Origin of the sequence: Shimia sagamensis, from assembly GCF_900182745.1 — a bacterium.
GTDB lineage: Bacteria > Pseudomonadota > Alphaproteobacteria > Rhodobacterales > Rhodobacteraceae > Shimia > Shimia sagamensis.
Genome location: NZ_FXTY01000002.1, coordinates 562,074 through 737,195, shown reverse-complemented (window position 1 = coordinate 737,195; position 175,122 = coordinate 562,074). Strand labels below are relative to the sequence as shown.

At 56.7% G+C, this 175,122-nt stretch carries 167 protein-coding genes, 3 tRNA genes, 2 pseudogenes and 1 riboswitch (1 of these 173 cut by a window edge); of the genes and pseudogenes, 99 read left to right on the top strand and 73 right to left on the bottom strand.

The window, feature by feature from the left end; all coding sequences use genetic code 11:
- Positions 1-78 precede the first annotated feature (78 nt).
- A tRNA-Gln gene (locus QOL67_RS08115) sits at positions 79-153 on the bottom strand.
- Between the two features lie 221 nt (positions 154-374).
- Here QOL67_RS08115 and QOL67_RS08110 point away from each other — a divergent pair.
- Positions 375-1,604 carry an acyl-CoA dehydrogenase family protein gene (locus QOL67_RS08110; RefSeq protein WP_283425454.1) on the top strand — a complete coding sequence of 410 codons (1,230 nt, stop codon included), beginning with the start codon at positions 375-377 and terminating at the stop codon, positions 1,602-1,604.
- Between the two features lie 221 nt (positions 1,605-1,825).
- Here the strand turns inward: QOL67_RS08110 and QOL67_RS08105 are convergent, their stop codons facing one another.
- The 3 genes from QOL67_RS08105 to QOL67_RS08095 all read right to left on the bottom strand — a co-directional run bounded on the left by QOL67_RS08105 (position 1,826) and on the right by QOL67_RS08095 (position 5,305).
- A complete protein-coding gene (locus QOL67_RS08105; protein ID WP_283425453.1) occupies positions 1,826-2,713 on the bottom strand; it encodes a viperin family antiviral radical SAM protein in 888 nt (295 codons plus the stop codon).
- A 307-nt stretch (positions 2,714-3,020) separates the two neighbouring features.
- The gene (locus QOL67_RS08100; protein WP_283425452.1) at positions 3,021-4,265 is read right to left on the bottom strand and encodes an Hsp70 family protein; all 1,245 of its coding nucleotides are present in this window, start codon (positions 4,263-4,265) and stop codon (positions 3,021-3,023) included.
- 65 nt (positions 4,266-4,330) lie between these two features.
- Positions 4,331-5,305 carry a hypothetical protein gene (locus QOL67_RS08095; protein WP_283425451.1) on the bottom strand — a complete coding sequence of 325 codons (975 nt, stop codon included), beginning with the start codon at positions 5,303-5,305 and terminating at the stop codon, positions 4,331-4,333.
- Here QOL67_RS08095 and QOL67_RS08090 point away from each other — a divergent pair.
- Positions 5,295-5,558: a hypothetical protein gene (locus QOL67_RS08090; protein WP_283425450.1), complete on the top strand. Its 264-nt coding sequence runs from the start codon at positions 5,295-5,297 to the stop codon at positions 5,556-5,558. The two genes, QOL67_RS08095 and QOL67_RS08090, sit on opposite strands and share 11 nt — an antisense overlap.
- An 11-nt stretch (positions 5,559-5,569) precedes the next feature.
- Here the strand turns inward: QOL67_RS08090 and carB are convergent, their stop codons facing one another.
- A complete protein-coding gene (gene carB, locus QOL67_RS08085) occupies positions 5,570-8,899 on the bottom strand; it encodes a carbamoyl-phosphate synthase large subunit (protein ID WP_283425449.1) in 3,330 nt (1,109 codons plus the stop codon).
- Between the two features lie 195 nt (positions 8,900-9,094).
- Here carB and QOL67_RS08080 point away from each other — a divergent pair, with 195 nt between their 5' ends.
- From QOL67_RS08080 to QOL67_RS08055, 6 genes are all read left to right on the top strand, one after another.
- Positions 9,095-10,225 (top strand): aminodeoxychorismate synthase component I, encoded by a 1,131-nt coding sequence (locus QOL67_RS08080; protein ID WP_283425448.1) that lies wholly within the window; start codon positions 9,095-9,097, stop codon positions 10,223-10,225.
- Positions 10,183-10,827 carry an aminotransferase class IV family protein gene (locus QOL67_RS08075; protein ID WP_283425447.1) on the top strand — a complete coding sequence of 215 codons (645 nt, stop codon included), beginning with the start codon at positions 10,183-10,185 and terminating at the stop codon, positions 10,825-10,827. Before QOL67_RS08080 ends, QOL67_RS08075 begins: the two co-directional genes overlap by 43 nt.
- Positions 10,828-11,077: 250 nt before the next feature.
- Positions 11,078-12,934 carry an aspartate--tRNA ligase gene (gene aspS / locus QOL67_RS08070; RefSeq protein WP_283425446.1) on the top strand — a complete coding sequence of 619 codons (1,857 nt, stop codon included), beginning with the start codon at positions 11,078-11,080 and terminating at the stop codon, positions 12,932-12,934.
- Between the two features lie 179 nt (positions 12,935-13,113).
- The gene (locus QOL67_RS08065) at positions 13,114-14,514 is read left to right on the top strand and encodes a DUF1800 domain-containing protein (RefSeq protein WP_283425445.1); all 1,401 of its coding nucleotides are present in this window, start codon (positions 13,114-13,116) and stop codon (positions 14,512-14,514) included.
- A 10-nt stretch (positions 14,515-14,524) separates the two neighbouring features.
- Complete coding sequence (locus QOL67_RS08060; RefSeq protein ID WP_283425444.1) at positions 14,525-15,775, top strand: DUF1501 domain-containing protein; 1,251 nt, start codon at positions 14,525-14,527, stop codon at positions 15,773-15,775.
- 65 nt (positions 15,776-15,840) lie between these two features.
- Positions 15,841-16,557: a GNAT family N-acetyltransferase gene (locus QOL67_RS08055; protein WP_283425443.1), complete on the top strand. Its 717-nt coding sequence runs from the start codon at positions 15,841-15,843 to the stop codon at positions 16,555-16,557.
- An 80-nt stretch (positions 16,558-16,637) separates the two neighbouring features.
- Here QOL67_RS08055 and QOL67_RS08050 read toward each other — a convergent pair whose 3' ends face one another.
- Positions 16,638-17,351, bottom strand: coding sequence for a response regulator (locus QOL67_RS08050; RefSeq protein WP_283425442.1), 714 nt, complete (start codon positions 17,349-17,351; stop codon positions 16,638-16,640).
- Between the two features lie 174 nt (positions 17,352-17,525).
- On the opposite strand from QOL67_RS08050, the gene mce reads away from it, so the two are divergent.
- Together mce and QOL67_RS08040 are read left to right on the top strand one after the other, a co-directional pair.
- Positions 17,526-17,930, top strand: coding sequence for a methylmalonyl-CoA epimerase (gene mce / locus QOL67_RS08045; RefSeq protein ID WP_283425441.1), 405 nt, complete (start codon positions 17,526-17,528; stop codon positions 17,928-17,930).
- Between the two features lie 69 nt (positions 17,931-17,999).
- Positions 18,000-18,305, top strand: a complete 306-nt coding sequence (locus QOL67_RS08040) for a DUF1467 family protein (RefSeq protein WP_283425440.1) — start codon at positions 18,000-18,002, stop codon at positions 18,303-18,305.
- Here the strand turns inward: QOL67_RS08040 and QOL67_RS08035 are convergent.
- The 3 genes from QOL67_RS08035 to QOL67_RS08025 are packed head-to-tail and all read right to left on the bottom strand — an operon-like array spanning position 18,250 to position 20,703.
- On the bottom strand, positions 18,250-18,972 hold the full coding sequence (locus tag QOL67_RS08035; protein ID WP_283425439.1) for an EI24 domain-containing protein: 723 nt from the start codon (positions 18,970-18,972) through the stop codon (positions 18,250-18,252). The two genes, QOL67_RS08040 and QOL67_RS08035, sit on opposite strands and share 56 nt — an antisense overlap.
- A complete protein-coding gene (locus QOL67_RS08030) occupies positions 18,957-19,535 on the bottom strand; it encodes a nitroreductase family protein (protein ID WP_283425438.1) in 579 nt (192 codons plus the stop codon). The genes QOL67_RS08035 and QOL67_RS08030 overlap by 16 nt, the downstream gene beginning before the upstream one ends.
- 52 nt (positions 19,536-19,587) lie before the next feature.
- Positions 19,588-20,703 (bottom strand): class II histone deacetylase, encoded by a 1,116-nt coding sequence (locus QOL67_RS08025; protein WP_283425437.1) that lies wholly within the window; start codon positions 20,701-20,703, stop codon positions 19,588-19,590.
- Positions 20,704-20,793: 90 nt separating this feature from the next.
- Here QOL67_RS08025 and QOL67_RS08020 point away from each other — a divergent pair, with 90 nt between their 5' ends.
- The gene (locus tag QOL67_RS08020) at positions 20,794-21,045 is read left to right on the top strand and encodes a DUF167 domain-containing protein (RefSeq protein WP_283425436.1); all 252 of its coding nucleotides are present in this window, start codon (positions 20,794-20,796) and stop codon (positions 21,043-21,045) included.
- Between the two features lie 7 nt (positions 21,046-21,052).
- Here the strand turns inward: QOL67_RS08020 and QOL67_RS08015 are convergent, their stop codons facing one another.
- A complete protein-coding gene (locus QOL67_RS08015; protein ID WP_283425435.1) occupies positions 21,053-21,292 on the bottom strand; it encodes a hypothetical protein in 240 nt (79 codons plus the stop codon).
- A 115-nt stretch (positions 21,293-21,407) separates the two neighbouring features.
- Here QOL67_RS08015 and QOL67_RS08010 point away from each other — a divergent pair, with 115 nt between their 5' ends.
- The 6 genes from QOL67_RS08010 to QOL67_RS07985 all read left to right on the top strand — a co-directional run bounded on the left by QOL67_RS08010 (position 21,408) and on the right by QOL67_RS07985 (position 23,723).
- Positions 21,408-22,136 carry a M48 family metallopeptidase gene (locus QOL67_RS08010; protein WP_283425434.1) on the top strand — a complete coding sequence of 243 codons (729 nt, stop codon included), beginning with the start codon at positions 21,408-21,410 and terminating at the stop codon, positions 22,134-22,136.
- Between the two features lie 4 nt (positions 22,137-22,140).
- Complete coding sequence (locus QOL67_RS08005; protein ID WP_283425433.1) at positions 22,141-22,494, top strand: YigZ family protein; 354 nt, start codon at positions 22,141-22,143, stop codon at positions 22,492-22,494.
- Positions 22,495-22,593: 99 nt separating this feature from the next.
- Entirely contained in the window at positions 22,594-22,863 is a 270-nt protein-coding gene (locus QOL67_RS08000) for a DUF6455 family protein (RefSeq protein ID WP_283425432.1), read from the top strand.
- Positions 22,864-22,893: 30 nt separating this feature from the next.
- Positions 22,894-23,175, top strand: coding sequence for a DUF6455 family protein (locus QOL67_RS07995; RefSeq protein WP_283425431.1), 282 nt, complete (start codon positions 22,894-22,896; stop codon positions 23,173-23,175).
- Positions 23,175-23,441 carry a DUF6455 family protein gene (locus tag QOL67_RS07990; protein ID WP_346770602.1) on the top strand — a complete coding sequence of 89 codons (267 nt, stop codon included), beginning with the start codon at positions 23,175-23,177 and terminating at the stop codon, positions 23,439-23,441. Before QOL67_RS07995 ends, QOL67_RS07990 begins: the two co-directional genes overlap by 1 nt.
- A 33-nt stretch (positions 23,442-23,474) precedes the next feature.
- The gene (locus QOL67_RS07985; protein WP_283425429.1) at positions 23,475-23,723 is read left to right on the top strand and encodes a DUF6455 family protein; all 249 of its coding nucleotides are present in this window, start codon (positions 23,475-23,477) and stop codon (positions 23,721-23,723) included.
- A gap of 20 nt (positions 23,724-23,743) precedes the next feature.
- On the opposite strand, the gene QOL67_RS07980 is transcribed toward QOL67_RS07985, so the two are convergent.
- From QOL67_RS07980 to rimO, 3 genes are all read right to left on the bottom strand, one after another.
- A complete protein-coding gene (locus QOL67_RS07980; protein ID WP_283425428.1) occupies positions 23,744-24,031 on the bottom strand; it encodes a DUF1330 domain-containing protein in 288 nt (95 codons plus the stop codon).
- Positions 24,032-24,211: 180 nt separating this feature from the next.
- A complete protein-coding gene (locus QOL67_RS07975; protein ID WP_283425427.1) occupies positions 24,212-24,964 on the bottom strand; it encodes a hypothetical protein in 753 nt (250 codons plus the stop codon).
- A gap of 85 nt (positions 24,965-25,049) precedes the next feature.
- Positions 25,050-26,432: a 30S ribosomal protein S12 methylthiotransferase RimO gene (gene rimO, locus QOL67_RS07970; RefSeq protein ID WP_283425476.1), complete on the bottom strand. Its 1,383-nt coding sequence runs from the start codon at positions 26,430-26,432 to the stop codon at positions 25,050-25,052.
- Positions 26,433-26,544: 112 nt separating this feature from the next.
- Between rimO and QOL67_RS07965 the strand changes: the two genes are divergently transcribed.
- The 3 genes from QOL67_RS07965 to QOL67_RS07955 all read left to right on the top strand — a co-directional run bounded on the left by QOL67_RS07965 (position 26,545) and on the right by QOL67_RS07955 (position 30,672).
- Positions 26,545-28,491: an AsmA family protein gene (locus tag QOL67_RS07965; RefSeq protein WP_283425426.1), complete on the top strand. Its 1,947-nt coding sequence runs from the start codon at positions 26,545-26,547 to the stop codon at positions 28,489-28,491.
- Between the two features lie 2 nt (positions 28,492-28,493).
- The gene (locus tag QOL67_RS07960; protein WP_283425425.1) at positions 28,494-29,699 is read left to right on the top strand and encodes a multidrug effflux MFS transporter; all 1,206 of its coding nucleotides are present in this window, start codon (positions 28,494-28,496) and stop codon (positions 29,697-29,699) included.
- 193 nt (positions 29,700-29,892) lie between these two features.
- The gene (locus QOL67_RS07955) at positions 29,893-30,672 is read left to right on the top strand and encodes a prephenate dehydrogenase (RefSeq protein WP_283425424.1); all 780 of its coding nucleotides are present in this window, start codon (positions 29,893-29,895) and stop codon (positions 30,670-30,672) included.
- A 31-nt stretch (positions 30,673-30,703) separates the two neighbouring features.
- On the opposite strand, the gene QOL67_RS07950 is transcribed toward QOL67_RS07955, so the two are convergent.
- A complete protein-coding gene (locus QOL67_RS07950) occupies positions 30,704-31,435 on the bottom strand; it encodes a hypothetical protein (RefSeq protein WP_283425423.1) in 732 nt (243 codons plus the stop codon).
- Positions 31,436-31,552: 117 nt separating this feature from the next.
- A complete protein-coding gene (locus tag QOL67_RS07945; protein WP_283425422.1) occupies positions 31,553-32,143 on the bottom strand; it encodes a GcrA family cell cycle regulator in 591 nt (196 codons plus the stop codon).
- A 173-nt stretch (positions 32,144-32,316) separates the two neighbouring features.
- Here QOL67_RS07945 and QOL67_RS07940 point away from each other — a divergent pair, with 173 nt between their 5' ends.
- A complete protein-coding gene (locus QOL67_RS07940) occupies positions 32,317-33,126 on the top strand; it encodes an ABC transporter permease (protein WP_283425421.1) in 810 nt (269 codons plus the stop codon).
- A 70-nt stretch (positions 33,127-33,196) separates the two neighbouring features.
- On the opposite strand, the gene QOL67_RS07935 is transcribed toward QOL67_RS07940, so the two are convergent.
- Both QOL67_RS07935 and gap read right to left on the bottom strand, forming a co-directional pair.
- Positions 33,197-33,340: a hypothetical protein gene (locus tag QOL67_RS07935; protein ID WP_283425420.1), complete on the bottom strand. Its 144-nt coding sequence runs from the start codon at positions 33,338-33,340 to the stop codon at positions 33,197-33,199.
- A gap of 88 nt (positions 33,341-33,428) precedes the next feature.
- Positions 33,429-34,427: a type I glyceraldehyde-3-phosphate dehydrogenase gene (gene gap / locus QOL67_RS07930; RefSeq protein ID WP_283425419.1), complete on the bottom strand. Its 999-nt coding sequence runs from the start codon at positions 34,425-34,427 to the stop codon at positions 33,429-33,431.
- A gap of 262 nt (positions 34,428-34,689) precedes the next feature.
- Here gap and QOL67_RS07925 point away from each other — a divergent pair, with 262 nt between their 5' ends.
- From QOL67_RS07925 to QOL67_RS07915, 3 genes are all read left to right on the top strand, one after another.
- Positions 34,690-35,649: a hypothetical protein gene (locus QOL67_RS07925; protein ID WP_283425418.1), complete on the top strand. Its 960-nt coding sequence runs from the start codon at positions 34,690-34,692 to the stop codon at positions 35,647-35,649.
- A gap of 150 nt (positions 35,650-35,799) precedes the next feature.
- Positions 35,800-36,258: a (2Fe-2S)-binding protein gene (locus QOL67_RS07920; RefSeq protein ID WP_283425417.1), complete on the top strand. Its 459-nt coding sequence runs from the start codon at positions 35,800-35,802 to the stop codon at positions 36,256-36,258.
- 3 nt (positions 36,259-36,261) lie between these two features.
- A complete protein-coding gene (locus QOL67_RS07915) occupies positions 36,262-38,502 on the top strand; it encodes a xanthine dehydrogenase family protein molybdopterin-binding subunit (RefSeq protein ID WP_283425416.1) in 2,241 nt (746 codons plus the stop codon).
- 35 nt (positions 38,503-38,537) lie between these two features.
- Here the strand turns inward: QOL67_RS07915 and QOL67_RS07910 are convergent, their stop codons facing one another.
- Complete coding sequence (locus QOL67_RS07910) at positions 38,538-39,302, bottom strand: enoyl-CoA hydratase/isomerase family protein (protein WP_283425415.1); 765 nt, start codon at positions 39,300-39,302, stop codon at positions 38,538-38,540.
- A gap of 186 nt (positions 39,303-39,488) precedes the next feature.
- Between QOL67_RS07910 and QOL67_RS07905 the strand changes: the two genes are divergently transcribed.
- Positions 39,489-39,872, top strand: coding sequence for a response regulator (locus QOL67_RS07905; protein WP_283425414.1), 384 nt, complete (start codon positions 39,489-39,491; stop codon positions 39,870-39,872).
- A gap of 5 nt (positions 39,873-39,877) precedes the next feature.
- On the opposite strand, the gene QOL67_RS07900 is transcribed toward QOL67_RS07905, so the two are convergent.
- The 3 genes from QOL67_RS07900 to QOL67_RS07890 form a co-directional block, all read right to left on the bottom strand.
- Entirely contained in the window at positions 39,878-40,216 is a 339-nt protein-coding gene (locus QOL67_RS07900; RefSeq protein ID WP_283425413.1) for an Hpt domain-containing protein, read from the bottom strand.
- Positions 40,217-40,227: 11 nt separating this feature from the next.
- Positions 40,228-41,694 carry a sensor histidine kinase gene (locus QOL67_RS07895; protein WP_283425412.1) on the bottom strand — a complete coding sequence of 489 codons (1,467 nt, stop codon included), beginning with the start codon at positions 41,692-41,694 and terminating at the stop codon, positions 40,228-40,230.
- A gap of 116 nt (positions 41,695-41,810) precedes the next feature.
- Positions 41,811-42,032, bottom strand: a complete 222-nt coding sequence (locus QOL67_RS07890; protein WP_283425411.1) for a hypothetical protein — start codon at positions 42,030-42,032, stop codon at positions 41,811-41,813.
- Positions 42,033-42,736: 704 nt separating this feature from the next.
- Here QOL67_RS07890 and QOL67_RS07885 point away from each other — a divergent pair.
- Positions 42,737-43,324 carry an acyl-homoserine-lactone synthase gene (locus QOL67_RS07885; protein ID WP_283425410.1) on the top strand — a complete coding sequence of 196 codons (588 nt, stop codon included), beginning with the start codon at positions 42,737-42,739 and terminating at the stop codon, positions 43,322-43,324.
- A gap of 13 nt (positions 43,325-43,337) precedes the next feature.
- On the opposite strand, the gene QOL67_RS07880 is transcribed toward QOL67_RS07885, so the two are convergent.
- Positions 43,338-44,417 carry a response regulator gene (locus QOL67_RS07880; RefSeq protein WP_283425409.1) on the bottom strand — a complete coding sequence of 360 codons (1,080 nt, stop codon included), beginning with the start codon at positions 44,415-44,417 and terminating at the stop codon, positions 43,338-43,340.
- 283 nt (positions 44,418-44,700) lie between these two features.
- On the bottom strand, positions 44,701-45,564 hold the full coding sequence (locus tag QOL67_RS07875; RefSeq protein WP_283425408.1) for a MurR/RpiR family transcriptional regulator: 864 nt from the start codon (positions 45,562-45,564) through the stop codon (positions 44,701-44,703).
- 146 nt (positions 45,565-45,710) lie between these two features.
- Here QOL67_RS07875 and QOL67_RS07870 point away from each other — a divergent pair, with 146 nt between their 5' ends.
- The 7 genes from QOL67_RS07870 (at position 45,711) to QOL67_RS07840 (ending at position 53,627) form a co-directional block, all read left to right on the top strand.
- Entirely contained in the window at positions 45,711-46,466 is a 756-nt protein-coding gene (locus tag QOL67_RS07870; protein ID WP_283425407.1) for an N-formylglutamate amidohydrolase, read from the top strand.
- Positions 46,466-47,062 (top strand): TRAP transporter small permease subunit, encoded by a 597-nt coding sequence (locus tag QOL67_RS07865; protein ID WP_283425406.1) that lies wholly within the window; start codon positions 46,466-46,468, stop codon positions 47,060-47,062. Before QOL67_RS07870 ends, QOL67_RS07865 begins: the two co-directional genes overlap by 1 nt.
- Positions 47,062-48,384, top strand: a complete 1,323-nt coding sequence (locus tag QOL67_RS07860; RefSeq protein WP_283425405.1) for a TRAP transporter large permease — start codon at positions 47,062-47,064, stop codon at positions 48,382-48,384. The genes QOL67_RS07865 and QOL67_RS07860 overlap by 1 nt, the downstream gene beginning before the upstream one ends.
- 53 nt (positions 48,385-48,437) lie before the next feature.
- The gene (locus tag QOL67_RS07855; RefSeq protein ID WP_283425404.1) at positions 48,438-49,466 is read left to right on the top strand and encodes a TRAP transporter substrate-binding protein; all 1,029 of its coding nucleotides are present in this window, start codon (positions 48,438-48,440) and stop codon (positions 49,464-49,466) included.
- 83 nt (positions 49,467-49,549) lie between these two features.
- Entirely contained in the window at positions 49,550-50,914 is a 1,365-nt protein-coding gene (locus tag QOL67_RS07850; RefSeq protein ID WP_283425403.1) for a glutamine synthetase family protein, read from the top strand.
- A gap of 91 nt (positions 50,915-51,005) precedes the next feature.
- Positions 51,006-52,388, top strand: coding sequence for an aldehyde dehydrogenase family protein (locus QOL67_RS07845; protein WP_283425402.1), 1,383 nt, complete (start codon positions 51,006-51,008; stop codon positions 52,386-52,388).
- Between the two features lie 93 nt (positions 52,389-52,481).
- Positions 52,482-53,627, top strand: coding sequence for an iron-containing alcohol dehydrogenase (locus tag QOL67_RS07840; RefSeq protein WP_283425401.1), 1,146 nt, complete (start codon positions 52,482-52,484; stop codon positions 53,625-53,627).
- Here QOL67_RS07840 and cobF read toward each other — a convergent pair.
- The 6 genes from cobF to cbiE are packed head-to-tail and all read right to left on the bottom strand — an operon-like array spanning position 53,624 to position 58,770.
- Positions 53,624-54,379, bottom strand: coding sequence for a precorrin-6A synthase (deacetylating) (cobF, locus tag QOL67_RS07835; protein ID WP_283425400.1), 756 nt, complete (start codon positions 54,377-54,379; stop codon positions 53,624-53,626). The two genes, QOL67_RS07840 and cobF, sit on opposite strands and share 4 nt — an antisense overlap.
- On the bottom strand, positions 54,376-55,098 hold the full coding sequence (gene cobA / locus QOL67_RS07830) for a uroporphyrinogen-III C-methyltransferase (RefSeq protein WP_283425399.1): 723 nt from the start codon (positions 55,096-55,098) through the stop codon (positions 54,376-54,378). Before cobA ends, cobF begins: the two co-directional genes overlap by 4 nt.
- Positions 55,095-56,414, bottom strand: a complete 1,320-nt coding sequence (locus QOL67_RS07825) for a cobyrinic acid a,c-diamide synthase CobB (RefSeq protein ID WP_430458939.1) — start codon at positions 56,412-56,414, stop codon at positions 55,095-55,097. The genes cobA and QOL67_RS07825 overlap by 4 nt, the downstream gene beginning before the upstream one ends.
- A 6-nt stretch (positions 56,415-56,420) precedes the next feature.
- Positions 56,421-57,215: a precorrin-4 C(11)-methyltransferase gene (gene cobM / locus QOL67_RS07820; protein WP_283425397.1), complete on the bottom strand. Its 795-nt coding sequence runs from the start codon at positions 57,213-57,215 to the stop codon at positions 56,421-56,423.
- Entirely contained in the window at positions 57,212-57,577 is a 366-nt protein-coding gene (locus QOL67_RS07815; RefSeq protein ID WP_283425396.1) for a cobalamin biosynthesis protein, read from the bottom strand. The genes cobM and QOL67_RS07815 overlap by 4 nt, the downstream gene beginning before the upstream one ends.
- Positions 57,574-58,770, bottom strand: coding sequence for a precorrin-6y C5,15-methyltransferase (decarboxylating) subunit CbiE (cbiE, locus tag QOL67_RS07810; RefSeq protein WP_283425395.1), 1,197 nt, complete (start codon positions 58,768-58,770; stop codon positions 57,574-57,576). The genes QOL67_RS07815 and cbiE overlap by 4 nt, the downstream gene beginning before the upstream one ends.
- Between cbiE and QOL67_RS07805 the strand changes: the two genes are divergently transcribed.
- Positions 58,769-59,503, top strand: a complete 735-nt coding sequence (locus QOL67_RS07805) for a cobalt-precorrin-6A reductase (protein ID WP_283425394.1) — start codon at positions 58,769-58,771, stop codon at positions 59,501-59,503. The genes cbiE and QOL67_RS07805 overlap by 2 nt on opposite strands.
- Positions 59,504-59,560: 57 nt before the next feature.
- Here the strand turns inward: QOL67_RS07805 and cobJ are convergent, their stop codons facing one another.
- The 7 genes from cobJ to QOL67_RS07770 are packed head-to-tail and all read right to left on the bottom strand — an operon-like array spanning position 59,561 to position 67,573.
- Positions 59,561-60,313: a precorrin-3B C(17)-methyltransferase gene (gene cobJ / locus QOL67_RS07800; RefSeq protein ID WP_283425393.1), complete on the bottom strand. Its 753-nt coding sequence runs from the start codon at positions 60,311-60,313 to the stop codon at positions 59,561-59,563.
- Positions 60,310-61,041 (bottom strand): precorrin-2 C(20)-methyltransferase, encoded by a 732-nt coding sequence (gene cobI / locus QOL67_RS07795; RefSeq protein WP_283425392.1) that lies wholly within the window; start codon positions 61,039-61,041, stop codon positions 60,310-60,312. Before cobI ends, cobJ begins: the two co-directional genes overlap by 4 nt.
- Positions 61,038-61,667 carry a precorrin-8X methylmutase gene (locus QOL67_RS07790; RefSeq protein WP_283425391.1) on the bottom strand — a complete coding sequence of 210 codons (630 nt, stop codon included), beginning with the start codon at positions 61,665-61,667 and terminating at the stop codon, positions 61,038-61,040. The genes cobI and QOL67_RS07790 overlap by 4 nt, the downstream gene beginning before the upstream one ends.
- A complete protein-coding gene (locus tag QOL67_RS07785) occupies positions 61,667-62,800 on the bottom strand; it encodes a cobalamin biosynthesis protein CobG (RefSeq protein ID WP_283425390.1) in 1,134 nt (377 codons plus the stop codon). The genes QOL67_RS07790 and QOL67_RS07785 overlap by 1 nt, the downstream gene beginning before the upstream one ends.
- Positions 62,797-66,081 (bottom strand): cobaltochelatase subunit CobN, encoded by a 3,285-nt coding sequence (gene cobN / locus QOL67_RS07780; protein WP_283425389.1) that lies wholly within the window; start codon positions 66,079-66,081, stop codon positions 62,797-62,799. The genes QOL67_RS07785 and cobN overlap by 4 nt, the downstream gene beginning before the upstream one ends.
- A gap of 5 nt (positions 66,082-66,086) precedes the next feature.
- Positions 66,087-67,193 (bottom strand): cobalamin biosynthesis protein CobW, encoded by a 1,107-nt coding sequence (cobW, locus tag QOL67_RS07775; RefSeq protein WP_283425388.1) that lies wholly within the window; start codon positions 67,191-67,193, stop codon positions 66,087-66,089.
- Entirely contained in the window at positions 67,193-67,573 is a 381-nt protein-coding gene (locus QOL67_RS07770; RefSeq protein WP_283425387.1) for a DUF1636 family protein, read from the bottom strand. Before QOL67_RS07770 ends, cobW begins: the two co-directional genes overlap by 1 nt.
- Before the next feature lie 77 nt (positions 67,574-67,650).
- A riboswitch (cobalamin riboswitch) is annotated at positions 67,651-67,865 on the bottom strand.
- A gap of 39 nt (positions 67,866-67,904) precedes the next feature.
- Here QOL67_RS07770 and cobO point away from each other — a divergent pair.
- The 4 genes from cobO to QOL67_RS07750 are packed head-to-tail and all read left to right on the top strand — an operon-like array spanning position 67,905 to position 70,663.
- The gene (gene cobO, locus QOL67_RS07765; protein WP_283425386.1) at positions 67,905-68,522 is read left to right on the top strand and encodes a cob(I)yrinic acid a,c-diamide adenosyltransferase; all 618 of its coding nucleotides are present in this window, start codon (positions 67,905-67,907) and stop codon (positions 68,520-68,522) included.
- Entirely contained in the window at positions 68,522-68,872 is a 351-nt protein-coding gene (locus QOL67_RS07760) for a Lin0512 family protein (RefSeq protein ID WP_283425385.1), read from the top strand. Before cobO ends, QOL67_RS07760 begins: the two co-directional genes overlap by 1 nt.
- Complete coding sequence (locus QOL67_RS07755; RefSeq protein ID WP_283425384.1) at positions 68,869-69,213, top strand: Lin0512 family protein; 345 nt, start codon at positions 68,869-68,871, stop codon at positions 69,211-69,213. The genes QOL67_RS07760 and QOL67_RS07755 overlap by 4 nt, the downstream gene beginning before the upstream one ends.
- A 16-nt stretch (positions 69,214-69,229) precedes the next feature.
- On the top strand, positions 69,230-70,663 hold the full coding sequence (locus QOL67_RS07750; protein ID WP_430458941.1) for a cobyric acid synthase: 1,434 nt from the start codon (positions 69,230-69,232) through the stop codon (positions 70,661-70,663).
- Between the two features lie 20 nt (positions 70,664-70,683).
- Here QOL67_RS07750 and QOL67_RS07745 read toward each other — a convergent pair whose 3' ends face one another.
- Positions 70,684-71,661, bottom strand: coding sequence for a GlxA family transcriptional regulator (locus QOL67_RS07745; RefSeq protein WP_283425382.1), 978 nt, complete (start codon positions 71,659-71,661; stop codon positions 70,684-70,686).
- 74 nt (positions 71,662-71,735) lie between these two features.
- Here QOL67_RS07745 and bcoG point away from each other — a divergent pair, with 74 nt between their 5' ends.
- Entirely contained in the window at positions 71,736-72,647 is a 912-nt protein-coding gene (gene bcoG, locus QOL67_RS07740) for a 3-dehydrocarnitine:acetyl-CoA trimethylamine transferase BcoG (protein WP_283425381.1), read from the top strand.
- A 239-nt stretch (positions 72,648-72,886) separates the two neighbouring features.
- Here the strand turns inward: bcoG and QOL67_RS07735 are convergent, their stop codons facing one another.
- Positions 72,887-73,351, bottom strand: coding sequence for a DUF1203 domain-containing protein (locus tag QOL67_RS07735; RefSeq protein WP_283425380.1), 465 nt, complete (start codon positions 73,349-73,351; stop codon positions 72,887-72,889).
- Between the two features lie 77 nt (positions 73,352-73,428).
- Here QOL67_RS07735 and QOL67_RS07730 point away from each other — a divergent pair, with 77 nt between their 5' ends.
- From QOL67_RS07730 to QOL67_RS07720, 3 genes are read left to right on the top strand one after another with little or no spacing between them, the layout of a single operon-like run.
- Positions 73,429-73,800, top strand: a complete 372-nt coding sequence (locus QOL67_RS07730; protein WP_283425379.1) for a hypothetical protein — start codon at positions 73,429-73,431, stop codon at positions 73,798-73,800.
- A gap of 2 nt (positions 73,801-73,802) precedes the next feature.
- Positions 73,803-75,275, top strand: coding sequence for a carnitine 3-dehydrogenase (locus tag QOL67_RS07725; protein ID WP_283425378.1), 1,473 nt, complete (start codon positions 73,803-73,805; stop codon positions 75,273-75,275).
- Positions 75,272-76,030: an SDR family oxidoreductase gene (locus QOL67_RS07720; protein ID WP_283425377.1), complete on the top strand. Its 759-nt coding sequence runs from the start codon at positions 75,272-75,274 to the stop codon at positions 76,028-76,030. The genes QOL67_RS07725 and QOL67_RS07720 overlap by 4 nt, the downstream gene beginning before the upstream one ends.
- Here QOL67_RS07720 and QOL67_RS07715 read toward each other — a convergent pair.
- Positions 76,027-76,890, bottom strand: coding sequence for a helix-turn-helix domain-containing protein (locus QOL67_RS07715; protein WP_283425376.1), 864 nt, complete (start codon positions 76,888-76,890; stop codon positions 76,027-76,029). The genes QOL67_RS07720 and QOL67_RS07715 overlap by 4 nt on opposite strands.
- Before the next feature lie 108 nt (positions 76,891-76,998).
- Here QOL67_RS07715 and QOL67_RS07710 point away from each other — a divergent pair, with 108 nt between their 5' ends.
- From QOL67_RS07710 to QOL67_RS07700, 3 genes are all read left to right on the top strand, one after another.
- Positions 76,999-77,205, top strand: coding sequence for a DUF2061 domain-containing protein (locus QOL67_RS07710; protein WP_164646614.1), 207 nt, complete (start codon positions 76,999-77,001; stop codon positions 77,203-77,205).
- Positions 77,198-78,103 (top strand): fatty acid desaturase, encoded by a 906-nt coding sequence (locus tag QOL67_RS07705; protein WP_283425375.1) that lies wholly within the window; start codon positions 77,198-77,200, stop codon positions 78,101-78,103. Before QOL67_RS07710 ends, QOL67_RS07705 begins: the two co-directional genes overlap by 8 nt.
- Positions 78,104-78,171: 68 nt before the next feature.
- Positions 78,172-79,074 carry a DMT family transporter gene (locus QOL67_RS07700; RefSeq protein ID WP_283425374.1) on the top strand — a complete coding sequence of 301 codons (903 nt, stop codon included), beginning with the start codon at positions 78,172-78,174 and terminating at the stop codon, positions 79,072-79,074.
- Between the two features lie 99 nt (positions 79,075-79,173).
- On the opposite strand, the gene QOL67_RS07695 is transcribed toward QOL67_RS07700, so the two are convergent.
- Both QOL67_RS07695 and QOL67_RS07690 read right to left on the bottom strand, forming a co-directional pair.
- The gene (locus QOL67_RS07695; protein WP_283425373.1) at positions 79,174-79,908 is read right to left on the bottom strand and encodes an NUDIX hydrolase; all 735 of its coding nucleotides are present in this window, start codon (positions 79,906-79,908) and stop codon (positions 79,174-79,176) included.
- Between the two features lie 37 nt (positions 79,909-79,945).
- Complete coding sequence (locus QOL67_RS07690) at positions 79,946-80,338, bottom strand: DUF983 domain-containing protein (RefSeq protein ID WP_283425372.1); 393 nt, start codon at positions 80,336-80,338, stop codon at positions 79,946-79,948.
- Positions 80,339-80,562: 224 nt separating this feature from the next.
- Between QOL67_RS07690 and QOL67_RS07685 the strand changes: the two genes are divergently transcribed.
- From QOL67_RS07685 to QOL67_RS07670, 4 genes are all read left to right on the top strand, one after another.
- Positions 80,563-81,153 (top strand): EF-hand domain-containing protein, encoded by a 591-nt coding sequence (locus tag QOL67_RS07685; RefSeq protein WP_283425371.1) that lies wholly within the window; start codon positions 80,563-80,565, stop codon positions 81,151-81,153.
- 83 nt (positions 81,154-81,236) lie between these two features.
- Entirely contained in the window at positions 81,237-81,821 is a 585-nt protein-coding gene (locus QOL67_RS07680) for an RNA polymerase sigma factor (RefSeq protein ID WP_283425370.1), read from the top strand.
- Positions 81,814-82,188 (top strand): hypothetical protein, encoded by a 375-nt coding sequence (locus QOL67_RS07675; protein ID WP_283425369.1) that lies wholly within the window; start codon positions 81,814-81,816, stop codon positions 82,186-82,188. The genes QOL67_RS07680 and QOL67_RS07675 overlap by 8 nt, the downstream gene beginning before the upstream one ends.
- Before the next feature lie 2 nt (positions 82,189-82,190).
- Entirely contained in the window at positions 82,191-82,700 is a 510-nt protein-coding gene (locus QOL67_RS07670; RefSeq protein ID WP_283425368.1) for a periplasmic heavy metal sensor, read from the top strand.
- A gap of 93 nt (positions 82,701-82,793) precedes the next feature.
- Here QOL67_RS07670 and QOL67_RS07665 read toward each other — a convergent pair whose 3' ends face one another.
- Positions 82,794-84,218: a diguanylate cyclase gene (locus QOL67_RS07665; RefSeq protein WP_283425367.1), complete on the bottom strand. Its 1,425-nt coding sequence runs from the start codon at positions 84,216-84,218 to the stop codon at positions 82,794-82,796.
- Between the two features lie 84 nt (positions 84,219-84,302).
- Between QOL67_RS07665 and QOL67_RS07660 the strand changes: the two genes are divergently transcribed.
- From QOL67_RS07660 to QOL67_RS07635, 6 genes are all read left to right on the top strand, one after another.
- Positions 84,303-84,587: a DUF3572 domain-containing protein gene (locus tag QOL67_RS07660; protein WP_283425366.1), complete on the top strand. Its 285-nt coding sequence runs from the start codon at positions 84,303-84,305 to the stop codon at positions 84,585-84,587.
- A gap of 98 nt (positions 84,588-84,685) precedes the next feature.
- A complete protein-coding gene (locus QOL67_RS07655; protein WP_283425365.1) occupies positions 84,686-85,375 on the top strand; it encodes an HAD family hydrolase in 690 nt (229 codons plus the stop codon).
- Between the two features lie 166 nt (positions 85,376-85,541).
- Complete coding sequence (locus tag QOL67_RS07650; protein WP_283425364.1) at positions 85,542-87,110, top strand: trimethylamine methyltransferase family protein; 1,569 nt, start codon at positions 85,542-85,544, stop codon at positions 87,108-87,110.
- 123 nt (positions 87,111-87,233) lie between these two features.
- Complete coding sequence (locus QOL67_RS07645; RefSeq protein ID WP_283425363.1) at positions 87,234-88,985, top strand: DUF4153 domain-containing protein; 1,752 nt, start codon at positions 87,234-87,236, stop codon at positions 88,983-88,985.
- Positions 88,986-89,047: 62 nt separating this feature from the next.
- Positions 89,048-89,635, top strand: coding sequence for a heme NO-binding domain-containing protein (locus QOL67_RS07640; RefSeq protein ID WP_283425362.1), 588 nt, complete (start codon positions 89,048-89,050; stop codon positions 89,633-89,635).
- On the top strand, positions 89,632-90,648 hold the full coding sequence (locus tag QOL67_RS07635) for a diguanylate cyclase domain-containing protein (protein WP_283425361.1): 1,017 nt from the start codon (positions 89,632-89,634) through the stop codon (positions 90,646-90,648). The genes QOL67_RS07640 and QOL67_RS07635 overlap by 4 nt, the downstream gene beginning before the upstream one ends.
- A 21-nt stretch (positions 90,649-90,669) precedes the next feature.
- Here the strand turns inward: QOL67_RS07635 and QOL67_RS07630 are convergent, their stop codons facing one another.
- On the bottom strand, positions 90,670-91,575 hold the full coding sequence (locus QOL67_RS07630; RefSeq protein ID WP_283425360.1) for a LysR family transcriptional regulator: 906 nt from the start codon (positions 91,573-91,575) through the stop codon (positions 90,670-90,672).
- A 166-nt stretch (positions 91,576-91,741) separates the two neighbouring features.
- On the opposite strand from QOL67_RS07630, the gene xdhA reads away from it, so the two are divergent.
- From xdhA to xdhC, 3 genes are read left to right on the top strand one after another with little or no spacing between them, the layout of a single operon-like run.
- The gene (xdhA, locus tag QOL67_RS07625) at positions 91,742-93,193 is read left to right on the top strand and encodes a xanthine dehydrogenase small subunit (protein ID WP_283425359.1); all 1,452 of its coding nucleotides are present in this window, start codon (positions 91,742-91,744) and stop codon (positions 93,191-93,193) included.
- An 11-nt stretch (positions 93,194-93,204) separates the two neighbouring features.
- Complete coding sequence (xdhB, locus tag QOL67_RS07620) at positions 93,205-95,517, top strand: xanthine dehydrogenase molybdopterin binding subunit (RefSeq protein WP_283425358.1); 2,313 nt, start codon at positions 93,205-93,207, stop codon at positions 95,515-95,517.
- Positions 95,514-96,341 (top strand): xanthine dehydrogenase accessory protein XdhC, encoded by an 828-nt coding sequence (xdhC, locus tag QOL67_RS07615; protein WP_283425357.1) that lies wholly within the window; start codon positions 95,514-95,516, stop codon positions 96,339-96,341. Before xdhB ends, xdhC begins: the two co-directional genes overlap by 4 nt.
- Position 96,342: 1 nt before the next feature.
- Here the strand turns inward: xdhC and QOL67_RS07610 are convergent, their stop codons facing one another.
- Positions 96,343-96,729 (bottom strand): DUF1801 domain-containing protein, encoded by a 387-nt coding sequence (locus QOL67_RS07610; RefSeq protein ID WP_283425356.1) that lies wholly within the window; start codon positions 96,727-96,729, stop codon positions 96,343-96,345.
- Positions 96,730-96,732: 3 nt separating this feature from the next.
- Complete coding sequence (locus tag QOL67_RS07605) at positions 96,733-97,815, bottom strand: alcohol dehydrogenase family protein (RefSeq protein WP_283425355.1); 1,083 nt, start codon at positions 97,813-97,815, stop codon at positions 96,733-96,735.
- Positions 97,816-98,006: 191 nt separating this feature from the next.
- On the opposite strand from QOL67_RS07605, the gene QOL67_RS07600 reads away from it, so the two are divergent.
- The 9 genes from QOL67_RS07600 (at position 98,007) to QOL67_RS07560 (ending at position 107,652) form a co-directional block, all read left to right on the top strand.
- Positions 98,007-100,301 (top strand): bifunctional salicylyl-CoA 5-hydroxylase/oxidoreductase, encoded by a 2,295-nt coding sequence (locus QOL67_RS07600; RefSeq protein ID WP_283425354.1) that lies wholly within the window; start codon positions 98,007-98,009, stop codon positions 100,299-100,301.
- Positions 100,298-101,056 (top strand): SDR family NAD(P)-dependent oxidoreductase, encoded by a 759-nt coding sequence (locus tag QOL67_RS07595; protein ID WP_283425353.1) that lies wholly within the window; start codon positions 100,298-100,300, stop codon positions 101,054-101,056. The genes QOL67_RS07600 and QOL67_RS07595 overlap by 4 nt, the downstream gene beginning before the upstream one ends.
- Positions 101,053-101,511, top strand: a complete 459-nt coding sequence (locus tag QOL67_RS07590; RefSeq protein WP_283425352.1) for a MarR family winged helix-turn-helix transcriptional regulator — start codon at positions 101,053-101,055, stop codon at positions 101,509-101,511. The genes QOL67_RS07595 and QOL67_RS07590 overlap by 4 nt, the downstream gene beginning before the upstream one ends.
- Before the next feature lie 3 nt (positions 101,512-101,514).
- On the top strand, positions 101,515-102,315 hold the full coding sequence (locus QOL67_RS07585; RefSeq protein WP_283425351.1) for an enoyl-CoA hydratase family protein: 801 nt from the start codon (positions 101,515-101,517) through the stop codon (positions 102,313-102,315).
- 100 nt (positions 102,316-102,415) lie between these two features.
- A complete protein-coding gene (locus QOL67_RS07580; protein ID WP_283425350.1) occupies positions 102,416-103,582 on the top strand; it encodes an acyl-CoA dehydrogenase family protein in 1,167 nt (388 codons plus the stop codon).
- Positions 103,579-105,195 carry an AMP-binding protein gene (locus QOL67_RS07575; RefSeq protein WP_283425349.1) on the top strand — a complete coding sequence of 539 codons (1,617 nt, stop codon included), beginning with the start codon at positions 103,579-103,581 and terminating at the stop codon, positions 105,193-105,195. The genes QOL67_RS07580 and QOL67_RS07575 overlap by 4 nt, the downstream gene beginning before the upstream one ends.
- A gap of 9 nt (positions 105,196-105,204) precedes the next feature.
- Entirely contained in the window at positions 105,205-106,044 is an 840-nt protein-coding gene (locus QOL67_RS07570; protein WP_283425348.1) for a tryptophan 2,3-dioxygenase, read from the top strand.
- An 8-nt stretch (positions 106,045-106,052) separates the two neighbouring features.
- Positions 106,053-107,240 carry a kynureninase gene (gene kynU, locus QOL67_RS07565; protein WP_430458938.1) on the top strand — a complete coding sequence of 396 codons (1,188 nt, stop codon included), beginning with the start codon at positions 106,053-106,055 and terminating at the stop codon, positions 107,238-107,240.
- 10 nt (positions 107,241-107,250) lie between these two features.
- Positions 107,251-107,652 carry a RidA family protein gene (locus QOL67_RS07560; RefSeq protein WP_283425346.1) on the top strand — a complete coding sequence of 134 codons (402 nt, stop codon included), beginning with the start codon at positions 107,251-107,253 and terminating at the stop codon, positions 107,650-107,652.
- Here QOL67_RS07560 and QOL67_RS07555 read toward each other — a convergent pair.
- Positions 107,649-108,455 (bottom strand): GNAT family N-acetyltransferase, encoded by an 807-nt coding sequence (locus QOL67_RS07555; RefSeq protein ID WP_283425345.1) that lies wholly within the window; start codon positions 108,453-108,455, stop codon positions 107,649-107,651. The genes QOL67_RS07560 and QOL67_RS07555 overlap by 4 nt on opposite strands.
- Positions 108,456-108,573: 118 nt before the next feature.
- On the opposite strand from QOL67_RS07555, the gene QOL67_RS07550 reads away from it, so the two are divergent.
- Positions 108,574-108,717, top strand: coding sequence for a hypothetical protein (locus QOL67_RS07550; protein WP_283425344.1), 144 nt, complete (start codon positions 108,574-108,576; stop codon positions 108,715-108,717).
- Between the two features lie 4 nt (positions 108,718-108,721).
- On the opposite strand, the gene QOL67_RS07545 is transcribed toward QOL67_RS07550, so the two are convergent.
- A complete protein-coding gene (locus QOL67_RS07545) occupies positions 108,722-109,399 on the bottom strand; it encodes an IclR family transcriptional regulator (RefSeq protein ID WP_283425343.1) in 678 nt (225 codons plus the stop codon).
- An 83-nt stretch (positions 109,400-109,482) separates the two neighbouring features.
- On the opposite strand from QOL67_RS07545, the gene QOL67_RS07540 reads away from it, so the two are divergent.
- Together QOL67_RS07540 and QOL67_RS07535 are read left to right on the top strand one after the other, a co-directional pair.
- Positions 109,483-110,673 carry a CaiB/BaiF CoA transferase family protein gene (locus tag QOL67_RS07540; protein ID WP_283425342.1) on the top strand — a complete coding sequence of 397 codons (1,191 nt, stop codon included), beginning with the start codon at positions 109,483-109,485 and terminating at the stop codon, positions 110,671-110,673.
- Positions 110,670-111,494, top strand: a complete 825-nt coding sequence (locus QOL67_RS07535; protein WP_283425341.1) for a citryl-CoA lyase — start codon at positions 110,670-110,672, stop codon at positions 111,492-111,494. Before QOL67_RS07540 ends, QOL67_RS07535 begins: the two co-directional genes overlap by 4 nt.
- A gap of 796 nt (positions 111,495-112,290) precedes the next feature.
- Here the strand turns inward: QOL67_RS07535 and QOL67_RS07525 are convergent.
- From QOL67_RS07525 to QOL67_RS07495, 7 genes are all read right to left on the bottom strand, one after another.
- Positions 112,291-112,500: a hypothetical protein gene (locus QOL67_RS07525; RefSeq protein ID WP_283425478.1), complete on the bottom strand. Its 210-nt coding sequence runs from the start codon at positions 112,498-112,500 to the stop codon at positions 112,291-112,293.
- Between the two features lie 245 nt (positions 112,501-112,745).
- The gene (locus tag QOL67_RS07520) at positions 112,746-114,581 is read right to left on the bottom strand and encodes a BCCT family transporter (protein WP_283425340.1); all 1,836 of its coding nucleotides are present in this window, start codon (positions 114,579-114,581) and stop codon (positions 112,746-112,748) included.
- A 58-nt stretch (positions 114,582-114,639) separates the two neighbouring features.
- Positions 114,640-115,647 (bottom strand): Ldh family oxidoreductase, encoded by a 1,008-nt coding sequence (locus QOL67_RS07515; protein ID WP_283425339.1) that lies wholly within the window; start codon positions 115,645-115,647, stop codon positions 114,640-114,642.
- 14 nt (positions 115,648-115,661) lie between these two features.
- Complete coding sequence (locus tag QOL67_RS07510) at positions 115,662-116,300, bottom strand: DUF3726 domain-containing protein (RefSeq protein ID WP_283425338.1); 639 nt, start codon at positions 116,298-116,300, stop codon at positions 115,662-115,664.
- Complete coding sequence (locus tag QOL67_RS07505; protein WP_283425337.1) at positions 116,297-117,982, bottom strand: hypothetical protein; 1,686 nt, start codon at positions 117,980-117,982, stop codon at positions 116,297-116,299. Before QOL67_RS07505 ends, QOL67_RS07510 begins: the two co-directional genes overlap by 4 nt.
- On the bottom strand, positions 117,979-118,956 hold the full coding sequence (locus QOL67_RS07500; RefSeq protein WP_283425336.1) for a membrane dipeptidase: 978 nt from the start codon (positions 118,954-118,956) through the stop codon (positions 117,979-117,981). The genes QOL67_RS07505 and QOL67_RS07500 overlap by 4 nt, the downstream gene beginning before the upstream one ends.
- On the bottom strand, positions 118,956-120,407 hold the full coding sequence (locus QOL67_RS07495) for an aldehyde dehydrogenase family protein (protein ID WP_283425335.1): 1,452 nt from the start codon (positions 120,405-120,407) through the stop codon (positions 118,956-118,958). Before QOL67_RS07495 ends, QOL67_RS07500 begins: the two co-directional genes overlap by 1 nt.
- A 115-nt stretch (positions 120,408-120,522) precedes the next feature.
- Between QOL67_RS07495 and QOL67_RS07490 the strand changes: the two genes are divergently transcribed.
- Positions 120,523-121,392, top strand: a complete 870-nt coding sequence (locus QOL67_RS07490; protein ID WP_283425334.1) for a LysR family transcriptional regulator — start codon at positions 120,523-120,525, stop codon at positions 121,390-121,392.
- A 173-nt stretch (positions 121,393-121,565) separates the two neighbouring features.
- On the opposite strand, the gene QOL67_RS07485 is transcribed toward QOL67_RS07490, so the two are convergent.
- Both QOL67_RS07485 and QOL67_RS07480 read right to left on the bottom strand, forming a co-directional pair.
- Complete coding sequence (locus QOL67_RS07485; protein WP_283425333.1) at positions 121,566-122,303, bottom strand: SDR family NAD(P)-dependent oxidoreductase; 738 nt, start codon at positions 122,301-122,303, stop codon at positions 121,566-121,568.
- Positions 122,304-122,382: 79 nt separating this feature from the next.
- Entirely contained in the window at positions 122,383-122,946 is a 564-nt protein-coding gene (locus tag QOL67_RS07480) for an NAD(P)H-dependent oxidoreductase (protein WP_283425332.1), read from the bottom strand.
- 104 nt (positions 122,947-123,050) lie between these two features.
- On the opposite strand from QOL67_RS07480, the gene QOL67_RS07475 reads away from it, so the two are divergent.
- The 3 genes and pseudogenes from QOL67_RS07475 to QOL67_RS07465 all read left to right on the top strand — a co-directional run.
- Complete coding sequence (locus QOL67_RS07475) at positions 123,051-123,968, top strand: LysR family transcriptional regulator (RefSeq protein WP_283425331.1); 918 nt, start codon at positions 123,051-123,053, stop codon at positions 123,966-123,968.
- A 221-nt stretch (positions 123,969-124,189) separates the two neighbouring features.
- Positions 124,190-124,336 (top strand): hypothetical protein, encoded by a 147-nt coding sequence (locus QOL67_RS07470; protein ID WP_283425477.1) that lies wholly within the window; start codon positions 124,190-124,192, stop codon positions 124,334-124,336.
- Positions 124,300-124,913: pseudogene (locus QOL67_RS07465) on the top strand (integrase core domain-containing protein); the annotation flags it as partial. The gene QOL67_RS07470 and the pseudogene QOL67_RS07465, both read left to right, overlap by 37 nt.
- Positions 124,914-124,948: 35 nt before the next feature.
- On the opposite strand, the gene QOL67_RS07460 reads toward QOL67_RS07465, so the two are convergent.
- Positions 124,949-125,743 carry a helix-turn-helix transcriptional regulator gene (locus QOL67_RS07460; RefSeq protein WP_283425330.1) on the bottom strand — a complete coding sequence of 265 codons (795 nt, stop codon included), beginning with the start codon at positions 125,741-125,743 and terminating at the stop codon, positions 124,949-124,951.
- A 121-nt stretch (positions 125,744-125,864) separates the two neighbouring features.
- Here QOL67_RS07460 and QOL67_RS07455 point away from each other — a divergent pair, with 121 nt between their 5' ends.
- Genes QOL67_RS07455 through QOL67_RS07430 form a run of 6 tightly spaced genes read left to right on the top strand, consistent with a single transcriptional unit; the run spans position 125,865 to position 131,483 of the window.
- Complete coding sequence (locus QOL67_RS07455) at positions 125,865-126,986, top strand: ABC transporter ATP-binding protein (protein WP_283425329.1); 1,122 nt, start codon at positions 125,865-125,867, stop codon at positions 126,984-126,986.
- 30 nt (positions 126,987-127,016) lie between these two features.
- A complete protein-coding gene (locus QOL67_RS07450) occupies positions 127,017-128,174 on the top strand; it encodes an ABC transporter substrate-binding protein (protein ID WP_283425328.1) in 1,158 nt (385 codons plus the stop codon).
- A gap of 21 nt (positions 128,175-128,195) precedes the next feature.
- A complete protein-coding gene (locus tag QOL67_RS07445; protein WP_283425327.1) occupies positions 128,196-129,047 on the top strand; it encodes an ABC transporter permease in 852 nt (283 codons plus the stop codon).
- Positions 129,048-129,056: 9 nt separating this feature from the next.
- Positions 129,057-129,875: an ABC transporter permease gene (locus tag QOL67_RS07440; protein ID WP_283425326.1), complete on the top strand. Its 819-nt coding sequence runs from the start codon at positions 129,057-129,059 to the stop codon at positions 129,873-129,875.
- Positions 129,872-130,669, top strand: a complete 798-nt coding sequence (locus tag QOL67_RS07435; protein ID WP_283425325.1) for an SDR family NAD(P)-dependent oxidoreductase — start codon at positions 129,872-129,874, stop codon at positions 130,667-130,669. The genes QOL67_RS07440 and QOL67_RS07435 overlap by 4 nt, the downstream gene beginning before the upstream one ends.
- Positions 130,670-130,691: 22 nt before the next feature.
- Positions 130,692-131,483, top strand: coding sequence for an SDR family NAD(P)-dependent oxidoreductase (locus QOL67_RS07430; RefSeq protein ID WP_283425324.1), 792 nt, complete (start codon positions 130,692-130,694; stop codon positions 131,481-131,483).
- A gap of 49 nt (positions 131,484-131,532) precedes the next feature.
- Here the strand turns inward: QOL67_RS07430 and betI are convergent, their stop codons facing one another.
- Complete coding sequence (gene betI / locus QOL67_RS07425) at positions 131,533-132,165, bottom strand: transcriptional regulator BetI (protein ID WP_283425323.1); 633 nt, start codon at positions 132,163-132,165, stop codon at positions 131,533-131,535.
- A gap of 103 nt (positions 132,166-132,268) precedes the next feature.
- Between betI and QOL67_RS07420 the strand changes: the two genes are divergently transcribed.
- From QOL67_RS07420 to QOL67_RS07395, 6 genes are all read left to right on the top strand, one after another.
- A complete protein-coding gene (locus tag QOL67_RS07420) occupies positions 132,269-134,728 on the top strand; it encodes a GcvT family protein (RefSeq protein WP_283425322.1) in 2,460 nt (819 codons plus the stop codon).
- A gap of 234 nt (positions 134,729-134,962) precedes the next feature.
- Complete coding sequence (locus QOL67_RS07415) at positions 134,963-135,295, top strand: hypothetical protein (protein ID WP_283425321.1); 333 nt, start codon at positions 134,963-134,965, stop codon at positions 135,293-135,295.
- A complete protein-coding gene (locus QOL67_RS07410) occupies positions 135,295-135,897 on the top strand; it encodes a helix-turn-helix domain-containing protein (protein WP_283425320.1) in 603 nt (200 codons plus the stop codon). Before QOL67_RS07415 ends, QOL67_RS07410 begins: the two co-directional genes overlap by 1 nt.
- A gap of 586 nt (positions 135,898-136,483) precedes the next feature.
- Positions 136,484-137,050, top strand: coding sequence for a hemerythrin domain-containing protein (locus QOL67_RS07405; protein ID WP_283425319.1), 567 nt, complete (start codon positions 136,484-136,486; stop codon positions 137,048-137,050).
- A 10-nt stretch (positions 137,051-137,060) separates the two neighbouring features.
- Complete coding sequence (locus QOL67_RS07400) at positions 137,061-138,104, top strand: glutathione S-transferase C-terminal domain-containing protein (protein WP_283425318.1); 1,044 nt, start codon at positions 137,061-137,063, stop codon at positions 138,102-138,104.
- A gap of 425 nt (positions 138,105-138,529) precedes the next feature.
- On the top strand, positions 138,530-138,670 hold the full coding sequence (locus QOL67_RS07395) for a hypothetical protein (RefSeq protein ID WP_283425317.1): 141 nt from the start codon (positions 138,530-138,532) through the stop codon (positions 138,668-138,670).
- A 9-nt stretch (positions 138,671-138,679) separates the two neighbouring features.
- Here QOL67_RS07395 and QOL67_RS07390 read toward each other — a convergent pair whose 3' ends face one another.
- The 4 genes from QOL67_RS07390 to QOL67_RS07375 all read right to left on the bottom strand — a co-directional run bounded on the left by QOL67_RS07390 (position 138,680) and on the right by QOL67_RS07375 (position 146,269).
- Entirely contained in the window at positions 138,680-139,822 is a 1,143-nt protein-coding gene (locus QOL67_RS07390) for an SH3 domain-containing protein (RefSeq protein ID WP_283425316.1), read from the bottom strand.
- 71 nt (positions 139,823-139,893) lie between these two features.
- Entirely contained in the window at positions 139,894-140,316 is a 423-nt protein-coding gene (locus QOL67_RS07385) for a hypothetical protein (protein ID WP_283425315.1), read from the bottom strand.
- Between the two features lie 103 nt (positions 140,317-140,419).
- Positions 140,420-140,677, bottom strand: coding sequence for a hypothetical protein (locus QOL67_RS07380; protein WP_283425314.1), 258 nt, complete (start codon positions 140,675-140,677; stop codon positions 140,420-140,422).
- 132 nt (positions 140,678-140,809) lie between these two features.
- The gene (locus QOL67_RS07375) at positions 140,810-146,269 is read right to left on the bottom strand and encodes a peptidoglycan-binding domain-containing protein (protein ID WP_283425313.1); all 5,460 of its coding nucleotides are present in this window, start codon (positions 146,267-146,269) and stop codon (positions 140,810-140,812) included.
- Positions 146,270-146,653: 384 nt separating this feature from the next.
- Between QOL67_RS07375 and QOL67_RS07370 the strand changes: the two genes are divergently transcribed.
- Complete coding sequence (locus QOL67_RS07370; RefSeq protein ID WP_283425312.1) at positions 146,654-147,733, top strand: helix-turn-helix transcriptional regulator; 1,080 nt, start codon at positions 146,654-146,656, stop codon at positions 147,731-147,733.
- A 212-nt stretch (positions 147,734-147,945) separates the two neighbouring features.
- Here QOL67_RS07370 and QOL67_RS07365 read toward each other — a convergent pair whose 3' ends face one another.
- A complete protein-coding gene (locus QOL67_RS07365) occupies positions 147,946-148,446 on the bottom strand; it encodes a response regulator (RefSeq protein WP_283425311.1) in 501 nt (166 codons plus the stop codon).
- A gap of 602 nt (positions 148,447-149,048) precedes the next feature.
- On the opposite strand from QOL67_RS07365, the gene QOL67_RS07360 reads away from it, so the two are divergent.
- A complete protein-coding gene (locus QOL67_RS07360; RefSeq protein ID WP_283425310.1) occupies positions 149,049-153,488 on the top strand; it encodes a two-component regulator propeller domain-containing protein in 4,440 nt (1,479 codons plus the stop codon).
- A gap of 422 nt (positions 153,489-153,910) precedes the next feature.
- Here the strand turns inward: QOL67_RS07360 and QOL67_RS07355 are convergent.
- Positions 153,911-154,051: pseudogene (locus QOL67_RS07355) on the bottom strand (IS5/IS1182 family transposase); the annotation flags it as partial.
- A gap of 566 nt (positions 154,052-154,617) precedes the next feature.
- Here QOL67_RS07355 and QOL67_RS07350 point away from each other — a divergent pair.
- From QOL67_RS07350 to QOL67_RS07330, 5 genes are all read left to right on the top strand, one after another.
- Positions 154,618-154,691 (top strand) — tRNA-Gly (locus tag QOL67_RS07350).
- 145 nt (positions 154,692-154,836) lie between these two features.
- Entirely contained in the window at positions 154,837-156,630 is a 1,794-nt protein-coding gene (locus tag QOL67_RS07345) for an ABC transporter transmembrane domain-containing protein (RefSeq protein WP_283425309.1), read from the top strand.
- 240 nt (positions 156,631-156,870) lie between these two features.
- Positions 156,871-158,769 carry an acyl-CoA synthetase gene (locus QOL67_RS07340; protein WP_283425308.1) on the top strand — a complete coding sequence of 633 codons (1,899 nt, stop codon included), beginning with the start codon at positions 156,871-156,873 and terminating at the stop codon, positions 158,767-158,769.
- A gap of 180 nt (positions 158,770-158,949) precedes the next feature.
- The gene (gene glpK, locus QOL67_RS07335; protein ID WP_283425307.1) at positions 158,950-160,440 is read left to right on the top strand and encodes a glycerol kinase GlpK; all 1,491 of its coding nucleotides are present in this window, start codon (positions 158,950-158,952) and stop codon (positions 160,438-160,440) included.
- An 18-nt stretch (positions 160,441-160,458) separates the two neighbouring features.
- Positions 160,459-160,983, top strand: a complete 525-nt coding sequence (locus QOL67_RS07330) for a PhnA domain-containing protein (RefSeq protein WP_283425306.1) — start codon at positions 160,459-160,461, stop codon at positions 160,981-160,983.
- A gap of 12 nt (positions 160,984-160,995) precedes the next feature.
- On the opposite strand, the gene dtd is transcribed toward QOL67_RS07330, so the two are convergent.
- The 3 genes from dtd to metF form a co-directional block, all read right to left on the bottom strand.
- Entirely contained in the window at positions 160,996-161,430 is a 435-nt protein-coding gene (gene dtd / locus QOL67_RS07325) for a D-aminoacyl-tRNA deacylase (RefSeq protein WP_283425305.1), read from the bottom strand.
- Between the two features lie 126 nt (positions 161,431-161,556).
- Entirely contained in the window at positions 161,557-162,051 is a 495-nt protein-coding gene (locus QOL67_RS07320; RefSeq protein WP_283425304.1) for a PaaI family thioesterase, read from the bottom strand.
- Between the two features lie 72 nt (positions 162,052-162,123).
- Positions 162,124-162,990, bottom strand: a complete 867-nt coding sequence (gene metF / locus QOL67_RS07315) for a methylenetetrahydrofolate reductase [NAD(P)H] (protein ID WP_283425303.1) — start codon at positions 162,988-162,990, stop codon at positions 162,124-162,126.
- A 98-nt stretch (positions 162,991-163,088) separates the two neighbouring features.
- Here metF and QOL67_RS07310 point away from each other — a divergent pair, with 98 nt between their 5' ends.
- Entirely contained in the window at positions 163,089-163,994 is a 906-nt protein-coding gene (locus tag QOL67_RS07310) for a LysR family transcriptional regulator (protein ID WP_283425475.1), read from the top strand.
- Between the two features lie 159 nt (positions 163,995-164,153).
- Positions 164,154-165,188 carry a Hint domain-containing protein gene (locus QOL67_RS07305; protein ID WP_283425302.1) on the top strand — a complete coding sequence of 345 codons (1,035 nt, stop codon included), beginning with the start codon at positions 164,154-164,156 and terminating at the stop codon, positions 165,186-165,188.
- Between the two features lie 138 nt (positions 165,189-165,326).
- Here QOL67_RS07305 and QOL67_RS07300 read toward each other — a convergent pair whose 3' ends face one another.
- Positions 165,327-166,367, bottom strand: coding sequence for an NADP-dependent oxidoreductase (locus QOL67_RS07300; RefSeq protein ID WP_283425301.1), 1,041 nt, complete (start codon positions 166,365-166,367; stop codon positions 165,327-165,329).
- 183 nt (positions 166,368-166,550) lie between these two features.
- Here QOL67_RS07300 and QOL67_RS07295 point away from each other — a divergent pair, with 183 nt between their 5' ends.
- The gene (locus QOL67_RS07295) at positions 166,551-167,342 is read left to right on the top strand and encodes an inositol monophosphatase family protein (protein ID WP_283425300.1); all 792 of its coding nucleotides are present in this window, start codon (positions 166,551-166,553) and stop codon (positions 167,340-167,342) included.
- 62 nt (positions 167,343-167,404) lie between these two features.
- Here QOL67_RS07295 and QOL67_RS07290 read toward each other — a convergent pair whose 3' ends face one another.
- The 3 genes from QOL67_RS07290 to putA are packed head-to-tail and all read right to left on the bottom strand — an operon-like array spanning position 167,405 to position 171,976.
- Positions 167,405-167,773, bottom strand: coding sequence for a GFA family protein (locus QOL67_RS07290; protein ID WP_283425299.1), 369 nt, complete (start codon positions 167,771-167,773; stop codon positions 167,405-167,407).
- On the bottom strand, positions 167,770-168,519 hold the full coding sequence (locus QOL67_RS07285; protein WP_283425298.1) for a rhomboid family intramembrane serine protease: 750 nt from the start codon (positions 168,517-168,519) through the stop codon (positions 167,770-167,772). The genes QOL67_RS07290 and QOL67_RS07285 overlap by 4 nt, the downstream gene beginning before the upstream one ends.
- Positions 168,520-168,550: 31 nt before the next feature.
- The gene (putA, locus tag QOL67_RS07280; protein WP_283425297.1) at positions 168,551-171,976 is read right to left on the bottom strand and encodes a bifunctional proline dehydrogenase/L-glutamate gamma-semialdehyde dehydrogenase PutA; all 3,426 of its coding nucleotides are present in this window, start codon (positions 171,974-171,976) and stop codon (positions 168,551-168,553) included.
- A gap of 87 nt (positions 171,977-172,063) precedes the next feature.
- On the opposite strand from putA, the gene QOL67_RS07275 reads away from it, so the two are divergent.
- The 3 genes from QOL67_RS07275 (at position 172,064) to QOL67_RS07265 (ending at position 173,302) form a co-directional block, all read left to right on the top strand.
- A complete protein-coding gene (locus tag QOL67_RS07275) occupies positions 172,064-172,555 on the top strand; it encodes an Lrp/AsnC family transcriptional regulator (RefSeq protein ID WP_283425296.1) in 492 nt (163 codons plus the stop codon).
- A gap of 36 nt (positions 172,556-172,591) precedes the next feature.
- Positions 172,592-173,146, top strand: a complete 555-nt coding sequence (locus QOL67_RS07270) for a tetratricopeptide repeat protein (RefSeq protein ID WP_283425295.1) — start codon at positions 172,592-172,594, stop codon at positions 173,144-173,146.
- Between the two features lie 69 nt (positions 173,147-173,215).
- Positions 173,216-173,302 (top strand) — tRNA-Leu (locus QOL67_RS07265).
- A gap of 33 nt (positions 173,303-173,335) precedes the next feature.
- Here the strand turns inward: QOL67_RS07265 and QOL67_RS07260 are convergent.
- Together QOL67_RS07260 and metG are read right to left on the bottom strand one after the other, a co-directional pair.
- Entirely contained in the window at positions 173,336-173,491 is a 156-nt protein-coding gene (locus QOL67_RS07260) for a hypothetical protein (RefSeq protein WP_283425294.1), read from the bottom strand.
- 170 nt (positions 173,492-173,661) lie between these two features.
- On the bottom strand, positions 173,662-175,122 hold the 3' portion of the coding sequence (gene metG / locus QOL67_RS07255) for a methionine--tRNA ligase (protein WP_283425293.1). It continues 255 nt past the right edge of the window; the window shows 1,461 of its 1,716 coding nt (coding positions 256-1,716); its start codon lies off the right edge, out of view; it ends in the stop codon at positions 173,662-173,664.

Here is a 175,122-nt window from a genome sequence, read left to right as displayed (position 1 = left end):
AAAAACGGGGGCACTTTTAGGGGCATTTTTGATGCCTGGAGGGACCGATAGGTCAATAAACACTGATGTTCAGATAAGTGGCTGGGGTGGTAGGATTCGAACCTACGATGCGCAGTACCAAAAACTGGTGCCTTACCACTTGGCTACACCCCAACTGTGAGGCAGGGTTTACTTAGCAGCGCGGTCAGGCGCAAGACCCGAAATGCATTTTTGGTAGAAAAAATTTGCCCAAAAATGCAGAAAAATTTTCGGAAGTTTTTAGGACTTCGCTAACCCCTGATTTTTAGGACCCTGCGTCATTTTCAATCCCTTTCGTGGACAAGAGCCACGCCTGCGCGACATGGTGGGGCAAAGAGTTGGAGAGGAGTTGGGCGATGTTTCTGGGAATGCGACCTGAAAACGAAAAGCTGTTGGCGCAGGTCAAGGAGATGATCCGTGAAGAGGTGATGCCTCTGGAGGATGAATACCATGCGGAGATCGGCAAAGAGGACCGCTGGACCTATACCAAACGCCAAGCGGAGATCCTTGAAGGGCTGAAAGCCACGGCCAAAGAGCGGGGGCTCTGGAACTTCTGGTTGACCGATTCCGATAAGGGGTTTGGGCTTTCCACTGTGGAATATGCCTTCTTTGCAGAGCAGATGGGCAAGACACCTTTGGGGGCGGAAGTGTTCAACTGTTCCGCGCCGGACACCGGCAATATGGAGGTGTTTGAACGCTATGGCAGCAACGCCATGAAAGAAGAGTGGTTGAAGCCGCTTCTGAATGGCGACATCCGTTCCGCCTATCTGATGACGGAGCCGGATGTGGCCAGCTCGGATGCGACCAATGTCGAGATGTCCTGTGTGCGGGACGGCGACGATTACGTGCTAAATGGCGAGAAATATTGGGCTTCTGGGGCTGGGGACCCGCGCTGCAAAGTCTATATCGTGATGGTGAAAACCGGCGGAGACGAGTTGCCAGTACACAAGCGTCAGTCGATGATTGTGGTGCCTGCGGCGGCGGAGGGCATCGAGATTTTGCGCCCCATGATGGTCTATGGTCAGGATGACGCGCCGCATGGGCATATGCATCTGAAGTTTAGCAATGTACGGGTGCCAGCGGACAGTATTTTGCTGGGCGAGGGGCGTGGCTTTGAGATTGCGCAGGGGCGGCTTGGGCCGGGGCGCATCCACCATTGTATGCGGGCGATCGGGCAGGCTGAGGCGGCGCTGGAACAGATGTGCAAACGCGCGCTGAGCCGGGAGGCCTTTGGCAAGAAGCTGGCGCATCTGGGCGCGAACTACGACATCATTGCCGAGTGCCGCATGGAAATTGAGCAGGCGCGGCTGCTGTGCCTGAAGACCGCCTGGATCATGGATCAGGGTGACGCGCGGGCGGCCGCGCCGTGGATCAGCCAGATCAAAGTGGTGGCGCCCAATGTGGCGCTGAAGGTGATCGACGAGGCGGTGCAGATGTTTGGCGGCACCGGTATTTCGCAGGACACCCCGCTGGCGCAGGCATGGACACATGTGCGCACGTTGCGTCTTGCGGATGGTCCGGACGCGGTGCATCGCCGCCAAGTGGCCCGCAAAGAGCTGCGCCAATATACGCAAGAAAAGGTCTGATTTTCACGTCGGTAAAACGTCTGTATCGCGACTGTTTTGCGGAGGTGCGTGTTTTGAGGCCCCGACTCGGTGAGTCGGGGCCTGTTTTTGTTGCATTGGGGGAGAGCGCAACAGCGGGCGGTGGGGGGATGGGTCGTCAAGGTTTTCAAAATGTGGAAACGGCAGAACAGGAAAGCGCATGTGTGTTTGCCAAATCGGGCGACTTTCGAACATGCATTGTGTCAATGCTGATACCGCTGGGCAAACCCAAATGCGGAAAAGCCAATGCTTTCGAGCGCGTTTTTGGCGCCGGTGTCAAGAATTGGGGCGCTATAATCGTAGCCTGCTTCTTTGGCTCGGGTGTGGTTTTGGAAAAAGCGGCCCTTTGGGTCGATCATAAGATAGGTCCCCAACATGTCGAAATTGTCCTCAGCCTGCATAATTGATTGGAAGCCCGCGTGACGATCGACAAATCGAGTAAAGCTTTTGTCCGACACGGTTCCTGAATTGGATACCATTGGAAGGACGCGTAGAACTTTCCACTTTTCCGGCTTAAATTCTGCAATTAGTGGGCTTAAGTCAGCTGTCTCGTTGGCATCGCTCACGACGGTGTTGATCTTTAGTTTCATTGTTGGCGAAAGGCTGCGCGCCTTGTTGATGCTGGACACAAGCTCTTTCAGATTCAAAAGTTGGTTGCGACGATCTATCCGGCCGATTTTGGTATTTGTGGTCGCGTCGATTGCATCCACGCTTAGCCCCAACCACTGAAGGTAAGGCGCGATTTTTAGGAGTGTCGCATCATTTAGGCGACTGCCGTTTGTGATAATCGAGACATTGAAACCGAGTGCATGTGCGATCCGCATTGCGCGGTGTAGTGCGTCGGTATTGAGCAGCGGTTCTCCACCAGCAAAGTTTAGGCGAACGCTTTTCCAGTTTAACTCCGACCGAAGCGCGTTGTCTTTGTTTGATGGATTGAAGTATTGCCACAACTCCGCAAGCAACGCTGTGGTTTTGTCACCGTCCAGAGCAAGATCTCGGAAGTTTCGTTGGTCCGTCCATTTGGCGTAGCAATAGTTGCACCTGTAGTTACACGCCTCGTTGACGTGCCAATTGATAACCAGTTCATCCAAGTCAATTGATGGTCTTGATGATGCAGGTGCTCGCGGCGCGGAACATGAATAATGGTAGGTCACTATTTCAATCACTCTCAAATAGAACAGCTTAAAGGGTATGATGACTAGGTGTGTTCTACTTAGGGAGTTATTTGTATTGTCCAATGCAAGGCTGAGAAACAGTCTGTTTGGGTTCGAGGGGCAGGAAGCGAAGCGCCCGCCCCGTCACGCCGGAGGCGTGCCGATTTATGATTTGGCGCACCTTTGGTGCGACGAGGCGGTTCGGGCGCTGCTCAGCATTGCTGAGCATTAAGTAGTTAGGAAGTTAACTCCGCTCTGCCGCAATCGCCAAACCGTCGGCGACGGCTGTGAAGACCTCAGACACTTTGTGCGCGGCCTGCGGAAAGCGCGCTTTGGCGGTGTCTTGCACCACCGACAATAGGCTGGAACCGCCGACGTAGATCACTTGGGTGACGTCCTGCGCGGCGGTGCCTGTGTCGGTCAGAATGTCGACCATGGCCTGATCGAGCTTGGCAGCTTGGCCGGCGAGGATGTCTGGGAGCAGGTCGGCGGGCAGGGCGGGGGTCAGGCTGGCATCCAGCACGGAGAGGTCGATTTTGGGATTGGCGGTGGCCTTGCTGGCGGAGACTTTGCCGGCCTCCACGGCAAAGGCGATGTCGTGGCCAAGCTCGTCGCGCAGCACCTCGGCGAGGCGGGCGATTTGCTCAGGCGCTTCGGCCTGCCGCAGCATGTCGTCCACGGCACGGCGGGTTTGCGCGGTGTACAGAAACGGAATTTTCTCCCAGGTGGCGAGGTCGTTGAAGATCGCCGCCGGGGCGGTGTGGGTGCCGCTGCCAAACTGGTTGCGCAGCTCGGTGCCGCGGCCCAACAGCGGCATGACGCGGTCGATGCTGATGGCGCGGTCAAAGTCGGTGCCGCCGATGCGCACGCCGTGGTTGGCGAGTGTGTCGATGCCCGCGTCGGTGGTGCGGAAGAGCGTGAAGTCGGAGGTGCCGCCGCCGATGTCGATGATCAGGCCCAGCTGGCCGGGCTGCTCCAGCGCGCCATTGGCGATGGCGGCGGCCTCGGGTTCGGCCATGAAGGTCACGTCTTTGAAGCCAGCCGCGAGGTAGCAGGCGCGCAGGTCAGCTTCGGCTTGCGCCTCGCGCGGATCGTCTGCGCCGTGAAAGACCACCGGACGGCCGGAGAGGGCGTGGTCAAAGGTCAGGCCGGTTTGGGTTTCGGCGGTGGTTTTGATGTGGCGCAGGAAGCGGGCGATGATGTCCACGAACGTCACGCGCTCGTTCAGGACCTGGCGTTTTTCATGCATCAGCGTGGTGCCAAGCACCCGTTTGAGGGCGCGCATGAAGCGGCCTTCGATGCCGTCCAGAAGCGCTTGGTTCGCCGGGGTGCCGAGCAGGGTTTTGCGGCTGTCGAAGTCAAAGAAGAACGTGGTCGGCAGGGTGGTTTCACCATGCGCGAAGGTCATCAGGTGCGGGGTGCCATTGACGGCCACACCTGCGGCGGAGTTGGAGGTGCCAAAGTCGATGCCAAGGGTGTGGGTGTGCATGGTGCGGTCTCCGCCAATGAAACGAAGGCGCGGGTTTAGATTTTGTTGCCGGGGTGGTCAAGGGGTCAGAAGAGAGGGCCTTGTGGGGCGCTGAGTAGGAGGGCTTCGCGTTCGTCGTAGAGACCGCGCATCTGTGGGGTTTCGAGGTGGGTCATGAACAGGCGGGTGACGGGGACGTGTTGCCAGTAGAGTGCGGCGTGGCGTTTGGCTTGACCGGCTTTGAGGAAGCGCAGGGCAACCTCTTGGCCAAAGGTGGCGGAGGTGAACCCGTTCGGGCGTGGCGGAGTGAGTGCGGTATCGGAATAGATCACGCGGTAGAGCGGGACGTGGGACATTCCGAGCAGAGCGAAGGCGGCGCGCAGGAATGCAAGGCGGGTGAGGATGTGGCGCTTGCGGTGGGGCAGGGATTTGTTGCCGGTGATCTCGGTGGTGTCACGTAGGATGCGGCCTTCAAAAGGGCAGAGCCCGAGGTCTGCCAAGGCGAGGCGGTGTGCTTTGATAGTTTCGCCAGCGTGCGGATTGCTGACGTATTGGGTGGCGACATCGGATTCGATGTGCTGGACGTCGTGGTGTGTGAGCCAAGCCGATAGGGCGTCGGGATCGGTGAAGGCAGAGAAGGTTTCTAGAGATTGAGCGGCGGCACGTAGGTGGCCTGCGTTGGTCAACCAAGCGTGGGCTTGGGCCGTCAGTTTGGTGAGCTGTGCTTTGGTGTTGGCGCGTTGGGTGGCATCTGTGGGAACGTGGAGCGGTTGGTTGAGGCGATGACTGGCCGTCTGGAGCGCCTCTTGGCTGGCCTTTGGCAATGTGGGCATCTCGGTGTCACAGAGAAATTTGTCTGATTGCCAAACGGGAAAAGTCCACTGAGTGCCCTTGTCCTCAAAATCAAGAACCTCAACCGTAAAGCTGGCGGTGTCCTTGCTAAGGGCGGTAACACAAACCGGGGTGCGGCGCGGGTCGCGCATCCAGAGCTTGGCGCGGGGCGTCAAGTTGGCGAGCGTGGCGACCTCGGCCTGCGGAGGTGGCGTGTGTGTGATCAACATCACCGATTACATGTACACGCCACGTCAGGCGGCAAGGCTGGCTAATGTGATCAGGGTTGCAAGAATTAGGATAATTCGTGTCATCGGCCTGCTCTCAATTGTTGGTTTGTTTTTGATCCAAGCTTGCGGCCGGTGGGAGCTGTTGGTCAAGGGCGCCGCAAAACCACTTCCAAAAGCGAGTCTTTTGGGCATCGCATTGCGAAAGCAGCGCTACAAGAAAGGGCGGCCTGTTGGCCGCCCTTTCAATGACTAAGTTTCGAAAGTTTAGCCTTGCAGGGACCGCACTTCCAGATCTCCTTCTTCACGCGCCTTTATAGCGCGGGCGGCGGCGTGAGACGCGGCAGCTGTGGTGAAGTACGGGATGCGGTCGTAAAGTGCGACCGAGCGAATGTCGCGGCTGTCGTTCACGGCCTGCGCGCCCTCGGTTGTGTTCATCACCAAAGAGATGTCGCCGTTTTTGAGCATGTCGACGATGTTTGGACGGCCTTCGTAGACTTTGTTGACCTTCTCACATGTGACGCCGTTTTTAGACAGCCACGCAGCAGTCCCGGAGGTGGCAACCACAGTGAAGCCCATGCCAATCAGGATGTTGGCGGCGTCGATCATCATGTCTGTCTTGTCGGAGTCTTTGACCGAGATGAAGGCTTTGCCTTCGGTGGGCAAGACCATGCCTGCGCCCATTTGTGCCTTCAGGAAGGCACGTGCAAAGGAGCGATCCCAGCCCATGACTTCGCCGGTGGAGCGCATTTCCGGCCCCAAGATGGTGTCGACACCGGGGAAACGGGCAAACGGCAACACAGCTTCTTTGACGGAGAACCATGGCATGTCGGGATCCGCCAGCGTCATCTGGTCGGCGATGGGCTGATCCTTGGTGCTGTCGAGTTCCACGTATGGTGCGCGTTTCGGGAAGTCGGCGAGTTTTTCACCGGCCATGATGCGCGCCGCGATGGAGGCAATCGCACTGTCGGTGGATTTGGCCACAAACGGCACGGTGCGGGAGGCACGTGGATTGACTTCGATGAGGTAAATCTCGCCGTCTTTCACCGCGAACTGGATGTTCATCAGGCCAACCACATTGAGCGCAATCGCCAGCGCATGTGTCTGTTTCTTGATCTCGCCAATGGTGACGTCGTCCAGCGAGTAGGGTGGCAACGAACAGGCACTGTCGCCAGAGTGAACGCCTGCCTCTTCGATGTGCTGCATGATGCCGGAGATGTGTACGTCGGTGCCATCGCAGAGCGCATCCACGTCCAGCTCTACAGCGCCAGAGAGGTAGCTGTCGAGCAGCACGGGGCTATCGCCAGACACAACCACAGCTTCGGCGATGTAGCGCTCCAGCTGGGCCATGTCGCGTACAATTTCCATAGCGCGGCCACCCAGTACGTAAGACGGGCGGATCACCAGAGGGAAGCCGATGTCTTCCGCAATGGCCAGAGCTTGTGCATCTGTCGAGGCGATGCCGTTTTTCGGCTGTTTCAGCTCCAGCTTGTTTACAAGCGCCTGGAAGCGTTCGCGGTCTTCGGCAAGGTCGATGGCGTCTGGCGTGGTGCCAAGGATTGGAATGCCTTCAGCTTCCAGAGAGTTGGCCAGTTTCAGCGGGGTTTGGCCGCCAAACTGCACAATCACGCCGTGCAGGGTGCCGTTTTCCTGCTCAACGCGCAGGATTTCCATCACGTGCTCAAAGGTGAGCGGCTCAAAATACAAGCGGTCAGAGGTGTCATAGTCGGTCGACACGGTCTCCGGGTTGCAGTTGATCATGATGGTTTCATAACCCTGCTCGGTCAGCGCGTAGCAGGCATGACAGCAGCAGTAGTCAAACTCGATGCCTTGGCCAATGCGGTTTGGACCGCCACCCAGGATCACAACTTTTTTGCGATCAGACGGGCGGGCCTCACATTCCACGTCACCCATCATCGGGGTTTCGTAGGTGGAGTACATGTAAGGGGTTTGCGCCTCAAATTCCGCCGCGCAGGTGTCGATGCGTTTGAACACCGCGGTCACACCGAGAGTGGTGCGGGCCTTGCGCACGTCACTTTCCGACAAGCCGGTCAGGATCGACAGGCGGGCGTCTGAGAAGCCCAGCATCTTGAGCTGGCGCATGGCCTTTTCATCTGTTGGCAGGCCGTTTGCGACCACCTCGGCTTCAGCGTCCACAATCTCGCGGATACGGTCGAGGAACCACGGGTCAAACATAGTGACGTTGTGGATTTCGTCGTTGGTCAGACCATGACGCATGGCTTGTGCGATGGTGCGCATGCGGTCCGGAGTTGCGACACTGATCGCTTTTGTGACGGCGGCTTTGTCTGGTGCGCCTTCGATTTCGACTTCGTCAAACCCGGTCAGGCCACTTTCCATGGAGGCCAGCGCCTTTTGCATGCTCTCGTGGATGGTGCGGCCGATGGCCATGGTTTCGCCCACAGACTTCATTGCAGTGGTCAGGTTTGGCTTGGAGCCTGGGAATTTCTCAAAAGCAAACTTCGGGATCTTGGTGACAACATAGTCGATGGACGGCTCAAACGAAGCTGGTGTGACTTTGGTGATGTCATTGTCCAGCTCGTCCAGCGTGAAACCCACGGCCAGTTTGGCGGCGATTTTGGCAATCGGGAACCCGGTGGCTTTGGAGGCCAGCGCGGAAGATCGGGACACACGTGGGTTCATTTCGATCACAACCATGCGTCCGTCAGCTGGGTTCACAGCCCACTGCACATTGGAGCCGCCGGTTTCCACGCCGATCTCACGCAGAACAGCGATCGAGTCGTTGCGCATGATCTGATATTCTTTGTCAGTCAGTGTGAGGGCAGGGGCCACGGTGATGGAGTCACCGGTGTGCACGCCCATTGGATCGACGTTTTCGATGGAACAAACGATGATGGCGTTGTCCGCTTTGTCGCGCACCACCTCCATCTCGTACTCTTTCCAGCCCAGCAGGCTTTCATCTACGAGGATCTGGTTCACCGGGGAGGCGTCCATGCCGGTGCGGCAGTAGTGGATGTAGTCTTCGCGGTTGTAGGCCACACCGCCACCGGTGCCGCCCATGGTGAAGGCAGGGCGAATGATGGCGGGCAGGCCAATGTCGTCGAGTTCTTCCAGCGCGAGGCGGATGCCTTCGTCGAGGTCTGCCGTGCCGTCATCTTTCTTCGGCGCGGTCACAATCGAAGCGCGGGGGTTTTCGATGCCAAGCCGGTCCATGGCTTCGCGGAAGAGTTTGCGGTCTTCGGCCATTTCGATAGCGTCGCGGTCCGCACCAATCATTTCCACGCCAAATTTTTCCAGCACACCCATTTCTTCAACTGCCAGCGCGGTGTTCAGGCCGGTTTGGCCGCCCATTGTGGGCAGCAGCGCGTCGGGGCGCTCTTTCTCGATGATCTTGGCAACCATGTCGGGGGTGATTGGCTCGATGTAAGTTGCGTCCGCCATGTTGGGGTCGGTCATGATCGTCGCCGGATTGGAGTTCACCAGGATGACGCGATATCCCTCTTCTCGCAGTGCTTTACAGGCTTGGGCACCGGAGTAGTCAAATTCACAGGCTTGGCCAATCACAATGGGGCCGGCCCCGATGATCATGATCGAGGAGATGTCGGTTCTTTTGGGCATGGTGGACCTCGGGCTGGTGGCAGCGATGTCTTGGCGGGCAGGAAACGCCAAATACGCAAATTGTCGTGCGTTATACGGATCAGAAGGGCGGGCGCAAGGGGGATCGGGAATTTGTCCTATAGTGCCGCAATTGACCACTGTTTTTTAATAAAATGCAACGTATATGGCAGGCAAGGATTTAACATCGACCGGGGAATGGGCGTGCAGATTCGATTTGACCATGGGCCAGACGGCGGTGCGACGCTGTTTCAGAACCCCGAGCACGTGATTTCCATCACCGAGCCTGGTGACGTTGGCATGGCTTTTGAGGTGCTCAATCAGGCGCAAGACGCCGGGTTCTGGTTGGCGGGTTATGTCAGCTATGAGTTGGGCTATGTGCTGGAGCCGAAGCTGCGGCGGTTATTGCCAAAAACGCGACGGGTGCCGTTGATCAACTTTGGTGTGTTCCGTGCGCCGGAGATGGCGGGGCCGTTGCCTCGAGATGGCACGTTTGACCTGCGTCCGTTTGAGCCGCGCTGGAGTGCGGCGACCTATCGGGCGGCGTTTGACCGAGTGCATGGGTATATCGGGGCCGGGGACATTTATCAGGCCAATCTGACCTTCCCAATGGAGGCGAAGTTTGAAGGTGACCCAGTGGCGCTTTATGGCGCGTTGGCGGCACGGCAGGCAGTGGGGCATGGCGCGTTTATTCGCCAAGACGGCTTGCCGGATATTCTGAGCCGTTCGCCGGAGTTGTTTTTCCGGACTGACGACAAGGGACGGATTGAGACGCGGCCCATGAAAGGCACGCAGCCAAGAAGTGATGACCCGCGTGAGGATGTGCGGCGGCGTAACTGGTTGGCGACAGATGAGAAGAACCGGGCTGAGAACTTGATGATCGTGGATCTCCTTCGCAATGACATCAGCCGGGTGAGTAAACCGGGATCGGTGCATGTGCCAAAGCTGTTTGAGATTGAGAGCTACGCAACCGTGCATCAGATGACCTCTACCGTTGCCGCTGAGTTGCAAGACGACGTGCGCACCAGCGACATCCTGAAGGCGCTGTTTCCTTGTGGGTCCATCACGGGGGCGCCAAAACTGCGGGCGATGGAAATTTTGCGCGATCTGGAGCCTTGGCCGCGTGAAATCTATTGCGGCGGTATTGGCTGGGCGGCGCCGGATGGGCGCTCTGAGTTCAGTGTGGCGATCCGGACCTTGATGGCACAGGCAGGCCAGATGACATTGAATGTGGGTGGTGGGGTTGTCTGGGACAGCACCGCGCCGGATGAATATGAGGAAGCGCTGTGGAAAGCACGGTTTGCCCAGTTCCAACCGGAACCCGCCTGATTGAGACTTTTTGTTATCGACCGGGGCAGGGGATCGCGCGGCTTGAATTGCATCTGGCGCGGCTGAAGCGGTCTGCGCGGGCGTTGGGGTTTGAATTTGATCTGGCAAAGGTTGCGGAGGCAATTAACGCGCTGAGCAGCGAAGGGCCGTTGCGCTGTCGGTTGACGCTTGGGGCTGGTGGGGATGTTGAAATTACCACGGCGGCATTGCCATCGGCGGCAAAAGAGTGGGCGGTGCGCATTGCGCCGGAGCAGTTGCGCTCCGAGGATGCGCTTTTGCGGCACAAGACAACGCGGCGCGAGGTGTATGACCACTGGAGGGCGGAGCTGCCAGACGGCGTGCAAGAGTGGCTGTTTCTAAATGAACGTGGAGAGCTGTGTGAGGGCACAATCACAAATGTGGTGCTAACCATGGCAGATGGCGCGCGGCTGACGCCAGCGCTTGCGTCCGGATGTTTGCCGGGAGTCTGTCGGCAGAGTTTGTTGAATGCAGGATTGGTGCAAGAGGCGGTTTTGACGGTGGCTGACGTCCGGTCGGCTCAAGAAATTACGCTTACAAATGCCTTGCGGGGCGAGATTATTGCGGCATGGGACGGGCTGTAAGCCCGGACCGCGCCCGACCCTCCCCCCAAGGAGGGCGCATTTGCGACAACAGACAAGAATTCACCGGTGTGCGGATGTGAGGATTGTCCATTGCAACTATCGGCGTGGCGCCCCCCTAGCGTCGGGCGCGGTCCTCTGCGCAATTTGGCTCCCTTTTTCCGCGCAAACCAGCGCCGTTCTCTTGACTTTGGTGTCGCAAAAAGGTGTATCGGGCCGACTGTAGTTATTCACCCTGAAAGAGGGCCCGCACATGCACGCCTATCGCAGCCATACCTGCGCCGATCTGACCAAATCCAACGTGGGCGAAACCGTCCGCCTGTCTGGCTGGGTGCACCGCATCCGTGACCACGGCGGCATTCTGTTTGTTGACCTGCGCGACCACTATGGCATCACTCAGGTGCTCTGCGACCCGGACAGCCCGGTTTTCTCCGAGTTGGAGAAAGTGCGCAGCGAGTGGTGTATCCGCATCGACGGCAACGTCAAAGCGCGCGATCCTGAGTTGGTGAACGACAAAATCCCAACCGGTGAAGTTGAAGTGTTTGTGCGCGACCTTGAAGTTTTGGGCGCGGCGGATGAGCTGCCACTGCTGGTGTTTGGCGATCAAGAATACCCTGAGGAAACCCGTCTGAAGTATCGCTTCCTCGACCTGCGTCGTGAGCAGATGCAGCAGAACATGACCATGCGGGCGGACGTTGTAACGTCCATGCGCAAGCGCATGTGGGACAAAGGCTTCCGTGAGTATCAGACGCCAATCATCACGGCGTCGTCGCCTGAAGGCGCGCGTGACTTCCTCGTGCCGTCCCGTATTCACCCTGGCAAATTCTACGCGCTGCCACAGGCCCCACAGCAGTTCAAACAGCTGATGATGGTTGCGGGCTTTGACAAGTATTTCCAGATTGCGCCGTGCTTCCGCGACGAAGACCCACGCGCCGATCGTTCGCCAACCGACTTCTACCAGCTCGACATGGAGATGTCGTTTGTGGAGCAGCAGGACGTTTTTGACACCATCTCACCGGTGATTGCGGGTGTGTTTGAAGAGTTTGGTGGTGGCCGCAAGGTGGATGCGCCTAACGAATGGCCACAGATTCCTTATGCCGAAGCGGCGCTGAAGTATGGCTCTGACAAGCCAGACCTGCGCAACCCAATTGAGATGCAGGTTGTGTCTGAGCATTTTGCGGGCTCCGGCTTTGCAATCTTTGCCAAGCTGCTGGAGCAGGAAGGCACCGAAGTGCGTGCGATCCCTGCGCCAACCGGTGGCTCGCGCAAGTTCTGTGACCGGATGAACAAGTTTGCCCAAGGCGAAGGTCTGCCGGGCATGGGCTACATCTTCTGGCGTAAGCAGTCTGCGGACACCATTGCGCAGGAGCAGGGCATCTCTGTGAAAGAGGTGAACGCGAAGATCAAAGCCGGTGAAATTGTTCTGGGCGAAGAGGCGGCAGGTCCGCTGGCCAAGAACATTGGTCCTGAGCGCACCGAAGCGATCCGTCAGCAGCTGGGTCTGGGTGTAGGCGACGCGGCCTTCTTCCTTGGCGGCAAGCCAAAGGCGTTTGAAGCGGTCGCTGGCCGTGCACGCAACGTGATTGGCGAAGAGCTGGGTCTGATTGACAAAGACCGCTTTGCCTTTGCCTGGATTGTGGATTTCCCGATCTATGAGGCGGACGAAGAAAGCGGCAAGATCGACTTTGAACACAACCCGTTCTCCATGCCGCAGGGTGGCCTTGAGGCGCTGAACGGCGATCCGCTGGTGGTGAAAGGTTATCAGTATGACCTGGCCTGTAACGGCTATGAGCTGGTGTCCGGCGCAATTCGGAACCACATTCCTGAAGTGATGCTGAAGGCGTTTGATATTGCCGGGTATGATGAGAACGAAGTGAAAGAGCGCTTTGGCGCGCTTTACAAAGCGTTTTCTTACGGTGCGCCGCCACACGGCGGTTGTGCCGCTGGTGTGGACCGCATCGTGATGCTGCTGGCGGATCAACAGAACATCCGCGAAGTGATGATGTTCCCGATGAACCAGCGCGCCGAAGACCTGATGATGAACGCACCGAATGATCCATCCAGCGATCAGTTGATGGAGTTGGGTCTGCGGGTGATCCCGCAGGAGTGATCCGCGCGCCACATCGCTGAGAATTTGAACCGCCTGCAACAGTGTTGTGGGCGGTTTTTTGTTTGTGAAGAGCAACATCGGCGGATTTCTGTAAAAAAGTGGCTGGCATTCCCAAGCGCCATAGTCGCGGCTTTTCTATGTGGTAGAGTGAATAATGGTGAACGAGGAGCGCTTCAGCCGTGGTTTTTGATCCCGATATCGCACAGACCCGATTTGGATATGGGCGGTCGCCCAAAGTGGTGGGACCGCAGGGTGTCGACGAGATGTTGGCACTATTGCGCGCGCCAGAAGTGCAAATGCCATGGTTCCCTTTCCCCAGCGATGCGGAGATGCGGGAAAAAATGCTGGCGCTGTTAAACGCACGTCGAAAGATTTCAAAAGCCGAAAAAGGCAGCGATGCGCAGCAGGCGCTTCAGAAGGCATTCAAAACGGCCAGGCGTGCCTCCAAACAAGAAGGTGCAAAGTGGATAGGTGCGACATTGGCGCGCCGTGTGTGGAGCCGCGACGGGTTGCGGGAGCGGCTGGTTGCGTTTTGGAACGACCATTTTTCCGCGCCTGGGAAAAACGTGATCTACCGCTACACTGAGCCCGCCTATGTGGCGAACGCCATTCGGCCTCATGTGGGGGGGCGGTTTGAGGACATGCTTATTGCTGCTGTGCTGCACCCACAGATGCTGCATTTTCTGGATCAGAACAATTCCGTGGGACCCAACAGTGCCATTGCGAAGAAGCGGCCCCAAAAAAACCTTGGCCTCAACGAAAACCTCGCGCGAGAGATTTTGGAGCTGCACACATTGGGTGTGGGCGGTGGGTATACCCAAGACGATGTGCGCCAGCTTGCAGAGCTGCTGACTGGGGTGACGACGATTCAGAAAGAGGGAACAGCCTATCTTTCCAAACGGGCGGAGCCTGGACCAGAGACGGTACTTGGAAAAGAATACGGCACCAGGCGGGCGCGGGTGTCAGATGTGCATGCGGTTTTGCGGGATTTGGCGCGGCACCCAGATACGGCGCGACATATCACCCATAAACTGGCCGTGCATTTTGTGTCAGACACGCCGGATGAAGATTTGCTGGTGTCGATGGGGGCCCGGTATTTGGAGACTGATGGGGATCTGGCCGAGGTTGTAGAGGCGATGTTGCGCCACTCTGCCGCCTGGGCAGCCGTGGAAGACGGGGCTGGAAACTTCAAGCAGCCAGAGTTGTTTGTCAGCTCGGCGTTGCGGGCACTGGCTGTTCCTAAAAAACAACTTCGCGATGTGAAAAGCCATCAATTGGAACGACTTCTTGGCACGCCGTTGCGCACCATGGGGCAGCCTTGGCGGCGGCCCTTTGGTCCGGATGGATTTGAGGAAGATGACGGACATTGGCTGACCGCGCAGGGCATGGCAGCGCGGTTGCAGTGGGCGTTGGGTGTGCCGGCGGAGGTTTTGGACGCGTTGCCGGACCCGCGTGACTTTGTGCAGACAACGCTTGGGACAAGCGCGCCGGCGTCGGTGCGGTTTGCCGCAGAAACGGCGGAGAACCGGCGTGAAGGGGTTGCGTTGGTGCTGATGTCGCCCGCGTTTCAACGGGTGTGAGGAGAGCGTCATGGGCAAGATTGTGATGGATCGGCGTGGATTTCTTGGGCGCGGCTTGGCGGTTGGATGTTCGCTGGCCGCCAGCCCGGTGATGACGCCGGTGAGCTTTGCTTCGACAGGTGGCGAGAACCGACTTGTGGTGATCATTCTGCGGGGCGGATTGGACGGGTTGGATTTGCTGCAGCCGGATGATGCGGGTCTTCGGCTGTTACGGCCGACGCTGGCTGCGCGAGCGCCGTCAGGCATGGAAGTCTCCGGCGGCATGATGTTGCATGCAGCAGCCAAGCCGTTGTGGCCGATGTGGCAGGCAGGTGAGCTGGCGTTTGTGCAAGGGGTGTCTACGCCATACCGCAACAAGCGCAGTCATTTTGACGGGCAGGATTTGTTGGAAGCTGGGACGGCGCAGATGCCAACGGGCGCTACGCGAGATGGCTGGCTAAACCGGATGTTGCAGAACATGCCGGGCAGTCAGATGACCACAGCCTACGCGGTGGGCGCTGATCCGATGTTGCTGAGCCAAGGGGCAGCAGAGGTGGAGACCTGGTCGCCGGATGTGGGCTTTGTGTTGTCCAGCCAGGGCGCGCGGTTGCTGGAGATGACGATGGAACGTGATCCTGCCATGGCGCTGGCGATGCAGAAAGCCATGACGCTGGCTGGAGAGGGCGGTGGTGGCGTGCTGGAGATGGCTGACAGCGGCATGATGATGGACGAGCTGGAAACCATGATGGACGCGCAGATGAGCCCGCAGGGGCGGGGCAAGGCAAAAGCACATCTGCGGGTGGCAGAGTTTGCAGCAGAGCAGCTGCGCGATACGGCGCGGGTGGCGTGTTTCTCGATCGGCGGCTGGGACACGCATGCTGCACAAGCCCGCACGCTGAAGGCGCCTTTGAAGAACCTGAGTGACAGTCTGTTGGCGTTGAAAGTTGGGTTGGGCGAGACAGTTTGGGGCCGGACCACAGTGTTGGCGATGACGGAGTTTGGCCGCACCGTGGCTGAGAATGGCACCAAAGGCACAGATCACGGAACCGGTGGCATGATGGTGATGGCCGGTGGCGCGATCCGAGGTCAGGCTGTGCATGGGCGGTTGGCGGGATTGGAAGAAGTGGACCTGTTTCAAGGGCGCGATCTGATGCCCACCGATGATGTCCGGCGATACGCAGCTTGGGCCATTCGCGAGAGCTTTGGGCTCGATCGTGCGGCGCTTGAGACTGTGGTGTTTCCCGGGATGCAATTGGGAGATGCGCCGGGATTGTTGGCTTAAGTCAGAAGGGCTTGGCGCGCGAGGCGTGCTGTGCCACTACTTGGCCAACTGAAGGAAGAGCACTCATGCAAACATCCCGCCCTGTGGGCTTTGCCGTGCCTGATTGGACCGTGCCACCACGGCCGTCGGGTGAGGTTTTGGACGGCCAATATGTGCGTCTTGAGCCGTTGAGCGCAGAGGCCCATGCTGCGCTGCTCTATCGCGCTTACCAAGCAGATGACTGGGTTTGGGACTACATGCCGTACGGGCCGTTTCATTCGGCGGCGCAGTATCATCGCTGGGTGCGGGAAACCGTTGAGAACCAAGACCACTTTTTCTATGCGATTTATAGCAAATCAGAGCGCACCTTTACGGGTGTGGCCTCCTATCTGCGTATTTACCCAGAGCGTGGTTCCATTGAAGTGGGCAACATCAACTTCTCTCCAATGATGCAAGGCACCCCTGCGGCCACGGAAGCGATGTTCCTGATGATGCAATGGGCCTTTGACAACGGATATCGCCGCTATGAGTGGAAATGTGATGCGCTCAATGCGCCATCCCGCCGTGCGGCGCAGCGCTTGGGCCTAAGCTATGAGGGGATTTTCCGACAGGCTCTTGTCTACAAGGGGCGCAACCGGGACACGGCCTGGTTTGCAGCGATTGATCGCGAGTGGCCCGCGCTTAAGGCGGCCTTTGGGGCGTGGCTGTCGCCAAGCAACTTTGATCAGAACGGCCAGCAGCGTGAGCGGTTGAGTGATTTGACCGGATTGGTCCGCGCAGCAAATGACCCGGAGCAGGGTTAAGCCTCAAAATGCAAGACGGGACCAAATGGCCCCGCCTCACCGTCCCGTGTTCGTGAGTAGTCGTTCCGGTTGTGTTCGTTTTAGATAACGGCCGCTTCGGTCAGGCGACTTTCCACCACACCGTTGAGTTCGGCCACATTGGCACGCACGCCTGTGCCTTCTTTGCGGGCGCATTCCACAGCTTTGACGGCGCTCAGCAGACCTTGGTCGCCGGCGCTGCGGGCCAAGCCGCCAAGGAACTGCGCCACGTAGTCGATCAAGTCCTCATCGGCCTCTTTTAGCGTGTCGGCCGCGTGAAGCAGGTCATCGCGGAACGCCACCGGATCAGGCTTGATGGCTTCGTTGTCGGCCACACGGGCCACAGTTGGGCGATAGGCATCGGGAAGGCGGCGCAGAATGGCCTGTTGGAAATCAGTCAGTGTGCCGTAGGGCTTGGCGATAAAGCCGTCGGCACCAGCAGCCAGGGCAGCCTCTTGGGCAAAATCGTCACCGGAGGTGCCAATGATCAGCTCAATCCGGGGGGTGGCTTTGTTCAATTCTTCGATCAGGTCGGCGCCGGAGCCATCCGGCAGGCCCATGTCCACAATCGCCACGGTTGGCAAGTAGACTTGCAGATGTCGTCGCGCAGAGGTCAGGCAGTCAGCGCGGCGGATGCGGGCTCCGGAGCGGACACACATCAGACGCAGCGCGTCGGAGGAAAAACGGCTGTCTTCCACCACAAGAACAGTCATGCCCAGAAGCGGGCGCGCGGCTGATGGGGTGGTCAGCGGGGAGAAAGGCGATTTGTCGTCCATGTTTGAAATCCTCAACGAAGCGAAAACTACAGATACCGAAACGTGCAAACAGGCTAAGAACACATGCCTAACGAAAGGTTAAGATCAGCCGCGACGCCCTGTCTCTTGCACCGGCGGATATCAGCGCACATAAGAGCTGCGAGCGGGATGCATGCCCTTTTGGAGGAGACAAATATGATCGGACGATTGAACCACGTGGCCATCGCAGTGCCAGATCTTGACGCCGCAAGTGCGCAGTATCGTGACGCGCTGGGCGCCACAGTTGGGGCACCGCAGGATGAGCCGGATCACGGCGTGACCGTGGTGTTTATCGAACTGCCCAACACCAAAATTGAGCTGTTGTATCCGCTAGGAGAAGACAGCCCGATCAACGGCTTCCTCGAAAAGAACCCATCTGGTGGCATCCATCACGTGTGCTACGAAGTCGACGATATTTTGGCGGCGCGGGATCATTTGAAATCCACAGGTGCGCGGGTATTGGGCAGTGGTGAGCCTAAGATTGGGGCGCATGGCAAACCCGTGCTGTTCCTGCATCCCAAAGATTTCAACGGTTGCCTTGTGGAGTTGGAACAGGTCTAAGAGGCCAACCCCAAAACAGACTAGGATTGGCGGGCCAAACGTGTCCGCCTTTTTTATCAGGAGCGTGCAATGACCATCACTTCAGCCCTCGTTTTATACGCCGTGCTTTGGTTCATGACCTTTTTGATGGTGATCCCGATTCGCCTGAAAACGCAGGGCGATATGGGCGAAGTTGTGCCGGGTACACATGCCAGTAGTCCAGAGCATCACTACCTGAAAACCAAAGCCTGGATCACCACGGGCGCTGCCGCGGTGATGTGGGTGATTTTGTACTGGATTATCACGTCCGAAGTTATCACGGTGCGTGACATTGACTGGTTTAACGTGATGGGGCCTGCCGAGGTGATGGCTCCAGTTGATGGTACAGATGGGTAAAGGTCGCTGCGCCTAAGATCGGGATCACCAGGTTCAGAAGTGGCACGACCAGCGGCATTGCCATAAGCGTGCCGGCAAGCCAAATGGTGCCGATGTGTTTCTTGCGCAGCTTCTTGGCTTCGGCTCTTCCGACACGCCGCATGGCAACAAGTTGGAAGTATTCCCGTCCCAGCAGGAATCCGTTTAGGCCCCAAAAGATGAACAGTGAAAATGGTGGGAAGATTGCATATAACACCAACGCAAAGATGTTGGCGGCGATCAGCAACCCTAGAAAGTTCACGCTGTCTTTGAGCCCTTCAGAAAAAGACACGCTGGGAACATCGGGCAATTCTGGATAGTGTTTGTCTTCCACTGCATCTGCCACTTCGTCCAGAAACAGCGAGGTGATGGCGGAGGCCACAGGCACCATTAAGAAGATCGACAAAACGATCATCAAGAAGAGGGAGGCGAAGGTGAACAGATCGCCCACCCAAGAGACGTTGCCCAAAAGCTCCTGCACCGTTTGACCGGCGCCAATCCAGTTCAAGAACATCAGGAAAGCGGTGTAGACCGCGATCAAAAGCACAAAGGTCAGACCAATGCCTTTGAAGAGGACCCGGCGAAAGCGCGGGTCCCCAATTTGTGACAGGGTTTTACCAAAAGATGTGATTGCTAGGCTGACAGCCATGTGACCTTGGTCTCCATGTTGGGGCGGGGGCGCTCGGGCGGCGCGACTTTTTCGGTGCCAATATGAATGAAGCCTGCGACACGTTCGCGTGGGGTGAGGTCGAGGCCTTTTTCGACAAAGCCACGATCATGGCTGGCCCAGCCGGAGAGCCAGTTTGCCCCCCAACCTGCGGCCAGCGCCGCGTTTAACAGTTGCAAGCAGACACAGGCAGCAGAGTAGGTCTGTTCGATTTCCGGCACCTTTTCGCTGATCACCGGGGCTTCGATCACAGCGACCGCAAGATCGGCGCGGTCAAATTGGTCGTGCGCCTTGGTGATCTTGTCGGCATCCATGCCAAGTGCGTCGCCGCGTTCTTGTGCGAGTGTTGCGAGTTTGGTCAGTGCGGCGCCTTCCAGCACGATCAGGCGCCAGGGTTCGAGTTTGCCATGATCGGGGCTGCGCAGCGCAGCCTCCAATAACGGCTCCAGTTCCGCGCGAGTGGGCGCGGGGCCGATCAGGGTTTTGGCGGGACGTGAGCGGCGGCTCAGCAGGAAATCCAGCGCGGCTTGGTTTGGGTGAGGCATAAATTCTTCCCTCAGGAGTTGATTGGGTATGTTGGCGTGGCGCGGAGTAGTTTCAACCGGGCTGGCTGGCGAAAATATCAGCCATCTCATCCACCAGCGTGGCAAAGAAGGCTTCGACGCGGGCATTGGGCTGGCGAAGTGTGAGGGAGGCGGCCATAGGGTCTTCGGCTGTGATGTCTGATCCAGAGAGTTCTTCGATCACAGCGTGGCCGCAAAATGGCACGTAGGCTTCGGAATAGCCGCCTTCGTGCACAAGCAGCAGTTTGCCGTCACAAAGGCTGTCTGCGGCGGTCATGACTTGTTTGGTCATCTGGCGGAATGTGTCGGCAGTGGCCAGCATTCTGGACAGGGGGTCAAACGCGCCTGCGTCAAAGCCACAAGCAACGATGATCACATCTGGTTTGAAGTCATGCAGGGCTGGCAGGACAATTTTGTCCATCGCGTGGAGGTATGTGTTGTGCCCCGCACCGGGTGGGAGCGGGATATTGATGTTGGTGCCCAGACCAGCATCCTTGCCGCGGTCAGCGACGTCGCCGGTATCCAGCGGGTAATTGTGTTCTTGATGGAGAGAGAGGGTGAGCACGTCGTCGCGATCGTAGTAGATCGCCTCGGTGCCGTTGCCGTGATGTACGTCCCAATCCAAAACAGCGACACGTTTTGCCAACCCTTGGGCTTGCACCTCTTCGATGGCCACGGCGATGTTGGCCAGTAGGCAGAAGCCGTTTGGCCAGTCCGGTAGGCAATGGTGGCCGGGAGGGCGGGACAAGGCATAGGCGTTTTGCAGATCACCTGAGGTGACCGCGCGCAGGGCTTCGGTGGCGATACCGGCAGAAAGCGCCGCTATTTCGTATCCCCCTTTGCCAAACGGGGTGCGTAGGCCAATTTCACCACCACCCGCATCTGAGACTTCTTTGAATTTGGCTAGGAAGTCAGCCGGATGCACACGCTTGAGCATGGTGTCGGTTGCGGGAGCGGCGCTCCGCACGTCTAGGTCCGCTGTGAGGCCGGTGACATCCATGAGGTTCTTGAGGCGGCGTTTGGTTTCCGGGCTTTCCGGCAGACCACCAGCGGCCAGAGGTTGTACCAGATCTCCAACCGGCAGGGTCAGGGCGTAGTTGCCGCCCGCATGCCAAAAGCATTTTTCGTCAAAAAAGAACCCGGTTGCCATGTGGTAAATCTCCCTCATCTCATGCGAGGGCTACCCTATGCGGGGCAGTTGTGAAATGTAAATCGCTGTGACTGACGTGGGGCCAAGGCAATGACCAATGATCTATCAGACTTGGCCTGTGAGGGCGCTGAGATTGCGGTGCGCGTGACGCCCAAAGCCTCGCGCAATAGGGTGGTGCGGGACGGTGAGGTTCTGCGTGTTTATGTGACGGTGGTGCCAGAAAATGGGAAAGCCAACGCCGCAGTACAAAAGCTGTTGGCCAAGGCGTTGGGGCTTGCCAAATCGCGCCTGTCTTTGATCCGCGGGACAACATCGCGGGACAAAGTGTTTCGGGTCGACTAACTGTGGCCTAGTCTGATTTGCGCTTAAGCATGTAGACGCCTTCCGGCAAATCCAGCGCGGCGGTCAGGTCTTGGACCTGCGTGTTGGACAGGGTGATCTTTTGTACTGTGTCAGTCCGGGGATCATATTGCTCAATGGTGATGCAATCCTCAAACATGTTGATAACGACGTCTTCGCCAAGGGGGGCGGTGCCTTCGTCGACCAGTGTCACAACGGTGGCGTCAAATTCGTGCTCGATGCTGAACATGTTCCCAGCGTAACGCATAGGGGAGGGGGCGCAAGCATTTCCCTCTGGTCTCTGGGGGTTTAGGTGATAAATTTACACCTGTGTCACAGAATTGGGCACCTGTGGGAGGGATGTCATGCGCCAAAGAATGCCAGTGAAAGCCAGCTTTGTGGGCCTTGCGGTGGCTGCCGTTTTGAGCGGATGTGTGTCGACTACCTCCAGTCCGACGCCGCAACAAGCTGTGCAACAGAAGCCCGCGCCACAGATTTCCACTGGGCAGGCTGCATCGCGGTTGGCCCCAGTGAAAGCCCGTATGGAAGCTGTTGTGGAGCGTGAGTGTAAGGCGCGGACTGCTCCGGGCACCAATTGTGACTACAAGATTTATGTGGACCCCAAAGAGACCAAGGTTGCCAACGCTTATCAAACGCTGGACAAAAACGGCCGTCCGTTGATCATCTTCACCGCGCCTTTGGTGGCGGAGACGCGCAACAGCCATGAGTTGGCCTTTGTCATGGGGCATGAGGCGGCGCATCATATCAAAGGCCATATTTCGCGCAGTCAGGGTAATGCAATGGCCGGAGCCGCATTGGGTGCGATCCTGGTGGCGGCGGCTGGAGGGGATGCCAACGCGGTGGAAGCGGCGATGGATTTGGGGGCAGGGGTTGGGGCGCGCAGTTTCTCCAAGAACCACGAGCTGGAGGCCGATCAGCTGGGCACAATCCTGACCAAAAAATCCGGCTATGATCCGCTGATTGGGGTGAACTTCTTTGAGCGCACGCCGGATCCGGGCAACCAGTTCCTGGGCACACACCCGCCCAATGCGTCGCGCGTGGCGATTGTGAAACAAACGGCGGCAGGGCTGTAGGCGCGTGTTGCAGCTGACCAATGTGGTCACCGATCGGGGCAGTAAGTATGCTGTGTCCGGCGGCAAGGTGACCAGCCGCAAAGAAGCGGATGCGTTTCTCAAAGAGCTTAAGCGCAGTAAGAAATTTGCCAAGGCAACCCACAACACTTGGGCTGTTTTGATGGATGACGGCACACCGTTAAAAAGTGACGACGGCGAGAGTGGCGCGGGGTTGGTGATTCTGCGGATGTTAGAACGCGAAGAGCTCAAAGATCATATCGTGGTTGTAACCCGTTGGTATGGCGGCACAAAGCTGGGTGGAGATCGGTTCCGTCGGGTGCAAGATTGCGTACGGGCATACCTTGAGGCGCTGACCTAAGCGCGATCAAATTCATCTCGAAATGGCGATTGATGCAGGTCAAAGGGGGATTGCGCCTCTGCTGATAGACTGTGTCGGTCAGCCATTGGAGATGCGCCTATGACCCCTGTTTCAGATCGGACTGCCCAGCTGCGCCACCATGCGGCGCTTTTGGATGAGACTGCGAGTCGTTTGGGGATGGATTTGCAGGAAGCGGCCATTCGCGGCGCGCTTAAGTTTGACGAGATTTCCGACGCGGTTCTGCGCTGCACCACATGCAGCCAGCCTGAGGATTGTGCGCAGAGGCTTCAGGCAGGCGGGGCGGTTGTGGCCACGCCGCATTATTGCCGCAACACCACACTGCTGAAACGCCTGCAAGGTGATCAATAGGTCACCGTCACGGTGGCAGGAAGGTGAGAGATGAAACCGCTGGGGGATCGTACAGATCACTATTGGCTGGCGCAGCGCATGGCGCAGTTGACCCAGACCGATTTGGTGGCGGCGATGACGCGGGCGCAGCTCTCACAAGAAGATTGGGCCGAGATGGTGGAGAACTGTCGCGGCTGTGACTGGGAAGCCGGATGTGACCGTTATCTGACGGCGCATGAACGCGATGCGCTTACCGAAGAGCGGGCGCCGGCGCCCTGTGTGAACAAAGACCGTTTTAAGCGGCTCAAAGATGCGTTGGAGGCGCAGGGGTGATGGGAAACGTACAGCCATTGGGAGACCCGGTGACACATTTTTGGTTGACCCGCAGCATGGCGCGGGTGCTGGGAGTGTCATTGAGCGAAGCGATGCTGGACCAGAGATTGAGCGCGGAAGACTACGCCGCCATGGTCACGCGCTGTCGCATGTGTCCGCACACCGAGGCCTGCCAGAGCTTTCTGGGGCAGCAGGCGGGGGCGAAAAAAGACGCACCAGACTTCTGCTGTCATGCGGAGTTGTTTGAGAAATTGGCGGCGGGCTGACCCCGCGCGTCACAACAGGAAAAGGAGCCAGCGATGTTTGAGAAAATGAGCCAGCACACCGATTTGGTCACAGGCATGTCCAAACGCGTTGGCGTGGATTGGGAGGAAGTGATTATGGCCAACCCGGAGAAAGCTAAAGAGTACCGCAGTGCGGTGATGCAATGCACCAAATGCAAAGAGCTGGGGGCCTGTCAGAAGTTTCAGGAACTCAACGACAGCGCGGCCAATGCGCCGGACTACTGCATGAACGTGGAGCTGTTCAAAGAAATGCAGCAGGGCTGAACGCCCCTATACGAAGGCCATTACAGGCCTTCGACCACCACCGCCTTGCCGGTGGAGCAACTTTGCCGCAGGGCTTTTAGCGGGGCGTAATCCGGTGAATTAAACAGCGCGCGGGCGCTGTCCATATCGGGAAATTCAAACAACACGATGCGATTGGGGGACCAGTCGCCTTCGAGCACCTCATGGGCGCCGCCGCGCACGAGGTATGTCCCGCCCATTTTCTCGACCAGCGGTTTCACCTGCGCCATGAATTGGCCGTAGGGTTCTGGATCGTGGATGTCGACGTCGTAGATCAGATAAGCAGGCATGGTGGGTCTCCCTGTTTCGGGGAGCGTAGCAGATGCATTTGAATGTGTCTCTCTTGGGCCAAATCGTTGATTTGGCCAGCGCCCTGGGCTCCGCCTGCTTGCGGCCGAAAGGATCCCCCGGATCTTTTCCAAGCCGCCGCTCGCTCCCCACGGGAGGGCGCTTTCAGCCCCCACCCAGGGTCAGGCGCTGGGTTGGTTTGAAATCAATGGATTAGTAAGGAGACGCTGCTGAAATCCAATACTAGATGTCCCTCCATTCTCATCGTAGTGATCCATCAAGTTTTCATAAGTATGGTCCCAGCACCGCGCTGTTGGACCAGTTCCGAAGTTATCAATCGGTAGTGAAATCTTTGAAGTATCTAGTTCGGTCGCTGGTAATTTACCTGTTCGTGCGAAATCAAAAACGTGGCTAACCAGCGCTTTGATTTCAAGCCAGTCGACTGCTCGATAAGCAACAGACTGGTAGTTATCTTCCGGTGGGTCGGCATATAAATCGCTGTTCAACAAATGACGGTTTAGTCGTGCTTGAGCGATCTGAAAATGCGAGATAATTAGAGACAGCCAGCGTGCAGTGTCTGCGTCTGCATGTTTGATGCATTCAGTTAGAGATTTTAGTTCGTTTGATGAAAGCTCCAACTCGGAGAGCAGACGGAGGGCCATTTTCTCGTTCCGCCTCTCTTCAAGCTGGTTGTCTGAAATCTCAAACGCATTGGAACACTTTTGGTACAGCGACGAAAGGACAGGCGGAAGTGCTGCTCGGGCGGCAAGAAGTGATTTTTCGTTTTCTTCCTCCGCAAGGCGATTTTGATTGTCTATGTTTGCCAGAACGCCGGCTAGTGCTAATCCAGAACCAAGAAGTGCGACCAAGGCTCCAATACCGAAAGTCCCATATTTGACGTAGTTTTCTGAAAGCGGCGCCTCGATCAGCAACATGAAACAGATGCCGAAGCATGCGCCACAAAACGCCCCAATACTTATGTTTTTGAGATTGGGTAGAAACGTTCGAAACATGGTGACCTCAGCCTAACTTACCCCACAAATCATACTCCCCGGCCTCATCCACTTCCACAGACACGATGTCGCCAACGGTCAACCCTTCCGTGCCTTCGTCAATGAACAGGTTGCCGTCGATCTCTGGCGCGTCGGCTTTGGTGCGGCAGGTGGCGATGCCGTCTTCATCGATGTCGTCGACGATCACATCTAGGGTCTGACCCACTTTTGCGGCGAGTTTGGCCTCGGAAATGGCCTGTGCCTTCTCCATAAACCGCTCCCAGCGCTCTTGTTTGACCTCGGCAGGCACATGGTCTGGCAGCTCGTTAGAGCGCGCGCCGTCGACGTTTTCGTACTGGAAGCAGCCCACACGGTCGAGTTGGGCTTCGTCCATCCAGTCCAAGAGGTGCTGGAATTCAGCTTCGGTTTCGCCAGGGTAGCCGACAATGAAGGTGGAGCGCAGGGTGATGTCTGGGCAGATCTCGCGCCAGGCGGCGATCTCGGTCAGGGTTTTGGAGGTGTGCGCCGGGCGGGCCATGCGTTTGAGCGTGTCCGGGTGGCTGTGTTGGAACGGGATGTCCAGATAGGGCAGGATCAGTCCGTCCGCCATCAGGGGGATCAGCTCACGCACATGGGGGTAGGGGTAGACGTAGTGCAGGCGCACCCAGGCGTCAAATTGGCCAAGTTCGCGGGCCAGATCGGTGATGTGGCTGCGCACTTCGCGGTCTTTCCAAGGGTGGGTGCTGTATTTGCGGTCGAGCCCATAAGCGGAGGTGTCTTGTGAAATCACCAGCAGTTCGCGCACGCCGCTTTCCACCAGTTTTTCTGCCTCTCGCAGGATGGCATGTACGGGGCGCGACGCCAGCTTGCCACGCATGTCCGGGATGATGCAGAACTTGCACTTGTGGTTGCACCCCTCTGAAATCTTTAGATAACTGTAGTGACGCGGGGTGAGCGACACGTTTTTGGCTGGCAGCAGATCAATAAAAGGATCGGGGCTGGGTGGCACGGCGCCATGTACGGCATCGAGCACCTGCTCGTATTGATGTGGTCCAGTTACGGCGAGCACTTTGGGATGCGCGCCGGTGATGTACTCAGGCTCTGCGCCAAGGCAGCCGGTCACAATCACTTTGCCGTTTTCCTGAATGGCCTCACCAATTGCCTGAAGACTCTCGGCCTTGGCGGAGTCCAGAAAGCCGCAGGTGTTCACAATCACGGCGTCGGCGCCAGAGTAGTCCGGCGAGATGCCATAGCCTTCGGCCCGCAGACGGGTGAGGATGCGCTCGCTGTCGACCAAGGCTTTGGGACAGCCAAGGGAAACCATGCCGATGGTCGGCTGGCCGGGGCGCGCGTCCCCTGTGAGGGTGGTGCGGGCGAGGTCGGGGCGGAGTTCTGGCGGGTTGCTGGACATGGGGCGCATATAGGGCAGTGCGCGCGGTTTGGCAAAGGGGAAGGGGCTTTGATGCATTGCGTGTGTGTTCTTGGGCGCTTAGGCTCTGGTTGGGCAGTAAAGGAGGTCTCCGATGAAGGTGATCCGGGGATTGGTGGCAGCGGTTTTGATTTTGGCAATTGGCGCGGTGGTGCTGATTGTGGCGTTGCCGGGTGAGAAAATTGCAAAATTGGCGGCGGATCAGGTCAAAGCGATGACCGGTCGAGAGCTGACGTTTGAGGGCAAGGTTGGCATCAGCTGGTATCCGGTGTTGGGGGTGACCACGGAGAAGGTCAGTTTTGGCAATGCGGCGTGGTCCGAGCGTGGTCCGATGTTCACGGCAGACAAAGCGGTGATTGGCGTAGACGTGATGGCGGCGATTGGTGGCAATATTCGGGTCAAAAATGTCGAGCTAGTGGCGCCGGATGTGTTGCTGGAGAAAACTGCGGATGGTCGGGTGAACTGGGATTTGAGTGCGGGGGGTGTTTCAACTGGCGCGCAGTCGTCCGGAGCACCATCCAGCGGTGAGGCCACGCCAGAACCTGCGCCTACGGCTGAGACAGGCTTGGAAAACTTTGCGTTGGAACGCTTGGTGATCAGAGATGCGCAGGTGCGCTACATCGAGCATGGCGCGGCGCGGCAGGAGCTGTCAGGTGTGTCGCTGCAGATGGCTTGGCCCGGAGTGGACAAGGCTGCGGATCTCACGGTCAAGGTGAGCCCGTTTGGTGCTCCGCTGACAGTTGATGCAACGATTGCGGCGCCGTTGGAGATGATGGCAGGCGGCGTGTCTCCAGTGGAGCTGGCCTTGCAGGCCGGCGGTGGCACAGCCACCTTCAGTGGTCGGGCCGGGATTGCGCCGGAGGCGAGCGGCAAGCTGAATGTGACAGCACCGGATGCGGCGGTGTTTTTGGCGGCGCTGGGTGCCGGCGGTTTGGAGGGACCTCTGGCAGTGGCTGGCGATGTGACATTGACCCGCACTGGCGTGGTGTCCGTGCGCGGCGGGCAGGTGTCGGCCATGGGCAATGACCTGTCCGTGCAGGCGGACGTAAATTTAAACGGCCCGCGTCCGAAAGTGGCGGCGCAGGTGGCCACGCAGACGTTGCGGTTTGTATCGGAGGATGGTGAAGGCGGCGGCGCGGCAAATGACAATGCCGCCCCGGTTGGCTGGTCCAAAGCCCCAATTGATGCGAGCGCATTGGCGTTGGTGGATGGCACTATCAGTTTTGCTGCAGAGGCGATGGATTTGAATGGCATCACCTTTGGCAAGACCCGTGCGACGGTTGAAATTGACCGCGCGCGTGCGGTGGCGACGCTTCAGGAAATGCAAGCCTATGAAGGTGCCGTGTCCGGCACGTTTGTGGCCAACAACCGCAGCGGCTTTTCCGTGCGCGGGGATTTGAAGGTGGCGCAGATCGCGCTGCAGCCGTTTTTGGCCGCCACGGCGGATTTGGATCGTTTCACAGGCAAGGCGGATTTTGAGAGCCGTTTTTTGAGTTCCGGAGCGTCGCTGGACGCGTTGATGAACAATATGAGCGGGGACGGCCGTGTTGAGGTCGGGCGTGGCACCATTGAAGGCATGGATCTGGACAAGCTGTTGCGCGGAGATGTGACCGGGGGCACAACGGTGTTCAACAGCATGGTCGCAACTTGGACAATTGCCGATGGGGTTCTAACCAACAACGATCTGTTGATGAGCCTGTCCAGGCTCGCGGCGACGGGAAAAGGCACCGTGGGTTTGGGGCTGCGTACCATCGATTATGTGTTTTCGCCGCAGCTGCGTGGGCCAGATGGGCCGAGCCTGATAGTGCCGGTGAAAATCACCGGAAGCTGGAGCAATCCCAGCATTGTGCCGGATTTGGAAAAAGCGTTGAAGCGTAGCTTTGATAAGGAAATCAAAGCGGCTGAAGACGAAGCGAAACAGAAGTTGGAGAAGGAGTTGGGGCTGGAGAAGCAGGAGGGTCAGTCCACCGAGGATGCGATCAAAGACAAGCTGGAGAAAGAGGCATTGCGCGGATTGCAGAACTTGCTGGGCGGCAATTGAGTGTGTCGGTCAAACGGAGCGCTCCACATCTCAACACTTTGATCTTGTTGACCGCGATGTCGGTTCTTTCACTCAACATGTTTCTGCCGTCGCTGTCGGCGATTGCGGAGGATTTTGGTGTCGACTACGCCGTGGCCAACCTGTCGATGGGGGCTTTTTTGGCGGTGACTGCTGTGCTGCAGATCATCATTGGACCCTTGTCAGATCGTTACGGTCGCAGGCCAATTATGTTGCTGGGGTTGGCGGGCTTTGCGATTGGATCCGTCGGCTGTTTTCTGGCGCAAGACATTGTCGGGTTTCTGGCCTTTCGGTTGTTGCAGGCTACGGGGGTGGTCGGCATCGCCCTAAGCCGAGCCGTGGTTCGCGACATGCATGGGCCACGGGAAGCCGCCAGCATGCTTGGCTATATATCCATGGTGATGGCCATTGCCCCTATGACTGGTCCAACCATTGGAGGCCTTTTGCACGAAGCTTTTGGTTGGCGTTCCAATTTTGCGGCCTATGCGTTGGTTGGTCTTGGGATATTGGTTCTTACTTGGCGTGACCTTGGCGAAACCAACAGAAACCGGGCCGCCACAATGGGGGAGCAGTTTGCTACTTATCCGGAGCTGCTCAAGTCTCGTCGGTTCTGGGGGTATACCTTGTGTAGCAGCCTCTCGGTTGGGGCGTTTTACATCTATATCACCGGCATTGTGTTGATTGGGGTTTCGGTTTTTGGGCTACGTCCCACCATGGTTGGTATGACTGTTGGTGCCATTGCCATTGGGTTTTCGTTGGGGTCCTTCTTGTCAGGTCGTCTGGCCAAGAGGCGGCCGCTTTGGCAGTTGATGATAGGCGGACGAATTGTCGGGTTTGTGGGGTTGTGCGCTGGGCTTGCAATTGTGCTTGCTGGGTTTGTGCATCCAATTCCCTATGTTGGGGCCGTCATTTTTGTCGGTATGGGCAATGGGCTGACATTGCCGTCGACAAATAGTGGCGCCATGTCAGTGCGTCCCAAATTGGCTGGCAGCGCCTCAGGGCTATCTGGCGCGATGAGTGTTGCAACGGGGGCAGGGTTGACCAGCCTCACCGGGGCGGTTCTTTCCCCCGAAAACGGGGCTGTGTTGATGATGTCGATGATGTTGGCTGTGGTGGCTGCTTCGTTGCTGTGCGCGCTGTATGTGCGCTGGCTGGATGTTGTGGAGCCGCTGGCAGAGGAAGCGGGTTGACGGCGCAGGCTCGACCGTGCCATCACTTGCGCCATGACCAAGAGCAACATCTTTTTTGGCACGTATTATACCCTGACCACATAGTGGCGGGGTCTTTGGCATCTTCATCCGCTGCGTTTGACGGGGATGAAGAGACAGAAAACTTCCAAGACATATAATCCCGGCAAACGTGGCCTCACAAACGAGGTCCGCTATGGGACAGGCACAACAAACAGAAAAACAGACCACCATTGGTTTGGTGGGTTTCGGCGGCTTTGGCCGGTTGATTGCGCAGGAGCTTTGGGCCGGGTGCCCAGTGCGAATTTGTGATCCAAGCTACACGCGGGCTTGCCTGCCGGATGGGCGGCGGGTGCCCATGGAGGGCCTCGCCGAAGTGGCGCAATGCGACATCGTAATCCTGGCAGTTCCAGTGGCGCGGATGGCGCATGTGTGCCGGGTTCTTGCACCACACTTGCGGCCGGGCACATTGGTGCTGGATGTGGGTTCGGTGAAGGTTGCACCGATGCGGGACATGCGAGCGCTGCTGCCGCTGCATGTGGAGATTTTGGGTACACATCCGCTGTTTGGTCCGCAAAGCGCCAAAGACGGCGTGGCAGGCCGCAAGATAGCCCTGTGTCCGGAGCGCGGGGAGCGGTGGCGTAAGGTGGCTGTGTTTTTGAAAGCGCGCGGGCTTGAAGTCATTGTGACCACGGCTGAAGAGCATGACCGTGAGCTCGCAATGGTGCAGGGGCTGACCCATCTGATTGGTAAGGTGCTGACAGATTTGGAACCATTGCCGGAACGGATGACCACCGCGAGTTTTGACCTGCTGCGCGAAGCCGTGGGCATGGTGCAGGACGATCCACCCACGGTGTTGCACGCGATTGAGGTGGCCAATCCCTATGCTGCTGAGGTGCGGGAGGCGTTTTTTGCGCGGGCCAGTGAGTTGCAGGCGCAGTTTGCGCCGCAGCGTATCGTCAGCGATGTGGCGTGATTGATCTAGGGTGCGTCATTGGCGCAGTTTGTTAGATGATGGCATAGCCCGCTGTTGCCAGCATCGCGCAAGCGACGCCAATCAGGAAGGCGCTGACGTTCACGCGGGCGCGGGGCGGCAGTTTGAGGCGGATCGACAAAATGATGATGATCCCGCCAACCACGGCTGTGGCGATGGATTGATAGAAGTGACCTTTGTCGATGTGGTTGCCCAGAACGCAGCCCAAATACATGGAGACCATAAAGAGTGGTGCCATCCATCGGGAGAAAGCGTGCGCGTACTCGCGATACAGGAAGCTGTTTACGCCAAAAAGGTGCACTGAGAAGACAAACACTGCCACTGCGTAAGCGACCGTGAGATTGCTTTGAAAGTGGGTGATCGTGATGCCGATGAGTACGTTGTAGGTCGAAAAAGAGATCGCGTTGAGGGTGATTGCGGTACGTGCGGGTTTGTTGTCCTGAGGTTTGAAATCAACCAGGTAATAGATCAAAAACCCGATCATCAAAAAAGCGTAGAGTTGGTGTTCGAAAAGGACGCCGAGGTCGGGGAATTGCGCCCCAACCTTGAGGGTCATGACGGCAATTTTGGGTAACAGGTAGAGAAAGGCATAACCGAGCCCGATGCCAGAACTGAAATCCAGGAGCCAGCGGGATATTTTGGGGAAGCGTTTGATAAAGGGCGTGGTGCCGATGTGCGTGAAGGAAATCAGCAAGACAGCCAAGACTTCGCGCCAGGTGATGTCGCCATAAAGGGTCGCGGTCATGGTGCCAGACTCCGTGTCGTGTCCGTACCATTAGACACATCTTAGCAGGGGGCACTCAAGCAAAAAGCCCCGCACAGGGCGAGGCTTTCAAATTGTCTAACGCATCGTGTAGCGCGATTACCGTTTGCGGTCGCGGCGGGCGCTCATTGGCTGGAAAGCCACGCCAACATGGGCCTCGCAGTACGGTTTGCCAGCTTGTACAGGCAGACCACAGAACCAAAATTCGTCCGTTGCTGGGTCACCCACAGGCCATTTACAGGTGCGTTCTGTCAATTCCATCAGCGACAGCTTCTTGGCGGTCTTCTCGACTTCGTTGACCTTGGCCAAAGCTTCCGGGCTGATTTCATTTGCAGAGGGCTGCGGTGGCAGCGGCTGACCGGCGGGAATGATTTGCTTGCGCAGCGATTGTGCCGTGCGCGGCGCGACAGCCGGCTCGGTTTTTGGCTCGGGTTTGGGTTCAGCTTTGGGCGCGGCCTTAACTTTGGGCGGAGCCTTGGGCTTGGCCGCCGCCTTAGGCTTGGCGTCTGCTTTGGGTTTGGCGTCCGCCTTGGCGCCGCCGGTGGCGCGATTGGACAGACCCAGACGGTGCACCTTGCCAATCACCGCATTTCGGGTCACCCCGCCCAGCTCTTTGGCAATCTGGCTGGCCGATTGGCCCTCGCCCCACATTTTTTTCAACAGCTCTACGCGCTCGTCGGTCCAGGACATCCGTCACTTCCTCAGCTAAAAAGCGGCCTCAACAAAGGCCGCCTCTGCATTTCTTGGTCAGGCACCTATTCTAATCACCCCAGCCCGAGTTACAAGGCGAAGAATCACTCCAGCGCGCGGCAATTGCTGGACTGGGGAGGTAAAACCACAGCGACTTGGGGGAAATGGCAACGATGGCACAGGATCAGGCAGCAGAAATGGGTGTGCGGCGCTTTGGCCGGGTGAATTGGCTGGGGCTTGCTACACTGGCCAAACGCGAGGTTTTGCGGTTTTTGACAGTGTGGACCCAGACACTTTTGGCGCCACTGGTTACTGCCGGGTTGTTTCTGTTGATTTTTTCCATCGCCATTGGACCCAGCAGTGGTGCGGTGATGGGGGTGCCGTTTCTGACGTTTCTGATACCGGGCATCATGATGATGACGGTGATCCAGAACGCCTTTGCCAATACATCGTCCTCCATCGTGATTACCAAAGTGCAAGGCAACATTGTGGACACGTTGATGCCGCCACTGTCACCGATGGAATTGGTGTTGGGCTATCTTGCCGGAGCCGTTGTGCGGGGGCTTTGTGTGGCGGTTGCGATCGCTATCGCGTTGGCTTTGGTCTTGGGGCAGGGTGTGGCGCATCCCATCTGGGCTTTGACGTTTGTGTTGTTGGGCGGCGCGATGATGGGGGCTGTGGGTATTGTGGCTGGGATTTTTGCCAATAAATTTGATCAGATGGCCGCGATTACCAATTTCATTGTCACACCATTGGCTTTTTTGTCAGGCACATTTTATTCAGTTGATGCGCTGCCCGCGAGCCTGCAAAACTTCACGCGCGTCAATCCTATCTTCTACCTGATTGATGGCACCCGCTACGGCATGATTGGCGTGTCTGATGGTGAGCCGATATTGGGGTTTGTTGTTGTTGCGTCAGTGACCTCGGCGCTTATCGCCGTGGCCTATGCCATGTTCAGAACGGGCTATCGGCTTAAGAGCTGATCAGCTTGCTTTGTTGTCACAAAATGCCGTTTTAGAATGCGATAAGTTGGGCAAGGCCCCATTGCAGAGCTTAGCGCCAGAACGCCACCCATTCGATCAGCTCAAAGAACTTCTTGGCAAACAAGAGGAATGTCGCGCTATCGTTGAACACCACGTCGATCCCCAATAGCACCGCAAGAAACAAAAACAGAAAAATGGCAATTTGATTGGTCATGACGCACTGCGCCCCCGGATGTGTCGTGGTCGGACCAGATATGCCCGACCCCATCCGAGGGCGCAAGTTGTTGTGACTTGTAAGGTGGTTAGATGCGGCCCATCAATCCGGCAACATCTGCCATACGGGCGGAAAAGCCCCACTCGTTGTCATACCATGCCAATACACGCACCAGACGCTTGCCCAGCACTTTGGTTTGATCTGCGGCAAAGGTGGCGCTTTGTGTGGTGTGGTTGAAATCCACAGAGACCAGGGGCAGGTCGTTGTAGCCCAGCACGCCTTTCATCTCACCAGCGGCCGCTTCGGCCATCACGGCGTTCACGTCATCGATGGTCACGTCTTTGGAGGCGGTGAAGGTCAGGTCCACAGCGGAGACGTTTGGGGTAGGTACGCGGATTGCGGACCCATCAAGCTTGCCTTTGAGTTCCGGCAACACCTCACCCAACGCTTTGGCAGCACCGGTGGAAGTTGGGATCATCGACATGCCGGCTGCGCGAGCACGGTACAGGTCACTGTGACGTCGGTCCAACGTTGGCTGGTCGCCGGTGTAGGCGTGGATCGTGGTCATGATGCCTTCTTCGATGCCAAACGCGTTGTTTAGAACCTTGGCCACCGGCGCGAGACAGTTGGTGGTGCAAGAGCCATTGGAGATCATGTTGTCGTTGGCTTCGAGCTGTGCGTCGTTCACACCAAACACGATGGTTTTCTGCACGTTTTTCGCCGGGGCAGAGATCAGTACTTTCTTGGCGCCACGCTCGAGGTGTTTCTTGGCCTTCTCACCGTCATTGAAGTTGCCGGTGCATTCCAGAACGACATCAACGCCGCTCCAATCCAGCTCATCCATGTCGTAGGTGGAATACATGCGCATCGGGCCTTGACCCACATCCATGGTGCCGTTGCCAGCGATCACTTCGTTGCGGAAGCGGCCATGCACAGAGTCGTAGCGGATCAGATGCGCAGCGGTGTCCAGCGGGCCAGTGGCGTTGATTTTGACAACGCGGACGTCTTCGCGTGCTTCTTCGGCGATGTGCATGAGGGTCGAACGGCCAATGCGGCCAAATCCGTTGATGCCGACGGTAACAGTCATGAAGAGCTCCTGTCCTGCTCTGAACGGTGGAAATATGGTCTTCGCTATAGAGCGGGAGAGATGTTTTAGAAAGGTGAAAACCCGATAAAAAATAGGATGTTAGCGTTAAACTGTTGCGGTGTCGCTATCGGTTCCGCTGCCGGTATCGCTAACGGCTGGAGTTTGAGTGGTGAGTGGGGTATTTCTTGCCAGCCTTACTCCAGCAGGGCGTGACAAAAGCATGATTTGGGGGAGTGAGGAGAAGACATGGGGAATCATCAAGATGCGAAAAGCTAAAGCCATTCAGCGGCAGGATGTCGATTGTGCAGTTGCGCCGGAGCACACATGTAGCGCTGCAGTAATTCGGTTTGTCTTTGTCGTTCTGGCGAGCTTCTGCCTGATCGGTGGAATGTCTGAAAGTCAGGCGCAACAGTCCAAGGGCACGATGGAATTTGATATTCACCGCGACGGCAGCCAGCTGCATTTGGGCGGTGCCTATCAACTGCCCAAGAAAGTGGTGTCCTTGCGAGCAGGCGTTCTATATCCGCGGACCGGCTTACCGCGTTTGGATGAAAACCTGACATTTGGTCGGTTTGGGATCGCATGGGGGGCGACCGACCGCTTGCAATTGTCAGTAGGCGGCAACGCGCACTTGCACGGGCCGGGTACAATAACAAACAAGTATTTCGGTAAAACCACTTTGATGAGTTACTCGGTGGGCGCCAAATTTAAGTTGGTTGACCGTCCTCGTTTGAAGATTGGTTTCGCAGGCACGTTGGACCGGTTGAAGTGGGTTGAGCGGCAAGCCAAGAAGATTATTGGCGTGAAATTTGTTCCAGCAGGTTCGGCGCATATTCCGATCACCTGGTCCGCCACATCTGATTTGGATCTGCACGTGGCCCCCGGGATTTCGGTGATGCCCAGCTATATCGATGCAAAAATTGGCGCGGGGACAATCGTCGGCGCCAACCTCGGGTTTACCTATGTGCCGTCCCCTTTGTTTTCGCTTTACGGGAGTTATAACGTGCCGATCAGCGGAACCAACGCCATTTCCCTAAAGGGGAACTTTGAAAAGGTCGCGATCTGGACGCTTGGCGGTCGGACCAATCTCGGTAAAGGGTGGGCGTTGGATTTGGTTGCGACAAATGGGTTTGGTGGGTCGGCGGCGACGCGCATCATTTCCTACTTTCCCGGGAGTAATGCCACTGTGGTGGGCGTTGGAGTGAGCAAAACCTTCAACTAGCACAAAGCTGCCATGTAGCGGATTTACGTCATTTCAAAACGGGTGGCGTAACCTGCATGGTTTTTGGCGCGATCTGCGAGTGGAAATCCATTTGCGTGGATTACTCTATTCTCAACAACGCAAACGGCGCCAAAGAACGGGAGGCAGCTTATGCAACTGATCGTAGATGGAAAATCCCATGAGGTGGATGTCGAGGACGACATGCCACTACTATGGGTGCTTCGGGATGAATTGGGCATCAAAGGGGTGAAATACGGCTGCGGGGTTGCGGCCTGTGGCGCCTGTACTGTGCATATTGACGGGGTGGCGGTTCGGTCGTGCCAAACGCCGGTGTCGGATGTGGATGGGGCGGTGACCACAATTGAAGGTTTGGGGCAACCACAGGCGCTACATGCGGTGCAAGAGGCATGGGTCGAACATCAGGTTGCGCAGTGTGGTTACTGCCAGTCAGGGCAGATCATGCAGGCGGCGTCTTTGCTGTCTGAGATCAAAATGCCGTCAGATGCAGAGATTGACGAAGCGATGAGTGGCAACCTCTGCCGCTGTGGCACTTATCCCCGCATTCGCGCGGCTGTGAAAACCGCGGCCGCCAAGATGCAGGAGGTGTAAGGTATGGGCAAAGTTGGAAAAATTGCGCGTCGTACGTTCCTGTTTGGTGCGGTTGCAGTGGCAGGCGGTGTGGCATTTGGTGTCTACAAAGTGCGCACGCCATATGAGAATCCGCTGAAAGATGGGTTGGCCGAGGGTGACGCAACCTTTAATCCGTGGGTGGTAATCACCGAAAAACAGATCACGCTGATCACACCCCATGGCGATAAAGGGCAGGGCGTAGCCCACGCCCAGGCGGCGTTGATTGCCGAAGAGCTGGACGTAGAGTTTGGCCAGTTTCAGATCGACTTTGGTAAGCCAGACAAAGCTTATTGGAACCGCGCATTGGCTGGCGATGGCGCGCCGTTTATGGCCACCGATGAGAGCTTTACGGCTGAAGCAACCCGTAGCTTCATGGGAGGCATGATCAAGCTTTTGGGCATGCAGATTACTGGTGGGTCCACGGCCATGCCTGACAGCTTTGACAAGTTGCGGGAGGCCGGCGCAGTGGCGCGGGAAACGCTCAAGCTGGTGGCTTCCAAGATGAGTGGTGTCCCCGTGGCACAGCTCAAGACCGCCAAGGGTGCCGTTGTTTTACCGGATGGAATAGAGCTGGCATATCGGGCGCTTGCCAAAGAGGCCGCGCAAGTGGAGCCGGTCACCGAAGTCAAATTGCGTGAACCGTCGGAGTGGCGGATGATTGGAAAGCCGATGCAACGGCTTGATATGGTGGCAAAATCTACCGGCACATTGGACTATGGCATCGATGTGGATGTCGAGGGCATGGTGCACGCAGCTGTGATGTGTAATCCGCGTCAGGGCGGGGCGCTCAACGGTTATGACGCCAGCGCTGCCGAAGGCATGCGAGGCGTGCAGAAGGTTGTTGAGGTCAACGGTGGTGTCGCTGTGGTGGCGGACAACACTTGGCGGGCCATTCAGGCGGTGCAGGCCATTGACTTTGACTGGGGCGAGGCCCCGTATCCGGCGGAACAAGACGGTCACTGGCAAGCCATTGAGGCGTCTTTAAATGACGATCAGCTGGACAAGGAATGGCGCAACGAAGGGGATGTTACGGCGGCTTTGGCTGGTGGTAAGGCGATAGAAGCTGCCTACCGCGTACCCTATGTGGCGCATGCGCCTTTGGAGCCGCTCAATGCCACTGTGCTGGTGGAAGACGACAAAGTCACGGTTTGGACCGGGCACCAAATCCCGCGTATGTTGCAAGATCAAGTTGCAAGGGTCACCGGGCATAGCTCTGAACAGATTGATCTGGTGAACCACTTTATGGGCGGTAGCTTTGGTCATCGGTTGGAGTTCAAGCACGTAGAGCTGGCCGCAGAAATTGCCAATCAGATGCGGGGAACTCCGGTGAAGCTCACCTATAGCCGTGAGGAAGACTTCGCGCATGACTTCCCGCGCCATATTGGCATGGCGCGCGGCAGTGGTGCTGTGAAAGACGGCAAAGTGACGGCGATGGATTTGCAGGTCGCGATGCCGTCTGTGGTTGGCTCACAAATGGGCCGTGCTGGGATGAATGTGCCGGGCCCGGATATGCAGATCGCGGCAGGGGCTTGGAACAACCCCTATGGGTTGGAGAATTTCCGCATGCGGGCGTACCGCGTACCGGAGCTGGCGCCTGTCTCCAGTTGGCGGTCTGTGGGCGCTTCTGCCGGAGGGTTCTTCTTTGACAGCCTGCTGGATGAGCTGATCCATGAGGCGGGGGCCGATCCGTTGGAAGAACGTATCCGCCTGATGCAGCATGATGTGAGCCGCAAGGTGCTGGAAACCGTTGGCGAGATGTCCAACTGGGGCAGCCCGTTGGGGCCAAACAAAGGGCGCGGCGTGGCTTTTGTGGAGAGCTTCGGCGTGCCAACAGCGGAAGTGATTGAGGTGACCAACACTGCAGAAGGCATCACCATCGACAAGGTCTGGGTGGCCGCTGATGTGGGCACGGTGATTGATCCGGTAAATTTCGAAAACCTTGTGCAAGGCGGTGTTATTTTTGCGCTGGGTCACGCGATGAACAGCGAGATCACCTATTCCGATGGCATGGCGCAGCAGGCGAACTATTGGGATGCGGAGGGCATGCGTCTGAAGCAATGTCCGGAGATCATGGTGCGTGGACTGGAGAATGGCGATCAGGTGCGGGGGATTGGTGAGCCGCCGGTGCCGCCGGCTGCGCCCGCTTTGGCCAACGCGATTTTTGCCGCCACGGGGCAGCGCATTCGCGAGTTGCCGCTCTATCACCACATTGACTTTGCCTGAATGAGAAAGGCCCGCCAGTTTGGCGGGCCTTTTGCTTAGCTGGGTTTGAACTTGGGCGGGCGCTTATCGAAAAACGCGGCGCGGCCTTCTTGAGCATTCTCACTACCAAGAAGCAGCGGCTGCAAATCCCGTTCATAGTCAATCGCGCGGTCCATGCGGCCGCTGTCAAACGCCTTGATGGCGCGTAGGGCTTCGGGACCAAGGGTTTCGACATGTTTGGCGAGTTTGAGCGCGGCGTCGAGCGCTGTGCCGTCTTCGACCAACTCGTCCACCATACCGATGTTTTCAGCCCGTTCTGCGTTGACAGGCTTGGCGTAGAGCATGATCTGCCGGGCGCGGGCTTGACCTACGCGGGCGGGCAGGGAGGCCAAGAGGCCGTAGTCCGGCATCAGGCCGATCTTGGGGAAGGCGGCCATGAAGCGGGCGGATTTGCCTGCGATCACGGTGTCACACATCATGGCGACAGCGAGGCCTGCGCCTGCGGCCCAGCCTTCCACGGCGGCAATCACCGGGACCGAACCGCCGGTGATCTGGTTCACCATGTGTTTGACGTGTTCAAAGTTTATGCGTTTTAGACGGGCGGGCGCGTCCATCGCGGCAATGTCGCCACCGGAGGAGAAGTTGCCTCCCGCACCAGTCAGAATCACGGCGCGAATGGAGGTGTCTTCTTCGGCCTGCTCCAGGGCTTTGGAAAGGGCTTCGCGCGTGGCCACGCGAATTGGGTTGAGACGTGCGGGGTCGTTGAGTGTCAGCACCAGCGCATTGTCGATGCGTTCTGACAGAAGAGGTTGGTCTGACATGGAGTCTCCTATTGGCCATCTGTTCAGTGAGCTTAGGCGTCGTGGTCGTAGGCTCAAGTGGCTAGAGAGAAATGACACGTGACGTCACCGAAATTTCACCCTTCAGGCGAGCGTTGGGCTTGTAGCTTCCCTTTGATGCATCTTGACTATACGGTCAAATCTATTGGGATGTTAGGGGAGCCGAGAATGACCGAAATCCGAAAAATATTGCACGTTGAGGACGACGCGGACATTCGCGAGATAACCTATTTGGCGTTGGCTGAATTTGGGGGCTTTGAGGTCATGCAATGTGCCAATGGCACAGACGCGATCAAAAATGCCGCAAAATTTGCACCGGACCTGTTGTTATTGGACGTGATGATGCCAGGGCTTAGCGGATTGGAAACGTTGGTCAAATTGCGCAGACAAGACGCCTTGGCCGACGTGCCTGCGATCTTTATGACGTCCAAAGATGTCACGTCCAAGCACCATTCCGATATCACCGAATGTGCCGCCGGCGCCATCCAGAAACCATTTGATCCGGTGGCTCTTCCAGATCAACTGCGGGCCATTGTTGCCCAGGCAGGCTGAAGCGCTTAAGCGGTGTCAATCACACTTCCAAGTTCCTCGCTCAACAAGTCGGTTGCGACAAGAATGTCCTGCATAGAGGCCTCACATGGCTCTTGAGTTGCGCCGCGCTCCAAAAGGGCCTCGGCTTTTTCCGCCAGGTGACCCAATTGGTGCAACCCGTAGGTGGCGCAGATACCTGCCAGTTTATGGGCTGCGAGGTGGAGGCCTTCAAGTGCCGGGCGGTCCGGGCCATGTTCCAACAGTGTGGCGGTGTAGTCTTCGATCTCCGCTTCGCGCTGCGGCAGGCCAGACATGAAATGGCGGCGCAGGCGGTCGAATTTGTCCTGATGGTCATCTGGAAACATGCTTTGCTCCTTCATGGTACGCAATCTTGTGGCAATTCGATGCTGATGTTGTCTTCGGTGTCACAGAGGGGGAAGATGGCGTAAAACCGGGTACCTTCGCCTAATGCGCTGTCAAAATCGATTGAAGCACCGTGGTCTTCGATGATCTGACGGGCAATGGAGAGACCGAGACCCGTGCCCTCAAAATTGCGACAGTCAGAGTTGTCGACTTGGGTGAATTTGCCAAAGATTTGACTGCGCTCACCCTCTGGAATGCCCACGCCGTAGTCACGAACCGCGAGCACAGCGCAGCCGTCAATTAAGCGCGCGCTGAGCTCCACGTATCCACCTTCATGTGAGAATTTCACAGCATTGGACAGAAGGTTGTCCAACACTTGCATCATGCGCTCATGATCTGCGCGGATGGTGAGCGGAAAGGGGGGCGGATCGGTACGCACCACAATTTCGTATTGATCGGCGTACGGCGTAATGGACTGGGCGGCGTCGTTAAGCAACTGGCCAAGATCAACCGGTGCAAAATGGTAGACCATCTTGCGCGCCTCCATCTTTTGAATGTCGAGCAGATCGTTGATCAGCTTGCTCAGGCGTTTGCTGTTCTTATAGGCGATGTCGAGCATCCGGTCGGCTTTCTCCGGATCTTTGGACAAGTTGGTTTCACGCATGAGGGTCAGCGAGCCAGTGATTGAAGTCAGTGGGGTGCGCAGTTCATGGCTTACAACGGAGACAAACTGTGACTTGATCTCATAGCTTTCTCGCGCCTTGTCGCGCTCCGATCGCAACTCGTCCATCTGATCCAACGTGCGCTGATACATGCGCAGGAAGATGGTGGAGCATTCGAGGACAAAATACAGCACAAATAGGGAGGTCGCGAAGTGCAGCCACAACTTGGACGTGAACGGCGCCCCATGCGAGAGTATGTCTGACGCAGGGATGTAGATGAACAACGCCCCATAGGTGATCAGACGCAAGGCAAGCACTTGTTTGAGTTGATGGTTGTTCACTGCGGCAAAAAGGCCTGCGGCAAACAGGAAAAATAGAGAGGTGAAGTGCTCTCCTGGGCCTTCTAAACGGGCCAATAAAAGCGTGAATGTGGCAATGGAAACCGCTGATATGGCATTTGAGGCAAAGAGCAGCTTTAGCAGCCTGTGGCTGTACCGCAACGAATGATCGGTGCGGTTGATGACCCGGTAACAGGCAATGCTGTCAAAGATATCGCCCGCTTGAATGAGTAAGTAGCACAGGGCAGCCAGCGGCCAAGAAAAGTAAAAGCCACACAGAAAGCCGGCTCCGGCATAGATGCCTTGGCGTTGCCAGAACAGAGCGGCGCCACCACTGGCAAAATCATGCATTTGTTGTTTGAGGCGGCGGGAGTGTGCCACCGGAGGTTGGCGGCGGGGGAACATCACCCGGAAACGGCGTGCGACACGGCGTAGTATCGGCGTGTTTGACCGGGAGCGGTTCGTTTGTTCAATGTGCATTCTGCGACATCCGGAGTATTCGGTTTGCGCACCAATGGCAGCTGGTGCTGTTGTGTTTAAGAAAGCAGCAGAATGTGGCTCAAAAATGGTCTGGTTTCGGCAGGAAAGCGATTTTCTCAGCTGGGGCGGGCAGTTGTGTCGGGTTGGAAAACACGCCCGTCATGTTCAAGCTTGCCGCTAGCTTCGCTGCGCACAAAGTCAAGCAATTCAAACGTGGTGTCGATATGGCCTTGTGTGTGCGGCACATAGCCGGTTTGGTCAAAGGTGCCGGTTGCTTCGATCACGTCACCCGGTGATACGGTGTCGCGGAACCGCGCAATTAGGTCCTTATTTGTCACAGTAAAACAGACCCGTCTGGGATAGCGAAACCCAGGCGCTTCAGCTTCGGTTGCAGCCCTGGCCGAAATATCAATCAAAAGCCGAGGCTCCGGTTCTGACAAAAGTAAGGTGTGGGCGATTTCACCTTTAACGTGAAAATTAAGGAAGTATGGCTGCATCTCTATCCCTGTTGTCCTTCAAGCGTAACGCGTGACAGTCTGTGCAAGCCTGGCGTCACAAGGTGGCATTTTGGTGTTTGGGGCTGGGAATTTTCGCGAAGCTATTCGTTAACGACTCCCGCCGTTAATAAAGGTTTCGCCTTAATTGGTTGATAGAGAGTAAATTTTTCGCATAACATTCGTTTAAAAGTGTAAAAACTGTGTTCTAGGAGCGGAAACAATCGGCAATATCTGAAAGGCTAACTTTTTTTGTAGAGTTTAGCTAAAAATTGTGTCTCAATCGATTTAAGCGTAAATTTGGATCAAAGGGCTGGTGCGCGGCTAGGTTGTGTCGCTGAAGGCGCTTACGGTTCACGTATGGTTTTCCGGTTGATGTGAAATGGTTCGTGGGAGCCTGCGTTGTGAGCAGGTGGCCTTGGTCTCCTGTGCGTAATTTGTGTGAAGAGTAATTTGGTGTGTATCCGGCGCGGGCCAGAATGGCCGTGTCACTGTGTGAGTGAGTTCATTTGGTACCTGGGGAATGAGTATCCGGAGAAATTGGGGAAATGCTGACGACTACCCTATCATTCGAGAACATGCACAAGCATGGCGAATTGATGGTCAATCTGCTGAGGGCGCGAAAGCAGTCCTTCATTGTGCAGAACAACTGGGACCTGCCCGAAGTGGCAGGCATGGAGTACGACCAATACGACACACCCGCGTCCAGCTGGATCGCGGTTCATGAAGGAGAACGTGTTCTGGCGGGGGTGCGGCTGACGCCAACCACTGCGCGGTGCGGCATGTATTCTTATATGATTCGAGATGCGCAAAAGGGCATGCTTGAATCGATTCCAATCACCCTGCTGTACGACGAGGCACCAATCGATCCAAATATTCTGGATGCGAGCCGGGTTTTTGTGGCGCGAGACGTGCCTGCAGAGGACCGCACCGAAGTGCAAACGCGGCTGATGAAAAAGCTGATCGACACTGCCCGAGAGATGGAAGCCAAACAAGTTCTTGGTCTGGTGCCGGCAATTTGGCCTCGGTGGATACGCCGGTTGGGCCTGTTTGCAGAGGCTGCAGGTCCGGTGATGCTTGTCGATGGCGCGCCCGTTCAGGTCGCGCGTATGGATTTGTCACGCACGCATCACTAGCGAGCGGGTGACGTCAGCCAAATGTCGCTGCTGATTGAGGTGTTTGGCAGCCTTCGTGGAGGGCGTCGTGCAGAAGCGATTCATAGGCGCGGCGCTCCTGTTCCGTCTGAAATCCGCTTGCGGGATGCAAGCGTATGGTTTTGCGTAGATCGGTACCACTGCGGCGTGGGGCCTGCGCGCGGGTGTGTACATTTGTGACCGCTTTTTGTAGCGCATACAGGGCGCCACCGCTGGTGAGGGTACGCAGCGCCACGGCTTCCCCAAAACAAACCTCATTGTCCAGCCCGTCAACCTGCGTCGAAGGCACATAGTCAAGACGGCTGTTTAGCTCAGCCTCAAGGCGGGGGGCGGAATAGCCCGCGCTGCGGGGCAGGGTTCCGACAAACACACCGTCGCCTTTGTAGGTGACTTGTGTGTCGGTGTGCGCCATCACCGACAACAATTCACTGCCGATGTCAGTCAGCATGTGCCGGAAAGCCACCGCGGAGAGTGTTTTGTACGCGTTTTCGATGGTGCTGATTTTGATACCAAACGCACGCGTGCGCATGCGCTGTCGGCGCGGCATGGCCAAAACATGCGCGTCAAAAGCCATACATCCTACAAGCTGCGTGACGCCAGTGAGCTCAATGGGTTCACTTAGGCTGTGGTCCGTATTGAAGATCAACTCTTTCTTGAGCGACGCCATCTCGGACACGGTGCTGATCAGTTCTTTGTGATCTGCAATCTGACGTTCTGCGATTGAAATTCGGGTGAACAGCTCCAGGAAATCAAACGGTTTGGTGACGTAGTCAGTTGCCCCAGCCTCAAATGCTGCGTCGACGTATTTCTTTTGCGACATAGCCGTCAGCATTAGAATGGGCGTTCGGGTGTAGGGTTTGGTTTTGCGGATTTTCTTGGCCAGAGTGATGCCGTCCATAATTGGCATTTGGACGTCCAGAATGAAGCAATCAAACGGGATTTTGGCCTTTGCGATAGCGCGGATTGCCTCAGGTCCAGAGGCCACGGTGACAATTGTGTGGTCGGTTTTGGCTGCAACCGCTTCCGACAGCAGTTCGCAGATGTGTTCATCGTCATCAACGGCCAAAATTTTCATCGTCCCAGCCCTTTCTGGCGCTGTTTCTATGTCCTCAACCAACTTAACTCTGTCACACACTATACCGACACTTTGCGCCGGTCTTACGGGGATCAGTATGTTTGGAGATTGCGGTGAGAAAGGGGCGACAATGGTGTGTCGAGGGAAAAAATTAAGATTTTGTTAACCCAATAATTTAAAGGGCAGGTGGAGGATCTGCTTGAGAATGCGGCAAGAAATTGGCGTGTGTGCGCTGCGTTCAATCAGCGGTAGATTGCCTGGGCGCAGGCACACGTTTGTTATGTCAGACAAACTTCCGGAAGATTTTAGTTTGGTCGAACATGTCTTCCAGAGCGCGCATGCGATCTTCGGTTTGGTCCCACCGGGCTTCTTGCACGGCGGCGATCAGGGTTTCTGACAGCAGCATCATAGAAACGGTGGAATCCCACGCAGACGGGGCTTCAATCCGGCATTTTAGAGAAACATCGGCATATTGGCTGATGGGACTTTGCCATTGATCGGTGATCAGGGCGATTTTTGCACCGCGTCGTTTGGCAATTTCAGCAAGCCGCAGCGTAGAGTTTTCGTAGCGGCGGATGTCATAGATCAGAACCACATCGCCTTCGCAGATATCCAGCAAGTCATGCGGCCAGGCATTTGACGTGGAGCGAATGTGGCGTACGCGGGCCCGGATGACCTGCATGTGCAGATGCAAATATTCGCTTAGGGCATGTGTGATACGGCCACCGGTGATATAGAGCGCGCGGTTCTCATCCGCCAAAAGGCCAGCGAGGGCGTCAAATTGGGACGGGTCGATGTTGGCCAGGGTTTGGCGGATATTGCTCATCACCGCATCGGTAAAGCGGTTGAGAATATGCGCCTCCGGTGCGCTTTGTGCCCAGCTTTCATGCTTGGCAATTGGATTGGAGAACCGCGCCTCTACCTCTTGGCGTAGTGCCTCTTGGAACTCAGGGAAGCCTGAGTACCCCAGTTTTTGCACCATGCGGGCCACAGTAGGCGTGGAAACTGAAGCCTTGTCCGCGAGTCGGGTGATCGAGCCCATGCCAGACATGGGGTAATTTTCCAAAATCACCCCGGCGAGCTGACGCTCTGCGCGGGTCAAACTGTCATAAATCTTGTTTATGGTTTCCTGTGCGGTGTCTTTCACGGGAGGCTCACTTACTAACTGCTACAAATGTAAGCATAGTTTCAAAGCAATCCCGTGAGAAGAAAAAATTTCAGAATAATTATTGACAGGACGGGTGACTCTGAAGAAGTTTGTTCACAAATGCAAAATGGCACGACAGGGACAACATGACTCTAGACGATTCAGAGGCAGTGGTGATCGAGGGCGCAGTGGCGCCCTGTGATATCTTGTTTGTATGCGAGCATGCTTCCAGAAGTTTTCCGACAGAGTTTGGAGAACTGGGCCTCACAGAAGAGGTGCGTCGCAGTCATGTAGCGTGGGACCCAGGTGCGCTGACGTTAACACGTGAGCTGGCTAAGCGGTTTGATTGTACGCTTGTGGCAGGAGGCGTGTCGCGCCTGCTTTATGACTGCAACCGACCACCAGAAGCGCAAGATGCGGTGCCGACAAAAAGCGAAGTGTTTGATATTCCAGGCAATATGGATTTATCCGAGACAGATCGTCAGGCCCGCGTGTCACAGATCTATCAGCCGTTCAAAGAGGCGGTGCAGCAAGTGATTGAGGTGGTGCACCCCAAAGCGATTGTGACCGTGCATTCGTTTACGCCTGTGTATCATGGCAAGCAACGCGCGGTTGAGATTGGCATTTTGCATGATCGAGATACGCGGCTGGCGGATAAAATGTTGACTGCCATGGCTGATGGCCCGTTCAACACACGCCGCAATGATCCATATGGCCCCGAGCATGGTGTGACTCATTCCTTAAGAGCCTATGCGTTGCCCAACAAGCTTCCCAATGTGATGTTGGAGGTGCGCAATGACTTGCTTGCGGGTAACTCTAAGGCTGTAGAAGTCACAGACGCGCTTGAGGCTGCGATTGCGCTAGGCATGGCAGAGCTGCGTGAATCCGGGGAGATTGCGTAATGCCAAAACTTTTGCGCTACTACATTCACGGAGTGGACTGGTTTAACCGCAAAATTGGCCGGTTTGTCATGTATGGCATCTTTGTCATGATGGCCATCCTGCTGTGGTCGTCTTTCTCCAAGACCTTCCTGACGCCGTCGATGTGGACGCTGGAAATGGCGCAGTTTGCCATGGTGGCCTACTACGTGTTGGGCGGGCCCTATTCGGTTCAGATGGGCTCCAACGTGCGGATGGACCTGTTCTACGGTGAGTGGACCCTGCGCCAGCGCGCCATTGTCGACGCGATGACCGTCTTCTTCTTGGGGTTTTATCTGGTCATCCTGATCCACGGTGCCGTGGGCTCAAGCGCGTACTCGCTGGGGCATTTTGGCGTGGAACCCTACACCTTCTACAAAGATCTTGTGATGGCCTACATCACCGGCGGTAAAGAGGCCGCAAGCGAGATCATTGGATATATCGAGCGCAGCCCTACGGCCTGGCGCCCCGTTCTTTGGCCGATCAAACTCATCATGGTTTTTGGCTTTATTCTTATGCTCTTGCAGGCGATTTCTGAGCTTCTCAAAGACATCGCGCGCATCCGCGGAGTGGACTACTAATGTCTTACGAAATGATCGCCATTCTGATGTTCTCGACCATGATGCTGATGCTCATGACCGGGCAGCGTGTCTTTGGTGCTATTGGCTTTGTTGGGGTTCTTGCAGCGGTGCTGCTGTGGGGCACCGGTGGCTCAGATATTGGCTTCTCGGCTGCGATGAAGCTGATGAAATGGTATCCACTTCTGACGCTGCCGATGTTCATTTTTATGGGCTACGTGCTGAGTGAATCCAAAATCGCCGATGACCTCTATAAGATGTTCCATGTCTGGATGGGACCCGTCAGGGGCGGGCTCGCGATCGGAACCATTCTGCTGATGGTTCTGGTGTCTGCGATGAATGGTCTGAGTGTGGCTGGCATGGCGATTGGCGCCACCATTGCACTGCCGGAGCTGCTGAAACGCGGCTATGACAAACGCATGGTTACCGGGGTCATTCAGGCCGGGTCCAGCCTGGGTATTCTGGTGCCGCCCTCTGTGGTGCTGGTACTCTATGCCATGATCGCTCGGCAGCCGGTGGGGCAGCTGTGGTTGGCTGGTGTTTTCCCGGGCCTGATGATGGCAGCGATGTTCATTCTTTATGTGGTGATCCGCTGTCGTATTCAGCCGGAGCTAGGCCCGGTTTTGCCGGAAGCAGACCGCAACATCACCCGCGCCGAAAAAATGCGTCTGTTGCGCGCTGGCCTGCTGCCAATTGTGATTTTTGCTACCATGATGATCCCCTTTGTAAACGGCTGGACATCGCTGGTGGAAAGCTCTGCGATTGGGGCAATCACCGCCTTTGTCGCGGCGGTGCTTAAAGGCCGCATGAACCGAACCGTTTTTGAAAACTCGGTGCGCAGCACGCTTGGCATTTCCTGCATGTTCATGTGGATCATTTTGGCGGCGCTGGGTTTTGGCGCAGTGTTTGATGGATTGGGCGCGGTGAAAGCCATCGACAGCCTGTTCACCGATCAGTTGGGGCTGGACCCTTGGATGATCCTGATCCTAATGCAACTGAGCTTCATCATCATGGGTACCTTCCTGGATGACACCGCTATGCTGGTGATTGTGGCGCCGCTTTATGTGCCGCTGGTGCAGGTCCTAGGTTTTGATCTGATTTGGTACGGTGTGCTCTACACGATCACCACACAGATCGCCTATATGACGCCGCCCTTTGGCTATAACCTATTCCTCATGCGGGCCATGGCGCCCAAAGAGATCACGCTAAAAGACATCTATCGCAGCATCGTGCCCTTTGTTGGGGTGATGTTTGTGGCCCTCGCGTTGGTCATGATCTTCCCACAGATCGCGCTGTGGCTGCCAAACTATGTTTACGGAAAATAAAAACACTAAAGAGCGCCGCGAACGGGGCCGAAACGCAACAAGGAGAGTAAGAGATGACAACTAGACGTAAGTTTCTTCAGACCGCTGGTGCTGGGGCAATGGCCGCACCATTGGCGACCCCGGCGCTGGCTTCCAGCACCATCAAGTGGCGCATGCAGACCTATGCAGGTCCATCGCTGGCCGCGCATGTGATTGATCCAGCAATTGAGATGTTCAACAAAATTGCGGGCGACCGCATGCAGATTGAACTGTTTTACGCTGATCAGCTGGTCCCAACCGGTGAGCTGTTCCGTGCCATGCAAAAAGGCACAATTGATGCGGTGCAGTCCGATGATGACTCCATGGCATCGCCAACCGAAGTCACCGTGTTTGGCGGCTACTTCCCGTTTGGTTCGCGCTACAGCCTCGACGTGCCTGTGCTGTTCAACCAGTATGGCCTCAACGAGATCTGGGACGAAGAGTATTCCAAAGTGGGCGTGAAGCACATCAGTGCCGGCTCCTGGGATCCATGCCACTTTGCCACCAAAGATCCAATCAACTCGCTGGCCGATCTCAAAGGCAAACGCGTGTTCACCTTCCCAACCGCTGGCCGCTTCCTGAGCCAGTTTGGCGTGGTTCCAGTGACCTTGCCGTGGGAAGACATTGAAGTTGCGGTACAGACTGGCGAGCTTGACGGCATCGCATGGTCCGGCATCACCGAAGACTACACAGTGGGTTGGGCTGATGTGACCAACTACTTCCTGACCAACAACATCTCCGGCGCATGGGCGGGCAGCTTCTTTGCCAACCAGGGCCGTTGGAATGAGTTGCCAGAAGACCTGCAGACCCTGTTCCGTGTGTGCTGTGATCAGTCACACTACTACCGTCAGTGGTGGTATTGGGGTGGCGAAGCCAACCTGCGCGTCAACGGCGACAAAATGAAGCTGACCACCATCCCTGATGAGGAGTGGGCAACCGTGGAAACTGCGGCTGTGAAGTTCTGGGATGAGATTGCAGCCGAAAGCCCAACCAAGGCCAAAGTTGTTGAGATCTTCAAAAAGTACAACGCGGACATGCAGGCGGCTGGCCGTCCGTACCGCTAAGACTTAGATCTCCTAATAAAGAGAAATTCGAAGCCCCGGTTTGATCACTGGGGCTTCGGTGACACCAAGAGAAAGTGCATCAGATGTCGGGCAATTTGACCCTAGAAGAGTTGGGCGCGCTGAGCGCCAGCGGCGAAATTGACACCGTTTTGGCCTGCATTGTAGATATGCAAGGCCGCTTGATGGGCAAGCGCTTTTTGGCGCAGCATTTTGTCGACAGCGCCTGGGAAGAGACCCATTGCTGCAACTATTTGCTGGCGACCGATCTGGAGATGCACACGGTGGAAGGCTATGCCTCCACCAGCTGGTCTGCCGGATATGGCGACTACCTGATGAAGCCGGACCTCACCACGCTGCGCAAAGCGGCCTGGTTGGAAGGCACCGCCCTTGTGATCTGCGATGTGATGGATCACCACGGACACCACGATATTGCACATTCCCCGCGTGGCATGCTGAAAAAGCAAATTGCGCGGCTGGCGGAGATGGGTTTTGAAGCCGTATCGGCTACCGAACTTGAGTTCTTCATCTTTGAGCAGAGCTTTGATGAGCTGGCCAAGAGCGGTTACCGCGACTTGACCCCGATCAGCCGCTACAATGAAGACTACCACATTCTGCAAACCACCAAAGAAGAAGGTGTGATGCGCACAATGCGCAACACGCTTTATGCGTCGGGCATTCCGATTGAAGGTTCCAAAGGCGAAGCGGAAACCGGGCAGGAAGAGCTCAACATCCGCTATGGCAGTGCGATGGATGCGGCGGAAAATCACACCGTGGCCAAACATGCCGCCAAAGAAATTGGCTGGCAACAGGGACATGCGGTGTCGTTTTTGCCCAAGTGGCGTCACGACAAGGTTGGCTCTGCCAGCCATGTGCACCAGTCGCTCTGGACCAAAGACGGCGTTCCGGCGTTTTACGATCCGGAGGCTGAGCTGGGCATGTCGGAGCTGGCGCGGCATTACCTTGGTGGGTTGCTGAAATACGCAGATGACATCACGGTGTTCCTTGCGCCTTATGTGAACAGTTACAAACGCTTCCAAAAGGGCAGTTTTGCGCCCACCGCCAAGGTGTGGTCCGTGGACAACCGTACGGCCGCGTTCCGCCTGTGTGGCGATGGCAGCAAAGCGGTGCGCGTGGAATGCCGTGTGCCGGGCGCAGATATGAACCCTTACCTTGCAATTGCGGCGATGTTGGCCGCAGGCATCAAAGGCATTGAGGAAAAATGTGATCCGGGTGCGCCGCTGACCGGGGATGCCTATGAGAACAGCAACGAAGAGATCCCGACCACATTGAAAGGCGCAACAGAAGCCCTACGTGGGTCCAAGATGCTGCGCGACGCCATGGGGGACGATGTAATCGACCATTACGTGCGCATGGCAGAATGGGAGCAGGAAGCGTTTGAGGCGGTTGTGACCGATTGGGAAATTGCCCGCGGGTTTGAGCGGGCCTAAGGCCGGGATGAGGGGCCAGCCCCTCAAACTCCCCGGGATATTTGGTGAATGAGAAAGCGGGGCAAGTGCCCCCTCTGGATGGAGTGTTGCCATGAGCGGCATGTTGACGTGTATTTCTCCGATCGACGGATCGGTCTTTGCTGAACGCCCTGTGCTGAGCACGGATGAGGCATTTGCTGCGGTCAAACGCGCAAAAGACGCACAGAAAGCCTGGGCGGCGCGGCCGGTTCAGGAGCGGGTTGAGCTGGTGATGGCCGGTGTTGCGGCTGTGGGCGCGATGAACGATGAGATTGTGCCAGAGATTGCCAAGATGATGGGCCGTCCGGTGCGGTATGGTGGCGAGTTTGGGGGCTTTAACGAACGTGCCAGCCATATGGCCGCGATTGCCGAAGAGAGCCTTGCGGACATTCAGGTGGGCGAAGACGAGACCTTCAAGCGTTACATCAAACGCCTTCCTCATGGGGTGGTCTTTGTCGTCGCGCCTTGGAACTACCCTTACATGACAGCAATCAACACCGTCGCGCCTGCGCTGATTGCGGGCAACACGGTTATGCTGAAGCACGCGACGCAAACGCTGGTCGTTGGCGAGCGCATGGCGCAGGCTTTCCATTCCGCAGGTGTGCCGGAAGATGTGTTCCAGAACGTGTTCCTGAGCCATGACGTGACCAACGAATTGATCGCGGGTAACGCGTTTGATTTTGTGAACTTCACCGGCTCTGTTGGTGGCGGTCAAGCAATGGAACGCGCAGCAGCGGGTACATTTACCGGTGTCGGCACTGAGCTGGGTGGTAAAGATCCGGGTTATGTCATGGAAGACGCAGACGTGGATGCAGCGGTTGATACGCTGATTGACGGGGCGATGTTCAACTCCGGCCAATGTTGCTGTGGCATCGAGCGTATTTACGTGCACGAGAGCCTCTATGAGGAGTTTGTGGCCAAGGCGGTGGCGATTGTGAAAGGCTACAAGCTGGGCAATCCGATGGACGAAGCCACCACCATTGGCCCTATGGCCAATGTGCGTTTTGCCAATGAGGTGCGTGCGCAGATTTCTGAGGCTTTGGAAGCTGGCGCAACCGCGCATATCGAGACTTTTGCCGAAGATGATGGCGGGGCCTATCTGACGCCGCAAATCCTGACCGATGTGACCCACGACATGCGGGTGATGCAGGATGAGAGTTTTGGTCCGGTTGTTGGCATCATGAAGGTGTCCTCAGATGAGGAAGCGATTGCACTGATGAACGACAGCGAGTTTGGCCTGACCGCGTCGCTGTGGACCAAAGATGTGGAGCGCGCTGAGCGCGTCGGCAATGAAATTGAGACCGGCACGGTGTTTATGAACCGGGCCGACTACCTGGATCCCAGCCTGTGCTGGACCGGGTGCAAAAACACCGGGCGCGGTGGTGGGTTGTCAGTGATTGGGTATCAGAACCTTACGCGACCAAAGAGCTATCACCTGAAAAAGGTGACTGTGTAATCATGGGATCTGTTCTCAGCAATTGGGCTTGAGGACAGGTAAGCCGGATGCCGGAGACAGAATGTCCCGGCATCCACTTTTTGAGGAAAAACAATGACACTCACTGGAAACTGGTCGTATCCGACCGCGATCCGATTTGGTGCTGGCCGCATTGGGGAATTGGCAGAAGCCTGCGCCCAGGCTGGCATGAAGAAACCTTTGTTGGTGACCGACAAAGGCTTGGCAAATTTGCCAATCACCGTGGCAACCTTGGACCTGATGGACGCTGCAGGGCTGGGCCGGGGGCTATTTTCTGAGGTGGACCCAAACCCTAACGAGATCAACCTGACCGCAGGCGTGGAAGCCTATCGCGCCGGAGGCCACGATGGGGTGATTGCCTTTGGTGGCGGCTCTGGTCTTGATCTGGGTAAAATGGTTGCCTTTATGTCTGGCCAATCCCGCCCGGTTTGGGATTTTGAAGATATTGGTGATTGGTGGACCCGTGCCGACCCAGACGGCATTGCGCCAATCGTGGCGGTGCCCACCACCGCCGGCACCGGCTCTGAAGTGGGCCGCGCCAGCGTGATCACCAACAGCGTCACCCACGCCAAGAAGATCATCTTCCACCCGAAGGTGCTCCCATCCGTGGTGATCTGTGATCCGGAGCTGACCGTGGGCATGCCACAGTTCATCACTGCAGGCACAGGTCTGGACGCGTTTGCGCATTGCGTGGAAGCGTATTCCAGCCCGCACTATCACCCGATGAGCCAGGGCATTGCGCTCGAAGGCATGAAGCTGGTGATCGAGAACCTGCCACGGGCCTATGCGGATGGGCGTGACATCGAAGCGCGCGCGCAGATGATGAGCGCGGCGATGATGGGCGCAACTGCCTTCCAAAAAGGCCTTGGCGCAATTCATGCAATGAGCCACCCGGTTGGCGCGATGTTCAACAGCCACCACGGCACCACCAATGCGGTCTGTATGCCTGCGGTTCTGGACCTGAATGCGCCAGTGATCACCGAACGGTTTGACCGCGCGGCGAGCTACTTGGGCATCGAAGGCGGCTACGATGGTTTCCGCGCCTTTGTTCAGGGGTTCAACGACAGCATGGGCATCCCGCGCAAGCTCTCTGACCTTGGTGTGACTTCCGAGGCAATTCCGGAGCTGGTGAAAGGCGCGTTGATTGACCCGTCTTGCGGTGGCAACCCGGTTGAGCTGACCGAAGCCAACCTGACCGCGCTGTTTGAGGCAACGATCTAAGCGCTTTTGCGCAACAGGTAGATGTCCATAATCCACCCGTTAGAGGCCCGTGCATCCGCGCGGGCCTTTACGATTTGGGCGGAGACCTCGGACAGAGGGCCTTCGATCAGGAGTTGCTGGTCCATGCCCACATAGCTGCCCCACCAGATGTGAAGATCGTCGCCTTCCAAGCTTTGGAAGGAGCACTCGCCGTCCAGCATCACGGCGACTGTGGGCGTGTCTGCAGGCCAGCCTTCGTCCCGCAGTTTGCGCCCCGTGGTGATCTGTACCGCGCCACCTAGGGTGTTGAGGGGGATCGCGTGGGCCGCCGTCAGCATTTGCAGCGAGGTGATGCCGGGGATGACTGTGATATCGAGGTCGATGCCCCGCGCGATCAGCCGGTCGGCTATGCGCAGGGTGCTGTCGTACAGGGACGGGTCGCCCCAAACCATAAGAGCAACAGTGCCATTTTCCGGTACATGTGTGGCGATGAGGTCCTGCCAGATCGCCGCCAGCGCATCGTGCCAGGTGTTCACACCATCGAGGTATTTCGGCGTGTCGGCGTCACGCACAGGGTAGTTAAATTCGACAATCTTTGGCGTGGAGGAGAGCAGTTCACTGGCGATCATCCGGCGCAGGTCGGCCAGTTCAGTTTTCTCGTCGCCTTTGCGCGGCAGCAGAATGACGTCCGCGCTTTCCAGCGTTTTGATAGCTTGCAGAGTCAAATGATCCGGGTTGCCGGAGCCGATGCCGACCAAAGACAGTTTGGTCATGGGGTTTCCGCCAATTCGCCAAAGAGAATGATGCCGGGGGCTTTGCTGATCTCTTTGCTGAGCTGCTGCGCCAGTGCTTCCATTGTGGTGCGGGTCAGGGTTTGATCCGGACGGGAGACATTTTCTGCCAACAACGCGGGACAATCGCGGCGCAGACCGGTGGCGAAGAGTTTTTCCGCCAGCTCCGGAAAGGTGCGCTTGGGCATGAACAGCACGGTGGTTGCTCCGGGGTCGGTAAGCGATTGCAGGTGCAAATCGCCGGGCAGGGCGCCCGCCACATCATGGCCGGTCACAAACTGCACACGCCGCGCCACAAGCCGACGGGTGAGGGGAATGCGCGCAGCGGCTGCGGCGGCGCTGGCTGACGTCACTCCGGGGATGATCTCAAAGTCGATGCCATGCTCTTGAAGCGCGGTGATCTCTTCTTCAAGACGGCCAAAAATGCCGCTGTCGCCGGATTTTAGGCGGACCACACGGGCGCCGGTCTTGGCGTAATCCACTAAGAGCTGGCTGACGTGGTCCTGTATTGGCGACGGCCGTCCCGCGCGTTTGCCCACGCCCACCAGATCAGCCTCTTTGTTGGCGTGCTCCAGGATGGGGCCGGAGGACAGGTCGTCAAACAGAACCGCTTCGGCTTTGCCGAGGCGGTCCACTGCCTTGAGCGTCAAAAGCTCTGGGTCTCCGGGGCCGGAGCTAACGAAACTGACAAATCCGCTCATGAGCTGGCCTCTGCGATCAGGTGGAAGAAGGTGCCGGTGACGTGGCCTTTGATGGAGCCGGTTTCCGGCACCGGGTTGCCGTCCGCGTCGCCGACCTGGGCAAGTGGCTCATCGGGTTCTTCCAGAATGGTGGTGTAGTGGAACTCATGGCCACGCAAGCGGGCGCCGGTGTCAAAGCCCAGCATCGGGGCGTTGAGGGTGGCTTGGCGGTAGCCGAGGTGGAACTTGCGTTTCTCGTAAGAGGTCACGAGCCCCAGCAGGCCTGCCATCTCGTGGCGCGTGCCCTCTTTGTCGATCAGGGCTGTGCCCAAAGCCATGTAGCCGCCGCATTCGCCATGCACCGGTTTGGTTTCTGCGTGTTTGCGGAGACCGGAGAGGTAGGTTTGGTTGGCGGCGAGTTTGCCAGCGTGAAGTTCCGGGTAGCCGCCGGGAAGCCAGACCAGATCGGCAGATGGATCAGGCGCTTCGTCGGCAAGCGGGGAGAAAGGCAGGATCTCTGCGCCAGCATTACGCCAGCCGGTCAAAAGATGCGGGTAGGTGAAGCTGAAAGCGGCGTCCCGCGCCAAGGCAATGCGTTGCGCGGGCGGCTTGGGCAGGGTGCCTGATTTGGCGTCGCCGGATCGCGCGGCGGCTTTGATGGCGTCGAGGTCCACATGTTCCCGTAGGAACGCCGCATAGCCGGTGATGGCTTCTTCCAAGTCAGGATGTTCTACCGCTTGGATCAGGCCCAAGTGACGCTCGGGCAGAGCCAAATCGCCACGACGAGGCAAAACGCCAAGGACGTTCACACCAGCCTTGTCCATGCCAAGCCGCGCAAGGCGCTCATGGCGCGGGGAGGCGCAGCGGTTGAGGATCACGCCCGCAAACGGCAGGTCTGGATTGTAAGTTTTGAAGCCTAAGGCTGTCGCGGCGGCGGATTGCGCTTGGCCACCCACATCGATCACCAGCACCACAGGCCAGCCCATCATCAAGGCGGTTTCCGCCGAGCTGCCAAATCCGTTTTCGCCACGTGTGGCGACGCCGTCAAACAGGCCCATGCTGCCTTCGGCCACGACGATGTCGGCACCTTGCGCTTGCTCGGAGATTCCCCCAGCCAGCGCGGGTGGCATGGCCCATGTGTCGAGGTTGAAGGCCGGACGGCGGGCGGCTGCGTGGTGAAACGCCGGGTCGATGTAATCCGGGCCGGATTTGAACGGCTGCACTTTAAGCCCGTCTTCGGCCAGCGCGCGCAGAAGGCCGAGCATCACCGTGGTTTTGCCGGTGCCAGAGGAGGGCGCGGAGATCAGGATACCAGGAGGCATAGTCATTGGGGTCATCTCTCTTTAGTCATCGCCGTGTTGCCAGCTCGACCACGGGCTGTCTGCGGTCTGAGGGCGGTAGCGGCGGTCATATTCCGAAGCATAGAGGCAGCTTTCATCAAAGCCCTCACCGGCCAGTGCGGGGCCCACAAGGATCAGCACGGTGCGGGTGATGTTCTCTGTTACGTCGTCTTTTAGGCTGGCCAAGGTGGTTCGGATCACCTGCTGGTCTGGCCAGCTGGCGCGGTAGACCACGGCCACAGGACAGCCTGCGCCATAGGCTGGTGTGAGATCCGCGATCACATTGTCCAGATTGCCAATCGACAGGTGAATTGCCAGTGTCGCGCCGGTGGCGGCGAAATTGGTGAGGGTTTCGCCTTCAGGCATCGTGGAGGCACGGCCCGGTGTGCGGGTCAGTACCACGGATTGCGCCAGTCCGGGCAAGGTCAGTTCGGTTTGTAACGCGGCAGCGGCAGCGGCAAAACTAGGCACGCCGGGCGTAACGGACACGGGAATGCCCTCAGCCTTCAGGCGGCGGATTTGCTCGCCCATAGCAGACCATACAGATAGGTCGCCGGAATGCAGGCGGGCGACGTCTTGACCGGCTTCATGCGCGACTTTGCATTCAGTAACGATGGCGTCGAGGTCAAGCGGCGCAGTGTTGATCACACGAGCGTTGTCCGGGCAGTGTGACAGGATCGCTTCCGGCACCAAAGAGCCTGCGTACAGACAAACAGGACAGGCGGCGATCAGATCGCGGCCACGCAGGGTCAGGAGGTCGGCGGCACCGGGGCCTGCGCCTATGAAATGAACAGTCATTTTGGCTCTCCTTGCGCGATGGCGCAGGTGGCTAGGCGATCGCTGGAGACGACACGCGGGGTGGTCAGGATAGCATCAGTTGTGAGTGCAGCCAGAGCACAAGCTTCGGCCACAGAGCCGGTACCGCGTTTTACGTGTACTTTGGCGGATTGGGTCTGCGTCCAAACCGCTTGCATTGTGCTGGCGTCAATTTCTAGCACTGGCAAGTTGTGTGCTTTGGCAAAGGCTTGCAGCGTGATGCTTTGCGCCTTGTCGGCAGGTGTAGCTATGGCGTCGACATTGGCGATTGCCGTTAACGCAAGCGCATCCCGCAGGCTGTCTTCTGTTGCAGAGGCGCGAAATCCAAATCCGGCAACGATCATTTCTGCACACTCCATTGCACGATGGGATAGCTGGATTTCCAGCCTCGCTTGCGGCCCAAAGGCTTAGATTGCGCCAACTCAATACGCAAGAGGTCGCCGCCTTTGTTCGCGTGCCAATTGGCGAGCAGAACTTCGGCTTCTAACGTGACTGCATTGGCCACAAGACGCGCGCTTTCCGGCAGTTTGTCCCAGACGGTCCGCAGCATCTCCTCGGAAATACCGCCGCCGATGAACACGGCGTCCGGCGCGGGCAGGTCTTCTAGGGCGTCCGGCGCTGCGCCGGTGACGACAGAGAGGCGGTCAGCACCAAGGCCGGCGGCATTTTGGGCAATGCGTTGTGCACGGGTTGGGTCAACTTCGACGGAGGTCGCTTGTGTGGTGGGATGTGCCAACAGCCACTCGATGGCAATGGAACCAGAGCCGCCGCCGATGTCCCAAAGGTGTTCACCGGGCAGGGGCGCCAGAGCAGAGAGGGTCAGCGCACGGACCGGGCGTTTGGTGATCTGTCCGTCGTTGTCAAAGAAGCTGTCGTCTTTGCCCCCCACTGAGGTGAGCGCCGGGCCACCGCAGACATCGATGGCAACGCAGACGGGATGTTGGATGCCTTTGATGTCAAAACTGTGCGCGCGTGCCTCTCGGATGCGTTGACGGGGGCCGCCAAGGGCTTCGAGCACATGCAGCGTGCTTGCGCCAAACCCAATCGCCGTGAGCCATGAGGCCAAAGTTGGCGCAGCCTCTCCATCGCGTAGGGTAACAATGGCGCGTTGCCCTTTTGCCAAATGGGGGCGTAGGCGCGCAAAGGGGGCGGCGTGTAAACCAAGCGTGGTGGTGCTTTCTAGCGGCCAGCCCAAGGCGGCAGCGGCGAGTGACATGGTGGACGGCGCGGGCAAAGTGAGCCACTCACCTCTGTCCAGGTGTTTGGTCAGTGAGGTGCCTGCGCCGTGCCAGAAAGGATCGCCAGAGGCCAGCGCTACGGTTTTGCGGCCGCGGTGTTGCAGCAGCAGCGGAATGCCGTCAGCAAATGGCACCGGCCATGTGATGAGCTCTGCCGATAGGTCTGGCAACAGCGATAAATGCCGTTCTGCGCCCATGATCACCTCAGCGTCTTCAAGCGCTTTGCAGCTTGCGGGCGACAGGCCTTCTGGGCCATCTTCGCCCAAACCAACAATGGTCAACCACGGATTTTCAGACATGGCGCCCAAACTCCTTCTTCTCGGTGGCACAACCGAGGCCAGCCTGTTGGCGCGCACCTTGGCGGCGCGCGGTGTTGAGGCCGTGTTTTCTTATGCCGGACGTGTGTCCAGCCCTAAAGCACAGCCCTTGCCCACACGGGTGGGAGGCTTTGGCGGTGTGACTGGATTGGTCCAGTATTTGCAAGAGCATAACATCACCCATGTGGTGGACGCCACGCATCCCTTTGCGGCGCAGATGAGTTGGAACGCCTATGAAGCTTGTCAGCAGGTTGGCACAGATTTGGTCGCGCTGACACGTCCGGCTTGGCAGGCGCAAGCCGGAGATCACTGGAGACCTGTGGCGGACATTGATGGGGTCGTGGATGCCTTGGCGGGGGAGGCCAAACGCGTGCTTTTGGCGCTGGGAAAATTGAACGTGCCCGCCTTTGCCGCGCAGCCGCAGCACCACTATGTTTTGCGCCTTGTGGATCAGCCTGAAGTCACGCCGGAGTTGCCCCACCACACGGTTGTTGTGGCACGGGGGCCGTTTGACGTGGCGGGAGACCGCGCGCTGATGCAAAAGCATGGTATCGAGGTGGTGGTCTGCAAAAACGCTGGCGGCATTGGCGCTGAAGCCAAATTGACCGCAGCGCGAGACTTGGGTCTGCCGGTGATTATGATTGATCGGCCCGCGCTTCCGCCCCGCGGTGACGTTGCGACGGCTGAGGCGGTATTGGATTGGCTCGCAGGCTGACAGGTGCAGCCGCAATTGGCTGTGCTGTTCCGTCGTCTGATCGGCCTGCGGAGTCACCTATCCATCCACCGAACGCGGTGTGTACACCATTGGGGCACCGTTTCGCTCGATAATACGAGTTTGACTGGAGCCCAAAAGCACAACTGTGCGCATGTCCGCCATGTCCGGTGTGGTCTCTTGCAGCGGTACAATCTTGATGGTCTGATCCGCGCGCGAAACATTGCGGGCAAAGATCATCGGGCGGTTGTCGCCGCAGCTTTCCTTGAGCGTTTTTAGCGCTTTTTCAAAGCCTTCCGGGCGGGACTTGGAGCGTGGATTGTAAAACGCCATGGCGAAATCTGCCTCCGCTGCCAGACGCAGGCGTTTGTCGATGAGGTCCCAAGGTTTGAGATTGTCGCTGAGATTGATTGCGCAGAAATCATGGCCCAATGGCGCACCACAGGCTGCAGAGGCTGCCAACATGGCCGTGATGCCGGGCAGCACACGGACGTCGAGATCACGCCATGTGGGATCACCATGCTCCACCGCCTCAAATACGGCAGCAGCCATTGCAAACACACCGGGGTCGCCGGAGCTGACCACCACCACACGCTTGCCTTGGGAGGCCATTTCCAAAGCGTGGCGGGAGCGGTCAATTTCCACTCGATTGTCGGATGCATGCAGAGTCAGGTTCGGGTTTTGCGCAACACGTTCCACATAAGGGATATAGCCAACCGCGTCGGTTGCCTCAGCCACGGCAGCCTGAACTTGCGGGGTGACAAGCGCGTCGTCACCCGGGCCGATGCCTACAATTTGGACCCAGCCGCTCATGGTCGTCGTCCTTGGCCGTGCACCACAATGATCGAGAAATATGGCGTGCCGTGATCCGTGGTTTCTGACAGCTTTTTCACGCTCTGTTTCTGCATGGTGGCAAACTGTACTAGCCAAGCTTCGTCATAGCGATTTGACGCTTTTAATGCGCGGATGACTTTGTCGTAGTTGGAGCCGATTTTCATCACCACCAACGCGTCGGTATCCGCCATGTGGCGGGTGAGCTTTTCCTCGTCCAATGTGCCCATCAGTACGGTCAGCACGTCGTCACCCCAGGTGATGGGAGCCTCGGTGGCAGTCCACGCACCGGACATACCGGTAATGGCAGGCACAACATGGGTCGGAACAACATCACGTACGCGGGCGTAGATGTGCATAAAAGATCCGTAGAAAAACGGATCACCTTCACAGAGCACCACAACGTCTTCGCCGGAATTGGCCAGGTCGATCAGGTGTTGCGTGACCTCTTCATAAAATGCTGACAGGGCCTCATTGTAGCGTGGGTCATGCACGGAGATTTCCGTGGTGACCGGGTATTCCATCGGGAACTCAATCGCCGTTTCTGGCAACATGCCATCGACAATGGCGCGCGCTTGGCCTTTGCGGCCTGCCTTGCGGAAAAAGGCCACGTGTTTGGCATTGGTGATCAATCGATGAGAGCGTACGCTCATCAGGTCAGGATCGCCGGGGCCAAGCCCGACGCCGTAAATCGTTCCAGTCTTGCTCATTCTTTGCGGCTCGCAATTGCGTTGATGGCGGCCACAGTCATGGCGGAGCCGCCAAGGCGGCCTTCGACAATCATGCAGGGCACCGGTTGGTCATTCCAAAGCGCGTCTTTGCTTTCCATCGCGCCGACAAAGCCCACTGGGCAGCCGATGATGGCCGCGGGGCGCGGGCAGTCCGGATCCTCGAGCATGTTCAACAGGTGAAAGAGCGCGGTTGGTGCATTGCCAATGGCGACAATGGCCCCGCCCAATTTGTCACGCCAATGTTCCAGCGCGGCGGCAGAGCGGGTGTTGCCAATTTTGGTGGCCAACTCATAGATGCCCTCGGCGTGCAGGGTGCAGATCACCTGGTTGCCCGCAGGTAGACGCGGGCGGGTCACGCCTTCGCTAACCATGCGCGCGTCACAGAAGATCGGCGCCCCGTCTTCCATGGCTTTGCGCGCAGCCGCAACCATGCCATGCGTGAATTTCACATGCTGCTCCAATCCGATCATGCCTGCGGCGTGGATCATGCGCACCACAACTTGCTCTTCGTCTTTGTCAAAGCCGTTCAGCGCGGCCTCACGCCGGATGGTGGCGAAGCTTTCGTCATAGATCGCCTGACCGTTTTTTTCATATTCGTAGGGCACTAAAGCTCTCCTCGGGCTTCAAGCAAGATGTCCGGCGAGAGGCCGGTTTTGACAGGCGCATCCCATGGGCGGCCGTTTTTCACAAGATCAAATGCGCCGTCATTGCCGACCAATGTTGTCGCACAGGGGCGCGGCAAGGCGCAGCCTTTGGCACAGCCAGAGACGTGTAGGGGTGTTGGCAATTGGCTGGCCAATTGGCGCGCAAGTTGGCGGGTTTCCACGGTGGCGGAATTGCACAAAGGCGTGCCGGGGCAGGCGTCGACGTGCAGGAGCGGATCGTGCACGTTTGTGATGAACATCGCTGTGTCCAACATGTCAGCGCCTTCCAGCAAAAACAGTCGCCACGGCGTGACACGCATGGCGTCTGCCTTGGTCGCTGTGATCAAGGTGGCCAGTTGCGTCGCCTCAATCTGGCCAAAGGCCACGCCGAATATCGCACCTAGCGAAGTGTCTCCGGGCACGGGTGGCTTTTGCGGTGCGGCGGGCACTACGGCTTGCCAATCCACTGGCAAAGGCGTCAGCGCGACGTGTGCGGCCATGCGGCGTCGGGCAGGGCCATTGGTGTCGACAAACCAACGTGCCATTTCCAGAAGGGCATCTACGGCTGTTTCCACGGTCACAACACGTCCACGGGACGCCCCGTCAGCGCGTAGGATCATGCCATCGTTGGCGTCACGCTCAATGCGGAAGTCTGCGGACTTATCAGAGAGTTGTGGGCCGCCTTGCAGGTCGACGGCGTAGCCCATCTTCGGCGGAAGGTCAGGAAGTTCATCAAGGCGGGCCACCAATTCGGTAGCCACGCGGTATGTAACATCACCGTCCTGCCACAGCGGCGGGATCAGGATATTGCGGCGGCTTTCCAAGGCGGGATCATCTGGCAGCAGGTCCAGCGAATTGAGCGCAGCCAGCACGGCCTCGTGGTCCGCTTCCGCAACCCCGCGAATTTGCAGGTTGGCGCGGCTGGTCAGATCAATCAGACCGGAGCCAAATTTCTCGGATGTTTCGCACAAACCAAGCACTTGCGCTTTGGTCAGTCGCGCCATCATTGGGCGCACGCGCACCACCAGACCGTCGCCGGACATCATTGGTTTATAGGCACCGGGGCACCAACCTTTGGCGTCTGGGCGACTCATGGCAGGCGCTCCAGTTCGGCGGCGATGGAGTTGCGGCGGGTGACCCATAATCCTGCCTCATGCAGTGCGGTAAAGCGGTCCCTCATCGCGGCCAGCGCTTGCGGGTTTTCGCGCTCAAGGAAAGTGACAATCTCGTCGTTGCCCAGCGTCGCATCGTGGTAAGCGTCAAACAGTTGCGGGGGCACCGCGCCAGCCAAGTTGGCAAAGGCGCCCATGTGATCCAGCGTGGCGGCAATCTCTGCACCGCCCCGGAACCCATGACGCATCATGCCTGCGAGCCAATCCGGGTTGGTGGCCCGGGCGTGCACAACGAGGGCGATTTCTTCGGTCAGGCTGCGCGCGCGCGGCTTGTCCGGGTTGGTGTTGTCCATGTGGTAGAGATTGGCCTCGCCACCGGTGATGGCCTGCGCGGCGGCAAATCCAGCCTCATGGGCGGCGTAATCGGATGCCACCAAAATATCGGTTTCGGGTAGGTCTTGCAGGTGCACAAAGCTGTCAGCGGCACCAACGCGGGCGCGGATGCCGTCGAGGTCTTTGGTGCCGTCGCCGGAATCCAGCGCATAGGAGGAGGCGTTGAGCCAGGCTTCGCCTGCTGATTTGCGGCCCTCGTCTGAGTAGTTTTCAATCTCATGGCCCATGCCAAGGCCATAACTGCCGGGCGCAGGTCCGTAGACACGCGGTGCGGTGATGCGACCTGCAAAGGGGTTCCAGTCTGGAGCCTCGTCGCGTTCAGCGAGGGCTTTGATCGCTTGGCCAAACAGCGTGGACAGCGTGGGGAAGACATCCCGAAAAAGACCGGATACGCGCAGCGTCACGTCGATGCGGGGACGGTCCAGTAGGGCGATGGGCAGGATTTCCACACCAGAGATCCGTTCAGAGCCTTCGTCCCAAACGGGTTTCGCCCCCAAAAGATGCAGCGCCATGGCAAATTCCTCGCCAGCTGTGCGCATGGTGGCGGAGCCCCAAAGGTCCACAATCAGGTTTTTGGGGTAGTCGCCTTCCTCTTGCAGATGACGGCGGACCAGCTCTTCGGCAAGTTTCACACCCTGCGCATAGGCGGAGCGTGACGGGACCGAGCGCGGGTCGGTGGTGTAGAGGTTGCGCCCCGTGGGCAGCACGTCGTGGCGTCCACGATAAGGCGAGCCGGACGGGCCTGCCTCAATGCGCTTGCCTTCGAGAGCCTTGATCAACGCATCACGTTCTGCGGTGGCAGAGGGAGCAACGTCGAAACTACCTGCGGTCTGTGGCGCGCGGCCATAGATGTGCAAGCCGTCGCCAAACTGGCTTTCTTTGATGTCACAGACAAAAGTATCGATGCGGGTGATGGCCTCCGCCAAGGAAGTGGCGTCGTCCAGCCCCAATTCCGCTTGCAAACCAAGGGCTTCGGCCTCGTCTCGAATGTCGGTTTGCAGCCGGTCACGGCGTTTCGGGTCCAGACCGTCAGCGTTGGAGAACTCATCCAAAATGGTTTCCAGACGTGCAAACCGGTCCGGCGTCGCAGATTGCTTGAGTGGAGGTGGTACGTGGCCAAGCGTGAGCGCGTTGATCCGGCGCTTGGCCTGCGCGGCCTCACCGGGGTCGTTCACGATAAACGGGTAGATCACCGGTAGATCGCCAATCAGAGCCTCGGGCCAGCAGTCATCGCACAGCGCCACGGATTTGCCCGGCAGCCATTCCAACGTGCCGTGCGCGCCAACATGGATCAGCACGTCGGATTTGAGTGCATGGCGGAGCCAGAGGTAGAAGGCGACATAGCTGTGGCGCGGCACGCGGGAGAGATCGTGATATTCGTCTACGCGCTGCTGGTCACTGCCACGCTCAGGCTGCAGGGCCACAAGCACGTTGCCGCGTTTGGTGGCTTTGAAGTGGAAAGCGCCATTGGCAAAAGTCGGGTCGTTTTCGGGAGCGCCCCAAACCTCGGTTAGGTCGTCGCGTAGGGTTTCGGGTAGCCATGCAAGTGCGGACAGGTACTCCTCTAGCGGCCACGCAACGGTTTCGGTCAGCAGCGCGTTTTCGAGTCCGTCGGCACTTGCTGTCTGAAACCCAGCCGCCTTCAAATCCTCAAGAGCGGCTTCAACGCTGGCGAGCGGGTCCAGTCCAACGGCATGGGCCATGTTCCAGTCTTTGCCGGGGTAGGTGCTCAGAACACAGGCGATCTGCTTGTCGGCATTGGGTTTCTTGGCGAGATTGACCCAGCCTTCGACTTTGTCGGCAATCGCAGAAATCCGCTCTGGCAGCGCGCGGTGGGCAAAGCGAGAGTATTCCAGCGCTTCGTCTTTTTTCCCCGGTTCTTTGAACGACGCCACGCCTGCAAACAGGCGACCGTCCACCTCGGGCAAGACCACATGCATGGCGAGATCAGCAGGGGCCAATCCGCGCTCGGATTCCGCCCAAGCTTTCTTGCGCGAAGTGGCGAGCGCGACCTGAAAAACCGGTGCGTCCGTGGCATCAAGGGGGGAGGTGCCGCTGTCGCCTTTGCCGGAAAAAGATGTGGCGTTCACGATGGCGGCCGGGGACAGCGCTTTGAGTGTTTCTGCCAGCCATGCGGCGGAGGACGGAACTTTGAGCGAGGGTGCAAACAGGCCAATCACGTCAAATCCACGGCCACGGAATTCTTCAAACAACGCTTCGATCGGGGCCGTGTCGGCGGAGCTGACGTATGCGCGATAAAAGGTCAGCGCGATCAACGGATTTTCTGTATCGCGATTTTTTATCGGATCACAGAGCCCCCCCTCTGGGGTCCATCCACCATGTTCTGGCAGTGCCTTGGAGCCCATCACCGGTTTCGCATAAAGCCCCGCGGCCAGCGCCAGTTGTGCTAACGCAGCCTGCGCCGCAATCGCGCCGCCGGTGTCGCACAGGTGCGTCAGGCGATGCAGCGTGGAGACGGGCAGGGTGGAAGCTTGATCGAGCCGCTCATCAGGCCGCCCGTCGGCAGGCAGAACCGCCAAAGCGATGCCTTTTTCCTGCGCGAGCGCCTGCACCTGTTGGATGCCGTATTGCCAATAGGAAATCCCGCCAATCAGACGGATCAGGATGGCTTTTGCACCAACAAGTGTCTGTTCGATGTAGGTGTCCACTGACAGCGGATGTTTGAGTGCCGTCAGATTGGCCAACCGCAACGTTGGCAAGTCGCCATTGCTGCGGTGCCAGCCTGCCGCGAAAGCGCCGAGGTCACTGTCGGAAAAGGACAACACGACAAGATCGGCCGGGGCTTGACCCAGATCCATCGGTGTGTCGGCCTCATCCAGACCATGGCTTTCGCGAAAGACAACGTGCATGGCGCTTAGTCTACCAGAGCTGCGCGGATCGCATCGACGTTTACGTCACCCTGTTCGGCAATAACGACCATGCGGCCTTGGCGGCCTTCTTCGGGTTTCCAAGGGCGGTCAAACTGATGCCGCACACGCGCACCGACCGCTTGTACCAGCAGGCGCATTGGTTTGCCCGCCACAGCCGCATAGCCTTTCACACGCAAGATGTTCTGATCTTTGGCCATTTTCTCGATCTTGGCGGCAAAGGCAGCGGGATCAGACTGTTCCGGCACATCTACCACAATGCTGTTGAAGGCGTCGTGATCGTGGTCATGGCTGTGATGATGGTGGTGATCCTCACCGTGCTCATCTGTGTGATCATGGTCATGACCGTGGTGGTGATGATGATCCTCGTGATGGGAGGGACGGGCATCAATGTCGTCTTCTGCGGCCGCTTCGAGCCCCAGAATTACGCGGGGATCCACTTCGCCTTCGGCCACTTCCACAACTGGTAAGGCTCGTGGCGCAGCTTTCAACACGATATCTTTGGCTTTGGCTGTGCCTTCAGGTCCGGCGAGGTCCGGCTTGGTCAGCAGCACGATGTCGGCGCAGTTGATTTGATCCTGAAACACTTCGGACAATGGTGTTTCGTGGTCCAACCCTTCGTCGGCTTCACGCTGTGCATCGACAGCGGCGACGTTGGTGGCAAAACGGCCATCAGCCACAGCTTCGGCATCTGCGAGTGCAATCACGCCATCGACGGTGATCTTGGAGCGGATATCCGGCCAATCAAACGCTTTCAGCAGTGGCTTGGGCAGGGCCAGGCCGGAGGTCTCAATCAGAATGTGTTCCGGACGTGGATCCAGCGCCATGAGTGCTTCAATGGTCGGGATAAAGTCATCCGCCACGGTGCAGCAGATACAGCCGTTGGCAAGTTCCAGAATGTTTTCGGCCGGGCAATCCGGAATGGCGCAGGACTTCAGGATTTCGCCATCCACGCCCACGTCGCCAAATTCGTTTACAATCACCGCAAGCCGCTTGCTCTGTGGCTTCTGCATCAAGCTGCGCACCAGCGTGGTTTTCCCAGAGCCCAGAAAGCCGGTGATGACAGTGACAGGGAGTTTTTCAAGCGTGCTCATTATTTGGTCTCCAGAGGGGGAATGCGGGCGATGCAGTTTTTACGGAAATGGGTAGAGCGTTCGCGCCATGGGACAAGACCATCGGTGGTGGCGGCATATTTGGTTACGCCATCTGCGACCAATTCCGCGTCATCTTCGCCGGTGAAATTGCCATACACGTAGGTCCAGCGCTCATCTCCACCTCGAATGGTGATGGAACAGCCAAAATCACAGTTGGAAAAGCACTCCACACCTTTGATCGTGACATTGTCAGGCAGATCGGAGGCGTTGAGAGCATCAAATAGTTGCGTGCCGGGGCGCGGCCCCTCAACGTCGGTTGGCATGCCGGCACGACAGGTGGTGCAGACAAGCAGTTCGACAGGCGCGGTTGCGTCAGCCATTGGTATTCAGTCCCTTTTCAGGGACGGGGCAACACGGGACATCTTTGGAGAGCCCGACACCGAAACACCCCGTCCGGTTTATGTCATTTTTGCTGGCAGGTCTCCCGGCTTGCGGATCTCGGCATCAAATGCCTGTGGTCTGCCTGCCTTCCCGGATACCTCCAGTGGCTGCGGCGGACCTCTCCGGTCACGGTCGCGGGGGCGGCTGCGCTTTGGGCCTTGACGTTGGGCCCGTTTCACATTCCCTTTTCACCTGCTCAAACGAGCAGGAACCAGCGACACCCGAATGGGCAATCATCACGGCTGAGTCAAGTCGGAACGGAGAGGCAGCATGTCTGATAGCGTCGAACATAACGAGCGCCACAAGGCGAAGATGGCAAAAATCAAGGCTGCGCGGGACCGGATGATGGCCACCAAGACCGAGAAAAAGGGTCTGATCATGGTGCACACCGGGCCGGGCAAAGGCAAAAGTTCATCTGGTTTTGGTATGATCATGCGCTGTATCGCCCACGACATGCCTGTGGCGGTTGTTCAGTTCATCAAGGGCGCGATGGCCACGGGTGAGCGCGCGTTTTTGGAAGAACATTTTGCCGACGAAGTCAAATTTCACGTGTCCGGTGAAGGCTTTACTTGGGAAACCCAGGATCGCGAGCGCGACATTGCAAAGGCTGAAGCTGGCTGGGAATTGGCCAAACAGCTGATCCGCGATCCGGCGAACAAGTTTGTGATGCTGGATGAAATCAACATCGCCCTGCGCAACGATTATTTGAACATCGACGATGTGGTCAATTTTCTTCTGAGCGAGAAGCCCGACATGACGCATGTCTTGTTGACCGGGCGCAATGCCAAGCCGGAGCTGATCGAAGCAGCTGACTTGGTGACCGAGATGACTTTGTTAAAACACTCGTTCCGTGATGGCATCAAGGCGCAGGCCGGGGTGGAATTCTGATGGCCGTAAAGCGTCTGCTCACCGAATTTGGCATGGGGTCGTCGCTTCGGCGACAGGACTACACGGAGGCTGCATCGCGAGCAGTGAAAGACGCACTTTGGCACAACTCCATCAATCTGGCCGAGCTGTTTGGCAAAGACAAATCTGAGATGATCATCACAGTGGAAGTTGCCGTGCAGCAGCCTGAGAAGATCGACGCAGAAGTCATCGCAGCGATCTTTCCCTATGGCCAAGTCACTGTAAAACCTGTGAAAGGCGGCTTGGATGTGCCGCGCGACGATGGCGGAAATCCAACGGTGATTGCCAATGTCGCGATCTCTGTGGCTTTGGATGTTGAGGTGGCAGCATGAAGGATCAACGCTTCATCATCGAAATGGGCATGGGCAACGACCAATATGGTCAGGACTATACCAAGGCCGCCGCACGCGCGATTGAAGATGCGATCCGCCATTCGGCAATCCCGATGTTTGCCGCCCTTGGCAAAGACCCCAAAGAGATGCGGGTACAGGTGACGGTTGGTGTGCAGGAGCCGGAGAAGGTGGATTGCACCGAATTGGTCAAAAAGCTGCCGCGCGGGCGGGCCGAGGTAAAAGCTGTGCTTGGCGGCATGAACGTGACCAATCCGGATGATGGCAACGTGCTGGTGATCGCCTCAGCGGCGGTTGAAGCGTTTTTGCCCAAGCAGGTGTGATGTGACCAAAGCGCTTATGATTCAAGGCACTGGCTCTAATGTCGGCAAGTCGATGTTGGTTGCTGGGCTATGCCGGGCGGCAGCGCGGCGGGGGCTGTCTGTGGCGCCGTTTAAGCCGCAGAATATGTCCAACAATGCGGCTGTGACCAGTGATGGGGGCGAGATTGGCCGGGCGCAGGCGTTGCAGGCTTTGGCCTGCGGCAAAGCGTTGACGGTGGACATGAACCCGGTGCTGTTGAAGCCGGAAACGGATGTGGGCTCGCAGGTTGTGGTGCAGGGCAAGCGGCTGACAACGGTAAAAGCGCGGGAGTACGCGACGCTGAAACCGCAGTTGATACAGGCGGTCTTGGAGAGTTTCAACCGTTTGAAATCAAATAATGATCTGGTGATTGTTGAGGGCGCGGGCAGCCCAGCGGAAGTGAACCTGCGCAAGGGTGACATTGCCAATATGGGCTTTGCGCAGGCGGCGGATGTGCCGGTGGTCTTGGCGGGAGACATCGACCGCGGCGGTGTGATCGCGCAGGTTGTTGGCACGCAGGCGGTGATTTCTAAGGAAGATGCCGTGCTGGTGGCGGGGTTCCTTGTGAACAAGTTTCGCGGTGATCCCAGTTTGTTTGATGACGGTTACGAGCTGATTAAAGACACGACCGGCTGGGCGGGTTTTGGGGTGCTGCCGTATTTTGGCGAGGCTTGGAAATTGCCCGCCGAAGATGCGCTCGACATCAAGAATGCGGAACGCGAAGGTGGGCTGAAGGTGGTCTGCCTAGGACTGTCGCGGATTGCGAATTTTGATGACCTTGATCCATTGGCGCAGGAGCCAGGTGTGTCGTTGACCATGTTGCGGGCTGGAGAGCCCATTCCTGGAGATGCCGATGTGGTGATCCTTCCGGGCAGCAAATCTACGCGGGGCGATCTGGCGTTTTTGCGGGAGCAGGGTTGGGATGTGGACCTTCTGGCGCATGTGCGGCGTGGAGGTCATGTGCTGGGGATTTGTGGTGGATATCAGATGCTTGGTCGCGAGGTTCGCGATCCGGAAGGCATAGAAGGGCCTGCTGGAACGACAGATGGCTTGGGGCTGTTGGATGTGGTCACGGAGATGACGCAGGACAAGAGATTGACCGAAACTCAAGCGGTACACATGCCAACAGGTCAAGCTTTTCGAGGCTATGAAATCCATATTGGTCGTACTGACGGCGCGGATCGGACAAGGCCATTTGCTTCTGTCGAAGGACGTGACGAGGGGGCTGTTTCGTCTGACGGACGCGTGTCTGGCAGCTATCTGCACGGCATGTTCCGGGACGACGGATTTCGGCGGGCGTGGCTGTCTGCATTGGGCGCTGAAGTTGGCAATGAGGGCTATGACGCCACCGTGGAAGCGGTGCTGGATCGTTTGGCGGACCACATTGAGATGCATTTGGATGTGGATGGGTTGTTGGCGGTGGCGCGTTAGAGGCGCATAAATTCAGTTGGTTAGCGTCGTTGTGTTCGCAATGCGCGCACGGAGGTGCCGTGTGCGGCCTTGAAGGCACGGGCGAAACTGGTGGGGCTGTTGAAACCTGTCGCAAGTGCGATGTCGCGCACGGATGTTTGGGTTTCTGTAGCAAGGCGCAGGGCTTCTTCCAGGCGCATGGTCAGATAGACTGCTTGCGGAGATTTCCGCAGGTGGGTCTGGAAGTTGAGTTCCAATGTGCGCGTGGAAATCCCTGTTTTTATTGCGATTTCCGGGATGGGGAGCGGCGCGTCGAGGGTTTGCCCCATGAGGTCCAAAGCTGTGATCACTCTTGGGTGACGGTGAATTGTGCGCGGGATCGATATAGGCCGTTGGGCGCTGGCGGGCATGGGGTCGTAGAGAAAGGCGCTGCTGACACGGTGGGCAAGGTCGGTGCCGTAGCGGGTCTCAATCAGGTAGAGCATCATGTCGATGCAGGGGCTGGCACCGCCGGACGTGGCGATGCGACCAGAGATGCAGAAGCGATCCCGGAGCGTTGTAACCTTTGGGAATTGTTGGGAGAATTTTTCGATGTCTTCCCAGTGGGTGGTGGCGTTGTGGCCATCTAGCAGGTCTGCCTTTGCCAGAAACCAAGGGCCGCCGTCGATGGCTGCAATGGAGGTGCCGGTGGCGTAGAGCCGCCGCAGGGAGGCCAACAGGCGTGGCGTGGCTTGCTCTTCAAGGCGGAAGCCAGCCACCACTAGAAGCAGATCGCAGCGCAGCAGTTGGTCGATGGCTAAGCCGTTGATTTGTAATCCGCTTGTGAGAGACGCCGGCGCTTCTGTGGCGGTGTAAAACTGCCATTCAAACAAGGTCTTTCCCGCGCGGCGGTTGGCGGCGCGCATCGGGTCGACGGTGGCGGCGAAGCTGAGTGTGTTGCACTCGTCCAGCACCAGAATGGCCACGTTCAGCGGCGCTGGGTCATAGCGAAAAACACTGGATTCTGCGGATTCAGGCATATCAGTTGCGTAAATTGAAAACTGTTGCGGGGCAAGTGCGGTACGGTTGGGCAAGGAACACGAAAGGAATCGTCATGCCGTTGCAAATGAACCGCGAGGTTTTCATCACCTGTGCCGTGACCGGATCGGGTGGCACGCAGGATCGCAGCCCGCATGTGCCGCGCAGCCCAAAGCAGATCGCTGACAGCGCAATTGCGGCAGCCAAAGCAGGCGCGGCGGTGGTGCATTGCCATGTGCGCGACCCGGAGACCGGCGTGCCAAGCCGCGACCTTGGCTACTACCGAGAGGTCACCGACCGTATTCGCGACAGCGAGGTGGACATGGTGTTGAACCTGACCGCTGGCATGGGCGGGGATATTGTATTTGGCGGCGTGGAAAGCCCGCTGCCGACAGTGGCTGGGACTGACATGGTGGGGGCCTCTGAGCGGGTTGCACATGTGGCGGAATGCTTGCCGGAGATTTGTACACTTGATTGCGGCACAATGAATTTTGCCGAAGCGGATTACGTGATGACCAACACGCCTGGCATGTTGCGTAGCATGGGAAAAATGATGACAGATCTGGGTGTTAAGCCTGAGATTGAGGCGTTTGACACCGGGCATTTGTGGTTTGCCAAGGAGCTTGTGAAAGAAGGCGTTCTGGCACCAGATGCGCTGGTGCAGCTGTGCATGGGGGTGCCATGGGGCGCGCCGGATGACCTCAACACCTTTATGGCGATGGTCAACAATGTGCCGGACGACTGGACGTTTAGCGCCTTTGCGTTGGGTCGCAATCAAATGGCTTATGTGGCGGCGGCAGTTCTGGCGGGCGGCAACGTGCGGGTTGGGCTTGAGGACAACCTGTGGCTTGGCAAAGGTGAGTTGGCGCAGAACTGGCAGCTTGTGGAGCGTGCCGGGACCATTATCGAGAACATGGGCGCGCGGGTGATTGGGCCTGCGGAGGTGCGCGAAAAACTAGGGCTTGTGAAGCGGGCGCCGCAGGGGTGAGCGTTGCGGCAACAGCTGCGCACGAAGGCTTAGGACCTGGCGGTTTGAGGCCTTTGGACCAGTTTGCGCAACACGTCGGTAAGGTGTCTGTATCGCGACTGTTTTGCGGAGGTGTGCATTTTGGCGTTTTCTCCTACGTGGGAAAATTAACGTTTAGGGCAGCGCCCTCCCGTGGGGAGGGTCGGGCACTGCCCGGTCCGCTTCGCGGAGCCGGTGCGGAGAAAGTGCATCTGTCCAGATTACTGGGGCTTAACCCGGCACAAAAAACAGTTGTTGGACGCGCTGCGCACATCAACAAAGGCAATGTCCTCGCGGGCAAGCAGGCTTTCGGCGTAGGCGGCAATGTCCGCAGTCGGGGTCACTTGGCCCGTGCCATAGACAATGCGCTCGTCTGCGGAGTAGCCGCGCACAATGTAGGTCGGTGCGGTCAGGATATCGGGCAGGGTGCTGCTGGGCGTGGTGCCGGAACAGTCTTCACAGAGAAAAATAGGGCCGGTTTCCGTGTAGGCGTTTTGCCCCTCAAACGGCCGGTGCGCGAGGATCAGGAACGGCGCGCCATCTGGCGTGACCTTCAGGCAGGCGCGGCAGGGGATGCCGTCTCCATCGCTGATCGCAACCTCAACAGCATTGCCATAGGCGTCAGTGCGGGTGCCGCGGATGGCGGCAATGTGATCGGCGGGCAGTGGGTGGAAATGAATGGTCATGTAAGATCTCCTTTTGAGGGGACGCTAGACTGTGGCGCAGGCGCGCGGCGACCCGTTTCCTGCGGAAAGGCAAGAGGATGATGTGGAAGTTTGGATTGGCGGCTTTGGCTTTGATGGCGACACCTTTGGCAGCAGAAGACCGGCCGCTTTGGGAAGGCTATTGGACCGGCAGTGCCTCCTGGTGCGCGCGGGCAGGGGATGTTGGGGAAGAGACCCCGATTTGGTACGGGCGCGACGGGTTCTTTGGCATCGAGTGGAGCTGTGACATTCGCACAATTCAGCCCACGGGCATGGTCAACAGTTGGGCACTGACCACCGATTGCCTGGATGCCGGGTACGACTACAGCGAGACACAGATTTTTCTGGTGACTCCGCAGGACCGGCTTTTGATTTTGAATGACACTGGCGTGACCGCAAATTTGGTGCGCTGTGAAGAAGGGAAGAACTAAACATGGCAACGGCAGCGATTATTGGCGGCGGGGTGATTGGCGGCGGTTGGGCGGCGCGGTTTTTGCTCAATGGCTGGGATGTGCAAGTGTTTGACCCGGACCCAGAAGCGGAACGCAAAATTGGCGAGGTGATTGATAATGCGCGGGTGTCTTTGCCGGGATTGAGTGACACGGCGTTGCCACCCGAAGGCAGGCTGAGCTTTCATGACTCTATGTCGGAGGCTGTGGCGGGGGCGAGCTGGATTCAGGAAAGCGTGCCGGAGCGGTTGGAGCTGAAGCGCAAGGTCTATCAGACGTTGCAGGAGCATTGTGAGGCCGATGCCATTCTGGGCAGCTCGACCAGCGGGTTTAAACCCAGTGAGTTGCAGGGCTGTGCCAGTCGTCCAGAGCAGATTGTGGTCACACATCCGTTTAACCCGGTTTACCTGATGCCGCTGGTGGAACTGGTGCCAACTGAGAAGAACGCGCCAGCGCTGATTGAACGCGCCAAAGAGACGCTCAAGGGTGTCGGCATGTTCCCCCTACATGTGCGCAAGGAAATTGATGCACATATTGCGGATCGCTTCCTTGAGGCGGTGTGGCGTGAGGCGCTGTGGCTGGTGAAAGATGGGATCGCTACCACGGAAGAGATTGATGAGGCCATCCGCATGGGCTTTGGCATCCGCTGGGCGCAGATGGGGTTGTTTGACACCTATCGTGTGGCCGGTGGTGAGGCTGGCATGAAGCACTTCATGGCGCAGTTTGGGCCCTGTTTGGAATGGCCCTGGACCAAGCTGATGGATGTTCCGGAGTTCACCGACGAGTTGGTGGATTTGATTGCGGGGCAGAGTGATGCGCAATCAGGCCACATGAGCATTCGGGAGATGGAGCGCGTTCGGGACAACAATCTTGTGTCGATGATGCGGGCGCTGAAGGCGCAGAATTTTGCCTCTGGCGCGGTGCTCAATCAACATGACAAAAAGCTGTCCGCAGAGGCTGGAATGGTGCGCAAATCCGCAGATATTGCGGACCCAAGTTTGCCCATTGTGACCCAGCGCCGTGCGGTGCCGGTGGATTGGTTGGACTATAACGGGCACATGACCGAAAGCCGCTATTTGCAGGCGTTTGCCGATGCCTCAGACCGGCTGATGGAGATCATTGGATGTGATCAGGAGTACATCGCGACTGGGGGGAGCTTCTTCACGGCGGAGACGCATATCCGACATATTGACGAGACCCATCTGGGCAGCGTGATTGAAGTGCGGACGCGCGTGTTGATGGCGGAAGGCAAGAAAATGCACCTCTGGCATGAGATGTATGCGGGGGAGAAACTGCTGGCGACGGCGGAGCATATCCTGATCCATGTGAGCCTAGAGACCCGCAGGCCTGCGCCGTTTAGTCCAGAGATCGCCGCCAATCTAAAGATGATCTATGAGGCGCAAGCTGATTTGCCTGCGCCGGATGGGCTTGGTCGATATGTGGGGCAGCCGCGATGATGCGTGTTTTGATCACTGCTGGCGCCTCAGGTGTGGGGCGTGCCATGGCGGAGGCGTTTGAGCGGGACGGCTGGCAAGTTTGGATTGCAGATGTGGATGCGGCGGCGTTGCAGAACACTCCAGCAGGATGGCGCAAGTCACACGTGGATGTTGCGGATGAAGAAGCTGTTTCTGCACTGTTTGCCGAGATCGGCAATTTGTGGGGCGGGCTGGATGCGCTATGCGCCAACGCCGGTGTTGCTGGGCCAACTGCGGCGGTTGAGGATATAAAATTGCAAGATTGGCAGGCCTGTGTGGCGGTCAATCTGGAAGGAGCGTTTTTGGCGGCCAAATACGCGGCGCCGATGATGAAAGCGGCGGGGCAGGGCGCGATTGTGGTGACTTCTTCGACAGCCGGGCAATATGGTTATCCCTATCGTGCGCCATATGCGGCGGCGAAATGGGCTGTCATCGGCCTGACCAAAACCTTGGCGATGGAGTTGGGGCCCTATGGCGTGCGGGCCAATGTGATATGCCCGGGTGCGGTCGAAGGCCCGCGCATGGAAGGCGTGTTGGAACGCGAGGCGGCGGCCAAGGGCATGACGCGGGACGCGGTCTATGAGGGCTACGCCTCCGGCACGGCGCTCGGCTCCTTTGTGGAGGGGCGGGACGTGGCCGAGATGGCGGCGTTCTTATGCTCTGACAAGGCGCGATTGGTGAGCGGGCAAGTGATCGCTGTGGATGGGTTCACTGTGAACCCGGATCCAAAAGTTTAGGGTGCGATCTCTGCCTTGAGCTTGTCCACATGGTCCGGGATTTGTCGGGCTGTTACATCGGCTTGACGGATGAGCTCGTCAAAATGTTCGGTGAAGCTGGTGACACGCTCCCGGTCGCGAAAGGCAAGGTAGTTGCGGCCCAAATATAGGACCGCCAACAGCGGTCCAAACACGGTGATTGGGCTGGAGAATAGCCGCCGCGCATCAAACAAGTAGAGACGCAAACGTGGGTAGAGTTGGCTGCTGAGATTTGCAAAGTGATCGAGTTGCTGGGCGCGCACGTCTTCGGGCAGGCCTGCGTAATAGCCTTCGCCTCGGGCAAAGGATGCGAGCTCGTGCATGGGCAGCGCAATTTCATAGTCTGATTGCGACTCTCGCATCCAGTTGAGCCGGTCGCGCGAGGCGTTGATGGCCTGTTCCGTGGTGCGCCCCAGATGCGGGGCGTATTCCCAATCCAGCATTTCGTTGGTTTTCAACATGTCCGGAAGACCGGCGGGCACGTGGCGGATTTTGTAACCCGCAGCCTCCTGATGCCAGGCAAAGATTTGTTCATCTACCAAAGCGCGGGGGGCTTTGGTCACGGTCAATGCGTTGGCGAGAATGTCGGCGGTGTTTTCAGGCCGGTCGGTGAGCGACAGCAGCCAATCCGCGGAAACGCCTAGCGCAGCGGCGCATTCGCCCACCACCTGTGCGTTGGGCAGGCGGGCGCCGGTGTCTTTCAAAAGTTGACTGATGGTGGAGCGGTCCACGCCAATGCTGCGGGCAAGGCCAGCTTGGGTTGTGTCCTTGGTCCGCATGGCGGCGGCCAGTCGTTTTCGGAATTGATCCGCGCGCAGGCGCTTGTCGATAATTTCACTCATATGGTGACTATTATCACATCTGCTGAGTTTTGTTAATCAGATACAGAATTCTGCAACGCGGCTTTTGCCGGTAACACTTCTGTGAAGACTGAGGCACGGGACAGCAGAATGGACACACAAAAACGCTCCATCGTGAAAGCGGTGATTTGGAATGTAATTGGCATCATATCGATGTCCGTGGTGGGAATACTGGCCACCGGATCAGCGGCGCTTGGGGGGAAGATGGCGCTGATCAACACCGGATTGGGGTTCAGTCTTTATGTGATTTACGAGCGGGTTTGGTCCCGCGTGCGCTGGGGGCGGCAACATGGCTGAGCGGCGCATGCCCAAAGTGGAGTGGCCGACGCTTCTTTTGGTGGCGGGATGTTATGGGCTTTACGCTTTAGGCACGGTTTGGGCGGCCCATCTCTGGCTGCCATTGGGCATGGCGCTGACCGTCGTCGCGATGGCCTTGCACAGTTCGCTGAGCCATGAGGTGCTGCACGGGCATCCGTTTGAAAACAAAACGCTGAATGCAGCCTTGGTGTTTCCAGCCATCGGGGTGTTTGTGCCGTACCTGCGGTTCAAAGACACCCATCTGGCGCATCATTTGGACAGCAAACTGACCGATCCTTATGATGACCCGGAGAGCAACTACCTTTATGCGGAAGACTGGGATGCAATGCCCAAATGGCGGCAGGCTGTGCTGCTGTTCAACAATACTTTGGTGGGACGGTTGTTGGTTGGGCCGCTGGTCGGACAGGTCTGCTTTATGACCTGTGACATCCGCGCCATTGCCGGCGGAGACAGGCGCGTGTTGGCTGGTTGGCTGTGGCATGTGCCCGCTGTGTTGATGGTTGTTTGGTGGATGGACGCTTTTGGAGCGATGCCGGTCTGGGCCTATCTGTTTTGCGCCTATGCCGCGCTGTCTATCTTAAAAATTCGCACGTTTCTGGAACATCAGGCGCATGAGCGGGCGCGGGGACGCACTGTGATCATTGAGGACCGCGGGCCGCTGTCATGGATTTTTCTAAACAACAATCTGCATGTGGTGCATCACATGCATCCCAAGATGCCGTGGTATCGCTTGCCGAGCTTGTTCCGTAGTCATCGGGAGCGCTATCTCTCTCGCAACGACGGCTATTATTTTGCCTCGTATGGCGAGGTGTTTCGCAAGTTTTTTTGGCGGCGCAAAGATCCTGTGGCGCATCCGTTGTGGCGGCGGGATGGCTAACGCACTCCACGTGTAGGGGTACAATGTTTGGCGTGACTTCCAAGACTTAGCTCGGCATCAAGGCGGTCATGGAATTTTGGATCATTGCCTCTGTCGCCGCCGCGGCCTTTCAAACCGTGCGTTTTATGCTGCAAAAACATCTGGCAAAGGTGTCTTTGTCGGCTGCGGGCGCGACTTTTGCGCGGTTTGTATATTCCGCACCCATCGCGGCGGCGATATTGGCGACTTTGGTGGCAACAGGCCGTGTGAGTTTGCCAGACGTCACGCCAAGCTTTTGGCTGTTTGGCGCGGTGGGCGGTGCGGCCCAGATCACGGCGACAGTTTGCACCGTGATGCTGTTTGGCCGGCGCAACTTCGCCGTGGGCATGGCGTTTATCAAAAGCGAGGTGTTTTTCACCGCATTGATTGGTTTGGTGCTTCTGTCTGAAACCATTTCCGGCGTGGGGCTGATTGCGATCACCATTGGCGTTGCGGGGGTTTTGGTCCTGTCCGGACCCATTGAGGCCGAGGCGCACGGCTGGCGGCGGGTTTTGACACCCTCAGCAGTGTTGGGCCTTGTGGCGGGGGCACTCTTTGGGGTGTCGGCCGTGTGTTATCGCGGGGCGTCGCTTGAGGTGGTCACCGATGCGCCATTGTTGCGCGCCTTGGTGACCTTGGCGGCCGTGACCCTGATGCAGATGGTCAGTATGTGGATTTGGCTGATGTTGCGCGAACCGGGCGAAGTGGGCCGGGTGCTGTCGGTCTGGCGCAGCGCCGGGTTCATTGGGCTGACCAGCATGGCGGGCACTTTCTGTTGGTTCACCGCCTTCACGCTGCAAAACGCGGCTTATGTGAAAGCGGTGGGGCAGATCGAGCTGGTGTTTGGCGTCATCGGCACGGTGCTGATTTTCAAAGAGAGCATCAGCCGCCGCGAATACCTCGGCATGGCGCTTTTGGCGGTGTCGATCCTGACGCTTGTACTTTTGGCTTGAAGCGCCCAGCGAAAATGCTGAATCCCTCAACGCTGCCTGAAATCGAAGATTTCAACGCGTTGCGGGGTGCTTGATAGCACAAGTTTTTCGTCAGACGCTTTAGTCGTCGCGACCTTTGAAGTCCGGCATCCGGCCTTTCAGGCGCAGGAACAGGCTTTCCTCATCATCATTGCGGAAAAACGGCACGGCCTCGGGCGGGGTGCGATCGGTGACGCGGGCCTCAATTTCGGCAAGCACCACTTCAGTAATGAAAGGCAGGTCAAAGCTGCGGGCTTCTGTGAGGGGGATCCACTGCAGGTGAGACAGCTCTTCGCAGGCGGCGGAGAAATCATCCAGATCGGAGGAGATTTCATCGGCGTCCAGCAAGAAGAACCGCGCATCAAAGCGGCGCGGACGGCCCGGCGGCGTGATGGCGCGGAAGACAAATTGCAGCGCTTCGGCGGTCGGTACATGGCCGGTGGCAGCGTAGGTTGCCCAATCAGCGGGTGGCGTGAAGGACCAGTCGCCTTGGGTGCCAAGGATCAGGCCGGTCTCTTCCCAGAGCTCGCGAATGGCGGCCACGGCCAACGCATGCACGATGTGCTCGCCGGTGTCCTCCCGCCGGTCTTCGCGCAACCGTTGGCCACAGAAGTCGGAAATCGGTGTGGCCAGCGGGATGTCCGCATCCTCAAGGTCCACAGCCCCGCCGGGGAACACCACCTTGTTGGGCATAAACGCGGCTTTTGCGCCGCGCTGGCCCATCAGGATTTGTGGATTTGTGTCACGATCTCTGAGCACAATCACTGTGGCGGCGTTTCGGATCGCGGTTTTGTCCACTGTGGTGGCGGTATTCATGCTGTGTTCCCCTCACGTGACGAGGTGGTCGGGATTATCAAAATCCGTGCATCCGGCGGGCCCATTGGAAGGCCACCACACACCCCTTCAATCTCGGCAGAAGGTAGAGCGAGAGCCCGACGCAGCCAACCGAAAAAATGGTGAAAAGAATAAGCGGGTCCGGACGCCAATGTACAAAGACGACATGTAGAAGCGGTGCCAACAGGTGACCCACCACAAGAATTGTCAGATAGGCCGGGCCATCATCAGCTCGATTGTGGCTCAGGTCTTCTTTGCAGACCGAACAATGGTCGCGCACTTTCAGATAGCCCTTAAGCATTGGGCCAGTCCCACAATTTGGGCATTTCCGGCGCCAACCCCGATACAGGGCCTGCTTCATTGGACGGTCTTCCTCGGTCAAAACCGCATCAGACATGTTGGTTTCACTCATTACGTTTCCCTCGCTGCTCGCTGGCACAAGATGTGTTGGTTTTCGCAAACAATAAAGGGGTCAATCTGACTTGCGTCGCGATGTCGCAAAGCCCCCTCAAAGGCGTCTCGCAGAAAAAGATTGAGAATGTGCGACGGAAAGCTGAAGGCGGCGCGTTTTACCTACACTGAACAGGCAATGAGCCGACACAGACTAACATAAGACAGGCCCAAAAGGAGACCACCATGAAGAGCACAATGATGATCAGCGCCGTAGTGATTGCAGCCCTGGGTGTGACCGCAGTTGCAGCGTCCGCCAAAGAAGGCGGCAAAATGCGCGGCATGCGCGGGCAGATGCCAAGCTTTGAGCAGCTCGACACCAACGGGGATGGTTTCATCACCGCCGAGGAGCTGCAAGCCAAAGCGGCGGCGCGTTTTGCGGGCATTGATACCAATGGCGATGGGGTGATCACCAAAGATGAACTGACCGCCCATGCCGAATCCCAAGGCAACGACCGGATGGTCAAGAAACTGGATCACATGATCAGCCGGATGGATGCCAATGGTGATGGCCAGTTGAGCGTGGAAGAGATGAAGCCCAAAGGTGACCGCACCGCCAAAATGCTGGAGAAGTTCGACACGGACGGTGACGGCAAAATCTCCAAAGCGGAGTTTGAGGCAGCGCAGGCCGCGCGTGCAGACAAGCGCTCTGAGCGTAAAGCGGAGATGTTCAAGAAGCTCGACACCAATGGTGACGGCGCCATTTCCCAAGAAGAGTGGGATGCGGCTAAAGAAGCCCGCGGTTTTAAGGCAAAGGGTGACATTCAGGAAAACTGAGGTCACGCAAGGGAGGGCGGCCGAAAGCCGCCCAACCCGGACTGGATTGAACAACCGCCCGTAAGAGGCTAGCCATCGAGATCATGACGATGCCTTACGATCAACAGGAAGACACGCCGGACGACGCTTTGTTGGTGCTTTATGCCAACGGTGACGGTGCGGCTGCGCGCATTTTGACGTTGCGGTTGACGCCGCGCATTTTTGCGCATGCTTTCCGTATGTTGGGCGATCGGGCAGAGGCCGAGGATGTTGCGCAAGAAGCCATGATCCGGCTGTTCAAACAGGCACCGGATTGGCGTCAAGGTGAGGCGAAGGTGACAACCTGGCTGTACCGTGTGACCGCCAACCTGTGCACCGATCGGCTGCGCAAATCCCGCGGAGTGGCGTTGGATGCCATTCCGGAGCCGGAAGACGGTGCCAAATCGGCGGCACAGGAAATGCAGGACCGCGCCCGGGCTGACGCGTTGCAAAACGCGTTGGCGACCTTGCCTGATCGGCAACGCCAAGCGGTGGTGTTGCGCCACATAGACGGTCAAAGCAATCCCGAGATTGCCGAGATCATGGAAATCAGCGTCGAGGCGGTCGAAAGTCTGACGGCGCGGGGAAAACGGGCGTTGGCAGAGGCTCTGGCCAGCCAACGCGATGCACTGGGGTATACCGATGGCTGAGAAGTTTGACGACGATATGCTGGACGATTTGTTTGCAGCGGCCCGTAACGACAGCCGCGCAACCCCGTCACCGGACCTGTTGGCGCGGGTACTCAGCGAGGCAGAAGGGCTACAAGTGGCCGATCCCGCCCCTGTAGCGCAAGTTGTGCGACCAAGCTTGTGGGCTGCGGTTGTTGCTGCGGTGGGCGGTTGGCCCGCGCTGGGCGGTGTGGCCATGGCGGGTGTTGCCGGTGTTTGGATTGGCGTGGCGTCAGGCACAACCCTGATGGCAGACACGCTTGGTCTTGATATTTATGGAGAGACCGCTCAAAGCTACCTCTCCGACCTGGATGATACCTATGCCTTTGATTTAACGGCGGAGGAGTGAGCATGACTGAGCCAAAAAACGATGTGCCCAGCCCAAAACCACGCCGCCTGACCCGCGCGCTGTTGATTGGGTCATTGGCGCTCAACCTGTTGATCATTGGAGTCGTGGGAGGGGCGGTGATCAGTTTGCGTGGTCATGGAGACAAGCGGCCAGCGTCAGACCGGTTTGGGTCGCCATATATCAAAGCACTGACGTTTGATGACAAGCGCGAAGTCGGACGCGCCATTCGCAGTACGTATCGCAAGTCGGACGTAGATCACCGCGCGGATCACCGGCTTTACAGAGAAGCTCTAACTGTGTTGCGGACGTCGCCTTTGGATGAAACGTCGCTGCGTGATCTGGTGGCCTCGTTGGATCAGGCAGGCGAGCGCCGCCGTGTGATGGCGCGGGATGTGTTCCTTGCCAAAATCCTGTCGATGAGTGACGCGGAGCGCGCCTCTTATGCGGATCGGTTGGAAGAGGTTCTGGAGCGCGGGCCAAAAGACAAGAAACGTCCGCCAAAACAACCATAGGTCATTTTGAGCCGCTAAGGTGCGGTTGGGTTGACACATTTGACACCGGCCATACTGCTTAGCCGTTTTTGCGCACCAAGAAAGTACTGCGCCTTACGCCGCTGTAATGGACAGCAGAACCTTGTCGCGGCCATCGGCCTTGGCGCCATAAAGTGCCTGATCCGCTTGATCGATCAGGGCGCAGGCAAGGCTGTCTTCGCTGTCGGAGAATTTGGCTTTCTTGGCCTCCAGCATATCGCTGCCCATGGCCACGCCAATGCTGACGGTGACGGCGATCTGAATGTCGCGGCCACGTAGATAGATGGGCTTGGCGCGGACCACATCACAGAGACGTTGTGCAACTTTGGCCGCACTTTCGCGGTTGTCGGTTTGCACAACCACCAGAAATTCCTCGCCGCCCATGCGGGCAATCAGATCGGCAGATTTGAGGTTGGCGCGCATGCGGCGGGCAATTTCCGCCAGCACAATGTCGCCGGCGGCATGGCCGTACTTGTCGTTTACGTCTTTGAAATGATCGAGATCCGCCAGCATTACCGCAAAGTCACCCTGTGGGGCAGTTTGGCCGTTGGCGCGCTGGGCCATGTTGTCCAGATGCGGCATCGCATAGCGGCGGTTGAACAGCCCGGTTAGCGGGTCGGTCACAGAGGCGGTCAACCCGTCCTCAACTTTTTGGCGCAGGCGGTCGGTCAGGCGTTTGCGGGCAATCATCTTGTCGAGCCGCAGCACCGCCTCTTCGGCGTTAAAGCCTTCGGCAATCACATCATTGGCACCAAGGTCCAGCGCATTGATGCGGGCGGTGTCGTTGCATTCGTCTAGTACCACCAAAACCGCAGCCTGGCGGGTGGCGGCGCGGGCGCGGATTTCGGCCAGCAGGCGCAGGGCTTCTTCTGGCGCGGCCACGGCGAGGGAGATCACAATGGCATCCGGCGCGGCAAACTGGCCAACGTTGCGCATGATGTCACCTTCGACCTGAGAGCGTAGCGCAAACGGTGCCATTTTGGACAGTTGAGCCTGCCAGCGGGCGCCTTCGGTTTCGTTGCGCACGGCCAGCAGTACGGAAGCGGGTGAGTCAAACCCCGTCAGTGGCTCAGCCAGGCCAGGAATATGCCCCGCGCGTTCGCGCAGGCGCAATTCTTCAAACGTGTTGCGCCCCCGAACAATTGAGCGGATGCGGGCCAACAGCGCGTCAGTGCTGACCGACATGTCAAACGCATCGTCTGCGCCAACCCGTAGCGCGTCGAGCAAATCCGCGTGGTGGCCGTCGGTGTGCACCAACAGCACAGGCAAATTGGCCAGGTTTGGTTGTTCTTTGACAAGCGCACAAAGCTCAATTGCGGTCATGTCCACAAGGTCGCCGCCCAGAACCAATAGATCCGGGGTGGTCTCCGTTTGCAGGAGATCCAAAGCCTCTCCTGCGCTGGCGGCCTGCTCAACCTGAGCGAATGCGCTGGCAAGTTTGACTTTCAACAAGATACGGTTCGCCGAAATGCTGTCGACGATCAAGACACGAGCTGCCATAGAGGAACCTGAAACTGTGGAAAGAAGGGACACGTTCATAATGTGGTATGAATGGTTAACAAACCCTTTCGAAAGTGAGAAAAAATGAGTGTTTCTCAGGACGTCGCGGAGACCACTGCGCTTAAGGCATTGGCTTGGCTGGTTAACAACGAGGAGGTGTGTTCGGTGTTTCTGGGCTCCACTGGTGCGTCGATTGATGACCTGCGCGTGCGAGCGTCTGAACCGGAATTTTTGGGGTCTTTGCTTGAGTTTATCACCATGGATGATGCCTGGGTGGTTGATTTCTGCGACACAAATGCACTCGCCTATGAGGTGCCAATGATGGCGGCGGCAATGTTGCTTGGCACGTCGCGCACCCATTGGACCTGAAGTTGCGATTTTATTAACGGCGCAGATCTGCTTGCACTGATCTGAGGGGCAGGGCAGGGTCGGGACCGGACCACAGATATATGTAAGGCACATCAAACATGCGCGTAGACGGACTCCTGTTTGACAAAGATGGCACCCTGTTTGATTTCGGGGCGACTTGGAACGGCTGGGCGGCGGGAATGATTGACCGCTTTGCTCAGGGTGACGCTGGTCTGGCGCACAGGATTGCAGATGCCTTGATGTTTGATCTGGCAGCACAGGCCTTCCGGCCAGAGAGCTTTGTGATTGCCGGCACCAACCGTGAGGCCGCGGAAGCCGTGGCGAGTGTCTTGCCAGGTTCGGATGTGGATGCGATTGATGAAGAGTTGATGCTGGCGGCGGCGGATGCTCCGTTGGCACCGGCTGTGCCGTTGGCCCCTCTGATGGACGCGTTTCGTGCGCAAGGTCTGAAGCTGGGCGTGATGACCAACGATACAGAATACGGCGCCAAGGCGCATTTGACCGGGGCAGGTGTTGTGGACCACTTTGATTTCATCGCCGGGTTTGACAGCGGCTTTGGAGCCAAGCCTGACCCAGCCCCGCTGTTGGCCTTTGCCGAACACACCAAACTGGCCCCAGCGCGGGTGGCGATGGTGGGGGACAGCACCCATGATCTGATCGCTGGACGTCGGGCCGGGATGCAAACTGTTGCGGTGTTGACTGGCGTGGCACTGGAGGCGGAACTTTCACCCCATGCAGACGTGGTTTTACCAAACATTGGCCATATCCCCGCGTGGATGGTGGGCTAACCCGCCATTTGATAGTGTGCTTTTGACGGCGTGCCCTTGGGTGCGCCGTTTTGTTTTGGCACCTCTGGGTCGTTGCGTGGACCAAAAACGACGAGATTTGTCGCAAACGCGCAGACAGCCCCCTCAAGATGCCCTTTGCTTTCTCTAACGTGAAGGGGAAGCAAGGATGTCAGGACCAGAGGGAAAGGCAAGAGGGCGGCGCGGTGGTGGCCGTGCGGGCAATGCGGCGCGGCGCATGAAATCCGGAGCCATCGAGCAGATGCCGTGGCGGCTGCCGGTCAATGCGGATCGCCCAACAGAGCCGCTGCGAGAAGAGGGTGTGCAGGCCATCCATGATGGCGCCATGCGTATTCTCGAAGGGATCGGCATTGCCTTTTACAACGACGAAGCCCGCACCCTTCTGAAACAAGCTGGGTGCCGTGTGGAGGGGGAGCAGGTCTTTATGGACCGCGCCTTTGTCATGGAGATGGTCGGAAAAGCACCGTCACGCTGGACCATGACGCCGCGCAATCCAGAGCGGCAGTTGGTGATGGGAGACAATCACATCCTGTTTGGCAATGTGTCCAGCCCGCCCAATTATTGGGATCTGGAACTGGGCCGCAAGGTGCCGGGCACACGAGAACATTGCGCCAACCTTTTGAAACTGACACAGGTCTTCAACTGTATCCACTTCACCGGCGGTTATCCGGTGGAACCCCAAGACATTCACGCGTCGATCCGGCACTTGGACGTTTTGTTCGACACGCTCACTTTGACCGACAAAGTGGTGCACGCCTATGCGCTGGGGGCAGAGCGGGTGGAAGATGCGATGGAGATGGTGCGGCTTGCGGGCGGGTTGAGCCATGAGGATTTTGAGGCCAGCCCGCGCATGTTCACCAACATCAATTCCACCTCACCACTGAAACATGATCACCCCATGATGGACGGTTGGATGCGCATGGCACGGCGCAATCAAGGCTTGGTGGTGACACCCTTTACGCTCGCGGGCGCAATGGCGCCGGTGACCATGGCGGGCGCGGTGGCGCAGTCGTTGGCCGAAGCGTTGAGTGCCGTGGCCTTGGCACAGTACATTCGCCCGGGTGCGGCCTGTGCGATTGGCACCTTCACCAGCAACGTTGATATGAAATCCGGCGCACCGGCGTTTGGCACGCCGGAGTATATGCGCGCCACCCAAATGACAGGCCAGATGGCGCGGTTCTATGGTCTGCCGATGCGCGCCAGCGGCGTCTGTGCGGCCAATGTGCCGGATGCGCAGGCAATGTGGGAGACGTGTAATAGCCTGTGGAGCGCGGTGCAGTCGTGCACCAATATGGTGTATCACGCCGCCGGATGGCTGGAAGGCGGGCTGATCGCCAGTCCGGAGAAGTTTGTGATGGATTGTGAGGAGTTGCAAATCATCCAGCGGTATATGGAACCGGAAATTTGTGCCACCGGACCGGCGGAGATTGCGTTGGAGGCAATTGCAGAGGTGGGCACGGACGGGCATTTCTTTGGTATTGCGCACACCCAAGAGCGCTACACCACCGCTTTTCACCAGCCATTTGTCTCTGATTGGCGCAATTATGAGGCGTTTGAAGCGGCCGGGGGGGCGTGGACAGCTGAGCGTGCGCATCACTTGTTCAAAGACATAATTGCGCAGTTTGAGGCGCCAGAGATGCCATCTGATCACCGCGCAGCCTTGGCGGAGTTTGTCGCAAAACGCAAAGAAGACGGTGGCGCACCAACCGATTTTTGACCGAAAGGTGCAATTTTCGCACCCGCAGCCTGCAAGAATTGTCAGATGCTGTAATTGTTATAAATCATTGTTTTTGAAATGCTCCTCGCTATAAACGCCCAACAGGGTTGCAGGAGGGGTATCATGCACACTCAGGACGGGCGCACAGTCACCGGGCGCGCGGAAATGGCCATTGTTGGGGCCATCGCCGGGTTGGCGATTTGGGCATTGGTGGACCATCTCCCCGATGTCATAACGCACCCGCATGTCTATCTGGCTGTGACCTCTTTTGTCTCTGGCTTCTTTGCCGTGTTACTGGGCTTGAGCGGTCCGTACCGTGTGGCACGCGCCGCGTTGCCGGCGCTGTGGTTGTCTGCCGTGGCAGCGCTATTATTGACCTGGGCCGGGTGGCGGTTTGAGACGCTTGATGCCTTCGCCGAGGCAGCGCACCCAATTATGGCGTGGGGGGTGTTTATCTCCATTGGCACGCCTTTTGCCGCGGCGCTTTTGCGGGATCATCACAGTTTGCGCGACTACGGCCATTTGTTTGATGTGAGCTGGAGTATTCTTGTGCGCTACTCGGCGGGCTGGTTGTTTGCCGGGCTGTCCTGGGCGGTTTTGTTCATGAGCCATGCGCTTTTGGAGATTGTTGGACTCACGATCATAGAAGACATCATCGACATAGACGGTGTGCCGTTTGTGATCACTGGCTTTGCCTTGGGGTTGGGCCTGTCAGTGGTACATGAAATGCGCGAATACCTGTCGCCGTTTCTGGTGCTGCGGCTGTTGCGTCTGTTGGTGCCCGTGGTGCTGGTGGTGGTTCTGGTCTTTGTGGTGGCGGCGCTGGCGCAAAACCCCGGAAACCTGTTTGGCAGTTTGAGCCGTACGGCCACATTACTGTTTGTTGGGCTGGCCATGATCAGCCTTGTCAGTATTTCGATTGATCGCGGTGATGCGGATGCGGTGCGCTCGCGGTGGATGCGCCTATGCACAGCGGCTTTGGCGCTGTTGTTGCCGGTGATTGCCGGGCTGGCAATTTATGCGTTGTCTTTGCGGGTGGCGCAGTACGGCTGGACCCCGGCGCGGTTGGCGGCCGCAGCCACGGCTGCCATTGTGGCGCTGTATGCGGTGACTTATGCGCTGGCAGTTGTGCTGCGCGGGCCGTGGATGGCGCGCATTCGACAGGCCAATATTCTGGCGGCGGTTGTTGTGTTTCTTGTCGCTGCCGCCTGGCAGACACCAATGCTCAATGCAGAATTGCTTTCGACCCGATCACAAGTGGCGCGCATTGAAAATGGTACATCGGACCTGGCGGATATGGCGTTGTATGAATTGACCCATGACTGGGGCAAGCCGGGGCGAGCAGGTGTTGAACAGCTGAAAGACGGTGTCGCACAGACGGAGGATGCTCTTCAGGCAGCGTTGCTCCGGGCGGAGACTGCAAGCAGCCCCTGGCAGTTTGAGCAGGGTCAAGAGGGCCGTGGCTCTGATGCATTGGCGGCACAGGTTTATGCCCATTTGACGGTTGTTCCGGAGGGGGAGACGGTGGATGTGGAAATGCTGCAGGCGTGGCCGCATTTTCGGTTGCGGGACTGGGCCGTTCAATGCGCCGCGCAGCCAGATCCAGGCTGTGTTTTGCTGCTTGGCAGGTTTCTGCCGGACGACAACACCAGGCAAGGCATGATGTTTATTCCGGCACAGGGGCAGGAATATGACGTATACAGCCTGTATTTCTCTGGAGAAACTCTCTCAGTGGGGGATTTCTTGACGCCCATTGGCGGCAAAGAGGTGACGGTGACGCAAGTTCGCTCTATATTACAGGGGCGCTACGAGGTTGCTCCCAGCAGTCGGCGCTCACTGTGGGTTGGGGATTTGGAATTATTCCCAGACTTCTGAGGTTGTTGGGAAAATCTTAAGGTGAGTCTGGTCTGATAGGCCACGACGAATGAGGTGAAGCTATGCATGGGTTGGTCAACAGGGCGATACAGTGCTTTGTCCGCGACAGCTATGGGCAGTCGCGGTGGCTTGAGGTGACTCGCCGCGCGGGTGTCGAAGTCACTGATTTTGAAGCCATGTTGCACTACGACGATAGTGTCACGGAAAATCTCATTGCCGCAGCCAAAGACGTGATTGGCGTGCCGGAAGAGACTGTGCTTGAGGATATTGGCACCTACCTCGTGACCCATCCCAATGTTGAAGCGCTGCGCAGATTGCTGCGGTTTGGGGGCGTTGATTTTGTCGATTTTCTGCATTCGCTGGATGAATTGCCGGATCGGGCCAAGCTGGCCGTGGATGATCTTGTCCTGCCGTCCATGGAAGTGCGTCAGCATTCCGCCGAGTCGTTCAGCCTGACCTGCAAAGGCGAACAGGCAGGCTTTGGCTATGTTATGATTGGCATTTTGCGCACTATGGCGGATGACTACGGTGCGCTTGTCTTCTTGGAGCATCGCGGGGCGCAGGCTGATGCCGAAGTGATTGATATCACTTTGGTGGAGCAGGCCTTTGCCAGCGGGCGCGAGTTTGAATTGGGGGCACGGGCCGGATGAGCGATACGCAAAACCGCTGCGATACTATGGCGACGTTGGATGTGCTGTGCCCGATGCACGTGTGTCTGGATAAATTTGGCAAAATCACCCACGCAGGCCCAACCGTGACCAAGCTTTACGGCGAGAACAGCATCCTTGGAATCCGGTTTTTGGAAGCGTTTGAATTAAACCGTCCGCACTCCATCACCTCGATGGAAACCTTGTTGGCGGCGGCGGGTAAGAAGCTGCACTTGAAAAAACGTGTGGAGCCGCAAACCGGGCTCAAAGGCGTGTTGATGCCCTGCGCCGAAGGTGGCGCCATTGTGAATCTGAGCTTTGGTATTTCCATTCTGGACGCGGTGCAGGAATACTCCCTGAACGCGTCCGATTTTGCGGCCACTGACCTGACCATCGAGATGCTCTATCTGGTGGAGGCAAAATCTGCCGCAATGGAAGCGCACCGGAAGCTCAATCAGCGTCTGCAAGGCGCAAAGATTGCCGCCGAAGAGCAGGCCTACACGGACACGCTGACAGGCCTGAAAAACCGCCGCGCGCTGGATCACATTCTGCCGCGTATGGTGGAAGACCGCACCCCGTTTGGCTTGCTGCATGTGGATCTCGATTTCTTCAAAGAGGTCAACGACACCAAAGGCCACGCAGCCGGTGACATTGTGTTGCAGCATGTTGCCAAAGTGTTGGTCGACAGCAGCCGCGGTGACGATGTTGTGGCGCGTGTTGGCGGGGATGAATTTGTGCTGGTGATCAACGGCACCATTGATGAAGAAATCCTGGGTCGCATCTGCACCCGGATCATCAAAGAGGTGGAGCGTCCGGTCGCCTACAAAGACACCCTGTGCAAAGTGTCGGCCAGTGTGGGTATTGCGATCTACGACGGCAACGGTGCCGCGTCTGCAGAGCAGCTGATGGATGACGCGGATGTGGCGCTTTATGCGTCCAAACATGACGGCCGGGCCACTTTCACGCTTTATACTCCGAAGTTGCGCGAAGACAGTCCTCTGGCGATCAACCACTAACGCGCCTGTGCCTGCGCGGTGCTACAGTTGCGCGATGCGCTGGCGACTTTCGGTGGCAACAAAATCCACAAACAGGCGGATTTTTGGGTCCTGCAATTTGCGGTGTGGATACAGACATCCAAAGGACGCGGGCAGGGGCGGTGTGTCAGCCAGAATTTCCACCAGCGCGCCACTTTTCAGGTGCTGGGCGACGTCAAAACGAGGTTTGTTGGCAATGCCTGCACCTTCCAGCGCCCATTGGGTCAGCACATCACCGTCGTCCGCATCATACCGACCTTTGGCCTCGATTTTGCGCAGTCCAGTGTCGGTTTGAAGCGTCCAGTAGTACTCGGGGCTGCGTGGGAAACGCAGCAGCAGGCAATTGTGATCTCCCAAAAGGTCGTCAGGTGTCTGCGGTGTGCCATGCACCTCCAGATACTCCGGCGCGGCCACCAACACGCGATCACAATCGGCAATTTTGCGCAGCTTGAGATTGCTGTCTTTTAATTCCCCCAGCACAAAGGCCACGTCCAAACCGTCCTCAAACAGGTCGACTTTGCGGTCCGACAGGCGCAGCTGCACATCGACATTGGGGTATTTGTCAGCGAAGGCAGGGATCAGCGGCGCGACAATCCGGCGCCCAACGCCCAAGGGGGCTGTCACGCGAATGGTGCCGCGCGGCTTGTCGGAAAACCCGGCCACCACGGCCTCAGCCTCATCCAGCGTTTCAATCACCTTGCGGGCGTGATCATAAAACACCTTGCCCACCTCAGTTGGAGACAGGTTGCGGGTGGTGCGATTGAACAGGCGCACACCAAGCCGGCCTTCCAGTTCTTTCACGCGGTTGGAGGCCACAGCCGGGGTCAGGCGCAGATCGCGGCCGCCGGAGGTGATCGAGCCAAGCTCCACCACACGCACAAAGACTCGCAGGCTTTCCAGATAGGGCATGAGAGTGCCTCCTTAAGGGATTGTGCCTCAATAGCGCGGGTTTGGGAATTTGATTTTCAATAAATCGTTGAAATAGATTTGCCAAAACCCTCGTTTCATTGAAGGCTAGTGCAAAGGTACAGTGGGCTAAGGCCATTTCCGTGCCGAGTCCCAGCAAGAGGTCAGGATGCAGCACCGCAGCGAAATTCGTTTTTTACTCAACGGGCGCAACGTCGCGCTTTCAGATGTGGGAGCAGACGGCACGCTCCTAGACTTTTTGCGCATAGATCAGCGACTTACCGGCTCAAAAGAGGGTTGCGCCGAAGGTGATTGCGGCGCCTGTACCGTCATGGTTGGACGGCTGACGGACGGCGGATTGGTGTATGAGCCTGTGAATGCTTGTATCCGGTTTTTGGCGTCTTTGGACGGCTGCCATGTGGTCACCATTGAGTACCTTGGTGGGCCAAATGGACGGTTGTCTGCGGTGCAACAGGCGATGGTCGAGCACCACGGCAGCCAATGTGGCTTTTGCACACCGGGCATTGTGATGTCGCTTTACGCGCTCTGGATGCAGCATGAACATCCAACGGTGAAGCAGGTGGAGACCGCATTGCAGGGCAACCTGTGTCGCTGCACTGGGTATGCGCCCATCATCCGTGCCGCGCAGGAGGTGACTAATTTTGGCACGCCTTCGGCCGAACATCTGACAACCGAGCGCGACAGCGTTGTGGCCGCGCTTAGCAGCCTGCGTGATGGCAAACGTGTGGAGGTTGCCAAAGGCGACAGCCGCGCCATCCTGCCAGCGGACGTGGATGACCTTGCCCGCATTCTTGAAACTGAACCCACTGCCACAATTGTTGCGGGTTCGACCGATGTCGGGCTCTGGGTGACCAAGTTTCTCAAGCAACTGTCTCCAGCGGTATTCATCGGCCAGTTGGACGGCCTCAAAGAGATTGCCGTCACCGAAGATGCTGTGACCATGGGCGCGGGCGTGACCTACACCGAAGCACAGGATGTGATTGCACAGCACTATCCGCACTTAAGCGAGTACTGGGACCGCATTGCCGGATGGCAGGTGCGCAATATGGGTACGGTAGGGGGCAACATCGCCAATGGCTCCCCGATTGGCGACACGCCACCGGTGTTGATTGCACTTGGGGCCTGCATCACGCTGCGCAAAGGGGACACCCGTCGCGTATTGCCGCTGGAAGAGTTCTTTATCGCTTACGGCAAACAGGATCGTGCCGCCGGCGAGTTTGTCGAAAGCATCACCATTCCGCGTGTCTCCACAGGCTATCATGCGGCGTACAAAATTTCCAAACGGCGGGATGAGGACATCTCCTCCTTGGCGGTGGGCATGACGGTACAGGTCGAAAATGGTATGATCACCGCAGCCGTGCTGGCCTTTGGGGGCATGGCCGCCACGCCGAAACGTGCCGCCGCCGCTGAGGCCGCACTGGTCGGGCAGCCGTGGAGCGAAGCCACTTTGGCAGCCGCTGCAGACAAGTTGCCTGAAGATTTCCAGCCGCTGACAGACATGCGTGCCAGCTCGGATTACCGCATGAAAGTCGCGCAAAACCTGTTCCGCCGTTTCTGGCATGAAACCAATGGCGACACCGCCCGCCTGGCCAGCGCGTAAGGAGAAATAGAATGAAACAAACCGTCTCCATTCGCGGCGCTGCCCACACCGATCTGATCCACGACAGCGCGATCAAACATGTCTCCGGCGCGGCCGACTACTGCGACGACATTGCCGAGCCAATTGGTACACTGCATGCCTACTTTGGCACCGCCAAGGTGGCTCACGCGACGATCAATTCCATGGACCTCTCCGCCGTGCGCGCGGCGCCTGGCGTGGTGGGTGTGCTGACCGCTGAGGACGTGCCCGGCGTGAATGACGTGAGCCCCACAGGCCGTCATGACGAGCCGCTGTTTGCCACCGAGAAAGTCGAGTTCTGGGGGCAGGTGCTTTTTGCGGTGGTTGCCGAAAGCCGGGACATTGCCCGTCGGGCCGTGGAACTGGCCAAGATCGACTACACTCAGCTTGAGCATGTGATCGAGGCGGATGAGGCCGTGGCCAAAGGCTATCCGCATGTGACTCCGCCCATGACGTTGAAACGTGGCGATGTGGCCGAAGGGCAGGCCGCTGCAGCCCATCGTATCCAAGGCCAGATGCGCATTGGTGGTCAGGATCACATGTATCTGGAAGGTCACATCGCCTTTGCCATGCCCGGCGAAGACGACGATGTGATTGTGCATTCCTCCACCCAGCACCCAAGCGAGGCGCAGCATATGGTGGCGCATGTGTTGGGTGTGCCGTCCAACGCCGTGGTGGTGAATGTGCGCCGCATGGGCGGCGGGTTTGGTGGCAAAGAGAGCCAGATGAACCAGTTCTGCGCCGTGGCGGCCATGGCTGCAAAGAAATGGCAGCGCGCGGTGAAAATCCGCCCGGACCGCGACCAGGACATGGAAACCACCGGCAAGCGGCATGACTTTGTGGTCGACTACGATGTGGCGTTTGATGATGACGGCCAAATCCAGGCGGTGGACAACACGTTTGCTGCCCGCTGTGGCTGGACGTCGGACTTGTCGGGTCCGGTGACCGACCGGGCGCTGTTCCATGCGGACAACGCCTATTTCTACCCGCATGTAAAACTACAAAGCCGCCCGATGAAAACCAACACGGTGTCCAACACCGCTTTCCGGGGCTTTGGTGGCCCGCAGGGTGTGGTCGCGGCCGAGCGCATGATGGAAGAGATTGCCTATAAGCTTGGCAAAGACCCGCTTGAGGTGCGTAAGGCGAACTTCTACGGCGATACTGATCGCAATGTGACGCCGTACCACCAGACCGTCGAAGACAATGTCATGCCGCGTCTTGTGGAAGAACTGGAGCAAACCTCCGACTATCAGGCACGTCGCAAGGCTGTGCTGGAGCACAACGCCAAAGGCGGCATCATCCGCAAAGGTCTCTCGCTCACGCCAGTGAAATTCGGGATCAGCTTCACCGCCACCTGGTACAATCAGGCGGGCGCACTGGTGCACATCTACAATGACGGCTCCATCATGTTGAACCATGGCGGCACCGAGATGGGGCAGGGGCTCAACACCAAAATTGCTCAGGTTGTGGCCGAAGCGTTTCAGGTGGATTTTGACACCATCAAGATCACCAAGACCACCACTGAAAAAGTGCCCAACACCTCCGCCACAGCGGCGAGTTCCGGCACCGATCTTAACGGGATGGCGGCGCTGAATGCCTGTGAGCAGATCAAAGAGCGCTTGGTGCGTTGGGCCTGTGACCACTTTGATGTGGAAGCGCTGTTGGTTGAGTTTGGCCCAAACCAGGTGCATGTGGGCGATCAGACCTTCACCTTTGGGGAGTTTATCAAACAAGCCTATATGTCGCGCGTTCAGCTGTGGGCCGCTGGGTTCTACAAGACGCCGAAAATCCACTGGGACCGCGAAAAAGGCCGGGGCCGCCCGTTCTATTATTACGCTTATGGGGCCGCGGTGGCCGAAGTCTCCGTGGACACGCTGACCGGTGAATACGCCGTGGATCGGGCGGATGTGCTGCATGATGTCGGCAAGTCGCTAAACCCTGTTTTGGACAAAGGTCAGGTTGAAGGGGCGTTTGTTCAGGGCATGGGTTGGCTGACCACCGAAGAGCTCAAATGGGACGACAAAGGCCAGCTGCGCACCCATGCGCCCAGCACCTACAAAATCCCGCTGGCGGGGGATGTGCCGCGTGAATTCAACGTCAATCTGGCCGATTGGTCGGAAAACCGAGAATTGACTATCAAACGCTCCAAGGCGGTGGGCGAGCCGCCGTTTATGCTGCCAATCTGTGTTTTTGAGGCACTTGGCATGGCTGTGGCCTCGGTAGCGGATTACGCCGAATGTCCGCGTCTGGACGCGCCAGCCACACCGGAATGTGTGCTGATGGCGATAGAGCGCCTGCGCGGATGAAAGCCGCGGACCTCATAGGGTTTCTGGAGCGCGAAGAGCGGGCCATGCGGGTGGAAATCACCCGCGTGCGCGGCAGCTCTCCACGTGAAGAAGGCGCTGTGATGGTTGCGTCTGCGTCGGCAATGGTTGGCACCATTGGCGGCGGACAGCTTGAATACATGGCATTAGATGAGGCGCGTAAGCTGCTGAAATTAGGTCAAACATCAGGCTTCATGGATGTGCCGCTGGGGCCGGAGATTGGTCAGTGCTGTGGTGGTCGTGTGGAAATCACGCTTTCCGAAATGGACAGGGTGGCCCGTGCAAAACTGGTTGCTGACGTGGAAGCGCAAGAGGCCGCTCTTCCCCATGTATATGTGTTTGGCGCGGGTCATGTTGGCCGGGCACTGGCGGACTTGTTCCAACATTTGCCGGTGCGCTGTCTGCTGGTGGACAGCCGCTCTGAGGAGTTGGGCCTGTCACAGGCCAATGTGGAAAAACGCCTGACCGCTCTGCCCGAAGCTGACGTGCGCGGCGCGCCGGCGGGCAGTGCCTTCATTGTGCTGACTCACGATCATGCGTTGGATTTTCTGCTCACATCTGAAGCGCTGGCCCGCACTGACGCGCGTTGGGTGGGCATGATTGGGTCCGCTACAAAGCGGGTGAAGTTTGAACGTTTTGCCCACTGCGAATGTGATGGTTTGAGCGCAGCGGCGTTGCATTGCCCAATTGGCGCAGGTGGTAGCAAAGACAAACGTCCTGAGGTGATAGCCGCCATGGTGGTGGCAGATGTTCTGACTGCCCTGACCTCGGAGCCGGCTGCGCAATTGCAAGAGGCCACGCAGTAATTCAGCCTTTGGTTTTGTGATAGGTTAAGGCCATCACTGCCATGATATGCAGCGCCTCTTCAGGCAAATGCGCCGCGAGGTCTATGTGCACGGCGCGCGTCCCGTCGTAGTCAAACAGATCGCCAAACTTGTGTCGCCAGGCCTCCACCAGTGACGTCTGGCAATGCACCAACATCTCCACACGTTCCGGAGATTTTTGTGACCAGCTTAGCCGGATCGGCGTGCCCATGCGTTTTTGGGGGGCAAAACTTGGCTGTCCCCATTTGAGGTTTTCGGTGAGCGGCGCGGTATCCGTGGCCTCGGCGGCGGCACGAATGATGTCGCGTAAGTGGCGCAGTGCACTGCGCGCGTTGTCGGGCGCGTCATTGATGTACCTCTCAACACTCATGGCTTATGGCACCACCACGATATTGCCGGTGTGCTGTTTGGCAATGAACGCTGTTTGCGCGGCGACCAGCTCCTGTAATGGGAAGCTCGCGGCCAATGCCGGTTGAATTTCACCCGCCTCTATGTAGCGGATCAGATTGGGCATGACCTCCAAATCAATCACGGTGGAGCCGGTGAAAGTCAGGTCGCGCAGATAGAACGTGCGCAGGTCCAAATCCACCATCGGTCCGGCAATGGCGCCGGAGCAAGTGTACCGACCGCCGCGCTCCAGTATGTCGATCAGGGTCGGCCAATAGGGACCACCCACCACATCACCGACCACGGTGATTTTCTCCCCACCCAATGTTGCGCGCAAGTCTTCCGGAGCGCGGGGCAGGATGCGGTCAGCTCCAAGTTTGGCAACGTCGTTGTGTTTTGCTTCGCTGGCCATGGCAATCACCCGAGCGCCTCGGCGTTTGGCGAGTTGCACCAAGGCCCCGCCCACACCTCCGGAGGCACCGGGCACCAGTACGGTGTCAGCCTCTGTCACCTTGGCGCGAGTCAACATGCCTTCGGCGGTGGAATAGGAGCAGGAAAAGGTCGCAAGTTCGGCGTCAGACAGATCGCTTGTGACCTTCAACGCATTGCGGGACGGCAGCGCACAATATTGCGCAAATCCACCGTCACATTCAGAACCTACATAGCCGGTTTTGGTTTTGTCCGTCAGGTCACTTGGGTCGCGCAGCCAGCAATCGGTGATGATGCGATCACCAATGCGGGCGGCGTCCACCCCATCGCCCACCGCCACCACTTTGCCGCAAATATCCGCACCCTGAATGCGGGGGAAGGCAAGTGGTTTTCCTCCCCAACTGGGATCGTTGCCATCCGGGGTTTCGTCGGTTGCGTTCTCTGTCGCGCCGGTCACCGCTTTGGAATACCACCCCGCGCGGGTGTTCACGTCGGTGTTGTTCATGCCGCAGGCTTTCACCCTGACCAGCACCTCACCCGCGGCCGCTTCCGGCATAGGCCAATCTGTGTGCCATTCGTATTTGTCCGTGTCGCCGTGCCCCGTGAGGATCATGGCGTTCATTGTGGGGGGAAGGGTCATGGTGAGTCCTATAAAAATCTCATCACGATCGAACCACGGGTTGAAGAGTTGTGCAATGGGCGTCGTCGAGAGGGGTAGTGAGAAATTCGCAGGTTAGAAATTTCAAGCTTGAAGTAAATTGCGACTCATCCTAGCGTAATGACAACGACGGGGCGCTTGCGGCTCCGCGATCTTCGTCAGGGAGGGAAGATATGCGTGTTGCGTGTTTGGGGGGAGGCCCAGCTGGGCTGTACTTTGCCATTTCGATGAAGCTGCGCGACCCGTCGCATGAGGTCACTGTAATCGAGCGCAATCGCGCCAGTGACACCTTTGGCTGGGGTGTGGTGCTGTCCGATGATGCGCTGGAAAACCTGCAGGTCAATGATCCCAAATCGGCACAGATGATCCGCGATCACTTTGCTTATTGGGATGATATTGCGGTGGTGCATGACGGTGTGCGCACGGTGTCCGGCGGGCATGGATTTGCCGGAATTGGCCGCATGCAGATGCTGCTTTTGCTGCAAGACCGCGCCCGTGAGCTGGGTGTGGAACTGAAGTTTGAGACCGAATTTGACGACGTTGAGGCGATCCGCGCCGCGTATGATCTGGTGGTGGGCTGTGATGGCTTAAACAGTGTTGTCAGAGAGACTTACGCGGAGCACTTCAAGCCCGAAATCGATGTGCGCGCGTGTAAATTTGTCTGGCTCGGCACGCATCAGAAATTTGACGATGCTTTCACCTTCATTTTTGAGAAGACACAGCACGGCTGGATCTGGGCGCATGTCTATCAGTTTGACGATGAGACCGCGACCTTCATCGTGGAGTGCGGACAGGAGACCTGGGACAACTTCGGTTTCGAAAATATGTCCAAAGAGGAAATTGTCGAGACATGCCGCGTGGTGTTTGCTGACCATCTTGGTGGGCACGATCTGATGAGCAACGCGGCGCATTTGCGTGGCTCTGCGGTGTTTATGAATTTCCCGCGGGTACTCTGTGAGAAGTGGCATCATGAGAATGTAGTGCTGCTAGGGGACGCCTCCGCCACGGCGCATTTCTCGATTGGGTCCGGTTCAAGGCTGGCGTTTGACAGCGCGATTGCATTGGCTGAATTTCTGCACACAGAGCCAACAATGGAAGGTGCGTTTGAGCGGTATCAGGACGAGCGGCGGTTGGACGTTTTGCGCCTGCAATCGGCGGCGCGCAACTCTCTGGAGTGGTTTGAGGAGGTGGAACGCTATCTGGATCTCGATCCGGTGCAGTTCAACTATTCGCTGCTGACGCGCAGCCAGCGGATCAGCCATGAAAACCTGCGGTTGCGGGATGCGGATTGGCTGAAGTGGGCGGAGAAATGGTTTCAGGATCAGGCAGGGGCGCCTGCGGATGCGCCAGTGCGTGCGCCGATGTTTGCGCCTTATAAGATGCGCGACATGGACCTTGCCAACCGCATCGTGGTCTCTCCGATGGCGCAGTACAAAGCGGTGGATGGCTGTCCAACCGATTGGCATCTGATCCACTATGGCGAAAGGGCCAAGGGCGGCGCGGGGCTGGTCTTTACCGAGATGACCTGCGTGAGCGCTGAGGGGCGGATCACGCCGGGCTGTCCGGGGCTGTATGCGCCCGAGCATGAGGCGGCGTGGAGACGGTTGACCGATTTTGTGCATGGCGAAACCGAAGCTAAGGTCTGTTGTCAGATTGGGCACTCGGGCCGCAAAGGTTCCACGCAAGTTGGCTGGGAGACCATGGATGCGCCGTTGAAAGGCGCCAATTGGGAGCTGGTCTCAGCTTCAGCGATCCCGTGGAGCGCTAACAACGCCGTGCCTCGCGCTGCGTCGCGCGACGATTTGGACACAATCAAAGCGCAGTTTGTGGCGGCAGCAGAAATGGCGGAGCGGGCGGGCTTTGACATGATCGAGCTGCACGCCGCGCATGGCTATCTGATCTCAAGCTTCATCTCACCGGTCAGCAATCAGCGCGACGATGCCTACGGTGGCAGTTTGGAAAATCGCCTGCGCTATCCGCTGGAAGTGTTTGAGGCCATGCGGACGGTGTGGCCCGCGCACAAGCCTATGTCGGTGCGGATTTCAGCCAATGACTGGGTGGGGGACGATGGCGTGACCCCGCAGGAGGCTGTGGAAATTGCCAAAGCCTTCCGGGCCGCTGGTGCAGACATCATCGACGTGAGCGCGGGGCAGACCAGCATTGAGGCCAAGCCAGTCTATGGCCGCATGTTCCAGACGCCGTTTAGCGACCGCATTCGCAACGAGGCGGGCATGCCCACCATGGCGGTGGGCAATATCTACGAGGCCGATCACGCCAATTCGATCCTGATTGCAGGACGGGCTGATCTGGTGGCTGTCGGTCGTCCGCATCTGGCCGACCCGTATTGGACCCATCACGAGGCGGCGCGGATTGGTGACCGCCATGCGATCTGGCCCAAGCCTTATGAGGCCGGACGGGATCAGGCTTGGCGGTTGGCGGATCGTGAAGCGGAGATGATCCGGGTATGAGTATCGCAGGCAAACATGTGGTGGTGACCGGCGGCGGCACCGGCGTTGGGGCCGCGATTGCCGAGGCCATGGCGCACGCCGGTGCAAAGGTCACCGTGGTGGGCAGACGCGAGGCACCGCTTCGGGAAGTGGCGGGCAAGCACAAGTTCATTGGCTGGAAATGCTGTGATGTGACCGACGCAGAAGCTGTGCGGGCGACCTTTGGTGAAGCGCGGGCGTTGGATGGCCCGATTGAAATTGTCGTCGCCAATGCAGGTGCGGCGGAAAGCGTGCCTTTTGCCAAAATGACGCCGGATCATTTGAACGCCATGCTGAATGTGAACCTCGCTGGCGTGGTGAACGTCTGGCAGGCGGCGTTGCCGGATATGCAACACGCTGGGTGGGGACGGTTGATTGCTGTGGCGTCGACGGCAGGCCTCAAAGGCTACCCCTATGTCAGCGGCTATTGCGCAGCCAAACATGGGGTGGTCGGGCTGACCCGTTCCGTGGCCATGGAATTGGGCAACAGCGGCATCACCGCCAATGCAATCTGTCCGGGGTTTGTCGACACGCCGATGCTGGACCGCTCGATTACCAATATCGCGGAGAAGACCGGCATGGACGAGGCGAAGGCCCGGGCCAGCCTCACGCGGGGCAATCCGCAGGGGCGGTTTATTGAGGTGGACGAAGTGGCTGGCGCCGCGTTGTGGCTGTGTGAAGACGTGGCGCGCTCGGTGAACGGCCACGCGATGACCCTGTCGGGAGGGGAGGTATGAGCGAGACAAGCGACCTGAGCAAAGAGCGGCTGCGGCTTTGGCTGAAGCTTTTGAAAGCCTCCGGCATGATCGAAGATGAAATTCGACGCCGCCTGCGCCGGGAATTTGACAGCACCCTGCCGCGGTTTGATGTGATGAGCGTGTTGGCGCGTTTTTCTGAAGGTCAAAAAATGAGCCAAATCAGTGAGTTATTGCGCGTTTCTAACGGGAACGTCACCGGTATTGTTGACAAGCTCTCAGACGAAGGGTTGGCGCAACGTGTGGCGGTGCCAGGGGATCGGCGTGCTGCGCTAGTGAAGTTGACGGACAAGGGCATCGCCGCCTTTGCACTGCACGCAGCGACGCACGAAAGCTGGTTGGATGAGATGCTGGGCGGGCTTGGTGCGGATGATGTGGAGGGCATGGCCACCCGTCTGGAACGGCTGATCGAGACATTGGAAGACAGGGAGATCTGAGCGATGCGCACGGATGTGGAGCACTTTTTGTGCAGTGTTGTGGATGGCATCGCGACGGTGCAGCTCAACCGGCCGGAGCGGAAAAACCCGCTGACATTTGACAGCTACGCCGAGCTGCGTGATTGGTTTCGCGATCTGAGCTATGATGACGAGGTCAAGGCGGTGGTGTTTGCGCCCAACGGCGGCAATTTCAGTTCCGGTGGTGATGTGCATGACATCATTGGCCCGCTGACCAAGATGAACATGAAAGAGTTGTTGGCGTTTACGCGTATGACCGGGGATTTGGTGAAAGCCATGGTCAACTGCGGCAAGCCGATTATTGCGGCGGTGGATGGTATCTGTGCCGGCGCGGGGGCGATCATTTCCATGGCGTCTGATCTGCGCATTGCCACACCGGAAGCAAAAACGGCGTTTCTATTCAACCGCGTGGGGTTGGCGGGTTGCGACATGGGCGCCTGCGCGATCCTGCCGCGCATTATTGGGCAGGGCCGTGCGGCGGAGTTGCTGTATCTCGGTCGCGCCATGACCGCAGAGGAAGGTCACAATTGGGGCTATTTCAACCGTGTGGTTGCGGCAGATGCGCTGATGACAGAAGCCCAAGCTTTGGCGCGACGCATCGCGGACGGTCCAGGCTTTGCCAATATGATGACCAAAACCATGCTGGCGCAGGAATGGGCGATGTCGATTGAGCAGGCAATTGAGGCTGAGGCACAGGCACAGGCGATTTGTATGCAGGGGCAGGATTTCCATCGGGCCTATCATGCCTTTGTTGCCAAAGAGCGCCCGGTGTTTGAAGGCGACTGACAGTTTTTTGGGGGGTAGCCCCCACACGCAGGTTAAGTTGGGGGCCAGCCCCCACACCCCCGGGATATTTGGGGAATGAGAAAGCAGGGGAGGCTTTCACATGGCGGATCAAACTTTTTTGGACTGGCCTTTCTTTGAGGAGGCGCATCGTACGTGTGCTGCGGAGCTGGAAGCCTGGGCAGAGCAGGCTTTGGCCTCGGTCAACCATGCGGATGTGGATGACAGCTGTCGTGATCTGGTCGCGCGGTTGGGGGAGGCTGGGGTCTTGCAGGCCACGGCGGCGGAGGACGGCGCGCTGGATGTGCGGACGCTGTGTTTAAGCCGGGAGATATTGGCGCGGCATGACGGTTTGGCGGATTTTGCATTTGCCATGCAGGGGCTGGGCACTGGAGCGATTTCATTGTTTGGCTCGGCGGCACAGAAGGCCAAGTGGCTGCCACTGACACGGGCGGGCAAAGCGATTGCCGCGTTTGCGCTGACCGAGCCGCAATCTGGCTCTGACGTGGCCAATTCCACTATGACCGCAGTTCAAGATGGCAATGAGTTTGTGCTCAATGGTGAGAAGACCTGGATTTCCAATGGCGGAATTGCGGACGTCTATGCCGTCTTTGCCCGAACTGGTGAGGCGCCGGGGGCCAAAGGGCTGAGCGCCTTTGTGGTGCCTGCGGACACGCCGGGGCTGTCTGTGGTTGAGCGGTTGGAGACCATTGCGCCGCACCCATTGGCAACCCTGCGGTTTGAGAATTGCCGCATTCCAGCGGATGCTTTGATTGGTGAGGCAGGCCGCGGCTTTGCCATCGCCATGTCAGTGCTGGACGTGTTTCGCTCCACGGTTGCGGCGGCGGCGCTTGGCTTTGCCCGGCGGGCGTTGGATGAGGCCGTGACACGCGTGCAAGCGCGCGAGGTTCAGGGGGCACCGCTGTTTGAATTGCAGATGGTGCAGGGGCATATTGCGGATATGGCGCTGGATGTGGATGCGGCGGCGCTGCTGGTTTACCGCGCAGCCTGGGCCAAGGATTCCGGTGCACCGCGGGTGACACGTGAAGCGGCCATGGCCAAACTCTTCGCAACCGACCATGCGCAACAGGTGATCGACAAAGCTGTACAGCTGTTTGGCGGTGACGGGGTCAGATCCGGCGAGGTGGTGGAGAGGCTTTATCGTGAGATCCGGGCTTTGCGTATTTATGAGGGCGCAAGCGACGTGCAGCGCGTGGTGATTGCGCGCCAGACGTTGGCCAATGCAGCAGCAGAAGGAGCGAGAAAATGATGGGCGCAAGCGCACATGAGGACAGCTTCACGCGGGACAATCTCCCCCCAAAGGAGATGTGGCCGGACCTGTTGTTGGCCGGGTTTGAGTATCCCGAGCAGATGAACGCCGGTTGGGAATTAACCGACGGCATGGTGGCCAAAGGCTTTGGCGACAACACCGCGTTGATTGGGAATGGCCGGCGGCGTACCTACAAGGAGCTGACCGACTGGACCAATCGGCTGGCGCATGTGTTGGTTGAAGATTTAGGGGTAAAACCGGGAAATCGCGTGATCATTCGCTCTTCCAACAACCCTGCCATGGTGGCGTGTTGGTTGGCAGCGACCAAGGCAGGCGCGGTGGTGGTGAACACCATGCCGATGCTGCGCGCGGTGGAGCTAACCAAATATGTCGACACGGCACAGATCAGTCATGCGATTTGTGACACGCGGCTGATGGAAGAAATGGAGGCATGTGCCGAGGCGTGTGACGATCTCAAAGTCATTGGCTTTGACGGCACCGCCAACCATAACGCGGAGCTGGACCGGCTGGCGCTTGAGAAACCCGTGACGTTTGAGGCGGTGCCGACAGCAGCAGATGATGTGGCGCTGATTGGCTTCACCTCAGGCAGCACGGGTGAGCCCAAAGGCACCATGCATTTTCATCGTGACCTGATGATCATTGCTGATGGCTATGCCAAAGAAGTGCTGGATGTGCAGCCGGAAGATGTTTTTGTAGGCTCGCCGCCGCTGGCGTTTACCTTTGGCCTTGGTGGCTTGGCGATTTTTCCGCTGCGGTTTGGTGCGGCTGCAACGCTTCTGGAGCAGGCGACGCCGCCCAATATGATTGAGATCATCGAAAAATATAAAGCCACGGTCTGCTTCACCGCGCCAACGGCCTACCGTGCGATGCTGGCCGCGATGGACGAGGGCGCAGACCTGTCCTCTCTTCGCGCGGCGGTCAGTGCCGGGGAGACATTGCCTGCACCTGTCTATGAGGAATGGCGGACCAAAACCGGCAAGCCGATGCTCGATGGCATTGGCGCAACCGAGCTGCTGCACATCTTCATTTCCAACCGCTTTGACGATCACCGTCCTGCCTGTACCGGCAAGCCTGTAACTGGCTATGAAGCCAAAGTTGTGGGGCTGGATGGCAACAGCCTGCCGCGCGGCGAGGTTGGACGGTTGGCGGTGCGTGGTCCAACCGGCTGTCGTTATCTGCGCGGTGAACGCCAGGACGAGTATGTCGTGGATGGCTGGAACATCTCCGGCGATGCCTTTTGGCAGGACGAAGACGGCTACTTCCACTTTGCTGCCCGCAACGACGACATGATCATCTCTTCTGGCTACAATATTGCCGGCCCGGAGGTGGAGGCGGCCTTGCTGGCACACGAGGCGGTGGCTGAATGTGCCGTGATTGGTGTGCCGGATGAAGCACGCGGTGCCATTGTACAGGCGCATGTGGTCACGGCTGTTGGTTTCGCAGCGGATGACACCACGGCTAAGGTGCTGCAAGACCACGTCAAAGCGACCATTGCCCCTTACAAATACCCACGCTCGGTAGTGTTCACCGAGGCGTTGCCTAAGACGGAAACCGGCAAGATTCAACGGTTTCGGCTGCAGCCAGAGATTTAAGGAAATTCAATGACCGACACAGCTTATGATCCGTCCTCTGACGGTGCCAAAATGTCCTTCAAAGACGCCATGTCGTATGGTGATTACCTGCATCTGGACGGCATCCTGACCCAGCAGCATCCGCAGAGTGACGCGCATGACGAGATGTTGTTTATCATCCAGCATCAGACGTCAGAACTCTGGATGAAGCTGGCCTTGCATGAGCTGGGCGCAGCGCGCGAGGCCCTGAAAGCCGGTGATTTGAGCCATATGTTCAAGATGCTCGCCCGTGTAAGCCGTATCTTTGAACAGCTCAACAACGCGTGGGACGTGTTGCGCACCATGACGCCGGCGGATTACACGACGTTCCGTGAAACCCTGGGGCCGTCTTCCGGATTTCAGAGCCATCAATACCGGTTGATCGAATATGTGTTGGGCAATCGCAATCCCAATATGGTGAAGCCGCACGCCCATGTGCCAGAGGCCAAGGCCGCGCTGGAAGCAGAACTGGCGCAACCGAGTTTTTATGATGAGGTGATCCGTTACCTGTTTGTGTCGCTGGACGGTGATGACAGCGCCATGCCTGCGCCGCAACTGAACCAGCCACACAGTGTTGTGGAAGAGATCCAGGCGCGCTGGAAAACCGTTTATGAGGATGTGGACACCCATTGGCGGCTCTATGAGTTGGCCGAGAAACTGGTCGATCTGGAGGATTACTTCCGTCGCTGGCGGTTCAATCACGTTACTACAGTGGAACGGGTGATCGGATTCAAACGCGGGACCGGCGGCACGTCGGGCGTGCAGTATCTGCGCAGGATGCTGGACGTGGAACTTTTCCCTGAACTTTGGCACTTGCGCGGAGACTTGTGAGCATGGGCGTGAACCTCCCGAGAAAAGAGCTGTTTGATGTGCCTGAGGGCGTGATCTACCTCGATGGCAATTCGCTTGGTGTCTTGCCCAAAGGTGCGGCTGAGCGGGCGCAGAAAACCATCACCGAGGAATGGGGCGGCCAGCTGATCAAAGCGTGGAATACCGCTGGTTGGATGGCCTTGCCACAGCTGGTTGGTGATCGTATTGGCGAGTTGATTGGCGCGCCTGCGGGCTCTGTGGCCACTGGCGACACATTGTCGATCAAAGTCTATCAGGCACTGGCTGCTGCGATCAAAATGCGTCCGGATCGCAAAGTTATCCTAAGCGACAATGGCAACTTCCCGTCTGACCTCTATATGGCGGAAGGGCTGATCAAAACGCTGGATCAGGGTTATGAGCTGCGCGCACCCGCACCCGAAGATGTGGCCGAGGCCATCACGGAAGAGGTCGCCGTGGTGATGCTCACGCAAGTGGATTACCGCTCTGGTCGCATGCACGACATGAATGCTATTACCAAACGTGCACATGAGGTTGGCGCGGTGATGATCTGGGACCTCGCGCACTCTGCCGGTGCGTTGCAGGTCGACATGGCGGGCAGTAACGCCGAGTTTGCTGTGGGTTGTACCTACAAATACCTCAACGGAGGGCCCGGTGCGCCTGCGTTTATCTATGTGCGCCCTGACATTGTCGACAACATCGAGCCTGCGCTCTCTGGATGGCTGGGCCATGATGTGCCATTTGCGATGGAATTGAACTACCGCCCGGCCTCCGCGACCGAGCGCATGCGGGTGGGCACGCCGCCGATCCTGCAATTGGGTGTGCTGCAAGAAGCGCTGAAGGCCTGGGACGGGGTCGACATGGGCGACCTGCGCGCCGCATCGCAACGCCTGAGTGATCTGTTTATCAAAGAGGTAGAAGCGCGCTGTCCGATGCTGACATTGGCCAGTCCACGGGACGCCAACACACGTGGCTCGCAGGTGTCTTTTGCCTTTGAGCATGGCTATGCTGCGATGCAGGCGATCATTGACCGTGGGGTGATTGGAGATTTCCGTGCGCCCAACATCATGCGGTTTGGCTTCACACCGCTCTATCTGGATGACGCGGATATTGTCGCGGCAGCCAAGATCATCGAGGATGTCATGACCAATGAACACTGGCGCGCGGAAAAGTACAACGTGCGCTCGCGCGTGACCTGAGACGAGGACTATGGGTTTGAAAACAATACATCCTGAGGGCTGGGCGCCCGCGCTGGGTTACGCCAATGGCATGCTGGCCGAGGACGGCACGCTGCACATCGGCGGGCAGATTGGCTGGAACAGTCAGAAGGTCTTTGAGAGCCATGATTTCATCGGCCAGATGACGCAGGTATTGCAGAACATCTGTGAGATTGTGGAGGCGGCCGGTGGGCAGCCAAGCGACATTGCGCGGCTGACCTGGTTTGTGAAAAGCAAGTCTGAGTATCTGGCGCATCAACGCGAGATCGGGCAGGCTTACCGCTCTGTGTTGGGGCGGCATTTCCCCGCGATGTCCTTGGTGGTGGTGGCTGATCTGGTCGAAGACGAAGCGCTGCTGGAGATCGAAGCGACGGCGCACATCTGCAAGGATTAGGCCGCTGACATAGCCTTGCGGTCCAGAAACCTTAGGGGTGACAACAACTTGCCCAAGGGTGGCCACCACAACCAACTGCCGCCCAAGGGGCGCAGGGTGGCCCCCGTGCCCAGCTTGAACCGCGCCAATCCGGCGGCTTTTTCGGTGTCCACCTGACCCAGTTCCAGCGTGGTCACGCCTTTGCCCGCCAGCCAGGTCATAGCTTCCCATAAAAGCAGGTTGTGCGCGCTGGCTGCACGTCCCGCCTCAGTGGTGTGACTGATGTGGTAAGTTGCGCTGTCGCCATGACAGAGGAACAGCATTGCCGCGACGGGTGTCTTGCCGTCAAACGCGGTGAACAGTTTTGCGCTGCCGCGATTGGCTTTGCTATAGGCCAGCGTCAGCGCCTCGGACCAGGTTGTATAGCCGCGCGCGGATTGTTGTTGCGCATCTTGCTGCAAAATCCAGTTGTCAGGTTTGATGGGTAAGTTTTGGCGGGTCAGGCGCAGGCCTTGGCTTTCTGCAAACACCAACCGGTTGCGCCATTTCTGATGCATTTGCCCGCGCAGATCGCCGGTCAGGGTGAGCTCCGCCACATGGGTAGGTGTCATCACGGGCACGGCGCCAAGATTGCCTAGCCAGGGTGCCGGATGATCCGGATTGAGCACCAAAACTTCGCGCCGCAAACCTGCCTCCCGGATCAGGCCGGGCAGGGTGGCTTTCTTGAGGGTTGCGCGCGGCAACATAGCGACGTTCACGCCGCCAATCTTGCGGCGCAGCACCAAGGTGCCGTCGCTCAGCGTTTTGGTTTGGGCCTCCGTCATGCTCAATGCTTGACGGTATTCATGGCTCTGTTGCAACGGGCGCGCGGGGAGGGGAAGGGAGACATCCAACATGAGGGCCATTAACGCATCTGAAACCTAATTCATGGTTAATGAAGTCATGAGAAAGTCTGAACAATCCCTTGTAATGGGCCATTCCGTGCCCACCGTGAAATGGACAAAAACCGCCGCCGTGCTTTTGGCCACTGTGCTCTCCATCCCGGTGTTTCTTGTCCTTACAGCCATCGACGTGCTGTTTTTGTGACGGTCTAGAGAATGTCGCGGCTCAACTCACGGGCGGCAAGCAATACCCGCAGGCGTGCCATTTCCAGCGCGTCGCCACTCAGCCGCTCCAATGGGCCGGATACGGCCAATGCCCCATGAAACTGCCCTGCGGCATCCACAATTGGCGCGGCGGCTGAGGCAATATGCGGATTGCGTTCCCCGGCTGAGGTACAGCTGCCGTCCGCCGCCAACTGCGCTTTAGCTCCGGCATCTAGCAGACTGAACGCCGCCAACACATGTCCCGCTGCGCCCGCGCGCAGGGTCAAACGCGCGCCTTCGTCCAGATGGTGGCGCACCGGCTCTGGTGAATTCTCCCGGTACAAACACAGCCGCTCATCCTGATCGAGCACGTAGAAAGAGGCAGTCTCGCCGGTGTCTGCCACCAACTGCCGCAATACAGGGCGTATGGCATCGCCCATCTCAAAATTGCGCCGATACAACGTGCCCAACCGCCACAAGGCTGGCCCCAGCCGAAACCGCCGGTCCGCATCGCGTTTGAGATAGCCATAGCGCTCCAATGACGACGCTAGCCGCGACACATTGCTTTTATAGAGCCCGGTTTCCTTAGCGATTTCCGTCAGTGTCAGCGAACGCTGCTCACCCGAAAACGCTTCCAAAATCGACAGGGCTTTCTCAACGGATTCCACGCGGGTTTCTGCCATCTGTTCCACTCTACGCAACAACTTTGACCACTTGTTGCACTGATTAGGGCGTCCGTCTAGCTGCACAGGTGAAAGGACACCCTATGAAACCACTCACGGACATTCGCGTATTGGACCTCACCAATGTGCTTGCAGGCCCCTTTGCCTGTCATCAACTGGCCCACATGGGCGCTGAGGTGATCAAGGTTGAAGCGGTGGGGCGCGGTGATCTTGCACGGCAGTTGGGGGCGGATCCCGAATTGAGCCAAAACAACATGGGCGTGTCCTTTCTTGCCCAGAATGCGGGTAAGAAATCGGTCACGGTGAACCTGAAAAACCCTGATGGGAAAGCGCTGTTTGTGAAGCTTGTCGCCACCGCTGACGTGGTGGTTGAGAACTTCCGCCCCGGTGTAATGGACCGGTTGGGCGTGGGCTATAACCACCTCAAAGCGATCAAACCGGATCTGATTTACTGCGCCATTTCCGGCTTCGGCCAAGACGGCCCATGGAAACAAAGGCCCGCATACGATCAGATCATTCAGGGCACCTCAGGTGTGATGTCGGTGACCGGTGATACAGACAGTGCGCCTTTGCGGGTGGGGTACCCAATTGCTGACACCGTGGGCGGCATCACCGCAGCGTTTGCCATTTCTGCTGCGCTGAACGCCACACCACGCGGCACATTTCTGGATGTCTCCATGCTGGAATCGGTCTTGGCAACCATGGGGTGGGCTGTGTCCAATTTGTTGATTGCAGGTGTCCCGCCACAGGCCAATGGCAATGAAAATCCGACCTCCGCGCCGTCCGGGGCGTTTGAGGCAAGCGACGGCTTGATCAACATTGCCGCCAATAAAGACGAACAGTGGCGGCTTCTAACGGATCACCTTGGACTCGCCGCCTTGCGTGACCGTCCTGAATTTGCGTCCCGCGAGAGCCGCAAGGTAAACCGATTGGCCCTGAAAGCTGAGTTGGAAGCAGTGCTCAAAACGCGCCCGGCGCGGGACTGGGCCAAAGAACTCAACACAATTGGTGTGCCAGCGGGCGCGGTGCTGACAGTGCCGGAAGTGCTGGACATGCCACAAATCACCGACCGAGGGTTCTTGCATAGGTTCCCAGATGTACCGGGCGTTGGCCGTGACATTGAGGTGGTGACAACCGGCATCAAAATGGACGGTGCGCCGTTGACAGTGGACAGTCCTCCACCGGAGCTGGGCGTGGATAATGCCAGCATTTACAGCAACCTTGGTCTCTCAGAATCTAGAATTGCAGAGCTTCAGAAAGGTGGTGCGATATGACCCGATCCAATTCCGATGTTTCTGACTGGTGGTCGACTTCGATCATCGACATGGCCCCAGGTCAAATCCGCTTTCGTGGGCACCCAATCGAAGAGTTGATCGGGAATGTCACCTTTCCCCAGATGATCTGGCTGATGACACGGGGTGACTTGCCCACGCCGGACCAAGCCCGCTTGTTGGAATGCGCGCTTGTCGCGGCCGTGGACCATGGCCCACAAGCACCCTCAATTGCCGCCGCCCGTATGGCGGTGACCTGTGGATTGGGTCTCAACGGGGCCATGGCGTCTGCGGTAAATCTCCTCGATGACGTGCATGGTGGCGCAGGCGAACAGGCGGTGGAACTCTACACTTGGATTGATCTCGCTGTGCAACAAGGCGCGGATGTGCAAGCGGCCACCGCAGCGATGATTGACCGCTGGCAAGCTGAGCGCGGTAAATTCATCCCCGGTTTTGGACATCGCTTTCACAAACCTGAAGACCCGCGCGCACCGCGTTTGTTGAGCTTGATCGAGGAGGCCGCCAAATCCGGCGTTGTCTCAGGTCGCTTTGTCGCCATTGGCCGTGCGACGCAGAAAGAACTCAACACCCGCAAAGGCCAACCTGTACCGATGAACATTGATGGGGCCACCGCTTTGGTCTACGCCGAGCTTGGATTTGAAGGCCCTCTGGCGCGTGGGCTGTTTTGTTTGTCACGCTCTGTGGGTGTGATTGCCCACGCATGGGAGCAGATGGGGCAGGCGGAGCGCAACAAGGGCCCAACTCCGCCGCAGTACCGCTGGACCTATACCGGCGAGAACCCAATCCATGAGGCCCAAGAATAGAAGGGCCGCCTGCGGATGCGCGGTGTGAGGAGAGGGAAATTTACGCTCAATGCGCGAACCCTCTTGACCTCTCTAAGAGGCTGAAATCCATCAACCAGACCTTGAGCGGGCGCAGTGTAATGGAAAGACCTCAGTCCTCCGAGAAAGTGACGTGACTTTCTCGGGGTTGCATGGAGTTTCTAAATCCTTCATTTCATTTAATAATGAATGGCATCATGCGCCACACGGTATCACTGTGTATCGGTTCGGTTCCGACAAAAAGCCGACAAAATTCCAAAACTCACAGAGACCTTCGCCCGTAAGGTTCCACAGATAAAAGCGGGTACCGGCAAACATTGCGACAGTGAGGTCAGAGGTTCCGTTCTCTTCGCGGGGAAGAATTCAAAGACTTGGTATTATCAGAAGAACGTTGGCCGGCAGACGCGCGGGTCGTCATCGGGCGGTTCCCGGTGATCTCGGCGGACGTCGCTCGCCAGGCTGCTCTGGAATGGGGCAGGGGGGCTGGCAAGAAAATCTAAATTGGAGCGCCAACCCTAAGGTGGCGATGGATGCCTACCTCGTGCGCCCGAAGTTGCGTTCAGAAACACATAAGCTCGGCGTCCGGCAGCAATTCGAGCTGCACCTGAAAGACTGGTTACGCCTCCCACTTGACGAAATCACAAAAGCAATGGTCGCGGAGCGGTAACGCTCATTGGCAGCAACACCTTCCGCCGCCAATCACGCGTTGAAGACTTTCCGGACGGTGTCTGACGTCAGCGCCTATGGGTCCAAACAGCGGTATTTGATAAGAGAGAGTTTAAGGCTCATCGTAACCACCGAGGAGTGGACGATGAGAAATACAACGAAGAGCCCCGGCGAGAAGATCGTCAAGGGCTTCAAGCGGGCCACACGCAAACAATATTCGGATGAAGAGAATATCCAGAAGTCGCTCTGGAAGCTTGAATTCATCCTTATCTGAGCGCGCACCCAGCAGTTCCAGTTGGCCATTCAAGTAATCGTCGGTCATGTCGCAGACCTTCCGAATGATCGGCGACATGGCGGCACAGAGAAATGTCGGGATCAATCGCCCCTAATTCCTGGGGTTGAGAGCGCATTAAGTGCTGCCGCGTTTCAAGTGACGACACAGAGCCTTAAGATGTGCGCGACGTTACCCGTGAAAAGGGCACAGCAGCCGGTGTGCCTTCAATACTTTACGGGGGCTTGGCGTAGCTGTCGCCAAGCGGAGCCAAAACCCCCGCTTGGCGTGTTGGTTTACTCGCCGGGAGCAACCACGGTTTCGTTGAGCTTGTCTCTCTGACCATCACGGAACAGCGCTTTGGCAAGGGAGATGCACATCAACCCCATGACAATGGTGAAAGGAAGGGCACCGATGATCATGGCGCTCTTGAGAGCTTCCATTGGATCAGCGCCACCATTGGTTTTTCCCGCAATCAGCAATGTGCCAATGACCGCAGTGAGTATGACACCCCAGACCACTTTGTGTTTGTTGCCAACTTCTTGATCACCACCAGACATGATGGTGTTCATCACCAGAATGCCAGAATCCGCGGAGGTCACCAAGAAGGTCATAATCAGCACGACGCACATAACAGTGATGGCGCTGAGAAGACCGCCAGACAGCATTTCGCCCAGTGTGACAAACAGCTTTGCAGTATTTGACGCTCCGATGATGGCTCCTTCCGCGCCACCTGTGAGTTCAAGATCAATGGCGGTTCCACCCAGAATTGTCATCCAAGCAAAACAAACAAGCGCTGGCGCAAACATGCAGCCCACGATGAATTCCCGCACGGTGCGACCGCGAGAGATGCGGGCCAAGAAAAGACCAACAAATGGAGAGAAGGCAATCCACCACGCCCAATAGAACGTGGTCCAACCGGCTTGCCAGCCAAATTGGCGGCCAGGTTCACCAGCTGCATAAGCTGACTGAAGTACAGAATCTGATAATGCGGCAGCATCGCCCTCAAGACCAGACTTGAAGCTGTCAAAGGATCCCCATGCGTTGGTGGCACCACCTTGAAGAGCATCTGCAAATGGTGCAGCCTCACTTGGCAAAGCAGCGGCAAAATCTCCGGCGGCTTGCGGTCCGTATGCGCCAAAGCTCAGCGACACAAAGTTCAACAGATAGTCGACAAGCGCCGTTGCGTAGGTGGTCATGGCAAACAGGAATGAGCCGAAAACAACAAAGACAAACAGCAGGATAAGCGACAGAACCAAGTTCAGGTTGGAAAGGTATTTCACACCTTTGCCCACGCCAGAAACGGCCGACACAATGGACAAGCCCATAATCACCAACAAACCGGCGATCAATCCAACGGTACCCGGAGCTGGTGCTTCGCCGCTCATATCCATCATCCAGCTCATGCCGGTGATTGCATACATGCCGTCAATGAATTGAGACACGCCGAAGCCAATTGTAACAGAGACGCCAAGAATGGTGGCAACCACACCCAAAACATCCACAAGATGGCCCAGCGGGCCATTCATAAGCGGGCCAAACAGGGGGGTGAGTGCGGACCGGATCGTCAGCGGCATTCCACGGGTGTAGGCATAGTAAGCAAGAGACAGCCCTGTCACCACATAGATTGCCCAAGCGTGGAAGCCGTAATGCGCAAAGGTATAGCGATATGCAGATTTCAGCGCATCTTCTGTATTGCCCGCCACATCACCCGCGACAACCACTGGGTTTGAGCCCCACAAGCCAAGTGGCTCTGCTGTTGCAAACACCATCAATCCCACGCCGAGACCGGCGCCGAACATCATGGAAAACCAAGAGAAATTTGAGAACTCCGTGCCTTCTCCCGGGCGCCCCATTATGCGCTTTCCGGTTTGGGGGAGTGCTGCGAGCACAAACAAGAAGAATGCAAAGAAACCAACAATAATGATGTAGAACGTGTTGAAGCTTTCCAACAGCTGCCAGTTCAGACTGCCCAATACCCCATTTGCGTTTGCTGGCCAGACAAGTGCCCAAAGCACCAATCCAACCAAGATTGCTTTGGACAAAAGCGCAATTTCGACGCTGTGTCCTTCATAAAATCCGGACGCGGCTCTGTTGACCTCGACCTCTGTAAACGGTGGTTTAATTGACATGCGTTTCCTCCCTGAATGTCAAAATCCGTCGACCCTTTCTGCGCCCTCCCGCGCCAGATCAGCCGATAATGGTTTCAATTTTTTCCAGCGTCGCCACATTCACCGCCACCCCGTCTATGCGGGCTTGTATGCGGTGCTTGTTGCGGCCATCGCCGGGAAGTCTCGCGCCGTCTTGCGCGTGAATTGTGTCTGTGAGCCGCGCAACCAAGGCTGCGAACCCGCCACCTGATGTCGCTATCGGATCTATTGCGATGAAGAATTGCCCGGTGCGAGGTGGCCCGCCTGCGGTGCCCGAGAAAGGCGAGGCATCGATACCTAACGTGGCCCCGGTAAGGGCTGCAGCCATAAGCTCAACAAGCAAAGCCGTTCCGACGCCTTTGTAGCCACCGGACGGGGCCATGGAGCCCTTTAGGCCAACGGCAGGATCCGTTGTCGGTTGCCCCTCACTATCAAGCGCCCAACCCACTGGGATGGGTTTGCCTTCCCGGGCGCGCTTCATGACCTCGCTTTTGGCAATTGTGCTGGCGCTTTGATCGATTAACAGCGCGGGATCTCCGCCGGCACCGGGTACAGCAATTGAAAATGGATTTGTTCCAACCACTGGCTTGAACCCACCTGAGGGTGCAATTGAGGCTGGCGCATTGGTGAATCCAAGTCCCACCAGGCCCGCTTTGGCCAGTTGCTGTGTGTGATACCCAAGAACACCACAATTATAGCTATTGTTTACTGCCAGTGCCGCTATTCCCTGTGTCCGGGCAAGTGGGACCAAGGCATCAAAACCTAAGTCGATTGCCGGGTGGGCAAATCCTGTTGCGGCATCGACGGTGATGACAGAGGGAGCCGTGGTTTCACGCTTCGGTGTTGCCTGGCCGTCTACTTTGCCGCAAATCACGTGCTCGCAGTATATTGGAATATAGGCCAGACCATGACTGGATATCCCGTCAGCCTCGGTTGCCGCGGTGGCCACCGCAAGGGGGCGGGCATTTTCAACTGAGGTGCCAGCGGCCACCAATGCACGCAGGCTTAAATCTTCGATTTCAGCAAGGCTTAGCGTTCTGGTTTCCATGTTGGTGTCCTCGTCTAGTCGTTGTCAGTAATTCCCGCGCCCGCGCCCGTCATACGAGACGCTTCGGTTGCTGGTGCATAGGTGCGATACGCCAGTGTTTGCAGCACGGCCCAATCTGCTTCTGTGGACGTGACGCGGGTGAAGCCGCCACTGGGGAGTACCGTCTTTTGGGTTGGTCGGATGACCATCGAGACACCATGAGCAGGCACCTTTCCGGTGAGGTGCTGGTGATTACCGTCGGTCACCAAAGTGAATTCTTGCCCCACCAGACCGACAGTTTGTCCTGTCTTTGCGGCAATGTCGGCCACAAAAGGCATCAGGAAGGCAGGGCAAGCGACATCGTTCACTTGCCAACCTTCCGCACTTATTTCATGCGCTTGATCAGCCATACACGCGCCCACGTTTATAGGGCAGAGAGGTCCAGAAGCGGCTTCCCAAACCCCGGCCTCTTTAATTGGAGTGCGCTCAATGTTGCGCTCTTTGATCGACAACAGTCGGGAGAGTTCCGCGCAACCGTTGACCCCGTTTCCACAAAGCCAGCGCGTGGCCTTGGCGGCCTCTTCTGCCATGCCCCAGGTGAAACCCGCGCCGCGTGCAGCTTTCTTCGCGGTTGCTTCGACCTCGTTTAGGGACACAGTCAAGTACATGGTCATGGGGCCAACTCCGGATACACCCAATCATCGGCGTTGGCTTCAGACAGGGTCTCGGGATATGGGGCACCGGCGAACATACAAATTCGGACCCAGCGGTCTGACCTTGGGTCAAAATGTGTTGCGCCAAAAAAAGAGAGTTTTGCGCGCAGCATGTCAATTGGCAGCACATCGACTGCGATCGTGTTGTCGCGAATTTCGCCATAGGGGGCACTTTGGCTCAGTTGCGCGCGTCGTATGGTATGGCGGTGTTCAGGGTGACGTTGCAGGAATTCGGCTATCTCGGACGTCTCAGGCCAATTTTTCAATGCGTTGTAGGCCTGTGCCGCATCACGGGCTGGTGCCAAAGGTTGCTCATAGGGGGCAATCGGCTCTTCAAACCGTTCTCCCAGTCGCGGCTCCAGCTTTTCTTCGGACACATACCAAGCGCGTGCACAGTTGCGGGGGGACTGCCAATCATACTCAAACGCCCAACCGAAACTTTGCTCAAGAAGGCTGTTCACGTCACCAATCGGCATCGCGCCGTCGATGGTGGTCACGGCAGGGCTGGCGTCCGCCATGCTGGTGACAAGCGGATCCACCAAATCTGGATAGGGTTCCAATATCAGCGACGCCAGTAGCTCCTGCCCTTCGGTACTAAGATGTGTGGCCGCCCATTCCATCAATTGGTTCCATGGATAGGGTGTTTGAAAATCGTCTTCCTCAACCCGTGAACTCAGACGCTCCAAGTCGCTTTTCAAGGCGTCGATTTTCTCAATCTGCAGAGGATGTTTGGATGCCCATCGGGAAACTGAAATGGCGCTGCGTTTCAGGCGATTCTTAAAAACACCCGTGACATCTTCGGACGCCGACGCAATCAGCCGTACCTGACGGATGGCCTCCTCCCGCGCCATAATCCAATTGTTGAACAAAACTGGGTGGTTGATCACAAACGGCGCCATGCCCAAACCAGTGGAGTTTCCAATGCCCAGGTCCCGCGCAATTGACGGATCCAGGATTGCCGTTGTTGTGCCACCCTTCATTTGCGCCATGTGCTGAACCAGATCGAGAACAAAGGCCCGAGTGAGGTACACAGACAGCATTTCGACTTGAAAAGGCGGGTACAACTCCTCGCGATCCGAAATGGTCTCGCGATCCGCAGCGCCAAATTTTCCCGATCCATAAACCGCCGTGGTCCGCATGAGGTAGCCAACCTGATCAATCATGTTGGTGTCAGGTTGATGCCCTTTGGCCAGAGCGGACACGACATGCTCCCAAAGTCGCACTGAGCGGTTGGCCCGAGACAACGACAGCTCTTTTTCGCTGATCCGCCCTGCTTCTTGCAGCGGCACGTTTTGTTTCAACCGGTCGATATCCGCATCACTTGGCACACCATCAAACAGTGTAAAGGTGGCGTCCCACGCTTCGGCAATCACCCGATCCGAGCGCATTTCATCCGGTAGATCATGGGCAAAAGCGACCAGAGAATAGCTGCGTTCTGGCCCCGTCGCCGTGTAAACGGCAAAGCCAACGCCGGTTTCGTCAATCTCAAATTGTGGCCGAGAAAACTCCCAGTTGTCACCGGCCAACCGCCGTAACAACACCCGCATAAAACTCAATCGACTCTGATGCAAAGAGCCCAGTCGCTCCAATCGCATCACCTCCGAAGGAGGGCGCCTTTTGATATGCGGCGTATCTGTGATCATGGGACGCTTGCGCCAAAGTTATCGTCAAAGAAACGGTACCAATTGCCGCCCATGATCGCGGCAACCTCGTCAGCGCTCATGCCGACGTCCCGCAATCCGGCTTCCAAGTTGTCAAAATCACGATTGTCTTGGAACCAGCTGGGCATTTTAGGAAAACCGGGCGAAGCGGCAGACCCTTCTCCAAAGTCGATCTCTTTGCTCCAACGACCTGTGCGCATCCATTCCACAACGCTGTCGGGCTGATCCTGACAAAGATCTGATCCGATGCCCAAATGGGTGACCCCATATGTGTCCGCGGCGCGGGCAACCATCTCGCAGAAACTCTGAAGCGTGCAGGCCGATTTGTCCTTTAAGTGGTGAGGATATAGCGAAAACCCTATCATGCCTCCATTTTGCGTGACCGCTTGGATGACGTCGTCTTTCTTGTTGCGAAGCGCCGGAGACCACTCAAACGGATTGGCATGGGTGATGGCAATTGGCCGTTCCGAGATATCCGCCGCCTCAATCGTCGAACGGTCTGCGGAATGGCTCATGTCGACCACGAGACCAACCCGGTTCATTTCTTTGATGACCTGTTTGCCCATGCGGGTGATGCCAGAGTCCTCAGCCTCGTAGCACCCCGTGGCGAGCAAAGACTGATTGTTATAGGTCAGCTGCATAAAGCGCGCGCCAAGCGTGTGCAGGATTTCTATCAGCCCGATGTCGTCTTCCATCGGACTGGGATTTTGAAAGCCAAAGAAGATGGCTGTGCGATTTGTTTTGCGGGCAATGTCGATATCTCGGGCTGATGTGCCCTTTAAAATCAGATCACTGTAGGTCTCAAACCAGCGGTTCCATCGTTCGAAATTCAAAACCGTTTCACGGAAGGTTTCGTGGTAGGCGATCGTGACATGCACCGCATCAACACGGCCTTCGCGCAGTTGCCGGAAGATCTTTTCAGACCAATTGGCGTATTGAAGGCCGTCAATGCGCATCAGGAAGGCACCCCCGCGCTGATGTAGGCTGTTTTGACCGTGGTGTAGAATTCCGCAGCCGCCCGACCTTGCTCGCGTGGCCCATAAGAACTGTCACCACGACCACCAAACGGCACGTGGTAGTCGGTTCCCGCCGTAGGCAAATTGACCGTTACAACACCTGTTCGCGCGTGTCTCCGGAAATGCGTCGCGCGTGCCAGATCACGGGTGACGATGCCAGACGTAAGCCCAAAGTTGGTGTCATTTACTGTTGCCAGGGCTTGATCATAGCTGTCGACCTTGATCACAGAAGCCAAAGGCGCAAACATCTCTTCACGATTGATGCGCATATCGTTTGTGGTGTTCAAAAAGATGCCCGGCGACATATAAAACCCATCCTCCGGCATCTCCAATCTGACCCCGCCGCAGGCAAGTTCGGCGCCTTCGGCTTGCCCAAACGCGACATATTCGAGGTTTTCCTGAAGTTGTTGGGCGCTCACAACCGGCCCCATTTGGGTGCCGTCGTGTAATGCGTGGCCCACTTTCATTGCCTTTGCGCCAGCAACCAGTTTGTCCACAAACGCATCATGCACTGACGCATGAACGATAAGCCGCGAAGAGGCTGTGCATTTTTGACCTGTGCCGCCAAAGGCACCACCGAGGGCAACGGACACAGCGAGATCGAGGTCTCCGTCATCCATAACAGCCAGTGCATTTTTGGAGCCCATTTCCATCTGAACCTTGGTCAGGTTCTGAATGGCGGCGGTGGCGATACCTTTGCCTACAGGCACGGAGCCAGTGAAGGAAATTGCATCGACGGAGGGGTGTTCAACAAGATGCTGACCGATCGAGCTGCCTGCGCCCATTACCAGAGAAAACAGCCCCTCTGGAATGTCCTGTCGGGAGATGATCTCAGTCAGTGCAACGGCTGACGCTGGCGTGACATTTGCTGGCTTCCAGACCACGGCGTTGCCGTAACACAATGCGGGTGCGATCTTCCAAGACGCTGTGGCAGTTGGGAAATTCCAAGGGGAGACAATGGCCACCACACCAACGGGCTCGCGGCGGACATCAATTTCAACACCTTCGCGCACGCTGTCGGCATTTTCGCCCAGTTGACGCAGACATTCTGCTGCGTAGTAGGTGAAGAACTGTCCTGCGCGAAAAACCTCTCCACGCCCTTCCGCGAAGGGCTTGCCTTCTTCTCGGCTAAGCAACCGGCCAAGCTCGTCGGCACGGCTCATCAATTCATTACCGATGCTCATCAGAACGGCCTGCTTGCGCTCCATTCCATAAGTGGCCCACACAGCTTGCGCGCGTTGCGCCTGTTCCAGTGCCTCGTCCAACTGGCCCCGGCTGGCCTGCGCATACCGGCCAATCAGGTCACTTGTGTCCGAGGGGTTCCGGTTTTCAATTTCCTGATCCCCAGTGACCCATTGCCCCGCCACAAAATTGCAATTGATGTTTGACATGCCGTGTCCCTTACGCGCTGGCCAAAATGGCCAAAGTTTGATGAGATATCGTGGACTCTCGGTGTCACATCAGTCAAACTTAAACTTCTTAATCAAATTACAGAAAAATTGAAGTATGATCAAAATCGATATGTTGCGGTGCTTTAGCACGGTCGCGCAGTTTGGAAGTTTGATGGAGGCTTCAACACGATTGGGGCGCACCCCGTCTGCACTCTCAATGTCGCTGAAACAACTTGAAGGCCATCTTGGGGCGCGCCTGTTTGAAACGGAGCGGAAAAACAAGCTGACACCCCTCGGTCAGGAGGTCTTTCGCATTGCTCAATCACAGCTTCGTCAGTTTGACGACACCGTGACCTCAATCGAGAATGCAGCAAATGCGCCTCAGGGGTTGATAAAAATTGCGTCGATTCCGTCGGCGACGGGGCTAGCATTGCCTCAAGCTATTTCCACAATGATGGAACAGCACCCGCATCTAAAGGTCGAACTAAGAGACATGGACAGTGCGATGGTGGCCGAGGCCATTTTGCATGGAGAGGCGGATATTGGCATCGCTTCAGGCAGTCAATCTCTCAACGGAGTGGATTGTGTCACGCTTTTTGAAGACGCGTTTGGTTTACTTTGCGGAGCTGAACATCCGCTGGCCAAAGTTACGTCTCCGCCAACCCTCGACGACATCTTCTCCTATGCATTTATGAGCAACAATTTGTGCAGCCAATTGGATCTGGACGCAGTCAGATCCGCCTCGGAAGGAGCCCATATAGTGGTGCACAACACACACTCTTTGATTGCGATGACACGAACAAACAATTGGGTGACCATCTTGCCAAAAAGTGTTGCTCGCGCCTTGCCCGACGAGCTCGTTTTTCGACCCATAGATGGCATAACTCAGCGACGCACTGTTTCTCTGCTGTTGAGTCAGCGCGCACGTTTTCCAAATTTGCTTGAAACTTTTTCCAATCTTTTGGTTCAAGCTGACTGGACCTAAATGTTGCCGGGTTTTGCCATGCCCCATTCTGCAATCGCCAGTCCCGATAGATTTCGCCTTGGGCCTGCTCCGATGCTTTTCGATGCCATCCCAGAACTGGCACGGAGCGCGCCAATTGGTATCGCAACACCAGCGACGCGCATTGCTCTGCGCATCGCTGAACTTTAGACCCGCTACAGCATATAACCACCGCCAGCTTGCACTGATTGTCCTGTAACCCACGCGGCGCGATCACCGGCGAGCATCAGAACCGCGCTGGCAATATCCTCGGGCTTCCCTAATCGGCCCATTGGCGTTTGAGCAACAATCATTCCCATCATTTCTTCATTCGATTTGACGTAGGCCAATGCGTCCGTGTCGGTGAATCCAGGCGCGACTGCGTTGACGCGAATGCCCATTGGACCAAGTTCCGCGGCCAACAATCTAACCGCGTGCTCTCCAGCTGCTTTCGATGACGCATAGGCCACAACTGCAGGCAATGTTCCACGCGCGGTGACGGATGAGATATTGACAACCGCCCCTTTGGTCGTTGCAAGGTGCGGAATTGCTTCGCGGACAAACGCCAAAGGGGCGAATACGTTAATCCGGTATGTGCTTTCAATGTCGGTGTCACTGGTGGCAGACAGCGGCCCCATTGTTCCGGTTCCAGCATTGTTCACCAAAACATCCAAGCGCCCAAATTTACCGATGGTTTCTTCGACAATCCGAGCTGGTTCACCCGTTTCGCATACATCAGCGGCAATAAAATGCACTTGTGATCCAAGTTCTTGAGCGGTTTTCTCGAGCACGGCCTTTCTCCGGCCTGTAATAACAACTTTCGCGCCGCTGGCGACAAAAGCTGCGGCGGTTGCTTTACCGATGCCGCTTCCGCCACCAGTGACAAGCACAACTTTGTTTTCGAAATTTTCCATGATCTTCTCCTAAGGCTGAAGGGGCGGCGAGGTCTCTGTCGAGGCGTCACCTGTTGGGTTGGTTGTTATTGGGGGGGGGTTATCCGGCTGAGCGCGTCGCTTTGGCGGCAATGGCGTGTCGCGGCGCGGTGACGTAGGAAATCAACGCAGGAATGCTGGCATTGAGCGCGGAGTGATCACGGCTCATGGCACTATGCAACACAAAGGGAGGCAAGTAAGTCATGCCAACCATCCGCGCGGTCTGCTGAAATGGGACCAGAAACTCAGCCATCGAAAAGTTGTTGAAAGCACCGGATTGAAAACTGGCAGCAGGGCCACCTGTGGTGATGGCCAGTCCCAACTCTTTGCCGTGCAGCTGTGTGCCTCCGGGACCATAGGCGAATCCGAACAGCAAGACCTGATCGAGCCAGGCTTTCAAAACGGGTGGCGACGAATACCAGTAAAACGGAAATTGCAGAACGATGCGATCAGCGGTCTGAAGGAATGATTGTTCTTGTGCCGCATCAAAGTGCATTTCTGCCCCGCCCACAGAGGCGAGGTCGCGCGGGGTGACACCAGCGGTATTTGAAAGTGCATCAAACCATGTCCGGTTGGCGGTGGATGTTGCGAGATTGGGGTGAGCGGATAAGACAAGAGTGTTCATCAAGGGCCTCGGAGGCTGTGTTTACAAGTTAGCCAAACATAACTATGTCAAACCACGCCAACAATTGACCGAAATCTAACTTCTCTGGTGTAGGAAATGAGACAATGAGACTGCCATTAGCCACACTGGAAGTGTTCAATGCTATCGTTCAAGAGGGCAGTCTGAGCGCGGCGGCTTTGACGCTTGGCATCAAACGGTCCACAGTAAGCCATCAGTTGAAGAGTCTTGAAGATAGGATTGGCACCGTTTTGTTCATCCGAACAACCCGGTCGATCAGCCTGACCGAAGCGGGAAGGGCCTTAGCCCAAAACTCCGCTCCGGCATTTGAGCAGCTCGCCCATGGGCTTGAGAACGCTCGCACTGCGGGCCAAAGCACACGCGGCACGCTAAAGCTCGCCATTCCAGAATTCGTATATCACCTGTTGATCTGCGAGCCTTTGCTGACCTTTCAGGAGCTCTATCCGGAAATCGAGATTGAGCTTGTGCTGGCTGATGCGTGGTCGGACATCCTTAAGGAGGGGCTGCATGCGGGGTTTCGGCTTGGTGGTTTGATTGCACAGGATATGGTCGCCGTCAGCTTGACCGACCCCATGACAGCGGCAGTGGTAGCAAGCCCGGCCTATCTTGAGAAACACGGCACGCCTAAGCACCCCACGGATTTACTGGAGCACAACTGTCTTCACTACCGTTTCCCAAGTTCCGGGCTCTTGGCGCCATGGATCTTTTCCGGTGTCGACGGTGATTATCCGGTCGATGTGCGGGGTAGTGTGATTGCCAACTCCTTGCCTGTGGCGGTTGGACTGGCAACGCGCGGTTTAGGTGTTGGCTATACATTCCGCGAGTTTAGCGCCGACGCCCTCAACACTGGCGAGCTTGTTGAAATACTGAGTGACCATCGGGTTTGCATGCCCGGGGTGAACATCTATTTCCCCCAAGAGTATCGCGCTTTGGTGCCGCTGCGCCTGTTTATTCAACACCTGAAACAAGCAGTGTCTGCTACCTCATCTGACATGATGACATGAAACGCTCGTTCGATTTGCAACGTCCCCAATCTGCGGGTGGTCCGGTGCATAGCTAATTGCCCTGTGTTGCCATACTTTGCACATTACAATTCCAAGCATCATGCGCGGCTAGCAGTATTGCAACAGCTTGTCCCGCGACGTTTGAGCTGCCCCTGAAAATCGGACACTGACGTAATTTACGATTTATTGTCTGCTGACCTTCAACCCGATAGAGATCGGGAATGTCGGAACGGACGCAAAATCATCCAGAGTTCAAGGCCAAGGTGGCGTTGGAAGTCTTGAAAGGCGAAGAAACGGTCAGCGAGTTGGCAAGTTGGTTTAGGGGGCAGGTCAGAAGCTTTATCGGATCTACCGTGGAGAAGGGTTAACCGTCCGAAAACGGGGCGGGCGTAAGCGCGCAGTGGGCACCAGAGCGCCGATGACGATCCCTCAGGGTCCAAACCAACGCTGGAGCCTCGACTTCGTTTCTGACAGCCTGTCCTGTGGTCGTCGTTTCCGAATTCTGAACGGGATCGACGATTTTAGCCGGGAGTGTTTGGCTGCTGTCGTTGACACGTCATTGTCAGGCCTCCGCGATACATGAGAGCAGGATCGGATCGCCGAGACACGTGGACAACCATACTTGGTGGTCAGTGACAATGGGACCAGGCTGACCAGTAATGCCATCCTGAAATGGCAAGAAGACCGGAACATTGAGTGGCACTACATTGCACCATGCAAGCCAATGCAAAATGGCTTCGTGGAGTCGCTCAATGGCCGGATGCGGGATGAATGCCTCAACGAGCATCTGTTTGACAACCTTCGCCATGCCCGCAATCTGGTGATGGCATGGCGCAATGATTTTAACCACCACGGCCCGCATTCCAGTCTCGCGGCCTGACACCCGCAGAAAATGTTAGTCAGTCGAAGGAAAACCAAAACCTGAACAGAATTAACCCAAAATAACGGTCTCTCAGAAGAGCAGGTCAAACCGTACCGTATCAAGGACTCTCACCCGACACCAAAGTTTCGATAAACTTGGAAAAAAGCTCACCCTGTGATCTGATCTGAAGCTTGGAATACACATTCCGCCTGTGGATACGAACCGTGCCTGGTGAGATTTCAAGAATGCGCCCAACGGCATCAGCTGAGTGACCTTTGAGAGTGAACTCTACGACCTGCCTTTCTCTTGGCGTTAATTGACCCTCGCCAAAGTTTGTAAAAGCAAGTTCTACACTGTGATGCAGCCCCCCACTTAACGTCCCTTTGGCATCCGCTCCAAACTGCGCTGACAAATCACCCCAGTGGCGTTGACAAGTTGCGCGCACAACTGGCCAGAACTCGCGTAGTTGCCGGAAATCCTTTGCGGAAAACGCCTTTTCGGCACGCATTAGCGAAAGAACCACAATGGTATTCCCAGGCATTTCGATGAAATAGCCTATCTCTTCAGCCAAACCTGTACGGGCGTAGTAGTTTCGGAAATACTCACCCTGAAAGAACCTGTCCGGTGCCAGATCTTTGATCCGATACAGGCCGGGTTCGACTTGATTACCGCAGGCCAAAAAGAAGGGATCCAGCAGATACGGCCCTTCCTGATAGTCCTCTACAAAAATCTTGCGCTTACTTGTCGGAAAGTCATCGAACAGATCTTTTGGGCTGGCTGCACCGAGATATCCGAAAACGACCGTGTAATCGAATGCGGCTATGCCTTTGAGGGTGTCAGACATGGTTTGTGCAAAGCGCTCAGTTCCGATCGCATCGATCAGGGTTCCGGTCGCGGTGATCACGGTTTTCATATGCCAAACCTCGCTACTACGATTGTTATACTAAAAACGTGGTATATACATCGAATGGAGTTTTTCTTACTGTTTTTCCAAATTGGATAGTATTCACCAAACCGGAAAAAGATAGCAATAAATGGAATCCAGGGGATATATTGAGGCTTTCACTCCAGCGGACGGCAAAGCCATTGCCGAGTTACGGGGTGTGTCCAAACGTTTTGGAGATGTGCTCGCAGCCAGCGATCTAAATCTGACAATCACGGAAGGTGAATTCCTGTCTTTCCTTGGGCCGTCGGGTTGCGGAAAAACCACCGCTCTTAGAATGTTGGCAGGGTTTGAGACGCCAACCGAAGGTGACGTGCTGCTTGATGGCGAGGTGGTCAACGCACTGGAAGCGCACCATCGTCCCGTCAATATGGTGTTTCAACAATACGCTCTATTTCCACATATGACCGTTGCCCAGAACATTGGTTACGGGTTGCGTCAGCGTCGCCCACGGCTACCCAAAGCGCAGATCGCGGAAAAGGTCGACAAGACCTTGGACATTGTTCAGCTCGGCGGGTTCGAGGACCGCAAAATCTGGGAAATGTCTGGCGGGCAGCAGCAGCGCGTCGCCTTGGCACGTGCAATCATCAACGAGCCCAAGCTTCTGTTGCTGGATGAGCCGATGGCGGCCTTGGATCGCAAGTTGCGCAAAGAGATGCAGATCGAATTGCAGGATTTGCAACGTCAGTTGGGCATCACCTTTGTCCTTGTGACTCACGATCAGGAAGAAGCCCTGTCGATGAGCGATCGTATTTGCATCATGCGCGAGGGGCGCATTGTCCAGGTCGGCAGTCCCCAAGAGCTGTATGATCGACCGAACTCCAAGTATGTGGCTGATTTTGTTGGCACTTCTAACTTCTTTGATGGCACCGTTGTCGAACAGCCCGGCCCATTGACGTCCGTGCGTCTCAGCAACGGGATGATCATGCGGGGAACCCCCACCGAAGAAATGAGCAATAGTGAAGACGTATCCGTCAGCGTGCGCCCCGAACAAATGACCCTGCAACGTCAAGGTGAGGGGCTGACAGTGGAGGTGCGCAACCGGATATTTCTGGGAGAACACACCGAGTATTTGGTGAACCATGAAACGCTTGGTGATTTTCTGGTTCTTTCACCACGACAATCTGAACAAACCGAAGGCGCTTTTACCGTTGGCGACACAGCATTTGTGTCCTGGGAAGACAGCGCAGCACTTATCCTCGACCGAAACTAAAACACACAGCAACCGTAGGGAGTAAAGGGAATGACCAGAGACATCGACTACATCTCCAAACAGAAGTTCATGCAAGAGTTGGAGAGTTACAGAAAAGGGTCCATTACACGACGCCATTTTCTCAATGTAACCGGGCTTGGCGCCGCAGCAGCCGTTGTGGGCACCGCCGTTCCGGGTTTGCGCCCTAGTCCTGCGTTTGCGGGTGACATTGGTGATCGCGTGGTTTTAGCGACCTGGCCCAATTATCATGATCCCGAAAACTTCGAGGCCTTTACCGAAGCCACCGGGGCCCATGTGCAGGTCAACGTCTTTGGTTCAAACGAGGAAATGCTGGCCAAGTTGCAAGCTGGCGCAACCGGATGGGACGTATATGTGCCCACCAACTACACGATCTCGACCTATGTCGATGAAGGCCTGATTGAACCACTGGATACCTCTAAGCTCCCGAACTACGACGGGGCTGCCTTTGATGCCCGCTATGCCGAGGCAGGATCTGTTGATGGTTCGCTTTATGCGGTGCCCAAAAACTGGGGTTCCACCGGAATGGCGGTGAACACCAAGCACAATGACGGCAAGCCAATTGCCTCCTGGAAAGAGTTCTTTGACATTGCGCGGGACAAATTCACCGGCCGCGCCATGGTGCATGACTATCAACTGACAACCATCGGCAGCGCCTTGAACTACTATGGGTATTCGTTCAATTCGGTCGACGAAGCAGAATTGGCCGATGCTGAAAAGCTGCTGATTGATGTAAAACCACACCTCTTTGCGATCACGTCCGATTATCAACCTTCGATGCGCAATGGTGATGCCTGGCTGACAATCTGCTGGTCCGGCGATGGCAAACAGCTCAACACTGACATGCCTGAAATTCACTACGTGCTGGGTCGTGAGGGGGGGGAGATCTGGAGTGATTACTATGCCATTCCCAAAGGTGCGCCCCATATGAACGCGGCTTATGCGCTGATCAACTTCCTGTTGGATCCTAAAGTCAATGCCAAGGAGGTGCTGGCGCACGGATATCCCACAGCGGATGCCCGTACCTTTGAACTTCTGCCCGAAGCCCTGAAGAACGATCCAATCCTCTTCCCTGCGCAGGAGCTTCTGACACCGCTTGAGTTTGGTGCAGCCGCGACATTGACCGACCCGAACCGTGCCGAATTGATGGCGCGCTTCAAATCAGCCTAAGCCAACAAAGGTGAAAACACGATGACGGCACGTACGCGCAATTGGTTGCTTTTGGCCCCGGCCGGGGCCTGGTTCCTGGTGATGCTGATCATTCCGTTGACTGTTGTTTTCATCTTCAGCTTTGGGGAGCGGGCACCCGCCGGTGGCGTGGTACCCGCTTTCACATTTGAGCAATACGCCAATCTCCCGGCCCGCTGGGCTGCGTTCAAGAACACAATGACATTGGCGCCAATTGGCACTTTATCAGCGCTGCTGATTGCTTACCCGTTGGCCTATTATTTGGCGGTCAAAAGCAGCCCAAAATGGAAAACGATCCTTTTGGTGCTGGTCATTGTGCCGTTCTGGACCTCAATCCTGATCCGCAGCTACGCTTGGATTTTTCTGTTGGGCGGCCGCGGCATTCCCGCCCTTTTGGATTGGGTCGGGATCGAAGGTGTCCGCCTGATCAACACGCCGTTTGCGGTGCTGATCGGGATCATTTACGGATACCTGCCGCTGATGGTTTTTCCGATTTTTGTCAGCCTCGACAAACTGGACAAACGGCTGCTCGAGGCTTCGTCCGATCTTGGTGCCAAACCCTGGCGCACGTTTCTTCAGATTACCCTTCCGCTTTCTATCCCCGGCATCGCAACCGGATGCATGCTCGTCTTCATCCTATTGATGGGGGAATATCTGATCCCGGCTCTACTGGGCGGAGGCAAAGTATTCTTCGTCGGCAATGCGTTGGTCGACCTGTTCTTGCAATCCCGCAATTGGGCCTATGGCTCAGCGGTGGCAGTCACGCTGGTGGTTGTCATGCTGATCGCCGTCACGGTCTACATGCGGCTAATCACTCGTCTTGGCGCCAGCCGCGAAGACGTGTCGATCATGTGAGGTGACCCAATGAGAGCTTATGCAGTTTGCGTTTACCTGTTTCTGTACATCCCGATTGGCGTGATCGCGCTTTTCAGCTTTAATGCCGGGCGTCATGCAAGCCAGCTACAGGGCTTTTCGACCAAGTGGTACGGCAAGGCGCTTTCCAATCCCTTTGTCATGGATGCCCTGGAGACCAGCCTGATCGTGGCCTTTACCTCCGCCTTATGTGCCAGCGTTTTTGGCACCATGGCTGCGGTTGCGCTGCAAGGGATCAAGGGGCCGGTGCGTACCGCATTTGATCTGCTGATCTATGTAGCGGTTATGATCCCCGGCATCGTGATTGGCATTGCCACATTGATTGGATTGGTCACCGTTTTTGATCAACTGAACCCGATGATCGCAGCGATTTGGCCAAATGGGCTGACGCCGCCAAAGCTACAAATGGGGATGGGCTCACTGATTGCGGCCCACACGATGTTTCTAATGGCGTTGGTGGTAATCATCGTACGGGCCCGGCTGGCCGGCATGGATCGTGCTTTGACAGAAGCTTCCTCAGACTTGTACGCAACGCCAATGGCGACATTTCGACAGGTGACCCTGCCGATGATATTTCCGGCCATCCTGGCGGGTTTTCTGCTCAGCTTCACCTTCAGCTTTGACGATTTTATCATCGCGTTCTTTGTCGCCGGGTCCGAAACCACTCTGCCGATTTATGTGTTTTCCTCGATCCGTCGAGGCGTCACGCCAGAGATCAATGCGATCGGCACAATGGTGCTGATTGTATCCCTTTTGATGCTAATCACGGCTCAATTACTGCTTCAACGCGGAGGCAAAAAACCAAAATGACCCTCGCTGAGACCCCATTTTCTGCTCCCCATTTCCCAACCCTTAAGGGCAGAGTCGCACTGGTCACCGGCGCAGGATCCGGCATTGGACGTGCAGGAGCCATGGCCATGGCGCGCCACGGGGCAAAGGTGGTTGTGACAGACCTTGATGCCGACAAGGCCGCGCAAGTGGTCGAGGCGCTGAAATCCGAAGGCGTAAGCGCCACATCAGCAGGCCTTGATGTGACTGATGACAAAGCCGTTTCTGCAGAGATTGACAGAACCGTCAAAACCTACGGCCACATTGACGTGCTGCACTCCCATGCGGGCTACCAGGTCGAAGGCAATTTGGAGCAAGTTCCCCTTGAGGGTTTGGACTTGTCCTGGAAGCTGAACGTCAGGTCGCATTTTGTCGCTGCGCGCGCGGTTGTTGGACATATGCGCGCACACGGTGGCGGCAGTGTTATCATCACCTCGTCCAATTCAGGTGTGCAATATGACCGCGAGATGATTGCCTATGCCACAACCAAACATGCGGTTGTGGCGATGACACGTCAGATGGCGGCTGACTATGCCAAAGACAACATCCGCTTCAACTCTTTGTGCCCTGGGTTCATCGACACGCCTTTTAACGCTGGCTTTGAGACGCAAATGGGCGGGCGCGAAAAATTGGAGCGCTACGTTTCCAAAACCATTCCAATGGGACGTTGGGGAACAACCGGCGAAATGGCGGATTCGATCCTGTTTCTCGCGTCTGACATGTCCACCTTCATGACCGGCCATGCGCTGGTCATTGATGGCGGGGAGTGTATTTAAACTTCTGTTTGGAGAAATCAGTATGACCAATAGCATAAAATCCCCAAACGGCCGTTTGGCTGGCAAAGTGGCTGTGATCACCGGTGGCGCAACCGGTATGGGGCGATCAACCGCGCTGGCCTTTGCCGAAGAAGGCGCCAAAGTCAGCATCTTCGACATTCAGGATGAAGAAGGGCAAAAGACCGTCGGCATGATACGTGACGCTGGTGGTGATGCCGCATTTTTTCATGCGGATGTGACCAAAGATGCTGAGATCAACCTAGCCTTTGACGCGGCGTTGGATACCTTTGGCCCTTACAATGTTCTGTTCAATCACGCAGGCACAATTATTGTGAAAGCGATGCATGAAACCACTGAGGCCGAATACGACTGGCTGATGGACGTGAACGTGAAATCGGCCTTCTTGACGTGTCGCCGCGCGGTCAAGGACATGAGCGCCAACGGTGGCGGCTCAATTGTCATCACCGCTTCTATTGCCGCTGAACTGGGCTATGCGCTTGAATCGGTCTATTGCATGTCCAAAGGCGCGGTTCTTCAGTTGGCACGCACCATATCCACCGAATACCGCGACGCAGGTATTCGCTGTAACGCTGTCTGTCCGGGATTTGTTGAAACGGCCCATGGATTGAAAGAAATCGCGGAATTGGATGCTGCGGGACAGGAGTGGGAAGAGTCCGGAATGGCAGCCACGCAAGGACGCATTTGTTACCCGGAAGAAGTGGCTGCAGCGGTGGTTTTTCTGGCCTCGGATGAAGCCAGTTTTGTAAACGGAAACGCCACCTATGTGGACAACGGATGGTACGCAAAAGGCTGACACAAACCTGTGAGGGAGCCAGCCACCGTCAAATAAAATACCGGTTTCGCTATGACAAAGGAGCGAAATGGCGTGGGAAACTGGTGTGCAAATAGTCGAATATCTGGGCCTTTGCCATCTCTCGCGAAAACTGATCGGGGTACATCAGCATATTCAACCAAAACCCGTCAAACAGGCTTTCCAGCGTGCGTGCCACCCCTTTTGGGTCCAAAGCGCTCTCTTCGTCTTGTATGATCTCATCAAACAAGTCTGCCAAAACATCGAGCCGCTCTGCGTCGATTGAAGTGGTGATGCGGCGATAAGATTTTCGATAAGCAGCCTCTCCAAAGAAGGCAAACCAAACTGCCAGTTTTTTCCGATTGCAAATTGATGTGTGAAACTGAGCGTCAATGACCGCGACAATTTTTGCCGGTGCATCTAGGTCCGGAGCCTGAAGTCGCGTTAGCCACTGCTCACGATGCTCTATTGCCAAACAGCGCAACGTTTCTTCCAGCAGTGCGTCTTTGCTCCTGAAATGAAAGTTCGCAAGCCCCGCAGACAGCCCTGCCAACCTGGCAACCGATGCCATGGTTGTGCCTGAAATTCCGTGTTTGCCAATCGATGCAATTGTCGCGTCAATGATCTGCTTTTTCCTGATTTCAGGTGATGCAGTGCGAGATCTTTTCTGTTTTATTTCAACCATAAACTTCCATCCATTGAATGGCTGTTCAATCAATGACTTGATTTTTTGACAGCGTCAATCAAAGATTTGATCAAATACCGAATCTCCCGGAATGGACCCAGTTATGACCAAACCTCTTCCCACGCACGCGCAGACCGTGATCATTGGTGGCGGCTCAATTGGCTGCAACACCGCCTACCACCTGGCAAAGCTGGGCATGACAGATGTGGTGGTGCTGGAACGCGACCAACTCACGTCTGGCACCACGTGGCACGCAGCCGGACTAATTGTGGGGGGATTGCTGACAACCGAGGCCGAGTGTGAAATCTACACTCACGGGCGCGACCTCTACGCGGCTCTTGAACAGGAAACAGGCCTTACCACCGGATTTCGCGACGTTGGCTATCTGCAAATCGCCAACAACGAAGAACGCGTTCACGAAATGCGCCGCGTGGCGCCTTTCATGCGCCGCCATGGCATCAATATCCACGAAATCTCCCCTCAGGAGTGCCAAAGCCTGTTCCCGATTGGCGATATGTCTGACGTGCTGGCGGGTTTCTATACGCCAGAGGACGGTCGCGCCAATCCGGTGGATGTGACCATGTCACTGGCCAAAGGCGCCCGTATGCGTGGCGCACAAATCTTCGAAGGCGTCACTGTCGCCGAAATCATGGCCAAAAACGGCACCGCAACCGGCGTGCGCACCTCTGATGGCCAGGCCATCACGACCGAAAACGTTGTGATTTGCGGGGGTATGTGGTCACGGCAACTGGGCGCCAGCGCCGGGATCAACTTGCCCCTGCAAGCAGCCGAGCATTATTATCTGATCACGGAAAACATCGACGGTTTAAGCCGCGACTTGCCGGTCCTTGAGGATCCATCCACCTACACCTACTACCGGGAAGAAGTGGGAGGGCTGATGCTTGGGCTGTTTGAGCCAGGTGCAGCCCCTTGGAAGCTTGACGGTATCCCGGAAAATTTTGCGTTTGGCGAGATTGAACCGGATTGGGACCGCGTGGCACCACATCTGGAAACCGCATACTCGCGCGTACCCTCAACCCTGAATGTCGGGGTGCGCAAGCTGTTTTGCGGGCCTGAAAGCTTTACGCCTGACCTTGCCCCCTTGGTTGGCGAAACCCCGGAACTGCGCAATTGTTTTGTGGCCTGTGGCTTGAACAGCCTTGGAATTCTGAACGGTGCGGGCACTGGCAATGTGCTTGCACATTGGATTGTCGATGGACACCCACCGATCGATGTCACCGGCATCAACGTAAACCGGTTCACCCGTCACCACGCCACCCGCGCCTTTCGCCGGGATCGTGGACCAGAACTATTGGGGAAAATGTTTGGCCAGCACTATCACAACGAAGGCTATGAAACCGCCCGTGATATGAAACGCTCAGCCCTACACGACCGGCTGGTGGCCTCAGGCGCATTCTTTGCTGAGGGGCATGGCTGGGAAATGCCCGACTGGTTTGCCCCTACACCCGATCAGGCAAAGGTAGAAAAATACAGCTGGTTCCGGCAGAACTGGTTTGATTGGCACGCCGAAGAGCACCGCGCCGCCCGTGAGGATGTGATCATCATGGACATGTCTGCCATGTCCAAGTTTGTTGTCGAAGGCCCCGATGCGCTTGCACTGATGAGCCGACTGAGCTGCAACGAAGTTGATGTTCCCCACGGCCGTCTGGTCTATACCGCGTGGGTCAATGAGAAAGGCAGGTTTGAAGCCGATCTGACCGTAACCCGGCTGGGCGAAAACAAATTTATGGTGGTGGTTGGCGAAAACAGCCACGGCCACACCGAAATGCGTATGCGCCGCCACATCAAATCCGGCGAAATTGCGGTGATTACGGACGTAACGCCGGGTATCACTCAGATCAATATTCACGGTCCCAAAGCGCGCCAGTTGATGGAAAAGGTCACCAGCACAGATATGTCCAATCAGGCGTTCCCGTTTATGACTTGTCAGGACATAGACGTCGGTTATTGGATGGTGAAAGCCTTCCGGGTCACTTTTGTTGGCGAGCTTGGGTGGGAGCTTCAGGTGCCCTCATATGCTGCAGTTCAGGTGTATGATCTGCTGAAAGAAGTGGGCCGCGCGTTTGGCCTGCGCGATGCAGGCATGCAGACCCTCAATTCACTGCGTTTGGAAAAGGCCTATCGCGACTTTGGGCTGGATGTGGACAACACTGACAACCCGATTGAAGCGGGGCTTGGCTTTGCCGTGAAGCTGGACAAACCCGGTGGGTTTATTGGCCATGATGCACTGGCGGACATAAAAGCGCGGGGTGTTCCCAAAACCCGAATGCTGCAGTTTCTGCTTCAGGACCCTGAACCGCTGCTTTATGGAAATGAGCTTGTTTATCTTGATGGTGTTGAAGTTGGTCACTTGCAGATTGGCGGATATGGTCACACGCTGGGCGGCGCGGTCGGAATTGGCTTTGTCTCTCTGGATGTGCCGGTGTCTCTTGCCACGGTGCAGAATGGAAACTGGGAAATAGACGTGGCTGGCCAGGCTGTTCCGGCGAGTGCTTCAATCAAGCCAATGCTTGATCCCTCTATGGAACGTATCAAATGTTGAGATTGGGAATGCAGTTCTTTCCAGCATTTTTGGCAGTTTTGTAGCACGACAATTACAGCCCGCGTTTCTGCGAACCGTCGTGCCTTCACCTGTTCTGGACTGTGCATCTTCGACGTTTGTGGCCAAGAGCGATCATTCGTCGTCTCAACTTAACCGCGGCTCTTGGCCAACCCAGCCTTACTGGACCATAAGAACTATGGGGGGGACGCGGATCCTTTCATCGGTTTCGTTTTTATGTCTGCGCAAGTGGCCTGGCGGGCGGCCAAAGAAGGTTGGGTAATCTGCATTGCTGAGGATGGGCTGGAAGGGGGTTGTTTCTCTTGGATTTCCCCGGATGCATTCCCGAGATTGAGTGAGAATGGTGAACTCCCACTACCTGAAGAGATCAATGTTGACGGGTGCTTCGATCTGGACGAGCGAACAAAATCAACGCTTGGCGCAGATAGGCTTTGGTTCGCGTTGACTGGCGATGTGGCAGAGGTCTTGGATGGTCCAAAGCTGCCGATAGCCGAGAATTCTAAACAGCCGCAACAGACCCGTGAATACAATAAGGGGTTGCTGTACTGATGAGGCTCTTGGATCGTCAGAACACCAAAACTGGCCGGTGTGATCCGTCAGCCGTTGAGCTCGCCGAAGAAACGGGTTTTTCCGAGCGGAGCGTCCGTAGCGCTTTCAAAGAGTTGGAGGAACGCGGTGCCGTAAAACGGTTTCGCATCACTCTACGTTCACGCAATCAGTTCCTAATATTTTCCGTGAGCAAGTTGAGGCAAAATACTCTGTTGGCTGAGCGCAAACCGCGCGCAAGGCTTCGTACCGGCCGGAACCCTGTTTCCGCTCCCCCTGCAACACACTGCCGCCTGAACCTGCGGCCTGCTTCACCCGAAACAATAAAAGAAACTAAAAAGAAAAAGGGAGATGCTGAGAATGTGTTTGCGCATGGCCCGAGGTCTCACCCCATAGTGCGAAGGAGTTCCTCAGGTGAGATGGATTTGGGGCAGTTCGAACAGAGAGTTGTAAAAGTCTTTGAACGCGAGGGGTATGGCTATGAAGGTTTATTGGCGCTTCCGGCCCAGGATCTGGAACTGGCACCTGGCCTGATGGTAACCGGTGAGTTGTCGTTTCTCGGGGCAGTAGGGCGGCTCCTGAAGACGTACATGAAATGTGAATGAGGCGACCCCGCGAGCGGTTTGGATCCTTCCCCGGATCCTGCCGAATGCGGGTAATTCGCACCCCATAACGTAGCTGTGTTTCGAATATGACCGGAGTTGGAGATAGGGTTGTTGTTTGATGTGGTGCCGTAAGTGTTCAGCTGCTGGCCAGCTGTAAACTGACAAGGGTGGGGGGTGATCAAACCTCAACAACCCTTTGCCCGACTTTCAAATATACGTCTAACACATGAGCAGCCACTGAGTGGATTGAGCCGCCTTTCGGGTCGTGGTCAACGTTATGTGCCCGTTCGGAGAGCTGGGGGATGGTATCGGGTAAGTTCAGTCAACCACATGGATTTTTGAACAGATTGTAAAAGCAGTCACGGTATTTTGTAGCAAGTTGGATCAGATGCAGGTGTTGGCCCGCGACTGGTCACGACAGCCAACCGACTTCACGCCCTGCGATATCACCACATGCAAGCGCGAGATCGAAGATTTGAGCGGTATTCGTTTTTCCAGTGTTCGATGACGCAGATCTGCTGTGCGTTTTGGCGCACTGGTGGGCGGCAATCATACCTCCCACCTTTGATCCGAAAGGAGAAATCAAATGTTTGATTCATATACCATTCGCCATGACGACATGCCCCAAGAGATGCGGTTTCTCTTGGATCAATACCCGCGCGATGCCTGGGATGCGCATCCTGGCTTCAAAGAGAAGACCCGCCATTGGTTGGGTGCGCATCAGATGTTCCGCCGGGTCTCTGAGCGGGTGAAGCTGGACGCTGAAGCGCTCTTAAACAAGGATATGGCGCTCGACGACTATGCCGGGCGGTTGTCCTACTACGGCGGTAATCTGGTTGGGAACTTGCATGGCCACCATGGCTGGGAAGATCATAGTTACTTTCCGGAGTTGTCTGCGGCCGACCCGCGCTTTGATGCGGGGTTGGAGGTGCTGGAGAGGGACCATACCGATCTGGATCGGGTGCTGGATGATTTCACCCGGCAAGCCAACCGTGCCCTCAAGTTGGCGCATCTGGATGAAGCGCAATCGCGTGAAGAAGTGGCAGGCGTGCATCACGCCAGTGAGGTGATCGAAGCTTTTCTGAAACGCCATCTTGTTGATGAGGAAGAGCTGGCTGTGCCAATAATCTTGCATCACCGGCTGAGAGGGTGAAGGGTTATACATGGCCAAAAATGCTGCGACTGAAGAAGACCAATCCAAAGCCAAGGAGCGCCGCGCACGAGGTGAATTTGTGCGCGGCGTTAGCCGCTTTCGGCATGCAATCGGTGATCCGGAGTTTCCACCCCAGCCGGGGCGGTATCACCTGTTCGTGGCGCTGAATTGCCCGTGGTGCCATCGCGTGACCTTGGCGCGGGCCGTTCTGGGATTGCAGGACAGCATCACAATGGATGTGGCCTTTCCCAATCGCACAAATGAGCTCGACTCCGCTGGCGCGAATCTGTGGGAATTTACGCCTCACCGGATTGCGTCGCTGACGGGGGCAGTGCTGCCGGAATGCACACTGGAAACCGGAACTGGCGAAAGATTGCGCTTGGCCAAAGAAATCTACCAACGCGAAGGTTCCGACGAACAATCCGTCCCAATCCTGTATGATAAAATCGCTGGCCGCATCGTGAACAACGAGAGTGCCGAGATCATCCGGATGCTGGACCGACACGCCAAAGCGCTTGGCAGCCGGACCGCGTCGGTCAGGCGCGTACAGCTCTACCCCGATGACGTTGTTCTGCGCCAAGACATTCACGACCTCAACGAAACGATCTACACGACGATCAACAACGGCGCTTACAAAGCGGGATTTTCATCTGATCAAACAATATACGAAGCGGCGTTTGGCGCCTATTTCGACACACTTGAGAAGTTGGAGGACCGGCTGTCCGATGGACGCCTATTCCTGACGGGCGAGCAGTTCACAGAGGCCGACCTGCGCCTCTTTCCCACGCTCTATCGCCACGATCCGGTCTACTATGTTCGAATGAAACTAAACGGAGCGCGCATCCTCGACTACCCGTATCTGTGGCGGTGGCTGTGTCGAGCCTTTATGCTGGATGGCATAGCGAACGCGGGATCTTTGATCCATTGCCGTCAGGGCTACTTTGGACGGTCATGGAATGGCGTGGTGCCTTTGGGGCCAAAAATGCCGATGAGATATCCCGAAGCTTATCGTCATCCAGAATTGAGCCATTTTACCGATGCTGAGCCGCTGTAGATCGCTTTCTGGCAGCAGATGCTGACTGCAAAGACAGCGACCGGTGCATCTGCAGCGCAGTCGTGCTTTGTCCTCAGACCGTAAGTTCCGCCAGTTCTGAAATTTGCCCTCGCGGGGAACGTCAGCAATGCACTTTGCAAAGCGCGTTTTCCTCGCATCTCTTCCGCTGGGCCTGGGCACTGCGAACTCACACTTTCAGCTCATTGCATCTCCCTCCCATACATTTGACCACCTGCCGCGCCCACATCCATATGAGCAACCCGCGCAGCTTTGCAGGCACGAAGGATTAGTTGGGGTGCTACTGAGAGTTGGTCGCCCCTGGTTTCAAGACTGACCAAGCGATCCGGTGGCGAAGGGGCAGGTTCTAGTCGGCCCACACAAGCGCACCCAGCACCGAGGTAGCGGGCTTTGGTGAGCATTCAGGCATGTTGATTTCGGCCGATGACACAACAAACGTGGCTGCTCTACGGGGCATGATCGACGGCGTAAACCACGAGGCCACCGCTTGTCCGGTCAAAACTGCTGACAATACCTTGGGTTCGCGCGGTTTTATGGCGGAGACATAGGGAAGCAGTCTACCTATCGCAGCACCCGAATAGGTTTTCTACGTTCACACCACTTCCTGAAGGACGACGAAGCTGGATCGTCATTGTGTAGGAGACATCAGACATGCCATCAGAGCAGGCTTGCTGGTCAATCATCCCGGTCAACGACTGTGCTTTGAACCTATACGGATACCCCCCTGTCAATGCTGGCGTCGCAATCGCCAAATGGCGAATTGGATCCTGGCCATCAATCAACGACGTGTATTGAAAACTGCGGTCCTCGCCAATTGTCAGGGTCCAAAAAGGCTCTGTACCGCGACACGTCAGCCCCAAGGGAAAGCCATTTGCGGTTGTGGCGTGAGCAGTGTCAGCCTTCCGTGTCAGGAAACTCATATTGACATAGCCAATTTGCCCGTTGAGCGTGATTTGGCCCCAGTTTCCTGAGGAACGCCCATTGACGTTCACAACTGCCCCCGGATTGAGACTGCCCAGCTGAGCACCATTTGGCTGTGGCGCATCACGGACCCAAAGAACGTCTCCTGACGAGACGCCAGTGACCGAAAACACGGCGGGCAATGTGCCACCATCCGGGGCAATACCCGGAGAGGCATCCGGCATTGGTTGGGGAGACGATGCCATCGCGGCAAGATAGGCTGTGCTGACCCAGCCAACATCAGAGCCAAAATCAATCATGGCCCAGTCGCTATGCCTGTCAAATTGAATGACGTGGACCGCCGTGTGGTTGGGCAAAACTCCCAGCCGGCCAAAGGATGTGCCCGCACCACTCCGAACAACAAGCCCCCCATCCACATCATCCACCGCGATGCCCATCACGACATTTGGTCCAACTGTCGGCGAAGACATGGCAGTACCGGATTCATCCCTTGAATTTGGAGCAGTCAGATAACGAGCGGCAACCCAATAGATCCGGCCTTGGCGCAGAATTTGTGCCCACTTTCCGTCCTCATTGTACGCCAAAACATCAACATGCATATGCTCCGACAAATCCCCGACATCAGGAAAGGACGCGGCAGGTCCGGTACGTAGATTGAGCGTATCTCCATCCGCGATATCAACAACTTCCATCATGTCTGCCGAGGCGCTTGCGCCTGAAAGAAACAGGGCAGTTGTAAGCGCAGCGATTGCGAGGTGGGTTTGGGGGAATGGGGTCATTTGCACACTCAATCGGAAACAGGAAAGGTGGTGTAAGGCCCACAAAGGGCGCGCGCCTTACGCCTAATCATTTATTTGAAGCAGGTCTTAGCAACTGTGTTTGCCGCTGCCATGTGGCCTTTTTCCTGCCCCACGGCATCGGTCATAACCGCAACAAGTTGTTCAGGTTTACAGGTCTGGCCACCAATCTCACGGTAAGCGTCACGGGATTTTTTGAAACCTTCGACGTCCGCCTTGCCCAGATTTTTCAGCGTTGCTGTAAACTTCTGAGAGACCTCGGCTTTGGCGTTGGGCAACTCGGCCTGAATTGCGGAGCCGCTGCTTGAAACACTGTCCAGTTGGCAAGGACCGCCGAAGGTACATTGCAACCAACAGCCGGGAGGGTCAGAAGCCTGCCAGCAGCTACTAATCGCCCAGGCTGAGCTCATTGACATCATCAGGCTGGTCGCAGCGACAGCGACCCCCATGAAAGCTTTCTTTTTTATAATAGTCACAAAGTATTCCTTTTCTAAGTGTGTGTTTTTGATGAAGGGTTGGTCAAATCATGTGGGCAGTCAGCCTTGCCTCAAGAGAAGCGACGGCATGCCAAACCGGCATTCAATTCGAAGATTTTTGAAGTTTTGGGTCAGGTAAGATCCAGATCTTCTTTGGTTTCCGCTTCAACTCCGCAGACTCCTTTTCATCATCGCCAACGGATACTGGCGCAATTGGCCGGCTGTCTGGCAGGCCCTTGATGATAATATCGATGCCCTCAATGGGATCATCCCCACCCAGTGCGCTCGCGGGGACCGCCCCCAACGCAAGAGCCAATGTGAGCGTTGCCGCTGCGGTCAGAAACGTGTGTTTAGCAAACATGGTACAATCCTGTTCTTTCATTTTATCAACTAAGTTATGTGCCAATTCGACTGGCTCCCATCTGCTGACTCATCTTTTGGATTTTGGAGATATCAGCGGCGTGATATTCGATACAAATCGGCTAACACCTTGTTATTTAATACATAACCCATTCAATCTGATCTTACATTTCGCAGGAGCGTCAATGTCATCCGAGGGGGCAGGGGTGTCTGTTCTTGGCATCGATGGTGTGATCTCAATTGCGAGACATGTCCCGCCAATCATCGGCAAGCCATTGCTGCAGCGGCACTGGGTTGGCGACACTTTTTTGGCGTTCTTTTGATCCAGGCAAACACATTGATCCCCACTCTTACGCGTCGATGCTTTTTCACAAGACAATGGCGAAATGTTGGGCACAGGTTCGGGCGTTGGCACCGCTTCGCGAACACAGCCTTTGCCTTTGATCAGACGAAAGCCACCGCCACATTGGCAGGACGTCGCATTGCGGCGCTCCATATTGTCGAATCGACAGAGGCAGCTTTCCCCGGATTTCACCGTGGTTGTCAGATTGCACTGCAACGGCGGCGCGGGCATGGGCGGAAGCTGCGCAACAACACAGCTTTTTGTCCCTGCAGTTTGCAGGGGCATTCCGAGGGTCGCGAACAGGCGATCATCAAAATCCCGACTGACAGGAAGCCCAAGCGAGGTTTGCAATTTTGCCAGTGCGGCGTAGGTTTTCCGGCCAGGTATCCCATCCACAGGCCCTGCATTAAGTCCGCGAGCGTTCATCACGTGCTGGATGGCGGCCACACGCTGCATGCGGTTGTTTGGAATGCCAACAGCCGCACAATTTTGCACCTGCCCCCCTTTGCGAAGCGCTTTTACACGCATGCTCAAGTCAAGATGTGTGCTGGCACCGGCGGCCAAGTTCACCGTCGGGTTGGTACAAGATAGACCATTGCCAACGGGCCCTGCGCAGGTCCATCCCGCTCCGGAAAGCAACGACGCAGATTTTGCCCCCGGCTGACCAACTGTATCTGAGATCAAGGGCTGGCCCTGATAAGAGGAATGCCCCGTATTGGTTACCAACAGACGGAATCCGCACTCATAAGTTTGGGTCTTACGGTTGGCCATGCAATCCGATGTTTGCGTTTTGACAATCGCCAACGAAGTTGCAGGCACTGGCAGGGTTGGTGCAGCGTTTGTGTTGCCTGTAGTGTCTGGGGCTTTGTTTTCATAAACGGCCTCAAATTCCGCACAGGACGTCACGGGAGTCCCGTTACCAAAGGTGAGCGTTGCACAGTTTTTCAGCCCGCGATGTTGGTTGATGTTGTCACGTGGTAAGGTCGCGGTCCAGGTGACCGTGAGCGGGGACCCCAACGACATCAAACCATCGCTTGTCATCAAACATTGCCCAGCGCTAGCGCCGGCTGGTTGGGCATCTGCACAAGCCCAGAGCGGCGAATTCACCACCGTCATAAACGGGCCTTGTATGGGGACGTTTGGCGCGGCGTTCCCGATGGTCAACGCATCCTCAAGTTTAACAAGCTGCCCCGGCACAAGGTTTTGCGTGGTGATGTGTAAATAGCAAACTGCATCAGCGGTTTGGGCCCCAGGAGCAAACACCAGTGGTTCACAGATTTTTTCAAGTGTTGCTGAAGGAATTTGAAAGGCTGGCACCCCAATGCTGCCCGTCGCAATTGCAGGACCGGTGCTGATTACAGGCCCCGTAGGATCAACGGGCACGCCAATAATCGGACCAGTGATAGTGGAGAGCTTGAAGTCCAGTGGCACACAATATTTCTCAGTGCCAAGAGGGCCTTGAGGCGCACGGATGTTTGTCCCTTGAACAAACGCACTGACGCAGTTTTGTGCACGTGGTCCATTGAGAAGCTGGCCGCCCGGACCGCTGTATATCCCGTTAAATCCAAAGGTGTAGCTTCCGCCTTGCGGGCCTAATCCATCTGGCCCAACTTGGTTGGTCTGGATGTAACACACACTGCTGTCGCCGGTTGCCGATACAGGAGAGCCAAAGCAGCCCGTTTGTGCGCCCCCTCCAGGCGTGCTGAGTGTCGAATTCACAACTTGCATTGGTCCGGCATGAAGCATGTCATCTGTCACCCGGATCGGGGTGTTTGGCGGTAAATTGGCGCCACTCACGGTGACTTCACAACTCACATCCCATTTCCCATCTGGCCGACGTGTGGGGGCATCACAGGTTTTGACAACCTCCAAAACAGGGTCATCTCCACCAACAGGGGAAGGTGCGATTTCAAAACAATCACTGGCGGTCGGGGCTGGCAGCCCAGCGGCGGTGAGTGGGCCCACGGAAATTTCCACACAGTTTTCCGCGCCAAATGCATCCATGGAACCGTTCATCATCATATCAACGGTCAAGGTTGAGGTGCCAGACGCCGGGAACTGAGCGCCCTGAATGCCACAGTACGGCATGTTGCCCTGTCCGGCTGGACCGTAAGGCGGCGACGCGCAATCCCATGGATCAGCCGAGGTGACATTCTGGATCGACGCATTGCCCGGGTTTTGGCCAAAATGCAGGTCTTCCATGATCCACAGCGGCCCGGTGAACGGCACACCGTTTGTGGTCACAACAAGTGTACATTGGTAAGGTTGCACCCAGATATTTGTGCCCATAACCATACGCTCGCCGTTGGCTTTGCAGGTTTTCTCGACATCAAAAGCGGTCGCGTGATCGGGTTCTTCTAAGGTCAAACACGCAGCCGCGCCAACAACCTGATCGCCAATCCGCACCTGCGCGCAGTTTTGGAAATCGTCTTTGCCCAAAACCGAGGTGGGGATGGACAAGTAGGCATCAATTCGGTGGCCGGTGTTGCCGTTAAAATCTGCGGCTGAAATTGTACAGCTGGCACCGTTTGTATATGGCGACTGTCCACAGTTCCAACCGTTTGGCATCGCGGGAGTGCCCAGCAAGTTGAGTATGTACTGCGTGGCAGGGGCGCCTGAGATGGTGGAAAACAACTCATCAAAAGTCAGCGCTGCAGAGATCGGGCTACCGCCGGTCTGAGTGATGTAAATCGAACAAGCATAAAGCGCGTTTTCATTTTCGACACCCGCAAGACGACAGCCCTTTTTCAACGAGAACGTCGGAGTCGTGTCTGGTTTCCAAGTGATGCCTTGGCAGTTGCCTTTCACATCACGCGGCTTGCCAGAAACAGCTGTATAGGTCCCGCTCACACAGTTGCGCCAGTCGACTGGCGCGTCCCCTGTTTCCGCAAACAGGTGGAAGCTAAGTGTTTCAACCCCACTTGCATCAAAATCACTGCCTGCAATTGAACACTCGGTCAAAGAGGTTGGCACTGCAGGCGTACAGGTCCAATCGTTGCCCGGCTGCACGATATCAACGATGGCGGCGTTGCTGCTACCACTCACCGCGGAGGCGTCTTCTGTGAAGGTAAACACACCATTAAACGGCGCAGGCGCAGCCGTAATAGTGATTTCACAGTCCCAGCCAATGCCTTGGGCACCGTCAAACTCTTCCTCAAAGGCACGGCCACACGATTTTTCAATCGTGATCTCTTTGGCGTCAGGGTCGGTTGGCACGTCTGGCTTGATAACCGTGTCGACACAATGCGGGTTAACTGGATAGGTGCCAGCAGCCGTTTGGGCAGCACCTTCCACGCAGTTTTTCCATTCGATGGGCTGGTTCGGGTCAACCACTTCGGTGAACAACTGATAGGTCACAACATGCGGAGCCGTCATTGTTGTTCCGTCAAGCTGACACTGAAGGTGATCTGTGGTTAGACCCGTACAATTTGGCTCTGATACGCTGACAAACTGTGCCGACCCGATGGAGATATTTGACGCATCATCGTCAAAGGTAAATGTGCCCGCAAACGGGGTTGGCGTGACGGTGATTTCCGCGCGACAATCCCACGTGTAACCCAGGGCCCCCTGGACCGTTGCAAGCTCTGGTGTTTCACAGACCTTCTCAACGTCTACGCTTTCCAGTTTTGGCGTCATCTGGCTTTGTGGCAACTCTAAGATCACGCAATTGTCTGGCAAACCGGCTGTTGCATTGGATTGCGGGCTACGCATTGGCGGCTGACTGCTGCGCATGCCAAGCGTATCAATGTAGGAGGTCGGCAAAATGTCCGTCATTGGGCAATTGGCAACCTGACCGCTGTTTTGGTCCGCCGTAAATTGGAAGCTGACCTGGATAGTTGACGTGCCCCCCGCCGCAAACATATCTGCCGCGGAAAGCTCACACAGGCCAATGGAACCAGGCGCATTTAAGTTTGCATCTGTACAGGACCACGGCTCGGTGGAGGTGACGTTCATCATCGAACCGGCGATTGTCGCGGTCATTGGCGGCAAGGCGGCAAAGGCATCCCCCGCCATAACGAAGCTATCGGTGGTCAGATCCGTGCCCGTAACCTCGATCTGACAATTCAGGGTCATTGGGCCGGAGATGACAGCGACAAGCGGGTCGCAGGTTTTGGTGATCGACGTGCGTGGATTCCATTGTGCCGAAACACAGTTTCCAGGGAGGGGCGTTACACCACCGGCTGCATCATCATAGGAGCCCTGAACACAGTTTCGCATCGGATAGTCATTTTGCAACGCTGTAGAAGACACAAAAACCGAATAGTCGAGTATCTCGGTTCCACCTGCATCAAAGTCAGCCCCCGCAATGGAACAGGTCGCGCCAGACACACAGTCAAAGTTGCCGGAAGCCGACGTCGAGGAAAGGATTTCACTCGCGGTGGTTGACGTCGGCGTGAAAACATCCGTGACCTCCAGTGTGCCCCCAAAGGGCGCCTCGGGGACCGTCACCAGCGCCCGACAGTTCCACATCTGCCCCAACTCGCCATCGTGCATGGCGCTTACCGGCGCATCACAGGTTTTCTCAAGCGCAATCTCCGTTGGATCAAAGCTCGGTGGTGTCCAATTTGGGTCACATTGCTCCAAGGCAACATACTCAGCCACAAGATCATCAACGGCAACGCCACCAACAAGCATTAGTGCAAACGAATATGTTTCATTGGCCGTAACTGGCAGGCGAACAGCATGTTCTTTCCACACATCACCCGCATCGAGATACAGAAACTCAGAAACAGAAGCCCCAGAGTAGTTTTGACCAACATATGGATCAAAATGATTCATTAGCGGGTTGTTTTGAAGGTTCGCGAGAAAACTCGGACTCTGTTCGAACACAGCGATGCCAAAGGGCGTATTGGACGCATTTCCATTCGAAAATTTTCCACTGAATTTCACGCATCCATCATTCGGCAGCTCTATGCGCTGACCATGACGACTGCCCTGGGAACTCGGTTGCGTAGACCGCGCATATTGTCCGGTCGGCGTGTTCGAGGCGTCGGAAAGGGGCAAGGCCTGTAGCAAAGCATTGCCACCCGGCATCGTGGGATCTGCTGTCGGAACCGTCCCATTTGGGCCTTCGACACGCACGATGGACAGCGGAGAAAAGACATGCGCTTGCGTCGATTGGGAATACTGCGTCGAGGCAACCCAAGGTGCGGGCATCTGCAAGACATTGTCACCCACATGCGGCATCACTGGGGCCTCAAAATCGCCACCCGTAAAGTAGTTCTGCGCATGTGCAGATGTAAAATTCATAAGGACGGTCACGCCGCAAACAAGAAGACCGATCGACAAACGACGCATAGTATTTTCCCCAGGCTAGTCAGGTCCCCTACAGCCAGATTGCACAGCGCAACCCGGACCAAAGGAGCAAATCAAAGGCCGTCGTAGGCGGGATATGAAATCCGAAAAACTACCATGTGGGTATTGATCGCGAAGTTTTTGGATTTTGCCCAAAAAACTACGGAATGCCCTACCTCTGTTTTGGGAGTTAAGACTGGCGGGTTCAAAAAATCTGTTTATTCTTTTTCTTTAACAGACACTTATTCGACCAGCTGCCCATCTGTAAGGCGTTGCAGCCGCTGTTGAAATAAACACAAAAATCGCAGTCATGCGTAATGAAGAAGGCGAACTACAGCCATGAATGCCAACACAGAAACCGGTCTAGAAAAACTCAAAGCCACCTTAGAATTGGCCACAACAGATGCACAACAATGGGATGTGGCATGTGATATTGTTGTGGACTTGTTTGGCGCAACCGGTGCTCTGCTTCCGCCGTCCAATCCGCATTTTCGCGGTGTTTGGGTGTCTGGAACGCAGAACATGAAGGCTGCATTGGCAGAATATGTGTCTGATCGCTGGAACCTACGGGACCCCCGCGAAGGTTTGACACAAATGATGTTTGATCATGGGTATGCCACCGACGATCAGATTTTCCCAGACCGCGAAGCAAGAGCCAAAATACCCTTCTATCGTGACTTCCTTCGCCCTCTGAACTTTGGGAACGTCTGCCTCATTCGCATCCTCACCCCCAATGGCTATTGGCCGATGACGCTGCATTTTGGCAATGATCATCCGCCGCTCACAGAACACGATATTGAGCTGATCAAAGTTATTCAAACGATGTTTGAAGAGGCGGCCAAACGTGCGGCTGAAATCGCCCATCAACGAATATACGACTTTGCGCAGTTTTTCCGCGGAACGGAATCCGAAGTCCTCATTTTTGATGCGGATGGGAAGCAATGCTTTAACGTCGACGCCACCGGGCGCACCCAACCAACCCGCAAGCTCAGCTCTTTACTACCCAAGGAGATTGGCGAAACCCTCGCAAATGAGTTTAAAGACGTCCTGACAAGCGACCCGGGCATGTCCCTAAGCAAGGCGTATCAATTCCAAGAAGACATGCAGTTGATCAACGTGTTGGTCATTCAGATCCCGCCGACCCTTCGGCATTTTTTTATGCAGTTCAAAGCGTGCGCCATCCGCACACAATGCAGCGCCACCTTGGCGATCAAGCAGCGAGAACTGCGGGAAACATATGATCTGTCGCAAAAGGAGATCAGCACCGTTGCGTTATTGGCCGAAGGAAAAACCCCGGATATGATCGCCAACCTCCTGAGCCTGAAACCCGCCAGCGTGCGCCAACGTTTGAAACTTGTGTATCAAAAAACCCAAGTGCGCAGTCAAATTGAATTGGTCGCGCTCTATGGGCGGCTTTGATGCATTTAGGTCGGTAATCCTCCGAAAGAGTGGGTTTTTGAAGACTTGTCCCAACTGCAGATCTTGCCCAAGATTTATGGGATGCGGTCAAAACGCGCCAGGCTACGGCTCATAGTACAGTCATTGCCAGAGGTCTTCTCCTTTGGTGCAGCCTTCGAACGAAAGGTGGCTTAAACGTTCACTTGGGCTGGCACTAAAGCATGACACGTCCATTAATGCTCACATAGCGACGCTTCCTGCTTCAGCATCCAAATTAGAGCCTGTTTGGTAACTGGTTTAATGATATTGCCACCGACGGATAGCCCGTATCCCTTTGCGATCGTTTCTGCTGCGTCAATTGTTGAGCCTGGTCCGCCAGTCATAAAGTGGATTTGCAGCGGTCGCTGAACGTTTACCAGTGCTTTGATGGATTCGATCCCATCCATCTCTGGCATATTCACATCAATGAGCAAAAGAGCTGGGCCATCATTGGACATTACCGCGTCCAAAAGTTCCACGCCGTTGATGCAGGTTTTTACGCTCCAGCCTTCACGCTCTGCAACAGTGGCAATAAATTCTGCAAAATCTTCATTGTCGTCAGCGATGTAAAGCTGTCTCATCCGGTCAACCTTTCCCTGATCAATCCTTTTGCTCTGAGGCTTGACCCGTTTGATCTCGCTTGGATTGAGGCTATTCTTAATCAAATAGTGGCCGTTCAGAATGATCGATGTCAATTTTTTTGATGGGTTGACACGCTACAATGAGCCAAATGCACGCCAAAAGAGAAACGCGTCGCGCCGCCAGCAACCTGCGAAGCAAATGTCGGGTCAAATCAAATGGTTGGTTCGGGGGGAGCCGACACGTGCATCATGGCTTACCGGTGCCGCCGCGAGGTGCTTCGGAACTTTAGGAAGGTGGCCCTTTCTGACGTCGGGCAAGCTGCCAAAGCCACTTCTCTGGACCAGCGATGAAACCAGGGAGTAAGCCCTCACCTCCAAGGAGCTCCAGTCATTTGACGCGAAATGCCGCAGTTATACCAAACGGGTAGATTGACGAAGTATTCCTTGTCAGCAGCACTTGGTGGGATCTAGTGTTTAAACAAAGAAGCCCTTTTCGTTGGATGATCACCAAAGAATAGAGGGAAATTGCGCTTTGCTTTTGTTGCGAAGCCGTTGTGTGAGTGCCGGCGCAAGGTCTCATGGACACCCGCTAGGACGCGAAATGCGCCATCGTTCTGGAAATGACCGCGACACGACGCTTGAATATTCAATGCTGAATTGTGGAGTTCAAAACGTTCGTTGATCAATGCTGTCGCTCGATTTGAATTGGAGGCAATATGTCATTTGTGCGGTACCCCAATGGACTTCTTTTTGCTTCAAAACTGATTTTGTGTCTCGCATTGTCGCTATGTACTTATTCAGTAACCTCAGCTTCCGAGACACAGGTTTTTCCGAAGTACGAGCTGGACAGCGGTTCCGTTACCGTTGGCGGACTAGAAGACAGCGACGGTATCATATGGTTGGCCACTGCAATTGGGCCGCTCCGATACAACGGTGTAGACACACAGTACTTAAAAACTGGAAATGGAACGCGGTTGTCCCGCGTAGGTTCGATCTTCGAAGCCGCTGATGGTAAACTGTGGTTTGGTCGGGCATCAGGTGGGGTGGTGGTTTACGACAAACGTGACAATTCGTTTCGGACCCTTAAACACTCACCTGGTGAGCCGAATAGTTTGTCCACAAATAGCCTGAATTGGGCTCCACACCTGATCCAACAGACTGGAGACGGTGATGTGTGGATCGGCACCACCAATGGCCTAAATCGCGTTTCAGAAGATGGGGAACAGATTACCCACTATCTGCACAGTCAAAACGACAACCGATCTCTCGCCGGAAACAACATTCACGCGGTGGAAGTTGATCAAGACGGCCAAGTGTGGATTGCAACGGACAACGGCTTGAGTGCCATGGATACAACGACAGGAGAATTTACAAACTACCGCCACGATCCCAACGACCCTGAAAGCCTCCCAGCTGGAAAATTGTCTGATGTGTTGGCAGCACAACCAGGCGTTATCTGGGTAAGTTCTCACTCCGGCGGGCTCGCGCGGCTGGATGTCGCTGCGGGCGCTTTTAAACGCTACCAGAATAATCCTGAAAACGACGACAGTCTGGCTCACAATGAGATTTACTCTCTGGAAATTGACGCAACTGGAAATTTGTGGATTGGGCGCCGTTTTTCCGTCGCTGTTGGTATCGAAGAATTCAATCCAGAAACCGGACATTTTCATGTCCACCTGCGCAACCCGGACACAGCCAGCCCAGACACCACGGAAATGATTATGTCTGCCTTCGTCGGTCACGACGGTACGGTATGGCTGCCTTACAACACCGGTCCCCTCTATCGCATGGTGCAACCGGGGCCGGTTCAGCAAGTGCGCTTCAAGAACCCTACGGCCCAAAGTATCCACACCGAGCCAGTTCTCGCCGTTGCGGAAGATGCTGATAGCCAAGTTTGGATTGGAGGTGTTGGAGGCCTCAAACTCTACGACCGAGATACCGGCAGCTATGAACGATGGCAGCCAGAAAGCGATGCAGCAAACCCAGAAGATCAGACGCTCACATTCAACGAAGTAAATACAATTTTGCCCGCGGGACCAGGCTTACTCTGGATTGGAGAAGTGGATTCCACGTTCAGCTTAGTCGACACCCAAGAAAAGAAAGTTCTTAAGCGGCATCGGACTGACCAGAGAGCGTTTGGGGCCTGGGGCGGTACCTACGATGTTAACGATCCATCCCTTATCTGGTTTGGTTCTCAGACAAGTGGATTGGGTCGCGTGGACACCAAAACGGGGGAATTTAGGTTTTATAACTCCAGCACAAACCCTGAAGCCGGAATTGAAACCAGCTTTATCGCCAAAGTTGCTCCTGCAGAATCTTCTGGATTGTGGCTCGCAAGCGATGGGCAGGGTGTCTTGTTTTTCGACAACGAGAAGGTCGTAGAGCAATATTTGCATGAGCCTGAAAACCCCGGATCTTTGGGGAGTTCTTTTGTGAACGACATCGAGTTTGATTCTGCGGGCCAGATGTGGGTGGCCACAATGGAAGGCGGTCTAAGCGTTTTTGACCAAGTGACCAAAACATTTGAAACTTTTGGGGCCGAAGCCGGATTGCAGACAAGCAACGTACTGGCAATTGAAATTGACGGAGTTGGCAACCTTTGGCTCGCGACAAATGAAGGCGTCTATCTGTTCAACCCCCGTACCAAACAAGTTGAAAGGCGCTTCACCGACAGAGACAATCTTCATACAAACAGCAGCCTAACTTGGCCATCTGGAACACTGATGACGTCTGCCCAAGAGCTCTTCGTTGGATCTCTTTCCGGAGTAAGCATGATTGCACTGGATAAATTTTCAGAGGTGCCGGAAAATCTTTTGGTTTTGTTCACTAGGTTTACCGTCAACGGACAACCAATTCAGTCGAATTCCGCAATTGAACGCGTGCGCGAGTTTGACGTGCATGGCCCAGATGCCTCGTTCGATTTTAATGCATCGGTGCTTGGGTATTCCCACGAAGTACGAAAGAGAATTCGGTACAAACTGGAGGGCTATGAAACCGAGTGGAATACGCCCAGCAACACATTGTACGGACGTTACACAAGCCTTCCAGGTGGCAGTTATTTTCTCGTGGTGCAAGGTTCACAACAGGAAGGAAAATGGACATCTGGTGCTAGGGTCAGAGTCAACGTCATCCCGGCCTGGTGGCAACGTTGGTGGTTTATCACATTCTTATTATTGGCAAGTTTCGGTTTGTTGATTGCGGTGGCCTATTGGCGACTTCGCATTCTCCAAGCAGTTGTGGAATCAACCAAGGCACTCGCTAAAAGCGAGGAACGCACGCGTGACATTGCGGAAACGGCCTTTGATTATTTCTTTGAAACGGACAAGGATCACAAAATCATCTGGATGTCTGACCAGTTCCAGGAAGCCACTGGGATCACTCCTGAACACGTGTATGGCAAGACCCGATGGGATGTCACATCTGAAGACACCAATACTGCGAAGTGGGTAGATCACAGAAGTGAGATCGATAAAAATATGCCATTTCGAGATTTTCAGTTTGAGCTCGCGGTCGCGGGAGGCACGCCAAGGGTCATACTTGGCAATGGCAATCCTATTTACTCAGAAGATGGCGAGTTCCTCGGCTACATGGGAACCGGCAAGGACGTCACCGACGTTGTTAGGGCCATTGAAGGCGCGCAAGCCGCTGAAAATCGACTTAAGAGAGCCATTGAAAGCGCAAATGCCTCCATTCTTGTTTTTGACTCTGATAACCACTTGGTCTTCTCTCATTTAGCTGAGCATCAGAAATTGGATGAGCTGCGCAAAAACATCTCAGTGGGGATGAGCTACAAAGAGCACATCCGTGACGCACTAGTACCAAGTATCTCGTTTATTGATGGCGTTGAACGCGATCAGTTTTTCGACACCCTCATGCAGAACCACAATCATCCTGGCGCCCCTCTTGAAGTACGATTGAACGATGACACTTGGCTTCAACTGAATGAGACGGCACTAGAAGATGGCGGCGCGATCCAAGTTTGGATTGATAGCACCGAGTTAAAACTGCACGAAGAGCAAGCACGACGTTCTCAGAAGATGGATGCGATTGGCAAGCTAACTGGCGGAATTGCTCATGATTTCAACAATCTACTCGCCGTGATTCATGGCAACTTGGAGCTGTTGCTTGACGAGGTCCCGGACAAAAGCGCCAAGCCAAGACGTTATGTAGACAAAGCATTGGCCGCAGCGTCCAAAGGGGCAAGTCTGACACAACGGCTCCTCGCATTTGCCAGGAAGCAACCCCTACGACCAGAAGCGACCGACATAAACAATCTAGTAGAAGGCATGATTTCTCTGGTTCGCAGGACCCTCGGAGAGGAGGTCAAGATTGTCTGGGAGCCAGATCCAAAGTTGAAGCTTGGCCATATTGATGCCAACCAACTTGAAAGCGCAGTTCTAAATCTGGCGGTGAATGCCCGTGACGCATTGCAATCGTCTGGGGAGCTGCGAGTAGCAACTTCAAACGTCACTCTTTCCGAAACTGACCTGGCGGATAACGATGAGGTCGATCCCGGCGAATATGTGGCGATTTCATTTAAAGATAACGGCACCGGCATGTCGCAAGACGTTCAAGATCGGATCTTTGAACCGTTCTTCACCACTAAGGAGATGGGGAAAGGAACTGGTTTGGGCCTCAGTATGATTTATGGGTTCATCAAACAGTCAAAAGGGCACATCAGCTGTGAGAGTGAGTTGGGTAAAGGGACAACAATGACCCTTTACCTGAAAGCATCTGACCAGGACGCGGTGGTCGCAACCTCTGTCGAGGCCAAAACTAGCACGGGCGCGAAAGGCAGGCTACAGGTTCTGGTCGTGGAAGATGATGTAGAAGTGCGAAGCGTCATCACCGAGATGTTGGCCTCTTTCGGTTATTCAGTTCTTGCTGCAGAAGACTCTTTTAAAGCATTGGAAATTCTGGAAATGGAAGCTGACATTGATCTGATGTTGACGGACATCGGCCTGCCTGGCGGCATGAATGGCATCCAGTTGGCCGACAAAGTCAGGCAGGAGCACCCAACCTTGCCAATTGTCATGATGACTGGCTACCAAAGTGAGCAAGAGAACGGTGAGGGTTTTGCAGCACCGGCGCAAAACCTGATTCATAAGCCTTTTTCCAAGGCGGATCTGTCAACGGCAATTGAACGCGCGATTTAGTTTTTTACGCAATTGAAGTCAGTGCTAACCAAACTTGATTGAATGGGAGCTCTGTTAACGAAGGAATGAAGGCTACGCCCTTTGATGCCTGTGAATACAGGGACAAGCTGGAGCCTGATCAGAACGGAACAAAAAGCATTGGCGGGGGCTTGGCAGTTGGCGGACATTTCTTTGAGCCGATTTCGAAGCATGCTCCCATTTCGTTGCTAAATGAGAAAGCCCTGCGGCTGGAGCACTGAATTTGCGTTTCATTCCCATTTGGCTGAGGTCATCCAAAACTCCGGCTGGTCGTACATTTTCGACCTAAAGTTCCGTTCCAGAGCACTTATTATGCTGTATTTTTGACATCAAACTCCGACAAATCGGCAAGTATGCTGCTTCGTATGCGGCGCAATTTTGGAATGCTGTGGTCGCCTTTACGGGCGATCTCGCCTGCCCGTCGGCGGTGGTGTCCAAGTCATCTCAGGATCAAACCAGATTGCCAACGATCCGCGCTGCCTCAAGCTGTCATTGTAAGACGACCAGTTCGTGGTCTTGTATTTCGTGGGTGCCCAACTGCTCATACTTTCCAACTATCATCTTGGATTCTCGCAGTGAATCCCTGACGGGACTTGTGCAACAAAGCCCTTGCGTGGACAAAACGCATTCAAGTTTTAGTGGGCACACGTGATCGCTTTTGCCCCGCTCCGGGACGCAATCCTTGGAGCAACCGGCGCAAAAGCCCGCCAGGTCCGGCAGTGCCGTCGCCTTGGGGGTGAGCGGTGGATGCCCGGTTACTAAATGCACGCTCCGTCCTTTAGTGGCTGCTGCGGGCTTGGGTTTCTTAGTCGCCACTTAGGGGCCTCGCTAACCCAAATTTTAGGGAGGACCACTTCAAAGGGGAAGGCTCTCAGCCGTGGAACCTGTGAACCTACATCTTGGCCAGATTTTCGGTATGGCTGGGGCGTAATTGGTGGCGTCTCTGAGGCGACGGTAGTGGCGAGACTGCTAGTCTCAATTATTGGGATTTCTGTAAGGTATCAACTGGGGAACATCAGACCTCGCGCAATGTTTTTTCAAGGATCGCGCCCCATGTTCAATAGTTGCCTTGACCTCCAAATTTCAATGAAATAGGAACTGAATCAGATGAGCGGGCGTTGTGTAATGGTAAGACCTCAGCCTTCCAAGCTGATGATACGGGTTCGATTCCCGTCGCCCGCTCCAACGTCAAACCTCCCATAAATTGCATATGTCTGCACGGGTGCTATCCCATGTCGCAGGGTTGCATGTGGCTTATGCATATCTGACGTCTTGACCCGGCAGCACGCTGCGGTCACTAACGGCTAACACGACAGCCAAGGACCGAAAAATGGCCAGACAGCCACAGCATGCGAATACTGAGCAAGACCGTGAGAAAAGCAAAAATATTGGCGCCCTAAAGGGATTGCGCCCGTTTTTGACCCCGTACCGTTTCCTCGTGTTTCTGGCGCTTTGTGCCCTGACGCTGACGGCCTCTGTGTCGCTGATGTTGCCCGTGGCGGTGCGCCGCGTGGTGGACAACTTTGGCACCGAGAGTGACGCCCTGTTGGACAAATACTTCCTTGCGGCCCTTGGTATCGCGTCGATGCTCGCTGTGGGTACCGCGCTGCGCTACCTGTTGGTCACACGTCTGGGCGAGCTGGTTGTCACGGACATCCGCAAGGCTGTGTTTGCGCGTGTCATCAACATGAGCCCGGCGTTTTTTGAGAATGTCATGACCGGTGAGGTGCTGAGCCGCATCACCACCGACACCACCGTCATCCAATCGGTGATTGGCTCGTCGATCTCCATTGCCCTGCGCAACGTGCTGCTGTTCCTTGGTGGTCTGGTGTTGATGCTGTTCACCTCGACCAAGCTTACCTTGATGGTGCTGCTGGTGGTGCCAATGGTGATTGTGCCCATTATGGTGTTGGGCCGCCGTTTGCGCAAACTCAGCCGCGAGAACCAGGACTGGATTGCAGAGAGCTCCGGCAATGCGTCCGAGGCGCTTTTGTCGGTGCAAACGGTGCAGGCCTTTACCCACGAGGCCCAAACCCGCTCTAACTTTGATCGCGTGACAGACCTGTCATTAAGTGCCGCAATGCGCCGGATCAATACACGTGCGCTGCTGACCATGATTGTGATTTTCCTGATCTTCACCGGTGTGGTTGTGGTGCTCTGGATGGGCGCGCGAGACGTGCGCGCTGGCGGCATGAGCGTCGGTGTGTTGGTGCAGTTTGTGATCTATTCCGTGATGGTGGCCGGGGCCGTGGGGGCCTTGTCCGAAATCTGGAGCGAACTGCAACGCGCCGCAGGTGCCACCGAACGTCTGGTAGAGCTGCTGTATACCGAAGACAGTGTGAACGATCCGGCCCAGCCCAAGGCACTGCCCGCGCCGGTCAAAGGTGAAATCAGCTTTGAAGATGTGTCTTTCCAATACCCGTCGCGCCCAAATGTTTCGGCACTGGATGCGGTTAATCTCACCATTCAACCCGGTGAAACTGTCGCGCTTGTTGGCCCGTCTGGGGCTGGGAAAACCACCATCATTCAAATGATCCAACGCTTTTATGACCCTGTCAAAGGTCAGGTGACGCTGGATGGCAAAGCGTTGCAGGAAATGCAGCGTGACGACTTCCGCCAACACCTTGCATTGGTGCCGCAAGATCCGGTGATCTTTGCCAGCAGCGCACGGGAAAACATCCGCTTTGGCCGCTTGGACGCAACGGACGCCGAGGTTGAAGCCGCGGCAAAAGCCGCTGCCGCACATGACTTCATCACCGCCTTGCCGGAAGGGTATGACAGCCCACTGGGTGAACGTGGAGTGATGTTGTCGGGTGGTCAGAAGCAACGCATCGCCATCGCCCGTGCTATCTTGCGCGACGCGCCAGTACTGCTGTTGGATGAGGCCACCTCGGCTCTTGATGCAGAGAGCGAACGCTTGGTGCAGGCGGCTGTGGATGAGCTGGCAAAAAGCCGGACCACCATCATTGTTGCGCACCGTTTGGCGACCGTGAAAAAAGCCGACCGTATCATCGTGATGGAGGAGGGCCGCATCGTCGCCCAAGGCCGCCATGACGATCTGGTCGCCGAAGATGGTCTGTATGCCAAACTGGCACGCCTTCAATTCACCGCTGGCGCTGCCTAAATCAGTAAAGGAGCGTGGCTGGATTGGCCACGCGACCACAGGCTGATTTTCAGGTGGACTGCATCCCTTTTACGGTTAATCTGACGTAACGTTCCAGGCCCGCTTGACCTTAGGTTCGGCTGGCTTTGAACGGGGCGCAGGGTGTTTTTGGGATCATCTTGACGGAACGCGTCCAACGTGGGTCGGACTGGCGGAGGTCCGGCGGATTGGGGCAAGCAACCCAAGGGGGGAGAATAGATTATGAGCTTTGAATCTTTGGCAGACCTAAAAGCCATCGAGAACGAAAAAACGTGGGATGAACGGGGCAACCCAACCACGATTTATGAAATGCTGACCAACACCAAGGACAAGTTTCCGAACCGTCCGGCGGTCAGCTATCAGATCTTCTCTGGCCCCAAAGACAAAGCTGAGACCGTCACCTGGTCCGAGCTGCACGCCAAGACCACCCAAGCGGCCAATATGTTCCGCGATCTCGGCGTGGGTGAGAAAGACACCGTGGCCTTTGTGCTGCCAAACTGTAACGAGACCATGTATGCTCTGCTTGGCGGTATGGTTGCGGGCATTGTGAACCCGATCAACCCGCTGCTGGAGCCGGAACAAATCGCCGCCATCCTGCGCGAAACCGATGCCAAAGTGGTGGTGACCCTCAAAGGCTTCCCAAAAACCGATGTGGCGCAAAAAGTGGCCGAAGCCGTGCGCCACGCCCCACATGTGCACACGGTTCTGGAAATTGATCTGGTCAAATACCTGACCCCGCCAAAATCCTGGATTGTACCGCTGATCCGGCCCAAGGTTTCCGGCCCGCAGCACGCGGACTTCAAAGACTTCAACAAGGAGCTGGCGAAACACGCAACCACCTTGCAGTTTGCCGACAGTGATGGCGATCGCGTGGGGGCCTACTTCCACACCGGCGGTACCACCGGCATGCCAAAGGTTGCACAGCACCTCTATTCCGGCATGATCTACAACGGCTGGCTAGGCGATCGTCTGCTCTTCACCGAAGAAGACAACATCATGTGCCCGCTGCCGCTGTTCCACGTGTTTGCAGTGCATGTGATCATGCAGGCGGCAATCAAATCCGGCGCCCATGTGGTCTTCCCAACCCCGGCGGGCTATCGCGGCGATGGGGTGTTTGACAACTTCTGGAAGCTGATCGAACGCTGGAAAATCTCCTTTATCATCACCGTGCCAACGGCGGTGTCTGCTCTGATGCAGCGCCCGGTGGATGCGGATATTTCTTCTGTAAAAACCGCCTTCTCGGGCTCGGCACCGATGCCAATGGAGCTTTTCAAGCGTTTCGAAAGCACCTGTGGCGTCGACATTGTCGAAGGCTACGGCCTGACCGAGGCCACCTGTCTTGTGTCCTGCAACCCGCCTTCGGGAGCAAAAAAGGTAGGCTCTGTCGGCCTGCCGTTCCCCTACACCGACGTGCGCATCATCAAAAACACGCCTGACGGTCCGGTGGAATGTGCGGCGGACGAGGTGGGCGAGATTTGCGTCTCCAACCCCGGTGTTTATGCGGGCAACACCTACACCGAAGCGGACAAAAACGTGGACCTGTTCCACTACGGCACGCACCTGCGCACCGGCGACTTAGGACGTCTGGATGAAGACGGCTATCTCTGGATCACTGGTCGTGCCAAAGACCTGATCATTCGTGGTGGTCACAACATTGATCCGGCGGAGATCGAGGAGGCGCTTCTGGCGCATCACGATGTGGCCTTTGCTGGTGCAATTGGTCAGCCAGACAGCCACGCCGGCGAAGTCCCTTGTGTTTATGTCGAGCTGGTGGAAGGCGCGAGGGTGACGGTTGAGGACCTGATGAGCCACGCAAAGGTGCACGTGCATGAACGCGCTGCGCATCCAAAATATGTGGAGATCATGCCGGAGCTTCCTAAAACCGCTGTGGGCAAAATCTTCAAGCCGGACCTGCGCAAAGCCGCCATTACCCGCATTTACAATGCGGCATTGGATAAGGCCGGCGTGCCGGCTCAGGTCGACTTTGTGCTCGACGACAAAAAGCGTGGCTTGGTGGCGCAGATTAAGAAATCCGGCGATGCGTCTGACGCAGAAGTGGGCAAAGTGCTGGGTGATTTTGTCCGTCCTTGGGAATGGACCAAAGACGAATCGGCGGCCTGATCCAGCGCAAAGGGGAGGGGGCCAGCCCCCTCGCTGACGCGCACCCCCGGGATATTGGGGGAATGAGAAAGCTATCTACGAAAAAAATAGTAGGGCGCAGCGTCAAGCGGCGCCCTTCCTGATTGCGGTAACAGTTTTCCGTGCCTACTGTGCCTGCAACAGAGTTCAGGGAGGGGACACATGACCCATATTCTCGCCATTGATCAGGGCACCACATCCAGCCGCGCGATTGTGTTTGACGGAGACATCCGCCCGATTGCCAGCGCCCAGTTGGAATTTGAGCAGCACTTCCCGCAGTCCGGATGGGTGGAGCATGACCCGGCGGACATCTGGGTCACCACCGTGGAAACCTGCTCCGGCGCTTTGGCCCGCGCGAAACTCTCAGCCAAAGACATCGACGCGATTGGCATCACCAACCAGCGCGAAACCACCTTGGTTTGGAACAAGACGACCGGTGAGCCGGTGCACAACGCCATTGTCTGGCAGGACCGGCGCACCGCCACAATCTGTGAAGAGCTCAAGGCGGCAAGTCACGCGGATCTGGTACAAGCCACCACCGGCCTGCTGCTCGATCCCTATTTCTCTGGCACCAAGATCAAGTGGATTTTAGACAACGTCGAAGGCGCCCGCGCAGCGGCAGAGGCGGGTGATCTGCTGTTTGGTACCGTGGATTGCTACCTGATTTGGAAGTTGACTGGCGGCAAGGTGCATGCCACCGACGCCACCAACGCGGCCCGCACGCTGATCTATGACATCCACAATGGTGTCTGGAGCAAGGAAATTTGCGCGCTGCTGGGCATTCCGATGTCGATGCTGCCAGCGGTCAAAGACTGCGCTGCCGATTTTGGTGAAACGGATGCTGATTTGTTTGGCGCGGCCATCCCCATTCGCGGTGTGGCAGGCGATCAACAGGCTGCCACCATTGGTCAAGCCTGTTTTGAGGCGGGCATGCTGAAGTCGACCTATGGCACCGGCTGTTTTGCGCTTTTGAACACCGGTGACTCGCCTGTGACGTCGCAAAACCGCCTGCTGACCACCATCGCCTATCAGTTGGATGGCAAGCCCACCTATGCGCTGGAAGGCGCAATTTTCATTGCCGGCGCTGTGGTGCAATGGCTGCGCGATGGGTTGGGCATCATCAATGACGCCTCTGAAACAGCCGCGCTGGCCGATGCGGCTGACCCCGGTCAGGAGCTGATCCTTGTGCCCGCCTTTGTTGGGCTGGGCGCGCCATATTGGAACCCGGAGGCTCGTGGCGCGGTCTTTGGTCTGACGCGGGGCTCCGGCCCGAAAGAATTCTCCCGTGCGGCGCTGGAAAGCGTGGGCTTCCAGACCCGAGACCTGCTTGAAGCGATGCAGGCGGATTTTGACTTCTCCGGCGACACAGTGTTGCGCGTGGACGGCGGCATGATTGCCAGTGATTGGGCGATGCAGTTCCTGTCTGACATTCTGGGTGCGCCAGTGGACCGTCCTGTGGTGGCCGAAAGCACCGCCAAAGGGGCGGCCTGGCTCGCAGGCATGCAGATCGGGGCGTATCCGGACATGGCAGGCTTTGCCGCCACATGGGAGAAAGAAAGCCAGTTTACCCCCAATCGGGATGACAGCTGGCGCGAAGGGCGCTATGCGGGCTGGCAGAAGGCCATCAATGCCACGCTGGCCATGACCGAGTAGTCCTAGCTGGAGAAGTCCGTGTCCAATTCCTGTGCTCTGTGTGGTGCCACTGGCGCCGTGGCTCCTACGGCTGTTGCGCCGCAGGATGTCTCCGTCGACCTTTGTACGGCATGTGCCGCAGGGGTCACCGATGGACCGCAGGATGGTCCACATTGGCAATGTCTGCATGAGGCGATCTGGAGCACGGAGCCTGCAGTGCAGGTGCTGGCATGGCGTCTGCTGAAAGCTTTGCCTGAGGCCCCTTGGGCGCGTGATCTTCTTGATATGGCTTATCTGGAGCCCGATGTGCTGGCGTGGGCCGAGGCAGGCGTATCTGACGCGGAAGAGGCGGTGGTGCATCGTGACAGCAATGGCTCGGTTCTGTCAGCTGGGGACACGGTTGTGCTGATCAAAGACCTGCCAGTCAAAGGCGCGGGTTTCACCGCCAAACGTGGCACGTCGGTGCGCAATATCTCTTTGGTGATGGACAATCCCGAGCACATCGAAGGCCGGGTAGAAAGTCAGCGGATTGTGATCCTGACCAAGTTTGTGAAAAAGAGCTGAGGCAGACCTGCCTCAGACCTCCATCCAGATTGTGACCGGCCCGTCATTGGTCAGCGTGACCTTCATGTCTGCACCAAATTTTCCGGTCTGCACCGGCACAACCTCGCCAAGCTTTTGTGCAAACAACTCATAAAGCCGCTTGCCGTCATCCGGAGCCGCGGCCGTGGAAAACCCCGGCCGGTTGCCGCTGCGGGTGTCTGCCGCCAGAGTGAACTGGCTGATCACTAAGGCGCTGCCGCCAACATCGGCCACCGACTGGTTCATCTTGCCGTTATCGTCCTGAAATATTCGGCACTTGGAAACTTTGGCCGCCAATTTCACAACCTGCGCCTCTGTGTCTCCCTGCATGGCGCAGACCAGCACCATCAACCCCAGCCCACATTCGCCAATCACCGCGCCATCCACGCGCACCTGCGCCTCACTCACCCGTTGCAACAACGCCCGCATCACAGACTCCTCATTTTGGACGCGACCCTGCGCTAAGGGTGTGCACGGTGCAAGCTCCTATTCTCCTTCCAGAAATATCCCGGGTGAGGGGCAGTTTTTCTGTACCGAAGGCAGCGCCCGCATGTCTTACCGTTTTGGCCCGTCCATCACGATGCAGGTGGTGGAGCCGGTGGCATAGAGCTTGCCATCCTCAACACCACGCACCTCGCCGTTGGAAACCCCTGTGGAGCGCCCGACATGTTGCACTTTGCCCACCGCATGCACGGACAAGCCCACCGGAATGGGCCGCAGAATGTTGATCTTGTATTCTAGGGTTGTGTAGATTTGACCGGGCTTGAGCATGGTTTGCACCGCACAGGCCATACAGCTGTCCAATATGGTCCCGTACCAGCCGCCATGCACCGTGCCAATCGGGTTCATTGTGCCGAACTCCGGTGTGCCTTCAAACGTCACGGTGCCTTCGTCCGCTGCAACTGGTTTGAACCCAAGCGTTTGCCCGATGGGTGGCCCAGCCAACTCGCCCCGGATGATTGCACGCATAAAGTCCAATCCGCTCATCGACAGGATGGTGTCCATCGAGGCCAGTTGATCAACAGAAACGGCATAGTGATGTGCGGTCATAAAAACGGCCTCCCTTAACACGTTAAAGAAGGCCGCAAATCTGTCTGCACCTCAAGAGGGGTGGAGCGGCTGTTACGCCACGTTTTCCAAATTCACCGCCGGCGTCACCCCAAGCGCGTGGCACACATCGCGGGTCAACTCCGGACGGTTCATTGTGTAGAAGTGCAGGCTGTCGACACCTTCGTCCAGCAGTTCAGAGCACATCTCGGTGCACACGGCTGTGGCCAGCAGGTCTTCGCGCCCGTCACGTTCTGCCTTTTCGAAGGCATCAATCAGCCACGCTGGCACAGAGGTGCCACAGCGCTCGGAAAACTTGCGCACGCCTTTCCAGTTTTCAATTGGCAGCACGCCGGGCAGGATTGGTGCATCAATGCCCGCTTTGGCACAGGCATCGCGGAACCGCAGGAAGGTTTCCGCTTCAAAGAAGAACTGTGTGATGGCTTCATCGGCGCCCGCGTCAATCTTGCGTTTGAGCCATTCCACATCTGCCGCCATGTCGGCCGCTTCCGGGTGTTTCTCCGGATAGGCGCCCACGCGGATGGTGAATTTTCCGGTTTCTGCCAGTGCGCCAATCAATTCCAAAGAATTGGCAAAACCTTCAGGGTGGGGCTCAAACCCGTTGCTGCCTTTGGGCGGATCACCACGCAGCGCCACCAGTTCAGACACACCAGCCGCCGCAAAGCCGTCTGCAATTTCCAGGGTTTCCGCCTTGGAGGCGTTCACGCAGGTCAAATGCGCCGCCACATTTAGACCAGAAGATTTGTGCAAGGTAGCCACGGCCTCTCGCGTTAGGTCACGCGTGGTGCCACCAGCGCCATATGTCACGGAAACAAAACGTGGATTCAGCGGTGCCAGCGTTTGCACAGTGTCCCAAAGCCGGAATGACGCCTGCAGGTTTTGCGGCGGAAAAAATTCAAACGAGACTTGAGGCATGGTCATAACGGGCATCCTGTAACTTGCGGTTGTCCTCATGTCTCACACATGGCATCTTTACGCAAATTCATAATACTCAAGAAAGACATGAGCCGCACATGAAGATGCACATTGAATTCCGCCACCTGCGCACTGTGCGCGCGATCCATGAATGTGGTGGGCTGGCCCGGGCTGCGGATAAGCTCAACATCACCCAATCTGCCTTGTCCCATCAAATCAAAGGTTTGGAGGAGCAGGCCGGGGTCGAACTTTTTGTGCGCCGCTCCAAACCAATGAAATTGTCGGCGGCTGGCGTGCGGCTTTTGCGCCTTGCCAATCAGGTGTTGCCGGAGGTGGAAAAACTTGAAGCGGAATTTAACGGCCTACGTGACGGCAGCTCTGGTCGCTTACATATCGCCATTGAATGTCATGCGTGTTTTGAATGGCTTTTCCCGGTCTTGGAGCAGTTCCGTAAAAACTGGCCTGACGTAGATGTAGATATCCGTCCCGGTCTGGCCTTTGACGCCATGCCTGCGCTTCAAAAAGAAGAAGTTGATTTGGTCGTCAGCTCCGATCCTGAAAACATGCCCAACGTCTCCTTTAGTCATTTGTTTGATTACGCCCCGGTGTTTGTGGCCTCGTCACAGCACCCGCTGGCACAAAAAGAGTTTGTCGAAGCGGAAGATTTTCGGGGTGAGACCTTGATCACCTACCCGGTGGAACGCTCACGTCTGGATGTGTTCTCGCAATTGCTGACCCCGGCCAAGGTGGAACCCGGCTCTGTGCGCCAAGCGGAACTCACCGCGGTGATCCTGCTGCTGGTGGCGTCCAACCGCGGCGTGTCGGTGTTGCCGGATTGGGTGGTGCGCGAAGTGAAATACTCTTCGGATTATGTCACGCGCCCGATCACCGACAAAGGTCTTACGCGGGCGCTGTTTGCCGCCACCCGCACCGACGATTTGAACAAGCCGTACATGCAGGATTTGATTCAATTGGCGGGCAAAGAAGCACGGCGGTTGCAGTCAGCCTAACCAGCTGGTGAGAGTTTTCTGGTATTTCTCCCCCTGAACAATCTGGGCTGTCGCGTCCATGTTGTTGTGTAACGGTTCATCAGTTTAGGGGGTGGAGTATCTCCCAGCGCGCATTAGACCTCTGTCAGGGTCGCGGCGCGGGCGGCTCCAGTTTTGTTTATGCCTACCACATTTAATGCGATCTCCGTTGGCCAATTGGCCGACATCGACACCACCGAAGGTAACAATCGCGCGGAAAATGCCGCCGCGCTCGAAGGGTTGACCTTTGGCGGTCCTGGCAATCCCTTGGTCAATGACTTTGTCGAAGTCTCGCCGTTTGGCAATGTTGGCTCGGCGTACGATATGGATAACAGTCCCAATGACCAGTTCACTGTGGATGGCGGTAGCCCGCAGTCCTTTGACGGCACCGCCGTCTATAACGCCACGATCACCTATGTGGATGGCACCACGGCGACCTACACTGCGGTGTTGTTTCAGGACACCAATGGCAATGCCTATCTTGCCCCAGAGTTTTCCAACAACGCGGATCAGGCTGCGCTGGAGGCGGGGCCAATCCAATCGATCAGCCTTGATAGCCTGTTGGGCAACCGCTACTCCGGGCTGACAACCAGCCGCGAGGAATGGGACTTCGTGCCGTGTTTTGTCGAGGGGACCAAGATCATCACGCAGAGCGGTGAACATCCTGTCGAAAAACTGCAGCTCGGCGACATGATCCTGACTATGGATCATGGCTTTCAACCGCTGCGCTGGGTTGGCCGTCGTACGGTGCCCGCACGCGGTGTCTTGGCGCCGATCCGCTTTGCGCCCGGCGCGCTTGGCAATGACGTGCCGTTGATGGTGTCTCCGCAACACCGGATGATGCTGCGTGGCTGGCGGGTGGAGGTGAACTTTGGCGAAAGCGAAGTGCTGGTGCCGGCGCTGGCCTTGATCAATGGCGATACCGTTGTGCAGGTCGAGGGTGGCACCGTGACGTATCTGCATCTGCTGTTTGATTGTCACGAGATCATCTACGGCGGCGGTATTCCCAGCGAAAGCTTTATGCCGGGTGAGCAGGGGCTCTCTTCTATGGCGCAGGCCGTGCAGGACGAGATCTATACACTGTTCCCAGAGTTGCAGACCGAAGGATTGCATGTTTACGGCGAAGATGCCCGCCCGTCTCTAAAGGCCCACGAAGCTCAAATTCTGGTGCATTAGGCGCAACGTACGTTGTGTTAACCGGAGGCGGGGCCACAAAACCCCCACCTCCGGGAAACAGTCGTGATACCGACGCTTTACCGACGTGGTTTTTGGTTTTTGCCAAAAGTTAAGCCGTAGCGTTGCGTCGACCGGAAATCAGATCAGTTTCACCAACTGTTTGCCTGTGTTTCCGCCCTTCAGAAGGGACCGGAACGCCGCTGGTGCATTCTCCAATCCTTCGGCTATATCCTCGCCATATGCGATCTCTCCAGCAGCCAGTTTTGGGCCTACGTCACGCAGAAAATCGCCATAGCGGTCGTAATGGTTGGAGATGATAAAACCTTTCACTGACAGCTGGTTAACCAGAATTGAGCGCCACAGACGCGGGCCTGATAGGCTTTCCATTTCAGCGTCGGCACCAAGCCCTCCGGCGTTGTACCAGGCAATCATGCCGCACAGCGGAATCCGCCCGCCGACGTTCATCAGCGGCAGGACCGCATCCAGAAGTTTGCCGCCGACGTTTTCGAAGTAGATATCAATGCCCTGAGGGCATTCCGCGGCCATGGCCTTGCGCAGCTCGCTCGCGGTTTCAAATGCCTTATGGTCAATACAGGCATCAAACCCGTAAGTGTCTGTTGCCTTGGCACATTTCTCTGATCCACCGGCAATGCCAACCACGCGCAGTCCCTTGGATTTGGCAATCTGCCCAACCATCGACCCCACGGGTCCAGTTGCAGCGCCCACTACCAGCGTCTCGCCGTCTTTGGGTTTGCCCAATTCTGTGAGGCCGTACCAGCCGGTGAACCCCGGCATGCCCATCACGCCAAGCGCCGTGGTGATCGGAGCCAGATCAGGGTTAAGCTTTTGCATTTCATGGCCTTTTGCCACACCATGGGTGGCCCAACCAAACATGCCCAGTGCAAAATCGCCGGTAGAAAAACCCTTGTGGTTTGAGGCAATCACCTCGCCCACAGCCCCGCCGCCCATGGTCTCATCAATTTGCACCGCCGCGGAATAGGATTTTGCCTCATCCATGCGCCCACGCATATAAGGATCCAGCGACATATAGTGCACGCGTACCAATACCTCACCTTCTCCAAGTTCCGGCAAGTCCACTGTTTCCAAACGGAAATTTTCGTCCTTCGGCTCGCCTATCGGGCGACTGGCCAGCACCATGCGCTGCATTTGTTCTGTCATTTGGGTGTCCTCCAAAGCTTCGATCTCAGCTTGGGTTCCTTGCCTCATGCTGGCAAGGGTAGGCGGCTTTTAACCAGTTTTTGTGACGTGGCGTTTCCAAAGCGATGTGAGAGCCCCTATAAGGCCTTGGCAAAAAGGGTTTACAGGCGTATACGCGCGCTCTGTGTCAAAAGGAGCCGTGCCATGCCGGGCAGCGCAAATCTGAACATCATGATGAAGGCCGCCCGCAAAGCGGGCCGGTCGCTGGTCAAAGACTTCCGGGAAGTCGAGAACCTACAGGTGTCGACCAAAGGGGCAGGCGACTTTGTCAGCCGCGCCGACATCGCCGCCGAAGAAATCCTGAAAACAGAGCTGCTTGGCGCGCGTCCGACGTACGGCTGGATTGCCGAAGAAGGTGGCGAGATAGCGGGCAAAGATCCAACCCGCCGCTGGATTGTCGACCCGCTGGATGGCACCACCAATTTCCTGCATGGCCTGCCACATTGGGCGATCTCTATCGCCTTGGAACACAAGGGTGAAATCGTTGCGGGTGTGGTGTTTGACGCCGCCAAAGACGAGATGTTTTACGCAGAAAAAGGCGAAGGTGCCTGGCTCAACGACAGCCTGCGCCTGCGCGTGTCGGCCCGTCACCGCATGATCGAGTCGATCTTTGCAACAGGCTTGCCATTTGCGGGCCGTGTCGACCTGCCTGAGACCCTGAAAGATCTGGCGCGCGTATTGCCCGCCACCGCAGGTGTGCGCCGCTTTGGCGCTGCGTCGCTGGACCTCGCTTATGTGGCCGCAGGCCGTTACGAAGGCTTCTGGGAGCGCAAGCTGCAGCCATGGGACGTGGCCGCAGGCTTGCTGATTGCCAAAGAAGCCGGGGCTTTGGTTGAGCCAATGAACCCGGAAGGTAACATACTGGAAGATGGCGAGATGATTGTGGCCAATGAGCCGATTTTCTCCACCTTCGCAAAAGTCATCCGCAACGGCTAACGTACGCTGCCCTTACGCGGCTTTTGCAACTCTATGAAATAGTGAAACCTGGCCCAAATGGGTCAGGTTTTTTTGTCAGAGGGATGATTGACGCCGTCGACCCAGTCAAAAGGCGCAAAGTCTCTGGGGTTTACGCCCTCCAGAGCGCCAATATTGACACCATAGACATCCGGTCTCGAGCGCCTTTGATGGTGGGTGTAGATACCGCAGTTGCGGCAGAAGTAGTGTTTCGCCGTGCCCGTGCCCCACGTGTAAAGCGTCAGGCATTCGTGACCGGACACTATTGTTAAGTCATCCAGTTTTACGTCGACATTTGGCACTGCGCGGCGGCGACAAAAGGAACAGTCACACAGCATGGCCTCGCTGGGATCTTGAACCAGCGTGACGCGCAACTCGACAGAGCCGCAGTGGCAGGTCAGCTTATGGCTCATCGCCGTTTTCTCCTTACGCGGGGGATTGAGCTTTGGCTCAGTTTGTACTTGGCCTCAGGGTGGGGCGGGTGGCCATGGGTTTGATACCAATAGGCAGTGCCGCCGCGCTTGAGCCACACCGGGATGGCCAGAACCGCGCCCACAATAAAACCGCCCGCGTGCGCCCAATGCGCCACGCCGCCACCTGCCGTGTCCACTGCAACGCCATTGAACACTTGCAGCGCAAACCACACCCCCAGCATGATCCAAGCGGGAACTGTAAAAATGCGGAAAATGATGATCAATATCAGCAAGATATCGACCTTTGCCTTGGGGAAGAGTAGTAGGTAGCCGCCCATCACGCCGGCAATGGCTCCGGAGGCGCCAACCATCGGGACTTGGCTATCTGGGTCGGCAGAAATTTGGGCAAAATCTGCACCCAAGCCGGACAACAGATAGAAGGTGAGAAAGCCAACGTGGCCCATCTCATCCTCGAGATTGTCACCAAAGATCCACAAAAATAGCATATTACCAAACAAATGCATCCAGCCGCCATGCAAGAACATGGAGGTTACGAGACCATGCAGTTTGCGGCCTTCGGTGACTTCACCAGGCAGTAAGGCCCAGTCTTGAAAGAACTGGGCCAGACGAAAGTTATCCCCCATAATAGGTTGATAACTCAGGAAGATCCCGACATTCAGGAGGATCAGCGCATAGACGACATAAGGCGTGCGTCCGGAGGGGTTGTGGTCGCGGATTGGAAACATGGCGCCAAGCTGCGAGGATTTTTGCGGAAGGTCAACTGCTCCCGCTCAAAAGCGCCGCGTTGCCGCCTGCTGCCGTGGTGTCCACACAGACATGCCGTTCGCCCAGCACCCGCGCCGTATCTGGCCGTCCGGTGATCAACGGTAGGATTGGTCCATCGCGTTGTGCCAAAGCCTGGTCGTATGCCCGCGCGCGATCCGTATCCCCCCACCACATTGCGCCGGAAAAACCGCTCAATTCTGTGAGCGCCTCTTCGGGAACCGCCCCGCTTGTCATAAGTGCTTGCCCGCCAAGATTACGAACAATCTCGGCCTGCGCTTTGGCTGTTTCGGCACCAGGCCCCATGCACAGCATCGGTTCCCGCGCATAACTGGTCAGCCGGTTGGATTCGCCGGTTGGGCCGGGCAAAGAAATGGTGGTGGCGCTGGTTTCGCCTCCCTCACGATTGATCTTGTCTAATTCCGCGTGCGCCACGTCGGCGGGCATAATACTGTCCCATGTCCCCGCATCTTCCATTTGCACAGCCGCAAACCGGGCAAGGTAGTGTGGGCCACCCGCCTTGGGTCCGGTGCCTGAAAGTCCTTCACCGCCAAAAGGTTGTGAGCCAACGATTGCGCCGATCTGGTTGCGGTTCACATATATGTTGCCCGCTTTAACGCGATCAGAAACATGTTGCACTCGATCATCGATCCGGGTCTGCAGACCAAAAGTCAGGCCGTAACCGGTTGCGTTGATCGCATCGATCACAACATCCAGCTCGTTGGATTTGAAGGTTGCCACATGCAGCACCGGGCCAAAGATCTCGCGCTCCAGATCACCAATGCCGTTTATTTTGATCAGTGTTGGTGCAATGAAAGTCCCAGTTTGCGGTGTCGGCATTTGAAACAGAACTCGCCCGTCGGATTGGGCTTGAGCGATGTGATCTGCAATGCCGCGACGGGCTGCTTCGTCAATTACCGGTCCGCTATCGGTGGATAATAACCACGGATCGTTGAGCGACAGCTCATTCATCGCACCTGTCAGCATCTCCAACAGGTTTTCTGCAATGTCTTCCTGCACATAAAGGCAGCGAAGCGCGGAACAACGCTGGCCCGCGGATTGGAACGCACTTTCGACAATAGCAGTGACAGCCTGCTCGGGCAGGGCCGTACTATCGACGATCATCGCGTTCAAACCGCCGGTTTCGGCAATTAACGGTGCACCAGGGGCCATGTTGTCCGCCATGGTGGCGCGAATGCGCAGCGCGGTTGCCGTAGAGCCGGTGAAGGCCACGCCGTTCACGCGAGGGTCTGAGGTCAGCGCGGCACCCACAGTTGCGCCGGAGCCGGGCAGCAATTGCAAGGCGTCGCGTGGCACACCGGCCTCATGCAGCAGCTTCACGGCTTCATGAGCGATCAGCGGGGTTTGGTCAGCCGGTTTGGCGAGTACTGCATTACCGGCGGCCAAAGCGGCGGCCACCTGACCGGAGAAAATTGCCAGCGGGAAGTTCCATGGTGAGATACAAGTGAAGGCACCCGCGGGTGGGATTGAAGGCGCGTTGGCGCCGTAGTATCGTAGAAAATCAACAGCTTCGCGTAGCTCTGCGACAGCATCGTTGGGGGTTTTTCCGGCTTCCCGGGCGAGCAATGCAAAGAGCGCGCCATAGTTTTCTTCATAAAGGTCTGCTGCTTTGGACAGTATCGCGCCACGCTCAGCTGGCGTCGCGTCCCAAGGCTTTGTTGTGCTCAGGGCGCTCTCCACATCCGCTGCGCTTGCGTGGGCCACGGTGCCAGGGCTGTCAGTTGGCAGGAATGGGTTGTCTACCGGCTGTGCAGCCTCCGGCGCGGCCTCGGCAGCTAGCAGCGGGGCCGCGTGCCATTGCGCGTTGCGATACAACTCCCGCGCTGTGTCCAGTGCGTTTAGGGTTGGGGTGTCCGTCAGATCAAACCCTTTGGAGTTCACCCGCTCTGGTGCAAAAAGTTCAGGCCCTCGTGGCAACACACCTTCGGTTGACTGCACCTGATCAAACGGGTCGCTTGCCACCGCCTCAGCAGGTACGTCTTCGTCGACAATTTGGTTCACAAAAGACGAGTTAGCACCGTTTTCAAGCAGACGCCGTACCAAGTAGGCCAGCAAATCCCGGTGTGCGCCAACCGGTGCATAAATCCGGCACCGCGTACCTTGGTCTTTTAGAACGATGTCGTGCAGGGCTTCACCCATGCCATGCAAGCGCTGGAATTCAAACGCAGATTTGTCGTCTGCCATATGCAAAATCGCGGCAACTGTATGCGCATTGTGCGTGGCAAATTGCGGGTAAATTCGATCCGTCATGTTGAGCAGTTTACGGGCGTTGGCAATGTAGGAGACATCCGTTGCCGCCTTATTGGTGAACACCGGAAAGCCGGGGATGCCTTCAACTTGCGCCCGTTTTACTTCAGTGTCCCAGTAGGCGCCTTTTACAAGGCGGACCATGATCTTACGGTCCAGTTTTTCGGACAGTTCATAGAGATAGTCCAGCGTCGCACCGGCGCGTTTGCCGTATGCTTGCACCACGACGCCAAAGCCATCCCAACCTGCCAAGGCAGGTTCGCTCAATACTGTTTCAATCACATCCATGGAAATCGCCAACCGGTCGGCCTCTTCGGCGTCGATGTTGAGGCCCATGCCTGCGGACTTGGCTAGCAAAGCCAGAGAGCGCAAGCGCGGTACCAGCTCTTCCATCACCCGATCCTGTTGCGCCACTTCATAACGGGGATGCAGTGCGGAGAGCTTGATAGAAATGCCGGGATTGTCGCGGCTTTCATGGTTGCTGCAGGCTGTGGCAATGGCGGTGATCGCGCGGGAGTAGGCGAGGTGATAGCGCATAGCATCGGCATCAGTTTTGGCCGCTTCGCCCAGCATGTCGTAAGAGTAAGTGTAGCCTTTTTTCTCCATACCTTCCGCACGTTTCATAGCGGAGGTGATGGTTTCGCCGAGGACAAACTGGCGGCCCATCTCTTTCATCGCGCGACCAACTGCCGTGCGAATTACGGGTTCGCCCAAGCGTTTCACGGCACCGCGTAGGGAACCGATTAAACCTGTATTTTGGTCGTCCATGACTTTGCCAGTTAGCAATAGCGCCCAAGTTGACGCGTTTACCAGTGAGGAGGTTGATTGCCCCAGGTGCTTGCCCCAGTCCGATGGCGCAATTTTATCTTCAATCAGGGCATCGATTGTATCCGCGTCGGGCACCCGCAGAAGAGCTTCGGCTAGGCACATCAACGCCACGCCCTCTTCGGTTGAAAGGCCATACTCCGCCAAGAAGACTTCCATCATTCCCGGACTGGTTTCTTCGCGGATCTCGCGTACGAGGGAGGCACCTTTGCTGCAGATTGATTTGCGATCCGCCTCAGATAGAGCACTGGCCGCTTTCAATTCCTCCACCAATGGGGCTTCGATGCGATAAGTGCTGGTGTCAATCAAGTTGCGCGCAGTGCTCATGGATGTCTCCTGTGGTTTGTGTCAGTATACCTTTGTATTCGCAGGCCGTTTGACCAATTATTGTGGATCGGCTGGCCGAAATGGAAAATGTTTTGGAGGATTACAGTGCAAAACGCGCAAACTGATTTGGATCGCTTCGATCGTGCGATTCTGGATGTGCTGGGGCGAGATGGCCGCATTTCAATCACGGATCTTGCGCGGGAAATTGGCTTATCCAAAAGCCCAACGCAGGCGCGGTTGCGTCGGTTGGAGAGCGATGGCGTGATTACGGGCTACCGCGCGTTGCTGGACCCAATTCGTTTGGGACTTGATCACGTAGCTTTTGTTGAAGTGAAGCTGTCAGAAACACGTGAAAAAGCGTTGCGGGCCTTTAATGCCGCTGTTGCAGAGGTGCCAGAGATCGAGCAGGCACATATGATTGCCAGTCATTTTGACTATCTGCTGAAAGTCAGGACAACCAATATGGCGGCCTATCGACATGTCTTAGGCGAGAAGATCTCTGCATTGCCACATGTTGCCAGCACCTCCACATATGTGGCGATGCAAGCGGTAAAGGAGACTGGGCTCGCGGAGATGTGACTTTGTTGATCGGCGTGTCACGTGGCAGCATTTGGTATGAAACTCTTTGTTGTCGCTTTCCTGATTGCGGGCACGTCTTCGGCTGCGGAGTGTCCCAAAGCCCCAGATCACTCCGCAGCCGTCGATAGGCTCATTGCGCGGGTTCAAAAGGCAGACGACCAGCAGACCGCGCAAGAAATTTCCAATGACATGTGGCAGTTCTGGACTGACGCACCAGATGAGGTTGCACAAGAAATTCTGGACCGAGGTATGCAAAAACGATCCGCGTGGGATCTGCTCGGTGCGCGCGAAGATTTTGATCGGCTTATTCGATACTGTCCCGAATTCGCAGAGGGCTACAATCAGCGGGCGTTTGTGAATTTCCTGCGTCAGGATTTTGAGGCGGCACTGTCTGATTTGGATAGGGCGATTGCACTGTCGCCCAAGCACATCGCCGCTTTGTCTGGCCGCGCCTTAACCTTGATCGGATTGGGCCGCACCGCGGAAGGGCAGGATGCCCTTGCGGCAGCGTTAGAGCTGAACCCGTGGTTGCCCGAACGCAGTTTGTATAAACCGGCGCCAACAAATATGGCACCGGGCGAAAAGCTCTAACCTTCCGCACTTTACACCAGAACTAAAGCGGCTATTGTCGCGCCGCTGACTTTGGTTGGCGTGTTGGTTGCCCGCGTGGTGGAATGGTAGACACAGGAGACTTAAAATCTCTAGGCCGTATAGGCCGTACCGGTTCGAGTCCGGTCGCGGGTACCAGTAACCATCTGAAAACTGGGTGTAGTTTTCTCTCTAGCTCCGGACTTCTTTGCCAGATGCAAGACTTGCAACGATAAATCCCAGAAGCAAGGCGACCAACACGCTGATGCCCAACATCAGCACGGACGCAGATACAACTGGGGGGAGCGCTTCAATAACGCTCCAGAATACGTTCAGGATGGCTTCCATCGATCAATCTCCTTTAGGTGCAAACATGGCTGCACGCTTTCATCTTGTCCGAGGGTGTAGCCTGTGTCGAGGGGGGAGACTTTGATCTTTGTCACATAGATCGACACGGCTGCCATTTTTCGGCCGGCAAAAAAGAAAAAGGCGCGGCTGTTGGGCCGCGCTTTGGTAGGTTAGCTTTTGCGTTTGCCTGCGAACTTTTCTTGCCACTCTTCGCGTTCATCATCGCTGATTTTGCGGAATGTGACATCCGGCACTGCGAAGGGGTGACCGGGTTGCAGCGTTTCGAGGGCTGCAGCCACGTCATCCGGCCAATTTGTGTCTTCGGTTTGCATTGCAGCCATCAGGGTTTCTGAGGCGTCGGGAATGAAAGGTGCTGAAATCACCGCGTAAAACCGTATCAAATTCAAGGCGAGACGGATTTGCGCAGCGGCTTTTTCCGGGTCTGTCTTGAAAGTTGACCATGGTGCAGCAGTTTGTAAGTATTCGTTGCCTGCGACCCAAATCGCGCGCAGTTCCTGCGCTGATTTGCGGACCTCCATGGCAGTCATGTGGTCTTCGTAGGAGCGCATTCGGGTGGTCAGCTCGGCAATTAGGGCCTGTTCTGTTTCTCCCAGTTCGCCACCCGCGGGCACTACTTCGCCAAACTTGGAGCGGCAGAATTTGGTGACTCGGCTGACGAAGTTGCCAAGCACGTCTGCGAGGTCTTTGTTCACAGATTGCTGGAAGTTTTCCCAAGTAAACTCACTATCGGAGCTTTCCGGGGCGTGAGACAAGAGCCACCAGCGCCAGTAGTCGGATGGTAGGATTTCAAGCGCTTGATCCATGAAGACGCCACGCCCACGTGAAGTGGAGAATTGACCGCCGTCATAATTCAAGTAGTTGAAAGACTTGATGTAATCCACAGCCTTCCATGGTTCTTCAGAACCCAAAATGGTGGCCGGGAAGGACAGCGTGTGGAACGGAACGTTATCTTTGCCCATGAACTGGGTGTAGGTCACGTCGTCCGCGCCTTTGTCGGTGCGCCACCAGCGTTCCCAGTCGGTGCCTTTTTCGGCGGCAACCCATTCCTGGGCGCAGGCGATGTATTCGATGGGGGCGTCGAACCAGACGTAGAAGACTTTGCCTTCCATGCCGGGCCAGTCTTCGCCGCCTTTCTTAACGGGTACACCCCAGTCGAGATCGCGGGTGATGCCGCGGTCTTGCAGGCCATCGCCGTCGTTCAGCCATTTGTTTGCAATCGACGTGGTCAGGATCGGCCAGTCACCTTTGCTGTCGATCCAGGCTTGCAGTTTCTCACGCATCTGCGATTGGCAGAGGAACAGGTGTTTGGTCTCGCGCTCTTCAAGATCGGTGGAACCTGAAATGGTGGAGTAGGGGTTGATCAGATCGGTTGGATCCAGCTGTTTGGTGCAGTTGTCACACTGATCGCCGCGTGCGCTCTCAAAGCCGCAGTTGGGGCAGGTGCCTTCGATGTAACGGTCTGGAAGGAAGCGGCCGTCTGCATTGGAATAGACCATCTTTTCAGACACTTCACGGATCAGGCCCATGTCGGCCAAGCGGCCCGCGAAGTGTTGGGTCAGCGCGTGGTTTTCCGCGCTGGAGGAGCGGCCATAGTGGTCAAAACTCAGGCG

Coding starts and splice junctions, on each gene's coding strand:
- QOL67_RS07300 (WP_283425301.1), bottom strand. CDS start 166,367: ATGACAGAACAAATGCAGCGCATGGTGCTGGCCAGTCGCCCGATAGGC.
- QOL67_RS08040 (WP_283425440.1), top strand. CDS start 18,000: ATGACCATCACTTCAGCCCTCGTTTTATACGCCGTGCTTTGGTTCATG.
- QOL67_RS08110 (WP_283425454.1), top strand. CDS start 375: ATGTTTCTGGGAATGCGACCTGAAAACGAAAAGCTGTTGGCGCAGGTC.
- QOL67_RS07460 (WP_283425330.1), bottom strand. CDS start 125,743: ATGAAAACCGTGATCACCGCGACCGGAACCCTGATCGATGCGATCGGA.
- QOL67_RS07450 (WP_283425328.1), top strand. CDS start 127,017: ATGACCAGAGACATCGACTACATCTCCAAACAGAAGTTCATGCAAGAG.
- xdhB (WP_283425358.1), top strand. CDS start 93,205: ATGAAACAAACCGTCTCCATTCGCGGCGCTGCCCACACCGATCTGATC.
- QOL67_RS07955 (WP_283425424.1), top strand. CDS start 29,893: ATGGGACAGGCACAACAAACAGAAAAACAGACCACCATTGGTTTGGTG.
- QOL67_RS07520 (WP_283425340.1), bottom strand. CDS start 114,581: ATGTCAATTAAACCACCGTTTACAGAGGTCGAGGTCAACAGAGCCGCG.
- mce (WP_283425441.1), top strand. CDS start 17,526: ATGATCGGACGATTGAACCACGTGGCCATCGCAGTGCCAGATCTTGAC.
- QOL67_RS07695 (WP_283425373.1), bottom strand. CDS start 79,908: ATGAATACCGCCACCACAGTGGACAAAACCGCGATCCGAAACGCCGCC.
- QOL67_RS07275 (WP_283425296.1), top strand. CDS start 172,064: ATGTTTTGGAGGATTACAGTGCAAAACGCGCAAACTGATTTGGATCGC.
- QOL67_RS07860 (WP_283425405.1), top strand. CDS start 47,062: ATGTCTTACGAAATGATCGCCATTCTGATGTTCTCGACCATGATGCTG.
- QOL67_RS07650 (WP_283425364.1), top strand. CDS start 85,542: ATGTCAGGACCAGAGGGAAAGGCAAGAGGGCGGCGCGGTGGTGGCCGT.
- QOL67_RS08095 (WP_283425451.1), bottom strand. CDS start 5,305: ATGTTGATCACACACACGCCACCTCCGCAGGCCGAGGTCGCCACGCTC.
- QOL67_RS07535 (WP_283425341.1), top strand. CDS start 110,670: ATGACCCGATCCAATTCCGATGTTTCTGACTGGTGGTCGACTTCGATC.
- QOL67_RS07760 (WP_283425385.1), top strand. CDS start 68,522: ATGGCCGTAAAGCGTCTGCTCACCGAATTTGGCATGGGGTCGTCGCTT.
- QOL67_RS07745 (WP_283425382.1), bottom strand. CDS start 71,661: ATGCCTGAATCCGCAGAATCCAGTGTTTTTCGCTATGACCCAGCGCCG.
- QOL67_RS07940 (WP_283425421.1), top strand. CDS start 32,317: ATGGCACAGGATCAGGCAGCAGAAATGGGTGTGCGGCGCTTTGGCCGG.
- QOL67_RS07855 (WP_283425404.1), top strand. CDS start 48,438: ATGACAACTAGACGTAAGTTTCTTCAGACCGCTGGTGCTGGGGCAATG.
- QOL67_RS07590 (WP_283425352.1), top strand. CDS start 101,053: ATGAGCGAGACAAGCGACCTGAGCAAAGAGCGGCTGCGGCTTTGGCTG.
- QOL67_RS08055 (WP_283425443.1), top strand. CDS start 15,841: ATGCAAACATCCCGCCCTGTGGGCTTTGCCGTGCCTGATTGGACCGTG.
- QOL67_RS07785 (WP_283425390.1), bottom strand. CDS start 62,800: ATGAGTCGCCCAGACGCCAAAGGTTGGTGCCCCGGTGCCTATAAACCA.
- QOL67_RS08100 (WP_283425452.1), bottom strand. CDS start 4,265: ATGCACACCCACACCCTTGGCATCGACTTTGGCACCTCCAACTCCGCC.
- cobJ (WP_283425393.1), bottom strand. CDS start 60,313: ATGAGCGGCTGGGTCCAAATTGTAGGCATCGGCCCGGGTGACGACGCG.
- QOL67_RS07680 (WP_283425370.1), top strand. CDS start 81,237: ATGACGATGCCTTACGATCAACAGGAAGACACGCCGGACGACGCTTTG.
- QOL67_RS07360 (WP_283425310.1), top strand. CDS start 149,049: ATGTCATTTGTGCGGTACCCCAATGGACTTCTTTTTGCTTCAAAACTG.
- QOL67_RS07895 (WP_283425412.1), bottom strand. CDS start 41,694: ATGCACATTGAACAAACGAACCGCTCCCGGTCAAACACGCCGATACTA.
- QOL67_RS07390 (WP_283425316.1), bottom strand. CDS start 139,822: ATGACCCCATTCCCCCAAACCCACCTCGCAATCGCTGCGCTTACAACT.
- QOL67_RS07990 (WP_346770602.1), top strand. CDS start 23,175: ATGGGAAACGTACAGCCATTGGGAGACCCGGTGACACATTTTTGGTTG.
- QOL67_RS08020 (WP_283425436.1), top strand. CDS start 20,794: ATGACCAATGATCTATCAGACTTGGCCTGTGAGGGCGCTGAGATTGCG.
- QOL67_RS07345 (WP_283425309.1), top strand. CDS start 154,837: ATGGCCAGACAGCCACAGCATGCGAATACTGAGCAAGACCGTGAGAAA.
- QOL67_RS07995 (WP_283425431.1), top strand. CDS start 22,894: ATGAAACCGCTGGGGGATCGTACAGATCACTATTGGCTGGCGCAGCGC.
- QOL67_RS07340 (WP_283425308.1), top strand. CDS start 156,871: ATGAGCTTTGAATCTTTGGCAGACCTAAAAGCCATCGAGAACGAAAAA.
- QOL67_RS07490 (WP_283425334.1), top strand. CDS start 120,523: ATGATCAAAATCGATATGTTGCGGTGCTTTAGCACGGTCGCGCAGTTT.
- QOL67_RS07285 (WP_283425298.1), bottom strand. CDS start 168,519: ATGTTTCCAATCCGCGACCACAACCCCTCCGGACGCACGCCTTATGTC.
- QOL67_RS08025 (WP_283425437.1), bottom strand. CDS start 20,703: ATGGCAACCGGGTTCTTTTTTGACGAAAAATGCTTTTGGCATGCGGGC.
- cobM (WP_283425397.1), bottom strand. CDS start 57,215: ATGACTGTTCATTTCATAGGCGCAGGCCCCGGTGCCGCCGACCTCCTG.
- QOL67_RS08000 (WP_283425432.1), top strand. CDS start 22,594: ATGACCCCTGTTTCAGATCGGACTGCCCAGCTGCGCCACCATGCGGCG.
- QOL67_RS07540 (WP_283425342.1), top strand. CDS start 109,483: ATGAAACCACTCACGGACATTCGCGTATTGGACCTCACCAATGTGCTT.
- QOL67_RS07665 (WP_283425367.1), bottom strand. CDS start 84,218: ATGGCAGCTCGTGTCTTGATCGTCGACAGCATTTCGGCGAACCGTATC.
- QOL67_RS07715 (WP_283425376.1), bottom strand. CDS start 76,890: ATGAGTGAAATTATCGACAAGCGCCTGCGCGCGGATCAATTCCGAAAA.
- QOL67_RS07965 (WP_283425426.1), top strand. CDS start 26,545: ATGAAGGTGATCCGGGGATTGGTGGCAGCGGTTTTGATTTTGGCAATT.
- QOL67_RS07655 (WP_283425365.1), top strand. CDS start 84,686: ATGCGCGTAGACGGACTCCTGTTTGACAAAGATGGCACCCTGTTTGAT.
- QOL67_RS07840 (WP_283425401.1), top strand. CDS start 52,482: ATGACACTCACTGGAAACTGGTCGTATCCGACCGCGATCCGATTTGGT.
- cobI (WP_283425392.1), bottom strand. CDS start 61,041: ATGAGCAAGACTGGAACGATTTACGGCGTCGGGCTTGGCCCCGGCGAT.
- QOL67_RS07635 (WP_283425361.1), top strand. CDS start 89,632: ATGAGCGATACGCAAAACCGCTGCGATACTATGGCGACGTTGGATGTG.
- xdhA (WP_283425359.1), top strand. CDS start 91,742: ATGCAGCACCGCAGCGAAATTCGTTTTTTACTCAACGGGCGCAACGTC.
- QOL67_RS07415 (WP_283425321.1), top strand. CDS start 134,963: ATGTCTGCGCAAGTGGCCTGGCGGGCGGCCAAAGAAGGTTGGGTAATC.
- QOL67_RS07755 (WP_283425384.1), top strand. CDS start 68,869: ATGAAGGATCAACGCTTCATCATCGAAATGGGCATGGGCAACGACCAA.
- QOL67_RS07805 (WP_283425394.1), top strand. CDS start 58,769: ATGGCGCCCAAACTCCTTCTTCTCGGTGGCACAACCGAGGCCAGCCTG.
- QOL67_RS07260 (WP_283425294.1), bottom strand. CDS start 173,491: ATGGAAGCCATCCTGAACGTATTCTGGAGCGTTATTGAAGCGCTCCCC.
- QOL67_RS08080 (WP_283425448.1), top strand. CDS start 9,095: ATGGGCGTGCAGATTCGATTTGACCATGGGCCAGACGGCGGTGCGACG.
- QOL67_RS07420 (WP_283425322.1), top strand. CDS start 132,269: ATGACCAAACCTCTTCCCACGCACGCGCAGACCGTGATCATTGGTGGC.
- cobW (WP_283425388.1), bottom strand. CDS start 67,193: ATGAGCACGCTTGAAAAACTCCCTGTCACTGTCATCACCGGCTTTCTG.
- QOL67_RS07270 (WP_283425295.1), top strand. CDS start 172,592: ATGAAACTCTTTGTTGTCGCTTTCCTGATTGCGGGCACGTCTTCGGCT.
- QOL67_RS07690 (WP_283425372.1), bottom strand. CDS start 80,338: ATGAGTGAAACCAACATGTCTGATGCGGTTTTGACCGAGGAAGACCGT.
- QOL67_RS07750 (WP_430458941.1), top strand. CDS start 69,230: ATGATTCAAGGCACTGGCTCTAATGTCGGCAAGTCGATGTTGGTTGCT.
- QOL67_RS07700 (WP_283425374.1), top strand. CDS start 78,172: ATGGAATTTTGGATCATTGCCTCTGTCGCCGCCGCGGCCTTTCAAACC.
- QOL67_RS07815 (WP_283425396.1), bottom strand. CDS start 57,577: ATGATCGTTGCCGGATTTGGATTTCGCGCCTCTGCAACAGAAGACAGC.
- QOL67_RS07550 (WP_283425344.1), top strand. CDS start 108,574: ATGAGAAAGTCTGAACAATCCCTTGTAATGGGCCATTCCGTGCCCACC.
- QOL67_RS07405 (WP_283425319.1), top strand. CDS start 136,484: ATGTTTGATTCATATACCATTCGCCATGACGACATGCCCCAAGAGATG.
- QOL67_RS07395 (WP_283425317.1), top strand. CDS start 138,530: ATGTTGATTTCGGCCGATGACACAACAAACGTGGCTGCTCTACGGGGC.
- metF (WP_283425303.1), bottom strand. CDS start 162,990: ATGACCATGCCTCAAGTCTCGTTTGAATTTTTTCCGCCGCAAAACCTG.
- QOL67_RS07435 (WP_283425325.1), top strand. CDS start 129,872: ATGACCCTCGCTGAGACCCCATTTTCTGCTCCCCATTTCCCAACCCTT.
- QOL67_RS07675 (WP_283425369.1), top strand. CDS start 81,814: ATGGCTGAGAAGTTTGACGACGATATGCTGGACGATTTGTTTGCAGCG.
- QOL67_RS07905 (WP_283425414.1), top strand. CDS start 39,489: ATGACCGAAATCCGAAAAATATTGCACGTTGAGGACGACGCGGACATT.
- QOL67_RS07375 (WP_283425313.1), bottom strand. CDS start 146,269: ATGAATTTTACATCTGCACATGCGCAGAACTACTTTACGGGTGGCGAT.
- bcoG (WP_283425381.1), top strand. CDS start 71,736: ATGCCGTTGCAAATGAACCGCGAGGTTTTCATCACCTGTGCCGTGACC.
- QOL67_RS07900 (WP_283425413.1), bottom strand. CDS start 40,216: ATGTTTCCAGATGACCATCAGGACAAATTCGACCGCCTGCGCCGCCAT.
- QOL67_RS07735 (WP_283425380.1), bottom strand. CDS start 73,351: ATGACCATTCATTTCCACCCACTGCCCGCCGATCACATTGCCGCCATC.
- QOL67_RS08015 (WP_283425435.1), bottom strand. CDS start 21,292: ATGTTCAGCATCGAGCACGAATTTGACGCCACCGTTGTGACACTGGTC.
- QOL67_RS07720 (WP_283425377.1), top strand. CDS start 75,272: ATGATGCGTGTTTTGATCACTGCTGGCGCCTCAGGTGTGGGGCGTGCC.
- QOL67_RS07585 (WP_283425351.1), top strand. CDS start 101,515: ATGCGCACGGATGTGGAGCACTTTTTGTGCAGTGTTGTGGATGGCATC.
- QOL67_RS07985 (WP_283425429.1), top strand. CDS start 23,475: ATGTTTGAGAAAATGAGCCAGCACACCGATTTGGTCACAGGCATGTCC.
- QOL67_RS07935 (WP_283425420.1), bottom strand. CDS start 33,340: ATGACCAATCAAATTGCCATTTTTCTGTTTTTGTTTCTTGCGGTGCTA.
- xdhC (WP_283425357.1), top strand. CDS start 95,514: ATGAAAGCCGCGGACCTCATAGGGTTTCTGGAGCGCGAAGAGCGGGCC.
- QOL67_RS07595 (WP_283425353.1), top strand. CDS start 100,298: ATGAGTATCGCAGGCAAACATGTGGTGGTGACCGGCGGCGGCACCGGC.
- QOL67_RS07610 (WP_283425356.1), bottom strand. CDS start 96,729: ATGAGTGTTGAGAGGTACATCAATGACGCGCCCGACAACGCGCGCAGT.
- QOL67_RS07915 (WP_283425416.1), top strand. CDS start 36,262: ATGGGCAAAGTTGGAAAAATTGCGCGTCGTACGTTCCTGTTTGGTGCG.
- QOL67_RS07605 (WP_283425355.1), bottom strand. CDS start 97,815: ATGACCCTTCCCCCCACAATGAACGCCATGATCCTCACGGGGCACGGC.
- QOL67_RS07525 (WP_283425478.1), bottom strand. CDS start 112,500: ATGACCGACGATTACTTGAATGGCCAACTGGAACTGCTGGGTGCGCGC.
- QOL67_RS07945 (WP_283425422.1), bottom strand. CDS start 32,143: ATGTCCTGGACCGACGAGCGCGTAGAGCTGTTGAAAAAAATGTGGGGC.
- QOL67_RS07485 (WP_283425333.1), bottom strand. CDS start 122,303: ATGGAAAATTTCGAAAACAAAGTTGTGCTTGTCACTGGTGGCGGAAGC.
- QOL67_RS07630 (WP_283425360.1), bottom strand. CDS start 91,575: ATGCCCTATCTGGAAAGCCTGCGAGTCTTTGTGCGTGTGGTGGAGCTT.
- QOL67_RS07645 (WP_283425363.1), top strand. CDS start 87,234: ATGCACACTCAGGACGGGCGCACAGTCACCGGGCGCGCGGAAATGGCC.
- QOL67_RS07770 (WP_283425387.1), bottom strand. CDS start 67,573: ATGGCTGACGCAACCGCGCCTGTCGAACTGCTTGTCTGCACCACCTGT.
- QOL67_RS07430 (WP_283425324.1), top strand. CDS start 130,692: ATGACCAATAGCATAAAATCCCCAAACGGCCGTTTGGCTGGCAAAGTG.
- QOL67_RS07290 (WP_283425299.1), bottom strand. CDS start 167,773: ATGAGCCATAAGCTGACCTGCCACTGCGGCTCTGTCGAGTTGCGCGTC.
- QOL67_RS07825 (WP_430458939.1), bottom strand. CDS start 56,414: ATGACCCCAATGACTATGCCTCCTGGTATCCTGATCTCCGCGCCCTCC.
- QOL67_RS07845 (WP_283425402.1), top strand. CDS start 51,006: ATGAGCGGCATGTTGACGTGTATTTCTCCGATCGACGGATCGGTCTTT.
- QOL67_RS07880 (WP_283425409.1), bottom strand. CDS start 44,417: ATGAAAATTTTGGCCGTTGATGACGATGAACACATCTGCGAACTGCTG.
- QOL67_RS07580 (WP_283425350.1), top strand. CDS start 102,416: ATGGCGGATCAAACTTTTTTGGACTGGCCTTTCTTTGAGGAGGCGCAT.
- QOL67_RS07370 (WP_283425312.1), top strand. CDS start 146,654: ATGAATGCCAACACAGAAACCGGTCTAGAAAAACTCAAAGCCACCTTA.
- cbiE (WP_283425395.1), bottom strand. CDS start 58,770: ATGTCTGAAAATCCGTGGTTGACCATTGTTGGTTTGGGCGAAGATGGC.
- QOL67_RS07295 (WP_283425300.1), top strand. CDS start 166,551: ATGCCGGGCAGCGCAAATCTGAACATCATGATGAAGGCCGCCCGCAAA.
- putA (WP_283425297.1), bottom strand. CDS start 171,976: ATGAGCACTGCGCGCAACTTGATTGACACCAGCACTTATCGCATCGAA.
- QOL67_RS07885 (WP_283425410.1), top strand. CDS start 42,737: ATGCTGACGACTACCCTATCATTCGAGAACATGCACAAGCATGGCGAA.
- QOL67_RS08030 (WP_283425438.1), bottom strand. CDS start 19,535: ATGCCTCACCCAAACCAAGCCGCGCTGGATTTCCTGCTGAGCCGCCGC.
- QOL67_RS07505 (WP_283425337.1), bottom strand. CDS start 117,982: ATGATCACAGATACGCCGCATATCAAAAGGCGCCCTCCTTCGGAGGTG.
- QOL67_RS07475 (WP_283425331.1), top strand. CDS start 123,051: ATGAGACTGCCATTAGCCACACTGGAAGTGTTCAATGCTATCGTTCAA.
- QOL67_RS08060 (WP_283425444.1), top strand. CDS start 14,525: ATGGGCAAGATTGTGATGGATCGGCGTGGATTTCTTGGGCGCGGCTTG.
- betI (WP_283425323.1), bottom strand. CDS start 132,165: ATGGTTGAAATAAAACAGAAAAGATCTCGCACTGCATCACCTGAAATC.
- QOL67_RS07320 (WP_283425304.1), bottom strand. CDS start 162,051: ATGACCGCACATCACTATGCCGTTTCTGTTGATCAACTGGCCTCGATG.
- QOL67_RS07975 (WP_283425427.1), bottom strand. CDS start 24,964: ATGTTGCTGATCGAGGCGCCGCTTTCAGAAAACTACGTCAAATATGGG.
- QOL67_RS07850 (WP_283425403.1), top strand. CDS start 49,550: ATGTCGGGCAATTTGACCCTAGAAGAGTTGGGCGCGCTGAGCGCCAGC.
- QOL67_RS07730 (WP_283425379.1), top strand. CDS start 73,429: ATGATGTGGAAGTTTGGATTGGCGGCTTTGGCTTTGATGGCGACACCT.
- QOL67_RS07440 (WP_283425326.1), top strand. CDS start 129,057: ATGAGAGCTTATGCAGTTTGCGTTTACCTGTTTCTGTACATCCCGATT.
- QOL67_RS07455 (WP_283425329.1), top strand. CDS start 125,865: ATGGAATCCAGGGGATATATTGAGGCTTTCACTCCAGCGGACGGCAAA.
- QOL67_RS08050 (WP_283425442.1), bottom strand. CDS start 17,351: ATGGACGACAAATCGCCTTTCTCCCCGCTGACCACCCCATCAGCCGCG.
- QOL67_RS07445 (WP_283425327.1), top strand. CDS start 128,196: ATGACGGCACGTACGCGCAATTGGTTGCTTTTGGCCCCGGCCGGGGCC.
- QOL67_RS07600 (WP_283425354.1), top strand. CDS start 98,007: ATGCGTGTTGCGTGTTTGGGGGGAGGCCCAGCTGGGCTGTACTTTGCC.
- QOL67_RS07515 (WP_283425339.1), bottom strand. CDS start 115,647: ATGGAAACCAGAACGCTAAGCCTTGCTGAAATCGAAGATTTAAGCCTG.
- cobA (WP_283425399.1), bottom strand. CDS start 55,098: ATGAGCGGATTTGTCAGTTTCGTTAGCTCCGGCCCCGGAGACCCAGAG.
- dtd (WP_283425305.1), bottom strand. CDS start 161,430: ATGCGGGCGTTGTTGCAACGGGTGAGTGAGGCGCAGGTGCGCGTGGAT.
- gap (WP_283425419.1), bottom strand. CDS start 34,427: ATGACTGTTACCGTCGGCATCAACGGATTTGGCCGCATTGGCCGTTCG.
- QOL67_RS07870 (WP_283425407.1), top strand. CDS start 45,711: ATGACTCTAGACGATTCAGAGGCAGTGGTGATCGAGGGCGCAGTGGCG.
- QOL67_RS07670 (WP_283425368.1), top strand. CDS start 82,191: ATGACTGAGCCAAAAAACGATGTGCCCAGCCCAAAACCACGCCGCCTG.
- QOL67_RS07640 (WP_283425362.1), top strand. CDS start 89,048: ATGCATGGGTTGGTCAACAGGGCGATACAGTGCTTTGTCCGCGACAGC.
- QOL67_RS07980 (WP_283425428.1), bottom strand. CDS start 24,031: ATGCCTGCTTATCTGATCTACGACGTCGACATCCACGATCCAGAACCC.
- cobO (WP_283425386.1), top strand. CDS start 67,905: ATGTCTGATAGCGTCGAACATAACGAGCGCCACAAGGCGAAGATGGCA.
- QOL67_RS07500 (WP_283425336.1), bottom strand. CDS start 118,956: ATGCGCATTGACGGCCTTCAATACGCCAATTGGTCTGAAAAGATCTTC.
- QOL67_RS07545 (WP_283425343.1), bottom strand. CDS start 109,399: ATGGCAGAAACCCGCGTGGAATCCGTTGAGAAAGCCCTGTCGATTTTG.
- QOL67_RS08035 (WP_283425439.1), bottom strand. CDS start 18,972: ATGGCTGTCAGCCTAGCAATCACATCTTTTGGTAAAACCCTGTCACAA.
- QOL67_RS07920 (WP_283425417.1), top strand. CDS start 35,800: ATGCAACTGATCGTAGATGGAAAATCCCATGAGGTGGATGTCGAGGAC.
- QOL67_RS07575 (WP_283425349.1), top strand. CDS start 103,579: ATGATGGGCGCAAGCGCACATGAGGACAGCTTCACGCGGGACAATCTC.
- QOL67_RS07865 (WP_283425406.1), top strand. CDS start 46,466: ATGCCAAAACTTTTGCGCTACTACATTCACGGAGTGGACTGGTTTAAC.
- QOL67_RS07470 (WP_283425477.1), top strand. CDS start 124,190: ATGTCGGAACGGACGCAAAATCATCCAGAGTTCAAGGCCAAGGTGGCG.
- QOL67_RS07950 (WP_283425423.1), bottom strand. CDS start 31,435: ATGACCGCGACCCTTTATGGCGACATCACCTGGCGCGAAGTCTTGGCT.
- QOL67_RS07555 (WP_283425345.1), bottom strand. CDS start 108,455: ATGACGGAGGCCCAAACCAAAACGCTGAGCGACGGCACCTTGGTGCTG.
- cobN (WP_283425389.1), bottom strand. CDS start 66,081: ATGCACGTTGTCTTTCGCGAAAGCCATGGTCTGGATGAGGCCGACACA.
- rimO (WP_283425476.1), bottom strand. CDS start 26,432: ATGTCCAGCAACCCGCCAGAACTCCGCCCCGACCTCGCCCGCACCACC.
- cobF (WP_283425400.1), bottom strand. CDS start 54,379: ATGACCAAACTGTCTTTGGTCGGCATCGGCTCCGGCAACCCGGATCAT.
- QOL67_RS07705 (WP_283425375.1), top strand. CDS start 77,198: ATGGCTGAGCGGCGCATGCCCAAAGTGGAGTGGCCGACGCTTCTTTTG.
- QOL67_RS07400 (WP_283425318.1), top strand. CDS start 137,061: ATGGCCAAAAATGCTGCGACTGAAGAAGACCAATCCAAAGCCAAGGAG.
- QOL67_RS07925 (WP_283425418.1), top strand. CDS start 34,690: ATGCGAAAAGCTAAAGCCATTCAGCGGCAGGATGTCGATTGTGCAGTT.
- QOL67_RS07480 (WP_283425332.1), bottom strand. CDS start 122,946: ATGAACACTCTTGTCTTATCCGCTCACCCCAATCTCGCAACATCCACC.
- QOL67_RS07380 (WP_283425314.1), bottom strand. CDS start 140,677: ATGTTTGCTAAACACACGTTTCTGACCGCAGCGGCAACGCTCACATTG.
- QOL67_RS07310 (WP_283425475.1), top strand. CDS start 163,089: ATGCACATTGAATTCCGCCACCTGCGCACTGTGCGCGCGATCCATGAA.
- QOL67_RS07410 (WP_283425320.1), top strand. CDS start 135,295: ATGAGGCTCTTGGATCGTCAGAACACCAAAACTGGCCGGTGTGATCCG.
- QOL67_RS08010 (WP_283425434.1), top strand. CDS start 21,408: ATGCGCCAAAGAATGCCAGTGAAAGCCAGCTTTGTGGGCCTTGCGGTG.
- QOL67_RS07305 (WP_283425302.1), top strand. CDS start 164,154: ATGCCTACCACATTTAATGCGATCTCCGTTGGCCAATTGGCCGACATC.
- QOL67_RS07710 (WP_164646614.1), top strand. CDS start 76,999: ATGGACACACAAAAACGCTCCATCGTGAAAGCGGTGATTTGGAATGTA.
- QOL67_RS07510 (WP_283425338.1), bottom strand. CDS start 116,300: ATGACCATGTACTTGACTGTGTCCCTAAACGAGGTCGAAGCAACCGCG.
- QOL67_RS07570 (WP_283425348.1), top strand. CDS start 105,205: ATGACCGACACAGCTTATGATCCGTCCTCTGACGGTGCCAAAATGTCC.
- QOL67_RS07560 (WP_283425346.1), top strand. CDS start 107,251: ATGGGTTTGAAAACAATACATCCTGAGGGCTGGGCGCCCGCGCTGGGT.
- QOL67_RS07685 (WP_283425371.1), top strand. CDS start 80,563: ATGAAGAGCACAATGATGATCAGCGCCGTAGTGATTGCAGCCCTGGGT.
- QOL67_RS07495 (WP_283425335.1), bottom strand. CDS start 120,407: ATGTCAAACATCAATTGCAATTTTGTGGCGGGGCAATGGGTCACTGGG.
- aspS (WP_283425446.1), top strand. CDS start 11,078: ATGCACGCCTATCGCAGCCATACCTGCGCCGATCTGACCAAATCCAAC.
- QOL67_RS07910 (WP_283425415.1), bottom strand. CDS start 39,302: ATGTCAGACCAACCTCTTCTGTCAGAACGCATCGACAATGCGCTGGTG.
- glpK (WP_283425307.1), top strand. CDS start 158,950: ATGACCCATATTCTCGCCATTGATCAGGGCACCACATCCAGCCGCGCG.
- carB (WP_283425449.1), bottom strand. CDS start 8,899: ATGCCCAAAAGAACCGACATCTCCTCGATCATGATCATCGGGGCCGGC.
- QOL67_RS07660 (WP_283425366.1), top strand. CDS start 84,303: ATGAGTGTTTCTCAGGACGTCGCGGAGACCACTGCGCTTAAGGCATTG.
- QOL67_RS07725 (WP_283425378.1), top strand. CDS start 73,803: ATGGCAACGGCAGCGATTATTGGCGGCGGGGTGATTGGCGGCGGTTGG.